193 protein-coding genes and 4 tRNA genes (1 of these 197 cut by a window edge) are annotated in these 230,686 nt (G+C 45.9%); 104 read left to right on the plus strand and 93 right to left on the minus strand.

Translation table 11 applies throughout. The features are described from left to right. Nucleotides 1–126 precede the first annotated feature (126 nt). Both dnaA and ACMXI2_RS00010 read left to right on the plus strand, forming a co-directional pair. Nucleotides 127–1,560 (plus strand): chromosomal replication initiator protein DnaA, encoded by a 1,434-nt coding sequence (gene dnaA, locus ACMXI2_RS00005; protein WP_079469646.1) that lies wholly within the window; start codon nt 127–129, stop codon nt 1,558–1,560. 193 nt (nt 1,561–1,753) lie between these two features. Then, a tRNA-Ser gene (locus tag ACMXI2_RS00010) sits at nt 1,754–1,842 on the plus strand. 373 nt (nt 1,843–2,215) lie between these two features. Here the strand turns inward: ACMXI2_RS00010 and ACMXI2_RS00015 are convergent. From ACMXI2_RS00015 to ACMXI2_RS00055, 9 genes are all read right to left on the minus strand, one after another. Beyond that, entirely contained in the window at nt 2,216–3,112 is an 897-nt protein-coding gene (locus tag ACMXI2_RS00015) for a helix-turn-helix domain-containing protein (protein ID WP_483779699.1), read from the minus strand. Between the two features lie 135 nt (nt 3,113–3,247). Continuing rightward, nucleotides 3,248–4,114, minus strand: coding sequence for an alpha/beta fold hydrolase (locus tag ACMXI2_RS00020; protein WP_483779700.1), 867 nt, complete (start codon nt 4,112–4,114; stop codon nt 3,248–3,250). 107 nt (nt 4,115–4,221) lie between these two features. After that, nucleotides 4,222–5,022: an alpha/beta fold hydrolase gene (locus tag ACMXI2_RS00025; protein WP_483779701.1), complete on the minus strand. Its 801-nt coding sequence runs from the start codon at nt 5,020–5,022 to the stop codon at nt 4,222–4,224. 286 nt (nt 5,023–5,308) lie between these two features. Further along, nucleotides 5,309–5,575, minus strand: coding sequence for a recombinase family protein (locus ACMXI2_RS00030; RefSeq protein WP_483779702.1), 267 nt, complete (start codon nt 5,573–5,575; stop codon nt 5,309–5,311). A 192-nt stretch (nt 5,576–5,767) separates the two neighbouring features. Beyond that, entirely contained in the window at nt 5,768–6,688 is a 921-nt protein-coding gene (locus ACMXI2_RS00035; protein ID WP_483779703.1) for a helix-turn-helix domain-containing protein, read from the minus strand. 19 nt (nt 6,689–6,707) lie between these two features. Next, nucleotides 6,708–7,574 carry an SDR family oxidoreductase gene (locus ACMXI2_RS00040; RefSeq protein WP_483779704.1) on the minus strand — a complete coding sequence of 289 codons (867 nt, stop codon included), beginning with the start codon at nt 7,572–7,574 and terminating at the stop codon, nt 6,708–6,710. 99 nt (nt 7,575–7,673) lie between these two features. Then, nucleotides 7,674–8,228 carry a cysteine hydrolase family protein gene (locus ACMXI2_RS00045; RefSeq protein WP_483779705.1) on the minus strand — a complete coding sequence of 185 codons (555 nt, stop codon included), beginning with the start codon at nt 8,226–8,228 and terminating at the stop codon, nt 7,674–7,676. Continuing rightward, nucleotides 8,218–9,444: an MFS transporter gene (locus ACMXI2_RS00050; protein WP_483779706.1), complete on the minus strand. Its 1,227-nt coding sequence runs from the start codon at nt 9,442–9,444 to the stop codon at nt 8,218–8,220. The genes ACMXI2_RS00045 and ACMXI2_RS00050 overlap by 11 nt, the downstream gene beginning before the upstream one ends. An 80-nt stretch (nt 9,445–9,524) precedes the next feature. Beyond that, the gene (locus tag ACMXI2_RS00055; RefSeq protein WP_483779707.1) at nt 9,525–10,094 is read right to left on the minus strand and encodes a Crp/Fnr family transcriptional regulator; all 570 of its coding nucleotides are present in this window, start codon (nt 10,092–10,094) and stop codon (nt 9,525–9,527) included. A gap of 217 nt (nt 10,095–10,311) precedes the next feature. Between ACMXI2_RS00055 and ACMXI2_RS00060 the strand changes: the two genes are divergently transcribed. Together ACMXI2_RS00060 and ACMXI2_RS00065 are read left to right on the plus strand one after the other, a co-directional pair. After that, complete coding sequence (locus ACMXI2_RS00060; RefSeq protein ID WP_483779708.1) at nt 10,312–10,665, plus strand: serine hydrolase domain-containing protein; 354 nt, start codon at nt 10,312–10,314, stop codon at nt 10,663–10,665. Between the two features lie 10 nt (nt 10,666–10,675). Further along, nucleotides 10,676–11,122: a serine hydrolase gene (locus ACMXI2_RS00065; protein ID WP_483779709.1), complete on the plus strand. Its 447-nt coding sequence runs from the start codon at nt 10,676–10,678 to the stop codon at nt 11,120–11,122. Nucleotides 11,123–11,440: 318 nt separating this feature from the next. On the opposite strand, the gene ACMXI2_RS00070 is transcribed toward ACMXI2_RS00065, so the two are convergent. Then, nucleotides 11,441–11,956: a cupin domain-containing protein gene (locus ACMXI2_RS00070; RefSeq protein WP_483779710.1), complete on the minus strand. Its 516-nt coding sequence runs from the start codon at nt 11,954–11,956 to the stop codon at nt 11,441–11,443. 450 nt (nt 11,957–12,406) lie between these two features. Between ACMXI2_RS00070 and ACMXI2_RS00075 the strand changes: the two genes are divergently transcribed. Together ACMXI2_RS00075 and ACMXI2_RS00080 are read left to right on the plus strand one after the other, a co-directional pair. Next, a complete protein-coding gene (locus tag ACMXI2_RS00075; protein ID WP_483779711.1) occupies nt 12,407–14,803 on the plus strand; it encodes an ABC transporter permease in 2,397 nt (798 codons plus the stop codon). A 244-nt stretch (nt 14,804–15,047) separates the two neighbouring features. Beyond that, nucleotides 15,048–15,121 (plus strand) — tRNA-Pro (locus ACMXI2_RS00080). Nucleotides 15,122–15,232: 111 nt separating this feature from the next. On the opposite strand, the gene ACMXI2_RS00085 is transcribed toward ACMXI2_RS00080, so the two are convergent. Both ACMXI2_RS00085 and ACMXI2_RS00090 read right to left on the minus strand, forming a co-directional pair. After that, nucleotides 15,233–15,931, minus strand: coding sequence for a hypothetical protein (locus ACMXI2_RS00085; RefSeq protein ID WP_483779712.1), 699 nt, complete (start codon nt 15,929–15,931; stop codon nt 15,233–15,235). A gap of 361 nt (nt 15,932–16,292) precedes the next feature. Continuing rightward, nucleotides 16,293–16,802 carry a GNAT family N-acetyltransferase gene (locus ACMXI2_RS00090; protein WP_483779713.1) on the minus strand — a complete coding sequence of 170 codons (510 nt, stop codon included), beginning with the start codon at nt 16,800–16,802 and terminating at the stop codon, nt 16,293–16,295. A 416-nt stretch (nt 16,803–17,218) separates the two neighbouring features. On the opposite strand from ACMXI2_RS00090, the gene ACMXI2_RS00095 reads away from it, so the two are divergent. The 6 genes from ACMXI2_RS00095 (at nt 17,219) to ACMXI2_RS00120 (ending at nt 21,140) form a co-directional block, all read left to right on the plus strand. Next, a tRNA-Pro gene (locus tag ACMXI2_RS00095) sits at nt 17,219–17,292 on the plus strand. A gap of 446 nt (nt 17,293–17,738) precedes the next feature. Further along, on the plus strand, nt 17,739–18,176 hold the full coding sequence (locus tag ACMXI2_RS00100) for a thioredoxin family protein (RefSeq protein WP_483779714.1): 438 nt from the start codon (nt 17,739–17,741) through the stop codon (nt 18,174–18,176). After that, the gene (locus ACMXI2_RS00105; RefSeq protein ID WP_483779715.1) at nt 18,163–19,119 is read left to right on the plus strand and encodes an FAD:protein FMN transferase; all 957 of its coding nucleotides are present in this window, start codon (nt 18,163–18,165) and stop codon (nt 19,117–19,119) included. Before ACMXI2_RS00100 ends, ACMXI2_RS00105 begins: the two co-directional genes overlap by 14 nt. Nucleotide 19,120: 1 nt before the next feature. Then, entirely contained in the window at nt 19,121–19,342 is a 222-nt protein-coding gene (locus tag ACMXI2_RS00110) for a DUF4266 domain-containing protein (protein ID WP_483779716.1), read from the plus strand. Nucleotides 19,343–19,358: 16 nt separating this feature from the next. Continuing rightward, on the plus strand, nt 19,359–20,579 hold the full coding sequence (locus ACMXI2_RS00115) for a DUF3570 domain-containing protein (protein ID WP_483779717.1): 1,221 nt from the start codon (nt 19,359–19,361) through the stop codon (nt 20,577–20,579). Nucleotides 20,580–20,627: 48 nt separating this feature from the next. Then, entirely contained in the window at nt 20,628–21,140 is a 513-nt protein-coding gene (locus ACMXI2_RS00120; protein ID WP_483779718.1) for a heme-binding domain-containing protein, read from the plus strand. A 14-nt stretch (nt 21,141–21,154) separates the two neighbouring features. Here ACMXI2_RS00120 and ACMXI2_RS00125 read toward each other — a convergent pair whose 3' ends face one another. The 6 genes from ACMXI2_RS00125 to ACMXI2_RS00150 form a co-directional block, all read right to left on the minus strand. Next, nucleotides 21,155–21,811, minus strand: a complete 657-nt coding sequence (locus tag ACMXI2_RS00125; RefSeq protein WP_483779719.1) for a GIY-YIG nuclease family protein — start codon at nt 21,809–21,811, stop codon at nt 21,155–21,157. 190 nt (nt 21,812–22,001) lie between these two features. Beyond that, nucleotides 22,002–23,072: a hypothetical protein gene (locus ACMXI2_RS00130; RefSeq protein WP_483779720.1), complete on the minus strand. Its 1,071-nt coding sequence runs from the start codon at nt 23,070–23,072 to the stop codon at nt 22,002–22,004. A gap of 52 nt (nt 23,073–23,124) precedes the next feature. Next, complete coding sequence (locus tag ACMXI2_RS00135) at nt 23,125–24,795, minus strand: hypothetical protein (protein WP_483779721.1); 1,671 nt, start codon at nt 24,793–24,795, stop codon at nt 23,125–23,127. Between the two features lie 8 nt (nt 24,796–24,803). After that, a complete protein-coding gene (locus tag ACMXI2_RS00140) occupies nt 24,804–27,632 on the minus strand; it encodes a S8 family serine peptidase (RefSeq protein ID WP_483779722.1) in 2,829 nt (942 codons plus the stop codon). 153 nt (nt 27,633–27,785) lie between these two features. Next, on the minus strand, nt 27,786–28,538 hold the full coding sequence (locus ACMXI2_RS00145; RefSeq protein ID WP_483779723.1) for a CHAP domain-containing protein: 753 nt from the start codon (nt 28,536–28,538) through the stop codon (nt 27,786–27,788). 174 nt (nt 28,539–28,712) lie between these two features. Next, nucleotides 28,713–29,678, minus strand: coding sequence for a phosphatidylinositol-specific phospholipase C (locus ACMXI2_RS00150; protein WP_483779724.1), 966 nt, complete (start codon nt 29,676–29,678; stop codon nt 28,713–28,715). A gap of 207 nt (nt 29,679–29,885) precedes the next feature. Here ACMXI2_RS00150 and ACMXI2_RS00155 point away from each other — a divergent pair, with 207 nt between their 5' ends. From ACMXI2_RS00155 to ACMXI2_RS00170, 4 genes are all read left to right on the plus strand, one after another. Next, nucleotides 29,886–30,473 carry an RNA polymerase sigma-70 factor gene (locus tag ACMXI2_RS00155; RefSeq protein ID WP_483779725.1) on the plus strand — a complete coding sequence of 196 codons (588 nt, stop codon included), beginning with the start codon at nt 29,886–29,888 and terminating at the stop codon, nt 30,471–30,473. 72 nt (nt 30,474–30,545) lie between these two features. After that, entirely contained in the window at nt 30,546–31,697 is a 1,152-nt protein-coding gene (locus ACMXI2_RS00160; RefSeq protein WP_483779726.1) for a FecR family protein, read from the plus strand. Nucleotides 31,698–32,011: 314 nt separating this feature from the next. After that, nucleotides 32,012–35,560: a SusC/RagA family TonB-linked outer membrane protein gene (locus ACMXI2_RS00165; RefSeq protein WP_483779727.1), complete on the plus strand. Its 3,549-nt coding sequence runs from the start codon at nt 32,012–32,014 to the stop codon at nt 35,558–35,560. Between the two features lie 17 nt (nt 35,561–35,577). Further along, nucleotides 35,578–37,332, plus strand: coding sequence for a SusD/RagB family nutrient-binding outer membrane lipoprotein (locus tag ACMXI2_RS00170; protein WP_483779728.1), 1,755 nt, complete (start codon nt 35,578–35,580; stop codon nt 37,330–37,332). Nucleotides 37,333–37,386: 54 nt separating this feature from the next. On the opposite strand, the gene ACMXI2_RS00175 is transcribed toward ACMXI2_RS00170, so the two are convergent. From ACMXI2_RS00175 to ACMXI2_RS00200, 6 genes are all read right to left on the minus strand, one after another. Further along, nucleotides 37,387–37,713, minus strand: a complete 327-nt coding sequence (locus ACMXI2_RS00175; RefSeq protein ID WP_483779729.1) for a hypothetical protein — start codon at nt 37,711–37,713, stop codon at nt 37,387–37,389. Beyond that, nucleotides 37,703–38,110 carry a DUF4267 domain-containing protein gene (locus ACMXI2_RS00180; RefSeq protein ID WP_483779730.1) on the minus strand — a complete coding sequence of 136 codons (408 nt, stop codon included), beginning with the start codon at nt 38,108–38,110 and terminating at the stop codon, nt 37,703–37,705. Before ACMXI2_RS00180 ends, ACMXI2_RS00175 begins: the two co-directional genes overlap by 11 nt. Nucleotides 38,111–38,186: 76 nt before the next feature. Next, nucleotides 38,187–38,768: a Crp/Fnr family transcriptional regulator gene (locus tag ACMXI2_RS00185; protein WP_483779731.1), complete on the minus strand. Its 582-nt coding sequence runs from the start codon at nt 38,766–38,768 to the stop codon at nt 38,187–38,189. Beyond that, complete coding sequence (locus ACMXI2_RS00190) at nt 38,752–40,002, minus strand: RNA polymerase sigma factor (protein WP_483779732.1); 1,251 nt, start codon at nt 40,000–40,002, stop codon at nt 38,752–38,754. The genes ACMXI2_RS00185 and ACMXI2_RS00190 overlap by 17 nt, the downstream gene beginning before the upstream one ends. 61 nt (nt 40,003–40,063) lie before the next feature. Further along, entirely contained in the window at nt 40,064–40,402 is a 339-nt protein-coding gene (locus ACMXI2_RS00195) for a YciI family protein (RefSeq protein ID WP_483779733.1), read from the minus strand. 35 nt (nt 40,403–40,437) lie between these two features. Next, entirely contained in the window at nt 40,438–40,911 is a 474-nt protein-coding gene (locus ACMXI2_RS00200) for a carboxymuconolactone decarboxylase family protein (protein ID WP_483779734.1), read from the minus strand. Nucleotides 40,912–41,215: 304 nt separating this feature from the next. Between ACMXI2_RS00200 and ACMXI2_RS00205 the strand changes: the two genes are divergently transcribed. Continuing rightward, nucleotides 41,216–42,112: an alpha/beta hydrolase gene (locus tag ACMXI2_RS00205; RefSeq protein WP_483779735.1), complete on the plus strand. Its 897-nt coding sequence runs from the start codon at nt 41,216–41,218 to the stop codon at nt 42,110–42,112. A gap of 12 nt (nt 42,113–42,124) precedes the next feature. Here ACMXI2_RS00205 and ACMXI2_RS00210 read toward each other — a convergent pair whose 3' ends face one another. The 3 genes from ACMXI2_RS00210 to ACMXI2_RS00220 form a co-directional block, all read right to left on the minus strand. Next, nucleotides 42,125–43,222, minus strand: coding sequence for an acyltransferase family protein (locus ACMXI2_RS00210; protein ID WP_483779736.1), 1,098 nt, complete (start codon nt 43,220–43,222; stop codon nt 42,125–42,127). A gap of 104 nt (nt 43,223–43,326) precedes the next feature. After that, nucleotides 43,327–43,869, minus strand: a complete 543-nt coding sequence (locus tag ACMXI2_RS00215) for a GNAT family N-acetyltransferase (RefSeq protein ID WP_483779737.1) — start codon at nt 43,867–43,869, stop codon at nt 43,327–43,329. Between the two features lie 60 nt (nt 43,870–43,929). Further along, complete coding sequence (locus ACMXI2_RS00220; RefSeq protein WP_483779738.1) at nt 43,930–44,751, minus strand: DUF6597 domain-containing transcriptional factor; 822 nt, start codon at nt 44,749–44,751, stop codon at nt 43,930–43,932. A gap of 85 nt (nt 44,752–44,836) precedes the next feature. Between ACMXI2_RS00220 and ACMXI2_RS00225 the strand changes: the two genes are divergently transcribed. After that, nucleotides 44,837–45,751, plus strand: a complete 915-nt coding sequence (locus ACMXI2_RS00225; protein WP_483779739.1) for an SAM hydrolase/SAM-dependent halogenase family protein — start codon at nt 44,837–44,839, stop codon at nt 45,749–45,751. Between the two features lie 111 nt (nt 45,752–45,862). Here ACMXI2_RS00225 and ACMXI2_RS00230 read toward each other — a convergent pair whose 3' ends face one another. The 8 genes from ACMXI2_RS00230 to ACMXI2_RS00265 form a co-directional block, all read right to left on the minus strand. Further along, the gene (locus ACMXI2_RS00230) at nt 45,863–47,668 is read right to left on the minus strand and encodes a glycoside hydrolase family 35 protein (RefSeq protein ID WP_483779740.1); all 1,806 of its coding nucleotides are present in this window, start codon (nt 47,666–47,668) and stop codon (nt 45,863–45,865) included. After that, nucleotides 47,665–49,191 (minus strand): glycoside hydrolase, encoded by a 1,527-nt coding sequence (locus ACMXI2_RS00235; protein ID WP_483779741.1) that lies wholly within the window; start codon nt 49,189–49,191, stop codon nt 47,665–47,667. The genes ACMXI2_RS00230 and ACMXI2_RS00235 overlap by 4 nt, the downstream gene beginning before the upstream one ends. A gap of 119 nt (nt 49,192–49,310) precedes the next feature. After that, complete coding sequence (locus tag ACMXI2_RS00240; RefSeq protein ID WP_483779742.1) at nt 49,311–50,984, minus strand: RagB/SusD family nutrient uptake outer membrane protein; 1,674 nt, start codon at nt 50,982–50,984, stop codon at nt 49,311–49,313. 18 nt (nt 50,985–51,002) lie between these two features. Next, entirely contained in the window at nt 51,003–54,122 is a 3,120-nt protein-coding gene (locus ACMXI2_RS00245; RefSeq protein ID WP_483779743.1) for a SusC/RagA family TonB-linked outer membrane protein, read from the minus strand. A 233-nt stretch (nt 54,123–54,355) separates the two neighbouring features. Continuing rightward, nucleotides 54,356–58,363: a hybrid sensor histidine kinase/response regulator gene (locus ACMXI2_RS00250; RefSeq protein ID WP_483779744.1), complete on the minus strand. Its 4,008-nt coding sequence runs from the start codon at nt 58,361–58,363 to the stop codon at nt 54,356–54,358. A 98-nt stretch (nt 58,364–58,461) separates the two neighbouring features. Next, complete coding sequence (locus tag ACMXI2_RS00255; RefSeq protein WP_483779745.1) at nt 58,462–58,992, minus strand: hypothetical protein; 531 nt, start codon at nt 58,990–58,992, stop codon at nt 58,462–58,464. A 4-nt stretch (nt 58,993–58,996) separates the two neighbouring features. Beyond that, on the minus strand, nt 58,997–59,470 hold the full coding sequence (locus ACMXI2_RS00260) for an RNA polymerase sigma factor (protein ID WP_483779746.1): 474 nt from the start codon (nt 59,468–59,470) through the stop codon (nt 58,997–58,999). A 74-nt stretch (nt 59,471–59,544) separates the two neighbouring features. After that, nucleotides 59,545–60,075 (minus strand): DUF1697 domain-containing protein, encoded by a 531-nt coding sequence (locus ACMXI2_RS00265; protein ID WP_483779747.1) that lies wholly within the window; start codon nt 60,073–60,075, stop codon nt 59,545–59,547. Between the two features lie 36 nt (nt 60,076–60,111). Between ACMXI2_RS00265 and ACMXI2_RS00270 the strand changes: the two genes are divergently transcribed. Further along, complete coding sequence (locus ACMXI2_RS00270) at nt 60,112–60,786, plus strand: SMI1/KNR4 family protein (protein ID WP_483779748.1); 675 nt, start codon at nt 60,112–60,114, stop codon at nt 60,784–60,786. Here the strand turns inward: ACMXI2_RS00270 and ACMXI2_RS00275 are convergent. Continuing rightward, nucleotides 60,762–61,517 carry a DUF4184 family protein gene (locus tag ACMXI2_RS00275; protein WP_483779749.1) on the minus strand — a complete coding sequence of 252 codons (756 nt, stop codon included), beginning with the start codon at nt 61,515–61,517 and terminating at the stop codon, nt 60,762–60,764. The two genes, ACMXI2_RS00270 and ACMXI2_RS00275, sit on opposite strands and share 25 nt — an antisense overlap. Before the next feature lie 162 nt (nt 61,518–61,679). Between ACMXI2_RS00275 and ACMXI2_RS00280 the strand changes: the two genes are divergently transcribed. Both ACMXI2_RS00280 and ACMXI2_RS00285 read left to right on the plus strand, forming a co-directional pair. Beyond that, on the plus strand, nt 61,680–62,204 hold the full coding sequence (locus ACMXI2_RS00280) for a YceI family protein (RefSeq protein ID WP_079469595.1): 525 nt from the start codon (nt 61,680–61,682) through the stop codon (nt 62,202–62,204). 120 nt (nt 62,205–62,324) lie between these two features. Further along, the gene (locus ACMXI2_RS00285; RefSeq protein ID WP_079469594.1) at nt 62,325–63,608 is read left to right on the plus strand and encodes a DEAD/DEAH box helicase; all 1,284 of its coding nucleotides are present in this window, start codon (nt 62,325–62,327) and stop codon (nt 63,606–63,608) included. 61 nt (nt 63,609–63,669) lie between these two features. On the opposite strand, the gene ACMXI2_RS00290 is transcribed toward ACMXI2_RS00285, so the two are convergent. From ACMXI2_RS00290 to ACMXI2_RS00315, 6 genes are all read right to left on the minus strand, one after another. Continuing rightward, the gene (locus tag ACMXI2_RS00290; RefSeq protein ID WP_483779750.1) at nt 63,670–64,257 is read right to left on the minus strand and encodes a YceI family protein; all 588 of its coding nucleotides are present in this window, start codon (nt 64,255–64,257) and stop codon (nt 63,670–63,672) included. A 31-nt stretch (nt 64,258–64,288) separates the two neighbouring features. Beyond that, a complete protein-coding gene (locus ACMXI2_RS00295) occupies nt 64,289–64,723 on the minus strand; it encodes a DoxX family protein (protein WP_483779751.1) in 435 nt (144 codons plus the stop codon). A gap of 65 nt (nt 64,724–64,788) precedes the next feature. Then, complete coding sequence (locus ACMXI2_RS00300) at nt 64,789–65,241, minus strand: MarR family winged helix-turn-helix transcriptional regulator (RefSeq protein ID WP_483779752.1); 453 nt, start codon at nt 65,239–65,241, stop codon at nt 64,789–64,791. 82 nt (nt 65,242–65,323) lie between these two features. Continuing rightward, nucleotides 65,324–65,500 carry a hypothetical protein gene (locus ACMXI2_RS00305; RefSeq protein WP_483779753.1) on the minus strand — a complete coding sequence of 59 codons (177 nt, stop codon included), beginning with the start codon at nt 65,498–65,500 and terminating at the stop codon, nt 65,324–65,326. 170 nt (nt 65,501–65,670) lie between these two features. Then, nucleotides 65,671–66,411, minus strand: a complete 741-nt coding sequence (locus tag ACMXI2_RS00310) for a 3-oxoacyl-ACP reductase family protein (RefSeq protein WP_483779754.1) — start codon at nt 66,409–66,411, stop codon at nt 65,671–65,673. A 66-nt stretch (nt 66,412–66,477) separates the two neighbouring features. Beyond that, nucleotides 66,478–67,017 carry a DinB family protein gene (locus ACMXI2_RS00315; protein WP_483779755.1) on the minus strand — a complete coding sequence of 180 codons (540 nt, stop codon included), beginning with the start codon at nt 67,015–67,017 and terminating at the stop codon, nt 66,478–66,480. Nucleotides 67,018–67,153: 136 nt separating this feature from the next. Between ACMXI2_RS00315 and ACMXI2_RS00320 the strand changes: the two genes are divergently transcribed. Then, nucleotides 67,154–69,391, plus strand: a complete 2,238-nt coding sequence (locus tag ACMXI2_RS00320) for an alpha-L-rhamnosidase N-terminal domain-containing protein (RefSeq protein ID WP_483779756.1) — start codon at nt 67,154–67,156, stop codon at nt 69,389–69,391. Nucleotides 69,392–69,630: 239 nt separating this feature from the next. On the opposite strand, the gene ACMXI2_RS00325 is transcribed toward ACMXI2_RS00320, so the two are convergent. Then, nucleotides 69,631–70,005, minus strand: coding sequence for a transmembrane 220 family protein (locus ACMXI2_RS00325; protein WP_483779757.1), 375 nt, complete (start codon nt 70,003–70,005; stop codon nt 69,631–69,633). A 604-nt stretch (nt 70,006–70,609) separates the two neighbouring features. Between ACMXI2_RS00325 and ACMXI2_RS00330 the strand changes: the two genes are divergently transcribed. From ACMXI2_RS00330 to eboC, 6 genes are all read left to right on the plus strand, one after another. Beyond that, nucleotides 70,610–73,846, plus strand: coding sequence for a SusC/RagA family TonB-linked outer membrane protein (locus tag ACMXI2_RS00330; protein WP_483779758.1), 3,237 nt, complete (start codon nt 70,610–70,612; stop codon nt 73,844–73,846). A gap of 32 nt (nt 73,847–73,878) precedes the next feature. Then, complete coding sequence (locus ACMXI2_RS00335) at nt 73,879–75,657, plus strand: RagB/SusD family nutrient uptake outer membrane protein (protein ID WP_483779759.1); 1,779 nt, start codon at nt 73,879–73,881, stop codon at nt 75,655–75,657. Between the two features lie 111 nt (nt 75,658–75,768). Continuing rightward, nucleotides 75,769–77,304 (plus strand): FG-GAP repeat domain-containing protein, encoded by a 1,536-nt coding sequence (locus ACMXI2_RS00340; protein WP_483779760.1) that lies wholly within the window; start codon nt 75,769–75,771, stop codon nt 77,302–77,304. Nucleotides 77,305–77,738: 434 nt separating this feature from the next. After that, nucleotides 77,739–78,638: an EboA domain-containing protein gene (locus ACMXI2_RS00345; protein ID WP_483779761.1), complete on the plus strand. Its 900-nt coding sequence runs from the start codon at nt 77,739–77,741 to the stop codon at nt 78,636–78,638. A 23-nt stretch (nt 78,639–78,661) separates the two neighbouring features. Continuing rightward, the gene (locus ACMXI2_RS00350; protein ID WP_483779762.1) at nt 78,662–79,648 is read left to right on the plus strand and encodes a TatD family hydrolase; all 987 of its coding nucleotides are present in this window, start codon (nt 78,662–78,664) and stop codon (nt 79,646–79,648) included. A 54-nt stretch (nt 79,649–79,702) separates the two neighbouring features. Further along, entirely contained in the window at nt 79,703–80,623 is a 921-nt protein-coding gene (gene eboC, locus ACMXI2_RS00355) for a UbiA-like protein EboC (protein ID WP_483779763.1), read from the plus strand. A 41-nt stretch (nt 80,624–80,664) separates the two neighbouring features. Here the strand turns inward: eboC and ACMXI2_RS00360 are convergent, their stop codons facing one another. Together ACMXI2_RS00360 and ACMXI2_RS00365 are read right to left on the minus strand one after the other, a co-directional pair. After that, the gene (locus ACMXI2_RS00360) at nt 80,665–81,303 is read right to left on the minus strand and encodes a response regulator (protein WP_483779764.1); all 639 of its coding nucleotides are present in this window, start codon (nt 81,301–81,303) and stop codon (nt 80,665–80,667) included. 12 nt (nt 81,304–81,315) lie between these two features. Next, the gene (locus ACMXI2_RS00365) at nt 81,316–83,304 is read right to left on the minus strand and encodes a tetratricopeptide repeat-containing sensor histidine kinase (RefSeq protein ID WP_483779765.1); all 1,989 of its coding nucleotides are present in this window, start codon (nt 83,302–83,304) and stop codon (nt 81,316–81,318) included. A gap of 608 nt (nt 83,305–83,912) precedes the next feature. Here ACMXI2_RS00365 and ACMXI2_RS00370 point away from each other — a divergent pair. From ACMXI2_RS00370 to ACMXI2_RS00390, 5 genes are all read left to right on the plus strand, one after another. After that, a complete protein-coding gene (locus tag ACMXI2_RS00370) occupies nt 83,913–85,067 on the plus strand; it encodes a 3-dehydroquinate synthase (RefSeq protein ID WP_483779766.1) in 1,155 nt (384 codons plus the stop codon). Beyond that, complete coding sequence (eboE, locus tag ACMXI2_RS00375) at nt 85,067–86,278, plus strand: metabolite traffic protein EboE (protein ID WP_483779767.1); 1,212 nt, start codon at nt 85,067–85,069, stop codon at nt 86,276–86,278. The genes ACMXI2_RS00370 and eboE overlap by 1 nt, the downstream gene beginning before the upstream one ends. 119 nt (nt 86,279–86,397) lie before the next feature. Next, the gene (locus ACMXI2_RS00380) at nt 86,398–87,765 is read left to right on the plus strand and encodes an alkaline phosphatase family protein (RefSeq protein ID WP_483779768.1); all 1,368 of its coding nucleotides are present in this window, start codon (nt 86,398–86,400) and stop codon (nt 87,763–87,765) included. Nucleotides 87,766–88,198: 433 nt separating this feature from the next. After that, complete coding sequence (locus ACMXI2_RS00385; RefSeq protein WP_483779769.1) at nt 88,199–89,536, plus strand: Gfo/Idh/MocA family protein; 1,338 nt, start codon at nt 88,199–88,201, stop codon at nt 89,534–89,536. A 275-nt stretch (nt 89,537–89,811) separates the two neighbouring features. Further along, complete coding sequence (locus ACMXI2_RS00390; RefSeq protein WP_483779770.1) at nt 89,812–90,594, plus strand: sulfite exporter TauE/SafE family protein; 783 nt, start codon at nt 89,812–89,814, stop codon at nt 90,592–90,594. Here ACMXI2_RS00390 and ACMXI2_RS00395 read toward each other — a convergent pair whose 3' ends face one another. From ACMXI2_RS00395 to ACMXI2_RS00405, 3 genes are all read right to left on the minus strand, one after another. Next, a complete protein-coding gene (locus tag ACMXI2_RS00395) occupies nt 90,595–90,951 on the minus strand; it encodes an MmcQ/YjbR family DNA-binding protein (protein WP_483779771.1) in 357 nt (118 codons plus the stop codon). Nucleotides 90,952–91,310: 359 nt separating this feature from the next. Beyond that, on the minus strand, nt 91,311–93,101 hold the full coding sequence (locus ACMXI2_RS00400) for a DUF885 domain-containing protein (protein WP_483779772.1): 1,791 nt from the start codon (nt 93,099–93,101) through the stop codon (nt 91,311–91,313). Nucleotides 93,102–93,215: 114 nt separating this feature from the next. Then, complete coding sequence (locus ACMXI2_RS00405; protein ID WP_483779773.1) at nt 93,216–94,583, minus strand: 3-keto-disaccharide hydrolase; 1,368 nt, start codon at nt 94,581–94,583, stop codon at nt 93,216–93,218. Nucleotides 94,584–94,845: 262 nt separating this feature from the next. Between ACMXI2_RS00405 and ACMXI2_RS00410 the strand changes: the two genes are divergently transcribed. From ACMXI2_RS00410 to scpB, 5 genes are all read left to right on the plus strand, one after another. Beyond that, a complete protein-coding gene (locus tag ACMXI2_RS00410) occupies nt 94,846–97,854 on the plus strand; it encodes a SusC/RagA family TonB-linked outer membrane protein (protein WP_483779774.1) in 3,009 nt (1,002 codons plus the stop codon). A 40-nt stretch (nt 97,855–97,894) separates the two neighbouring features. Continuing rightward, entirely contained in the window at nt 97,895–99,508 is a 1,614-nt protein-coding gene (locus ACMXI2_RS00415; RefSeq protein ID WP_483779775.1) for a RagB/SusD family nutrient uptake outer membrane protein, read from the plus strand. Nucleotides 99,509–99,642: 134 nt separating this feature from the next. Next, the gene (locus ACMXI2_RS00420; protein WP_483779776.1) at nt 99,643–100,224 is read left to right on the plus strand and encodes a DJ-1/PfpI family protein; all 582 of its coding nucleotides are present in this window, start codon (nt 99,643–99,645) and stop codon (nt 100,222–100,224) included. A gap of 168 nt (nt 100,225–100,392) precedes the next feature. After that, the gene (gene atpG / locus ACMXI2_RS00425; protein WP_483779777.1) at nt 100,393–101,277 is read left to right on the plus strand and encodes an ATP synthase F1 subunit gamma; all 885 of its coding nucleotides are present in this window, start codon (nt 100,393–100,395) and stop codon (nt 101,275–101,277) included. Nucleotides 101,278–101,394: 117 nt separating this feature from the next. Continuing rightward, nucleotides 101,395–102,633 (plus strand): SMC-Scp complex subunit ScpB, encoded by a 1,239-nt coding sequence (gene scpB, locus ACMXI2_RS00430; protein WP_483779778.1) that lies wholly within the window; start codon nt 101,395–101,397, stop codon nt 102,631–102,633. A 91-nt stretch (nt 102,634–102,724) separates the two neighbouring features. On the opposite strand, the gene ACMXI2_RS00435 is transcribed toward scpB, so the two are convergent. From ACMXI2_RS00435 to pheT, 7 genes are all read right to left on the minus strand, one after another. Beyond that, nucleotides 102,725–103,546 carry a purine-nucleoside phosphorylase gene (locus ACMXI2_RS00435; protein ID WP_483779779.1) on the minus strand — a complete coding sequence of 274 codons (822 nt, stop codon included), beginning with the start codon at nt 103,544–103,546 and terminating at the stop codon, nt 102,725–102,727. Between the two features lie 23 nt (nt 103,547–103,569). After that, nucleotides 103,570–104,358 (minus strand): SDR family oxidoreductase, encoded by a 789-nt coding sequence (locus tag ACMXI2_RS00440; RefSeq protein WP_483779780.1) that lies wholly within the window; start codon nt 104,356–104,358, stop codon nt 103,570–103,572. A 16-nt stretch (nt 104,359–104,374) separates the two neighbouring features. Continuing rightward, complete coding sequence (locus tag ACMXI2_RS00445) at nt 104,375–104,983, minus strand: 3-keto-disaccharide hydrolase (RefSeq protein WP_079469559.1); 609 nt, start codon at nt 104,981–104,983, stop codon at nt 104,375–104,377. 126 nt (nt 104,984–105,109) lie between these two features. Further along, entirely contained in the window at nt 105,110–106,675 is a 1,566-nt protein-coding gene (gene rny, locus ACMXI2_RS00450; protein WP_079469558.1) for a ribonuclease Y, read from the minus strand. 171 nt (nt 106,676–106,846) lie between these two features. Further along, on the minus strand, nt 106,847–107,140 hold the full coding sequence (locus ACMXI2_RS00455; RefSeq protein ID WP_142683921.1) for a cell division protein ZapA: 294 nt from the start codon (nt 107,138–107,140) through the stop codon (nt 106,847–106,849). 16 nt (nt 107,141–107,156) lie between these two features. Continuing rightward, on the minus strand, nt 107,157–107,465 hold the full coding sequence (locus tag ACMXI2_RS00460) for a hypothetical protein (RefSeq protein WP_079469556.1): 309 nt from the start codon (nt 107,463–107,465) through the stop codon (nt 107,157–107,159). A gap of 9 nt (nt 107,466–107,474) precedes the next feature. Continuing rightward, entirely contained in the window at nt 107,475–109,904 is a 2,430-nt protein-coding gene (pheT, locus tag ACMXI2_RS00465; RefSeq protein WP_483779781.1) for a phenylalanine--tRNA ligase subunit beta, read from the minus strand. Nucleotides 109,905–110,377: 473 nt separating this feature from the next. On the opposite strand from pheT, the gene dnaB reads away from it, so the two are divergent. The 3 genes from dnaB (at nt 110,378) to ACMXI2_RS00480 (ending at nt 114,141) form a co-directional block, all read left to right on the plus strand. After that, nucleotides 110,378–111,949, plus strand: coding sequence for a replicative DNA helicase (gene dnaB, locus ACMXI2_RS00470; protein ID WP_370910989.1), 1,572 nt, complete (start codon nt 110,378–110,380; stop codon nt 111,947–111,949). A gap of 92 nt (nt 111,950–112,041) precedes the next feature. Then, complete coding sequence (locus ACMXI2_RS00475) at nt 112,042–113,400, plus strand: MATE family efflux transporter (RefSeq protein ID WP_483779782.1); 1,359 nt, start codon at nt 112,042–112,044, stop codon at nt 113,398–113,400. A 42-nt stretch (nt 113,401–113,442) separates the two neighbouring features. Continuing rightward, nucleotides 113,443–114,141, plus strand: coding sequence for a 16S rRNA (uracil(1498)-N(3))-methyltransferase (locus ACMXI2_RS00480; protein WP_483779783.1), 699 nt, complete (start codon nt 113,443–113,445; stop codon nt 114,139–114,141). On the opposite strand, the gene ACMXI2_RS00485 is transcribed toward ACMXI2_RS00480, so the two are convergent. Next, nucleotides 114,142–115,191 carry a quinone-dependent dihydroorotate dehydrogenase gene (locus ACMXI2_RS00485; protein WP_483779784.1) on the minus strand — a complete coding sequence of 350 codons (1,050 nt, stop codon included), beginning with the start codon at nt 115,189–115,191 and terminating at the stop codon, nt 114,142–114,144. A 98-nt stretch (nt 115,192–115,289) separates the two neighbouring features. On the opposite strand from ACMXI2_RS00485, the gene ACMXI2_RS00490 reads away from it, so the two are divergent. The 12 genes from ACMXI2_RS00490 (at nt 115,290) to ACMXI2_RS00545 (ending at nt 132,010) form a co-directional block, all read left to right on the plus strand. Further along, nucleotides 115,290–115,808, plus strand: coding sequence for an RNA polymerase sigma-70 factor (locus ACMXI2_RS00490; protein WP_483779785.1), 519 nt, complete (start codon nt 115,290–115,292; stop codon nt 115,806–115,808). A gap of 98 nt (nt 115,809–115,906) precedes the next feature. Continuing rightward, complete coding sequence (locus ACMXI2_RS00495) at nt 115,907–116,884, plus strand: FecR domain-containing protein (protein ID WP_483779786.1); 978 nt, start codon at nt 115,907–115,909, stop codon at nt 116,882–116,884. A 50-nt stretch (nt 116,885–116,934) separates the two neighbouring features. Further along, nucleotides 116,935–119,577, plus strand: a complete 2,643-nt coding sequence (locus ACMXI2_RS00500) for a carboxypeptidase-like regulatory domain-containing protein (RefSeq protein WP_483779787.1) — start codon at nt 116,935–116,937, stop codon at nt 119,575–119,577. Between the two features lie 10 nt (nt 119,578–119,587). Further along, complete coding sequence (locus ACMXI2_RS00505) at nt 119,588–120,439, plus strand: DUF4249 domain-containing protein (protein WP_483779788.1); 852 nt, start codon at nt 119,588–119,590, stop codon at nt 120,437–120,439. A 197-nt stretch (nt 120,440–120,636) separates the two neighbouring features. After that, entirely contained in the window at nt 120,637–121,191 is a 555-nt protein-coding gene (locus ACMXI2_RS00510) for an RNA polymerase sigma factor (RefSeq protein ID WP_483779789.1), read from the plus strand. A 90-nt stretch (nt 121,192–121,281) separates the two neighbouring features. Then, nucleotides 121,282–122,229, plus strand: a complete 948-nt coding sequence (locus ACMXI2_RS00515) for a FecR family protein (RefSeq protein WP_483779790.1) — start codon at nt 121,282–121,284, stop codon at nt 122,227–122,229. Between the two features lie 36 nt (nt 122,230–122,265). Next, a complete protein-coding gene (locus ACMXI2_RS00520) occupies nt 122,266–125,481 on the plus strand; it encodes a SusC/RagA family TonB-linked outer membrane protein (protein WP_483779791.1) in 3,216 nt (1,071 codons plus the stop codon). A gap of 24 nt (nt 125,482–125,505) precedes the next feature. Further along, on the plus strand, nt 125,506–127,098 hold the full coding sequence (locus ACMXI2_RS00525; RefSeq protein ID WP_483779792.1) for a RagB/SusD family nutrient uptake outer membrane protein: 1,593 nt from the start codon (nt 125,506–125,508) through the stop codon (nt 127,096–127,098). 380 nt (nt 127,099–127,478) lie between these two features. Next, nucleotides 127,479–127,907: a DUF6686 family protein gene (locus ACMXI2_RS00530; RefSeq protein WP_483779793.1), complete on the plus strand. Its 429-nt coding sequence runs from the start codon at nt 127,479–127,481 to the stop codon at nt 127,905–127,907. A 200-nt stretch (nt 127,908–128,107) separates the two neighbouring features. After that, the gene (locus tag ACMXI2_RS00535; RefSeq protein WP_483779794.1) at nt 128,108–129,061 is read left to right on the plus strand and encodes a DnaJ C-terminal domain-containing protein; all 954 of its coding nucleotides are present in this window, start codon (nt 128,108–128,110) and stop codon (nt 129,059–129,061) included. Nucleotides 129,062–129,079: 18 nt separating this feature from the next. Beyond that, nucleotides 129,080–130,501 (plus strand): DHA2 family efflux MFS transporter permease subunit, encoded by a 1,422-nt coding sequence (locus ACMXI2_RS00540; protein WP_483779795.1) that lies wholly within the window; start codon nt 129,080–129,082, stop codon nt 130,499–130,501. A gap of 51 nt (nt 130,502–130,552) precedes the next feature. Continuing rightward, nucleotides 130,553–132,010, plus strand: a complete 1,458-nt coding sequence (locus tag ACMXI2_RS00545; protein ID WP_483779796.1) for a two-component system sensor histidine kinase NtrB — start codon at nt 130,553–130,555, stop codon at nt 132,008–132,010. A 46-nt stretch (nt 132,011–132,056) separates the two neighbouring features. On the opposite strand, the gene ACMXI2_RS00550 is transcribed toward ACMXI2_RS00545, so the two are convergent. After that, nucleotides 132,057–132,893, minus strand: a complete 837-nt coding sequence (locus tag ACMXI2_RS00550; protein WP_483779797.1) for a CvfB family protein — start codon at nt 132,891–132,893, stop codon at nt 132,057–132,059. Between the two features lie 144 nt (nt 132,894–133,037). Between ACMXI2_RS00550 and ACMXI2_RS00555 the strand changes: the two genes are divergently transcribed. Together ACMXI2_RS00555 and ACMXI2_RS00560 are read left to right on the plus strand one after the other, a co-directional pair. Next, on the plus strand, nt 133,038–133,874 hold the full coding sequence (locus ACMXI2_RS00555; RefSeq protein WP_483779798.1) for a sulfite exporter TauE/SafE family protein: 837 nt from the start codon (nt 133,038–133,040) through the stop codon (nt 133,872–133,874). 3 nt (nt 133,875–133,877) lie between these two features. Further along, complete coding sequence (locus ACMXI2_RS00560) at nt 133,878–134,273, plus strand: DUF1634 domain-containing protein (RefSeq protein WP_483779799.1); 396 nt, start codon at nt 133,878–133,880, stop codon at nt 134,271–134,273. A 144-nt stretch (nt 134,274–134,417) separates the two neighbouring features. Here ACMXI2_RS00560 and ACMXI2_RS00565 read toward each other — a convergent pair whose 3' ends face one another. After that, nucleotides 134,418–135,935 carry a malate:quinone oxidoreductase gene (locus ACMXI2_RS00565; protein WP_483779800.1) on the minus strand — a complete coding sequence of 506 codons (1,518 nt, stop codon included), beginning with the start codon at nt 135,933–135,935 and terminating at the stop codon, nt 134,418–134,420. A 212-nt stretch (nt 135,936–136,147) separates the two neighbouring features. Between ACMXI2_RS00565 and ACMXI2_RS00570 the strand changes: the two genes are divergently transcribed. Beyond that, on the plus strand, nt 136,148–136,975 hold the full coding sequence (locus ACMXI2_RS00570) for a metallophosphoesterase family protein (RefSeq protein WP_483779801.1): 828 nt from the start codon (nt 136,148–136,150) through the stop codon (nt 136,973–136,975). 39 nt (nt 136,976–137,014) lie between these two features. Next, complete coding sequence (locus tag ACMXI2_RS00575) at nt 137,015–137,653, plus strand: SMI1/KNR4 family protein (RefSeq protein WP_483779802.1); 639 nt, start codon at nt 137,015–137,017, stop codon at nt 137,651–137,653. 58 nt (nt 137,654–137,711) lie between these two features. Here ACMXI2_RS00575 and ACMXI2_RS00580 read toward each other — a convergent pair whose 3' ends face one another. Next, nucleotides 137,712–138,107, minus strand: coding sequence for an SRPBCC domain-containing protein (locus ACMXI2_RS00580; protein ID WP_483779803.1), 396 nt, complete (start codon nt 138,105–138,107; stop codon nt 137,712–137,714). Nucleotides 138,108–138,165: 58 nt separating this feature from the next. On the opposite strand from ACMXI2_RS00580, the gene ACMXI2_RS00585 reads away from it, so the two are divergent. From ACMXI2_RS00585 to ACMXI2_RS00610, 6 genes are all read left to right on the plus strand, one after another. Continuing rightward, nucleotides 138,166–138,534, plus strand: coding sequence for a VOC family protein (locus tag ACMXI2_RS00585; protein ID WP_483779804.1), 369 nt, complete (start codon nt 138,166–138,168; stop codon nt 138,532–138,534). 138 nt (nt 138,535–138,672) lie between these two features. After that, nucleotides 138,673–141,057, plus strand: coding sequence for an ABC transporter permease (locus ACMXI2_RS00590; protein WP_483779805.1), 2,385 nt, complete (start codon nt 138,673–138,675; stop codon nt 141,055–141,057). Nucleotides 141,058–141,121: 64 nt separating this feature from the next. Next, the gene (locus tag ACMXI2_RS00595; protein ID WP_483779806.1) at nt 141,122–143,608 is read left to right on the plus strand and encodes a bifunctional glycoside hydrolase family 9 protein/polysaccharide deacetylase; all 2,487 of its coding nucleotides are present in this window, start codon (nt 141,122–141,124) and stop codon (nt 143,606–143,608) included. Nucleotides 143,609–143,758: 150 nt separating this feature from the next. After that, nucleotides 143,759–146,908 carry a SusC/RagA family TonB-linked outer membrane protein gene (locus ACMXI2_RS00600; protein WP_483779807.1) on the plus strand — a complete coding sequence of 1,050 codons (3,150 nt, stop codon included), beginning with the start codon at nt 143,759–143,761 and terminating at the stop codon, nt 146,906–146,908. A gap of 19 nt (nt 146,909–146,927) precedes the next feature. Continuing rightward, nucleotides 146,928–148,232: a RagB/SusD family nutrient uptake outer membrane protein gene (locus tag ACMXI2_RS00605; RefSeq protein ID WP_483779808.1), complete on the plus strand. Its 1,305-nt coding sequence runs from the start codon at nt 146,928–146,930 to the stop codon at nt 148,230–148,232. A gap of 87 nt (nt 148,233–148,319) precedes the next feature. Then, nucleotides 148,320–149,057, plus strand: a complete 738-nt coding sequence (locus ACMXI2_RS00610) for a protein phosphatase 2C domain-containing protein (RefSeq protein ID WP_483779809.1) — start codon at nt 148,320–148,322, stop codon at nt 149,055–149,057. 347 nt (nt 149,058–149,404) lie between these two features. Here ACMXI2_RS00610 and ACMXI2_RS00615 read toward each other — a convergent pair whose 3' ends face one another. Together ACMXI2_RS00615 and ACMXI2_RS00620 are read right to left on the minus strand one after the other, a co-directional pair. After that, complete coding sequence (locus ACMXI2_RS00615; RefSeq protein ID WP_483779810.1) at nt 149,405–150,040, minus strand: response regulator; 636 nt, start codon at nt 150,038–150,040, stop codon at nt 149,405–149,407. Further along, complete coding sequence (locus tag ACMXI2_RS00620) at nt 150,006–151,976, minus strand: sensor histidine kinase (protein ID WP_483779811.1); 1,971 nt, start codon at nt 151,974–151,976, stop codon at nt 150,006–150,008. Before ACMXI2_RS00620 ends, ACMXI2_RS00615 begins: the two co-directional genes overlap by 35 nt. Nucleotides 151,977–152,163: 187 nt before the next feature. Here ACMXI2_RS00620 and ACMXI2_RS00625 point away from each other — a divergent pair, with 187 nt between their 5' ends. The 5 genes from ACMXI2_RS00625 (at nt 152,164) to gap (ending at nt 156,018) form a co-directional block, all read left to right on the plus strand. Then, on the plus strand, nt 152,164–152,550 hold the full coding sequence (locus tag ACMXI2_RS00625) for a hypothetical protein (RefSeq protein ID WP_483779812.1): 387 nt from the start codon (nt 152,164–152,166) through the stop codon (nt 152,548–152,550). A 19-nt stretch (nt 152,551–152,569) separates the two neighbouring features. Continuing rightward, on the plus strand, nt 152,570–153,076 hold the full coding sequence (locus tag ACMXI2_RS00630) for a hypothetical protein (protein ID WP_483779813.1): 507 nt from the start codon (nt 152,570–152,572) through the stop codon (nt 153,074–153,076). A gap of 1 nt (nt 153,077) precedes the next feature. Then, nucleotides 153,078–153,791 carry a hypothetical protein gene (locus ACMXI2_RS00635; RefSeq protein ID WP_483779814.1) on the plus strand — a complete coding sequence of 238 codons (714 nt, stop codon included), beginning with the start codon at nt 153,078–153,080 and terminating at the stop codon, nt 153,789–153,791. Nucleotides 153,792–153,988: 197 nt separating this feature from the next. Further along, nucleotides 153,989–154,993, plus strand: coding sequence for a GlxA family transcriptional regulator (locus ACMXI2_RS00640; RefSeq protein ID WP_483779815.1), 1,005 nt, complete (start codon nt 153,989–153,991; stop codon nt 154,991–154,993). Between the two features lie 20 nt (nt 154,994–155,013). Next, nucleotides 155,014–156,018 carry a type I glyceraldehyde-3-phosphate dehydrogenase gene (gene gap / locus ACMXI2_RS00645; protein WP_483779816.1) on the plus strand — a complete coding sequence of 335 codons (1,005 nt, stop codon included), beginning with the start codon at nt 155,014–155,016 and terminating at the stop codon, nt 156,016–156,018. An 83-nt stretch (nt 156,019–156,101) separates the two neighbouring features. Here the strand turns inward: gap and ACMXI2_RS00650 are convergent, their stop codons facing one another. Next, a complete protein-coding gene (locus tag ACMXI2_RS00650) occupies nt 156,102–156,305 on the minus strand; it encodes a hypothetical protein (RefSeq protein ID WP_483779817.1) in 204 nt (67 codons plus the stop codon). Nucleotides 156,306–156,519: 214 nt separating this feature from the next. Between ACMXI2_RS00650 and ACMXI2_RS00655 the strand changes: the two genes are divergently transcribed. From ACMXI2_RS00655 to ACMXI2_RS00705, 11 genes are all read left to right on the plus strand, one after another. Beyond that, complete coding sequence (locus ACMXI2_RS00655; protein WP_483779818.1) at nt 156,520–158,160, plus strand: peptide MFS transporter; 1,641 nt, start codon at nt 156,520–156,522, stop codon at nt 158,158–158,160. A 22-nt stretch (nt 158,161–158,182) separates the two neighbouring features. Next, nucleotides 158,183–158,728 (plus strand): dihydrofolate reductase family protein, encoded by a 546-nt coding sequence (locus ACMXI2_RS00660; protein WP_483779819.1) that lies wholly within the window; start codon nt 158,183–158,185, stop codon nt 158,726–158,728. Nucleotides 158,729–158,849: 121 nt separating this feature from the next. Further along, nucleotides 158,850–161,477, plus strand: a complete 2,628-nt coding sequence (locus ACMXI2_RS00665) for a sigma-54-dependent Fis family transcriptional regulator (RefSeq protein ID WP_483779820.1) — start codon at nt 158,850–158,852, stop codon at nt 161,475–161,477. A 159-nt stretch (nt 161,478–161,636) separates the two neighbouring features. Further along, on the plus strand, nt 161,637–162,392 hold the full coding sequence (locus tag ACMXI2_RS00670; protein ID WP_483779821.1) for an SDR family oxidoreductase: 756 nt from the start codon (nt 161,637–161,639) through the stop codon (nt 162,390–162,392). Nucleotides 162,393–162,469: 77 nt separating this feature from the next. Then, nucleotides 162,470–162,871: a hypothetical protein gene (locus tag ACMXI2_RS00675; RefSeq protein ID WP_483779822.1), complete on the plus strand. Its 402-nt coding sequence runs from the start codon at nt 162,470–162,472 to the stop codon at nt 162,869–162,871. Between the two features lie 63 nt (nt 162,872–162,934). Further along, nucleotides 162,935–163,852 carry a toprim domain-containing protein gene (locus ACMXI2_RS00680; protein WP_483779823.1) on the plus strand — a complete coding sequence of 306 codons (918 nt, stop codon included), beginning with the start codon at nt 162,935–162,937 and terminating at the stop codon, nt 163,850–163,852. A 121-nt stretch (nt 163,853–163,973) separates the two neighbouring features. Continuing rightward, nucleotides 163,974–164,354, plus strand: a complete 381-nt coding sequence (locus ACMXI2_RS00685; protein ID WP_483779824.1) for a plasmid mobilization protein — start codon at nt 163,974–163,976, stop codon at nt 164,352–164,354. Further along, nucleotides 164,351–165,403, plus strand: coding sequence for a relaxase/mobilization nuclease domain-containing protein (locus ACMXI2_RS00690; protein ID WP_483779825.1), 1,053 nt, complete (start codon nt 164,351–164,353; stop codon nt 165,401–165,403). Before ACMXI2_RS00685 ends, ACMXI2_RS00690 begins: the two co-directional genes overlap by 4 nt. A gap of 83 nt (nt 165,404–165,486) precedes the next feature. Then, a complete protein-coding gene (locus ACMXI2_RS00695; RefSeq protein ID WP_483779826.1) occupies nt 165,487–165,954 on the plus strand; it encodes a hypothetical protein in 468 nt (155 codons plus the stop codon). Nucleotides 165,955–165,957: 3 nt separating this feature from the next. Beyond that, nucleotides 165,958–167,007, plus strand: coding sequence for a serine/threonine-protein kinase (locus ACMXI2_RS00700; protein ID WP_483779827.1), 1,050 nt, complete (start codon nt 165,958–165,960; stop codon nt 167,005–167,007). A gap of 330 nt (nt 167,008–167,337) precedes the next feature. Further along, entirely contained in the window at nt 167,338–168,390 is a 1,053-nt protein-coding gene (locus ACMXI2_RS00705) for an IS481 family transposase (protein ID WP_483777119.1), read from the plus strand. A gap of 41 nt (nt 168,391–168,431) precedes the next feature. Here ACMXI2_RS00705 and ACMXI2_RS00710 read toward each other — a convergent pair whose 3' ends face one another. From ACMXI2_RS00710 to ACMXI2_RS00725, 4 genes are all read right to left on the minus strand, one after another. Continuing rightward, nucleotides 168,432–169,802, minus strand: a complete 1,371-nt coding sequence (locus tag ACMXI2_RS00710; RefSeq protein WP_483779828.1) for an AAA family ATPase — start codon at nt 169,800–169,802, stop codon at nt 168,432–168,434. Nucleotides 169,803–169,834: 32 nt separating this feature from the next. Further along, nucleotides 169,835–170,131, minus strand: coding sequence for a polyhydroxyalkanoic acid system family protein (locus tag ACMXI2_RS00715; RefSeq protein ID WP_483779829.1), 297 nt, complete (start codon nt 170,129–170,131; stop codon nt 169,835–169,837). A gap of 9 nt (nt 170,132–170,140) precedes the next feature. Further along, complete coding sequence (locus ACMXI2_RS00720; RefSeq protein ID WP_483779830.1) at nt 170,141–171,436, minus strand: hypothetical protein; 1,296 nt, start codon at nt 171,434–171,436, stop codon at nt 170,141–170,143. A gap of 123 nt (nt 171,437–171,559) precedes the next feature. Then, nucleotides 171,560–171,829, minus strand: coding sequence for a hypothetical protein (locus ACMXI2_RS00725; protein WP_483779831.1), 270 nt, complete (start codon nt 171,827–171,829; stop codon nt 171,560–171,562). A gap of 183 nt (nt 171,830–172,012) precedes the next feature. Between ACMXI2_RS00725 and ACMXI2_RS00730 the strand changes: the two genes are divergently transcribed. Together ACMXI2_RS00730 and ACMXI2_RS00735 are read left to right on the plus strand one after the other, a co-directional pair. After that, nucleotides 172,013–172,483, plus strand: coding sequence for a hypothetical protein (locus ACMXI2_RS00730; protein WP_483779832.1), 471 nt, complete (start codon nt 172,013–172,015; stop codon nt 172,481–172,483). Between the two features lie 34 nt (nt 172,484–172,517). Continuing rightward, a complete protein-coding gene (locus ACMXI2_RS00735; protein ID WP_483779833.1) occupies nt 172,518–172,877 on the plus strand; it encodes a response regulator in 360 nt (119 codons plus the stop codon). A gap of 167 nt (nt 172,878–173,044) precedes the next feature. Here ACMXI2_RS00735 and ACMXI2_RS00740 read toward each other — a convergent pair whose 3' ends face one another. Both ACMXI2_RS00740 and ACMXI2_RS00745 read right to left on the minus strand, forming a co-directional pair. Beyond that, entirely contained in the window at nt 173,045–173,737 is a 693-nt protein-coding gene (locus ACMXI2_RS00740; RefSeq protein WP_483779834.1) for a hypothetical protein, read from the minus strand. Between the two features lie 44 nt (nt 173,738–173,781). Then, nucleotides 173,782–174,528, minus strand: coding sequence for a hypothetical protein (locus tag ACMXI2_RS00745; RefSeq protein WP_483779835.1), 747 nt, complete (start codon nt 174,526–174,528; stop codon nt 173,782–173,784). Between the two features lie 308 nt (nt 174,529–174,836). On the opposite strand from ACMXI2_RS00745, the gene ACMXI2_RS00750 reads away from it, so the two are divergent. Further along, nucleotides 174,837–176,384, plus strand: coding sequence for a recombinase family protein (locus tag ACMXI2_RS00750; RefSeq protein WP_483779836.1), 1,548 nt, complete (start codon nt 174,837–174,839; stop codon nt 176,382–176,384). Here the strand turns inward: ACMXI2_RS00750 and ACMXI2_RS00755 are convergent. After that, nucleotides 176,350–176,423 (minus strand) — tRNA-Lys (locus ACMXI2_RS00755). The two genes, ACMXI2_RS00750 and ACMXI2_RS00755, sit on opposite strands and share 35 nt — an antisense overlap. 159 nt (nt 176,424–176,582) lie before the next feature. Here ACMXI2_RS00755 and ACMXI2_RS00760 point away from each other — a divergent pair. Beyond that, nucleotides 176,583–177,761, plus strand: coding sequence for a thiolase family protein (locus ACMXI2_RS00760; protein ID WP_483779837.1), 1,179 nt, complete (start codon nt 176,583–176,585; stop codon nt 177,759–177,761). Between the two features lie 57 nt (nt 177,762–177,818). Here the strand turns inward: ACMXI2_RS00760 and ACMXI2_RS00765 are convergent, their stop codons facing one another. Next, the gene (locus ACMXI2_RS00765; RefSeq protein ID WP_483779838.1) at nt 177,819–178,103 is read right to left on the minus strand and encodes a hypothetical protein; all 285 of its coding nucleotides are present in this window, start codon (nt 178,101–178,103) and stop codon (nt 177,819–177,821) included. 631 nt (nt 178,104–178,734) lie between these two features. Between ACMXI2_RS00765 and ACMXI2_RS00770 the strand changes: the two genes are divergently transcribed. The 4 genes from ACMXI2_RS00770 (at nt 178,735) to ACMXI2_RS00785 (ending at nt 184,902) form a co-directional block, all read left to right on the plus strand. After that, nucleotides 178,735–180,369 (plus strand): DUF1800 domain-containing protein, encoded by a 1,635-nt coding sequence (locus ACMXI2_RS00770; protein ID WP_483779839.1) that lies wholly within the window; start codon nt 178,735–178,737, stop codon nt 180,367–180,369. Nucleotides 180,370–180,387: 18 nt separating this feature from the next. Then, nucleotides 180,388–181,971, plus strand: a complete 1,584-nt coding sequence (locus ACMXI2_RS00775) for a DUF1501 domain-containing protein (protein WP_483779840.1) — start codon at nt 180,388–180,390, stop codon at nt 181,969–181,971. Between the two features lie 43 nt (nt 181,972–182,014). Beyond that, a complete protein-coding gene (locus ACMXI2_RS00780; protein ID WP_483779841.1) occupies nt 182,015–182,371 on the plus strand; it encodes a hypothetical protein in 357 nt (118 codons plus the stop codon). 74 nt (nt 182,372–182,445) lie between these two features. Further along, nucleotides 182,446–184,902: a TonB-dependent receptor gene (locus ACMXI2_RS00785; RefSeq protein ID WP_483779842.1), complete on the plus strand. Its 2,457-nt coding sequence runs from the start codon at nt 182,446–182,448 to the stop codon at nt 184,900–184,902. 15 nt (nt 184,903–184,917) lie between these two features. Here ACMXI2_RS00785 and ACMXI2_RS00790 read toward each other — a convergent pair whose 3' ends face one another. The 3 genes from ACMXI2_RS00790 to ACMXI2_RS00800 all read right to left on the minus strand — a co-directional run bounded on the left by ACMXI2_RS00790 (nt 184,918) and on the right by ACMXI2_RS00800 (nt 188,090). Then, entirely contained in the window at nt 184,918–185,397 is a 480-nt protein-coding gene (locus tag ACMXI2_RS00790) for a hypothetical protein (protein ID WP_483779843.1), read from the minus strand. A gap of 434 nt (nt 185,398–185,831) precedes the next feature. Further along, nucleotides 185,832–186,269 carry a DUF983 domain-containing protein gene (locus ACMXI2_RS00795; protein WP_483779844.1) on the minus strand — a complete coding sequence of 146 codons (438 nt, stop codon included), beginning with the start codon at nt 186,267–186,269 and terminating at the stop codon, nt 185,832–185,834. A gap of 45 nt (nt 186,270–186,314) precedes the next feature. Beyond that, the gene (locus tag ACMXI2_RS00800) at nt 186,315–188,090 is read right to left on the minus strand and encodes an ABC transporter ATP-binding protein (protein WP_483779845.1); all 1,776 of its coding nucleotides are present in this window, start codon (nt 188,088–188,090) and stop codon (nt 186,315–186,317) included. 150 nt (nt 188,091–188,240) lie between these two features. On the opposite strand from ACMXI2_RS00800, the gene ACMXI2_RS00805 reads away from it, so the two are divergent. Continuing rightward, nucleotides 188,241–190,367, plus strand: coding sequence for an elongation factor G (locus ACMXI2_RS00805; RefSeq protein WP_483779846.1), 2,127 nt, complete (start codon nt 188,241–188,243; stop codon nt 190,365–190,367). On the opposite strand, the gene ACMXI2_RS00810 is transcribed toward ACMXI2_RS00805, so the two are convergent. The 5 genes from ACMXI2_RS00810 to ubiE form a co-directional block, all read right to left on the minus strand. Then, nucleotides 190,364–191,902, minus strand: a complete 1,539-nt coding sequence (locus ACMXI2_RS00810; protein ID WP_483779847.1) for a YifB family Mg chelatase-like AAA ATPase — start codon at nt 191,900–191,902, stop codon at nt 190,364–190,366. The genes ACMXI2_RS00805 and ACMXI2_RS00810 overlap by 4 nt on opposite strands. Nucleotides 191,903–191,987: 85 nt before the next feature. Next, entirely contained in the window at nt 191,988–193,316 is a 1,329-nt protein-coding gene (locus ACMXI2_RS00815) for a MutS-related protein (protein ID WP_483779848.1), read from the minus strand. A 123-nt stretch (nt 193,317–193,439) separates the two neighbouring features. Next, nucleotides 193,440–194,783 carry a dihydroorotase gene (locus ACMXI2_RS00820; protein WP_483779849.1) on the minus strand — a complete coding sequence of 448 codons (1,344 nt, stop codon included), beginning with the start codon at nt 194,781–194,783 and terminating at the stop codon, nt 193,440–193,442. Between the two features lie 59 nt (nt 194,784–194,842). Beyond that, nucleotides 194,843–195,541 carry a type IX secretion/gliding motility protein PorT/SprT gene (gene porT / locus ACMXI2_RS00825; RefSeq protein WP_483779850.1) on the minus strand — a complete coding sequence of 233 codons (699 nt, stop codon included), beginning with the start codon at nt 195,539–195,541 and terminating at the stop codon, nt 194,843–194,845. Next, a complete protein-coding gene (gene ubiE / locus ACMXI2_RS00830; RefSeq protein WP_483779851.1) occupies nt 195,514–196,260 on the minus strand; it encodes a bifunctional demethylmenaquinone methyltransferase/2-methoxy-6-polyprenyl-1,4-benzoquinol methylase UbiE in 747 nt (248 codons plus the stop codon). The genes porT and ubiE overlap by 28 nt, the downstream gene beginning before the upstream one ends. An 86-nt stretch (nt 196,261–196,346) precedes the next feature. On the opposite strand from ubiE, the gene yihA reads away from it, so the two are divergent. Next, complete coding sequence (gene yihA / locus ACMXI2_RS00835; RefSeq protein WP_079470057.1) at nt 196,347–196,955, plus strand: ribosome biogenesis GTP-binding protein YihA/YsxC; 609 nt, start codon at nt 196,347–196,349, stop codon at nt 196,953–196,955. A gap of 144 nt (nt 196,956–197,099) precedes the next feature. Here the strand turns inward: yihA and ACMXI2_RS00840 are convergent, their stop codons facing one another. The 9 genes from ACMXI2_RS00840 to ACMXI2_RS00880 form a co-directional block, all read right to left on the minus strand. Continuing rightward, nucleotides 197,100–197,582, minus strand: coding sequence for a hypothetical protein (locus tag ACMXI2_RS00840; RefSeq protein WP_483779852.1), 483 nt, complete (start codon nt 197,580–197,582; stop codon nt 197,100–197,102). 156 nt (nt 197,583–197,738) lie between these two features. Continuing rightward, entirely contained in the window at nt 197,739–198,212 is a 474-nt protein-coding gene (locus ACMXI2_RS00845) for a ribonuclease H-like YkuK family protein (protein ID WP_079470056.1), read from the minus strand. Between the two features lie 205 nt (nt 198,213–198,417). Next, complete coding sequence (locus ACMXI2_RS00850) at nt 198,418–198,795, minus strand: CoA-binding protein (protein ID WP_483779853.1); 378 nt, start codon at nt 198,793–198,795, stop codon at nt 198,418–198,420. A gap of 109 nt (nt 198,796–198,904) precedes the next feature. Next, entirely contained in the window at nt 198,905–199,330 is a 426-nt protein-coding gene (locus ACMXI2_RS00855) for a hypothetical protein (RefSeq protein ID WP_483779854.1), read from the minus strand. Between the two features lie 53 nt (nt 199,331–199,383). Further along, nucleotides 199,384–199,890 carry a GbsR/MarR family transcriptional regulator gene (locus tag ACMXI2_RS00860; RefSeq protein ID WP_079469472.1) on the minus strand — a complete coding sequence of 169 codons (507 nt, stop codon included), beginning with the start codon at nt 199,888–199,890 and terminating at the stop codon, nt 199,384–199,386. 177 nt (nt 199,891–200,067) lie between these two features. Further along, nucleotides 200,068–201,723 (minus strand): pyruvate dehydrogenase complex dihydrolipoamide acetyltransferase, encoded by a 1,656-nt coding sequence (locus ACMXI2_RS00865; RefSeq protein ID WP_483779855.1) that lies wholly within the window; start codon nt 201,721–201,723, stop codon nt 200,068–200,070. A 129-nt stretch (nt 201,724–201,852) separates the two neighbouring features. After that, on the minus strand, nt 201,853–203,823 hold the full coding sequence (locus ACMXI2_RS00870; protein WP_483779856.1) for a DNA polymerase III subunit gamma/tau: 1,971 nt from the start codon (nt 203,821–203,823) through the stop codon (nt 201,853–201,855). 77 nt (nt 203,824–203,900) lie between these two features. After that, entirely contained in the window at nt 203,901–206,027 is a 2,127-nt protein-coding gene (locus ACMXI2_RS00875) for a M48 family metallopeptidase (protein ID WP_483779857.1), read from the minus strand. Between the two features lie 137 nt (nt 206,028–206,164). Next, nucleotides 206,165–207,331, minus strand: a complete 1,167-nt coding sequence (locus tag ACMXI2_RS00880; protein WP_483779858.1) for a hypothetical protein — start codon at nt 207,329–207,331, stop codon at nt 206,165–206,167. Between the two features lie 61 nt (nt 207,332–207,392). Here ACMXI2_RS00880 and ACMXI2_RS00885 point away from each other — a divergent pair, with 61 nt between their 5' ends. Beyond that, nucleotides 207,393–208,034 carry a hypothetical protein gene (locus tag ACMXI2_RS00885; protein ID WP_483779859.1) on the plus strand — a complete coding sequence of 214 codons (642 nt, stop codon included), beginning with the start codon at nt 207,393–207,395 and terminating at the stop codon, nt 208,032–208,034. A gap of 9 nt (nt 208,035–208,043) precedes the next feature. Further along, nucleotides 208,044–208,556 carry a GNAT family N-acetyltransferase gene (locus ACMXI2_RS00890; protein WP_483779860.1) on the plus strand — a complete coding sequence of 171 codons (513 nt, stop codon included), beginning with the start codon at nt 208,044–208,046 and terminating at the stop codon, nt 208,554–208,556. A 94-nt stretch (nt 208,557–208,650) separates the two neighbouring features. Here the strand turns inward: ACMXI2_RS00890 and ACMXI2_RS00895 are convergent, their stop codons facing one another. Continuing rightward, nucleotides 208,651–210,147, minus strand: a complete 1,497-nt coding sequence (locus tag ACMXI2_RS00895; protein ID WP_483779861.1) for a DUF6600 domain-containing protein — start codon at nt 210,145–210,147, stop codon at nt 208,651–208,653. Between the two features lie 329 nt (nt 210,148–210,476). Between ACMXI2_RS00895 and pnuC the strand changes: the two genes are divergently transcribed. Then, nucleotides 210,477–211,124, plus strand: a complete 648-nt coding sequence (pnuC, locus tag ACMXI2_RS00900) for a nicotinamide riboside transporter PnuC (RefSeq protein ID WP_483779862.1) — start codon at nt 210,477–210,479, stop codon at nt 211,122–211,124. 344 nt (nt 211,125–211,468) lie between these two features. On the opposite strand, the gene ACMXI2_RS00905 is transcribed toward pnuC, so the two are convergent. Continuing rightward, the gene (locus ACMXI2_RS00905) at nt 211,469–212,695 is read right to left on the minus strand and encodes a purple acid phosphatase family protein (protein ID WP_483779863.1); all 1,227 of its coding nucleotides are present in this window, start codon (nt 212,693–212,695) and stop codon (nt 211,469–211,471) included. 344 nt (nt 212,696–213,039) lie between these two features. Here ACMXI2_RS00905 and atpD point away from each other — a divergent pair, with 344 nt between their 5' ends. Together atpD and atpC are read left to right on the plus strand one after the other, a co-directional pair. Beyond that, nucleotides 213,040–214,542 carry a F0F1 ATP synthase subunit beta gene (gene atpD / locus ACMXI2_RS00910; protein WP_483779864.1) on the plus strand — a complete coding sequence of 501 codons (1,503 nt, stop codon included), beginning with the start codon at nt 213,040–213,042 and terminating at the stop codon, nt 214,540–214,542. A gap of 60 nt (nt 214,543–214,602) precedes the next feature. Next, nucleotides 214,603–214,860 carry an ATP synthase F1 subunit epsilon gene (gene atpC, locus ACMXI2_RS00915; RefSeq protein WP_483779865.1) on the plus strand — a complete coding sequence of 86 codons (258 nt, stop codon included), beginning with the start codon at nt 214,603–214,605 and terminating at the stop codon, nt 214,858–214,860. A gap of 493 nt (nt 214,861–215,353) precedes the next feature. On the opposite strand, the gene ACMXI2_RS00920 is transcribed toward atpC, so the two are convergent. Next, nucleotides 215,354–215,905, minus strand: a complete 552-nt coding sequence (locus ACMXI2_RS00920) for a YqgE/AlgH family protein (RefSeq protein ID WP_483779866.1) — start codon at nt 215,903–215,905, stop codon at nt 215,354–215,356. 441 nt (nt 215,906–216,346) lie between these two features. On the opposite strand from ACMXI2_RS00920, the gene ACMXI2_RS00925 reads away from it, so the two are divergent. Further along, nucleotides 216,347–217,726 (plus strand): sensor histidine kinase, encoded by a 1,380-nt coding sequence (locus ACMXI2_RS00925; RefSeq protein WP_483779867.1) that lies wholly within the window; start codon nt 216,347–216,349, stop codon nt 217,724–217,726. A gap of 5 nt (nt 217,727–217,731) precedes the next feature. Beyond that, entirely contained in the window at nt 217,732–218,544 is an 813-nt protein-coding gene (locus ACMXI2_RS00930; RefSeq protein WP_483779868.1) for a HesA/MoeB/ThiF family protein, read from the plus strand. Between the two features lie 240 nt (nt 218,545–218,784). On the opposite strand, the gene ACMXI2_RS00935 is transcribed toward ACMXI2_RS00930, so the two are convergent. Then, entirely contained in the window at nt 218,785–219,669 is an 885-nt protein-coding gene (locus tag ACMXI2_RS00935) for a S66 peptidase family protein (RefSeq protein WP_483779869.1), read from the minus strand. A 156-nt stretch (nt 219,670–219,825) separates the two neighbouring features. Here ACMXI2_RS00935 and metG point away from each other — a divergent pair, with 156 nt between their 5' ends. Next, nucleotides 219,826–221,964 (plus strand): methionine--tRNA ligase, encoded by a 2,139-nt coding sequence (metG, locus tag ACMXI2_RS00940; protein ID WP_483779870.1) that lies wholly within the window; start codon nt 219,826–219,828, stop codon nt 221,962–221,964. A gap of 27 nt (nt 221,965–221,991) precedes the next feature. Here metG and ACMXI2_RS00945 read toward each other — a convergent pair whose 3' ends face one another. Continuing rightward, nucleotides 221,992–222,114 carry a hypothetical protein gene (locus ACMXI2_RS00945; protein WP_483779871.1) on the minus strand — a complete coding sequence of 41 codons (123 nt, stop codon included), beginning with the start codon at nt 222,112–222,114 and terminating at the stop codon, nt 221,992–221,994. A gap of 374 nt (nt 222,115–222,488) precedes the next feature. Here ACMXI2_RS00945 and ACMXI2_RS00950 point away from each other — a divergent pair, with 374 nt between their 5' ends. From ACMXI2_RS00950 to lpxB, 6 genes are all read left to right on the plus strand, one after another. Further along, complete coding sequence (locus tag ACMXI2_RS00950; RefSeq protein ID WP_483779872.1) at nt 222,489–224,888, plus strand: 3-hydroxyacyl-CoA dehydrogenase/enoyl-CoA hydratase family protein; 2,400 nt, start codon at nt 222,489–222,491, stop codon at nt 224,886–224,888. Nucleotides 224,889–225,030: 142 nt separating this feature from the next. Further along, on the plus strand, nt 225,031–225,882 hold the full coding sequence (locus ACMXI2_RS00955; protein WP_483779873.1) for an ABC transporter ATP-binding protein: 852 nt from the start codon (nt 225,031–225,033) through the stop codon (nt 225,880–225,882). Then, on the plus strand, nt 225,879–226,655 hold the full coding sequence (locus ACMXI2_RS00960) for an ABC transporter permease (RefSeq protein WP_483779874.1): 777 nt from the start codon (nt 225,879–225,881) through the stop codon (nt 226,653–226,655). The genes ACMXI2_RS00955 and ACMXI2_RS00960 overlap by 4 nt, the downstream gene beginning before the upstream one ends. Nucleotides 226,656–226,739: 84 nt before the next feature. Continuing rightward, the gene (surE, locus tag ACMXI2_RS00965) at nt 226,740–227,516 is read left to right on the plus strand and encodes a 5'/3'-nucleotidase SurE (RefSeq protein ID WP_483779875.1); all 777 of its coding nucleotides are present in this window, start codon (nt 226,740–226,742) and stop codon (nt 227,514–227,516) included. 31 nt (nt 227,517–227,547) lie between these two features. After that, entirely contained in the window at nt 227,548–227,850 is a 303-nt protein-coding gene (locus ACMXI2_RS00970) for a hypothetical protein (protein WP_483779876.1), read from the plus strand. 17 nt (nt 227,851–227,867) lie between these two features. Further along, entirely contained in the window at nt 227,868–228,971 is a 1,104-nt protein-coding gene (gene lpxB / locus ACMXI2_RS00975) for a lipid-A-disaccharide synthase (protein ID WP_483779877.1), read from the plus strand. Here lpxB and ACMXI2_RS00980 read toward each other — a convergent pair. Beyond that, nucleotides 228,968–229,138 (minus strand): DUF6728 family protein, encoded by a 171-nt coding sequence (locus tag ACMXI2_RS00980; protein WP_483779878.1) that lies wholly within the window; start codon nt 229,136–229,138, stop codon nt 228,968–228,970. The two genes, lpxB and ACMXI2_RS00980, sit on opposite strands and share 4 nt — an antisense overlap. Nucleotides 229,139–229,191: 53 nt before the next feature. Here ACMXI2_RS00980 and ACMXI2_RS00985 point away from each other — a divergent pair, with 53 nt between their 5' ends. Beyond that, on the plus strand, nt 229,192–230,686 hold the 5' portion of the coding sequence (locus tag ACMXI2_RS00985) for a beta-mannosidase (protein ID WP_483779879.1). The gene runs 1,067 nt beyond the window's last position; only the first 1,495 of its 2,562 coding nucleotides appear in the window; the start codon lies at nt 229,192–229,194; the stop codon falls past the right edge of the window.

Consider the following 230,686-nt stretch of genomic DNA (forward strand, 5'->3'; position numbering starts at 1 on the left):
TTTTTCAACATTTTCTACAGATATTCGTCGTCCTGTCTGAAAATTTTTCAACATCCTGCGTTGGGGAATTTCGAATTCGAGAACTAAGCATCCTTAATTAAGAAACAACTAATTTTTTTTATCTCAATGAATAAAACTTGCGAACAAGTTTGGGAAAAGTGTCTTAATATAATTAGGGATATAGTAGAATGGCAGCCGTTTAAGACATGGTTTGAACCAATTAAACCCATTAAACTTGAAAACAATGTTTTAACCATCCAGGTCCCCAGCCAATTCTTTTATGAATACCTTGAGGAGCATTATGTGGGGTTGTTAGGAAAAACCATCAAGAGAGAATTAGGTAAAGAAGCCCGGTTGGAGTATCGCATTGTAGTAGAGAACGGTACGCCACATCAGCATCCCAGAACAGTAAACATGCCCACGCAGTTTACCAAACCTCAGAAAGACAATGAAGTAGATTTTCCTTTAACGATTCACAACCCGGTTAAGAATCCCTTTGTTATTCCGGGCATTAAAAGGGTACAGATTGACTCGCAGCTAAATCCAAATTATACGTTTGATGCGTATGTAGAAGGAGACAGTAACCGTGTGGCAAGACGTGCAGGTAAAACAGTGGCCGAAAAGCCCGGTGGTACCTCCTTTAATCCGCTGGTAATATATGGTGGAGTAGGTTTGGGAAAAACCCATCTTGCACAGGCAGTAGGCAATGATGTAAAACGTATACATCCTAACAAAGCAGTGTTATATGTAAGTGCAGAGAAATTCATTAACCAGTTTATAGATCATTCCAAAAACAATATCATCAACGACTTTATCCACTTTTACCAGTTGATAGATGTGTTGATTGTAGATGATATCCAGTTCTTTGCCCGCGCAGAGAAAACACAGGATGCCTTCTTCGCTATCTTTAACCACCTGCATCAATCCGGTAAGCAGCTGATCTTAACCTCTGATAAGGCGCCTAAAGATCTGGACGGGGTACAGGAAAGATTACTGAGCCGCTTCCGCTGGGGACTGAGCGCTGATATCCAGATCCCCGATTTTGAAACCCGGATGGAAATCCTGGAAATGAAGATGCGGAACGATGGGCTGGAAATGCCGAAAGAAGTAGTGAAGTATGTAGCCTATAACATCCAGACAAACGTACGTGAACTGGAAGGCGCGCTGATTTCGCTGCTGGCGCAATCATCGCTGAACCGGAAGGAAATAGACCTGGAACTGGCGAAGCGTGTATTGAAATCTTTCGTAAAAACATCTTCCAAAGAAATTACGATTGAGAGCATCCAGAAAATGGTCTGCGAATATTTTGATGTGCCTTATGATAAGCTGTTGCAAAAAACACGTAAGCGTGAAATTGTACAGGCCAGGCAAATCACCATGTATCTTGCCAAATCATTTACTAAAAACTCCCTGAAAACAATCGGTGAACATTTTGGTGGACGGGATCATACCACCGTTATCCACAGTTGTCAGACAGTAAAAGACCTGATGGATACAGACAACAACTTCCGTGACAGCGTAATTGAACTACAACAGAAAGTACAACTGGCGGCCATGTAGCCTGCCTTAGCCCTGATAACCTATTTCAAAAAGCCGTGCAGCACCTGCATGGCTTTTTTATGTCCACCCTTACGGGTGCTGGGTTTTAGGCGATTTTTTTGGGACCTGATGCAAGTTTTTTTGTAAAAAAATGAATTTGCTTTTGGAGAATATAAAACTTTTCCTATTTTTGCAGCCCCTTCAGGGAAATAATGGAGAGATGCCTGAGTGGCCGAAAGGAACGGTTTGCTAAACCGTCATACGGGTTAAACTGTATCGAGGGTTCGAATCCCTCTCTCTCCGCAAACAAATTGAAAAGCCTTCAAGTCGTTGGATTTGAAGGCTTTTTCTTGTTCGAAATATTGCCACAGGAAGATCTATTGGATAAGATTGAATAGTTTGATTATCAAGTTGTTGGTAGGCTCCTGGAATCTTTGAGATTTCTCATGCCCAGGAATGCGCCCTGGCTTTTTTAGTTCGGTAATTACATCGTCACATGTAGTGAAAGATCTCGATATCTTGATGAAATAAAGTAAAAGCCAAAACTAAAAACAGGGACTTCACCACACTGAATGCCCTGCTCAAAGTGAACCTGAAAACCACGTATAAAGTACAGCAGGATCAGGCCGGTGTGTACCACCGCACAACCCAGATCACCAACCCCTCGAAATCGCCGCTAATTCATAAACCGTTCTCTGTATTCAATTGGTGTTAGCCCAACTTCTTTTTTAAACAGCCTTGAAAAATAAGGTGGATTCTCAAAACCTAATTGATAGGCTGTTTCCGCGACGGTTTTATCGGTACTCATAAGCAAATTTTTTGCTTCGTCAATTAGAAAAATATGTATGTGTTCTAATGCAGTCTTCCCGGTTTCTTGTTTTAGCAAATCACTCAAATATCTTGTAGAAATTGTTAATTCCGATGCCATATATTTAACGGTTGGCAAGCCTTTACTTTGCAAGTTTCCGTTTTCAAAGTATATTCTTAAAATCTCGGAAAACCTGGAAATAATTGTCCCTGAAAATACAGCACGGTTTAGAAACTGTCGCTTGTAAAACCGTTGGGCATATTTTAGAATGGAATCGATATGAGTTACAATAATGTCTTTGCTGTATTCGTCCTGGTTATTGTGATATTCGGATTGTATTTTGTAATATAAATCCCAAATTATTTCTTCCTCTTTTGGTGATAAATGCAATGCCTCATTTACTTCATAGTCGAAATAGCCGTATTTTTTTATTTCTGAATGAAGATTATGTTTGAGTAAATAGTCCTCGTGAAAAAAAATTATAAACGCTTTTTCAGTCAATTCAATATTGCTGATTTCGATGATTTGTCTTGGTTTTACAAATGCCATTGAACCATTATCAAAGTCGAATTTTGTTTTGCCATAAAAAAAATTACCCGACTTGATCTTTTTGAGAGCTATCATATAAAAATCACCTGTGAATTTGCTGTTGCCAATTGTACAAGTTTTTAAATCCTGGCAAGTTACCAAACTTAGTAACGGATTTTCAGGGGCCGAATATCCGTTTGTATTGTGTAATTCGCTAATGGTTTTAAAATGGTTCATAATTTTCATATTTACAAAAGAACAAAATAAATGTGTTTTGATTAATTCTTTTTTACCCAATAGTTAAAGATAGCACAAGTCCTTATACAAAGAACTTTTGCTATCCTAACTACTATTAACCCCACTAATTGTCTTTTACTTGCCCCCTAAAAAAAATTCCACTTCTCTTACGAAATCTTCATGGTACTGAAATAACCCACCATGACCTGCATCACTCCAAATAATTAGTTTAGAGTTTGGAATATATTGCGACAATGTAAAAGAGTTAATTGATGGCACTATAAGATCGGAAGTTCCATTGACTATTAAAACAGGTTGTTTAATTGCTAAAAGTTGTTTGTGATCGTTGTCTTTTTGATAACCATAAGTTATAATTGCTTTAGCCTGAGCGCCTACTGTTTCATTACTGCTAGGCGTATCCCTGTCAGTGGTTCTTAGTTGAAGCCTTTTCATAAATGCCTTTCCAGCGTTAATGCCCAGTTCTGATTTTGTAAAAAACAGATTGATTAAGGCATTTTCGGGCCCATCTTTCATCCCTTCATTTATCACTGATTCTAAATTGGTAATTCCTTCTGAACCTATTGGGCCGGTTCCGGCTAATATTATTTTTCTTACCAATGATGGGTTATTTGAAGCAATGTCTTGTGCGATAAAGCCGCCCAGGGAAAAGCCTAATAAATCGACATAATTATAACCAAGTGCTTTAATAAAATCAACTGCGTCCTTAGCCATTTCAGAAACAGCGTCAGGGGTTTTGCCACTGCTACTGCTCACACCTTTGTTATTAAATAGGATAACATGGTGATTTTTTGCCAAAGCATTTGTAATTGCCGGATCCCAATTATCCATAGTACCTGTAAAGTGCTGCAAAAATACAATTGGTGTTCCTCCTTTTTGTCCAAAGGAGCGATAAGCGAATTTTGTACTTTTAACATCTACAAATTGAGTGGGAACCGTTTCGTGAGTAAACGTTGTGTTACCCGTGTTTGAATTTGTTTGCATTTTTTTATTTGTTTAAATTATAATGATGTAAAATTAGAGCTTGTATCTAGTTCAGTAGTTATACAGAAGTCGGAAGATGTGATACGATTTAACGGGTTAAGCCGGTATTATTTACTTTCAGCAATTATAATTGCAGCTAGTTTATCTGGCATAGAAATGAAAGGTGTATGGCTGCTTGGCAGGGTATATGCCTTAGCCACTTTACCAGCGTTTACCATGTATTGCTGAGCAGGATAGCTGATCGCATGGTCATTCAATGTATAAATATAGACTTTCTTAATGCTGCCATAATTCTTTTCGGTCAGGTGAACCGGTGTAGCCAGGGGAGCCAGAGGTTCGGGTCTAATATTGGCTGCTATATAGTTTTGAACATTCTGTGGTGCATCGGCAGCAAAAACATCTGCTGCACCGCCTTTCGCAATTATTGCAGCACCGTGCGGTTCATCGATAGTAAGATACTTGCCGATATGTGAGGCAGAATCTTGTTTTGCAAGTCCTAAAAGACTATCGCCATTATGCGGCAGACCTGCTGCAAGGTAGATCAGCTCTTTAATCTGTGAGTGAATTTCTTCTGCTACCTGGCTAATCACCATTCCTGCAAAGCTATGCCCCACCAAAATTACATGAGTGCGGGTACCTATAGCTGCCTTTACCTCGTCAACGTAAGTTTGAAATGTTATTGTTGCAAAAGAGGTGGTGTCTTTTCCGTGACCTGCAAGGTTAACAACTATTACCTCATGCCCCTGGGCTTTTAATAACGGCACTACAGCGTCCCATGAAGAAGCATCTGCCCATGCACCATGAACTAAAACAATTGTTTCTGTTTTTTTGTTAAATTTTATTTGTGCTGTGGCAAATGAAGCGTAACCAAGCACACTCAATGCGATTGTTGTTAGTAATGTTTTCATTTCAATATTTTTTTATAATAATTAATGAAACAAAATTACCTAACAAACCATGCTATCTGATTATACAAAAGTCGGAAGGTGTGATACGATTTAACGGAGCGAATTGTATCTATGTTAATATTTTCCAACGTTATGTCTGCCTGTGGGTTTCGAAGCGTTACCACTAACCTCCTACAGTATGCTCACCTCCATCCAATACTACACTCTTTTGTAATTTTTATAACTTGTGGTGAGTAGCCAATTCTCCTGAAAGCATGTATGTCATAAACTTTTGCAGATCAGGGGTTTAGACTCCCGATTTTCCTCTTGATGGCGCATCTGATAGAGGATTGCCACAATAACATTTCAAGATTCCGCGCAAAGGAAACTCTTCATCAATAACAGTTCTTGTTTTTTCGGGTCTTTTCATTTTTTGCTGAACCATTCTCCACGTGGTTAGGTCAACTATTGGTTCATGAATGCCATCAAACAAACCTCTTGCGTAATTTTTGTAAGCATCCAGCTTTAGTAAACCTGCATATGCAGGTTTCGTAAGTACCCGCTCTATAGACACATTACCCTTGGTGCAAAAACCTAATTGCCAGGCATGCTCTTTTTATTAGATATAGTGGAGTATTCTTGAGATAGGTATCGAAAATAAAACAGGCAATTTTCGCTTCAGTTTCTTCAACTATAAGATGTCGATTTTTCCCTTCTCCCTCTTTCCTGTAACCGAACATTCTTTATCCTTTTTTATCAACTTCGCTCAGTTAAATGATGCTCGAAAATCCATCGGAGTTTGAGCAGTTTTGCTTTTAAACAGTTTATTGAAACTTTGTGGATGTTCAAACCCCAACTCATAAGCAATCTCACTTATAGTCAATTCGGTTGTTGATAGTTTTATTTTAGCCAGGTCAATGACCTTTTCTATAATGAATTGTTTAGTACTTTGTCCCGTCAGGTTTTTCAGTAAACGACTCAAATAATTAGGTGAAAGATTCAGCTTGTCGGCAAAGTAAGTGACAGGCGGTATACCAGCGGACGGCAAACTTTGTGTAGTAAAATATTCATTCAGTAATTCTTCCATACGGCCGACAACCTGGTGGTTGCTGATCTTTCGGGTAATGAACTGGCGCTGATAAAAACGTTCAACATAAGTTAGCAGGAGTTCCAGTTGGACCACAATAACTTCCTGACTAAGATTGTCTATCCGCGCCTGGTACTCCTGCTGTATATTTTGCATGATACTGACCATCATCAGCTGCTCACTTTCCGATAGGTGAAGCGCTTCGTTTGCCTTATAATCAAAAAATTCATACCTGCGAATTTTGTCAGCCAGGTGCGTATGCCACAACAAATCCGGATGAACGAGCAGTAACCAGCCCTTGTGCCCGGTTATAGCTTCCATAGGGCCCTCGATAGAAAGCACCTGCATGGGGGCCATAAACAGCATTACGCCTTCGTCAAAATCAACGTCCTGCTGGCCGTATTTTAGCCTGGCATGAAAAGTTTTTTTAAGGGCAATACAGTAAAAGTTAAGCATGATGGTAGACGGCTCCTGCTCCGGGTTATAAGGCATATCTTCAAACCGGCACAAACTTACCAGCGGATGCTCCGGAGCAGGTAAACCCAGCCTCTGGTGGTACTCCGATATAGACTTGATATGTACAGGTGCCTTCTTTGCCATGTAACCTCAATAAATATGTTTACAAATTTAATAATTGTTTCAAGCCTGCCTTCAGGTCAACCGGCTTTCTGCCTAAAGCATGTTCCAGATCATTGGTAACCACGCTCCCCTGCCCATTTTGAATATCGGTATAGAAGGGCGCCATCATCATTACCACATGCTCAGGCATCCCCTTCTTCCGTGATTGTTGCTTATAGTACTCCATACTCACAGGGGTATAGCTCACCTGTTTGCCGGATAGTTCGCTCAGGGCTTCTGCAACATCATCAAATGAATACACCTGGCTGCCGGTAAAGTTGTAAATCCGGTTTGTATAATCATCTTGTGCCAATACATTACCAATGGCTGCTGCCTCGTCGCTTCTAAGCGCATAAGAGACTTTCCCGTCACCCGCAGGTAGACTGATACCATTTTCCAGCACATCTTTGCCAAGCATGTAATGTGCCATTGAATCCATGTAAAGAACATTTCTAAATATGTGGTAATTCAGTCCGCTGGCTATAAGATAATCCTCTGTTTCAAAATGCGTTTGCATGATGTAATTGACCAGTGAATTTCTGTCCCGGAGGCAGTTGCCGGTATAACCCAGGCATCGTACGCCGGCTTTTTTTGCCGCATCGATAACATTTTTGTGTTGTTCTACCACCTTAGTCATATCCAGCCCGGAAACAAGTAATGCTTTATCAATACCCTTCATAGCTTCTTCAAGGGAAGATTTGTTGTCATAGTCGCCGATACGAATGTCAATCCCTTTTTCTTTTAATTCAGCAGCCTTGTTTTCGTCGCGTACCAAAGCTGCAATCTGACTGGCTGGAACATTGTTTCGAAGTAATGTATCGATCACGATACCACCAAGTTTACCGGTAGCCCCTGTTATTAGTATCATATTGTTATCAATTTTAGACAACAAAGCTAGGTTGGTGGCTAATGTTTTAATAAAGCATAACAGGCTTTTTATAAGTAAAATCTAACCAACCTGTAAATATTACATGCTCCACTCAGCTACTGTTACAACTTCAGCATGTTTTGGGAATATCTTTTGAATCAAATGTTGATGTGTTTCAGGGTCCATATCTTCACAAGCATCAGACAATACGGTTATCTGGTAATCCTTGTCGAATGCAGAACAAAATGTGGACATTACAATGCCACTGGTGGAAATACCGCATAGTACCAGATGCTCTATTTGTGCCGCTTGCAATATCATATCCAAGTCATTGCCGCTAAAAGCGCTTACCCTTTTTTTGTCTACTAAAAGATCAGTTGGTTGAATTCCTGTGCCTGGATGCACCTGCATAAAATGGTGCAATTGTTCATTGGACATTGTTTTGAGTGCAGAAAATAGTTTGTTTTTGGCACTGATTTCCGGCATCCCATCTTTGTAACCAAGTCTGACAAATATGGGTAAAATGTCTTTCTCTCTGGCGACCTTTACGGCTTCTCCGACTTTTTTTACAACGTTTTCGCCATTTTCAGGCAATCTGCTCAGGATTGCCATTTGCAAATCCATAACCAGGATTGCTGTTTTGTTATTGCTCATTGTTTTTTATTTTTTTTTGAATTAAACTTTTATAAAAAATAGTAGCGAGTGCGATGGATAAAATACCCTGTAGCCATAGCGTTTGCATCGAACCGATAACAGGCGCCAATCTTCCGGTCAAAATGCTTCCCAACGGCAACATTCCGAATATCGCCATAGCTATAAAACTCACTACCCGGCCTCTGAAATTTCGGTCTGTTTCGGTTTGAACAATCGTCATGCAAATTGTTGTCTGGCAAAGTGAACTATAACCAATAACGGCCAACGTGACAGTCGTTAAAATCAAGTTGGTGGAACTGGCGAAAGCCAATAAACTCAACCCTAACAAAATTGTATTGACAATAATCAGGCGTCTTAAATTTACTGATTTTTTGAATGTAGCTTGATGGAATGCACCGGCAAAAGCACCCACGCCAATTGCCGCATTTAACCATCCATAGGTTGCCGCATTTCCTTTGAACACTTCTTTTGCATAGACGGGTAATAAGGTCATATAAGGTAAAACCAGGAAATTGCTGAGTGCAGTGAGCATAATAATGGTGGCCAATGTTGTATGCACTTTCAAATACCCGATGGCTTCTTTCAAACTTCCTTTTTGCCTGGATTGGCCAGGCGCAAAGGCATCTGCAGGAAAACGCATTGCAGCAATGCCACCAATCACCGCAATGAAACTAATCGCGTTCATCAAAAAGCAGTAGGCTGAACTGTATTTTGCCAAAACAAATCCTGCCAATGCCGGTCCCAACAAACGTGCAAATGTGTTTAAAGAGGAATTGAGCGCTACGGCATTGGTCAAATCCTGCGGATTGTCGATAATTTCATTAATCATCGATTGTCGAACCGGAACATCATAGGCATTGACAATTCCCAAAAAGGCACTCAGTCCTAAAATCAACGGAATATTATAAACACCCGAAAATGCAAATGCAGTAAGTAATACTGCTTGAAGAGCGGATAGTATTTGGGTGAGCATCAGAATTTTATAGCGGTTACAGCGATCTGCTATAATGCCACCCCGAACGGAAAATACAAAGGATGGAAATTGTTCCGCAAAAGTGGCAACGCCCACCATAAACGCACTATTGGTAATACTATAAACCATCCAGATGACAGCAGTGCGTTGCATCCACATGCCAATCCTGGAAATAAGCTGCCCGGTAAAAAAGAGCGAAAAGTTCCTACTTTTAAGGGATCGAAAGACTTCTGAAACTTGCATCAATTTGATTGCATTAATTACTTCTGATGCAAAATTATTTTCCTCGTGCCCGTTAGAGTGTGATATATATCAAAAACGGATCAGTATTTATTGCTGCGAATCCTGCTAAGCGTTTCCCTTGTGATGCCAATGTAAGATGCAAGGAAAGCTAGCGGGATCCTTTGTAGCAGCTCGGGTTTGTTTTTTAAGATGTATTGGTAACGGTTGGCGGGAGCATTCATGCGCATCATGGTATAATGCTCTTCTGTAGCAGAAAGCACCCGGATAGCCAGCCTCCTTACAAATGTAGAAAAGGCATTGTGTACGTCTTCCCGCTTTGGATAAGACCTGTTATTAAGTATCCATACTACCGAATCTTCCATCGCCTGGATGATGACCTGTGAGCTTTCCCGGTTTATATACGACGTAAAGCTGGTTGTGAATTGCCCTTCAAAAGCAAAGCTCAGGTTCACATCTATACCGTCATTATTGTAATAGTTGCGAAGGCTGCCTGATTCTACCAAATAGAATGTATTGCACTTTTCACCTTCGGCTAGCAGGTCTTTACCTTTAACCAGGGAGACTTGTTTTAATAATGATGCTATGATCTTCAACTCCTGATCAGAGAAAGGATATATGCTATTAATCGATTCTTTAACGATCTTATTCATCTTTCAATTATATTGAAAACTATTAATCATAGTTGTATGACGGCAGCGCCAGTCTATCCTACAGAATATTTCCTGGGCTTTTCCCCAATATACTGCTCAAAAACCCTGGGGGAATGGCTCAGGTTGGTAACCCCAGGTTGATAGCCAACTTCCGAAACTGGTACAAGGCGGATAGTAATTGCTGTTTGATGGCATAGATGGCCTTAATATCCTCAATATGCGGTGCTGTAAGTTACTAAAACGCGATCGAAGGTATTTTGCTGATGCTTCACCAGTTATCGCTTCTGCACAGAGCTTTGAAGCGAAGATTGATAGTTTGATCCTGCGCCTGCTCAATGATAGAGACGGCCCTGGTGGTGTATTCATGGTCGCTCAAAACGGGAAAGTAATTTATCAGAAAGCAGTAGGCAAAGCTAACCTGGAATCAGATGTGAACTTAACTCCCGAAAATGTATTCCAATTAGGCTCCATGACAAAGCAGTTTACCGTCATCGCTATACTAATGCTGGAAGAGCAAGGTAAATTAAATGTAAAGGATCCCATCTCCAAATACCCAAAAACATATTTTTGATAAAGCTGGGATGAGTCAGTCTTACTATTGCAGCGACAGACAAATCATCCCGAAAAGAGCGTACGGATACCATAGGAAAGAATACGGGTATGTAAATAAAACGATGATCAGTTTTAGTGTTCCTTTTTCATCGGGTTCGTTGATGTCAGCCACCGGCGATATGCTGAAGTGGCAGAATGCTTTAAACAAACATCTGCTGCTTAATGCGGAGGAAACAGAAAAAGCATTTACCGGGTATAAATTGAATAATGGAGAAGGATTTAACTATGGTTATGGCTGGCATCTCAGAAAGATAAAAGACATACCAGACAGAGAGCACAGGGGCAGTATATTTGGATTTAAAACGATGGGAATCTATATCCCCGGTGAAGATATTTATGTGATAGGAATGAGTAACTGCGACTGTAATTCGCCGACGAAGTTAACAGGAGATGAATTAGGAAAACGCAAGCGGTGACTGATATGCCAACGTGAGTTGAAGAGGCGGGGCGCTCATTGCTAATGGATTAAAATTAACTGATATATTATAGGAAATACCACATGTTGGGATAATGTGACTATTACTTCTCGGATACTTCTTGGATACTTCTCGGATACTTAGGACTCGTCTATGCGTCGTAGTCCCTATACAGTTCCTATACAGTCCCTATACTGTCCCCATACACTCCCTATACTGTTCCCATACACTCACAATACACTCACAATACACTTCCAATACACTCCCCATACACTATGCCCCTAAAAAAATACCCCGAACTTATCAGGTTATAAGTGATTATTCCTTCGCAGATTTGGTAAAATAATCGGGTGGATACATCTTTTGTCCATACTTTTCAGCAAGATCCTGCATTTTTTTCTTCATGGCATCGTCCATTACCGGCGGTGGCAAAAACTCGCCTTCAGCAACGGGCACACCAAGCTCCAGGAACATTTCTTCAAGGCCGGAAGGAACTACTACGCACAACAACTTCGCCATGTTGTTGGACTTATTCCTGAAACCATGTACAATACCGCCCCTTGGGATTACAATAAATGCGCCTTGCTCCGCGGTATAGGTGCCATTTTCCGACTGTACTTCCACCTCACCTTCCACTACATAAAAGGATTCCTGGAAATCAGGGTGGGCATGAGGACCGGGTCCACCACCCGGCGGCACCAGCATTTCGATGGTGGCGAACTCACCATCCGTTTCTTTCCCGGAAATAAGGATCCGGTAGTTGCCACCAGCCACAGAAAGGCTTTGTCCCTGGTGGGCGCCTGATGTGATCACGGGTTTCTTTGCTGCTTCCATTTTAGCAATTTGAAGATGACTACCTGAGTTTACAAAATATTGCCTTCAAATATCTTTTGCTTTTTATTCCATACGTTCCAATACTCAGCTTTGGCTTCACTATTTAGGAAAGAGGCATCGATCAGCTTTCCCTTGGTCCGGTGCATGTCTGAAGATCATCATGAATTCTTTCATTTTCCTGAATTTTAAAGTTAAATGATGCTGTTTACGACCTTATGACAATTGACATCCGGACTATCGGACAAATTACTTTTTGCGGAAATTAAGATACAGATTTTTGTGGAGACAGATGACCATAATTGTCTTACAAGATAGCTTTAAAACCGAACATTTTATGGTTTAAAACCGGACATATTGCAATTACTTTAAAGTGTAATTATCTAGTATAAAGATATTCGATATCTGGCACTTTGTTGGCGTTCCACAAAAACAGATCAATCTTGCATCCGTATGTTCAGAAGTTATCTGAAAACAGCTTTCAGAAACCTTTTCAGGAATAAATTATTTTCCGGTCTTAATATTTTCGGACTGGCTACAGGCATGGCCTGCAGTATTCTTATTTTCCTGTGGGTGCAGGATGAACTGGGCTACGACCGGTTTAATACCAATGCAGAGCATATTTACCGGCTTACAGCCCGTGTAGGAGATATAGAAGCAGCAGTAGTACCTGTTCCGGCTGCAATGGCTATCCGGGAAGCTATTCCGGGGGTAAAGAATGTGACGCGGCTGGCAGCCCTGCAAAGCATGGTAACGATCGGTAATCAGAAGTACGAAGAAAAAAATATCTACTACGCCGACACTAATTTTCTCCGCATCTTTAATTATCCCCTTTTGCTGGGCGACGCTTCCCGCTTGCTGTCGGGTCCCGATGGTGTATTACTTACCGTGAGCAGCGCGAAGAAGTACTTTGGCAGTCCCGAAAATGCAATGGGCAAAACCCTGCACATCGATAATGATTACAATGGCAATAACCTGCTGGTAACCGGGATATTGAAAGATATTCCCCACAACTCACACCTGCAGTTCGACATGTTGCTCCCCATTCAGCTTTATGAAAGAACGATCAACCCGGAACAGGCATGGGGCAATTTTGATGTTTATACTTACCTGCTGATGGATGATCATTTCAGTGGTACACAGTCGGCATTGGCATCGCTACAGCAGCAGATCATGGCGCTTTACCGCCGCCTTGATATATCCAAAACGAATGGGTTCCTCTATCTTCAGCCACTCAGGGACGTGCATCTGCGTTCCCGCCTGATGCTCGATGTAGCAGGACAAGGTAATTATCAACAGGTAAAGATCTTTTCCCTGATTGCAGTTTTTATATTACTGATTGCCGGCATCAATTTTATGAACCTGTCTACTGCTTTGTCCGGGCAGCGCGCCAAAGAAGTGGGCATGCGTAAAACAGTAGGCGCGTTGCGGTCGCAACTGGTGATGCAGTTTTTAAGCGAGGCATTGTTATTATCTTTTATCTCCCTGATTATCGGGCTGGCGATGGCATGGGCGCTGATACCATTATTCAACCAGCTGGCGGCGAAATCTATCTCCATTAGCCTGCTGAATATAAAATTCATAGCCAGCCTCTTAGGGATAGCAATAGGCGTAGGCTTGCTTTCCGGAAGTTACCCGGCGCTATACCTTTCTTCTTTTAACCCGGTTAAAGTATTGAAAGGTGTAAAGATGTTACACGGCAGGAAAACCTTTTTCAGGAACAGCCTGATCATCGTGCAGTTCTCCATTGCAGTGATCCTGATAGTGAGTACTATTGTGGTGTATAAACAACTGCATTTTATCCGTACAATGGATATCGGGTATAATAAAGAAAATCTCCTGTATGTACCTATTCCCCGCCTGGGCGACCTGCAGCGTAACCAGGTGGCATTGAAAGCCGTAATGAGCCAGTATCCGGAAATAGATGATTATACATTTATCAGTCACCTGCCTACAGATCTGCCTACCGGTACGCGTTCGGTTGAATGGGAAGGAAAAGATCCGCAGGTAGACCTGGTGTTTCCGCAAATGTGGGTAGATGATCATTTTGTGAATACTTTCAGGATGCGTATAAAGAGCGGCAGGTTTTTTTCTAAAAATTTTAAGGGAGATGAGAATAATTATGTGCTTAATGAAACGGCCATAAAGGCAATGAAGCTAAATATGGGAACCGCGCCGGGAACGAAAATAACGATGGATCGCCGGACAGGTGTTATCATCGGGATAGTAAAAGATTTCAACTTCAAACCGGTACAACAACCCATTCAACCGCTGATTATCAGGAACGGCAGTTCCGGCAATTTTAACGGTAACACGGGATATATTGTGCAGCGGACTACCCCTGCCAACATGCAGCGAAATCTGGGTACGATGAAAAAAGTGTTTCAGCAGGTATATACCGATTTCCCATTTTCTTTTGGTTTTGTAAATGAAGACCTGTCGCGCTTATACCTTGCAGAGCAGCGGATGGGAAAACTGTTCAATATTTTCTCTGTGCTTTCAGTGATTGTATCCTGCCTGGGACTTTTCGGCCTCACTACTTTTGCCACGCAAAAACGTATCAAGGAAATAGGAGTAAGGAAAGTGCTGGGCGCCAGCGTAACGGGCATTGTGGGGATGTTGTCGAAAGATTTTTTAAAGCTGGTGGTATTGGCTTTGCTGATTGCCTTCCCGGTAGCCTGGTGGGTGATGAATAAATGGTTGCAGAATTTTGCCTATCATATCAGCATCCGCTGGTGGTTTTTCGCAATGGCAGGAGTTATTGCCGTGGTAATTTCCTTTATAACTGTCAGTTACCAGTCTATCAAAGCAGCCAGGTCCAATCCGGTGAAAAGTCTGCGTACGGAATAAATCTCCTGGAAGTAAGTGACTGCGCTTTTGGGCGATCATACTTTACCCGTTCGTTGTTTTTTTTGAAAATAGTTGTATCGTGTAATGTAGTGTGGTACTGTATTCTGTGAGATTTCTATCTTTTTGATAAAAAAAATTTGTTTTTATGTTAAACATTTTCCTACATTTGCACTCCGCAATTGAAGCAAAGGTATTGCCGCAAGGGCAGCCGTTAATGCTGAAGAAGTGGACTAAGAAGGGATTTCGGGGCGTAGCGTAGCCCGGTATCGCGCCTGCTTTGGGAGCAGGAGGTCGCAGGTTCGAATCCTGCCGCCCCGACTTTGAAAAGAAGCCTTGCATTTATGCAGGGCTTTTTTATTTTAACAATTCCCGGGTAAGAGAAACTGATCAGTTTTGGGCGGGAAGATTCTTCTAAAGGATTTTTGTTCTTCAACAGATCATCAGCAACCTATTCTGTCCGGATTTTTCCTTTGGTGCACGGTGAAGGCATGGAGGAACTTGACTTTCAGGATGATCAACTGCCAACCTCCATAGGTTACCAAGACCTAAGCTTATTGGACGTGCATCAGGTTTAGCCTGATAATGTAGATCAAAGAAATGTTCACTTAAGAATGATTCGAAACCTTCGTCTGCTCCATGATATAATTTTTTGAGTTCATCACGTATTTCTGGAATAAGTACTTTCTTTTTGCCTTGTGAGTTTGGCAATATTTCACTCGACTCGCCATCATAAGTACATAAAAAGGTATCGACTGGTATGGGAGAGCGATCTACATGAAAAGAATAAACATCGGTTGGAAAAAACGGGTAGGTATCATCCCGATCATAGTATTTGATCACATTAAGGATTGGCAATGCGCCATGAGCTTTTAATATCTTTAAGTCATTTAAAAGAATTTCACGGGCAAGTTGCCCTTGTTCACTCAACTGAAGTTCACAAAGTTCCTCTTGTTCAATTCCCGTTATATTTCCGCTTAGCTTTACCTTTTTTATAATCTCGGAAAAATCACCTGTTAGTTTACGGGTCCAACAAATCGCGTTAATTTCTCCATTAAATGGCGTAGAAACCAGGTCTTGAAAATTAGTGACATAGTGGATATGTTTCTCAGCATGAGATAAATCTATCATAATAGCTAATATAAATACAAAATAGTAGCCGGTCACCCCCTGTTGGGTAGCACCCGCCTCCGTCATATAAATATAGCCAATGATAATTATAAAACAGGAATCAAACCGGACGAAAAGGTGGGTATAAATATTATACTGCGGATAAGGTTACCTGAAAATGTCACGAGTGAATGTCTGGCCATTTTTGTACCTCAGTATTTATCATTCTCCAAATTCTTAATTAGAATTGACATAAATCAGTAAATCTATGCTTTAAAGGCTTTTTATTTAATTTTGTAAACAGTCGAAATAGTTTTCTATTCTGCCTATAAAGATTTTAATGTCCTTGTGGCGCCGGTTTAACCACAAAATGTCGGCCGCATTACAGCGCTATTTCAAACAGGCTGGAGGTGCCCTCTTTGTAATGAGCAGGTAATTCATTACTTGCCACCGGCGCTACGATACCAAGATAATTAAAACCGCAGCTTACGTAATAGTTATTCAGCTTATCGTTACCACTGCCGGTATCCATCCTGATATAGTTTTTTCCGATACTTACTGCATATTCCCTGGCCCATTGTACAATATGCTTTACATAGCCGTTGCCCCTGAAATCCGGATGGGTGGCGATTCGGTGAATATAAATGGCCGGGTCTTTATCCTTTTCTTTCCAGATAAACGGATCCTGGAACGTAATAGAAAAAATGCAGGCAATCCGGTCATCTTCCATTATTTTCCATAACCTTTTTTCACGGATATCTGTTTCAATCAGCACCCGGTCAAACCCCTGCCAGTGTTTTTGTGCTATTTTCTTTTGAAGTTGTGTGCCGGCTTCATAAAGACTAAAGATAACATCGATATTTTCCGGTGTGCTGTTAACTATCTGCATCATAGAACAAATATTGAGACCGTAAAATTCAGCTATAAAATGTAAATAAAACAGATTCAGTTTTGTTTATTTTAACCATATCAGATTTGTTGTTGTGCTTATCAGTGGAGAGTCTGTGAAATATATTTATCTTTATAAAATAACTGGGAACCGCTGATGAAGCTAACGATATCAGGCTACTCTACTGCCTTGTTTTCTACCTAGTACTTCCTCGAAGAACTGGGTATTTTAATGGATGCAGGAGATGGATTAACCGCAGCGCTTTTGCAAAAAAGCAGGAAGATTAATTATGTATTTATTTCTCATGCAGACAGGGATCATTTAACCGGCCTTTTGCAAGGCCCCTGTTTTTTTCGGAAGGATTTGTTTTTATGGATATTTATTTCCTACATTTGCATCCCGCTACACAGCATCGGAGACGGGGCGTAGCGTAGCCCGGTATCGCGCCTGCTTTGGGAGCAGGAGGTCGCAGGTTCGAATCCTGCCGCCCCGACTTGACAGGACAAATGAGATTCATGCTCGTTTGTCCTGTTTTTATTTTGGGTAAAATCCTTGTCCGGTAGGGGATCAAGGACCAAGGATCCCTTTATATTTTAAACTACAGAATCTCTTCAAAATCATCATCTACATTGCAAACGCTATAGCGTATATAAATTAAAATCTCCATTTAACTACCATTGTTAGTACCCAAGCTGTTAAAGAAATTATAATAATTAATGCCATTCGTATTGTTTGGTAATATTATTACAAATAATAAACGGAAATGAAGCGGAACGAATTTCTGGCTGCACCAGGTATAAATTCAGCAGCAGTGATCTTAACGACTTGTTTGGGATGTTCGAAGAATTCAGGAGGAGGAATGGCTCCATCCAATTCCCATCAAACATTGCAGTCGTGTTCATCCTTACGGATTTACGCTTAAATAACTGTAATAACAATATGAAACTATTAATCTCTCTGTTTTTGATTTTTGTAAGTCCAGGTGTGAATTGGTTAGAGAGTTTCCAGGAAGCGCAAACCGATGCACTTATATCACATAAGTTGATCCTGATTAATTTTTCAGGATCTGATTGGTGCGGACCATGTATTCGTCTCAGACAAGAAATCCTGGAGTCGAAAACTTTTGAAGACTATGCCGCTTCACATCTTTTGCTTGTGCGGGCAGACTTTCCCCGCCAAAAGAAAAATCAGCTGAGTAAAGCACAGGTGCAACGGAACGAAGCCCTCGCTGATAAGTATAACCCGGAAGGAAAGTTTCCCTATACATTGCTGGTAGATGAAAATGGTAAGGTGTTAAAGGTCTGGGATGGATTTCCCGGAGGAACACCTGAAAAATTTGTTGGAGAAATAAATGCAATGGCGCATGATTCACACTAATCCCCCAACAACCGGACAACAATTACATAAACAGGTCACAAAGCTCATGGGGAACCGCTTTGAGTTCAGTGTGGTCTGTGACGATAAAATCGAGGCGGAAGCGCATATTCAGGCGGCCATTTTTGAAGTTGACCGTATTGAAAAGCTGCTGACTACCTTCAGTAATGATAGTCAGACCAGCGAAATAAACCGCCATGCGGGAATACATCCTGTAAAAGTAGACCAGGAAGTATTTGATCTCATCAAACGGTCATTGAAAATATCCTCGCTCACTCAGGGCGCGTTTGATATAACTTATGGTGGTATTGATAAAAGTCTCTGGAATTTCGATGTAAATATGAAGGCCTTACCCGATTCGCTTGTGGCGAAAGAGGCGGTCAGGCTGATCAATTACAGGAATGTTATCCTTGATGAAAATGCCGGTACTGTTTTTCTGAAAGAAGCCGGTATGCGGATAGGTTTTGGGGGCATCGGTAAGGGGTATGCAGCAGACCGTGCCAAAATGGTCCTGCAGGCCAGAGGCCTTAAAAGCGGTATTGTCAATGCTGCCGGTGATCTGATTACCTGGGGAACCCAACCCAATGGTAAACCGTGGACTATTGCCATCGCAGACCCCGATCATTCCAGGACCCCTTTCTCCACACTTAACATCAGTAATATGGCCATCGCTACTTCTGGCAATTATGAGAAGTACGCTATCATAGATGGCCGGAAGTATTCGCATACGATTGATCCTGCCACCGGCCTACCTGTTACAGGAATAAAAAGCGTCAGTATTATTTGCCCCAGCGCAGAACTTGCGGATGCTATGGCCACACCCGTAATGGTAATGGGGGCAAAAGTAGGCCTCGATCTCATTAATCAGATGCAACAAATTGCCTGTGTAATTATAGATGAACACCATCATATTTTTTGTTCCAATAATATAAACATAAAAAACTGACATGAAGAGAAGTGTTTGCTTAATACTGCTTGTTGCCTTCCTCTCTTTGGTTCACAGCTCCTGTACTATTGTGAAGGCTTATCAAAAAAACAAGCTAAATGACACAGAAATGGATCTGTCGGCAAGAAAGTCACAGAAATTTGAGCAAAGTTTTCAGCTCTATAGGGAAGGAGGTTCCGGCGCCAATGGTGGAAAAAGCGGTGGGGGCTGCGGTTGTAACTAAACTAAAAATGCGGTAAATGAGACGATTAAATTTGAGTGTACTGGCGCTATACCTGGGAATACTGAGCTCACATGCACAGGCGCAGGAAAAACAAACAAAAGATACTTCTAACTATCAATCGCGGAAACTCAATCTGGATGAAATAAATATTGTATCTGCCTATTATACGCAGGATGGAAACAACTCTGCAGTAACCGGTGGTATTGGCACAGAGAAACTTACCGATTTCGCCAATACCTTTGATATACAGCTTTCAACGTTTAACAAAAAGGGGCATAAACATACTTTCCTGTTTGAATTGGGTATAGATCATTATACTTCTGCATCATCTGACAAAATTGATCCCCAGAGTATCTCCTCTGCATCCAGTTCTGATACACGGATTTATCCGTCTTTAAACTGGACCAATACAAATGTAAAGACCGGCAATGCTTTTGGAATAACAGCCTCCTATTCCCATGAATTCGATTATCAGTCATTTGGGGCAGGTGTAAACATTACAAGGGTTTCCAAAGATAAGAACCGGCAGTTCGATTTTAGACTACAGGCTTTCCTGGATAGATGGAAGGTGATATTACCAGTCGAGTTGCGGCCACCCGGGTATGGTTCCGGATCAGAGGGGGATCAACGTGCCCTGGATTATAAACCCAGGAATTCCTTCAGTGCTTCTTTTGGCTTATCACAGGTGATCAATTCACGACTGCAGGCTATGCTCGTTATTGAACCATCCTATCAGCATGGTTTGTTGGCTACCAGGTATCAGCGTAATTATTTTACAGACGGTTCGGAACGGATAGAAAATCTTCCGGACAATCGTTACAAATTGCCAATAGCTATCAGGTTTAATTACTTTCTGGCGGATCGCTTTATTATACGTACCTTCTATCGTTACTATATGGATAGCTGGGGAATCAGGGCACATACCGCTGAAATTGAAGTACCTGTTAAATTGACTTCGTTTGTATCTTTGAGTCCATTCTATCGATATAATAACCAACAAGGTACCCGTTATTTTGCCCCCTTTGGTCAGCATAATCCTGCAGATAAATATTATACCAGTGATTATGACCTGTCTACACTTCATAGCAGTTTCGCAGGAGGGAATATACGGTTGTCGCCTCCTAAAGGCGTCTTAGGCTGGCAGCATTTTAACTCGTTAGAGTTGAGATACGGACATTATATGCGTTCCACAGGCTTAAATAGTGACATAGTAACCTTAGCATTAAAATTTAAGTAGCTATCCAGCTCAAATACCATAAAATAGTATATCCAAGACTAAATTGATATGAAAAGTAAGAAGATCATCCTATGGATAATATTACTGATAGCTGTTTTGATACAGTTTTATCGTCCTGCAAGAAATATATCTCCTTCGGCACAGCCCTATGATATAACAACTGCCTACAATACTTCCGCAGAAGTAAAGGATATATTAAGCCGGGCCTGTAATGACTGTCATAGTAACAATACTGTTTATCCCTGGTATTCCGAAATTCAGCCGGTAGCCTGGTGGATGAGCAAACATGTGAAGGATGGAAAACGTCATCTTAATTTTAACGAATTCACCAACAATCCAATTTCCCGGCAGTATAAAAAACTTGGAGAAAGCGCCGAGATGGTAAATGAAGGGGAAATGCCATTGTCATCTTATATCATCCTTCACACAAATGCCAGATTAACAGCACCTGAAAAGAAACTTCTTATCGACTGGTGTGAAGGAATACGCAACATGATGAAGGAAAAGTATCCGGCGGATAGTTTTGTTATTAAATGGAGTAACAGTGGTAAAGAAAGTTGAATGAGCTGCATGGCTCAATACAACTGATTGCGCAATATTCTTTTGATCATTTGTATTGTTGAACGGCTGATCTGGCCCTTGTATTTTTGGAGAATGGTACTTTCACTGACGCCATCACTCAGCTCGTTTACTACCCGCAGCCATTTGCCGAGGAATTCCGAATTGGGGGTACGGTATCTCATCAAGCGCCTCACAGTTTCAATAATGGATTTATTCACTGTGCCCTCGTGAAGCTCAAATACCTCGTCGTTATTAAGTCCGAGCTTAATGTCATCGGTAATCCTGGAATAATCCTGCAGGTATTTTTCGTTGGCCTCCATTACCTGTAACAGGGGATTGTCGCTGAAAGCGATGTCAGTATATTTCCGGTGCTGTTTCTGTAATGCCTGCAGGGCATAGTTCCGGGCAATATTATCGCAGATGATGAGGTCGTCTTTATTGAGTTCAAACCATTCGCCTTTCACACGCTTATGCTGAAAAACAATATGCAGGCTCTCTTCCAGGTCCGTCATATTCAATGCCGCATACTGCCTGATAACACGGAACATTACGGGCAGGTGTGTATGATAAGCCGCCAGCCGCTTATGCAGGTCCTGCGTTTTACCGATCTTATACAGGTTTTTACCTGTGTTCAGAATGTACACACACTTACCAATTTGTACTTGCTCCATGAGGTGATTTCGCGCTTGCTGGTGATAATTATGTTATCAATTTACGACTATGATTCTTATATACAAAATGGAATAATCATCTTAATTTATAATATGATGCGTGTATGGCGCATGAAGGGACAGCACACGCGCCCGGTGTAGTTATTAAACAAGGGTTTGAGTTGTAAAGATGGGCAGTTTGGTTTTGAGTTTACTTCTCCGAAAGCATAAGCGCTACTTTGTGCTGAGCCGCTATTTTTTTCAACGCAGTTTTATTTTCTTCAGTGAGGGCGCTGCACCACCTGAGATCCAGTGTTTTCAATCCATTCTCCATGAGGTCTTTTAGTGCATTCAAAACCCCACCCGCCAGTGTCGTTACCTTTCTGAGCTCGCGTTGTCCATCTGAAGCGGTGGTGGTGGTGGCTTCACCGGGTGATTTCTCGCTGGTAATAGTTCGCGCAAGGCTCAAATACTGCAGGCTCCTCATTTTTCCGAGCGTTTGATAGCAGGCTTCATCCATAAATTCCGCTCTTATCAACTCCAGGTGTTTTATTGGCAGCGTCAACAGCGCTGAGAACTTATCCTTCGGAGGTGGAGTACCGGATGTAGGGTTGTTAAAGATAAGGGTATTAAGACTATGAAACCTGAGCAGGACATCTGATGACCAGTCATTCGGGAAAACAGGTTTTACTAAATTCAGCGTTGTTGTATTTTTATCTGCAGAAGAAATTTCATCGACAAAACCATCGCCCGTTTTTCTGAGCCCCTTAACTTCAGTATTAATTTCCGGCTTAGCCTGCGTCAGTTTTTGATAAAGCGCTACCCCGGTTAAACCCAGTCCTGCTGAAAGCAGCCCCCAGGTTATGCCGTATGAGAGCCCGATAGCTGATGCAATAGCTGCCACAATAATAACAGTTGTGGAATTTTCGGAAATTTTTAAACCAAGCAATTTGGCAACCTCCATCAGGGTATCCATAGAAACTCTTTGTACTACCGGATTGGCGACCGTTTTTTGCTGAGCAACCGGCGAATCCGGTTGGCTGTGATGAAAATCCCGGGCCTTGGTTCCCATCACATCGGCCTCGTGTTCCAATCCTTTGTCGTTATTCACGGCTACGTTCTGCCTCAATTGCAGGGGCGGGGCGGGTAAACTTATTCCACCGCTGCTATGCATATCATTAGCCATCGCGCGGGATGGAATTTCAGCCTTGTTTTTTTCATTAACAGGAGAGAACATCTGAGGGACGTTTGAGGTGGAGGGAAAAATGTGATAGAGATTCATCTGCCGGGCGTATACTAATATACAGATAATTTCTTAATGATAAAATATTGCGCTATTCTTCCCAGTTGCTCAAATATCTCGCAGTAAAATTTAACCCGTTGGTGTACATGAACTTCCCGATCACTTCGTCGAGATAATTCATATCGAGAGATCCGTCTGTTGTATTGTAGCGAAGTGAGCGTGTATTGTTATTATCTCCTGTATTCAGATATTTATCGGCAACAGGTAAATATTTTTTCAGGCCGGCTGGCAGGTCAGATAACTTCAGGACATTATCTATCCGGTTGATAGGATTAATCAGTCCGTCGAAATCAGAACCAATACAGATATGATCCCACGGTGAAGTGCCTGGTTCCCATCCTATGCCGGCATTCCCGATCCTCACGGCGTAAATAATGTGAAGGCACAACAGCATCAGGTGCCGCTCCGCCCTCGACGGGATGTTCAGGAAATCAAATAATTTCTCTGCGCCCGGAAGCTGTCCGTCTCTGAAAAGTTTTTCCCATTCTTCCCTGGCAATGTATTCAGGATCAAAATATTCCGGCCGGTTGCTGTCAACCATTTTTTCGGCGCCGAGAATACGCTGGTCAAGACTGATACCGATCATTCCCCGTGAGCCCATGATCTCTATGATTTCTTCATCAAATAAATTGATGGTCCAGGGATTACCATAAAGGCCGCTATTGATGCTGTCGTTTGTTTTTCCGATTTTCCGGTTTTCGGATTCCACGATACTCACAAATACGCCATCCTGCTGACCTGTGGTGGATCTGAACTGTTTTTTAGCGAGATAATTATTTAGTGAAGTAAACGTAAACCCTGTATGAGAGGTGATGATCGGCAGCCTGTTTACTACCGGGGCTTCATTGATCAGCGATTCGCGGTAACGGTAGTAATGAAACCGTGTGTACACACTCATGTGTTTCAGATCAATCAACACCGGTCGCTTTTCATGCAGCAGGGCCTGGCGTATCACTTTTTTACCCAACTGCGTAAGCCCAAGACCCGCTTTGGGCATGAAGTCCTCGCTGCTGAATGCCACCTGGGCCTGCTTGTTAAGCCCCTGTGCAAACCCGCCCAGCGGCTGTTCCGGGATATAGCTAAGGTGGCAGAGATTAATACTGATAAAATCCAGTTCACTGTTGTCCTGGATATCTTTCAGGTTCAGTTCCGGCGTTCTGGATAATGCGGCGCCACGGATAGGAACATCGGATAAATTATGACCGCCTTCTATAGAAAAGATGAGGTATCGTTGTGTGTCATCATTATTCAGCGCATCTGTTATTTGTTGTACGGATTTACCTTCCCAATCTTTTCTACCGGTATATTTTATGTGATAAGGCGTCGCTTCAAGTATGGCTTTACTATCCAGGTACATTTTTACCTGTTGCTGAAACTCCGCGTAGTAGCTTGTTTTGCCGTCCCTGGTTTTATTTACGATCTCTTTATTTAAAGGTAGTATATGGGAGAAGTCGATGCCGAGAACATGCAGAATTCTACGGGCAAAGGCATGTTCCAGGCTGATAATAGAAGCTACCCCCAGGTAGAGCTGGCTGTTTTTCACCTGGTCGGGCGACGACTGGCTGTTGAATGGTCCGCCGAAAAGATCGTTCAGCAAACTGGCCACGCCGGTGGTTTTTACCTGTTCATTTATAGGGGTGCCATTGCTGAGATAATGTTTGAACAGCAGGTGGAAATGAAAGTCGAATATTTTGTTTGTCATGGGGTCACTTATTTAGCGGCATTTTCAATAATAGACTGGACCGTATTAAACCGTTGCAGTAAATCCGGATAGGTGGCGGGTGTGGTGCTTTCATAGGCGCCTCTGCTTTTTCCGAAGGTGGCGCTTTCCAGCGCCCGCGCATTGTCAGACATTGGAGCGGAAATAGCGGTGAGCGATTCCTGGTTACCTCTTCTTGTACCAAAGATGGCATTATGAAGTTTGTTCCAGTATGTTTTTACTATTTCGCCATAGCCCTGTAGCGAGTTCAGGAAAGCACTTTCGTTCCAGCCATTGTATTGATTATTTAATTTGTTGGCAGGTTTGGGGGGGGTGTTTAAAAGTTTTTCTGCGTTGAGGATACCACTGCCAAAACCTTTCGTGGGCAGTTGATCGCTTTTACGCGCGGAGTCCTTCAGTGCCTGCCGGAAGGCTTCTACTCTTTTCCATCCTGCATATTCCGGAGCCCGGAGCTGGTCCTGGTATTTTGCCAGCCAATATGCTGCCGCAGCAGCCACATGTGGTGTGGCGTAGCTGGTGCCATCGCCATAGGCAAAACCTTCGTGGTGATCGCCTTCTGCCTGCCAGATGGGTACCAGCACATCTTCTCCCGGCGCGGTAATATCTACGGTATCTCCTCTTGATGATCCGGTCCATTCCCTGTCCAGCGGGTTAGACGCCGCTACCGCAATGGTGCCGGGAAATACGGCTGGCGCTACTACCGCCTGTACGCTGTTGCCCGCTGCGCAGCACCAGATCACGCCGCTTTCATACGCTTTTTTTGCCAGCCGCGCAGTGGTAAGCGTAGGAGGAATACCCATACTCATGGTAATGATATCAAAACCCTGCGCAATGGCGGCATCCAGTGCTGCAGCCAGTTGTTGCTGCCTGTTGATGATAATAACAGTTTCGGCTATACGAAATGGAACTAGCTTGTAATTATCGGGAGCCAGTAATCCGCAGTTGCCATTACCTGCTGCAGGTGAATAGTCGTGGCCTATTAACAGGCTGCCGGTGCGGGTTCCGTGGCCGGGTTGCTTTCCCGGCGATATGGTACGCAAATCCAGCGCGTTATTGGTATTGTCGAGGAAGTTATAATCGTTGTCGGTATCAAATGCGCCGGCTACTTTTGAATGGTCGGTATAGCCGGTATCAAACTGCACCACCCGGATGCCTTTTTCATGGGGCGATGCGGGCGTTTGCTGTGTCAGTAATATTTTATCAAACCCGGTGGCATACCAGTTCCAGCGCCGGTATTCTTCTGTTTTCCGGCCGGCAACAAATTTGCTGACAGCCGTTACGGTATAATTTTTCAGGAAAGCATCTTCGTTGGGCGTACCATAACCATCATCAAAGAGGAAGCCGGATTCGGTCGGGCCGCCACCTTTCCTGATAATGTTAACGGTATCGGCATTCAGGTATAAAGGCAGGTCTGCTTCTGCATAAAATATTCCCGGTACCTGTGCCAGTTTTCCTGCTTCTTCATGCGCATTGCCACTGAAGTTGGTAGAAAATGTAAACAGCTCTTCTTTGCCAACAACGGCGGTAGCGGGTGTAAGTAGCGACAGCTTCACTCCCGGTGGATATTTTACAGATAATACTGCTTCTATCTGCAGTACCGTTTCTGGTTTATTCAGCGCAGATATGATAAATGCAGTGGGAGTACTGATATTGGGAGATGATGGAACATCCATAGTATTTTCTTTGGGAGATGAAGTAATATCGGGAACATTGGAAGGAATGCTGTTATTGCTCACAGCGGCAGCTGTAACTACATCGGCCACACCGCTCCTGACGCTGGCCTGGTTGGGTAATGCCTGCTTTAACTGCGGTGCTATATTGTCGGTATCTTTAAGTAGGGCGCGGCGGCTCTTTTCCATATCCGGACTTAACGTGGCTTCCCGCACGGCGCTTACAATTACGCTCACTTTAATACCCTCATTGCCGATCCAGTCAATTTCATCGTCCGGTGTTCCAGGGGTGGCCAGCTGTCCACTCCGGGTAAGTACCCGGTTCTGATCATCTGTGCGGGAAAGCCCGCTGTGATGCAGGGCAATGATTTCGCAGGTACCCATTCCAAATACCGGGGAGCCGCTGCTACCGGGCAGTGTATCCGATTCATATACGAGACGGGTGCCTGTTTCAGAGAAGAAGCGGATATCTTTCAGCACCACCTTTTTGGGCAATCCATTGGGATGCTGCACAATTACACAGGATTCTCCCTTGATGATTTTGCCGATGTTGCCATCAAGACGGATGGGTGGAAACTGTGACAGCAGCTCGCCGAAAGTGCCGGTGAGGCTCACTCCTATCAGGGTGAAGTCGAGGCCGCTGTTCAGCGTGGTTTTACTTACTTCCAGGCTGGAGGTCATAAAAAACTTGCGGGCATCCAGTTTAAAGGAAGCGCTTCTTTTCAGCGCTTTGGTAGTAGCGTCTACTTCATAGTTAAACTCTGCAATCATCTCTTCAGCATCATCTGCTGATTCAATCACATGATGGTTGGTCAGCAGGATATCTTCTGTTACGAGGAAGCCGGTGCCTATGGGAGAACCGCCTTTTAAGATACGGCACACCGCCTTCGACATTTCAGATAACCTGTCCAGCACATATTTGTCCTGGAAGTCGGCCGTGCCTGTAATCCGTTCCAGCGCTGTTGCCACCAGTGGCGTGTTTTCGCGGGCCACGCGATATTGCACCCGTGTAGGGTTATCTTCCAGTTGTACTAAAGGCTGATTGGCATCCCGTAACGCGCATAGCTTTCTTTCGGCGGCTTCAAACTGTGGCTGACGGTCGCCAAAACGATTTGCTACTTCCTGGATAACTTTCCAATGAGGTATCATTTATTGAGGGTGTTTATTTGGGGTAGTACGCTTCGGTTTTCTTTCATGAATTTAATCAAAAAAGAAAGAATAAAAGATTATTTGAAATATCTTTTTTGTTATGAAATGATATTCCCGGACAGCGCGGGCCGGCTGCCCGGAAATATGAAAATATTATCCGTAAATAATGAACCCTTTTTCGATAGAATTTATCTTCCTGAATTTTATCCGGAATACACCAATTCCATTGCTGCTGCCATTGGGATTGCTATTGCCTTCAATGGTTTCAATAAAGCCGCCGTTTACAGCAGTTACGATACCCGTATGACCGAAGCCGCCGCCATGACTTTTAATAAAGATGCTGCCCGGAACTACGAGAGAGGGATTATTGATCGCCTTTGCAGTAGTGATTTTCAGTGCCCGGGTTCTGTTCCAGTGATCGAGGCAGCCGGCTGTTTTAACAACCGGGTTGGAAATACCCAGATCTGTCGTAGCCTTTTTAAAACACCAGTATATAAAGGCAGCGCACCAATAGTTGCCGGGAGGCGTATTGGTACTGGCAAGATAGGCTTCTACCTGTGGTCCCCGGTTGCTGCCGGGAGGTACTTCCATCACGCCAATCTGGCTTTCCGTTATTTCAATTGCTTTTGCAAGTAAAGTATTAGGCGCTTCATGCTCTTCCGGTACGCCGTCGTCAAATAACACTTCCCAGGTAATGGCGCCCACTTCACCATCCACTATAAGCGGATTACCAAACCGGTCGCGGTGCATGGCCTGGAATTGTTTTACGGCAGACACAGTTTTAGGCCCAAAGGCGCCTGTGCCCTGCAAAGTGCCGATGCCGAGTTCAATCAGTCTTTGTTGAATTGCTTTTACAATCTGGCTGTTTTTTTCGCCAGCCTTAATTACTTTGTTGGGGTAGTTCATAACAATTGATTTTTAAAATATTGGGGTAAGAATATTATTTCACAATGGTTTTAAACTGTTAATGGGATAGCTGTCTGATGAATCTTTTCCGGGGGTATCTAAAGATAACAACTTCCAGGCACTTTAAAAAAAGGCCGCCTCATCCCGGATGAAGCGGCCTTTCCATTTATATCTTTAGAAATTGGTATTAATAATCAGCGTGTTCCTGTCGGAAGTGGCAAAGTCCATTGGGATAATACCATATCTGCCATGCGTGTTATTGGTGAAATAAGTATTGATCTGTGGATTAATGGCATTGGAAACAGTGGTGATGCTGGGAATACCAAAGATCAGCGATTTATATCCACTGGTGAAATTGAGGTACAGTACCGACTGGCTGCCGTTTTTTGCTTCCGTAAACAGATTGGTAATGCCTGTCCATTTCGTGTTATTATCAGGCACAACATACTGGTCCTGCACACGCAGGGAGGAGTTGGTGTTATTGATAGAAAAGGTGGTATTATCGGCCCAGTTGGTGGCTTCAATACCTTTGGGGGTGCTGGAAGCGCCAAATCGTCTCAGCAGCACAATTTTGCCTCTTACCTGGCCGAGGTTAGGCACTACATCGCTCAGGTACCATTTAGCAGGTTGCAGCTGTGTATAGCTGTCGAAAGTTTGCTCAAAGGAGCGGGTGTTATTGGTAGGATCATACTCCTCTTTTACGCACATTACAATCGTTTCTGAAGGATTGGTTGCCAGGAAATCATAACAGGCGGTGAGCACATCTGTGAAGTTCAGGTTCTGGTAAATAGAACCGTGGTGAATGGCAAAGGCATCGCCGATGTGCCTGCAACGGATATCGAGGAAACGGGTACCGGCATCCAGCTGTTCGCGGATGCTGAGGTTCTGGCATTTGGCGGTGCCGCCAATGGGTTCCACGCGGGCGCCACTGTCGTGTGTGCCGGGAATAGACAGGCTGGTGAGACTGGTATTGTCTGCAATAGCGCTCATCCATCCGGGAAGGGTTACGTTTAAGGTGCTGGTAACAGTGGTATTTTTCAATGTTTCACTGCCGGCTGCAGCATTTGGGTTTACCAGGTCTTTCTTACAGCCAAAAAGAGACAGGATGGCCAAAGCCATGAAAAGGGTTTTTAGGTTCATAGTAGATATTTTATATTAAAAATACAGGAGAATCCTGTTTGGTTCATTGCAATAGAAATTAATTGTTGGTTAACAATCACTGATGGGAATTACATTTCCGGCAGGTGGCTGAAAGGTGTGATTTTTTATGAGGAGAGGAATGCATATCTTTATGCTATATCAACCAGATTAGCTTCGGGGGAAGCACTTAAATTTATTTTGAATACCGTGCAATTAAATAGTGAACCAGATTTACTATTCAGGGTGTCGCAGGGCGATGAGGCTGCCTTTGCACACTTATTCCATACCTACCAAAACAGGCTGGGAGCATTTGTTATGCAGCTTACGGGATCTAAACCGATGGCGGAAGAGATTGTACAGGAAATATTTATCCGGATTTGGGAAAAACGGGATAAGTTAAGCCAGGTAGAACATTTTCATCCGTATCTCTATGCAGTAGCCAGGAACTATAGTTTATCTTTTCTGAAGAAGCTGGGACGGGAACTGGCCCGGAAGCAGGCGTGGGAAATCAGTGTGGTGGCTACCCACAACCAGGAAGATGATACTGTTATTAAAGATTACCGTCGCATTATAGACCAGGCCATCTCTGAGCTGCCGGCCCAGCGTCAGAAAGTATATCTTTTAAGCAGGGATGAAGGTCTTCGTCAGGCCGAAATTGCGGAGCGTATGGCCATCTCTCTGGAAACAGTTAAAAAACACATGGTGCTGGCCCTCCGGTCCATCCGGAGCTATGCAATGGCGCACCCGGAAATCAATTTGCTGATGCTTATTCTGACCACCCCTTTCAGGGGTTAAATTTTTTTTCTTACCCCGTTACCTCTTTTTTATACCTGTTGCTGTCTTATAGTGTAGAATCAATCTATGCTAATGGATAATACCAGGTTGCGCTACCTGCTTAGCCAATATGCGGGTAAAACAATCACCCGGGCGGAACAGTCCGAGTTAAGTGATTTTTTAAATGCGGCAGATAATCAAACGCAGCTGGAATTGCTGATCGAAGAAGCCTGGGTACAGTCGGGTGAGGAAGAGGAAATATTTTTTCCCTCGCCCCAACTAAGCCGGGAACCGGCGCCGCAGCCGCTTAAACGGGTTTACTGGCAGCGTTGGGCCGCAGCCGCATTATTATTAATTGTTGCTGCCAGCGCCTGGCTGCTGGCCACCAGAACACGGAAAGCAGGCAAGTTACCACCCGCGGTAACAGAAAATATAAAAAAAGATGTGAGCCCCGGAGGTACAAAAGCCATGCTCACACTGGCGAATGGGAATGTGATAGCGCTGGATAGCTCTCTGAATGGTACACTGGCCAAACAGGGAAATGTAAATTTACATGTGAGTCCGGGAATGCTGAAATACGACCAAAACAGGCAGACATCTGCCAATAGTATAGCCTATAATATATTAAAAACCCCCAAAGGGGGACAGTACCAGCTGGAACTGCCGGATGGCTCAAAAGTGTGGCTGAATGCCGCTTCTTCCCTGAAATTCCCTACTGCCTTCGTTGGAAAGGAACGTCGCGTGGAACTGAGTGGAGAAGCCTACTTTGAGGTAGCCGGGAATGCCGGCCAGCCATTTTTTGTATCAGTAAATAACGCCAGTATCGCGGTATTGGGCACCAGCTTCAATGTAATGGCTTACGCCGATGAAGCAGCCATGAAAACTACCCTGCTGGAAGGCGCCGTAAAGGTAAGTCAGGCCAATGCCTCCAGTTTATTAAAACCGGGAGAACAATCACTACTGGAACCAAACGGCAAAATGAAAGTAATAGAAAAAGCCGACGTAAGCCTGGCGGTAGCATGGAAAAACGGACTTACTTCTTTTAAAAGTGCAGACATCAAAACAATCATGCGGCAGGTGGAAAGATGGTACGATGTAGAAGTGGTATACAGCGGCCCTATACCAGCCCGCAGCTTCACAGGAGATATTCCGAGAGACGCTAACCTGTCTGAATTACTACGATTACTGGAAATCAGCAGGATCCATTTTAAAATGGAACAACGTAAGCTGATCGTTATGCCGTAAGTATCTTATTTATTATATCAACCAAATGCTATTACCATGAACAAAGGTCCCTGAATGACGCGTGGTAGGAACCGGCATAAAAAACCAGGAGCGATCTCACCCGCCCCTGGAAAAAAGCCTGGGTCTGGTACCTGACATCAATACTTATCAGAAATCAAGAATTATCTAAACCCAAACACCACAAATGTATGCAATCTAATTGTCATGCAAAGCCCGTCTATATACCCGGGCTATTATCAACCATCAAAGATCGCGTCCTGACATTCCGAAAATCAGGCGCCCATCTGAGGATAAAAAAACAACTGATTAAGCAAATGAAAATTACGGCTATCCTCTTAACGGTAGTTTGTTTGCAGATCAGCGCCAAATCTCTGTCGCAACAGATAACCTTGTCGCAAAAGAACGCACCGATCCAGAAAGTATTTGAAGAAATAAAAAAACAATCCGGTTATAAGTTCTGGTATGAAGATGCTATGCTTACGAAAAGTAAGCCGGTAGATATCTCCATCCGGAATGGTTCGCTGGAAGAAGTACTGGCACTGCTCTTCAGAAATCAGCCCTTCAGTTATGAAGTGATCGGCAAAATTATCGCTGTAAAAGAGAAAGATATCAGACTGGAAAATACCACTCCCTTCATCGTAATACCGGAAGTAGTACTCCGTAAAATAAGCGGTTTGGTAAAAGACAGTACAGGCACGCCCATACCAGGTGTTACCGTTCTCGTAAAAGGCACCAAAACAGGCGCCACTACAGATGTACAGGGCCGGTTCAGTTTTGATGTGCCGGAAGGCAATGTAGTACTGGTGTTCACCTCCGTAGGATACGAACCAAAATCCGTTACCCTCGGAACTTCCACATTCCTGAACGTAACGCTTTCCATCGCCTCCAGCGGGTTAAATGAAATGGTGGTAACCGCCCTCGGTATCAAACGTCCGAAAGGAACACTTGGATACGCAATCAGTACCATCAAAGGTGATGAACTTACGAAGGCCGGTTCAACCATGAACCCATTCCTCGCCCTGTACGGTAAAGCAGCCGGCGTAGGCGTAAACGTGGGCGCATCCGGTCCGCAGGGTGGCGTAAGGATCAATATCCGCGGCGCAGCCAGTATGAACCCCGATCAGAACGTAAGACCCCTGTTTGTGGTAGACGGCGTTATCCTGAGCGACCGTAAAACACAGATAGGTGGTGATGTAGGACAGGGATTCGACTATGGCGCCGGTATCAACGATATCAACCCGGACGACATCGAATCGATCGACATCCTGAAAGGCGCCAAAGCCACCGTATTGTATGGTAGTGATGCCGCCAACGGCGTAATGATCATTACCACTAAAAACGGCCGCAATGTGAAAGGATTTGGTATGACCGGTAACATACAACATACCATAGAACAACCGGTATCTTACCTGAAGCTGCAAACCAAATACGGTTTAGGCGAGAACCTCTATGATACCACTTATGAAACCATCAATGGCGTGAAAACCCGCATGCTGCCCAATAAGCGCTTCAGCTTCGGTCCTGCTTTCGATGGCGCCAATGTGATGTTCTACGACAGCTCTATGGTGAAGAATTCGCCACATGCGAATAACTTCATGTCGCTCTTCCAGAACGGTCACTCTACTTCAGCCAACGTAGCCATTGCCGGCAGCAATGAAAAAGGCAGTATCAGGGCTTCTTATACCAACTATAATTACCAGGATATTTCCGGTGATAATTCCTGGCAGAAAAGGAACTCCTTCAGCTTTAATGGTAATATCAAAGCATCCGAACTGGCTTCCTTTGAAGTGATCTCCAATATTTACAGCATCTCTACCCAAAACCGCCGTTCTTCTAATGACGGGCCGGTAGCATGGGGATACCCGGTCGATTATGATTATAACCTGATATATCCTTACTATACAGATGCCACCGGTTATAAAAGGGATCTTTCCAATGCACGTGTATCCGATGCATTTACCAAACTTGGCGAATACATGTGGAACACCAAAATGAACCGCTACAAGGATGAAAACATCCACATGATCACCTCTGCCAAAGTAACACTGAACTTTACAAAGAATATTTTCCTTGTAGGACAGGCAGGTTTGGATTATGATAACACCAACTATAACACACAGGTAAGCATAACCAGGCTGCTTCCAACGGTAGACAAAGGAAGCTTTGGCGTGGCAAAAGAAAACGCTACTACCCAAACTTACCAGGCGTTACTGAACTACAATAAGTCATTCCTGAACAACGATCTCCGTTTATTTGCTTTTGGCGGCGGTGTATACCGGTTGCGTAATGTAGATTACCTGGCCACCAACACCGTTGGCGGTCTTACTTTCCCGGATTGGTATTCTTTCTCCAATCAACTGGGTACACCCAGTGCAGACAATGCACACCTGCTCAGAAACTATACAAGAGGATCTGACGTATTATACAGCTTGCTGGCATCAGCAGCGTTGTCCTGGAAGAATGAATTTACATTGGAATTGCAGGGCCGTCAGGACTGGAACTCTACCCTTCCTCCGGAAAACAATAAGTACTTTTATCCGGGCGCCGCACTTACCTGGAATTATACAGAACGTTTTCAGCTTGCCGGTGTAAACAGCGGACAGCTGAGATTATCATGGGCAGACGTAGGTAACGGTACCACCCGTTATTTCGCCAATAACCTGTATGGATACTCCCGTCTCCCCAGTACAGGCGCCAACTCCGTTTCACCACCCGACAAATTATTACCGGGCGCCCTGAAACCGGAACGTAAAAGAGAATTTGAAATTGGTATCAACAACACCTTCCTGCCACAGGACAGGGTGATCCTCGATTTCTCCTTCTACACCAACCACCGCTACAACCAGATCATCAGTTTACCTATTTCTTCTGCCTCCAGTTCTACCGGAATGATTGTGAACGCGGGTGATGTAAAAGCCTGGGGTTTTGAACTGGCATTAACAGGTGTTCCCCTGGTAGGTAAAAACTATCGCTGGAGCCTCACACTGAATGCCGCCAGCCAGGGATCAAAAGTAATAGACCTGTACCCAGGCGTTACCAATTATCCTTTCAGTAACCTGATCAATGGCGCCGCAGCATCTATTCATGCAGATGAAGGCCGCCCGTATGGCGAAATTGTAATGAACGATTATAAACGTGATGAAGCAGGTAATAAAGTAGTCAACGCCAATGGCATCTATATTCTCGATGATCAGAAATCAACCGTAGCTGGTAATGTAATGCCAAAAGTATACGGCGGGTTTATCTCCGACTTCCAGTATAAGAACTTCAATTTCCGCATCGGGCTGGATTATAAATACGGCGGTACTATTTTCAGTTATACCAACAACCGCTTAACAGGTGTAGGTCAGCTGGAAAATACCATGCAATACCGCGATGAAGAAAACGGAGGTTTGGCTTACTACATCAATAGCAACGAGCAGAACGTTCCGTGGCAGCATTCACAGGCAGCTCCGGCCCAGTCTAAAGATGGGCATGTGTATCATGATGGTTTGATCCTGCCAGGTATGAAAATAGATGATAATGGTAAGTATATTACCAACGATATCATCACCAGCGCTTCTTCCTATTATGGAAGTTACGCGAACGACCTGGCTACCTCTTTCCCGCCGGATCGCGTGTTCAAAAACAATTACATCAAAGTGAGGGAAGTAGCGCTTTCCTATACATTACCTGCGGAAATTTCCAAAAGGATAAGAATGCAAAGGCTCACTGTCACCGCAGCAGCCCGTAACCTGTTCTATCTCTACAAATCTATTCCCAATATTGATCCGGAAGGAGCACTGGGCGCGGATGTTTTCGTGGAAAATACCATCTACCCTTCCCAAAGGACTTACTCCCTGGGGTTAAATGTTGCTTTCTAATGTATAAACTGAAAAAAATGAAAAAAGCTTACTTATATATTTTCCTGCTCTCTGCCTCCTTCCTGGGAGCCTGTAAAAAAGACCTGGAAGACCGGTTCTACGACAAGGACAAGCTCTCCACCGGCAGTACTATAGATGTGGTGCCCGGCTTATTCACCGGCGTGCTTACAAACAATAAAATATTTGCACAGGACTACGGCGAGTGGTATTACCTGCTCAACGGCGGTACCAGCATCACCGGCTATGAACAGGTGGCGCAACGGTTTGTATCTTACCGCTACGACTGGTTCTCCACATACAACGACCTAACCACCGGTAATGGTTTCGATGATTCTCCCGTCAACGGGCAATCTTTCTTTCAGCACAGTTATACCCGGTTGAAGAATTACGAAGTGATCAGCGATTCCGTGAATGCACGTACCGGGCAATTAAAACAGGATGGAGATGTGTACCTGAAACTGGTCAGCTTTATCAAATGTTACCAAAGTGCCAAGCTGGTAGATTTCTTTAATTCGGTTCCTTATTCAGATGCTTTCCAGGGAGCAAAAAAAGAACCTAAATATCTCTTCCCTAAATATGATGATCCGAAAGAGATCTACCAATCTATCATACAGGAACTGGGAACTATTGTAGATGAGCTCCCCGAAGCTTATTCGCAGATGTCGGCTGATGCCAAAACCGTTTTCACGGAGCAGGATATCGCCTTCCACGGCGATATCAATAAGTGGGTGTCTCTCGTCAATTTTACCCGCCTGAAATTACTGGTAAGAATTGCCGGTGTGGAAGAAGCATATGCTAAACCGCTGATCCAGGCTGCATTGGCAAAGCCTTTGCCGCAAACAGACCTTTACTGGTTCTATTGGTATGATATCGTTCCTACCGGTGGTGGAACATGGATTCGGGGTGTTTATGAAAATACCTTTGCTTCCTTTATACCAAACATCATCATGAAAAGGTTGAACTACGGTACACCTGCTTACCAGGAAGGAATTGACGATCCACGCCTGCCGGTGCTGGCTATGCCTACCAAATACCTGGATTATCGTGGGGTATCCGCTAATATAGAAGAACAATCTGCATTGTATAACAGTGGAGAAAGATATTATCCGTATGCAGATAATATTGCATCTACTTTCTCTACCAATGCAAAATCTACTTACAACCATGCTACCTTCCACCAAAATGCGAAGATGCCGGTGTATATGAGTTCATTAGGAGAACTGGATCTGCTGCTGGCAGAAATAGCATTGAAAGGATTAGCCAATACAGGTAAAACTGCAGAAGAGCATATCAAAGATGAGGTAACACACTCTGTCGATTTCTGGTATACCATTAATCAACTGAGCAGCTATGCCAAAACCCAGATGACGCCTGCACAAACAGCGATGGTATATCCTGCCAAACCATCTGCTGCAGTAGTGAGCGCATGGGGCGATGTTGTGAAAGCCAAATTTACATTGGCTGCTACCCTGGACGACAAAATGGAAATCCTCATGCAGCAAAAATATATTCACCTGAACCTCTACCAGCCTTATGAACTGTGGGCAGAGTTGAGAAGGACCCGTCATCCGAAGCTGGAACCATTCACCTGGCACACTTCCGTATGGAAGCCAATGCCGGAAAGAGTACGGTATCCAACTATTGAGCTGACCAACAACCCGGACAACTTCAAGAAAGTAGCAGGAGAAAATAATTTAACCAGCCCGATTTTCTGGGTGCCTGCCGCTGCAAGAGCAAAAAACCCTTATTGGGATAACTATAATTATCAATAGCAGAGAGCAATGCAAGTCGAAAGGGGAGCTGACCATATTGGTTGGCTCCCTTTTTTAATGCCATACTGCAATGCACGCTGCAGTCAGTGTTAACGCCAGTAAAGCATAGTAGGCGGTCTTTGTAAACACCTTGTTACTAAAACGTATATTGATTAACGTTACCACTAGGAACATACCGGTTTTGGGTATTACTTTGTAATAATTGACCTGTGGATATTTCAGCGCCACCAGTATGATACCGGTTATCAGCAGTACAATGCCCAGGATCAATCCTTTGTGGTCGCGCACTTTCGTGTGGTAGTCGGACCATTGTGCCGCCAACACAGCGAGGTATCCTGCAAAACATCCGAAGTGTAACAGCAGCACAACACTAAAGAGCATGGGATGTTTTTTTAGCGGTGGAAGAAAGATAGTAACCGCCCAGTGCCAGCACCATTACAATAGCTACCAGGTGCTGAATCAGTTTGCCGGCCTCATAGGCCGGGTTGTGAAGCACCAGGCACAAATCCGTCACCGGCACAATAGTTCCTGCCAGCAACAGCACACCCAATGCGCGTCGCTCGCCGGTCCATAGTACACCTAGTATGGTAATACCGGTGAATAGGTCGCGGATACCTTTGATATAATGAAAAGAGAAGTTCCCGTTTACAGGCACGCTGATGCCAAAACCGGCTTCGGCCACCAGGGGATTCAGGAGAAAAAAGAGTCCGATAAATACCAGCAATATCCCCAGGGATAAGGTGCCGTAGAAAGCGATTTTTTCAGAGGTGTTTTTCATTTGTTACATTGTTTTATGATGATGCAACAAAAGTAAAATCCGCGTTTCGCACGTTCGTTCACCCAGGTTAATAAATCTACATCGACAGCCTTTTCCTGATCCGGCTTAAGGAAGGAGGCTTTACGCCTACAAAGGAAGATATATAATACTGTGGGATACGCTGCTGCAGGTCGGGGTAGCTGTTGATGAAGTGGAGGTAGCGTTGCTCCGGCTGGTCGCCATAAAAAGAGCTGACCTTTTTGATGGCTTGTAAATACAAGTGTTCGCAAATTAGCCGGCCAAATTTTTCGCCTTCTTTTACTGTGCTGTAAATCAGCTGAAGATTTTCATAGGAGATAGCCAATATTTTGGTGGGCTCAATACACTGGATGCTGCGTTGCGAAGCAGAGTGGTCGAGAAAGCTCTCGTAGTTACAGGTAAAATCATTTTCCTTTCCAAAATCAAGCGTCACATCCTCCCCGGAATCTTTGATACTGTGATACCGGATCAATCCTTTCTCAATAAATCCCGCTTCCCGGCAAACCTGTCCTTCCCGCAGGAAATAATCATTCTTCTCATATTCCCGGCTGATAAACAAGGAGGAAATGAATGATTGCTCGGCTTCATCCATGCGGATGAAATGCCCGATAGCGTTGATCAGGTTAGTGTGTATGCTCATCAGTAAGACGATTTATTTGTACCTGTATGCCTTGTTTTTCGGTGTCGGTTTTGGCTAACTGCCAGGCTCTCTGAAAACTAGCTTTTGCTTTTTCGTTATCGATATTTTTGTACAGTTCTCCGAGCAGCACATAATAGAAGTGGTTATTTTCCAGCTTTAGTTTTTCTGCTTCGGCCAGCGCTTCCCGCTGTCCGTTTGCTTTATAAAGGGCAAAAGTGCGGTTCAGCGCTACACTGGGAGAGTAATTGATCATCAGCAGTGCATTGTATAACTGCAGGATCTCTTCCCATTTCTCCGGCGTATCCTCTTTCACACAGTGCCAGTAAGCGATCCTGGCTTCGAGGTGATAGGAGCTTATCTCATTGCCTTCGGCAGAAAGCTGCAGGAAATAGATCCCCTGGTTAATCAATGCCTGATCCCACAGCGCTTCGTTCTGTGCTTCATACAATACCACTTCGCCTTCACCGGCCTGCCTGGCATTGAAGCGGGAAGCGTGAAAACACATGAGGGCAATAAGCGCATTTGTTTTGGGCAGGTTGGTTTTGTCGTAGGCGGTGAGCATCAATCCCAGCCGCAGTGCTTCCAGGCAAAGATCCTGTTGCAGGATCTGGTTCTGTGTCTGCGAGTAATATCCTTCGCTGAAAAGAAGATAGATGATGTGCAATACATTATCCAGCCGTTGCGGGATTTCACTTTCCGGCGGCAGCTCCATTTTAATTTTCTCTTCGCGCAGTTTTTCTTTCGCCCTGAATAATCTTTTATTAATAGTTTCCTTGTTGGACAAAAAGGCTTCTGCAATTTCATCTATACCAAAACCGCAAAGAATGCGCAGCGCCAGTCCTATCTGCGCTTCGCTGGCAATAGACGGGTTACAAATGGCAAAAAGCATTTGCAGCTGGCTGTCTTTGATATTTTCCTGCGAGAAATTCAGCGCTTCGGCATCATCTACCAGTTCCTGGCGCGCTATTATTTCTGGCAATACTTTTTTATCGAATATTTTATTTCTTCTGAAATGATGCAGTGTTTTTTGTTTGGCTACGGTATAAAGCCAGGCAGTAGGATTGGGAGGGAGTCCTTTAACGCCCCACGTTTCCGATGCGAGTAAAAATGTTTCACTCACAATATCTTCTGCTATCTCAATATGCTGCAATCCAAAAAGTTTGCTGATCACAGCTACCATCTTTGAGAATTCCTGCTTAAATAAATACTTCAGTGATTCGAGTTCCTTTTCCATACTAAAACAGTGAAAACCACTCTAATGAAAGAGTGGTTTTCTTTATTTCCCCTGATACCGGTTACGAAACTATTTCCCTGACTTCCACACAGCCTTTAGCGTCCAGCACCGGGCAGCCATGAGCCAATGTGGTAGCCTCTTCCAGCGTATCGGCCTGCACTACCAGGAAACCGCCCAGCCGTTCCCTGATTTCTACAAACGGCCCATCCGTAATAACGCCTCCTGCTTTTAATACTTTTCCTTCCGTAGAAAGGCGACGGCCATTACTCACCAGTTTGCCCTGTGCCGCAATACCGCCTGTCCAATCCTGCCACTTCTTCATCAGCGCCTGGAAGTCTTCCGCAGATAATTCGCGGTAGGCATAATCAGACTGGCGAAATAACAATAAGAATTCTTTCATCTCTTTATAATTTAAATCGTGGTGGAATATATGAATTAATTTGCTTTGGCGGCAAACATCCCTGGCTTGTAACTTCCTGCAGAGGTGCGGAAGGCAACGTTAAGACGGTTATAACTGTTAATGGTAGTAACTGCTATTGTCAGGTCTACAATTTCTTCCTCTGAAAACTGCTGACGTACCTGGTTATATACTTCGTCCGGTACGTCGCCGTTGGTGAGCCTGGTTACTGCTTCTGCCCAGGCAAAGGCTGCCCGCTCCCGATCAGTATACACAGTAGCTTCTCTCCAGCCTGCCAGCATATAAATACGCTGCTCTGTTTCTCCTTCTGCACGTGCATCTTTGGAGTGCATATCCAGGCAAAATGCGCAACCATTCATCTGAGATACCCGGAAGTAAATTAAATGCTGCAGGGACTTTTCAATGGATGATCCTGCAAGATACGCACCTACTCCATATAATGCTTTTACTGCGTTTGCTCCTTTTGTAAGAAGATTGATTCTCTGTTGCATGTTTTATAAATTTAATTGGTGATGAATTTGTTCGTTTATACACCAATAAGGATCGGGAAAAAGAAAATTGGACATCTTCCCGGAAATTTTTTTAAAATATTTTTCAGGGAGATGAGGAGCGGGTTTTAACGCATCTGCCCGGTAGTAAAGTGCTGCTGTTGACCATCCTTTTGATGTTTGTGTGCCGGGGCGGTACCTGCCGGCGGCAACCGAAGGGGAATAATTTTAGTGAATCAATTGTTAATCACGCCCGCTTTCACAATTGCAAAACACTCCAGCGGGCCGGAAATTTTTCTTTTGACGAATGATTCTACACTATTATCCGCGCATCGGAAAAATGCTGGCCCTTTTTGTTTTGGTGCTGCCATTTACCGCTATATCCGTAAAAGCCCAGGAAATAAGACCTTTATACAAGGACTCTATTCCCAACAGTATCGGGAAAACTGCACCGGCAGATGCCCCCACGATCACCATCTATAAGCCCGAAAAGCCCAACGGGGCGGCGGTGATCATCTTCCCCGGCGGCGCATACGCCTTCCTGGCCTTTGCGGAAGAAGGCACCAAAATAGCAGAAGCCTTCATTACAAAGGGAGTTACCGCCTTCGTGGTAAAATACCGGCTGCCTTCAGATGCCACCATGCGGGATAAAAGCATGGGACCCCTCCAGGATGCGCAGCAGGCCATTAAACTGGTACGGATGAATGCCGCGGAATGGGGGCTGGATCCGCATAAAATAGGGATCGCGGGCTACTCCGCCGGCGGACACGTGGCCTCCACGCTGGGCACACACAGCGGCAGGAGCTATGTACCCAATAAGGAAAACACCGATCTGCGCCCGGATTTTATGATCCTGGTATACCCCGTGATCAGCATGAATAAAGACCTGGCACATCAGGGATCAAGCATCAACCTGATAGGAAATGAGCCCTCCAAAGAAAAAATTGCCTTCTTTTCCAACGAAGAATGGGTGAACAATAATACGCCGCCGGCCTATATCACGCATACCAGCGATGATGCCGTGGTGAATGTAAATAACAGTATCGCCTTTTACCAGGCCATGTTGAGAGGAGGCATTCCCGCTGAACTGCATCTCTATCCCACCGGCAACCACGGCTTCACCCAACGATTACCCGTAAACGAATGGCTGGACCCTATGGTGTGGTGGATGAAAAGAGGGGGCTGGATCCCCAACACCCCCTGAGCTGATATTAAATCATGGCATAGCCGTATGAACAGGTTGCGCAGCAGGCCGCGAATGCAGCAGCTTGATCAGCGGCCGTTCTACTTTGTAGTAGAAGAAAATGCCTGCCGCCACCGCCAGTACCATATGCACGACAACAGAAAGGTCGGCATTCATGAAGTAACCGGTGGCGGCATATATCTGCGCGATGAAATAATAAAAAGTATAGTGGGTCAGGTAAATGGAATACGAAGCATCGCCTATCAGTAACCCCCATTTGTTATTCCAGAGCCTTGCCCAAACACCCCGTTGCTCCAGGAAAATACAACCGGCCAGGATACACGCACTCGGCAGGCCCCATAACAACACCCTTTTCAAACTGCCGGCGCCACTGGTCACGCTGCTCAGTTCAGAAATATTTCCAAAGCCATACACAATGTTATAAACGTATCCGCCGATGCCCAGCAATAGCAACAGCCCGGCCACGCCGGTAGCCACTTTTACGTGGCGGTACAGCCAGAAAATGATCACCCCGAAAAGGAACTCCAGCATGATAGGGTTGGTGTAAAAGATAAGCCTGAAATCAGCTGGCTTCAGCAGCTGTCCTGCCGCCACAAGCGCAGGGATAACAAGTAACAGCAATAAGGTTTTATATTTTGTACGGAACAGGATCAGGAAAAAGAAAAGGAAATAAAACCACCACTCAAAACTCAGCGACCAGCCTACCACCAGGATAGGCGCCAGCCACTTCTGCGAATTCAATAGCGGCAACATAAAAATGGTATCCCGCCATCCATAAAGAATAGCCGTGATCGGGTACATCTGGTCAAAAAAACAAAAGAATACCATATAGCACACACTGGCCACATAATAAATAGGATTGATCCTCAGGAAACGTTTCTTCAGAAAATCCACGCCATCACGCGCACCAAAATAGTTACTGGCCACATAGCTGATAATAAACCCCGATATCCCAAAAAAGAGGTCCACGCCAATAGCTCCAAAGTTTTCCAGGAAGTAAAATTTTTGCTGATGGGAAACGGTGAATGCTTCCTGTAAGTCGATGGCATGTACATGTACCACGAGGATAACTGCTACTGCCCTTAATAACTGTATGCTGTTAATCTTCATAAAAGGGATACTGATTGAGGGTAAAGGATGGCAACACCGGTCACTTTTGTGTAAAGCAAGTTAAACCGGGCGGCTGTAATTACACTTCAGTCAGTATCCTCTTGTTACTTACGTGCGCTGTTCCACGCTTCCCGGCTGATTGTAAACCAGTTAAGCATTGTTTGGTCCTCGTAAAAAGTGCCATCCAGGCTAAAGCCGGCCTTCTCTAAAACACGCTTCGACGCATCGTTTTTTACATCGGCAATGGCATAAATATTTTCCAGCCGGAGCTGGTTAAAACCGTAGTCCAGGCAGGCATGTGCGCACTCCGTCGCGTATCCTTTCCCCCAGTATTTCTTTATAAAACGGTAGCCGAGGTCATAGTAGTTAACATGGCCGTTGGTAGGTTCTTTTACCAGTTTTAACCCCGCCCATCCCACAAAGCGGTTGGTATCTTTTTCTATTACAGCCCATCTGCCAATGCCATTCTCCCGGTATTGCTGCCGGATAAACTGAATGACCTCCCGCGATTCTTCTATAGTGCGAACCGGCTTGTTGCCCAGGTATAAATGCACCGCTTCGTCTGAATCCAGTTCAAACATGCCGGCGGCATCAGCAGGTATCAGTTCCCTTAAAATCAACCGGGGAGTAGATGCGAAAATCTCCATACACGTGTCATTTGGCGCCGAATTTAACGGAACTATTGAAAAGAACAAAAACGGGAATTTTTATCTGGTCATCAACAGGAAATTACTTCCTGCTTCTGCTTCGTTGGATTTTTTCTGATACTGGTAAGGAGAGAAGCCCGCAAACTCTTTGAAGGCCCTGATGTAGTGGGACTGATCAGCATAGTCATGCTCAAAGGCAATATCAGACAACTTACTGTAGTTATTACTTTTTAACTGCTTTAAGGAATGCTGAAAACGGCATATCCGGGAAAATAATTTGGGAGAGATGCCAACGCCCTGTTTAAACCGGCGCTCAAAACTTCTTTCCGTTAACTGCAACTGCTGCCGTAAGTCTTTTAATGCAATACTGCCGCCGGATGCAATGATCTGTGATAATGCAAAGTGTGTAACCTCATCTGAAGACGTGCTGTGTTCATTGATCTGCTTAAATAGAAAAGCGGAAATGATGGCGATCTTCTCCGTTAAGGAAGGAGTGTTGCCTAATCTTTCTGCCAGGTAAAAATCCCTCGTAGCTGCCAGTATATCCAGGTCTAAACAGGAATTGGTTAACTCATCGGCATTCAAACCAAAAACAGATTTCAACGCATGCGGATAACAACATACCCCAATTGAACAGATGCTACCCGTTACATGCAGCTCGGTATACTTTGTCGTTTGACCATATAACAGCAAATCGGGTAACTCTTTGTTTTCCTGGTAGAAAGTACCATTATCAGACTGCTGGAGAATTAACCCCGGACAACCATCTGCCATTGGCCCGAGAATTTTAGGCACGTGGGCAACATCATCACTCTCCAGCGTCCAGAAATAACGGACGTGGTTTTTCAGATATGATGGCGGTGGTAGTTCCTGGTACTTCATTTTAGGACTGATGAATTATATTCAAGTTAAGAATTTTTAATGATTTCATGATAAGCCACTAAATTTGGAGACTAATTAGTTCCCCATGAGAATTGCATTACACCGTTTTATCAGCAGCCTGGCATTGTTATTAACTATCAGTACCGGATTTGCACAAAATAAAATAGTGGTTTTTCAATCGGACTTTGGTTTGAAAGATGGCGCGGTGTCCGCCATGAAAGGCGTAGCCTCCGGCGTATCGTTCGATCTGAAACTATATGACCTCACCCACGAAATTCCCGCCTATAATATATGGGAGGCCGCTTATCGCCTGGAACAAACGGTTCCCTACTGGCCTGCAGGCACCGTGTTTGTATCGGTAGTAGACCCAGGCGTAGGCACCAGCCGTAAATCGGTAGTGCTCAAAACAAACAGTGGTCACTTTATCGTAACACCGGATAACGGCACACTCACTCTCATCGCCGCCTCCGAAGGCATCGCGGAAATACGTGAAATTAATGAAGCCCTGAACCGCCGCAGGGATTCGCAGCAATCTTATACTTTCCACGGCAGGGATGTATACGCCTATACCGGCGCGCGACTGGCAGCAGGCGCCATTACCTTTGAAGAAGTAGGACCGGTATTAGCCAAAGAGGTTGTAAAAATACCATACCAGGCCGCGGTACTGGAAGATGGAAAACTGAAAGGGAACATCTCTGTCCTGGATGTACAATACGGTAACGTATGGACCAACATCAGCGCTGATCTGCTTAACCAGTTACATCCTCAATACGGCGATATACTGCAGGTAACGTTTTTCCACAACGGGAAAAAAGTACATCAAACCGCGGCGCCGTATAGTCAAACCTTTGGCGCCGTGCCGGAAGGAAAACCACTGAGCTACCTAAACAGCTTACTGCAACTGTCTTTTGCACTGAACCAGGGCAATTTTGCGGCCACCTGGCATATCGGAAGCGGTAGTGAGTGGAGTGTGGAAGTAATGTTATCTCCCAAAAAATAAATCATTCTATCAATTGGCAGCTGTGGGATTAGAGGACACCCTATAAAGATAAAGCAAAAAGCTATTGAAACCGAAGTCCGTTCCAATAGCTTTTCACAAACTATTCTTGTGCTATTGTAATACGTCCAGTATCGCGTGATCAATGCCCTGCAGCGTGTTTGCGGCCGGCTTAATCAGTTCCAGTACGGTGATTTTATTGCTGCCTTTTTTCAACCATTCTGCCGGTACATACAAGGTTTGTTGCGGACCTACCTGCCAGTATCTGCCGAGGTGATGACCGTTGATCCAAACGGCGCCTTTACCCCACTGCGTCATGTCCAGGTAGGTGTCGCCGGTAGCAGATAATGTAAAGCTGCCTTCTTTCAGAACAGGTGCATCGGTACCGGCAGCAGCAGGTTTTACCGCCGGCTGCACATCAAAGGGAAGTTTAAACTGCTGCCACTGATGAATGGCCTGGCCGTTAAATAATACCTGGCCGGCAATACCTTTTTTATTTTTAAGAAGATAAGGGCCAAAGTTGATACGTCCCAGATTTTCTACCAGGATGTCCAGGGTAACGGTGCCGGCTGGAAGGGTTACCTCCACGCTGTCCTGTGCCAAACGGCGGTCCAGGATGGCTACTCTTTTACCATTCACAAACACGAGGCCGTAGTCGCGGAGATCTTTTATTTTCAGCAGGCCACTGTGCCCGCCGGGAATGGTGGTGCGGTATAACACAAATCCATACGCCTGGTTCAGATCTTCAAACGTTAACGGATCTACGCTTTTAATGGCAGCCGGCAATTTATTGAAAACCGCAGTGCTGCGTTCGAAAGTGATCTTTGGCGTGGTGATCACCGGTTTCTTTGCAGGTACTTCCGGTAAAGTTACGCCAGCCGGGAGATGCCGGGCTATCACTTCGCGGAACTTCATGAATTTGGGCGTGGCGTTTCCTGCTTCATCCAGTGGCGCATCATAGTCGTAGCTGCTGATCTGCGGCTCATAAGGGCTCTTGTCGTTATAGTTGGCGCCATTCATATAGCCGCGGGTAGTGCCGCCGTGAAACATATACATGTTGATGGAAATGCCTGCTGCGAGTACACGATCCAACCTGTCGAGGAAGTTTTCATAGGGAATGGTATGGTGCTTTTGCCCCCAGGAATCAAACCATGCAGGGTACCATTCCGCAATATAAAAAGGTCCTTTGCCATTATGGTTTTCCCTTACCAGCTGTTTTACTTTTTGCGGATCATCTATCCCGTTTACTGCGGGCAGCAAACCGGGCAAATGACCTTTGGCTACATCAGCAGCCGGATCGCAGGTATAGAGTAGTCCGTCAAAACCCGCGTCAATAAACATCTTCCGGTTAATGTCCAGGTAACTTTTATCATTGGAATAAGAACCATACTCATTTTCTATCTGCACCATCAGGATGTTACCGCCATGATTTACCTGTAAGCCCGACAATTGTTTCCCAACTGCCCTGATATAATTATTATAAGCTGCGAGGTATTGCGGTTCCTTACTACGCACTTCAAGGCCCTTTATATGCTGCAGCCAGTAAGGATATCCGCCAAATTCCCATTCTGCGCAGGCGTACGGACTGGGGCGCAATACCACCCACAACCCTTCTTCCTGTGCTATTTTTACAAAGGCAGCTACATCGTTATTGCCGGAAAAATCGTAATGCCCTTTTTCAGGTTCGTGCATGTTCCAGAATACATAGGTGCCTATGGTGTTCAGTCCCATTGCCTTCGCCATTTTCAGGCGGTCGCGCCAGCTTTCGCGCGGAACGCGCAGGTAATGGATCTCTCCTGAAATCATCTGGAAAGGCTTGCCGTCCAGCAGGAAGGTAGAATCTCCTAACTGGAAAGTGTGTTGTGCAAACAACTGTATGCTGCACAATACCATTAAAATTACAACGCTTAGTTTTTTCATTGTTTATTGCTTAGGTTACCTGTCAATGTAACTACTGACCGTGGCGGAATATGAATGATGTTTCCGGAAATATAGCCTGGTTGCAGATTTTCGGCTGCGCTGGTGGTATAGCTGCGCATACTGCCTGCTTTCAATCCCTTGCAGTGGATGCTGGCATTGGCGGCAGTGCGGCCGTTATTAATCACTACTATCCGGAGGGTATTATCTTTGTTTTTATAAGCAGACAGATAGAGGTCTTTCAATGCTGTGCTGTCGCTCATCTCTGCCTGAACCCTTGTAGCGCCGGGCCTTATAAACCGGCTATAGTTACCTAACACCCACATCATTTTGGTATCGCGCAGCTGCCCGTCTGATTTATCTTTATCTATATAAATCAATCCATCTTTATAATTGTAAGGAGAAATGGCGAGCCACCACTGCCAGGCAGCAGCATTGGCGATGGTGAGGTCGGAGTGGATTACACGCGCCATATAAAGCGCTGCATCCATGCCCAGGTCTACACCGGAGCCGTTTATTTCTCCGGCATTATCTCCCAGGATACAATATTCGGATTGCCAGAATTCCAATCCGTTCAATGCGGTATGCAGCCGTTTTCGTATAGTGGTGGCCGTATCTTGGGGGGAAGTGGTAAAGTAACTATGTGCCGCAATTCCTTTGTACACATTGGGCAGATTGCCTACATACGTACTGCTGCGTGGATTAAAGAAGGCGTTTATCTGTGAGCCTTTGTCTGGCTTGTCTTCCAGGGCATACAGGTAATTTATTTTTCCTGCTTCTGTAATCAGTATTTTAACCGGCAGCTTTGCTTCGCTGAAAGTTTTGCTGATAGCTTTTGTGAAGCCGGCCATCTGTTCGTTGTTATAGGGGCAGCCTTCCTGTCCGCCATCGCTCCAATCCCACTGTGGTTCATTCACCGGGCTGATATAGTTGAGGCTAACGCCCGCGGCTAAACGTATTCCCAGTACTACTTCTTTCAAAAAAACGGCAGCAGCGGAATAGTTATCCGGTGAAAGATTGCTTTGTCCTTTATCTGCAAAGGCTTTGCCGTTGCGCGTAAACGCCACTGGCGGACTATTCAGGAAACCCAGGAAATCTGTAACGCCGCGTTGTTTCGCGGCCTGTAAAAACCAGAGCTGGCCGGATTGTTTTTTCCAGTTGTACGTATGATCCGGCTGCAGGAAAGATTCTGCGCGCCGCCATTCATCTTTAATACCACTGTTATCTCCCTGCTCTGCACTGCCGGCGCCAATATTAAAACGCCACATCGATAAGCCAATGCCTTTGGGCTGGCCATTGGCAGTAGTGTCGGTACTAAACAGCCAGTCGGCTATCTGGTTCCGTTTGGTATCCGGCCAGTTGCCGGTAAACTGCCCCGCCCACGCATCTGAAGCCGCGAAGTTGCGGATCGTTTGCGCGGTTTTATGTAGGTCGATGTTTACCTGGATAACGTTGCTGTTACTTTGTTGAGATGATGCAGTATGCAGCACAAAGCACAGTGGCAGTGAGCAAATGATTTTTTTCATGTTCCTAAACGCTTTGCTTCACACAAAGCCGCCGGAAAGTAGTAAAATGCCCGTTAAATATTTTTCAATTATGACAACCGGCAAGCTACACAGCAGCTTTGTGTGAAGCGGATGAGTGTTTAATAGCCCTTGTTCTGCTCCAGCTGCCCGTTGGAAGACAGTATTTCTGTTCTCGGAATTGGTAGCCAGTAATTTTTTTCGGCGAACAACCTGCCGGAAAGCGCTACTTTTCTTGTATACGTATATACGCCGCTGCCATTAACAGAAACGTCTACGCCATATGCTGGCACATTGTCTGTTACAATAGCTGTTTTCCAGCGCCGTACATCGTAGAAGCGATGTTCTTCAAACGCCAGTTCTATTTGTCTTTCGCGATGAATAGCGTCCCGCATCTGGTCTTTACTCAGGCCGGGTGTCAATGCCGGTTGCTGTACGCTGGCACGTTGCCGGATCTGGTTAACTGCGGCATATACGCTGGCATCGGGCCCTACGGCTTCATTTTGTGCTTCTGCGTAGTTCAGCAATATTTCTGCATAACGCAAATAGATCCAGGGCTGTAATCCGGCTACGTCCCAGGGATTATCGATCGGGTTATTGTCGTCCATAAATTTGCGGAGATAGTAACCTGTTTTGGTGGAGTTCCAGTTGGAAGGACCATCCTTTCCATCTTTTCCACCGGGAGAAAATGTTTGCACGGTAGATCCCCTGTATGGTGCGCCGTTATAAAGAATAGTGGCGTAGAAGCGGGCATCCCTGTTCACATAAGGGTTTTGCGGATTATAGCCGGAAGTTGGATCTGTAATCAGTTTACCATTCTTCATTTCATATGCATCTACCATATTCTGCAACGGTGTATTACCCGCCCATCCGCCGTAGCCATTGGCGCCATTGGATATTTCCAGGCATACATGGCGGGCGCCTATGGCATATTGCCGTGCGAAAATGATTTCATTGTTATCCGCTTTCAGGAATAGCTGGCTGTAGTTTGTTGCCAGTGTATACCTCGACAGGTCCATCACCGCTTTGGCTGCTGTGGCGGCTGCCTGCCAGGTGCCAACGTTATACAGCGGACTTGCAGCATATAATAACAGGCGTGCTTTCAGCGCCAGTGCAGCGCCCTGTGTAGCCCTGCCGGATTTCCAGCTGGCGTCATTGATAGCCGGCAGGTCTGCTGCTGCGGCGGTGAGTTCACTCACAGCATAATTCATAGATTCCTGCAGCGTGGCTCTTTTAAATAAAGCAGGGTCGGTGAGGTTGTCGGTGAGCTGGTACTCTTTGTCACCCATCATCACCACGCCGCCATAGTTGCGGATCAGGTCATGATACCGGAACGCGCGGATAAAACGTAATTCAGCAGTCAGCTTTTTACGCAGCGTGGCGCTCATTTCTACACTGTCAATGTTATTCAGTGCGTAATTACATTCCCGGATACTGCGATAACTTCTTCCCCATATGGTACCGGCAATACCTGTATTTTCCGGTGCAATTTGCCCTTGTTGGATCACCCAGGTATTGTCGTCGTTATTGTAAATGGATTCGTCGGTGATGGAGCTCCACAGGCCGTATTCAAAGCCTCTTCCAAAACCGGGGTTAGTACCTTCTCCTTCTTTATCCTGTAATTTAATGCTCAGGTACCGGTTAATCACATAGTTCTGAAACAGGGAGGAATCACCCAGTACGGCGTCGCCCAGGATACGGTCGGTAGGCGTAATATTCAGGTAGTCCTGCTTGCAGGAGGAAAATAATCCCGCAGCAGCTAAAGTTAAAGTGTATATAAAGTGTGTTGTTTTCATAACTGTTTTTTTTCTGGTTTAGAATCTAACATTTGCACCAACATTGATGATCCGCTGTTGTGGGTAAAACTGCCCGTTTTCGCTGCTACCTTCCGGATCATAATCTTTTACTTTGGTAATGGTGAAAAGGTTAAATGCGTTGGCATATACTCTCAAACTGCCGATGTTGATGCGGGACAGAATGTCCGATTTGAAGGTGTAACCGAGTGATACATTTTTTAATCGCAGGAAGGACGCGTTGTTAAGCCAGAAATTATTTTGGTAACGGCCGCCATTTACGGAAGCGGACGCGCGTTCATCTACTCTCGGATAAGAACCGCCGGTATTGGTTGGGCTCCAGCGGTTATCTGCCCAGCTGCTGTAATAGTTACCAATAGTACCGGATTCAGGTAATACATATTGACTTACATGCGACTGTCCGGCCAATAACACCGATACATCAAATCCTTTATAATCACCGCCGAGTATAATACCATAAGTGATTTCAGGAATGTTGCCGTACTTTGTTCTCACCTGGTCATCTGCATTAATTTGTCCGTCACCATTCACATCCCGGTAGATCAGATCTCCCAGTTGTGCACCCGGCAGGTGTGTGTGTTTATTCAGGTCATCAGCAGTCCGGAATATGCCGATCACATCATACAACAGGTAATTGTTCATAGGGCCGCCGGTTTTCCGCTGATAGGGCAGTGTGCCGGGGGCTTCGTCTATAAAGATGATCTCGTTCTTAGCATAGGTAATGTTACCGGAAATGTTATAGTGAAAGCCGCCGCTGGTAGTGTTGTCATAACCCAGGGTAGCTTCTATACCATTGCTGTTTACCTTGCCGATATTTTCGGCCGGTACCAGCGGAGTAGCAGGATCGTATGGATTCACAATACCGGAAGATTGGGGCAGCGACGCATTCCGCTGAGTAAGGATCTTGGAACGCTTCTGCTGGAAGTAAATGAACTCCAGGTTAAAGTGTTGCAGGAAAGCCATATTGAAACCCAGGTCCATTTTCCGGGCAATCTCCCAGGTAATATACGGGTTGCCCAGTTTGGTAAGATCAATACCCGGGATGATCTGGCCGCCGATCACGTATTGGTTTACGAAAGAATAGTTATCGAAATACTGGAATAAACCTACGTTGTCATTACCCAGTGTGCCATAGGAACCACGCAGTTTCAGATCATTAATAAAACTCACGTTTTTAAACCACTCTTCTTTTGAAACGCGCCATCCGGCAGATACGGAAGGGAAGAAGCCATACTGCTCACCTTTCGGGAAAATAGAGGAACCGTCATAACGGGCCTGTACTTCCAGCAGGTATTTTTCCATATAGTCGTAGGCAATTCTGCCGAAATAACTTTTCCTGGTGAAGCTGTAACTGGTGCCGGAATTATTTTTGTCGGTGGCGGCAGATCCTCCCTGCGACATCTCAGGCGTTTGCGGCGTCGGGAAGTTTAAGCGCGACGCGCCCAGTGTATCCTGGTTGGTTTTGCTTTGCTCGTAACCCACAAGGGCCGTTACGTTATGCTGACCAAAACGACGGGTAAAGTTCAGTTTAATATTGCTGGTGATCAGCGACATATTCCGCTGCTGCTGTGCAAGTGAAGCCAGTCCATTGGAACCGCCTACCACTGTTTTATCGTACGATTGGGTAGCCTGGTTAAAGGTGTACACTTTATAAGGAGTGCTGAAGCTTTTATTGGAGCTCCAGGATTTGTCGGCCGATAAAAATCCGTCCAGCGACAACCCTTCCACACCTGGTACAGCGTACGATCCTTTCAGGATACCATTGAATACCTGCGTAGGGTTGCGGGCAGTACCGCCGGCGTCAGTTACCTGCATCACCGGGTTATTGTTTTCAATACCGGTGGTAGGCAATCCGTTCGGATACCTGTCCAGCACCGTTGGATAAGCGCGGTAAATACCCCTGAAGATGTTGTCTGCGCTGGTAGTTGGGTAAAGGCGGTCTTCCTCTCTGCCGGATAAATACAGGCTTACCTTCAATCTTTTGGTAACATCTGCATCTATATTTGACCGGAAATTATACTGGTTGTATTTGGTCACCCCGTTTTTATACAATCCATTCTGGCCAATCATACCGAGTGAAACATAGTACCGTACGTTTTCACCACCGCCGTTTACGGAAAGACTGTGTTGATTCTGGGTAGCCACTTTCTTCAGGGTAGCTGCCTGCCAGTCGGTGTTAGGATAATTCACGGGGTCCGAGCCATCGCGGAATTTCTGGAGTTGCTCGTCGGTATAAAACTGGTTCATACCGCCGGCAGGGTTATTATAATACTGGATTTCATTCCTGATCTGTGCATAGGTGGCAGCATCGGCCATTTTAGGCAACCGGCTTGGAGATGAAAATCCCTGGTTAAAGCTGTAATTGATCACCGGTTTGCCGGTTTTACCCCGTTTGGTGGTGATCAGCATTACGCCATTGGCGGCCCTGCTGCCGTAAACTGCTGCAGATGCGTCTTTCAATATCGATATGCTTTCAATATCGTTGGGGTCCAGTCGTTCCAAACCGCCTATTTGTCCGGGTACGCCATCTATTACCATCAACACATCGTTATTGCCGGTGGTGGCCAGTCCGCGGATAGTGATGCGGGAACCATCTTGTCCTGGTTCGCCGGAGCGGTTGTTGGCAATGATCCCGGAAAAGCGGCCGGTGAGGGCATTGGATACGTTCGGCTGTGGACTCTGCACAATATCAGCCCCTTTTACCACAGAGATGGAGCCAGTCAGCGTAGCTTTCTTTTGAGTGCCATATCCTACTACCACCACCTCATTTACACTTTTGCTCAGTGAGGTCAGTGCTATTTTTAAGGGAGAGAGGTTCTTTACAGGCACCGTCATCGCTTCATAAGCGATGTGGTTGAATATCAGGGTATCGCCCGGCACGGCGCTGAGCGAAAATTTACCGTCTGCATCTGTCAGTGTACCGGTAGCTTTATTTTTTACACGTACTGTAACACCGGGAACAGGTTCACCGGCATCGGTTACTTTTCCCGTAATAGGAGTTTGTTGTGCCTGCACACTCATTCCTATCAGTAATAAGGTAAATACCAGCATAAGTTGAAGGAAAGGTTGGCGCCGTAATAGGACAAACTGATGGTCCGTTCCGGATTGAAGTTGTTTCATAACGCAATAATTTAATGAATTGGAAGAGTGGAATACTCATTTTGGTTGCATGGAAGATGCACACATCTTTTCATGATACCCGCAATGTACTATGCCGGGCAGACATCATAGAGGGGGTAAATCATTTAAAAAAGGGGGTAAAATCGTAAAATATCACAGGGGTATTTCTACCCGGAGCTTTGTTCCCGATATTCCTAAAGTGCCAACCACGGCTAAATACAGGAATTTACCCCTTAGTTTTCAGTTACATTAAAGTCCCGGTTAAAAGAATGGCGGTATTTCTTTACATAATCGGAAGGGTTCATTCCAAACAGCTTTACAAACTGTTCGCGGAAGTATTTCACATCGCCAATGCCCACCTGCATGGCTGCCTGTGTAATGGTGTAGTTTTCCTTGAGCAGCAAAACGGCCGCCTTCCGGAGACGAATGGACCGGATGAAGGAATTAATGGTTTGACCAGAAATGGATTTTACCTTTTTATATAAACTGGAATGACTCATCCCGATTTCGAGGGTGAACTTTTTAATGGAGAATTCCTCATTTTCCAGGTTGTCTTCAATAATTTCTATGCACCGCTTCAGGAAGTCCTGGTATTCGGCGGGTACTTTAATGTTACTGTTTTTGAGCGTGATACGGTCAAAGAAATATTGCTGCAGCAGGTTACGGTTCTTGATGATGTTATTCACTTTGGCCATCAGCAAGTCTTTGTCAAATGGCTTGGTAATATAGTCATCGGCGCCGCCTTCAAGGCCGCGGAGCCGCGTATCCGACGCGGAAGACCCGGTAAGCAGGATCACCGGGATGTGGCTCACGGTGTCTGTTTGTTTAATTTTGCTGCATAGCTCCACCCCGTCCATACCCTGCATCTGGATGTCGCTGATCACCAGGTCGGGCATAAATTTCTGTACCGCGGCAAACCCACTGGTGCCATTATCAGCCTCATATACAATGAACCTGTCTTTGAACAGCTGCCGGAGATATTGCCGTATTTCATCATGATCGTCGATCAGCAGGATCGATTTTTTTTCTGTAATGGTGGTGGTAGTGCCTTCGGCCTCACGGACTTCCGGCGGAGGCAAGGTGGCAACAGTGGTTAGTTCTTCCAGGAAAGCAGATTTCTGTGGGGCATCTTCCCTTAACAGCACCCCGGCAAAATGCCGGCTTCCTTTTTTCAGGGTAATGTGAAAAGCGGTGCCTTTGTTTACCTCGCTCTGGTAGGTAATACTGCCATGATGACTGTCGATGAAGCGCTTTACCAGGTAAAGCCCAATACCAAAGCCTGTTTGCAGCGACTCTTTCTGGTTCTGCGCCCGCTGGAATTTTTCGAAGATCCGGTTGCCGGCGCTGCCTTCAATGCCACAGCCGCTGTCTTTTATAATAATGGTAACATGCTCGTCGTTGCTGGTTACTTCAAAAATGATACTGCCGTTTTCCGGGGTGAATTTAAACGCATTGGAAAGAAGATTAAATACGGCAATTTCCAGCTTCTCGCTATCGCCATATATTTCCAGTTGGGCATCCCGGCACTCAAAGCGGTAGTCGATCTGTTTCATCCTGGCCTGCTGGGAAAAACATTGATACACTTCTTTACACAGGTATACAATATCTAGCCGGGACAGGTTCAGCTGATCGCCCTCCCGGTCGGCCTTGCGGAACAGGAGGAGCTGATCCACCAGGCTAAGCAGGCGCCGTGCATTGCGGTATACCACATTCAGGTCGGGGTATTCTTTATTTTGCAGCAGCTCCTTCAGCGGGGTAATGATCAGCGTAAGCGGTGTACGGAATTCATGGGAAATATTGGTGAAGAAGGACAATTTCTTCTCATTCAACTCTTTCTCTTTTTCATTTTCAAGGTGCGCCAGTTTTATCTCATATTTTAACCGTTCCTCCCGCGCCTTATACCGGGTGTATGCATAAACAGCGGCCATGATAGTGCTGATGTACAGGAGATAAGCCCACCAGGTTCTGTACCACGGCGGTAATACCACCACAGATATAGTATGTATGGCATTGCCCCATACACCGTCGGCGTTGCTGGCTTTGATCTCAAAAACGTAGCTGCCTTCCTGCAGGTGGGTATAGTTGGCGGTTCTGGTTTGCCCTACATAGTTCCAGTTATTATCCCACCCCTGCAGGCGGTACGCATAACTGATTTTATCCGGTAAGGTATATTCCAGCGCTACAAAGTCAAATGCAATGGTAGCCTTGTTGTAAGGCACGGTAATTTCCCGGATCTCTTCCTGGCTCCGTTTGGATACATATTGATCCAGGTCAGTCACAGAAGTATTATTAATTTTAACAGCGGTTAATAAAACCGGTGGGATAGTGGTTTGGGAATAGATACTATCCGGGTAAAAAATATTGAATCCTTTGATTCCGCCAAACAGCAACTCACCGGATTGTAACTTCAGTGCGGCGTTGAAACTGAACTGGTTACTCTGGAGTCCATCGGAGGCAGAAAAGTTGCGGAAGTTCTTTTTCTTTGGGTCAAACCTCGATAACCCATTGAAAGTGCTGAGCCACAGGTTGCCGGTTTTATCTTCCAGCATCCGCAGTATGGAGTTGCTGGGAAGCCCTTCTGAGGTGGTAAATCGTGTATAATTTCCGTTTTTACGATCAAAATTCAATAATCCGCCGCCGTCAGTGCCTACCCAAAACGTTCCGTTCTGATCCTGGTGAATGGAGCGCACAGTATAACCGATGTTAAAACGCCGGTGCTGTTTCCGGTCGCGGTCTATCCGGATAAGGGTGGAATAGTTGCCTCCCCACAGCTGACCATCCTGGTCTTCGGCCAGGCATTGCAGGTTCACAAGACTGCTGTCGAAAAGTTCGAAACGGTTTTGCTGCCGGTTAAACCGGTACAGGGTACCGTTGTTGGTGGTGCTGGCCCAAAGTTGTTGCTGCCGGTCCTCATACACGGTCCATACATTATTTTCGGCGGTGCGGGTGTAGGGATTAAAACACACAAAGTGTTCAAAAGTGCTGGTGGAGGTGTTATACCTGTTTATGCCGCCAAACCAGGTAGAAATCCACAGGTCCTGTTGGGCATCCTGGATAATGGAGGTAATAAAGTTGCTGCTGATACCCGTTTTACCGTTGCTGGTATGTTTATAGGTGGTCCAGGTATTGTTTTCCCTGTTCCAGTATTTGAGACCGCCGCCATCAGTGCCTATCCAGATGTTTTTGTGGTTGTCTTCACAAAAAGAAAAAATGAAATTATCCACTACGCGGGCAACCGGATCCCTGTTGGGCATATTTAATTCAAACGGGTTGCGTTTGGGTTCTACGATGTTGATGCCGCCGCGCAGGGTGCCGATCCATTTGCGGCCTTGCCGGTCTTCATAAATAGAATACACGGCATTGCTGCTCAGTTGTTGTTCATCCGCGGTAGTAAAGGGTTTGGCAGTACTGTTGGAAGTATTCACCAGGTAAATGCCATTACCGTCGGAGGCGCTCCACATGATCCCGTCTGTATCAATGTACAGATTCACCACCTTACTGTTTACCGGCAGTACATTCTCCGAATACCTGCCGGAGGAGGGAACGTAGCGGAATACCCCTGCATCGGTGCCCAGCCAGATGTTGCCGGCCTGGTCTGCCGTCAGGCAGTTGCCCCTGATGATATCCCTGCTGATCATGGTTAACTGTTGCCTGGCAATATCATATTTACACAAGCCTACATGTTGCACAAATACCCAGGCCGCAGTACCACTGAATTCAATGGCGGTTACTTCGTAATCGGTAATATCGCCGCGATCCGTTGCTAAGGGGATCTGTTTACCGGCAGACTGCCGGCTGTTAAACAATAATAGCCCGCTTTTTTCGGTGCCGATTAAAATGTTGCCGGCTTCGTCTGATCTGATGGTATGGATATTTTCGCTGATGATCCGGGAAGTGTTGCTGTGAAGGGGCAGGTAGCGCGGCAATGTGAATTTTTCACTCACCGGGTTGAATACACATACGCCTCTACGCCCGCCTACCCACAGCTGGTGATGGATATCATCTGCCAGGGTATACACGCCATTATCCACAAGGGAACTGCTGTCATTAATTTTATTCCGGTAGATCCTGAATTTATAACCGTCAAACCTGTTCAGTCCATCGTATGTACCAAACCACATAAAGCCTTTGTGGTCCTGGTATACGCTGGTAACGGCGTTGTTGGAAAGACCGTCCTCTATACCCAGGTACCTGATGGGATAGCCAATAGCGAAGCTATCTCCCGTTATTATTCCTAACAATAATAAAATAAAACAAATTTTCCTCACATGGTGCATAGGCTCATTTTAACAGCCATAAAGCTATTATTTCTGCCAGAGATTATCACCACCAAATCTTCTTACCGGTTTAACTCTTCCACCGTTTGCCTTATCCGGTAAATTCTTCCCACCCATATTTTCCAATGGATATACGCCTGTACAGCCATAATGATAACAAGTGGAATCAGTATCAGGTACTTTTGCTGCGTCCAGCGAATGCTTACCAGAAAGAACGCAAAGATACCCGCAAAGGCAAGGATTTTTGTGAAGATGGAAATCACTGCATACTTTCTGATGTTGTACAGTTTTTTTCGCATACTCTCCAGGAGGTTATATTCCACGGCAGGGCGACGGGCCAATACATAACCGGTAACGCTTTGCGCCAGCATACACAACACCGAAATTACGAGCAGCCCGTTCAGGTAAAATGGCTTTTTATCGCCGTCAAAAAAATCATAGTATACCACCAGGAAAATACTGTACCCGATGGCTTCCAGTATTACCTGTTTCCTGATATCTTTTAATACGGGAGAAGTATGTTTGCCGATAATGGCGGAAATGTCCCGGTTAGGGGTGGGAGCGTTGTCCCATACTGATTTTAGAGGATCCATGTGTTTATAATTTTAAAATATTTTTGATCTTATTTTTAATCCTGTTGAGTTTTACGCCTACATAATTTTCATCGATCCCGATGATGTCGGCAATTTCCTGGTAGCTCATATCGCCCAGGTACAACGCGATGATGGCTTTTTCTGCATCGCTCAGTTGCTTGAGCGCGGCAAAAAGTTGTTCCTGTTGTGCAGATGCCGCATCATTGGCGCTGTCGGGCAGTTCCGGTAAGCTATCGGTATAGGTGATATCGGGTTTCTTGCGGCGGAAACCGGCCAGCGCGGTATTGAGTGCCACCCGGTAAATCCAGGTACTGATGCGGGCATTGCCTTCAAAAGAAGGAAACGATTTCCAAAGCTGATAGATCATCTCCTGAAACAGATCTTCCCTGTCTTCCCGGCTGTCGCGGTACAGGCGGCACAACTTATGCAGGATGCCCTGGTGCTGCTGTATTGTATCGAGAAATACGGGTTTGTCCATGCAGTTTATTTATCAGGGTTAGTTGCAGTATGCGGAAAAAACTTACACTTTCACCAGGAAAAATGTTGATCCGGCTACCAGATCACCTTATTCACCGTAGCCCAGTTGCGGGTGGTGCAGGGAAGTCCGAGCTTTTTTTCCAGCCGGGAAATTACATCGAGGGGTTTTGCTTCCAGGTTTTTATGGATCAGGGTATATACTTCCCGGTCTTTCATATGCAGGGTTTCTGCGGCCGATTGCAGCGAGGTGATTACGGATGCAGCATGTGCGCCGGCATTGCCGGACAGGAAAGTGATGTACACCTGCGTGGTTTTATCCGGAACAACGCCGGGGAACGGGGTATGTTTTACAACATTTTCCAGTTCGGATACCGACCGGATAATGGTGGGTGCCTCAAAGCCATAGGTAGCCAGCAACAGCTTTTCTATTTTTGCAGACAGCGCCGCGGTATTATTGCTACCGGATTCAAACATTACATTACCACTCTGGATATAGGTGGTTACATTTTTAAAGCCTGCCGCATCCAGCTGCCGGCGCAGGTCTTCCATTTTAACGGTTCGTTTTCCAACATTCACCGCTCTTAAAAATGCAACGTATCTGGTCATGTGGTTTTCAACTTTACTTTGTATGTTTGTTTTATCATGCACTATCTACAAATCATCCACAAATTATACAACTTACCGGAAGATGCCAATCACGGGTATACAGCCGCAGAAATAGCCGCACTGGAAGCCCGCTTACAGCTTCAATTGCCGGCGGCCCTGCGCCAATACTATCTTGCTATAGGTAAAAACAAAATGGTGAACGATAGTTTTAACCGTTTAACTTCCCTGGGAGAAATTGGTTTTTCGGAAGATGGTCACCTGGTTTTTTATGAAGAGAATCAGGCAGTGGTACTGTGGGGCATTGCCAAAGCAGATCTCACATTACCGGACCCGCCGGTATATGGTACATACGACAGCGCCAGGGTGGAGTGGTTTACAGACGCCAATACAACCGAACACTTTTTACTATCAATGGCCTGGTGGAACGGCGCACTGGGCGGACTCCCATACACGGCCTTCACCGATCTGGAAGAAGACCTGACGCCGGAACGTATCGCCGCTGTTATCACGCACTGGCAGGAACAAACCGGTATTTCCAACCAATTGCTGCGTTTCTTTACCAACGATTATGAAGATATCCTTGTGCTTACCACTGAGCAGAACGGGCAGGTGAATGGTATTTATATCGGCGCCAGCCGGGAAGAAAAGTATCAGGCCATCATGGATACACTTTGCATGGAATGGAGTTACCGCATGGACCGTGACGAATAAGTAACCCACCAATACCATCCCACGGTAAATAAAAGTCCGTAGAAAACGCCGCCCAGCATGGTAGCCAGGTAATCCATGCCCTTACAGTTGACATGGTGAAAGTATTCATTTACCAGTAACACCAATCCGCTTATGACGGCTACCGTAATCCAGAAGCGTGCTTTCAGCTGCAGTGATACTTTCGGAAGATTGTTTACCCGTGGCAGTTTCAGAAAGAAGTATAACATCGCCAGTAACCCGGTTACAGAAGTGAGGTATTGCATCAGGTACCACATTTTCATAGGATGATGCAGTATAATAACATCTTTTTGTAAAAAGTGTATATATGACACAAATCCGCCTTCTTGATGCGTAAACGCATCAAGGAAGAAATGTGTGAGTATGCCCAGTATAATAGAATAGATTACTACGCCGTAATGTTCGCGGAAATAAGTATCCCAGTTAAACGGCCTGAACAGATGGAGCCGGTCACTGGTCCATGCAGGGAGGTAAGGAAGCACTACCGGTTTTACAATGATATGATAAACATATGCGAGGAGCAGGGCTAACGGTATATCATATACGAAAATTCCCCACCACTGATGTCCGCCACTGAAGTAAGGATTCAGTAAAATGAAATAAAGAAAGTCGGGTACCATACTGCCGATGATTAAACCGGTTGCTGACAGGTATTTGCGGGAGGTATTTGTAAAGGGAACAACTATGGCTGCATGTGATATCGTAAATGGCATCTTCGGGAAAATTGTCTAATAAATTTAATTGAATTTTAATAAATCTGGTAAGGAAATGTTAATGTTATAATCGTCCATCATTTCCGGTAAAATGTCCAACGCCATTGCTGTGATTTACACTTATTTTTATTGGGTCTTTGAAAACATAAAAAACAATGTGCTATGACAAACTGGAAAATTGATGAATCACACAGCGAAATAGGATTCAAAGTTAAGCATCTCATGATTACAAATGTGAGTGGATATTTTACACGGTTTACCGGGAAAATTCAAACAGAAAGCGACGATTTTCATGATGCCACTATCTCTTTTGAGGCAGCAGCAGATAGTATTGACACGCAAAATCATCAACGGGATGAACACCTGCGCAATGGCGAATTTTTTGATGCATCCAATCATCCCAAGATCAGCTTTGTGTCTAAAAAAGTGAAGAAAATTGACGACGAGAAATACAAATTACTCGGCGACCTGACCATTAAAGGCGAAACACATCCTATTGAACTGGATGTGGTGCATGCGGGCGTAACCGTAGACCCGTATGGTCAGACAAAAGCCGGTTTTGCACTCAAAGGCCGCCTGCACAGGGCCGACTACGGCTTACGCTGGAATGCCACCACCGAAGCCGGTGGAATTGTGCTCAGCGACGAGGTGAAACTCAACATGGAGATACAACTGGTGAAAGAATAGCTTTCCCCGCAAAGTATAATGCCGTGAAGAAGAAGGGATTTCCTTTCTTCTTCACGGCATTTTGGTAAAAAAGGAAAGCTAGCAGCTATTGGCTATCTTTGTGCTTTCCAATGATGTCACATGAAATTTGAACAATATAATATCTCCTCAGAAATAAAGGAAAGTTTAGAAGAAATGGGCTTTAAAAAGCCTACAGATATACAGTTTAAGGCCATTCCCTCCATCCTCAACGGGGATGATGTAATGGCAATTGCACAAACCGGTACCGGCAAAACAGCGGCTTTTGCCATTCCCATCCTGCATCGCCTGCAACAGCAGGATCGCCGCTACCGGAAAAATAAATACGAAGTGAAATGCCTGGTAATGGTGCCCACCCGGGAACTTGCCATCCAGATAGCAGAAGTTTTTCAATCTATCGCTCAGTATACAGAACTCAGCATCCTGGCCCTCGTAGGCGGAGTAGAACAAGCCCCCCAGATCAAAGTACTGGAAAAGGGCGTGGACGTACTCATCGCTACCCCTGGCCGGATGTTCGACCAGATCAACCAGGGCCACATTGACCTGAGCCAGGTGCAAACCCTGGTACTCGATGAGGCCGATCATATGCTGGACCTCGGCTTTATCCGCGACATCCGCGACGTGATCAAACACATTCCCCGCGAACACCAGACCCTGTTCTTCTCAGCTACGCTGAATAAAGACATCAAGGACCTGGCATATTCTGTAGTAAATAATCCTATCCGCATACAAATATCTCCCAAAGATCCCGTTGCTAAAAATGTAAGCCACGCGGTAGCCTTTGTGGAGATGGATGATAAACGTTTCTTCCTGGAAAGACTGATCAAGGAATTTCCCGAAAGTAAGATACTTGTATTTGTACGTACCAAAGTACGTGCAGAACGCGTAATGGCCGCTATGGCCCGTATCGGGATCAAATCCCTCACTATGCACGGTGGCAAAGAACAGGGCGACCGGCTCGATGTAATGGCAGAGTTCAAAAAAGGCGACATCAAAGTACTTGTTACTACAGACGTAAACGCACGCGGTATCGATATCCCCAACGTTGACTACGTGGTAAACTACGACTTGCCAGACGTCCCGGAGAATTATGTACACCGCGTAGGCCGTACAGGCCGCGGTGTACAGAAAGGGCAGGCCGTTTCCTTCTGCAGCACGGAAGAGAAACCAATCCTCGAAGAAATTCAGCAATTCCTCGGCAAGGAAATCACTGAAATGAAGATCAATAAAGATGATTACCGCGAAACCATCAGTTTCTCTGAAGATATTCCTAACGACAACTGGCAACTCCTGCTGGATGAACATAACAGGGAAATGGAGGAAGTGCAGAAGAAAGTGAAGAAGAGAGCAGCGGCGAATGTGAAGAAAAAAGCGAAGAAGAAATAACAAAAAAACGTTCCCGGCTTACACCGGGAACGCTACTCAAAAACACTATCTAAATCTGTAACTATTGCTTTACTGCTTCTACGTTTACAGTGATATCAACAGTAGGTGCTACTGCCCATACACCGGAAGGTAATTTGTCTGCATACTTTACACCAAAATCAAGACGATTGATGGTAGTCTTGGCAGTGAACCCTGCTCTTCTCAAACCCCACGGATCTTTAATTACGCCATTGTAAGTAACGTCGAAGGTTACACGCTTTGTAGTATTGCGGATGGTAAGATCTGCCAGCAATACATATTTATCACCTGCCACTTTCTTTAAAGAAACACTTTTCAGGGTAATGGAAGGATATTCTGCTACGTTAAAAAAGTCATCTGTTTTCAGGTGGCCATCACGCTGATCTACACCGGTGGAAATACTGGTTGCATCTACGGTGAAATCTACTTTCGCATTCTGAAAATTAGTGCTGTCGGCAGTTTCAATGGTGCCATTGAATTTGGTGAAATGACCTTGTACATAGCTCAGTCCTAAGTGCTTTACGCCAAAGATAATGCTGGTATGTGCAGGATCTGCATTCCATTTTACCTGTGCAAAAGAGGCGATGCTGGCTAATACCAGGAGGGTGGTGAAAAAGAAACTTTTCTTCATGGTTGTTTTTTTATTGAATGTGATAAATTATTTATTTAGAAAGCTGACGGTCAACGGACCAGCGTCCGGCGCCTTTGATGATCAGCGCAATGTTGATACCAATTACCAGTAAATGATACTCAAAGCCTTCACCTGCCTGAGTGCCGCCCCAGTTCATGAAAAATCCGTTAGGGGAATGAATATTCGCAGCTACCAGCATGATGATGGTCAGCATGGCCGCCCATATCCTGGTGGTAAATCCAAAAAGGATCAGCAATGAACCGATGCTTTCGGTGAATATTACCAGGAAAGCAAGGATAGAAGGAGTGCCCTGCGATGTAAAATAACCCATTGTGGCTTTGAATCCGTAACCGCCAAACATACCGAGTAATTTCTGCGCGCCGTGTGGTAACATCACTAATGCTACAGTAATACGGATAATAAAGGAGGTAAGGCTGTCGTCTGTGTGAAGCAATCTTTTAAACATAAGGATATAAATTATTATTGGCGTTTGTACTTTTATTGTATATACAAGTGTTAAGGCAAAAAAAATCAACTACGAAGTTTATCCAGCAATTTATTGATGGTATTCACTTCCTCTTTGGTCAGTTTCCTGGTTACCTCCAGGTGATTCTCTTCCATCACGGGATCCAGCTCTTTTAGTAAAGCAAGCCCTTTATCAGTGATCTCAATTTCCACTTTCCTGCGGTTGCTGTCGCACTGCTCACGGGTTAATAATCCTTTCTGGCGCAATTTCTCTACCAGCCTGGTGGCATTACTCATCTTATCCATCATCCGCTCCTGGATATCCAGCAGGTTCAACGGGTTGGGCCTGCTTCCGCGAAGTATCCGCAATACATTGAATTGCTGGCTGGACAAATCATATTGCTTCAGCATATGAGAAGCTCCAACCTCCAGCCAGTTACCGGTAAATATGATATTCAGCATGGCTTTTTGGTATTCGTCCTTAAACCGGGTCTGCTTCAGTTCTTCTTCCAGTTTCATAATTACATCTACAACTGTTGTTTATACAACAAAGGTAAATGTATTTTTCATTCTACCAAATTTTCGGGCGAGAAACCGTTTTTTACTCCGCTTTCAACAATTTCCAGGTGATCACTACCAATGGGATAACCAGTACAATTTGGAACAATGCCTGCCAGAGACTGGTGGCCAGCACGGCGGTTAGCAAACCTCCTAATATCAGCAGGATAAGAATGAATGGCGCGGCCCCGGCCTTCTTAAAAATGGGCTTTTTAGTCATATATCCTGTTCATATTGGGTCAGTTAATTAAGCAGCAAGGTTGACATTAATTAACGCATTTGGGTGATCCAATCAGGAATTTCGTTTACGCAAAACGATATTTGTAACGAAAAGGGAGAAGGGAAAACTTAAAGCCTTCCCTTCTCCCTTTATAATATCAATAAGATAAATTAACTATTCAACCCGCCGTCAATTGTCAACGCGGAACCGTTAATATACCCGCTTTCCGGACCCGCGAGGAAGCTCACCAGGTCAGCTACATCAGTGGCCGTACCATAATGCCCGAGCGCAATATGCTGACGTTGATAATCTGCATGAGGACCATCAGCCGGATTCATATCAGTATCTACCGGTCCCGGCTGTACGAGATTGGTGGTAATACCCCTGGAACCCAGGTCGCGCGCCAACCCTTTATTGAACGCCGTAAGGGCGGATTTGCTCATACTATACAGGGTGCCCTGCGGCCCTACCACGCGGTCGGCCATGCAACTGCCAATGGTAATGATCCTGCCGCCGCTGCCCATATGCCGCGTTGCCGCCTGTGTGGCTACAAACACCGCACGGGTGTTTACGGCCATTGTATGCTCATAGTCTTCCAGCGTATATTCGGAAAATTCTTTCATCACGGCCGTGCCGGCATTATTAACAAGTATGTCTATACGGCCATAACTGTTAACCGTATGATCCACGGCGGCCAGTACTGCATCCACATCAGCGCTGTCTGCTGCTACAGCAGTAGCGTTCTGCCCTTTTGCGGTTAACTCTTCTACCAGCGCCGCTGCCGGTGCTGCGCCCTTTACATAGGTGAACACTACTGTGGCGCCTTCTCCGGCTAAACGCTTTACAATGGCGGCGCCCATACCGCGACTACCTCCTGTTACCAGGGCTATCTTGTTTTCCAGACGTTTCATAAATAATGATTTTATGCTGGCAAAACTAGTCCGGCTAACCCGTGTAAAGAAGAGGAGTACTAATTGTTAACTACTAACCTTCATGTTAGAATTGGGCTGGAGGTACTTCTCCCGGAGTATGTTCAGGTGGTGTGCCTGGTGACCGGCAATGGCAAAGCCCAACGCAAGTACCGACATCTCCGTTTTCCAGCACATACCTGTTCTTAACAGCGCTGCGTCAGATAAATTACTGAACTGCATAATGCTGGCAGCACGTACTGCTTTCAGTTCTGCCAGTATTTCGGATACGCTCCGGTCATCTATTTCTGCGTTTGCCGCATAGTCGTCCTGTTCCATCGTTGGCGGTATCTGAACATCTTTCCGGGCAAATAACAGGGCGCGGAAGGAGAATACCCGCTCGGTATCCGTAATATGCTGCAATACATTTTTTAAGGTCCATTTGCCGGGGCCATAGGTATAGTTGCCCAGTGGTTCCAGCTCAGCGGCGTCAAATTCGTTCAGTGCCTGCAACGATTGTTCCAGCGCGGTTTTAATATCTACATCCGGCACAAGGTTAATATAGGTGGAATAATATCCCGGGTCCGGATGGATGGCATTCTTTTTCATCTGGTGAGTTTTTAAGGAAGATGAATATACGAACATTTTCTCCCGGCAGCAGGCCGCTCCCTGTACTTATGTCATCTTAATAATATATTTAATATATTTGTAAATAATATATCCTGACTACCTACAATCTCTTTCTATGAAATATCTGTTACAATGCCTGCTGCTGCCGGCATTCATCGGATTTGCCACCACCCTGTCCGCGCAGGAAAAGAGCAGTAATACCCCCTCCCAATGGGATGCCCGGTGGATTTCCGGCAATGATGCCGCCCCGGCTGCCTATGGGGTATATCTTTTCAGGAAACAGTTCCAGCTGCTCAATTATTCCGGCCCTTTTATCATCCACCTTTCTGCGGATAACCGTTACCGTTTGTATGTGAACGGACGCTTCGCCGGCATGGGCCCCGCACGCTCCGACCTTGCCAACTGGTACTATGAAACCATTGATATCAGCCCTTACCTGAAATATGGTGTCAACGTAATTGCCGCGGAAGTAGTCAACTTCGGACCCTATAAGCCGCGCGGTCAGTTCACTAACAGCACCGGCCTGCTTATCCAGGGACATACATCCCGCGAAGCCGCTATTATCAACACCGGATCTGCTTCCTGGAAGGTAATGGAAGATGAGTCAATAAATCCGGCCGCAGTGAGAACTACGGGAAACGTTTTCTATGGCGCCTTCCCGGGCGACAGCATTACCGCGCAGTACCATCCCTGGGGCTGGGAACAGCCTGCATATAACGATAGCGCCTGGGAAGCTGCAGCAGCAGGAGCAGGCGTGGCGCTGCAAGGCCATAGTGCGGTTAACTGGCCGCTGCTTACACCATCGCCCATTGGCCGTTTACACCAGGAACGGCAGTCGTTTACCGGTATTGTTTCACAACAGGGAATTACTGCGGAGGCAGCCCTGCTGAAAGGGACTGCGTCACTAACAATTCCGGCTAAACGAAAAGTTAAGTTGCTGCTGGACGCCGGGCAACAAACCACCGGCTTCCCCGAAATACTGATCAGCGGCGGACTGGATGCCGGTATAAAAATTACTTACCAGCCAGCATATTCCAGCAGTACCGTGATACAGGATGTTGTTCATCCCGATGGCGGCGCCCGCCGTAAGTTCATGTTTTCCGGATATCGCAGCTTCCGGTATGTACAGCTGGATATTGAAACAGGTAAGGCGCCGCTCACCTTGCACGACTACTATAACGTATATACGCAGTATTTGCTGAATGATAAATCGGCCTTCACCGCCGGCGCCGCAGCAGATTCCCTGTGGGCTACCGGCAAAAGGGCGGCGCTCACAGGTGCGCAGGATAACCTGTATAATGATCCGTTTAATGCGCAGTTACAATATATACAGGACGCCCGTATACAGGGGCTTGCCATCAGTTTTTTTTCCGGAGATGATCAACTGCTCAGAAATGCGCTGGTACAAACAGATCAGTCGCGTATTCCGGAGGGCCTTGTCCGTTCCCGTTACCCGTCAAACGACCGGCTGGTATCGGTAACGGATGCATTGGTATGGATCGGTGCTCTCCACGATTATTTGCTTTATAAGGCTGATAAAGAACTGGCGAAGCAATGCTTCCCCGGCATCCGCAGTATCCTCGGTTGGATGGATCGCTACCAGGACCCCGCCACCGGCCTGCCAGGCAATATGCCTTACAACGATGGCGTGGCGTTGTCGCCCATCACAGGCCAGTATCTTTATGCCCTGCGGCAGGCGGCTGTTATTGCGGGTTATTGCGATAAGCCCGCCGATTCCCTTGCTTATACCCGCATCGCGGATAAAGCGAGAGAAGTATGGTATCAGCAATGTTATGACGCCGGAAAAGGACTGTATGCGGAAACAGCGGCCAGGAAAACGTTTTCACGTTATACCAATGCATTGGCGGTGCTGGCGCAGGCTGTGCCGCCACGGCAGGTAAAGAATGTAATGCAGCGGTTACTGGCTGAAAAACAGTTGCCGGAAGAATCGCTGCGCGAAAAGTATTATATCTTCAAAGCGATGCAGGAAACCGGCATCACAGAAACGTTTCCGGCAGAATTGCAGTCGCTCGCAATGCTGCTGGAACCAAACAACGCAGCGGCTTACCAGGCAACCGCCTCGGTGGCCAATCTCTTCCTGTTGGGCATTACGGCCGGTATCCAGTCTGTTTCCTATGGCTTCAGAACAGTATTGATCGCACCAGATCCCGGCGCTTCGCCGCAGGTAAAGGCGACAATGGTGCATCCCGATGGTTTAATAGAAGTGGACCTTGCGTTTAAAAATAGTCGTGTAACCGGCGCCGTTAAGGTTCCGTTCGGTGTCACCGGGAAATTCCGCTGGCGCGGAAAAGAGATCACCCTGCATGGAGGCCCGCAGGAGGTTGCGCTGTAAGCGAATGGATCGCCGCGGATTTTGTCTTTCTCAGGATTACACTGATTATACTGATTAGTTTGATTTTTACTTTTTTGATTTTATAAAGGATTAAGGGAGATAGAAGCGAATATATCCGCTTTCATCTCCCCTAATCTTTTAAAATCAAAAAAATAAAATCAAAACATAATCAAATCAGCGTAATCAGTATAATCAGCGTAATCCTGCTCCAAGACAATTTACAATCGCCGAAGGCGATTCTACGCCCGTTTTCTTTTCGAGTAAAAATAATTTATCCCCAGTGCCCCGATACAAATGAACAATCCAAAGAATTCGCGTGTTTCTTCAATCCAGGGCTTGGTTGCTTTCATCGTTTCGGCGAGGTTCTCCGCATTATGTTTCGTGAACCAGTCTTCCACCCCGTTCTGGTCAAAAAATTTATAAATGGCATAGGCCAGGTATACCAGTATGCCGGCAATATACCATTTCGGGTAAAAGCGGTTACGGGCAGCAAACCAGCAAAGCAGGGCAGAATAAAGATAAATGGGCATCCATATATAGGGATCAGGATCATTATACTGTAAGCCCGCAAATAAAACGAACATCAGGCAAAACACAATATTCAATACTTTCATGGCACAAAAATTAGGGTCTAAACATACACAAAAGAATTTCAAAAGTATATTCCTTGTATTATTTTATCCCGGCAGTGTGGAATAGTGGAATAACGATCTGCAATTTTGTCACTTTTAAAGAAAATGTTAAAAGACTACTTGTTTGAGCTAAAATAATGTTATATATTCGAAATCATTACACAATTCCACGTGAGAACCAAAATCTGAGGTAGAAATGTTTGTTACTAGAGCAAAAGATTCTCACAATTATTATTAGTTATCGTATTGAATTCACTATCAATAAACAATTAAACAAAAGTCAAATGACCTGAATCAGCTTGACCACCAGTGTTTGTTTTGTAGTATAATTCATCATTCAATATCAGTAGTTATCGTTTAACTGTTGAACAGACACTTGTTTCTTTTTTAACACCGTGTAGCGCATCATGCACGTGTGAAGAAAAACTAATGCTTTGTATTTATTGAAAATTGACCTGCCGCAAAAGAATCAATGCAGCGGGTAGGAAGTCTGTATGCAAGGTTGTGACTGTTCAATAAGGTGACATATAGATAGGAATCCTTATTTACTAACAATTTTTCTTAAACGTTTCCCTTAAATCACGTTATGAAAAAGCAATTTTACCAGGCACTCGCCGTTCTATGCGGCCTATTGTTGCTATTGGCCGGCAACAACGTATCAGCACAAACAAAAATTTCGGGTAAAGTAACAGACAAAGCTTCAGGCAATGCGCTGCCGGGCGTTACGGTGTTTGTGAAAGGCACCAACAGGGGTACTGCCACAGATCCCTCGGGTACTTTTTCCCTTATGGCCAAATCAGGCGAAACACTTGTATTCTCCTTTGTAGGATATGATCCGCAGGAAGCAGTTGTGGGAGCCGGTCCAGTAAACGTTTCTCTCACCGAGAAAGTAGGATCACTGGAAGAAGTAGTAGTAACCGGTTATGCCAGCCAGAAAAAGAAAGACCTTACCGGTGCAGTATCTATTGTGAAAGTTGAAAATCTCATCAAACAACCCACTTCCCAGATAGCCAACCAGCTGCAGGGGCAGGTTTCCGGTGTTACTATCCTCGGCTCCGGTCAGCCGGGCCAGGAACCACAGGTAAAGATCCGCGGTGTAAATACCTTCGGAAATAATACGCCACTGTATGTAGTGGATGGCGTACCCATCTCCAACATCACGGATATAAATCCCAACGATGTACAAACCATGCAGGTACTGAAAGATGCAGGTGCTGCCTCCATCTACGGTGCCCGCGCAGCCAACGGCGTTATCATCATCACCACTAAAAGAGGAACCGGTAAAGTAAAGGTTTCCTACGATGGTTATTATGGTACACAACGACCCAAAGGCGGAAATGTATGGAATATCCTCAGTCCGCAGGAACAGGCCAACCTGAAATGGATGGCCATTGCCAATACCACCGCTAACCCTGTATATAACGATGAACAATATGGTTCCGGCGCCACACCACGCCTGCCGGATTATATCGCTCCACAGGGCGCAATGGAAGGAGATCCCGGCACGGATCCATCTACCTATTTCGTAAATCCAAATTACAAGGTAGCTGGTGATGTGGATGCTTTTCACCGTATCGTAAAAGCCAACAAATCGGGTACCGACTGGTTCCATGAAATATTTAACCCGGCGCCTATTACCAGCCACAATATTTCAGTAGGCGGTGGCGGCGATATCGGCAGCTATTTCTTCTCTTTTTACTACTTTAATCAGCAGGGTACATTAACCAACACTTATAACAAACGTTACGCAGTTCGCGCCAACAGTACCTTTAATGTTACCGATCATATCCGTGTAGGCGAAAACATAGAATACTCCCTGATCAATAACCCGCAGATCGGCGCACTTACGGAAGGTAGCGGCATTGGTATGGCGTTCCGCGAAATGCCTATCATCCCGGTACATGATATCATGGGTAACTATGCGGGCAGCTTTGGTAAAGGTTTGGGTAATGCCCGTAACCCCGTAGCTATCCAGGATCGTTTTGGTACCACTAAAACACTGGCCAACCGCCTGTTGGGTAACGTGTTTGCAGAAGCAGACATCCTGAAGCATTTCACCCTCCGTACCAGCTTTGGCGGTGAAATCTATTCTTTCAACAATCACAGCTTTACACTGCCTGAATACGAAAACGCGGAAAACAATAAAGTGAATTCGTATACAGAAAACGCAGGAAGTGGTTATGACTGGACCTGGACCAACACACTCACCTATCATCAGAACTTTAACCAGGTACACGACCTGAAAGTATTGTTGGGCACTGAAGCATTCGATAACCAGGGACGCACCGTTGGTGGAAGCAACCTCGATTATTTTACTTTTGATCCGGACTTCACCAACCTAAGTACAGGTAGCGGTACACCTACCAACTACAGCGGCCGTTTTTCAGATGGACTGTTTTCCCTGTTCGCCAGAGTGGACTATTCCTATAAAGATCGCTACCTCCTGGGCGCACTGATTCGCCGTGACGGATCCTCCCGGTTTGGTTCCTCTAACAGGTATGGTAACTTCCCCGCAGTAAGCGCCGCCTGGCGTATGTCGCAGGAAGGATTCATGAAAGGCGTCACCTGGATCTCGGATCTGAAAATCCGCGGAGGCTGGGGAATCATGGGTAACCAGATCAATGTAGATCCGCAAAACGCCTTCACAGCTTACGGATTTGAAAAAGGAAACTCCTTCTACGATCTGAGAGGCACCGGCAACTCGATCATGCAGGGCTTCTCCCGTACGCGTATCGGTAACCCGGACGCAAAATGGGAAAGTAACGTAAACGCCAATATCGGTATCGATGCAACCCTGTTCAAAGGTGCCCTGGAAATTACCGCAGACTACTATCGTAAAGATGTAAAAGACCTGTTGTTTAACCCGGATTTACCAGGTGTTTACGGAATTGCTACCCGTCCCTTTGTGAACGTGGCGCAAATGAAAAATAGAGGATTTGATTTCTCTGCCACCGCCAACCTGAATCTTACCAAAGATCTTAAGCTGGACCTGAACGGTAATTTCACTACCTATAATAATGAAATCGTTAAAATATCAGATGGAGCGCCTTATTTCGATATGGAACAACGCCGGTTTAACGGTACATTTATTATCCGTAATGCGGTTGGACAAGCCATCAGCGAATTTTTTGGTTATAAGGTAGATGGATTCTGGAACAGCCAGGCAGAAATAGATGCCGCAAACGAAGCCACCAGGAAACAGTATAACGATAATTCACTGGTATACCAGACAGACACAAAACCAGGCCGCTTCAAATATGCAGATGTGAATGGCGACGGCAGGGTTACAGAAGCCGACCGTACTTACCTGGGTAATCCCAATCCCAAGTTCAGTTATGGCCTCAATATCGGGCTTACTTATAAAGCATGGGATTTCAGCATGTTCTTATATGGCGTACAAGGTAACAAGATCTGGAACCAGGTGAAATGGTGGACCGACTTCTATCCTTCCTTCGAAGGTGCGAAGAGCAAAACAGCCCTGTATGATTCCTGGCTGCCAACCCGTCAGAACGCTACAGCGCCCATCCAGGAAACATCTCCGTCTTTCAGTACCTCCAACGTACCCAACTCTTATTTTGTTGAAAATGGTTCTTACCTGCGTGCAAAAAATATCATGCTGGGATACACCATACCAAGTAACGTACTCCAGAGAATTGGTATCACAAAGTTCAGGGTATATGGCCAGGCCGCAAACCTGTTTACCATTACCAAATACTCAGGTATAGATCCTGAAATTACCGGTGGTACCAGCAACTTCGGTGTGGATGAAGGAGCTTATCCTAATCAGCGTCAGTACCTGCTCGGCGTGAATGTAACATTCTGATAATTTTTTCCTGAAAAGTAAAATTGAGAAAAATGAAAACATTACGATATTTAAGTGTAATTCTTGCGTTGGCAGCAGTAGGAATCAGTGCTTGTAAAAAGAGCTTCCTCGAACGGGGACCACTCGGATCCCTCAGTGATGAAATTGTGGCGAATAAAGCCGGTATTGGTTATTTACTGGTAGGCGCCTACGCCTCGCTCGACGGGCAGCAAACCGCCCAGGCAGCACTCGGTGGCGGCGGACCCTGGGAAGCGTCTCCTACCAACTGGATCTACGGCAGCGTGGCCGGTGGCGATTCACACAAAGGTAGCTTCAGTGGCGACCAACCCGGTATTGACCCTATCGCTAAATTCACAGTAGATCCCAGCAACGGTTTCTTCAATACTAAGTGGAGAGCTGTTTACGAAGGTGTGATCCGTTGTAATGCGGTACTGGTAGCACTGCCAAAGGCAACAGACATGAGCGACGCCGAAAAAACACAGGTGGAAGCAGAAGCCCGTTTCCTCCGTGGGCACTACTATTTTGAACTGAAAAAACTGTTCAATAAAGTACCTTATGTCACAGATACAACTATCGAGGCGCGTATCAAAAATGATAAGGATATCTGGCCTTTTATTGAAGCAGATTTTAAATTTGCAGCAGATAACCTGCCCCCTACACAAAGTGATGTGGCAAGAGCAAATAAATGGGCGGCACAGATCTACCTGGCCAAAACATACCTGTATCAGAAAAAATACCCGGAAGCAATGCCGCTGTTTGATCAGGCAATTGCCTCAGGCGTTACTTCCAATGGTCTTAAATACGCCCTCACAAACGCATTCGAAGACAACTTCGATGCCGCCAAAAAGAATAATTCAGAGTCCGTATTTGCCATCCAGATGACCGCAAATGACGGTACCAATACCATCGCCAATGCGAACCAGGGTGAAATGCTGAACTTCCCGTACAACAGCCCATTCGGCTGCTGCGGATTTTATCAGCCCACCCAGGACCTCGTAAACTCCTATCGCACAGATCCCGCTACCGGTTTGCCTAACCTCGACACCTGGAACGCAAACCCGGTGAAAAACGATCAGGGCATTGTGTCTACCACACCGTTCACACCGGAAACAGGTACACTGGATCCACGTCTCGACTGGACCGTTGGCCGCCGCGGACTTCCTTACCACGATTGGGGCAATCACCCCGGTGCTAACTGGATCAGGGACCAGAAATATGCCGGCCCGTACGCGCCAAAGAAAATGGTGTACTGGCAGTTTAACCAGGACAAATACAAAGATGCACACTCCTGGGCGCCCGGTTCAGCGATCAATGTACTGCTGATCCGCTTTGCCGACGTTATCCTCATGGCAGCTGAATGCCACGCCCAAACCGGCGACCTCCCGGGAGCTACCGGTTTGGTAAACCAGATCCGCGACAGGATGATCAATCACCCTGAAAACTGGCTGCATAAATACCTGGATGATACCAAACCAATGTTAGGCTTCGATGCCACCAAAATGGCGGCCAATTACAAAATAGGCAGGTACACAGCTACTTTCTCCAGTAAGGACCAGGCATTAAAAGCCATCTATTTTGAACGCAAACTGGAACTGGCTACAGAAGGCCACCGCTTCTTCGATCTCGTACGCTGGGGCATTGCCGATGTGGCGCTGAATGCCTTTATTCAATACGAATCAGCCATCACCGATGACCTGAAAGGCGGACATTTTACAAAAGGGAAAAATGAATACTTCCCCATCCCGCAACGCCAGATCGATCTGACAATTGTAGGAGGGCAAAAAGTACTCGATCAGAACCCGAATTACTAATAGCTATATCTGTCGCTTTTTTAAACATAACGAATGCAGCGGATCTTTTTCGCTGCATTCGTTTTTATATAACATTTTAGTACTTTACAATACCCGTTAAAATATTCACTGATGACCAATCAACCCATGAGGAACCGGTATTGTCTCGCCGCTTTATTTTTATTCACCGCCTGTTTTGTCATCGTCATCAGTTGCCACACGCCTACCAGGGAAGAAAAAGGAAAAGTCCTGGCAGATAAATACTGCTCCGGTTGCCATTTGCCGGTGTCTCCCGCCCTCCTGGATAAGGAAACCTGGCTAAAGCACGTATTGCCCGCTATGGCGCCCAAACTGGGCATTAAAGTATGGGGGGAGCATTCCTATTACCCGCCGATGCCCGGCGAAAAACCAGGGCTTATTTCGATCCGGGATTGGGAATTACTGGTGGCATACTATGAACATACCGCCCCGGATAAACTGCCCGCAGAAAAAGTGCCGCAGCCATTGCAACGCGACTGGTCCTTTTTTACACTGAAACACCCGGTGCTGAAAGATACCATCCCGGTAGCTACCACAATGGTGGCCTTTAACCCGGACAATGGTCACCTCATGACCAGCGATGGACTCACCAGCACACTCACGCAATGGGACGAAAATTTACAAGTCGTTAACATACGGAGTTTACCATCTCCCGCCGTCGATATACTTTTTGTAAAAGATACTGCCGCGCAACAACAGGCCATACTCACAGAAATAGGCAATATGCGGGCATTGGACGCGCCTGCCGGTATTATTACCAGCATCCGGCCCAATGACGCTCAAAGCAGGCAGCACGACCTCATGGCATTCCTGAAACGACCGGTACAAACCCTGCAGGCAGACTTTGATAAAGATGGCCTGCCCGATCTGCTGGTATGCGCATTCGGACATAACCAGGGCGGCCTGTACTGGCTGAAACAGTTACCGGACCACAGCTACAAACAGTTCCCCATATGGGAAGTGCCCGGCGCTGTTCATGCGGAAACCGGCGATTTTAACCACGACGGCTATACGGACTTTATGGTGCTGTTTGCCGCCGGTGATGAAGGCATCTGGTTGTTTGAAAACGACCGGAAAGGGGGCTTTGTATCTACCAGCCTGCTAAGATTCCCGCCCATCAATGGTTCTACCAGCTTTCAACTCGCAGATTTTAATGGCGACGGAAAGCAGGACATCCTATATACCTGCGGTGATAATGCAGATTTTTCTATGGTGCTTAAACCTTACCACGGAATATTCGTCTACCTGAATGACGGAAATAATAAATACACCGAGGCATGGCATTACCCCGTGAATGGCTGTACAAAGGCCGTAGTAGCTGATTTTAATGGGGATGGTAAATTAGATATTGCTTCCATCGCCTTTTTTGCCGATTTTAAACACCGGCCGGAAGAGAAATTTATTTTCTTTGAAGGTGGAAATAAACCACTTACGTTTATCCCTCATTCTCCGCCGCTGGAGAAGGAAGGCAGGTGGATCTGCATGGATGTGAAAGATTATGATCACGATGGCGACCAGGATATAGTACTTGGAAACTACGCGCAGGGTTTTATCATACTTGATGATTATAAGCCTGACTGGAAAGAGTATCAGCCGTTTATAGTATTACAGAACAATGCTGTACATTAAATGGATTGTAAAAATCACTTGTTTATTTGGAATGAAAGGAGAAATATGTATCTTACGGCCGTATTTATTGCTATGTGCATTTTTGCTTTATTTCGGATCTAAACTTATAGAGAGAGCACTCATATATTACAGATCTTTAAAGTACCATCGTTCTTGATCGGCGTTTTCCCAACATATACCTGATTGCGTTATGCCTGTCGTCAGAGGCCTCGCAGTTTAAAGATATCCTGATGTATAATCAGGTTTTAGAATGGCGGAAGGAGAGGCAGTAATGCCTCTCTTTTATTTTGGTATACTCCATCGTTCAACCATTAATGTGAGCTGTTTATTCTTCTTTTTTTGCCATCTATCATAAAAAAGTGGCCGGATTCTGAAAATCCCATTATTACTGGTTAATTTTATTGGGAAATCAGCATTATTATTTTAAACAGGATATGTCAGTGGCTGAATATGTATACGATCAGGATAAAGTGAGCACGCTGCTTAGTACGATCATCAGGAACAACGGAAACGAAAAAGCGAATAACTGGCTGCAACAGCGTTTGCAGCTACATCAGCAAACCGGTGCCATCCCGCAGTTTAATCAAACTTTCACAGCTATCCCGCGTTTCACAGGTAAGGAAATGATCCGTATTTCCACAACGGAACAGGAACAGCTGGAGGCGCTGCTGCCTTCATTTTTCGTACGTGGATGGACGTTAGACCGCCTCGTACGGGTGTGGTGGTTGCTGCAATTACCGGTAGCAAACAAATCTGCGTACCTGGAAGTGTTGGAAAACCTGTTCAATGGCGCGGAAATGAATGAACTGGCCGCCTTGTACAGCGCACTCCCGCTGCTGCCCTGGCCGGAAGAATGGATCGCCCGCACATCGGAAGGCATCCGGTCCAATATTGGTATTGTACAGGAAGCCATTATGCTGCACAATCCTTACCCCGCTAAGTATCTCCCGGAACCCGCGTGGAATCAGCTGGTAATGAAAGCCATCTTTACTGATAAACCATTACACCTGATCACCGGGCTGGATGAAAGGGCCAACGCTGCACTGGCAGGTATCCTGGTGGATTTTGCCCACGAAAGGTGGGCCGCCGGCAGAACGCTCGATCCCATGCAGTGGCGGATCCTGGTGAACTTTGTGGGAGAAGGTAATTTTGCAGATATTACCCGTATCTGGCATTCCCTGAACAGCGCGGAGAAAGAAGCCGCAGCACTGGTTTGTGCACAATGCCACTTTGAACCCGCTAAAACATTGCTGGCCTCAGATCCGGCATTGCAGGCGGAAATACAGGCTGGTAGTATCTCCTGGGATACCCTGGCGCAAAAAATAATTAAATAAATCAACACTAAAACCGATCAGATATGTGCGGAATCCACGATTTAACAGAGAAAGATCTCCAACCACTCACCTATAGTCCCGCTTATCTTAATAAAATAAAAGGCATGCGCTTCTTTGATCCGCATGTGCATATGACCGCCCGTACTACCGACGACTATCAGGCAATGGCCGATGCCGGCGTCGTAGCACTCATTGAACCCGCCTTCTGGCTCGGACAACCACGCACCGGCGTGGATACCTTCCGCGATTACTTCAGCAGCCTGCTGGGATGGGAGCGTTTCCGTGCTTCCCAGTTCGGAATCAAACACTATTGCACCATTGGCCTCAACTCAAAAGAAGCCAATAACGAAAAGCTCGCGGAAGCTGTAATGGAAATATTACCACAGTTTATTTATAAAGAAGGTGTTGTAGGCGTGGGCGAAATCGGTTTCGATGACCAAACCCCCCTCGAAGAAAAATATTACCGCGCCCAGCTGGAACTGGCTAAAGAAGCCGGCCTCCCCGTACAAATACATACCCCCCACCGCGATAAGAAAAAGGGAACCCAGCGCAGTATGGATATTGCCCTGGAACATGGTTTGGAGCCTCACATGATCATTGTAGACCATAATAACGAAGAAACAGTCAAAGAAGTGCTCGATCGTGGCTTCTGGGCTGCGTTTACCATCTATCCCTTCACTAAAATGGGGAATGAACGCATGGTGGCAGTAGTTAAACAGTATGGAAGTGAACGTATTATGGTGAATTCCGCTGCCGACTGGGGTATCAGCGATCCCCTCGCCGTTCCAAAAACCGCCGCTTTAATGCACGAAAGTGGTATTGACTTGAATGATATTCATTTGGTAACTTACACCAATGCTGTAAAAGCCTTTGCACAGAGCGGCCAGATGAATGAAGCAGATTTTGATGTAGCAGCAAATATTGATCAAAGTGAGAAATTTAACGGAAGCTCTATACTACGGGGAGGACAGCAGCCTCGAATTGATAAAAACACGACCATCATCCGGTAACGGCCTGACAGCTTCGTTTCTGCTGGCAATGAACCATGAAAACCTAATTACACGGTGAGTTATATTGTTAGCAAATTGATTGGATATCTGCGCCTGACGCGACCAGCCAATATCGTAACTGCAATAGCAGATATATTGGCAGGCGTTGCTATTTCGGCCTATTTTATAAATGTTACATTCAGCACGCTCACACTGGATTTTACCCTTCCGGTGGTATGCCTTTGCCTCGCTACCATTGGCTTATATGGTGGTGGTGTGGTATTCAACGATGTATTTGATGCAGAACTGGATAGCACAGAACGCCCGGAAAGGCCGATCCCGAGCGGCATTATCTCAAAAACACAAGCCATCATCCTCGGTAGTTACCTGCTCCTGGTGGGTATCCTGGCGGCCTTTTCAGTAGGCCGGCTCACCGGTTATGCAGGCTGGCTCGCCATTGGCGTAGCTGCCAGCGCACTCGTTTATAATAAGTGGGGAAAACACCATTCCTTCCTCGGCCCGCTCAACATGGGACTTTGCCGCGGACTTAACCTCCTGTTAGGCATCAGCATCGTACCGGAAATGCTGGAAACATACTGGTGGATGGGATTCATCCCCATTATCTATATCGCTGCCGTTACCAACATTAGCAGGGGAGAAGTACACGGCGGCAGCGTGAAAAGCCTGCGCCTTACCACAGCATGTTATGCACTGGTATATATCACAATGGGAGTCCTGGCTTACCTGCACCACCACTTCTGGCTGGCGCTGCCTTTTATCGGGTTGTTTATTTTCATGATCAATGTACCGCTTTTCAAAGCCATGAAAAACCCTTCAGGACCAAATATAGGAAAGGCGGTAAAAGGAGGAATCATTGCGCTGATTGCCATGAATGCAGCCTGGGTAGCCGCTTTTGCTACCATCCCTTTCGCTATCGCAGTAATATTACTGTTACCAATATCACTGGTGCTGGGTAAAATATTTGCCGTCACCTGATCACTTTCACAGGTATCCGGCCAACCGCCGGGTACCTGCAGCTATTCCACTATTCCCCGCTTCATCGCTTCTTTCACCAACCCGGCAGTATTCTTCACGGCAAGCTTCTGCGTAAGATTTAACCGGTGCGTTTCTACGGTACGCAAACTGATAAACAACAGGTCCGCAATCTCCTGGTTGGAATACTCGTCTGCAATCAGTTTCAGGATCTCCTTTTCCCGGCGTGTAAGCGGGATCTCATAGCTGCTGCGCCTTTGGCCGGTAATCACTTCATTTACCAATTGGCGCCTGATAAGCTCGTCGAGGAACTGTTCGCCGGCATGTACCTGTTCGATAGCACGGATAAGCGTTTCCGGGTCGGTACCTTTCAACAGGTACCCGGTGGCGCCATTACGCAGCATCTGCCTGATATAGTGCGTTTCCATAAAACTGCTGATCGCAATCACTTTTACAGACGGATGCTTTTTCTTCACCTGCTTACAAAGCTCAATGCCATCAATTTCAGGCATCTGGATATCCAGCAGCAATACATCCGGTTGTATGGCTGGCAAAGCCGCCATGAGCGCACCCGCCCGGTTGCTTTCATAAACAACGGAAATATGCGGATAAGGCGCCAGCATCGCCTTGATGCCGCTGATCACCAGCAGGTGATCGTCTGTTATAGCCAGTTTGATACTCATATGCTGTTAAAATTAAAATGACGGCTGCACTTCCATCAGCTGCATAATGGCAATATTAAATTCTATATAGGCCGTAGTACCGCAACCCGGTATAGCCGTCAGCGTTAGGTGCCCGTTTAATGATTTGATCCGGGTATGAAGATTCTTTAATCCCATACCGGTAGTGCTTTTCGCTATATTTTCAAAACCAACGCCATTATCCTCTACGGTAATGGTAAGCAGCTGATCGTGTTGTGTAAGCTGTACCAGCGCCTCGGTAGCATAGGCATGTTTAATGATGTTATTGATCAGCTCCTGCACAATCCGGTATACGGATAATTCAAAATTGCCTTTGAACCGCTGCATATCGCCGGAGGTATAAAAGGTGATCTGCAACTCACGGGAGTGACTCACATTATTGCAAAATAATTCCAGCGCCCCAGCAAGCCCCATCCTGGAAAGGATTTCAGGCATCAGGTTATGCGCCGTTTTACGCACTTCCCCGATGGCGTCGTCCAGCATGCTGAGCGCATGGTTAAATCCCTTGTCCTGTTGCAGGAAAGCACGCTCATATTTGAGCGCCCAGAAATGCATCTTCACCGCAGATAACAACCCGCCAACACCGTCGTGCAGATCTTTCGACAACCGCGTGCGCTCTTTTTCCTCGCCCTGCATCATCGCTTCCAGCACCTGTACGGTTTTTTCTACTTCCAGGGTTTGGAGTTGCTGCTTTTGTAAACGGTGCCGGTGCAGTAATTTCTGCCATACCAGGAAAGACACTACCAGGATCAGCACCACGCTGGTAAAGATGAAACCAATCCACCTGTTCTTCCGCTGCAGCAGCAGGTCTTTCTGTATCAGCTGTAATTTTTTCTCCGCCAGATCCCTGTCTTTTTTCTCAGACTGGTACTGCATTTCCAGCTGCTGCACGTTTAGCCGGGTGGCGTTTCCTACCAGCGAATCATTCAGTTGCTCATAAGCTTTACGCAGCTGAAAGGCCCGCTGGTAATGATTTTGCGCAGCCTCATTGTCGGACGCGGCGAGGTAGGCCCGCCTTAATTCATCGCCCGCATAATATTGCCTGGCCAGGGTAATTGTTTTACGGAGATAGACATCGGCAGCGAGATGCTTCCCGCTCCGGTAAAGGGCATTGGCAAACCCCCTGTATAGTTGCATCCGGTTTTCAAGCCCCGGATCATCGGTGGAAATAAGCAGGGCTTCTTCGTAGGTCCGTAAGGATTGCTCATGTTGCGAAAGATCCGTGTACACCCGGCCTGTTGCGGTAAGTGCATTCAGCACCAGCAGCTGGTCGCCCGCTTTTTTACCAAGCTCCAGCGCCCGGCTGAAATACCCGCTGGCAGCCGTATGGTTGCCCTCCCTGCTTTTACTTTCTCCCATGTTGAGCAGGGCCGATGCCATGCGCGAATTACTCCCCAGTCTGCGCCCATGATCATAAGCCTGCGCCGCATAGTTAAATCCCTTCTTAAAATCTCCCAGGGAAATAAAAACATCCGATAGATAATTAATGATCATGCCTGTGCTGGCGCTGTCTTTCGCCGCATCGGCCAGTTTCAGCGCTTCCAGGTAGGCTGCCGCGGCAGCAGGAAAATTCGCCATCTGCTGGTATTCCATCCCGCAATAGCTGATAGCCCGCACCTGGTTAAGGGTGTCTTTCAGCGACGCATAAATGATCACCGCCTGCTTCAGCATGTACAGCGACTGCAAATACTGCCCCCGCATATCCTGGATGTACATATAGTAACAGGCAAAGTCGGCCACCCCTTTGTGATAACCCAGTTGCCTGCTGATCCGTAACGCACGCATGAAAACGGCAGCCGACTTATCAAGCTGGTAAGGAAAAAGCCGGCAGCCATATTCAATGAGCGCCTGTACTTGTTGCGTATCCTTTGGTTGCCGGCTAATTGTTTGCAAAACACTATCGGCCGCAACAGCCGGTGCTGCCCGTAAAATCCCATTGCTGCCTGACGAAATACAACAAACTAAGAGTAATATTCTCAGCATTTCTGATACACTTTTACAACCCGGAGGGTTGTTTATTGTTAATAATTCAAGGTTACTGGTTATCACGCACAATGAATGTCCCGGCGGGTAATGGCAGAAAAACCATTGCCTGCCATCGCAGCGCGTTGACAAATGCTCAGCATGCAACAAAAGATGTGAAATACAACCGATGTTACAGGGTTAACAACATGGGCCTCCCATGTTTCTTTTTTGGTCAAACAATTTAATTCTCAGACTGTGAAACCGTCGTTCATTTCTACAGCGGCATAAAGTTCTGTATTTCTGTTTTAAAACGCAACAGCGTATGGGATGAACGGAAGCAGGAGCGGATCAGGATATGGGAAAAATTACGTAAAATGCTTGCTGGTAAGGCATTTTCAGATAGTTTGAACACATAGGTAGAACTACGCAATTTATAAAATAATGGTTTATACCGTAGCTTAAACCCTTTAAAACAGATTTCTTTGCATACCGATAAATTGATTCTACAGACTAACCCCAAAAAAACAGGCTCCGTTCCCGGGGCCTTTTTCTTTGTAAAAAATCACGTTTTTCTATGTACTTTTAAAGGCTATAGTTTTTTTTAGTCAGATGATGCGGATTTAGCCATGGAATATATTCAACAAAACTTCGATGTCAACTTCTCTTACGGTGTTTTCTTTAGCAGCCACTTATTCGATCCTGCCAACACCTGTTTAGCTACCTTCCTGGAATCAAAAGCAGAGAGTGCATACGTTAAGAAATTACTCGTGATCCTGGATGGGGGCGTAGCAACGCACCACCCGGACCTAACCCAACAGATCAATCGCTATTTTCAGCAGGTGCGCGGCTTTCAGCTGGCCCCTGAAATTATCACGATCGCCGGAGGCGAAGGGGTAAAAAATGATCTGCCCCTGCTTTTCAGCCTGGTGGATGCCATTGATAAGTATGGCATCGACCGCCATTCCTATGTAATAGGCATTGGCGGAGGTTCCCTGCTCGATCTGGTAGGATTTGCCGCCGCTATCTCACACCGCGGCGTGAAACATATCAGGATTCCAACTACTGTGCTGTCGCAAAACGATTCCGGCGTAGGCGTGAAAAATGGCGTAAACTATAAGGGGAAGAAAAATTTCCTCGGTTCCTTCGCGCCACCGGCCGCTGTATTCAATGACCCGGTATTTTTAACCACCCTCAACCCGCGCGACTGGCGCTCCGGCATGGTGGAAGCCGTGAAAGTGGCCCTTATTAAAGACGCCGCTTTCTTTAACCGCATTGAACAGGATGCCGTGGCATTAACCGCCGGCGACATGGCTGCTATGCACTACCTGATTTACCGCTGCGCCGAACTGCATATTCAGCATATCGGCGGCGCCGGTGATCCGTTTGAAAGCGGCTCCTCCCGTCCGCTTGATTTTGGCCACTGGAGCGCGCATAAACTGGAACAACTCACCAATTTTGAATTACGTCATGGAGAAGCCGTGTCTATCGGTATTGCGGTAGATAGCGTATACTCGCTCCTGTTAGGATGGCTCCCGGAAGCAGATATGCACCGCATTCTTACCGTATTAAAAAATATGAAACTGCCGGTGTGGCATCCTTTGCTGGAAATGCAGGATGGTAAACCTTCCCCGGTGATAGCCGGACTGGAAGAATTCCGTGAACATCTTGGCGGCCGCTTAACAATTTCCCTGCTGCGCGCAGTAGGAAAAGGAGAAGAAGTGCATGAAATGGACCTTCACTTATTATATAAAGCAGTAGATATCTGCAAAAATAATCAGTAATGAAAACAGCTGCAGGACATCTTACCTACTGCACAAATATTCATCCCGGTGAAAACTGGGACGATCACTTTGCGCAACTCAAAAAATTTATACCTGCCATTAAACAACAGGTATCTCCGGATAAACCATTTGGAATAGGATTACGACTGGCCAACACCGCCAGCCTGGAACTGAGCAAGGAAGCGCCTTTGAAAGCGTTTCAGCAATGGCTCAGGGAAGAAGACTGCTACGTGTTTACGATGAATGGTTTTCCTTATGGCGGCTTCCACAACGTAGTGGTAAAAGACCAGGTACATGCACCCGACTGGACCAGCGCCGACCGTGTGGCTTATACCATCCGCCTGTTCAGGATCCTCGCAGCTTTGCTGCCGGAAGGTATGGAAGGAGGTATTTCTACCAATCCGCTCGGATATAAACACTGGTGCAACCGCTGTGAAGAAGATAAAAATTCCTACACAGAAAGCGCCACGCTGAATATGTTGCTGGTGCTGGAACAACTGGTGCGCACACACCGTAGCGGAGGCCCTTTGATGCACCTCGATATTGAGCCGGAACCCGATGGCATGATGGAAAATACCAGCGAGTATATCAGCTGGTATTTCGAAAATTTACTGCCTGCCGGTATCCCGTTTATCAAAGAGAAATTTAATATAGAAGATGACCAGGCAGCAGCCGACATCATCAAAACACATATTCAGCTGTGTTACGACGTTTGCCATTTTGCACTGGTATACGAAGCGCCGCACCGGGTGATAGAACGTATGCAGCATCATGGATTGAAGATCGGTAAACTGCAGATCAGCGCCGCGCTGAAAGCAGACATGCCGGCGGATATCAGCGCACGCCGGGAAGTAACAGATGCCTTCCGTAAATTTAATGAGCCGGTATACCTGCACCAGGTAATCGCTAAAAGAAAGGACGGCACCTTTATTCACTATCCCGACCTGCCCGAAGCGCTGGCAGATGAAGACAATACAGCTGTTACAGAGTGGCGCTCACATTTTCATGTGCCCGTGTTCCTGGATAAATTCGGTGTATTGCAATCTACGCAGGAAGACATAAAACAAGTACTGGCCCTGCAACGGGAGCATCCTTTTACACAGCACATGGAGGCGGAAACATACACCTGGGACGTATTACCACCCGCCCTGAAACAGGAAATGTCTTTATCCGTTTCCCGTGAGCTGAACTGGATCAGGGAACAGCTATAAGCTATCTTTGCAGCTTGCCGCTCCCCGTTATCCGGGTAAACACCGGTAAGGCGCCCAATCTTGGAATTGTGCCGCCGGTATTATAGCTTTATGCCGGAATTGTAACGGCGATTGAATATATGAGAAAGACAGTAGTAATCGATGTAGTAGGGCTCTCCTCTTCTTTGCTGGAGTACCTGCCTTTTTTAAAGGCTTATACACAACAGCGGCACCTGGCCACCGTAACGCCTATGTTACCTGCGGTGACCACGGCTGTACAGAGCACGTACCTTACCGGAGAATGGCCCAGTGAGCATGGAATAGTAGGCAATGGCTGGTACGACAGAACCGATGCGGAAGTTAAGTTCTGGAAACAATCCAACAAACTGGTAGATGCCCCCAAAATATGGGATCACGCCAGGAAACTGGATCCTTCCTTTACCTGCTCGCAGATGTGCTGGTGGTACAATATGTACGCTAATGTGGATTACTCGCTTACTCCCCGTCCCAACTATCTTTCCGATGGCCGTAAAGTGCCCGATTGCTACACTTCGCCATCTACACTCCGGGATTATCTCACCGAACAACTGGGAAGGTTCCCCCTGTTTAATTACTGGGGCCCAACAGCCAGTATAAAGTCGAGCCAATGGATCGCTGATGCGTCTATCCTCACCGATAAGCTATACGATCCCACCCTTACGTTTATTTACCTCCCTCACCTCGATTACTGCCTGCAGAAATTTGGACAGGACCCGGTAAAAAATGCAAAAGAACTGGCCGAAATAGATGCGGTATGCAAACAGCTGATTACCTACTATCAACAAAAGAACTGCGATCCCATTGTATTATCGGAATACGGCATTACCAATGTGAATAACCCGGTGCATCTCAACAGGATACTGCGGGCAGAAGGGCTGCTGGCCCTGCGTGTGGAAAACGGCCTGGAACTGCTGGATGCCGGCGCCTCCAAAGCTTTCGCCGTAGCAGATCACCAGATCGCGCATATCTATATCAACGATCCCTCCTGCTATAAAAAAGTACGCTCCATCCTGGAAAAGGCGCCAGGTGTACAACTGGTGCTGGACAGGGAAGGCAAACGTGAACACCATCTTCATCACAGCCGCAGCGGCGATCTCATTGCCGTAGCTGATGCCAATAGCTGGTTTACCTACTACTACTGGATGGATGATAACAAAGCCCCCGATTTCGCCAGGATTGTGGATATCTTCCGTAAACCAGGTTATGACCCCGTGGAGATGTTCATGAACCCCGCTGATCCGCTTATCAAGCTGAAAGCGGCAGGAAAATTGCTCAAAAAGAAGCTGGGTTTCCGCTACCTGATGAATGTCATCCCGCTCGATGCCACCCTCATCAAAGGTTCTCACGGCAGGATTGAAGAAAACCCCGCCTATCACCCGGTGGTGATCAGTTCCCAACCTATCCCCCAGCCGAAGCTACAGGCAACCGATGTGTATAGCGTCATCTGGAACCAGCTGACAGGGGAATAATCCTTCGTTGGAGTAACTTCTTCACAGTCATTTGGTTACGACTATCGGGAGTGTGTAAGTAGCCTGGAAAAAGTGCCTGTAACGAAATGGCTATCAATTAGTTACCGATCAAGTCCACATCAAGTCCACATCACCTCCACATCAACTCCAGGTTTACTGCATGTCCTAAGTATGGGCTAAGCATGGGCTAAGCATAGTATATACCACTTTGCTTCATGTCAACAGTAGGTCCACCTCGTAATGCCTGTCTATGCATCATCCATAAAAATCTCCTAAAAATCCATCTGAAAAAATCAAAAAAGTAAAATCAGTATAATCAGCGTAATCCTGGGAAAGACAAAACCCGCGTCCTCTCATCAAAAAAACTACCTATCACTGATTTATTTTTCTACATTCATGCAACCGATTGAAACGAATAAATAATATCACCGTTATGGAAAGAAGAGATTTTCTCAAAACCGGTAGCATGGCCGGATTGGGAGCAGGATTAACGATCCTTAATTTCCCTGTATTTGGGAAAAATGCCCCCAGCAACAAATTGGTACTGGGAGTAATGGGCGTTAACTCCAGGGGTAACTGGCTGGCACAATGTGCAGCAAAACTACCCGGAGCTGAAATAGGCTACGTTTGCGATGTGGAAGACGGCGCTATCGCCAAAGGGCTCAAGGCCATTGCCGGAGCGCAAAACCGCAAACCGGAAGTAATTAAGGACATCCGGAAATTACTGGAACGGAAAGATTTTGATGCGCTCATCGTGGCGGCCCCGGACCACTGGCACGCTCCCGCGGCCATTATGGCCACAGCTGCCGGTAAACATGTGTATGTGGAAAAACCCTGTGCCCACAATCCGGGTGAAGGCGAAGTCCTGCTGGCAGCAGCAAAAAAACACAACCGCCTGGTGCAAATGGGAAACCAGCGCCGTTCCTGGCCTAACCTCCAGCAGGCAGTAAAAGAGGTGAAAGAGCAAAACGTATTGGGTAAAGTGTATTATGGCCGCGGATGGTATGTGAACAACCGCGAACCAATCGGTATCGGGAAAAAGATCCCGGTGCCGGCTACGCTCGACTGGGATCTGTGGCAAGGCCCCGCTCCCCGCCGCGATTACCTCGATAACATTGTTCACTACAACTGGCACTGGCGCTGGAACTGGGGCACTTCCGAAACCTGCAACAACGCTACCCACGAACTGGATTGTCTCCGTTGGTTTATGGATGTGGAATTCCCTACCAAAGTTACTTCTGCCGGTGGGCGTTATGCCTATCCTAAAGATGATTGGGAAACGCCGGACACGCAAACCCTGAACTTCGAGTTTGAAGGCAACAAGGCAATTGCCTGGGAAGGCCGCAGCTGCAGCCCCTTTAACCTGGAAGGCAGTGGCCGCGGATTTACCCTGTTCGGTGAAAACGGCAGCCTGTACAACTCCGGTGGCGACAGCTACAAACTGATCGATACAAAAGGTAAAGTGATCAAGGATGTAAAACAGGCCGCTAATCCTAATCAGAGTGTAACCAATACCGTTAGTCCTGCCGGAGAGTTTTACGATGCCGTGCATATCAACAACTTCCTGGAAAGTATCCGCGGCAACGCCACGCTCAACTCCGAAATCAATATCGGCTACCGCAGCACGCTGCTTTGCCTGCTGGGCAACATCGCGCAACGCACCGGCCGTATCCTTCATACCGATCCTTCCAATGGTCATATCCTCAACGATAAGGAAGCCATGAAAATGTGGGAAAGGGAATATGAAAAAGGCTGGACACCGAAAGCATAAATAAGTAAAACGGGTTCTGGGTAATAGCCCTCAAAGGAACAGGATTTTTTAAGAAAATTACTTTGACTATTACTCAGAATTCCTATCTTTACAAAGTTATAAACCCTTTCTCCTATTGGGTTTATAGGCTAACAATAAATATAATATCTTGTTATCCCCCATAACTTTTAGTTATCGCAGTAATTAATGATGATCCCCTACTTTTGAGCTACCTGTAATTTTTATAACCAACCACACCAACCACGAAGTTGCGCGTTCCCGGAGGAATGATTTGAATGGAATTTTTACAACAATCTCAATACCTGTCAGTATTGCTGATAGGACTCGTAGTAGGCTATTTGTCCGGTTTATTAGGAAAGGGAGGTAGCGCTATCAGCACACCGGCTCTGCAGATCTTTGCCGGCGTGAATCCTTTTTTTGCACTGGCATCGCCGTTACCGGCATCTATTACCAGCACATTATCTGCCACGGCTGTATATAGCAGGGAAAAGTTGTTTAACAAACGGGTGATCCTGCTGGGAGCAGCTTTTGGCGTTCCGGCCACTGTTATTGGTTCATGGCTCAGCAGCTATCTGCCGGGCAAAACGCTCATGATCATGACCGCCCTCTTTATCATGGCCACGGGCATGTCGCTCATGTATTCCTTTCTGCGCAGGAAATCAACTGGTGAATCAGCTATAATAAGTGAGGATGTTCCGGCAGGTAAATTAGTGGTGGCAGCTTTATTTATCGGGTTTTTATCAGGGCTGCTGGCAAATGCCGGCGGGATACTGTTCAGCTCTTTCTTTATAAAGAAATTAAAAATGCCCATAAAACAGGCGCTGGCCTGTGCAGTAGTGTTATCGGCTATTTTATCCATACCCGGCGCTTTAACGCACTGGTGGCTGGGTCACATAGATTGGAATATCGCGCTGCTGCTGTCGCTCACCGCATTCCCTGCTTCCTGGCTGGGAGCTAAAACAGCGGTGAAAATGAAAACTCCTGCCCTCGAAAAATTATTTGCACTTACCCTTATCGTATTTGGGGTATACGATATCTTCTTTACTATCTGGAAATAATCAGGCATGCGCCTTCATCTTATGGATCACTTCCTGCTCATATGGCGGCAGGGAGCTTACTATAATTTCGTAGGCGTTCTGCAGGAATGTTTCCAGTTCGGTAGCCGGCAGCATATCCTCCTGTTTCAGCTGTACCCAGTGATACCGCGCCAGGTGAGGAGCCGGTACAATACCAGGTCTTGAAATCAATTGATGAAACTGCGATTGACTGCACTTAAAGGATACCCGGTGAGGCGGATCCAGGGATATCATGCAGAATAATTTTTCGCCTACATAAAAGCGCAATTCATTGTCCCACTTTTGTTCAGTGATGACAGCCGGAAGTGACCGGCACAGATCAAGGGTATGATCAAACATAGCAGCAGGTTTTAAAGAATATTATTTAGGGCCGTTTTTTTAGGACGACTTGTGTCAATAGTTTACAGGCACAGACTAACATATTAAAATATGAAGTATGTGTGGTTAACGTAAATCTAAACTGTAAATAGTGAATGAAACTGCCCTATAAAAGTAGGAAATAAAACCCAATCATGAATGTTAAAATGATTTTGCCTTCCGGCAGAAAATTCTTTTATCCCGGACCAGTGCATATTTCAGGGGAACATAGCTTTTTTTATTAATCGAAATTTAATCCCTGGCAGCCAAAAAAAGCTTCGGCTTGTATTACCACCCGGAAGGTGTAATACAAGCCGAAAGTCAAACGGGACAAGGCATTGCTAAGGTTGAGCCGCTGCCCAGCGCGACATTTTTTGCTCCAGTACCGACAGCGGCACACAGCCGTCTTTTAACAACTCATCATGAAAAGATGATAAGCTGAACCGGTTGCCGAGCGACTTGGTATACTGGTTCCGCAATCCGCGGATCTTCAGTTCCCCGATTTTATAGGACAGCGCCTGGCCGGGAATGGCCATGTAACGCTCAATTTCAGCGGTAGCTTCCTGCGTGGATACCGGCTCGTTATCCATCATGTATTTGATAGCCTGCTCACGGGTCCAGCCTTTGGTATGCATACCAACATCCACGACTAAACGAATAGCGCGGTGTATTTCATCCGTTAAGCGTCCAAAGTACATGTAAGGATCCGTGTATAATCCCAGTTCTTTCCCTAAACTTTCGCAATACAGGGCGTAGCCTTCGCCATAGGCGCCAACCCACGAGAAACGGCGGAACTTAGGCAGGGAGTCGTTTTCCTGTTGCAGGGAAATCTGGAAATGGTGACCTGGAATAGCCTCGTGTAAAAAAAGGCATTCCATACCGGTATACGAAAAGCTGGCGGCATCAAGGATAGGCACGTAAAATACGCCCGGCCTGGTACCATCTGCGCTGCCCTGCATATATTCTGCAGATGCGGAAGCTGCCCGGTATGCTTCGGTTTGGCGGATTTCAAATTTTGTTTTGGGGAGATGACCGTACATCTTTTTTACGCCCGGCATGATCTTGTCCTCAATGGCTTTGAAAGAATCCAGGATAGCGGCGGGTGTTTTAAAGATGCGCAGTTTCTTATCTGCACGTACCGACGCAAAGAAGGCCGGCAGATCGCCTTTGAAACCAGTGCTGTTCTTTACTTCTTCCATTTCACCGCGGATCCGGGCCACTTCTTTTTCTCCCAAAGCAAAAATTTCTTCAGGGGTAAGATCGGTGGTGGTCCAGCTTTTTATCAGGAAAGCATAAAACGCTTTGCCATCCGGAATAGCGCCAATGCCGCTGCTGGTGCGGGCTTTAGGCAGGTATTCCTTTTGCATGAAGTCGCGCAGCTTTGCAAACGATGGTAGGATGTAAGTTTCAATAGACGCCGTATAATCTTTTACCAGGCCCGCTTTGGTAGCGGCATCCAGCGAATCGGGGATCATTTTCAGCGGTGAATAGAATACGTTGTTGGCGGTATCTTTTTTGGCCAGGTCTGTTACCTGCGGAATCACTTTCACTACCAGGCTTTGCGGCAATACGTAGCCGGTGGCAATCCCCCTGCGCATATTGGCGATGGCCGTGTCGGTCCAGATGGCAAAGCGCTCCATACGATGCATGAAGTTATGATAGTCCTTTACCGTTTTAAAAGGCTGGGCAGAAGACCCAGAACCGTATTGCGCCAGTGTAAGCGGCAGGCAGGTGAACTGCTGCACCGGCATCAGGTTATCGTGAAAGGTGAGCCCTTCCCGGTTGATACCGAACTCCCGTTGCAACATGTCGTAGGTAATACGGTCGTTGCCGGAAAGGGCCGCGGTATCAATGCCCTTGATGGCTTGCTGGTAGCTGGCATAGAAAGAATCTGCCTTTGCGCGGTAACCGTCGCTGATGTCTATCGGCAACTGGTCGTTGTATTGGTTTTCCCCGTTCTGGGTGGCCTGTAGCGGGTTCAGGGCCATGCTTTCGTTGTAGTACCGTGTTGCCAGGTTACGAAGGGAATCCTGCGTGGCCTGCGGGTTACCATGACCGCCGGGTTGCTGACAAGCCGCCACCAGCAAAGCGCCCGACAGGAAGAGGTAGCCTTTTCGTTGTAACATTTTCATATAAATGGGTTGTGAACAGGTAGTAATTTACCGTTTTATCCAAGAAAAAAAGCATTCCGAAGAATCGGAATGCTTATTTAGAACAGTGAACAATGAAAAAAAAGATAAAAAATATTATTTAAGAATTTTTATTCGGATGCTTTTGAAAGAAACCTCATTGCCATGATCCTGTAAAAGGATGTGCCCTTCGGGCCACAAACCAAAATTCTTCCAGTTTTTATACTTGCTGATGGCCACCAGATCCTTGAAAGCCTGGGAGCCACGCTCATATTCCAACACTTTAAATCCATTTAACCAGTGTTCTACGTGATTATTTGGATACACAATAATACGACCTTTGTTCCATTCTCCAATAGGGTTGATGGCACGTTTTTCCTGTTTTCTTGTCATGAGGTCGTAAAGACTTGCTAAAGTACGGTTTCCATCGCGTCCTAATTTGGCATCGGGGTGCTTTTCGTCGTCCAGTACCTGGTACTCCAGCCCGATAGCCGACTTGCCACCTGTTTCATAGGATTCGCTCACGAAGTATTTTACTCCGCTATTGGCGCCCGGCGTGAGTTTGAAGGTAAATTCCAGTTCAAAAGCGCCGTATTGTTTCTCTGTAACAATGTCGCCGCCGCTGCCTTCTTCATCTCCGTTGGAATGCCCGATCATAAGCACTCCATTCTGCATGGTCCAGCCGGCGGTAGGGAAATTCTTTTTATACACGCCCCTCCAGCCTTTGCTGGTTTTTCCGTCCCATAACAGGGTATAGCCGTTTTTCTTTTCCTGGCCGGAGATAGTGTTATCCACATTATTTACAACGTAAATGTTGTCGTAAGGCGAATACTGGGAAGCAGCCGGATTTTCTATCAGCCGGACATTTTTCCAGTAGATATTTTTGTTGTCGTCTGCAGCATTTTTACCGATGCTATGCACCTGTAATGCGATGAAACCCTTTGGCAGTGCGGTATCTACCAGGTGGGCAGTAGGTACGCCATTTACCCAGGTACGCATTTCGTTGCCCCGGCACTCAATACGGTATTTGTTCCAGCCGTCTTTTTTGAAGGCGTTCTGACCGGCAGGGTTCAGTTCCATAGGATACTGCCAGCCTCTGCGGCCTTCTTCATAAATACCACCGCTCCATTTACGGTCAGACGGGTCAATTTCCATCTGGTAGCCAAATACACGGCCATTCTGGTAGTCGGCCCGGCTTTGGCTGCGGAACTGGATACCGGAGTTGAATTCCTTACCCAGCTTGAATTCCAGCTCCAGGATAAAGTCGCCGTACTCTTTTTCAGTAGCGAGGAAAGAGTTAGGCGTATTCATCACCGTGGTGCCCACAATCTCGCCGTTCTGCACATTATATTTTGCTTCACCCCCGAGTTGCTTCCAGCCTTTCAGATCTTTACCGTTGAAAAGTTGCTGCCACTGGGCTTTCTGGGCGAAAAGGCTACCGTACATACACAGCAGGGAGCCAAATAAAAGGATCGTCTTTTTCATAACTTAAACGGAATAAGGTGACCAAAATAAACAATGAAAATGATTTTTACAACCGATTGCAAAAGATTAATCCTATTTTTTATTTTTTAATCACATGATAATCTGACCAGTGTGTGATTTTACGAAATTAGAAATAAAAATATTCATGCAAACGATTGCAACAATGTAAAAATATCTTATTTTGTCTCCCAGAAGTATCCACGTAGCAACAGCCAAAATCGAAAAAAGCAATACTCTTTATCTACAATCTATAAACTACGTTATGAAAAAAGTTTTTTCACGTCTTATCTGTATGATAGCATGTTTGCTATTCTATCAACTCACCCAGGCACAAGGCAACCCAATTACCGTGGAAGGTAATATCCTCGACGCCCGGAAGCAACCACTGATAGGTGTAACAGTTTCCGTCAAAGGAAAAAATGCAGGCACCCAGTCGGATGCCCAGGGACATTTCCGGCTCAAGGTTACAGACGCCGCCAACGCTGTACTCGTATTTACCTACATCGGATTTAACACTTATGAAGAAACTGTAAAAGGTCGTGCAATCGTTTCCGTAATTTTAACGGAAGACCGCAAAAAACTGGAAGAAATTGTGGTGGTAGGGTACGGACAACAGAAGAAAAAGGACGTAACCGGCTCCATTTCCTCTGTAGGCGCCAAAGCCATCCAGGATGTACCGGTTACCAATCCGCAGCAAGCCTTGCAGGGCCGCGCTCCCGGTGTGGAAGTGCTCAACAACAGCAGCAAACCCGGAGATGAACCCACCGTACGTATCCGCGGCAGCCGCTCCCTCAGGGCCGGCAACGACCCCCTCTATGTAGTAGACGGGATCCCTTACGCCGGTACCCTCAGCGATATCGGTACGGGAGTAATACAATCGATGGATATTTTGAAAGATGCCTCCGCAACAGCCATCTATGGCTCCAGGGGCGCCAATGGCGTAGTACTCATTACTACCCAGAAAGGCAAGGAAGGAAAACCAGTGGTTTCCTACAGCGGCTCCTATGGTTATGTACAACAGCTCGGTAAATCCGACATGATGGACGCAAACCGCTTCATTGAAATGCGCCGGGAAGCCAACCGCACCATCGGTAAATACGATGATGCCAACCCCGACGCATCCGACAAGAAAATATTTAACACCGTTGAATACGCCAATATCCAGAAAGGTACAAACGTAGACTGGCAGGATCTGATGATCTCCCCGGGATATCAAACCAATCATGGCCTCAGCGTAGCCGGCGGTACAGACAGAACAAAATACACCGTAGGACTGGGCTACTTCAAAGACCAGGGCGTGCTGAAACTGCAAAGCTATGAACGCTACAATTTCAATGTGGGCATCGACCAGATGATCGGCGAACGCTTTCGCGTGGGAGCTACCCTGTTAGGCGCCTACAGTGAACGTAACGGCGAAACCTACAACGGGATAGACAATGCCCTGAAAATGCTGCCCATCGCCGCTCCCTACGACGACAACGGAAAGCTTATCACCTATCCCACCGGCGATAGCCAGCAACCTAACCCATTACTGGATTATGTTCCCGGCAACCGCGTGGAATTAATGAAACGCTTCCGCATCTTCACCAGCCTGTTTGCAGAAGTGGAAATCATAGACGGTCTGAAATACCGCCTCAACGTAGGCCCGGATATCCAGAACTACAACTATGGCCTTTTCCAGGGTAAAAACAATACCAACCTGCTGATTGGCGGTGGCGACGCTACAGCTTCAAAAGGAAACGCTTCTACTATGGCGTATACCATTGAAAACATAGTTACCTACAACAAGGAGATCAAAAAACATAATATCGGCTTCACCGGCTTATACAGCGTTCAACGCCAGAATGTAGATGTTTCTACTACCAACGTAAGAGGTATCCCGGTAGAAACACAGCAATATTACAACCTGGGCCAGTCGCTCAATGTAACCGGCGTAACCAGCAGCCTTAGTTCCTGGACCATCCTTTCCTACATGGGCCGCTTGAACTATGGATATGACGACCGCTATCTCCTGACCCTCACTCTCCGCGCGGATGGATCGTCCCGGTTTGCACCCGGTAAAAAATGGGGCTATTTCCCTTCCATTGCAGCAGCATGGAACATGGTAAACGAAAAATGGCTGAAAGGACAACAAGTCCTGGATAACCTGAAACTGCGCGCCAGCTTTGGCCGCATCGGTAACACCGGTATTAACCCATACGCTACACAGGGTAACCTGAGCAGGATTCCTTACTCCTTCGGAAATAAAGGTGTGCTGGGCTTTGTTCCGCTCGATCTGCGTAACCCCAACCTCACCTGGGAATCTACCACCTCCACCGATATCGGTCTCGACTTCGGCTTCCTGAACGGCCGTATCACCGGTGTGGTGGAATGGTACAATCAACGCACTACCGACCTGCTCATGCCGCAAACGCTCCCGTTCAGCAATGGGTTTAATGAAGTGCTGATGAACCTCGGTACTTCCCAGAACCGCGGTTTTGAATTTGGAATAGGCGCCACTATCATCGATAATCCCAATGGGTTCAGCTGGAAAATGGACGCCAACATGTTCCTGAACCGGTCCAAAATTCTCTCTCTCGGAGATGGCAGAACTGCCGATGTTGGAAACGCGTGGTTTGTAGGTCAGCCTACCTATGTATACTACGATTTTAAGAAGATCGGTGTATGGCAGGAAAAGGATGCCCAGCTGGCAAAACTGTACAATCTGAAGCCAGGTGAAATCAGGCTGGAAGACGTAAACAAGGATACCCTCATTGATGCTAAAAACGACCGCCAGATCCTGGGTTCCCCGCAGCCTAAATGGTCCGCAGGTACCACCCAGCGCTTCTCTTATAAAGGATTTGAATTATCCATCGTTGCCTTTGCCCGCATAGGAAGTATGATTAAAAGTGATTTCTACCAGAACTATAACACACTGTTTGGCCGTTATAATAACCTGAATATCGACTATAACACACCGGCCAATCCTACCAACGATTTCCCACGGCCTAATGCCAACCAGGAACGACCCAGTAACTACCAGTCGCTCAGCTATTTTGATGGCTCGTTCTTTAAGATCAGGAACGTAACGCTCAGCTACGCCTTCTCGGACGCAGTGGTGAAACGTATGCGTATGCAGGATCTCCGGGTAAACGTAGGAGTAAAAAATCCAATGATCCTGGCGCCTTACCGCCAAACCTGGAAGGGAGTTGATCCTGAAGACGTAAATGTGATCGGCATTGATGCGCCAGCCACCTGGATGCTGCAGTTCGGAGTGAATGCCAAATTTTAAATCAACTGGTCCTGATTAAACATCTTTAAAAGAAAACGTTATGAAATATATAGTTCCTCTCATCATGCTGATGGCCGTTGGTGCCGCCTCCTGCAATAAAATGCTGGATGAAGAGATTGTCACCAACGTAACAGATGACTTTTATAATACCAGATCCGGCTTTCAAACAGCCGTGAACGGCTCTTACGTGTCTATGCGCAACTTCTACAGTACAGAACGCGGCATGACGCTCACTGAAACCGGTACCGATATTATCACCAACGGTTCCGATGGTAACTTCAAATTTACAAGTCAGTATACTTCACAGCTGGATTCCCGCTACGATCATGTAAGGGAAGTATGGAACAGTTTTTATCAAACCATCAACACCTGTAACGTGGTGGTAGACCGGGCCGATAAGATCCCCGACCTGGACGAAGCTGCAAAGAAAAAAGGCGTGGCAGAAGCGCTGTTCTGCCGGGCGCATTATCATTTTGTACTCATGCAGATGTTTGGCGCCGTACCCTTACGCCTGCACGAAAATGCTGAAATTATAAGAGAAGCGCACCGCGATTCAGTATCCGCCATCTATGATGCCGTGATCAACGACCTGCTCGCTGCAGAAGCAGAATTGCCTGCTACCCAGGCAGAATGGGGCCGCGCCACCAAACCGGCTGCAGAACACCTGCTGGCAAGGGTTTACCTGACCCGCGCCTCCTCTCCGCAGGCAAAGGCCGGCGACTATGCCAATGCCGCCAAATATGCCGACATGGTGATTAAAAACTACGGGTTCAAATTACTCACCGACGTAGGACAGGTATGGGCACAGGGAAAAGAAAACAATGATGAAACCATCTGGGCGGCACAGTATACCACTGATCCGCTTTATGGCTATCCTGATAACAACGCCGCCCGCTTTTTCCTGATGCAGTATGATGTGCTGAAAGGCATGAAGCGCGATCTGCCCAACGGCACGCCCTGGAAACGTTTCAGACCTACAAAGTTCCTGATCGATACATTGTATAAAGACAGGGTACACGACGTGCGTTATGAGAAATTCTACACTATCCTGTGGAAAACAAATGCACCCGTTGATAACCTGAAAATGGGCGATACCGCTGTGTACATGCCTGGCTATGATGTATCTGACGCAGTGATTGCCAGCAAACCTTACATGCTGGTGCCACCAAGACTATACACAGAAAGACTGTATCCTTCCCTGAATAAATTTGCAGACGCCCTTCGTCCGGATAACCAGGCTTCCGGTGTACGACCTTTTATAGCGATGCGTCTCGCAGAAACTTACCTGATAGAAGCAGAAGCCCTGATGATGGATGGCAAAAAACAGGAAGCCGCCGATCTCGTAAATATGATCCGCTGGAGATCTGCCCGTATTGGCGCTACGCCTGCTGAAACACAGGCTAATCACGATGCAATGACCGTAACCGCTGCCGACATGACCATCGATTTTATCCTGGACGAAAGAGGCCGGGAACTGGTGGGAGAACAATTGCGCTGGTTTGACCTCACCCGCACGCATAAGCTGCTGGAAAGGGTGAAGCTGCATAACGAATACGCCCGTGATAATATCAGGTCCACACATGTGCTGAGGCCTATTCCGCAGGATCAGATCGACAGAACAGTGAATGAGTTCCCGCAGAACCCGGGATATTAACAATCACTTCTTTCTTTTAACAAAAAATGCAGCAGGAGATCATGGTTGTGATCTCCTGCTGCATTTTTGCTAAAAGCTAAATGCGTATCTTCATTAGCATTAGCCTTTTTAAACGCAATAAAACTTTCATTTCTATGGCACAGAAAAAGATATTATTACTGACAGGAGATTACGCAGAAGATTATGAAACAATGGTTCCGTTCCAGATGCTGCAGATGATTGGTCATGATGTACACGCGGTTTGTCCGGATAAAGCGGCGGGCGATAAAATCAAAACGGCCATCCATGATTTTGAAGGCGACCAGACATACAGTGAAAAACCGGGTCATGGGTTTGTGTTGAATGCCACTTTTAATGATATAGCCGGTGCTGATTATGATGCGCTGGTAATAGCCGGCGGCCGTGCCCCGGAATACCTGCGGCTGAATAAAAATGTACTGGAGCTGGTCAGGCACTTTTTCATGGAAGATAAACCGGTGGCAGCTGTTTGTCATGGTATCCAGATCCTGACGGCTGCCGATGTGGTACGCGGAAAGAAACTAACCGCCTACCCGGCAGTGGCGCCCGAGGTAACCGCTTCCGGAGGCACTTATGTATCTGTAAATGTTTATGAAGCCGTAGTAGATGGCAAGCTGGTAACTGCACCCGCATGGCCGGCTCATCCGCAATGGATCGCAGCGTTTCTGCAGGTACTGGGAACCAGTATCACCCTGTAATCCATAGACATGTATAAATAATTGATTACCAGCGGAAGAAAGAAAGTTTAAATAATCTTTCCACGGATTTTCAAATTAAACGGCCATTGCTTACCTTTGCAGCCAAATTCAGGAGGCTATCCCTGCATTGGTCATTAATAATTCGTAATTCGTAATTGATTTTTATATATGTCCGGACAGCTTAAAGAAGTTCGTAACCGAATCAAATCTATTCAATCTGGTCAGCAGATCACCAAAGCCATGAAAATGGTAAGTGCTGCTAAATTAAGACGTGCACAGGATGCCATCATGCTGATGCGTCCATATGCCGTAAAGCTCCAGGAAATGTTGCAGAATATTGTTTCCAACAGCGAAGGCAATATCGACACACCACTGGCAGCACAGCGTCAGGTTGAAAAAGTACTGATTGTGGTCATTACTTCCGACAGGGGTTTGTGCGGAGCCTTCAACTCCAACCTGATCAAAACAGCTAAACGCGTGATCCGCGAAAAGTATGCTGAACAGTTTGAACAGGGCCAGGTAGACATCTTACCTATTGGTAAAAAAGGATATGATCACTTTGTACAGAACGGTTACAAAGTAAATGATAAGTTCTGGCAGCTTTTTGGCAGTCTGACCTTTGATCATGTGAAAGAAGCGGCTGCAGTAGCCCTGCAGGGTTTTACCGATGGTACCTACGATGCTGTTGAAATCGTTTACAGCGAATTCAAAAATGCTGCTACACAGATCTTTGTAGCAGAACAGTTCCTGCCAATCGCAAAAGTAGAAAATAAGGAAAAGAGCGGTCTGAAAGCGGACTTCATCTTTGAACCTGAAAAAGACACCCTGATTGCTGAACTGATGCCTAAGATCCTGAACACCCAGTTCTTTAAAGCCATCCTGGATTCCCACGCTTCTGAGCATGGCGCCCGTATGACTGCAATGGATAAGGCTACAGAAAACGCCAGCGAATTGCTCCGTTCCCTGAAGATCTCTTATAACCGTGCCCGTCAGGCTGCCATTACCACTGAGCTGACAGAAATCGTGAGCGGCGCGGCTGCATTAGCGAACTAAGGGTTTAAGGGATTATTAACACTAAGTCAACAACTGAATTAATATTTTCAGATTAGGGTCAAAGACTGTATTTTCGGTCTTTGACCTTTTTTGTAAATCCACATCTCCTGTTAACGTATGGAAATATCACAGATCATCCCGCACGTGGAAGCATTAATTTTCGCCGCCGACCGGCCGTTACCTTTGCTGGAAATAGTGGATCTGCTTAATAACGCACTGGCTTTTCTGGAAGACCGTACCAACCTGGATCAGGTGGAAGCCGCTATGGAGGCCATCAGGGAGAAGTACAGCTCTGAGTTTTATGCTTTTGAAGTACGTAGCAGCGGGGGAGGCTACCAGTTCCTCACCAAAAAAGAATATTACCAGACAGTGGCCCAGCTCAACGGGGATAAATTCCTGAAGCGCCTGTCCACTGCCGCCCTGGAAACCCTGGCCATCATTGCCTACCGGCAGCCGATTTCCAAAGGTGAAATTGAATATATCCGCGGCGTCAGCACCGATTATTCTATCCAGAAACTCCTGGAAAAAGAACTGATCGTGATTACCGGCCGTAGTGAAGATCAGCCCGGAAAACCGCTGCTGTATGCCGTTTCCCGTTCCTTTATGGATTACTTCGGCATCAGCTCCGTAGCCGATCTGCCCAAGCTCAAAGAATTATTTGATGAGGAAATGGTACAACCTACCCTCATCACCGACGATACAGCTACCCTCGGCCGGGGAGAACACAACACCCACACCGCCGAAACTGAAACCGCTCATTCCCTGATGGTTTCAGAAGATGGCGAACTCCTGGACCCCGACCATCAGCTGGATCACCTGGCTACACCCACCCCGGACGCTGAAGAAGAACCCCCCGCCTCTGAAGATGAAGAAGTGGAACCCGATGATGAAATCGTGCGTTTTGATGATATTATTGAAGAAGTGAACGAAGACCTCGGCGGCGGAGATGAAAGTGAAAGCGACACCAGCACCACAGAAGCGGATGAAGAGGAAGAGGACGAAGATCCTTATGCAGTAAAAGATACGGCTCTCCGCACTCCCGATGAAGAAAATGAAGATCCCGATGGTATCGTGGAAGATGTCATCTCCGGAGAAGAAGAAAAAGAAGAAGATGAGGAAGAAGTGAATGAAGAAGATACGGAAGAAGATGAGGATGATGGTGATAAAGACCCGGATGATATGATGGAAGATGCCATTTTGGGAGAAAAGTTGCTGGTAGTTAGCGGGCCTGGTGTGGAAGATGATGATGAAGAAGAAGACGATGAAGAAGAAGAAGATGATGATGATGATGACGACGATGATGATGAGGAGGAGGATGAAGAAGATGAAAATGACGACAATTCCGGAAAAAAATAAAGAAACAGCGGCTCATTGAAGCCGCTGTTTTGTTTAAAAAAACTCAAAGTAATCAGTATAATCCCGTTAATCCCGGATAAGACAACCTCCGCTACAATCCGGCAATCACCTGCGCAAAGAGTCCGCTCAGCAATTTATCCGCCTTACCGGCTACCGCAATAATTTCTTCAATAGAAACTGCATGCAGGTTATCCGGATCGCATTCATCCGTTACTACAGACACCGCTGCGCATGGCAGTTGCAGCTGGTTTGCCACAATTACTTCCGGCACCGTACTCATTCCTACCAGGTCGGCGCCTATCATGCGGAGGAAGCGGTATTCCGCCCTTGTTTCCAGGTTGGGGCCCATAACGGATACGTATACACCCTTTTTTAACGAAGTACCCAGTGAAGCGGCAGCCATCTCTAATTTAGCGCCCAGCTCCGGGTTGTACGGGCAGCTCATATCCGGGAAGCGCGGACCGTACGCCGGCGAGTTGAGGCCGCGCAGCGGATTTTCCGGCTGCATATTAATATGATCATCCAGTAAGATCAGGTCGCCTTTCTTAAAATCAGGATTCATGCCACCGGCGGCATTGCTGAGCAGCAGCTGCTGAATGCCCAGTGCCTTCATTACCCTTACCGGGAAAGTGATTTGCTGCATCGTATAGCCTTCATAGTAATGAAAGCGGCCCTGCATGGCTATCACCGGCGTATTGCCGATATGCCCGAGGATCAGGTGGCCTTTATGTGATTCTACGGTAGATTCCGGGAAATGAGGGATTTGCTGGTAGGGAATGGAATGGGCTATTTTAATATGATTTACCAGTTCCCCGAGACCCGTGCCCAATACTACGCCTACACGCGGCTGTTCAAAGGAAAAAGATTGCAGATAGGTGGTAGCCGCAGCTATTTGTTGCAGTAACAGGTCCATACGTTTGTTGAATTTGCTGCAAATTAATTCCCTTTGCGCGCAATCACATAAAACAGGGGTGGAAAATATCTTTTAATCCATAGCAGGATCTTTTCCTCCCGTGCGATCAGCACTATTTTTTTTCGTTTATGCATGGCCTTTAGGATCTGCTGTGCGCAGCGGTCAACAGGTATGCCATTTGCCTGGCCGGGGTCCATTTTCCCGTAAGGCTCGCCGTTGGCAGTGATGGCGGCATAGGTAATGGGCGTGTGTATGCGTCCCGGGCAAACAATAGTGGTATATAACCGGGGAATGGGCTGTTCGGTTTGCAGGGTTTCAAAATATCCTTGCAGGGCATGTTTGGCGGCATTGTACCCAGAGCGCCAGGGATAGCCCATAAGGCCGGCCATGCTGCTGATCACAATGATCTGGCCGCCACCCTGTTCTTTAAAATGAGGTAGCAGGGCTTTGGTGAGCATCACTGCACCAAAGAAATTCACTTCCATCAGCCGGCGGATGGCTGCCACGGAAGTATCTATCAGTTTGGACCGTTGGGTAACGCCGGCATTATTCACCAGGACATCTATCTTCCCAAAAAACTGAAGGGCGTGTTGGGCACCTTCATTTACCTGGGTTTCATCGGTTACATCCATCAGCAATATTTCGCAATGGGGCGTATGCAGCAGGCATTGGTTGCGTACTGCTTCCAGGGCGGCCTGGTTCCTTGCTGCGAGGATCAGCCGGGCTTTTTCTTTTGCGAGCAAAAGCGCCAGCTCCTGGCCTATTCCTGAGCTGGCGCCTGTAATTAATATTACTTTATCCGTAAAGTGCATTCAACGGGTGTATTTACTACTTTAAAGGCACCACTTTGATGTTTTTCCATCTTACCTTGATACCGCCGCCCGAATGGATCTGCAGGGCTATCTGGCCATTGGCTGCGCCAATCTTATCATCTTTCAGGGTAATCATTTCATGACCATTGAGCCAGGTGGTTACATTGTCGCCCTGTACCTTTACTTTCATGGTATTCCATTCGCCCATTTTCAGGAACTTTTCTTTCTCTTTGTCGGGCTGAATGAGCCATCCACGGCCGTACGACTCGTAGATACCGCCGGTATGCATATCAGGCGGCGCTACTTCTGCCTGCCAGCCGGTGATTTTGGTGCCTTCCAGTGAGGAGTGGAAAAATACGCCGCTGTTACCATTGGCTTCCTGTTTGAATTGTACGGTAAGCTCAAAATCCTTGTATTGCCCGTCGGTAGCCAGGTAGCCATATTCTTTATCCGGGCCGCTTTCGCAGATCAGCTCCCCGTTTTCCACGTACCATTTCTCTGTACCATGTATTTTCCAGCCATCGAGATTTTTACCGTTGAACAGAGATTGCGCCTTCTGCGCGTATGCGCCGGAACCCAATAACAGGGCGGTTCCCAGTAAACAATTGAAAAAGGTTTTTTTCATAACACTGCTAAGATTTAGTGATTTTCAGGTGAATGAAGATCAGTCATTGATCTATAAAAAAAGTCCCCCGGTAAAACCGGAGGACTCCAATATAAGGTCAAATTCCTGAATTATTAAATCAGAAAACTATCTTGCTATATTCACTGCTCTTTTTTCACGAATTACAGTTACTTTAATCTGGCCGGGATACTGCATTTCTGTTTGTATCTTATTGGCAATTTCGAAAGACAGGCGGTCTGCATCCCCATCGGAAACTTTATCGCTTTCTACGATGATGCGTAATTCTCTACCTGCCTGGATAGCATAGGCTTTTTCCACACCATCGTGGGCGAGCGCCAGGTTTTCCAGGTCCTTGATACGTTGCAGGTAGCTCTGCATGATTTCGCGGCGTGCGCCTGGGCGTGCGCCACTGATAGCATCACATGCCTGAACGATGGGGGAAATAACGTATTGCATTTCCATTTCATCGTGGTGGGCGCCGATGGCGTTTACCACAGCGGCATGTTCGCCATATTTTTCAGCGAGCTTGGCGCCGAGAAGGGCGTGGCTCAGTTCAGTTTCTTCATCAGGTACTTTACCGATATCGTGCAGTAAGCCGGCACGTTTGGCCAGTTTAGGGTTCAGACCCAGTTCTGCTGCCATTACCGCGCAAAGGTTAGCGGTTTCTTTGGAGTGCATGAGCAGGTTCTGACCATAGGAAGAGCGGAAACGCATCTTACCTACCAGGCGCACCAGTTCTTTATGCAGGCCGTGGATGCCCAGTTCTATTACGGTTCTTTCACCGATATCCATTACCTGTTCTTCCAGTTGTTTCTTGGTTTTTTCCACCACTTCCTCGATACGTGCAGGGTGGATACGTCCGTCCTGAACAAGGCGTTGCAGGGATAAACGGGCAATTTCACGACGTAACGGGTCGAAGGAAGATAATACGATGGCTTCAGGGGTATCGTCTACAATCAGGTCCACACCGGTAGCGGCTTCAATAGCGCGGATGTTACGACCTTCACGGCCAATGATCTGGCCTTTGATTTCATCGCTTTCCAGGGTAAATACGGTGATGGTATTTTCAATGGTTTGCTCTGCAGCAGTACGTTGAATGGACTGGATAATGATTTTCTTTGCTTCCTTGTTCGCTTTTAATTTAGCGTCTTCAATAATTTCCTGGATATGAGAGAGAGCCTGTGAGCGGGCTTCTTCTTTTAAACTCTCTACCAGCTGGTGTTTCGCTTCGTCTGCCGTTAAGCCGGCCACTTTTTCGAGGCGGCGGATATGCTCTTCCTGGTGTTTTTCCAGTTCGGTACGTTTGATGGTGACCAGTTCCATCTGACGGTTCAGGGTTTCCTTGATCGCGTCATTTTCATTTAATTGCTTCTGGATTTGCTCGTTTTTCTGATTTAATGCCTGTTCCTTCTGTTTGATGCGGTTTTCCGATTCTCCCAGCTTCTGGTTGCGTTGCAATACGTCTTTTTCGTATTCGCTTTTTAGTTGCAGGTATTTTTCTTTGGCTTCCAGCAGTCTGTCTTTCTTGAGATTTTCCGCACTGATTTGTGCATCTGCAATGATTTTTTTAGCCTGTAGTTCAGCTTCGTCTATCTTATGCTGCGTATTTTTGGCAAAAATCACCTTACCTAGCACAATCCCAATGATCAATGCCACTACTGCAGCTATTGTCGTGATAAGTGTAACATCCATATGAATTATTTATACTTGATTTATGTAGTATCCTCATACCCATATCGCTGCTAAAACACGACAGGGGCGAGAACTGACCCGCGAAAATACAAAAAAATAGCAGTTAAAGCGTCTTTGATACGTGATAATTAGCCAATTAGCTAATTCATTGGTCAGCAATGGGTAACGTGATCAACCCAATGCCTGGTTGATAATTTCTTCCAGCTTTTCCAGCTTCTCCTGCAAAAAAGGCGCAGTGCTTGCCTGGGCTTTACCGCCGCTGGTAACGGGATGTGTGGCGTACATGATAAGGGCCATAGCAATATAGTCCTGCAGGTCTTTCCCTGCATAGGCAGTTTTAAAATCGACGATCTTCTCATTCACTTCTTTCATAATACGACGTACCTCCGCTTCTTCTTCCGGTTTGATCTTGATCCGGTAAGAGCGGTCCGCTACGATAATATTAACAGGAATGAGTTGCTCCATGATGTATGATTTTAGTTCAGCTGTTTAGTAAAGCGATACAACGGTCAATTTCTTTAATGTAATCATTGATCTTGCCGCGGATCTCTTTTTTAAACGCTTCATCTTCTGCTGCTATGGTGGTACCGCCCTGGGCGGTGGATGCAATTTTCATCAGTTGCAGTCTTTCCTCCAGTCCCTGTACCGCCTGTTGCTGCTGTTGCAGCTCCCGTTGCTGTATGCTCACTTCTTCTTTCAGCAATGCATTCTCAGCCTGCACCTGCTGGAGCTTTTTTACCAGCAGGTGCAATTTCTCTTCTACACGTTGAATGTATTGCTCCAGAACCATTTCATTTACTTATTTTCTTATCTCTGCCTGTAACTGTGTTTCAAACGTTTTGATAAGTTTGTCCATTACACTGTCAATTTCTTTATCTGTCAATGTTTTCTGAGCGTCCAGGAAGGTAAAGCTCACGGCGTAAGACTTCTTATCAGTACCCAGTTTTTCACTCTCAAATACATCGAACAGATTTACCTGTTGTAACAGGCCGGATTTCACGCTGCGTGCCGCTGTTTCCACGGCGGCAAACTTAACCTGTTTGTCGAGCACCAGTGCCAGATCCCTTCTAACCGCCTGGAATTTCGGAATTTCCTTGTAAAAGTTATCACTTTTTTGCAAGAGTCCCAGTATTTTATCCCAGTTGAAGCTGGCAAACCATACGGCCTGGCGGATATCAAACTGCTTCAGTTTGGCTGTGGGCACACCTCCCAGTGTGGCCACCACCTGGTTTTTCACCTTGATATCCCAGGATGGCTGCAGGCCAGGTTCGGTGCTTTCCGCCCAGGTGAACTGCCTGTAACCCAGTTGCTGCAGGATATTGATCACAAAACCCTTCAGGAAGTAAAAGTCTACCGGGCTGGATTTGTGCATCCAGGTTTCCGCCGTTTTCTTACCGGTGAGATATAATACCAGGTGATTGTTTTCGCCATAGCCCTTTTCCAGTACCTGGTAGGTTTTACCAAATTCGAAGAACAGGAGGTCTTCGTTTTTGCGGTTCAGGTTATGGGCAATGCTTTCCAGGCCGGTTTCCAGCATGGACGGGCGCATGATGTCCAGTTCCACGGTAAGACTGTTCATCATTTTCACCGCATGTTCCAGCACTTCCGGCGTATAGTATTTACTGTTAGTGATAGAGTTGGTGAATATTTCGTTGAACCCGTTGCCGGCGAGATAATCTGCAATCTTCTCCTTTACCCTTTCGGCGTCCGGTTGGGCGGAGAGGGCGGGTGAGATCGCTATTTTGGAAGGTATTGCTATATTATCGAGGCCGTCTATGCGCATTACTTCTTCCACCAGGTCGGCCGGCAGGCTGATATCCGGTTTGCTGAAGGGCACGGCTACACGCAGCCCTTCGGCGGTTTCCGACAGGATGTCGAAGTCCAGGCTCCGCAGGATGTTTTTGATCTTATCATCGGGGTAGTTGCCGCCGCTGAGTTTACGGATATAGCTATACGTAGTTTCCACCTGTGTTTTTACTTTTACAGATGGGTAAACGTCGATGATCTCAGATGCTGCTTTCCCGCCGCTGAGTGTACAGATGAGGTCTGCCGCCCGTTGCAGGGCGAATACCACGTTGGAGATATCCACTCCTTTTTCAAAACGGGTGGCCGCATCGGTACGTAAACCATGACGGAAGGAGGTGGTACGGATGCCGCCGGCGCTGAAAAAGGCGCTTTCCAGGAAAATGTTATGCGTGGTATCCGTTACGCCGGAGTGCAATCCGCCGAAAACGCCTGCTATGCACATGCCTTCGCCGGCGCCGTTGCAGATCATCAGGTCGGTAGCATCCAGTTTTCTTTCTTTCTCATCCAAAGTAACAAAAGGAGTGCCCTGCGGGAGGTTTTTCACCATGATGGCATTGCCTTTTACCGCGGCTGCATCAAAAGCGTGCAGGGGCTGGCCGGTTTCATGCAGGATAAAATTGGTGATATCCACAATGTTATTGATAGGACGAACGCCAATGGCGGTGAGCCTGGCTTTCAGCCAATCGGGGGATGGGGCCACCTCTACGCCGGTAATGGAAATACCGCTGTACCGGGGGCATGCATCGGTATTTTCGATGGTAACGCTGATGGCTAAAGGGGCATCTGCTTTGGGCAGCGTCTTTATTTCAGGCAGCTGTACCTGGTATTTATGCGTATGTTCCAGGTTATTGAGGAAGGCGCAAACATCCCTGGCCACGCCGATATGGCTCATGGCGTCCATGCGGTTGGGCGTAAGGCCAATTTCAAAGATGAAGTCCTGTGCGGGTTTAAATACTTCACTGGCGGGAGTGCCCGGCTGCAGGGAGGCGTCCAGTACAAGGATGCCGTCATGACTGCTGCCCAGCCCGATCTCATCTTCTGCGCAAATCATTCCCTGGCTTTCTTCTCCACGGATCTTTGCTTTTTTCATGGTCAGTGGTTCGCCACCCAGCGGGTAAATGGTGGTACCGATGGGAGCCACTACTACTTTTTGTCCTGCTGCCACGTTGGGAGCGCCGCAAACGATGTGCAGGGGCTCGCCGTTGCCGGTGTTAACGGTGGTGAGTGTGAGCTTGTCTGCATTGGGGTGTTTTTCTGCCGTCAGTACTTCTCCGATTACTAATCCAGCCAGACTTCCCTTTACTGCTTCAAATTTCTCCAGGCTTTCTACCTCCAGGCCTATTCTGGTTAAAATGGTAGATAGTTCCTCCGGTGTAGGCTTTACCGGTAAATAATCACATAGCCAGTTGTATGAAATCGTCATTTATCTGCTCGGTTTATATAAAGTGGCGTAAAGTTAACAACTAGAATTGATTTTCGGGCTTTGCGGCTTATCCACTTTGATTCTTTGAAATTAAAAATACCTCAAAACCGCTACAGTGCTGTATTTTTGCAGGATGTGGAAAATCTTTTTACACAATGTGTGTGAATAATCGGACCTTTGCAAGGGAATTTCCTGCGTTTTAGTGGATAACCATAGTCGTGTCAGTGGATAACTGACATTTTGCTTGTGGATAACCTGTGTATGAGGCTTAATAAATTTAATAACGAAGAAGGGGGCATTAATCGGAAAAATGCCTTTACCTTAGTTTGTACGGCTTGAAAAAGTTTACAATTTCTTAACGTAGCTATGACCCCTATAGAATGCGGGAAAATGCAGATATCGATTGTAAAAACAACAGGAAAGGCCCATTGACAGTAACCTTTTATTAACTTTTTTTAATACACTAACCATAAATGGATCTCAATCTTAAGAAGGACCGCAATGTGCGCAGAAAACCGTCCATTGATGTGTCATCCTTGGTGTATGGCAAGATACCACCACAGGCTAAAGAATTGGAAGAAGCTGTTTTGGGAGCCGTAATGCTGGAAAAAGGTGCATTTGACACCGTTATCGAGATATTGAAAGGGGAGTGCTTTTATGTAGAAGCTCACCAGATTATTTTTAGTGCGATGACCCGCCTGGCGGGTAAGTCGATGCCGGTGGATATCCTCACCGTAACAGAAGAGCTGAAATCAATGGGCTCACTGGAACAGATCGGCGGACCATTTACCGTAATGAAGCTCACCAACATGGTGGTGTCTTCCGCGAATATTGAAGCACATGCCCGTATCATCCTCCAGAAATTTATCCAACGGGAACTGATCCGCATTTCAGGGGAAATCCTTACAGAGTCTTATGAAGACACTGCGGATGTGTTTGACCTGCTGGACAGCGCCGAATCAAAGTTATTTGAAGTAACCAATAACCACCTCCGTAAAAACTACGATTCCATCGACCGCGTACTGGTAAACACCATGAAACGTATCGAGGATCTGCGGAATAAAGGTGATGATATTACCGGGGTACCTTCCGGGTTCCCTTCACTGGACAAAGTAACCTATGGCTGGCAATCTACGGATCTGATCATCATAGCTGCCCGTCCTTCTGTGGGTAAAACCGCCTTTGCACTGAACCTGGCGCGAAACGCGGCCCTTCACCCCCGCTTCCCGAAAGGAGCAGCGGTATTCTCTTTGGAAATGTCGTCCGGCCAGATTGTACAACGTATCCTCTCGGCCGAGTCAGAAATAAAGCTGGAAAAGATTTCCCGCGGTAAGCTGGAAGAATATGAAATGAAGAAGCTGATGACCCACGGTATCGAACGCCTGGCAAAAGCACCTATCTTCATTGATGATACCCCGGCCCTCAACATCTTTGAACTGCGCGCCAAATGCCGCAGGCTGGTACACAACCACGGCGTAGGCGTTATCATCATCGACTATCTCCAGCTCATGAGCGGTAGCAGTGATGGTAAAGGTTCCAACCGTGAACAGGAAATCAGTAAAATTTCCCGCGACCTGAAAGGACTGGCAAAAGAACTACAGGTACCGGTGATCGCCCTCTCGCAGTTGAGCCGTGATGTGGAAAAACGTAAAGACGGTAACAAAATGCCGCAGCTGAGTGATCTCCGTGAATCAGGAGCCATTGAGCAGGATGCGGACATGGTAATGTTCCTGTACCGTCCTGAATATTATGAAATCAACACCAATGAAATGGGCGAATCCAATAAAGGTGAAACCCACGTTCGTATAGCCAAGCACCGTAATGGTCAGCTGGATACCATCAAACTGAGAGCCGTACTGGAATACCAGCGTTTTGAAGATGATGGCAGCCTGGAAAACCCCGGTGGCGGCGGCAATCCCTACGCAGGTATGAACCGTCCGCAGCAAGGCGGCGGCGGCAACGACGAAGCTAAACTGTACATACAGAAGGGATCCAAGATGAATGACATGAACTTCGACGAAGGATTTGAAGATGCACCATTTTAGCGCATAAAAAGATATTGCTAAAAGCCGGCATCGAAATGATCGCCGGCTTTTTTTATACGCGACAATCTCCGCACCGCATAACAGAACAATCAATGAAACAGCTGTATTTAAAGTACAAAGGGCATTACAAAGACAATTTCAGTTTAGCCTACCCCGTAGTTATTTCCCAACTGGGACACACATTAGTTGCACTATCAGATAGTATTATCATTGGCCATACCGGGAAAGTGCCGCTGGCAGCAGTATCCCTGGGAAATGGTTTGTTTTCCGTATTTATGGTGGCCGGTATCGGAATGTCGTACGGACTTACCCCGTTGATTGCACAGGAAAACGGGCGCGGCAACAAAGGCGCCATCGGGCATTTGCTGAGCCATAGTTTGATCATTAACATGGTGGTAGGCGTGTTGCTGTCGGCTGTTATCTATTTCGGCAGCGGCTATTTATCTTTCCTGCACCAGGAAGGTGATGTGGCGCAGCAGGCCCGCCCCTTCCTGCGTTTCCTGGGCTTTTCCTTTATTCCACTGATGCTGTTCCTCTCCTTCAAACAGTTTGCGGAAGGACTGGGGTTCACCCGTCAGGCTATGAATATCAGTATCATCGGGAACGTGCTGAATATCCTGATCGGGATTACATTGGTGTATGGCCTGTTCGGATTGCCCCGGATGGGCGTGATCGGCGTGGGGATCGCCACTTTTACCGACCGCCTTATCATGGGGATCACGATGGCATTTTATGTGTTGCGCGCCCCCCGTTTCAAACCATACCTGCAATCATTTGGGTTTAAAAACCTGAAGGCAGCAGCCATTAAAAAAATACTGGGCATCGGTACGCCGGTGGCCCTGCAATACCTGTTTGAAGTAAGCGCTTTCAGCGGAGCCGCTGTAATGGTAGGCTGGATGGGAGCTGCGGAACTGGCGGCTCACCAGATAGCGCTGAGTCTTGCTGCCATGACCTACATGATGGCCAGCGGTATTTCCGCGGCAGCAGGTATTAGAAGCGGTAATAATTTCGGTAAGAAAGACTTCGGGGCATTGCGTTTATCCGCTATCGCCAGTTATCATATGGTGTTGGTGCTGATGGGCGCCGCTGCGCTGTTGTTCACATTGGGCAATCAGCTGTTGCCGTCATTTTACATCCAGGACCCGCAGGTGATCCAGATTGCTTCGCGCCTGCTGATCATTGCGGCCTTCTTCCAGTTGTTCGACGGTATGCAGGTAGTAGGACTGGGTATCCTGCGCGGCCTCGGCGATGTGCGTATTCCTACCGTGATTACGTTGCTGGCCTATTGGGTGCTGGGAATTCCTTTGGGTTACCTGTTGGGGATCAAATTGGATTATGGCGTGGAAGGCGTATGGTGGGCATTGTTGCTGGGCTTACTGGTGGCTTCTGTGCTGCTGTTTGTGCGGTTTCAGATCAAAACAAAAAAACTACGGATATCGTCTGCCGGATAAAATCCGTAAACTATCTTCGCACATCAGGATAATCAAAAAGATATGTCAGTTTTTTACGCGCCGGAAATACAGCAGGATGCCACCCTGTATACCATGAATGAGGATACTTCCAAATATTGTATCCAGGTGCTTCGCCATGAAAAGGGCGATGAGGTGTTGCTGGCAGATGGACGCGGGCATAAAATCACCGCAGTGATCACCGACGATAACCGCAAGAAATGTGTTGTAAAGATCCTTTCGTCTGAAACGATGCCGGCTCCTCCGCGGGCCTTGCGGGTAGCCATTTCTTTTACAAAAAATGCGTCGCGTATAGAATGGTTCCTGGAAAAGGCCACGGAGATTGGTATCCAAACCATTATCCCGCTGGTAAGCCAGCGTACCGAAAAGGAAAAATTTAAACCGGAAAGGCTTCAGAATATCCTGGTATCGGCGATGCTGCAATCACAGCAGTTTTATTTACCGGAGTTGCGGGAGCCGCAGGCTTTTGATAAGCTGGTGAGGAATAATAAAGATCCGCAGCGGCTGATCGCCCATTGCTTGCCGGAGCAGAAAACCCCGTTGCAGCAGGTGATGCAGCCCGCAAAGGATACCCTTATACTGATAGGCCCGGAAGGCGATTTTACACCGGAAGAAATAAAACTGGCGCTGGACGAAGGTTATGTACCGGTATCGCTGGGAGATACACGCCTGCGTACAGAAACGGCGGGCATGGTGGCGGTAACGCTTATGAATGCATGCTGATTATTGTGCGCGTAAACCTGCGCAGATCTTTTTCGCAATCTTCGGACCCTCATAAATGAACCCGGTATACACCTGTACCAGCGATGCGCCGGCATCCAGTTTTTCCTGTGCATCTTCTGCGGTGAAGATGCCACCTACAGCGATAATGGGAATAGTGCCCTGGCTGTGGGTGTGGATATAACGGATCACTTCTGTTGCTTTCTTTTTTACAGGCAAACCGCTGAGGCCACCGGCGCCGATATCATTTACTTCTGCGGCAGGCGTTTTTAATCCCGCCCGGCTGATAGTGGTATTAGTGGCTACGATGCCGGCCAGTTTTGTTTCTTTTACTATTTCAATGATATCATCCAGTTGCTCGGTAGTGAGGTCCGGTGCTATTTTAAGTAAGATGGGCTTAGGTTTCACTTTCTGTGCATTCAGTACCTGGAGGTGATGCAGCAGTTGTTTCAACGGCTCTTTCTCCTGTAAGGCCCGGAGGTTGGGCGTGTTGGGGGAGCTTACATTTACCACGAAATAATCTACTACATCGTACAGCGCATGAAAACACTTTTCATAGTCGCTGACAGCTTCCTCATTCGGGGTCAGTTTATTTTTCCCGATGTTCCCGCCTACTATAATATTGGATTTTTTGCGTTGCAATCTTTTTGCAGCGGCCACGGCGCCCTCGTTGTTAAAGCCCATACGGTTGATGAGGGCTTTATCTTCCGGCAGGCGGAATAACCGCGGGAGCTCATTACCCGGCTGTGGCAATGGCGTTACAGTACCTATCTCCACAAAACCAAAACCGAGGCAGGCCAGTTCATCAATGTACTTCGCGTCTTTGTCGAAACCAGCTGCCAGCCCTACAGGATTGGAAAAGGTGAGTCCAAATATTTCACGTTCCAGGCCCTGGGTTTTTACTCCACAGAAGGCATTCATGATATTCTTGCCAAGTGGCAGCGAGTAAATTGTTTTCATACCACGCATTACGCTGTGGTGAATACTTTCCGGCGGATAGCGGAAAAGGAATTTTTTGATCAGGTTGTACATTGCGGGAACAAAGATAAGCATTAGCCGATTGGGAGCAAGAAGGGGGGCTAATTTTGTGTGGTTTTGGGGTAACACAAAATTCGCGTAAGTGAAAATCCTTCCTATATTTGCCCTTCATCATGCTGGAGCTCCAAACATTTGAAGCATTATTTAAGGAAAACCATGCTCATTGCCTGGCCTTTGCCACTCACTACACCGGGGATACCCATGTAGCGGAGGAAATAGTACAACAGGTATTCCTGCGGTTGTGGGAAAAAAGGGATACGATCACTATTACAGGCCCGGTAAAAGCATATTTGTTTTCTGCTATCCGTAATACCGCCATCAGCCAGTGGCGTAAGGATGTTGTGCGCTCGGAAAAGGAGAATGGTTATGGGAAGATAACAGAAACAACGGTTGGTGCAGGGGAGGAAGTGAAGGAGCTGGAACGGTTGTACCGGCAGGCACTGGAAAGGTTGCCGGAGCGCTGCCGCGAGGTGTTTATCCTCAGCCGCCAGCAGCATATGAAATATGCAGAAATAGCGGAAGCAATGAATATTTCCGTAAAAACGGTGGAAAACCAGATGGGCAAGGCCCTGAAGATCCTCCACCAGGAGTTGAAGGAATACCTGCCATTGCTGACGGGGTTCCTGTTCTAAAAATATTTCCGGTCGCATAGGGGCATCTGTATTTCCCGTGCGTCTTATTAATGTAATACCGCCCGCAAGGCGGCGACTGTAAAAACTTACAACAACTAATGACACCATCTTTTCCTAACGAGGCACTGCCCGATGAGGCGCTGTATACCTTGCTCTGCAAGTATCTGCTGAATGAAGCGGATGAGGAAGAGCGTGCGTGGGTGGAAGCATGGAAGGAAACAGATCCCGGTAATATGGCCCTGCTGGTGTCGCTGGGAAAAGTATTGGATACCGCTGCGGCCAATAAAAAAACAGTGGCGACAGATACCGGCTCCGCCTGGACGCAGCTCCGGGAAAAAATGGATGAGAAGCCGGCATTGATCGCCATCAGGTCCAAACCCCGCTTCACCTGGCTGAAAATTGCCGCTGTACTGGTGGTGGCATTGGGCGCAGGACTGTGGTTCCTCACCCGCAATCATCCGGACCGGGTATATGCCGGCCCGGTAAGCGCGGAACTGAGCGATGGAAGTAAAATACAGTTGTCGGCTGGCGCCAGGATGGAAGTAGCCAGGGGCTTTAATGACCGCAACCGGAGGGTAACGCTTACGGGTATGGCCAGTTTTGATGTAAACGGCAGCGCGGAAAATCCGTTTGTGATCACACTCGGACATAACGAAGTAAAGGTGCTGGGTACACGGTTTATGATCAACTATGAACCCGTTGCTGCCACGCTGAAAGTACACGTTAGCAGTGGCAAGGTAATGGTGATCAATCATGATAAAAAAGACAGCGTGATCCTCACCGATGGGATGTTACTGCAGCATGATAACGACAGGCCCGCTTTTCGTATCGCTTCTCACGTAACAGATATGGGTAAAAGGTCATTGTCGTTCCAGGATACGCCACTTGAAGAAGTATTGCATACGATCACAGAAGTATATGATATCAAAATAGAAGTGATGGATACCGACCTGCTGAAACTGCCGGTACGGGCCAGCTTTACGGATGAGTCAACAGAAGAAGTGATGAAATCACTGGCACTTATGCTGAATGCATCATATGAAAAAGTAAACGACCGTCAATACAAATTAAAATAAGTTTTAGCCGTCAACTAAAGCTGTAGTCACACTTTCAATTTAGCTATACTATGTCGTTAGCCTTAAAACTGCTGACGGGAATATTAATATTTAGTTTCCCCTTCCAGGTTTTTGGGTGGGACTGGCAAACAAGAGTAACGGTAGTAGTAAAGGATCTGCCCCTGGAGGCGGTATGTGGATTACTGGAAAAAGAATATGGTATTCATTTTTCATATAGCAGGGAACTTGTCAACTTGTCCCGGAAGGTTACGTTAACCGCCCGCCAACAACGTCTTAAAAAATTGCTGGACGAATTGTTTTCTCCCGACGATATCCGGTTCACCCGTGTGGGGGACCAGATCATATTGTCGCCCGCGCAACGCAGCAGCCGTACTATCAGTGGTTATATTAAAGATGCCGTCAGTGGAGAAAACCTGATTGGCGCCACAGTTTATTCGCCGGTGCTCAAACAGGGCACTACCGCCAATCAATATGGTTTTTATAGTTTAACCACGGTGAAAGATACCAACAGCCTGTTGATTTCCTACATAGGCTACAAGCCTTATCTGCAGAAGATAACGGCTAAGGGCAACCAGATGATTAACGTTCACCTGCAGCCGCTTGGCAGTTTAAAAGAGGTAGTGATCAGCGCAAAGGAAGGCAGCAAGCTGCAGGAGCAAACGCAGATGAGCAGGGTAAACCTGGGCACCTCTGATTTGCAGGCGATGCCACGACTGCTCGGCGAAGTGGATGTAATGCGCGCTTTGCAGTCGCTCCCGGGCGTAAGCGGTGGTCCGGACGGCGCCGGTGGTTTGTATGTAAGAGGTGGTGGTCCTGATCAGAACCTCGTGCTGATAGACGGCACCCCGGTATTTAATTTCTCTCACTTCTTCGGTGTATACTCTATGCTGAATGCCAACGTGGTAAAAACAACGGACCTGTATAAAGGCGCGTTCCCGGCGCGTTTTGGCGGCAGAATATCTTCTGTGGTAGATATTGCGATGAAAGAAGGTGATATGAAAGCCTTTCACGGCGATGCATCCATTGGGTTCATTGCGGCTAAGTTTAATATCGAAGGACCAATTGTAAAAGACAAAACTTCCTTTATGTTTTCTGCCCGCCGTTCTTATCCGGATCTGTTAATCAACGCAGCTTTACAGGCAGAAAATACGCTGGGTAAAGATGGTGATTTCAAAGCATTCTTTTATGATGTAAATGCAAAAGTGAATCATATATTTTCTCCCAAAGACCGGCTCTTTTTAAGTTTTTATAAGGGAGAAGATAACCTGTTGCTGAAACAAACGACAGACGATACTTCCCGCATCATCAACCCGTCGAAATATATCGGTGAAAGCCTCCGTTTCCGGCTGGGATGGGGCAATACGATCGGGGCTATACGCTGGAACCATATCTACAGCCCCAAACTGTTTTCCAATGTAACCCTGAACTATTCTCAATACGAATTTTTTACGGAGATAGAACATAAATATATGCTGGCCGCTTCCGGTGAAAAGTCGGATGTATATGGAAGGTACAATTCCCTGATGGAGAGCAAGGGTGGCAGGATAGATTTCGACTACCGCCCGGCCCCACGGCATTCCATTCGCTTTGGCGCAGTTACTACAGTGCATGATTTCAAGCCCGGCCACTCCAGTTTTGAAGACAGGGACAGCCAGGTAATACCATTGGATACACTGGATGCATCGTTAAATGTAACCGGTTTTGAATTATCGTTGTATGCGGAAGATGACTGGCAGATCCGGCCTGATTTTTTTGCCAGCATAGGCTTGCATGCGTCGGCATTTTTGGTGGAGGGCCGTTTTTATTATTCGCTGCAACCCAGGCTGGGACTGCGTTATGTATTGCCCCGCAACTGGGCAGTGAAGGCGGCTTTCACACATATGAACCAGTATATTCACCTGTTGTCCGGCGATGGTACTACTTTGCCTACAGATATATGGGTGCCTTCCACACAACATGTGGCGCCTATGTTTTCACGACAACTGGCTGCCGGCGTAGCTAAAACTACGGCTAACCTGAAGTACGAATTTTCACTGGAGGGCTATTTCAAATCCATGCACAACGTGATTGAAACCAGGGAAACCAGTGGTCTCATTACTCCTCCCGCAACCCGGTGGGATGAAAATGTAACCGTGGGCAAAGGCTGGAGCTATGGCACGGAATTAATGTTGCAGAAGAAAAAAGGCAGCACCACGGGATGGGTGGGTTATACACTGGCCTGGTCTACCCGCCGTTTTCCCGATGTGAATAACGGGAAGATCTATCCGTATAAATATGACCACCGGCATGATATTGAACTGGTGCTGGTACAACAACTGGGGAAACAATGGGAACTTTCTGCCTCCTGGCATTTTAACAGCGGAACGCCGTTTACCTTGCCGGTATCCAGTTATGCCGGTACTGAAGGAGCCTCCCCCTGGGAGCCTGGCACCGGTAATAGCAGTGTTGATCGCTTCGACAACCGGAATAATTACCGGGGCGCGGCTGTTCACCGGCTGGACTTGGGTGTTACCTGGAGTAAACAAAAAAAGCACTGGACACGAAGCTGGAACCTGAGCGTGTTTAATGCGTACAACCGGAAGAACCCCTACTTTTATGCTATCAGTGAAGATGCCGCAGAACAGAAACGGTACCTGTCGAAAGTAAGCATTCTGCCTATATTGCCCAGTATTACTTATTCGGTTAAGTTTTAAAGAGATGTGTATGAAATATTTTTTCGTAGGTGCGATCGGGTTATCCATGCTATTGAGTGCATGTGAAAAAAAGGAAGAGATTAAGTTGCCTTATGAAGGCGATAAAATAGTAGTGAACACACTGATACAGCCGGATAGCGTCATCTATATCCGGGTAACGCGCAGCGTGCCTTCCAATGTATACAACGATGCCGGGTACAATGACATCCCCGGGGCTACCGTAACGCTTACGGCGGATGAGGCATCGGTATTGCCGCTGCAGGTACAAACAATCAAAGGACTCTCTTATTATGTGTCCGGCCAGAAAGCAGTACTCGGGCAGCAATATAAAGTGGCCGTGGCTGCGGCCGGATTGCAATCAGTAACGGGCACGGATACACTGCCGCCGGCGCCATTGGTATCTAACGCAGGTGCGCAGCGCAGCAGCAGCCGGGTACAGTTTACACTAAAGGACCTGCCCGCCTCCGCCGATTATTACCGGATCCGCATTTATATGACAGATGCCGCCACCGGTAAGGGCGCCTTCCTGCTTTTCAGGCTCGATCCTGCCTTTAATAATAACCTGGTTGAATACTTTTCCACGGGTAATTATAACAGTCTTGTCATGAACGATGAACGCTTTAATGGGAAACCGGTGAACTTCGTTTTACAAACAGCGGATCCCATCATGAACGCCGGTGAAATAACGGTGGAAGTAAGCGCGCTGACTTACACTACCTACCGGTACTTCAATACCCTGGCGGCACAAAGAGACGCCGGAACGGCCCTGGGCTCGCATGTAAGGGTGTTTACCAATGTTACAAATGGCTATGGCATTGTTGGCGGTATAAATACCAGGAAGATGATATTTAAGATACAATAGTTTTCTTTTGCCGGCTTACAGGCTGACGTGATATAACATAGATAAATAAGATAATATCACAGTAAAAACCTCGCGGCTTAAAGAAACGGGCATGCTTTAAGCCGTTTTACCTCCCCTATATTAATACTTCGCTATATTTTTGTTATCCCGTTTTTTATCTTAAAAACCTGCTCTATTTTTAGGATATATATTTTTATATGCCTGAACAATTCCCCGTTGATCTTATTCATCGGCTACGTACTGGTGATTTTAAGCTATTTGAGCTGATTTTCAATACTTACTGGGAAGAACTGTATGCCTACGCAGCAAAGGTTATGGGGAGTGAAGAGGATGCACGGGATATTATACAGGACTTGTTCGCCAGTATCTGGGAGCGCCGGCAGCAGCTGGAGCTGCATACCCATATCCGTTACTACCTGTTTAGTGCAGTAAGAAAGCAAATCCTGCGTAAGTTCCGCGACGACGGATTAAAAGAAAAACACCTCGAAAAATTTATCAGCCATAGTGAGCTGCGGTCGGAGCTTACCCTTAATTCCCTGATCCATAAAGATATTCTGAACCAGCTGCAGCACGACCTGCAGCACTTGCCGGAAAAAGAAAGACAGGTATTTGAATGGTACCACTTTGATGAGCTGAGCATCCGCGAAATAGCCATGATGCATGGTACTGCCGAGCAAACGGTACGTAACCAGCTTGGAAACGCCTACAAGAAAGCCCGACCACTGCTGAACCGCCTGTTAATGTTCCTCTGATTTTTGCCTCCCATGTTACCTTAATGTTAAGCCCGGATTCCCAATAGTTAAAAAGGATGGTTTATGCAACTTAGTCATAAACATCACACCTTGATCCGATCAAAAATAAATGCACTCATCGGCAAATACCTGGATGGCAAAGCTACCCCGGAAGAGGAGCAATTGCTTACCCACTGGCTGGATACACTGGCGGAAGATGCCGCTCCGGTAACGGAGCAGGATACCCGCAGCCGGGAACAGCTGCGCCGCAGCATTTTAAAGGTCATAAAGCAACGTTCAGGCCGGCCGGCTACCATGTATCCTATATGGAAGAAAATGGCTGCTGCAGCAGCTGTATTGCTGCTGGTGGGCATAGGCTGCTGGTGGATGATGAACAACCGGCCGTCCCAAAAGATCGCCTGGCTGGAACTGCGTACCGCCATCGGGGAAAAGAAAATGCTGTTATTGCCAGACAGCAGCCGGATCTGGCTGGGTGCTAATGCCTTACTGAAATACCCGGATCATTTTACGGGTACCAGGCAGGTGCAACTGGTGTCGGGAGAAGCTTTTTTTGATATAGCGCCGGCGCCCGGCCAACCTTTCAGCGTTACCACCGATAGCCTGCAGGTGCAGGTATTGGGAACCTCGTTTCATATCAGGGCCTATCCCCGGCAGTTGCTGGAAATAGGAGTGAGCACAGGGAAAGTGAGCGTTAATAAAGGCGGCCAGGTGATGGACATCTTAACGGCTAATCAACTACTGCAGGTTAACAGAAATAATTATACTTTCTCCCGGCTGTCTGTATCGTCGCCGGATATCAATGGCTGGAAGCAGGATAAAATAGTGTTCGATAATATGCCTGTTATGGATGCACTGCTATTACTGGAGAATTATTACCCGGTGAAATTCCACGTTAGAAGGACAATTGACAGGCAAATTAGCGGATCGCTCAATATGCATTTAACGATTGCGCAGATCATAAATGTACTGGAAGATCTTACGGATCATCAGCTGAAAATAACACCTGCCGGCGCAGGAAATTATACTATAGATCAATAAATATTTATTCCCTGAACTGAAATTAAAACACCGGTTATGAATGTACGTAGTACTCACTTGCGTACAAGGATCTCTGTGAAACAGATATTTCTTGTAGCGCTTATGCTGTCGCTATGCGGTAGCGTCATGTCCCAGCAAAAAACAGCCATCGTGCAGGAACTGCATATTACAGCAGGCCCGCTTGCAGATGCATTGAAAATGCTGCAAAAACAAAGCGGCGCCGACATTGTATACGATGCCGCTTTATTAAAGAACCTGACGGTAAAAACACAGGACTTCCGTTCACAGCCCATAGAAGAAGTGCTGCGCACTTTGCTGAAAGGAAGCGGGTTCCAGTTCTCCGCCACGGAAGGCGTGTACATCATTAAAAAAGAAAAGAACAAAACAACCGTAACCGGTAAAGTTACCGATGAAGAAACAGGCGTAGGTTTACCCGGCGTGAGCGTACTGGTAAAAGGAAATACACAGGGAAGCATCACCGATCCTAACGGCGCTTTCTCTTTACAGGCAGATCACACCACCGACACCCTGTTATTTACTTCGCTGGGATATAAATCTACCCGATTGGTATTAAACGGGCAGCAACGGGTAGCCATTAAACTGAAATCCGATGCCAGCCTGTTAAGCAGCGTGGTAGTGGTAGGTTATGGTTCCACCACCAAAGGCGATCTTACCGGGGCCGTTTCCCATGTAGGCGCCGAAAACTTTAACACCGGCGTATTCAGTTCCCCCGAACAACTGCTACAGGGAAAAGTACCCGGCCTGAACATTACCCGCAGCGGCGATCCAAACGCCACACCGGCGGTGATCCTGCGCGGGCCCTCCACTTTCCGTGATGGAGAAGCACAACAACCCTTCTATGTAATTGATGGAGTACCAGGCGCCAATATCCAGCTCGTATCACCTTCAGATATCGTATCAATGGATGTGCTGAAAGATGCGGCATCTACCGCTATTTATGGCGCACGCGCTGCCAACGGGGTAATAATGATCACTACCCGCCGCGCGAAACCCGGTCAAAGCTGGATCAGCTACAATGCCTATGTGGCCAATGAGCGCATCTCCAATTCCATCGACATGATGTCCAGCGAAGACCTCACCAAATACCTGCAGGACAACGGCAAAAGTATCACACCGGCTTATGATGATAAAGCCAATAACGACTGGCAGAAACTTGTTACCCGCAACGGCTTGTCGCATAGCCATAACATTTCGTTTGGCGGCGGCAACGAGAAAACAGTATTCGACGGAAGCGTGAACTACCTGCAGAATAATGGTATCATGCAAAAGTCGTCACTGGAACGGCTGAACGTAAGAGCCAACCTGGAACAACGTGCGTTCAACGACCTGTTGAAGCTGAACCTCTCCATCAGCAACAGCTTAAGTACACAAAACCAGATCCCGGAAGCGGTGTTCATGAACATGTTGAACTATATGCCTACCGTGAATATTTTTAACCCGGATGGTACTTATAAAGAAGATTTCTCGCGTACGCGCAATTACCTGAACCCGGTATCACTCATCAATAACAACAGCGACCGCACCAAAGACAAGATCATGCTGGGCAATGCCCGTGCTGAGCTAAACCTGTTGCCTGGCTTGCGTTACACACTGAACCTGTCTATGCAGGACGAGCAGATTAACCGGGATATTTATAATAACCGCGCGTCCGGCCTGGCTCAGGGCGTTAACGGAAGAGCTACACGCAGCGCCTATACGAATACACGTAAAGTACTGGAAACCTATTTCAATTACGACGTGCTTTTTGGTAAACACGATCTGCGTTTGCTGGCTGGCTACTCGTGGCAGGAAGATCGCCGTGGCGATGGATTCCAGACCTCTAACCAGGGCTTTGTATCAGATGCCACACAAGGCGATAACCTCGGCCTCGGAAGCCCCGATGGCGCCTTCCAGCCTAACTTTGGTACCACCCGCATTCAAACCCTGCGCTTCATCTCCTTTTATGCAAGAGCCAATTACCAGTTTAGTGAAAAATACCTGTTGATGGCTTCTGTAAGAAGAGATGGCTCTTCGGCCTTTGGCGCAAATAACCGCTGGGGATATTTCCCCGCTGTATCCGCAGCCTGGAAAATGAATAAGGAAAGCTTCCTCTCCGGCGTATCCTGGATAGAAGATCTTAAACTGCGTGCAGGCTATGGCGTTACCGGTAACTCACTGGGCTTCGATCCATTAATAGCAACGCTCCGCTACGATATCACCGGTAAATTCTACAATAACGGGAAACTGATCAATGCCATCGGACCGGTACAAAACGATAACCCCAACCTGAGATGGGAACGCACCGGGATGGCTAATATAGGAGTGGACTTCACTACCTTAAGAGGACGCCTGGGCTTTGCGGTGGACTATTACGACAAACGTACCACCGACCTGATTTACTCCTACAATGTGGCCGCCACCCAGTATTTTGTTGGTAACATGCTGGCAAACGTAGGCTCCATGAGCAATAAAGGGATTGAATTCCAGGTGAATGCCGTGCCGGTGAAAACGGCCAGTTTCAACTGGACTACCTCCGCCAATATTGCGCATAATAAAAACCGGGTACTCTCCCTCTCCAACGATATTTTCTCCGTGAAATATATTGAAACCGCCGAATTGGGTGGAAGAGGACAATCCGGCAATAAATCACAACGTGTGGAAGGCGGATATGCACTGGGCTCTTTCTATCTCTGGCAATACGTAGATAAAAACAGCGCAGGCCTTTCACAATTCCGCGATGCCAAAGGCAATCTGGTTACCGGCCCCACTTCCACCGACAGGGTATACACCGGAGACGCACAGCCGGCCTTTACTTACGGATGGAGCAACAGCTTTACCTGGCGTAATTTTGATGCCAACATCTTTGTACGTGGCGTATCCGGCAACAAGATCCTGAATGCTACGCTGGCTAACCTGAACGCGCCTTATGAAGCAGGTATCATCAATATCCCGCAGTATTCCAAACAGGAGTCGCCAAGCGATGTGAATGCACCTTACATTTCTTCCCGCTACCTGGAAAATGGTGCTTATCTCCGGCTTGATAACGCTACTATTGGTTACACGGTTCCCATGCATAATAAATATCTCAGGAAACTACGTTTATACGTTTCCGGTAATAACCTGTTCGTCATTACCGATTATTCCGGTATTGATCCGGAAATCAATATGGGCGGACTTACACCGGGGATTGACAACAGCAATTTTTATCCCAAAACACGTTCTTTCCTCTTTGGTTTAAACGCAACATTCTAAAAACTGACGGTTAAAAATAGCGACATGAAAAATATTTTTATCACAGGAATAGCAATCAGTTTTACTTTACTTTCAGCCTGTACAAAGTTGGATGTAAACGTGGAATCTGAATATGTAAAGGAAAATTTTCCGACCACGCCCGATGGCTTTATCGCCGCATCCGGACCTATTTATACACAGCTGAGCGGCGGCTACGCCGTAGACTACTGGCGGATGCAGGAACTCTCTACCGATGAAGCCATTATCCCCGCCCGTGGAGGTAACTACGTGGATGGAGGTCAGTATGCACAGTTGCACAGGCACTCCTGGACGAAAGATCATCCTACTGTAAAAAATGTATGGAGCTGGGCTTTCGGTGGAGTGAATACCTGCAACCGTATTCTTGCACTCTTTGAGAAGGCCCCCGATAGTGATTCCAAACCGCTGGCAATGGCCGAGGCCAGGGCGATGCGTGCGCTGTATTACTTTTACCTGATGGACTTGTATGGCAAAGTGCCCATCATCACTACTTTTGGTGATCCAACACCGCCCGAACAATCTACCCGCGAACAGGTATTTAATTTTATAGAAAAGGAACTAAAAGAAGTGCTGCCATTGCTGAGAAGGGAAAGAGGACAAGTTACCTATTCCAAACCTACGGCATGGTTTGCTTTTACGCTGCTGGAAAAAATGTACCTCAATTCAATGGTATATACAGGCAAACCCCGGTATAATGAGGTGGTGGCAATGGCAGATAGCATCCTGACCGGCAGTAAGTACGTGCTCGATGATAACTACACCAGCATTTTTATGCCGGATAACGGACCTGCTATTATGGAAACCATTTTTGCTATTCCTTACGATGGATATGTGATCAAAGGCAACCAGTTTTCCCGTTTCGGATTACATCCAAACCTGGTCGCAAAGTTTTCATTGCCTTTCCGCCCAAGTATTGCCATGAGTACCATCGGCTCCTTCTATGATAAATTCAATTTAACAGGAGATGTCCGTAACAATACCTGGCTGGAAGGACCGCAGTTCAACCCGGACGGTGCGCCCATTATGATCACCACTACCAATAAAGGGCTAAACGACAAGTATACCGGTTCCGAACCTACGAAGGAAATCAAATGGCAGCTCACCTTCTCTAAAACCATGACCTTACGTGTAGATACTACAATGGATATTGGTAATGATGAACTGGCAAAAGCCTCCGGTGTACGTTCCATCAAGTACTATCCCGACAAGAACACAGAACCTTCTGAACGTAACTCCAATAACGATGTGCCCGTTTTCAGGCTGGCAGATGTGATGCTCATGAAGGCAGAAGCCATTCTGAGAGGAGCTGCTCCCACAGCGGTAAAAGGAGAATTGCAGGATGCCGACGTATTGGTGAACAAGATCCGCACCCGGGCACATGCCCCGCTGGTAAGCGGTATCAACCTCAGCGGCCTGCTGGAAGAACGCGCCCGGGAATTCGCCTGGGAAGCGTGGCGCAGGAATGATATGATCCGTTTTGGTGTATTTGAAAGCGCCTGGGGTTTTAAAGCAGATGCAAATATCTTACACCGTATTTACCCTATACCTGTAGATGAAATTACGCTGAATCCAAAGCTGGTACAGAACGCGGGCTATTAGCGGAGGGATCGCCTTCGGCGATGTTAAATTGTCTTGGAGCAGGATTACGCTGATTATATTGATTTTTTTGATTGATTAGCCTGATTTTTACTTTCTGGATTTTTATAATGATTAAGGGAGATATATGCGGATCTATTCGCTTATATCTCCCTTAATCATTATAAAAATCAACACATAATCAATCAAAAAAATCAATATAATCAATATAATCAGCGTAATCCTGCTCCAAGACAATTTAACATCGCCGAAGGCGATCTTTTCCCTTTTGCGTAAGTCGTTTTCCTGATCCGAGCATTTACCCCCGATTTCCTGCTGTATTTTTGTGAGATGTAAACAATACCCCGGAGTTATTAGCTGTACATAGTCAATACATCCGTTGTTTGCCACCACCATTTTCTAAGGTAAAGAGTGATGAATTAAGTCCTGACAGCGGCCCTCACCGGCCGCTGGAGGCACAAACCCATAGGCCCATGTGTAATTACCAGACATTATATCACGGCGCTGCAGGATATGTGATCCGCTGCCCGCACTGCAAAGGCATTCAGTTAGCTTTTGGTACAACGGTTGTTAACCTTGATATCACTGAATTTGAATGCTTCAAGAAAATGGTCAGCCGGCTATCGGATGACCATTACCATACATCAGAAAATGAGAAGATGATTTGTTTACCCCTGCCGGCCGATCATGTAATGATGTTGGTAACCCCCGCTGAAATAACTGCGCTGGCAAATATAACAGCAGAAGTACAGGCATTGATAGACGCATACAACATCCTGGAAACGTCTTCCGGGTGCGAGTCTGCCGGTTAATGATGAAAGCCTCCGCCTTCTTTTTGTGAAAGGGGTTTTCTTAAGATGTGATCTGCCAGCCGCGGGAACGGATTTTATCAGAGATGTCGTACAATGTAAAGCCGTGAATACGGAAGTCCCCGTGGCTGTTCACCAATTATTTTTCCGGGTTAATTCGTAAATTCATAAAACAAGTTATCACATTAACATGTTTTAGAGCTATGGACGTAAAGGATTATTATAAGATTCTGGGAGTAGAGAAAACGGCAACAGCTGAGCAGATCAAAAAAGCCTACCGTAAACTGGCGGTAAAATATCATCCGGATAAGAATCCTGGTGATAAAGCCGCTGAAGATAAATTCAAAGAGATCAATGAAGCCTATGAAGTGCTGAGTGATGCCGACAAGCGCAAGAAGTATGACCAGTTTGGCGAAAACTACAAATATTATGAACAGCACGGAGGCCGGCCGGAAGACTACGACTGGTCGCAGTACGGCGGTGGCGGCGGGCAGCGCCGCACCTACTCTTATGGCAGCGGCGATATGGGTGATATGTTCGGCGGCGGGGAAGGCAACTTCTCCGATTTCTTTGAACAGCTTTTTGGCAGCCGGTTTTCAGGTGCAGGCGGCAGCCGGCGGCAACAGGGCCCCGGCAGGGGCCGCGATGTACAGGCAACAATGGAAGTATCCCTGGAAGACGCTTATACCGGCACTACCCGGCAGGTGGAAGTGGGTGGCAGCAGGCTCAATATCAAGCTGAAGCCGGGACTGTATGAGGGCCAGGTGATTCGCCTGAAAGGAAAAGGAAACCCGGGCCGCAAAGGAGGAGAAAACGGTGATCTCCTCATTACCGTGCACCTGGCGCCACATCCGCAATACGAACTGAAAGGGAAAGATATTTATACCGATCTGCCAGTGCCTTTGTATACCGCTATACTGGGAGGCAAACTAACCGTAAACACACCGGGCGTTTCGCTGAATATGAATATTCCGGCAGGAACAGACAGCGGAAGGGTTTTTCGCTTGAAAGGCAAAGGAATGCCTGCTTACGACAACAGCGGAACGGCCGGGGATCTATATATCAAAGCAATTGTACATATACCGGCAAAGCTTTCCGACAAGGAGAAAGAATTGTTTCAGCAACTTTCACAATTAAATGAGGATGGCCATGCTTAAACTTTTGAAAGACCGGGTATGAGAGATATCAACCGGACAGGCATCCTCATAGTGGTAATTATGGGCACCACTATGGCCGGGATAGACTCCAGTATCGTTAATATATCCCTTCCCGTTATGAGTAAACAGTTTAACTGTACACTCGACGAAATTGAATGGGTAATTACAGTATACATGCTCAGTTTTTCCGTATTGATGCCACTCACCAACTGGCTGAAAAACAGGATTGGCTTTTTCAATCTTTATATTGGCGCCATCTCCCTTTTTACGTTAGGGTCTTTAATGTGCGCTTTGTCTACCAGCCTGGATAGCCTGCTTACCGCCCGGGTGATCCAGGCACTGGGAGGCGGGGCTATGGCGCCCACCTCTATGGCCATTATCTCTTACGTGTTTCCGGCCAGGGTACGTGGCGCTGTGCTGGGATGGTGGGGCCTCGGCAACCTGGTGGGCCCTGCTATGGGGCCAACACTGGGAGGAATCCTCACTGAAAAGTTTGGCTGGCCTTCTATCTTCTATATCAACATTCCTATCGGCATCATTACAGTAATCCTCGCCTTCCGTTACCTGGATGTACTGCGCAAGCAGCCCAAGCTGAAACTGCCTTTTGATCTTACCGGTTTTGTGGCGCTTACCATATTCCTGGTTTGCCTGCAATATGGGGTGGCACGGGCGGAAGTAGTAGGGATCACTTCTCCCGAAATACTGGCTACACTGGGCGTAGCGCTGATCGCATTTGCTGTTTTTATCTGGATAGACAAACATAAAAAAGAGCCTATCATTAACCTGGATCTGTTTGCCAATTATTCTTTTGTAAGTTGTATCCTCGTCACTATTTCGAGGTCGGCGGCGCTGTTTGGCGGACTATTCCTCATGCCGTTCCTGTTGCAGGAGCAGATGGGCTTTTCAGAAGGGATGTCGGGGTTGCTGATTCTCCCCAATTCGGTATTCATGGCGGCAATGATGCCTTTTGCAGGGCGCTGGTCCGATAAACACGGCTCCAGGGAAATATCCATGCTGGGCATTGCGTTGCTGGCGGTATCCATGTACCTGTTTGCCCTGCTGGATAAAAGCAGTAGTCTTTCCAGTGTGATCATAACCATGACGGTGAGAGGGCTGGGCATGGGCCTTTTACTCGCACCGCTGAATGCTGCCACACTGAGTGCAGTGCGCCCCAGCGAGGTAACGATGGCGTCGTCTATCAGTACCCTGATGCAACAGGTGGGCGGAGCTATTGGTATTGCGGTACTGGCCATTGTAACCCAGGCTGCCTATAATAAATATGTGCTGGCGGGACATGAAGGCCGTTATGCACATCACCTCGCCCTGAAGCAGGGCTTTCATATTTCCCTGTTTATCCTGCTGATAACCCTGATTCCCGCCTGGTTCCTGCCCCGACGGAATGTGGCATTGAAAGATACGGATGCCCACATTGATACCTGACTTTTTTAGTGCATGATTATTGGTGAAGATAGGTTAACTTTTGCGGCATTTATGATAACAAATGGTAAGAAGCACATATTGATGATCGACGACGACGAAGATGACTTTTTCCTTGTAAACTCTTTACTACAGGATATTTCGCCCGATCAATACGTTTTGCAGTGGGTTTCTTCCTACAAAGAAGGGTTGTTGGCAATTGAAGCCCATGCGCACGATCTTTACCTGGTAGATTATCGTCTTGGCGCTTATACAGGTATTGATGTGTTGCATCATTTCCGCAACCTGGGATATAAAGCCCCCGTTATTTTATTTACAGGGAAGGGCGACTACCACATAGATAAGGAAGCGATGCTGGCCGGTGCGTCCGATTATCTCGTGAAAAGTGAGATCAACGCAGCCTTGCTGGAGAGGGCCATCCGTTATACCCTCGATAAATTCAGTCATCTCCTGGCTGTTGAAAAAAGTGAGAAACGCTATTTCAGCATCTTCGAAAAATCCAATGATCTTATCCTCCTGGCAGATTGCGAACACAAGATTGTGGCTGCTAACCCGGCCGCACTCAATGTATTAAAATACGAGGAGGCAGAACTGTACGGCAGCCATCTCCAGGGCCTGTTTGCGGAGGAAGGAGTGATCAGTTCTTTTCTCGATCAGCTTTGCAGTGATGAAGGGGTAGTGCAGAAGGAGTATGTATTCCGCAGCAAATCCGGGCAGCAGCTCGATGTAATGATCAACGCCTCGCTGCTGGATGAAAAAAAGCAGTTATACCTGTGTATCATCCAGGATATTACCGCCCGCAAACGGAAGGAAAGGGAAAAGCAGCAACAGGAAAAATTTGTCATCACCGGGCGCATTGCCCGCCTGATAGCGCATGAAGTCCGTAATCCGCTGACAAATATCCTGCTGGCGGTGTCCCAGCTTAAAACGGAGCCGGTGGCCGAAACGGAAGATTGTACACTATACCTGGATATCATGGAGCGCAACTGCCATCGTATCAATCACCTGGTAACGGAACTGCTCCAGTCCACACGGATGTCTGAACTGAACATGCTGCCACTGGGACTGAATGTGCTGGTGGAAAAAGCGCTCCAGCTTGCGGCCGACAGGCTGCAGTTGAGCACCATTACGGTGGTAAAGGAAATGTGCGAACCGGATTGCATGATCCTGGCTGATGAAGATAAGATCCTCATTGCTTTTCTGAATATTATTATTAACGGTATTGAAGCGATGAAGGCCGGTGAGGGAAGGCTTACCATCAGGACATGGCAGGAGGCAGAAAAGGTATTTGTTCGTATAACCGATAACGGTAATGGTATTTCCGCGCAGAACCTGGCGAAACTGTTTGAACCCTTTTTTACCAATAAAACAAAAGGAACAGGACTTGGGTTAACGGCTACCCAGAATATTATACTTCAGCATAAGGGTAGCATTGCGGTAGATAGTGCATTGGGAGAAGGAACTACTTTCCTGATAGGGTTCCCTATAGCGGGAGCGAACGGCATTGAATAATATCATCAGCCGGTAAACACCATCAGGTATTTACCGGCTGATGATATTATTTATCCTCTTCTTCTGCTTTGATGCCTGTTTGTGTAAACACGATCTTCCGTTGTTTGTACAGGTTGCCAATGGTCATTTTGAATGTTTTCTTACTCATCCCAAAAAACTCCTGTATCTCTTCCGGCGTCGATTTGTCATGATATGGCAGGTAGCCATTATTTTCCTGCAGCAACCGGAGGATTTTTTCTGACTCGTCTTCCACTTTATTAAATCCGGGTTTACCCAGGATCACATCTATTTTATCGCCTTTGATCTGGCGGATGAAGCCCGGTATTTTATCCCCGATTTCAAGGGGGCGGAATATTTCGTTGTGATGCAGGATGCCGGTATGCAGGTTATTGATGATAACTACGTAACCTATGTCGGTACGGCGGTAGATCACCAGGTTTACCTGGTCCTTTTCCTGTACGGTGAGGTTTTCGTTGCTGAGGTAACGGTCGATCTTTTCTGTGGCAGCAAGGCGGCCGGTGAGTTCATCGATGTATATTTTCACGAGGTATTCCTGTCCGGGCGCCATGCGGGTAAGCTGTTGCGACGAAGCCACAAACAGGTCCTTCATCAGTCCCCAGTCCAGGAAAGCGCCCTGTTTGGTAACGCTCACGGTTTTCAGCATCACAATATCCCCTGCAATCCCATACGGGCGCTGGGTAGTGGCAATCAGGCGATTTTCAGAATCGTGGTAAAGAAATACTTCCAGTTCATCGCCTACACGGGTACCGTCGGGTACAAACCTTGTGGGCAGCAGGATTTCCTGATCTATGCCTTCGAGGTACACACCAAAATCAGCTTCTTTTTTCACCCTTAACAGGTTGTATTCACCCACCTTTATCATAAAAAACGATTAATTGTCAGGCTGCAAGTTACTTATAGATTGCCGGATTGCGAGAATCATATTCTGCTTACTTTTGCAAATATCAGATATCAGGTAATACTTGTAATTCCCGGATATCCGGTCTAAAACCAACCAAACCATCTTATGACGATTTTATCATTCACCCTGATCCTGCTCGGCGGGGCCTTTTTGGCTGGTCTGCTGGGATCGCTGACCGGCTTAGGCGGCGGCGTTGTGATCATTCCCCTGCTAACCCTGGTATTTCACGTCGATATCCGGTATGCCATAGGCGCCGCTTTGGTAGCCTCCATTGCCACTTCTTCCGGCTCGGCCTCTGCATATGTTAAGGAGGGCATTACCAATATCCGGCTGGGTATGTTCCTGGAAATTGCCACTACCACAGGAGCTGTAGCGGGCGCACTGATAGCAGTGTATATGCCCACCAATGTAGTCGCCATTATTTTTGGACTGGTTCTCATTTTTTCATCCATGATGTCTTTCCGTAAGAAAATGGAGTTTCGCGCAGATCAGGGCGACAGCAAAGCGGCGGAGCAGCTGCGGCTCAACGGAAGCTATCCGTCTGCCGGCGGTGTGGTCAATTACAAGGTGCATCACGTAGCCGGCGGGTATTTTATGATGACCTTCGCGGGCGTAATGTCCGGGTTACTCGGCATCGGTTCCGGCGCACTGAAAGTGATGGCAATGGATAATATTATGCGTATTCCTTTTAAAGTGTCTACTACTACCAGCAATTTTATGATCGGCGTTACCGCCGCAGCCAGCGCCGTAGTATACCTGCAACGGGGATATATTTCCCCGGGATTATGCATGCCGGTAGTACTGGGCGTGCTGGCAGGCGCTTTTGCAGGTTCCCATTTGCTGACGCGCGCCAACGTGAAATGGCTGCGTATAGTCTTTAGCGTAGTAATAGGCTTCCTGGCATTACAGATGATCTATAACGGCATAACCGGAAAATTATAAACTATGAAACAGGCACTCTCAAAGTATTTCCGGGATAAAGATATCCAGCAGCTCATAGGCAAACAACTACGTATAGGCGTTATTGTTTCCAGTATTATCGTGTTTGCCGGCGGTGTGATCTACCTCGTTCGTCATGGTCATGAACAGCCCTCCTATGGCGACTTCACCGGTGTCAGGGAAGGACTGGCCAACCTGCCCGGGATCTGGCAGGGCGTGATGGAAAACAAGGGCATGAACATTATCCAGCTGGGGATTGTGTTATTAATTGCCACTCCCATTATTCGTATAGTCTTTTCAGTGATCGCTTTTTTAATAGAGAAAGACTACCTGTATGTAGGTATTACGCTCCTTGTACTGGGTATTATTTTGTTTAGTATGCTGGGGGGCCTAGCGGGGTAATGCAGCGTGGCGGGCCCTACGCGTCAGCGTGTCACCGCTATAAAAAACTGGTCCGGAATGGGCTGATTTTACCGGAAACTGGTATTTTTTTAGTTGGATATTTTATTCCCGTGGGAGGGAATAAAATATCCAACTACGGGAATATTATGGCGCCATTTCCATTTCGCGGAGTTCCAGCACCTGGGTGGTCCAGGTACGCAGCTCATCGCAGAGGGCAGGATTGTTCAGGAGCGACTGTCCATAAGAAGGGATCATTTTTTTCAGTTTGATCTGCCATGCCTCTGTTTGCACGTCTTCATTAAAGCAGCGTTTCAGCAGGTTCAGCATGATGGACACTGCGGTAGAAGCGCCCGGAGAAGCACCCAGCAGGGCCGCAATGGAACCATCGGCGGCACTTACTACTTCGGTACCAAATTCCAGGATACCACCATGTTCAGGATCTTTTTTAATCACCTGTACACGTTGTCCGGCAATTTCCAGTTCCCAGTCTTCCATTTTAGCTTCGGGGAAATATTCCCTCAGCGCTTCCAGCCTGTCTTCCGGCTTTTGCCTTACCTGTGCAATCAGGTATTTGGTCAGCGGAATATTATCCAAACCGGCAGACACCATTGGTACGATGTTGTTGGCTTTGATGGATAAAGGCAGGTCCATGAAGGAACCATTTTTCAGGAACTTGGTGGAGAACCCGGCATAAGGGCCAAACAGCAAGGCTCTTTGTCCGTCTATCATGCGGGTGTCGAGATGTGGCACCGACATAGGAGGCGCGCCCACAGAGGCTTTGCCATATACTTTCGCGCGGTGCTGTTCAATTATTTCAGGATTATTGCAACGCAGCCATTGTCCGCTTACCGGGAAACCGCCGAAACCCTTTCCTTCCGGAATGTCCGACTTTTCCAGCAACGGCAGGGAACCGCCGCCGGCGCCAATGAATACGAATTTTGTGTTGATGGATTGTTTCTCGCGGGTACCACGGTTTTTCACCCTGATCGTCCAGCTGCCGTCGTCTTCTTTTTTAAAGTCGCGCACATCATGGTTGAAGTGCATGCTCACACCATCCATTTTTTCGAGATGGTTAAACAAGGCACGGGTTAAAGCGCCGAAGTTCACGTCTGTACCCATTTCCATGTGGGTAGCCGCTACTTTCTGGGAGGCATCGCGGCCTTTCATTACCAGGGGCATCCAGTTTTTCAGCTTTTCCGGATCTTCGGAATACTCCATCGTTTTAAACAGATGGCACTGCTGCAGGGCATTGTAGCGCTTTCTGAGGTAATCCACATTCTCTTCTCCCCAAACAAAACTCATATGGGGAATAGCCTGTATAAAGTTGTGCGGATTGGAAATGATGTTATTTTCTACCAGGTAGGACCAAAACTGACGGGACACTTCAAATTGTTCTGCAATGTTCACCGCTTTTTTAATGTCTACTGATCCATCCTGTTTCTGTGGCGTGTAGTTCAACTCGCAAAATGCGGAGTGTCCTGTGCCCGCATTGTTCCATGCATCGGAACTTTCTGCAGCTGCCACGTCCAGTCGTTCAAAAATTGCAATGGTTAACTCAGGTTCCAGCTCTTTCAGGAGCATTCCAAGTGTTGCGCTCATGATCCCGGCGCCGATTAAAACCACATCCGGACCTGTTCCAGCTGTACTCTTGCTTCTAAACATAACCCCATTTTTATTCGAGGTGCAAAGTTACAATCAAAACACTTATGCAGGGAGAATAAATTGCTCGTTTACTACACTTTAACAATATTATTACAATTCTTTCTGAACGGATTGAAAGTTTTGAATTTGTCGCGGCGTATATATAATTTTATATTTTGGTTAAGCATTTGGCAATGAAATAATTGACTGCCCGGAAAGTTTATTTTTATTTTATGATGAACAGACGCCTGTTTTTAAAAGGAGTATCCGCAGCAGTAGTGATTTCTGCCTGCGGTAAAATAGTAAACGCCGTAACGCCACGGCACTTCGACAGTAAAACCATTTTCCGCTTTGCGGTTGGGTCCGACTGGCACTATGGAGAACCTAAAACCAATTACGACCAGTATTTCCTGGACCTGCAAACGGCTTTTAACCAATACCAGCACCAGTATCCCTGCGAGTTTTTTACGTTCAACGGAGATATCATCCACAACGATCCGGCCCTGTTGCTGCCCGCCGCCGCCAAACTGAAACAGCTGCATCCCAAACTGCTGGTTACCCACGGAAATCACGACATGGTGCCGGCGGCCGCCTGGGAACAGGCATGGGGAATGCCCCTCAACCACGACATCGTAATGGGCAACTATGTAATCCTCCTCGGCAACACCGCCGATGAAAAAGGAAAGTATATCTGCCCGGATGTTGACTGGTTCGCACAAAAGCTGGAACAATACAAAACGGTTCAAAACATATTCATCTTCTTACATATTACCCCGGTAAAATGGACGGATAACGGGCTGGATTGCCAGGAATTCCAAACCCTGATCCGGAAATATCCGAATATCAGGGCCATCTTTAACGGACATGACCATGACCAGGACAGCGTTAAAATGCTCGACAACTGTCCCATCCCCTTCCTGTTCGATGGTCACGTAGGCGGCAGCTGGGGGGTTGGCTATCACGGTTTCCGGGTGGTGGAATTAAAAGAAGATGGCAGCCTGCTCTCTTTTATTATGAACCCGCTGAAAAGACAGAACGAACGGGTTTTTCCGAAAGTTTAGCTATTTTGCCGCTACATTCGGGATGCAAAAAGAAAATCTATGCTGGAGGAACTTGAAAAAGATTACGGATTTACCTATCCAACGCTCTATAAACAATTATATAAGGATGGTATGCTGAACTGGGGTGAGTTTGGGGAAGACTGGCTGGATAAAGTATACCCTGCTATCAAAACCGCACCGCCTTTACTGTTATATGCCAACGATCTTGAAATAATGGCCCTGCCCACCGTGGACGAAGAAATGGATGAAGGACTGCTCTTCGCAGACCCTGTACACCAGTTTGTTCCCTTTGCCATGAGCGGCGCCGGCGACTGGTTCGCTTTTTACTACAACCTGCAAAACGGCGACGATGTGCCCATTGTACAGGTGTTTCATGATTCCAATGAAGCCTGTATCCTGGCTAAAAACCTGCAGGACTTTATCTTTTTACAAATGCTAGAAGCCGTAACGGACCTGGATCCCAGGAACCCTTCGTTGATTGCACATGGTAATATGAAAGAAAACTGCGGCAACTTCCTGCGCACACATGCTCCTTACCTCACGCCACACCAGGCGGGGATCATAGAAGCGGTATATAGTTTTGGAAGATTGACCAACGTGGCCCTGCACGAAATTGTAGAGAAAGAAATGAACTTTGAATGGCTGGATAGCAGCTTCCCTTACCAAACCAGGGGATAACAAACCGGCTAAAAATGTGATGGGAATAGGATCACATTTTTAGCTGGCTCCACTTATTTTAATCTTTATAAAAATCTATCAGCGAGCCGAAATACTGCTCATTCCAGCCGGCAATAATATCTTCATAGGCTTCATCCGGAATATTAACATGCTTCAGCTCCACATCTGTTCCCTTTGGAGATGGATGCAGCTTGATGGTTACGATCGACGGATTTTCTTCTTCTTCCTCTTCATCATCCATAAAATACCATTGCTGCACAATCTTTTTGTCCTGCTCAAATTCCAGGTTTTTACCCACAATACTTCCTTCCCATAAAGCGAATTCAGCACCCGGCTCTGTCGACATTTCAGCTACTTCGCCTGTCCACAGCTGAATGGTGGCCGGATTGGTGAGTGCCGCATATACTTCTTCAGGCGGGGCAGCGAGTATAAAATGTTTTTTGTAATCTTTCATGGTTTCAAAGCTACTGAATTGATGAATTATTATTTACTTTTCTATAAAAATTGAGCATATGCAACTAACCAAACTGATCCCGAATATCTTTTATTCGGATATGAATGTAGGTTTGCAGCTATTTGTGGATACGCTGGGGTTTTCGGTGGCCTACCGCGATGACAGCGGGGAACAGCCGTTTTGCATCGTCAAGCGGGATAACCTGGTGATCCATCTCATTGAAAGTCATGAATGGGCCATCAAAGACAGACCCGAAATAAGACTGGAAACCGATGATATAGAAGCGGTATATGCGTTAGTGAAAGGGAGTCACCCTGAATTACTACACCCCAATTTACCGGAAATAAGGCTTCAACCCTGGGGAGCGCTGGAATTTGCCCTGAGAGATACAGAAGAAGTGTGCGTGATCCTTCAGCAGCCTTCCTGATTGTTCATTTCCGGGCATTTATCGTCCATTTCCGGACAGAAAAAGAAAGGCGATTCCCCTGTAATTCTTTGTGGATAAGGCCATGCAACTATGGCGGTTTTCTTGTGTCTTTAGGGCGTCTATCAAATCCGCCTTGCCATGATCAGGAATTATTTGAAAATTGCTTTCAGGAACCTGTTGAAGAACAGGGCTACCTCCTTTATCAACATCTTTGGTTTATCCGCCGGCATGGCGGTAACCATGCTCATAGGCTTATGGATCTGGAATGAGTTGTCGTACGATAAGTACCATGCTAATTACGACCGCATTGCAAACGTATGGCAACGTATGTCAAAAGGCGACGAGGCAGGCGCATTTAATTCAATGCCCATTCCTCTGGCAGCGGCTTTGCGGAGCACCTATCCCGACGACTTTAAGCAGGTAGCGATAGTGGCAGATGGCACACATACCCTTGCTGCAGGAGATAAAAAGTTTACCCGTACCGGCGTTTTTTCAGAATCCGGCGGTCCTGAAATGTTTTCTTTGAAGATGTTGAAAGGCACACGTAACGGCCTGAAAGAACCGGCGTCTGTCTTACTGTCTGCCCGCCTGGCTACCGCTTTGTTCGGCGACAAAGATCCAATGGACCAGCTGGTGAAAATGGATAACAACCGTAACCTCGTACTGAAAGTAACAGGTGTATATGAAGACCTGCCCGAAAATACTTCCTTTAGCAACATCGATTATATTGCTCCGTGGGCGCTGTTTATAAATAACTGGACCTGGATAGGCGATGCGAAAGACAGGTGGGACTTCAACATCACGAAAATATTTGTGCAGCTGGCAGACAATGCGGATATGGATAAAGTATCTGCAAAAATAAACCAGGTATTGGCGCCGCATGTAACCCTCGACCCAGGCGTGAAAGGAGAAATATTCCTGCACCCGATGCGTAAGTGGCATTTGTATTCCTCTTTTGAAAATGGTGTGAACACCGGCGGACAAATACGTTATGTGAAACTGTTTGGGATAATAGGACTGTTCGTATTAATGCTGGCCTGCATCAACTTTATGAACCTGAGCACCGCCCGGTCGGAAAAGCGTGCAAAAGAAGTAGGTATCCGTAAAGCTATTGGTTCTATGCGCCGGCAGCTGATCTGGCAGTTCCTGAGCGAATCTGTGCTGGTGGCATTCTTTTCTTTTGTGTTATCCATATTGATCGTATTAATAGTGCTGCCCTGGTTTAACCAGGTAGCCAATAAACATATTGGCATTTTATGGGATAGCCCGGTGTTCTGGCTTATTGGCCTCGGATTTAGTTTGTTCACCGGTTTACTGGCAGGCAGCTACCCGGCGCTTTATCTCTCCTCCTTTCAGCCGCTGAAGGTATTGAAAGGTACTTTCCGCGCCGGCCGTTTTGCCGCCGTGCCGCGTAAAGCACTGATCGTAGTACAGTTCACGGTATCCATTATTTTAATCATCGGCACCATTGTTATTTACCGGCAAATCCAGTTTGCGAAAAACCGCCCCGTAGGATATACGCGTAATGGCCTGCTTTCCATACAAATGACTACCCCGGAAATCTACAAGAACTATAAGGTGATCAAGAATGAACTGATGGGCTCTGGCCTGGTTACCGCCGTGTCGGAGTCGCAGGGGCCACTCACCGATATATGGGCCAGCGCAGGCGATTATAAATGGAGAGGGCAGCGATCTGACCAGGAGACCGGCTTTGTGGTGATTGGCGGCAGAATGGATTATGGTAAAGCGGTTGACTGGCAGTTTATTGCAGGCCGCGATTTTTCAGAGCAGTTTGCTTCGGATTCTATGGGACTTATTTTGAATGAAGCGGCGGCAAAATACATGGGATTTGATAACGCGGTAGGTGAAATTATCCGCAAGGATAGCCTGGATTATCATGTGCTTGGCGTGGTGCATAATATGATCATGGCCTCGCCGTATGAGGAAGTAAGACCCGCTATTTACTACCTGCTGAAAGAACCCGGAAATTTTGTGAACATCCGGATTAACCCGGAAGTAAGCACCGGTAAAGCTATGGCTACTATACAAAACGTGATGCAGAAATATAATCCCGCTGCACCGTTTGAATATAAATTTGCCGACGAAGAATATGCAAAGAAATTCAGTGAAGAAGAACGTATCGGGCAGCTATCTACTTTCTTTGCGGTGCTGGCTATCATGATCAGCTGTTTAGGTTTGTTTGGCCTTGCTTCTTACCTCGCGGAGCAACGTACCAAAGAGATAGGCATCCGCAAAGTAATGGGCGCTTCCGTATACCAGTTGTGGAAAATGTTGTCGAAAGATTTCGTGATACTGGTCACCATTTCCTGCTGTATTGCAATTCCCATAGCATGGTATTGCTTAAACAGGTGGCTGTTACAGTATGAATATCATACCACCATTGTATGGCAGATATTTGCCTTTACCATGATGGGCGCCTTGCTGATAGCGCTGCTCACCGTAAGCTACCAGGCCGCAAAAGCCGCACTGGCTAACCCGGTGAGGAGCCTGCGGGCAGAATAATTTTTCTTTTCCCTGTGCGGTAAAAAAGGTATTTTTATTGAATATCCTCAACCCGCTTTGAATAATGAAAAATAGCCGGCTGTTTGCTGCATACCTGTTATTCTTACTTTGCATAGCTGCCGGCAGCCATGCACAGGCGCCCGCTGCGTGGATACGTATTAACGAGCTCGGATATCTTCCCGGTGGGGTTAAAGCAGCCGTATGGGGCGGTAAAGGGATTGCACAGCCCCGCACTTTTCAACTGGTGTCAGCAGCTACCGGTAAAGTTGTTTTTACAGGAAGTACAGGTACACCTTTCGGCGCCTACGGCCCGTTTGATCAAACCTGCCGGCTGGACTTCTCCGCCTATTCATCTCCCGGAAAATATTACCTGAAAACAGACAGTACCATTTCACCTGCTTTTCGTATAGGCGATAACGTATATGCAGGCACGCCCGGTTTTTTGCTGCGTTATATGCGGCAGCAGAGAAGCGGATTTAATCCAACACTCAAAGATTCCTGTCACACGCACGACGGCTACACCATGTACGGCCCTATGCCCGACAGTACGCATATCGACGTAGTGGGCGGCTGGCATGATGCCACCGACTACCTCCAATATGTAACTACTTCCGCCAATGCAGCCTTTCACCTGCTGGCAGCTTACCGCGATTTTCCGGGTGTTTTTGAAGATAACTATTCGGCCAATGGCCTGCCCGGCAGCAATCATATCAGCGATGTGCTGGACGAAGCAAAATGGGGCCTCGACTGGCTGTTGAAAATGCATCCATCCGATAACGTGATGTTTAACCAGGTTGCAGACGACCGCGATCATCACGGTCTTCGCCTGCCTGGCGAAGATAATTTTTATGGTAAAGGCTTTGAACGCCCCGTATATTTTTGCACCGGCAAACCGCAGGGTTTAGGTAAGTACAAAAACAAAAGCACCGGGGTCGCATCTACGGCAGGAAAGTTTTCCAGCGCTTTCGCACTTGGATATGATTTACTGAAAGCAACAGCGCCGGCATATGCGCAGCTATTGAAAACCCGGGCTTTCTCCGCCTGGCAGATGGGACAAAAACAACCCGGCGTATGCCAAACAGCATCTGTATTATCGCCCTACATTTATGCAGAAGACAACTGGACCGATGACATGGAGCTGGCCGCTGCACAACTGTACCACATCACAAAAGAAACGCAATACCGCCAGGCGGCTGCAGGCTATGCCGCGCAGGAAAAAGTAACGCCGTGGCTGGGCGCCGATACCGCCAACCATTACCAGTGGTATCCATTCATCAACCTCGGGCATTATGCGTTGGCACAGCAAAGCACCGGCGCAGAAAGGGCACGGCTCACCGGGTATTATGAAACCGGTATCCAACAGGTGTGGAATAAAGCGAAGCATAATGCATTTTATCGCGGTATACCATTTATCTGGTGCAGCAATAACCTGACGGCCGCTTTTGTCATCCAGTGTTACTGGTACCGGCAACTCAGCAATAAAAATACTTTTGCAGCGCTGGAGCAGGCAAACATCGACTGGCTTTTTGGCTGCAATCCCTGGGGGACCAGCATGGTTTACGGGCTGCCTGCAGATGGTGATACGCCCACAGATCCGCACGCGGCCTTTTCTGCTATCGGCCACTACCCGGTAGATGGCGGACTGGTAGACGGCCCTGTATACACCAACATCTACAAAAATCTCATTGGCATCCGCTTGTCAAACCCGGATGAATACGCCGCGTTTCAAAGTAACCTCGCCGTGTATCACGACGATGCAGGCGATTACAGCACCAATGAGCCTACAATGGATGGTACGGCCTCCCTGGTATACCTGCTGGCCGCCAAAGCGCAGGAAGGGGCCGGCAAGCGGCAATACAATCATGGGGGATTGATCCGGGGAGATAGCAGCAAAAAGCAACTGACACTTGTTTTTACCGGAGATGAATATGCAGACGGCGCACAATTAATCCGCCATACATTGCAGCAACAGCACGTAAAAGCCGCATTCTTTTTTACCGGCAGATTTTATCAGCAACCCGCTCACCAGGCACTCATCCGGCAGTTGAAAGCAGACGGACATTACTTAGGCGCGCACGGTGATCAGCATCTCCTGTATTGCGACTGGCAAAACAGGGATAGTTTACTGGTTACAAAAAAACAGTTCCTCGACGATCTGCAGGCCAACTATACAAAAATGGCAGCAGCAGGGATTTCAAAAGAAGCCGCTCCCTGGTTTTTACCCGCCTATGAATGGTACAACGACAGCATTGTGACATGGGCCGCCACAGCGGGATTGCAGCTGATTAATTTTACACCGGGCACACGTTCCAATGCCGATTATACCTATCCGGCGCTGGGAAAACAATACCGTACCTCGGCGGAAATTTATCAGTCCATTATGCAATATGAAGCAACCCGCCCCGCCGGGTTGAACGGCTTCCTGTTGCTGACGCATATAGGTACCGATCCCCGCAGAACGGATAAATTTTATCACCGGCTGGGCACATTGATCACCACGCTGAAGCAGCGCGGATATCATTTCAATACATTGGAACAGGTGCTGCAATAACAATAATGGTCCTTTTGGTGACCTGCCAATTTTTAGCGAACTTGAACAGATGAATGTGAATAAAGACAAAGACAACCAAAATTAAGACGGGTAGTTAGTACGCTACCCATGACTGTAATCGACCAAACTTAAACCCGCTAAATTTTTTCTATGAGCTTGTTTCTATTGAAGATGGCTAAAGGCCGGTCCTTTTTGCTATTCCTGTTCATGAACGTGCTGGCCGTTGCTACCTATGCGCAGGTGAAAATTTCAGGCCAGGTAACGGATAACCAGCAATCCCCTATTCCCGGAATCACGGTGGTGGTGAAGAATACAAAACTGGGCGCTCAAACAGATGGTGAGGGACGTTATACCATCAGTGGCAACCTGCAGCCGGGTAATTATACGCTGGGGTATTCAGGTATTGGTTTTGCCGCCGGTGAGCGGGTGCTGGTAGTAAGTGCCGGCGCCAACACCTACACGCAAAACATCCAGCTGGCTGCAGAAGTATCCAAACTGGATGAGATCGTGGTAACCGGTACCTCCGAAGGTACCACACGCCGGCAGTTGGGTAACTACATCAGCACGGTAAAAGCGGATGAACTGAGCAAAAGCGGCTCGGGTAACGTGCTGGGAGCCCTGCAAGGTAAAACTGCCGGTGCGCAGATTTCCCAGAACTCCGGGGACCCCGCGGGCGGCATCTCTGTAAAACTCCGTGGTATCAGCACGATATCAGGTTCTACAGAACCTTTGTACATCATCGACGGGGTGATCATTGATAACTCCACTACGCGCGTAACCAATGCCGATCCGAGCTACGGCGTTGGCGGAGCAGCCGATGCTGCGGGTGGTGCAGGAAACAAATTTGTAGGTAACGTAGGACAGAGCCGTATCTCTGATATTAACCCGGCAGATATTGAACGGATAGAGGTGCTGAACGGTGCAGCGGCTGCGGCCATTTATGGTTCCCGCGCCAACGCCGGTGTAGTACAGATCTTCACCAAAAGAGGCAGCGCCGGTGCGCCGGTGGTTAATTTCTCCACCAGTTTTTCGGTGAATCAGCTACGCAAAAAACTGGATGTGAACCAGGCCCCGGTGAAGTTTGGCGGCTCTCCGGACGACTCTACCCAAAATATCCTGACACCCGCTGTAGTGAGTACTACACCGGTAAACAGGTACGACTACCAGGATTATATTTTTCGTACCGGCGTAGGAACGGATAATAACATTTCCGTGGCCGGTGGAAAAGACAAAACAAAATACTACGCATCCGGCAGTTACTTTTATAACCAGGGAATTATTAATAAAACAGATTTCAGCCGGTTCAGTTTCCGCTTAAACCTCGACCAGGAGCTGGCCAGCTGGGTGAGCTTCAGTGCCAGCCTGAATTATGTTTACAGCAAAGCAAATGAAAAGCCCGATGGCAATACGTTCTATTCTCCCATGAATGGCGTAACCATCATCGGTAATTACTATGATATACAAAAACGGAATGCCTTAGGTCAGCTGATGAAGGTGGGAGAACGCGGCCGCGTAAACCCCGTGTCTATCATGGAAGACTTTAAACAGCAGCAACATGTAGGCAGGGTAATTGCCGGCGCCGGCATCAAGCTGCGGCCAATCAAAAATCTCACAGTTGATTACCGGCTGGGTATCGACAACTATAACCAGGAAGGTACCACCTTCATGCCTGCATTCGCCTATTTTGTAAGTCCTGGTTTTTTTGGCGGCGGCCCTGACCTGGACCCCGCACAGAATGGTTATGCCAGCGCGGGTAATAACAATTCCTTTTTGATCAACCACGACCTCAATGCTACCTACAACTGGGATATCAGTGATAAACTCAGTTCGGTAACACAGGTGGGTTACTCTGTACAATATCAGAAAATGCACTACACCCTGGAACAGGGAAGAGGGCTGCCTCCTTTTGTACAAACAGCAGACAAGGCCACTACTATTATTCCTGGTGCAGATCAACGGACGGAGCTGTCTATTTCCGGAGAATATATCCAACAGAATTTTAAATACCGTAATCAGCTGTTTATTACAGGCGCCCTGCGCGTGGATGGATCTTCCGTATTTGGGGTAGATGAAAGGAACCAGCTGTATGCCAAGCTGAGTGGCAGCTACGTGATATCCGGTACGGATTTCTGGGAAAAATCATCCGTATCCAAATGGTGGAACCTGTTGAAAATCAGGGCAGCCTATGGTGAATCCGGTAACCTTACGGGTATCCCCGCATATGGCCGTTATAATACCTATGATGCTACCGCTTTCATAGGAGCGGCCGCTTTCCAGTCGCCCTCCACTTATACAAATCCCGATGTGAAACCGGAAAAGCAGAAGGAACTGGAAGTAGGTACCGACCTGGCATTCTGGGATAATCGTGTAGGCTTGTCCGTTAACTACTACAAAAAGCGCGTGGAAAACCTGCTGATCAGCCGTGCCGTAGCCCCCACCAAAGGCTACTCTTTTTACCAGGATAATATTGGCACCCTGGAGAACACCGGCGTGGAAGTAGTATTGAATGTAATGCCGGTGAAGACAACCAATTTCAACTGGAACCTGACCGCCATCTATAACCGTAACCGCAATAAAGCGGTGGATATAGGACAGTCGCTGATCCTTTATAACACCGTGGGCGGCGCGCCTGTGGGCATTGCCAACGGGGAACCGATCGGATTTTTCTATGGTACCTTCTTCGCCAGGGATGAAAATGGCAACCTCCTGAAAACGCCCGCCGGCATACCGGTTACGGAAGCTGGTAAACAAAATACGCCACTAACGTATACGATTGCACGTGATCCGGCTACTGGTTTACCACCAGCGGGTACTACGGCATTGAATAAAAAAATAGGTGATCCTAACCCCGATTGGACAGGCACCCTCACCAATGATTTTCAGTATAAAAAACTAGGTCTTCACATACAGATAGATGCCGTGCAGGGCGGAGATGTATTCAATGCCGACTGGCGGACCAGGCAAGGCGTAGATAACGGAAAAGTAGCTGAACAGGAAGATCTCGGATTGCTCCCCCGCGGTTTCATAGCGGGTAACTACAACATACAGGAATGGAGAATTGATGACGGCTCCTTTGTGAAGCTGCGGGAAGTAGCTTTCAGCTATAGCTTTGGTAAGCTGAAAGGACTAAGCGATTTAACGGTAAGCGTAGGTGGCAGGAACCTGATCTCCTGGGACAACTACAAAGGATACGATCCGGAATTAAATGCGGCCGGACAAAGTACTGTATTGCGCGGAATTGATTTTGGCGCTGTACCGGTGCCCCGGAGTTATAACCTGTCTGTCCGCGCAAAATTTTAATCACAAAAAAAGAGCTATCATGAAACGATATATGCAATATAGTATCCTCGCCATCGCTTTGTTCTGCACCTTCGCCGCGTGTAAGAAAGATTACCAGGATCCATCGGGGCCTTCATCAGAAGGAGCTTACAGCTCTCCCGCCACGTTGGCGAATGTAGCAGTAGGTTTGCAGACCTGGTATACAAAGGATCGTACAGGACTGTTATATACCACGGTAACTTCCGGTAGTTTGCTGGTTGGAGAAACCTTTGTTACTAATCCCGGTAATACAGATGAAGCGCAGATCAGCGCAGGCGGAAGTAAGGTGCTGACTACCAACGTGGTGGTTACCGGTATGTGGAATGTATCCAATAAGATCCGGTATGAAGCCGATAGTGTTATACGCCGTACCGGCGCCATTGTTACAGATAAGAGTTTTGCCAGCGGCCTCATTGCTTATACTACTATTTTTAAAGCCCTCGCTCTCGGTATACAGGCCAACTTTTGGGAACAGGTACCGGAAAATACCAGTACGCCTGTACTCTCATCCGGCGGAGTGAAGTTTGTTCCCGGCAAGCAGGGTTATGTAATGGCAGCGGCCGCACTGGACAATGCTATCAGCACTGTAACGGCCACGCCTATAGGAAATACCTTTTTAGCCAATATCCCGGATAGCGTGGATATCGTCAATACATTGTATGCGCTGAAAGCCCGGTATGCACTATACGCCGGCGATTATGCAGGCGCCATCACCGCCGCCGACAAAGTGAACCTGAATGTACGCTCCACTCTTTCCTTTAATCCGCAGATCACCAATCCGATCTTTACATTGGTAACGGCTACCAACAACATCTATAACGTGGTAGATTCCACAATGGGATTGCCGGTGCCTATACAGCCGGATCTGGCCGATCAGCGGGTACCGTTTTATATCGCCCGGCCTGCTAAACCTAAGTTTAATATCAACGGTTTCTTCAGAAGTACGCAAACCTCTGTGCCCATCTACCTGCCGGGAGAAATGCTGCTGATTAAAGCAGAAGCATATGCCCGTCAGCATGATATCGTGAATGGTCTGATTTTCCTGAACAGGGTGGTTACCAAGAAAGCATCTGAAGATGCATTTGGTATTGGTGCAGCCTTACCACCGGTAGCTGCAGCTACTGAAGCGGAATTGTTGACGTTGATCTATAAACACCGCAGAATAGAATTGTTTATGGGCGCCCAGGAACTGGCGGATAGCCGCCGGTTCGGAAGACCCGTGTCAGAACGGAAGCGGAGCTATTTCCCATATCCGTTTGTGGAACGGAATGATAACCCGAATACACCGGATGACCCCGCATTTTAATGACGCAATATTCAGGCTGCTGCAACCAGCGGCAGCCTGAATATCGTTTTGAAATAGCGGGTAAAGTTGCTATCTTGATGTTTAAGTATGGAAATATATACCACCCTCCAGATAGGCGCCTATCATGTTAACCATTGCGAAGACTATCTCTTCTTCGATCATATCGATAGTAATAAAATCATCTGTGCTGTAATGGACGGCTGTACAATGGGAAAGGATAGTTATCTTATTTCTTCGCTGACAGGTAAGCTACTGAGAAAAATTTGTAAGTCGCTAAGCTACAAATCCTTTTATTCCAAAGAATATCCCGAAATGCTATTGGATGATTATCTTAAAATCATCTTACAGGAATTATTCTCAGAATTAAAAATTCTCAAAAATCATCTGCAACTGGAAAGAGAAGAGTTGCTGACCACGTTAGTTATTTTATTGGCAGATACCGGCACAGATAAAGGTGTGGTGCTGGTGGTGGGAGATGGAGTAGTTAACATCAACGGCGCCATTATTACTTTTGACCAGGATAATAAACCAGATTACCTGGGTTATCATCTGTCGGAAGATTTTGATCATTGGTATGACGCTCAGCTGCAAAAAATATTTCTACATGAACTTATCGATGTCAGTATTGCTACTGATGGTATAGAAACATTCACCAGGGTGGCGGCGCCGGAAAACTCCGAGGTGATAAACCCGGTAGATTTCCTGTTAAATGATCAGACAGGAAGAGGGAATGAAGAAATGCTGAATATGAAGTTGAAAGTGATAGAACATAAGTTTGGATTGAATCATACGGATGATCTGGCAGTGATACGGATGATAAAATGAGTTCCCGCACAGAATAGCTTTATACCGCACTACGTCCATATTTTTCCCCGGTAGATAGTAGAAGGACGGTACCCCAGCTTTTTAATACCACCAGGCAGGTGGCTGTTGAATAAGGAGATCATTTGTTTCATGAACTTGATTTTTGTAAGGATTTTCAGGAAGGAAAATTGCGGGGAGTGTATTGGCAGACCTGATAATATAACATGTAAAATTTTATACGGGGATAGAATGCCCGTGGAAGAGGAGTTTTCAAGAAATATTTTTTTCAGATATATAACGCTGGTTTAGCGGTATTGGAGCTGTTAATATGTTTGTTAACAGAGACGTTAGTTTGTTTGTTAATCCAATCAGAGCAGCCCCTGGTGACTTGCGGAGCTGATAAGCCCTGCAACGTTTTTTACCTGGAATTTCTGAAGCAGATTTTTACGGTGATTTTCAACGGTGAACTTGCTTAAAAAAAGCATTTCAGCAATGCGCCTGGTGGTGATACCGGAAGCAATAAGTTTCAGGATTTCCAGTTCCCTGGTGGTCAGCACCGGGGCATCTTTTGCATCCTTCAATCCCGGCCGGGCGATAATTTCTTTTATGGCATGGCTAAATACGATCTGGTGTTGCAAGGCGTCGTGAATGCAGCGTACCAGTTCTTCCACAGAGGCATTTTTAAGCAGGTAACCACTTGCGCCGTTTTCAAGCATTTTCATAACGGCGCTGCGTTGATCATGGTTGCTCAACGCCAGCACAATGGTATGGGGAGCTGTTGTTTTGATTTCTTTACACAAGTCTATTCCGTTCCCATCCGGAAGGATAATATCAAGCAGCACCACATGAACTGGGTTGGCATTGAAAAATTGGAGGAAATCCCTGGTGTTGGTGAACGTACCTGCAATTTCAAATGCCTCTTCCCCGGAAAGGACATTGACCAGCCCCTGAAGTACCACCGGGTGATCATCAAGAATGGCCAGCTTGTATTTCGGTTGTAACATACACTTCAATATTTATGGAAGTACCTGGTTGGTTCCCCCTGGAAAGGATTTCTATTTTACCATTCAGATAGGCCACCCGGGTTTTGATATTGATGAAGCCCATACCCTGATTTTCATGCAGCACCTCTTTATTGAGGCCCGTGCCATCATCCTCAACAGTAATAAAAAATTTGTTATCCCGCTGGTTGCACTGTAGCAGGATGTTTTTTGCTGTGGCATGTTTTACTGCATTGGTCAGTAATTCCTGCACAATGCGATAAATGATCACCTGTTCTCCCTGCGGGATGTTTGTCTGAATCCCGAAACACAGGAAACGAACAGTTGTTTCTTCGGATTCAAATGCATCGCAAAGATCTTTCAGTGCAGCTTCAAGGCCCAGCCTTAACAACATTTCAGGCATCATATTATGGGCAATCCGCCGTAGCTCTGTTACGGATGTATCCATCTGGCCGATTATTCCTTCCAGTTCCAGCCGGTTGCCGGAACTTCCACTGCCGGCAATTTTGGAAAGATTGATTTTCGTAGAAGCCAGTAACCCTCCCAGGCTGTCGTGAAGATCCCGCGCTACCCGTTTGCGTTCTTCTTCCTGACCTTGTAACATGGCATGCGAAACCTTGATCTGTTCCTGCTGGAGGGCTGTTCTCTTTCTGTTTTTATAAAAGAAGTACCCCAGTAGCAGGATCGTAAATAGCAGTACACTTACTAATCCCAGTAACCAGCTTAGCAATATGGTTCGTTTTAATGCGAAGTTCGCCTTGTCATTGGATGCATTCAGTTCCGTAATTTTCCGCTGATGTTCCGCATTCCTGAATTTTATTTCCAGCGCATTGATTTTTGTTTCCAGGTTACTTTGTGCAACGCTGTCGCTCAGGTAACTATAACGTTTCAGCCACTGGTAGGCTTCCGGAATATTCTTCATGTCCTCATTGGTTGCTACCAACCCATAATACAGTAAAAGCCGGTTAGCTGAAGTATTCATAAAAGGCAGTTTGCTGTACAGGTCGAGAGCTACGCGGCGGGCCTGCGGCAGATCCTTCTTATTGTATAGCGCATAAAATTTTTGCAGCAGCAAACGTTGTTCAGGGTATGGCTGATGCAGTTGCCGCGCCAAAGCAATGCCTTTCTCTGCAACCGCAAGGGACTGATCAAATTTTTCCGCGATGGTAAGCCGCATACTTTCCCCGGCATAGTAATCCAGCCATTCATCCGCTTCGGGGTAAGGAGTCAGTAATACCCGCATACTGTCAAGGTACAGGGCGGCTTTTGCGGAGTCGCCGGACAGTGAATAATTCTCCGATAAGGTATGATAAGCGGTAGCCAGGTACCTGATATTTCCTTTTTCGTTTCTTAATGTTTCAATCGCCAGCTGCAGGTATATTTTTGCTTTGGCATATTCCTTCAGATTTTTAAATCCGTAGGCGAGATCCAGGTAATTCTTTCCCAGGTAGCGTTGGTCGCCGGATTTTTGTGCCAATGGTATTGCCTGGTTTACAAGCAGGTTCACATAGGTTTCCGGATCGTCTTTTTCAAAGTGGAATACCCGCGCATAATCATGCCAGCACATGGAACGAAAAAGCAATGCTTCTTTGCCCGGGAATTTCTTCAGGATGTTTTCCGCCTGCATGAAAACTTTAGCGGCCGAGTCGGGCGCTGTAGGTGCCAGCTTCCTGGCTTCGTAGAAAAGGGATACGGCCTGCAGAAATGGATGGCTTTTGCTGAATCCTTTACCCAGCTGCACATATTTTTTGGACAGTAGCGTGTCTTTGTCTTCCCATTCATCCGCCAGGAGAAAACTCACACGGGCTTTGACACTATCATCTGTTGCTTGTTCAAGAATACGGGCAAGACTGTCCTTATCAAATCTCCCGGGCGCCTGCTGGGTATAGCTCCGGGTTACTGACAGCATAAGAATAAGTACGAGTGTAAGTAGCTTCATAACAATTTGCAAGTTGTTACATATAATCGTAATAATAAAGATACATCAAGAGAATGACTGAAAACAGCTATATGCAAAATGACCATTTTCCGGCATTGGCTGCCCTTGTTTTCGTCAGTAATTTTGTTCCACGTACTGGCATAAAAACCGGGTTAATTCAGTGTAGACCATTTTCAAACTATAGCATATGTACAGAAAATTATCCATTGCGAGTATCCTGTTCGCAGCAATGCTTACCGCATCCTGTTCCAAAGATAAGGATGATAACAACACTCCCGCTACGCACAAAGTAGTGTTTAAGGCCGAAACTTCAGCAGGTGGCACTATCAACAGAGCCTCTTACGGTGTTGATGGCGACAGCCATAGCGCTATCAATCTTAGTGGCACTTCCTGGAGCAGCCCTGAGCTAACGGCTCCTGCAGGCGCTTATAATGCAAATATCGTTATAAATGGAGTAGGCACCAGTAATGCCTCCACCCTGAAAGTAGGGATTTATGTAGATGGAGAACTGAAAAAAGAAGCATCGGCCAATCCAGGTGTGGTATTAAGCGTTATCCTCAATTATAAATTTTAATGCGGCAAAAACGTTTTCCATGCAGTTCGTGAAATATACATCCGCCATTATTGTGCTAACGCTCCTTTTCTTTACTGCCGGTTCAGCTGCCCATGCACAGGCGAAACTGGATAAACGGGCTAAAGAGGCACTGGAGCAGCGTTATAACGACGATAAGTATTATGCGGAATTTCAAAGAGGTATTTACAACCGGGAGAACTGGAAGAAATCGTGGGTGGGAGCAAGGCTCACAGATGTTTACAAAAAATGGGGCGCTCCCGCAAGAGCATTCCCCGATGGGGATGGCGGGCAGGTGGTGGTGTATGAAAAGGTATCTAACTATGGCGGTGGCAGCTATACGCCGGGATATACCATCACAGGTTACAATGTTTTCGGACAGGCAGTAAACTCGGAAACGGTACAGTCGAAAGATACGCGGTGGGCCAGCCAATACGTTGAAGCTACTACCTTGTTTGTGGATAAAAATGGGGTCGTTACAAAAGTAGATTATAAGATAAACAGCTCACGATCCGGTAACTATTTTTGATATGAATTACGCATTCAAAACAATACTGACAGCTAGTTTACTGGCCATAGGCTTCCCCGGCTTTTCGCAAGGTAAATACTTTGAAGTAGTTATTGAGAAAGGACCATTTAAAGACTACGGAACAGTAAAGCCACTCAATAACCAATATGATGTACAGCTTCGCTATAGCGGCGTAAAACAGCGGCAGCTTTTGGAAGGAATCCTCGAATATCTGAAAAACAGACCTGCCCTGAAAATTGATACGGTGCTTAATAATGGCTCAGTGGTAGTATACCGCGATTTTGCCACCATCGGCACTAAACAAAACTGCTTTGCTGATCTTACCGGGCTTATTTACCTGTTTGCTGTACCTGAAGAAGGATATATTTCCATCCGCTCCGGAAGTATTACAAAGATCTACGCTTCTGTTTTTGATGCTAAGCTGTTCATCAGCCCGGGAGGAGACGTGGTGTCTGAGCAGGATGTGCCTTTCAATGAGTATAAGTTTATACAGCCTACTGATGGCCGCACACAAAGTGCCGTTGCCCCGCATGGCGGACTTTTGGGGCACGCCACTTCACGTAAAATCAATTATAAGCTGGCTTACCCCGACAGCATCTTTGATCCGGATGGGAAAATTGTAAACCCCGCGAATAAGAAACTCCTCGAGGCTTTCTTCGATGGTTATGTAGCGGACCTGGACCAGTTTCTGAAAACAAAGTTTAAAGTGAAGTAAGCGCATGGCAACTCCTGTATTCAAACCAGGCGATTGCGGAAAAAATACCCTGAAAAATAGGTCATCCCAAAAGTAAATAGTGCTTTTGGGACGGCCCGTTTTTTATTACGCGGAAACGCGTGTGGCCGAAATTGTATAATTTATGGCATTTGCGCCATTGGGAATACCCCTTACCTTTATGGCGTTTAAACATTTTTATGCCAGGGAAGCAAAGAAAACTCATTGTTATAGTGCCTTCACCAGGTGTTTTCCTGCTGGATATAGCAGGGCCTGTGGATGTATTCACGGTAGTAAACAAGATACTCAAAGAAGAGATTGCCAACGGTAAAGAAGAGTATGAAATAATGATGGCGTCTCCTACCGACAGCCGGAAGATTAAAACAAAGAGTGAGATTGAATTGGATTGTGCGGTGACGGTTGCAGAGATCGACAGACGGGTGGATACATTGATTGTGGCCGGTTTTTCTATGCAGCAATTCCAGCCAGGTCACTCTTTCTTTCAATTACTGAAAGATATTTACCCGAAAGTACGGCGTATTGCTTCTATCTGTGTAGGGACTTATGCTTTGGCGGAAGCGGGTATCCTGAACGGAAAAAAAGCTACTACGCACTGGGAATTCAGCCGGCAGTTACAGGAAAAATACCCTGCCATAAAAGTGGACAGCAACCCTTTTTATATCCGTGATGGTAATGTATATACTTCCGGTGGAGTAAGCTCCGGGATAGACCTGGCGCTGGCACTGGTAGAAGAAGATGTAGGAAGGGATCTTGCGTTGAAAGCGGCGCGTAAACTGGTACTTCATCTGAAGCGCATCGGGTATCAGTCGCAATTCAGTTCCCTGTTGCAGGCGTACAGTCTGGAGAATTCCATTGCAGGTAAACTTCATCCCTGGATGCTCCGTCATTTGCAGGACGATTTACAGGTAGAACATCTGGCAGCCCGCAGCAATATGAGTATACGCAATTTTAACCGTGTTTTTGTGAAAGAAACAGGTGTCACCCCTGCAAGATTCGTGGAGAAATTGCGGATAGAAGTAGCGCGGAAATACCTGGAAGATAGTGACCTGAGTATGGAACAGATTGCGGATAAATGTGGGCTGGGCGGATTAGTATCCATGCGGCGGACCTTCCTGCGGCATATGATGATATCTCCGAGTGAGTATCGCAGATCTTTCAGAACATCCTTACAAACAATTGAATAATTACTTAAAAATATATCACGATGAAAGTAGCTATTAATGGATTCGGGCGTATCGGCAGAATGACACTCAGGGCTCTTCAGAACAAAGCAGGAGTGGAGGTCGTCGCCATTAATGATCTGACAGACATCCAACTGTTGACACACCTGTTTAAATATGATACTTCGCATGGGAAGTTTCCAGGCGCCGTCACACAGAAAGATCAGCATATTATCGTAAATGGACATCCTATACAACTGCTGACGGAGAAGTCGCCTGAAAAACTGCCGTGGAAAGAGCTGGGCATTGATGTAGTGATTGAATCCACCGGGCGCTTTACCCACCGGGAACTGGCGCAGCAACATATCACGGCTGGTGCAAGGAAAGTGTTGATTACTGCCCCCGCAACCGGTAATGTGAAAACAATTGTAGCTGGCGTAAATGATGACCAGATTACAGAAGAAGATGAAATCCTTTCCACTGCATCCTGTACAACGAATTGTATTGCGCCGTTGCTATATTTGCTGGAGAAGGAATATGGTATTACATCCGGTTTTATGACGACCATACACGCGTTTACAATGGACCAGATGCTGCAGGATGGACCACATAAGGATTTCAGGAGAGCGCGTGCGGCTACACAGTCTATCATTCCAACTACAACAGGGGCTGCTAAAGCGATCGGCGATGTGTTGCCCGGAATGAAAGGTAAACTGGATGGCTTTTCTTACCGGGTACCGGTGATAGATGGTTCTATCGCAGAGTTGTCGCTGAACCTGGAGCAAACTGCTTCGGCGCAAGAGATCAATCAATTATTTAAACACTACGCAAATAGCAGTCTTAAAGGGGTGCTGGAATATACAGAGGAACCATTGGTATCTGCAGATATCCTGGGAAACACCCACTCATCCATTATTGATGGCACATTGACCCGTACAATCGGAAACCTGGTGAAGGTTGTAGCCTGGTATGATAATGAAGTAGGTATCTCAAACCGTTTGGCGGAACTGACTGTGGCATTAGCAACGACCAAACCTGTTGTTGTTTAAATCATTCCTTACCATAAAGGGTTGACCAAAAAGTAAAATTTGGTCAACCTTGTTTTTTAGCATGATAAAAGAATAGGATTAATCTACAATTTCCCGGCTACATACTTTACTAATTGCAGTACAGCACCCCAACCTTCGTTTGCTTCTTTAAACAGGTAATCCGTCATTTCATAATTGATTTCCTCTGTGGCGGAAAGAATGGTTCTTTCTCCATTTTTTATAAATTCATACGTTATTACAGAAAGCAATCTGTCCTTATCTTTGATATCAATCGGAAACATATTCATCCCCCATTTGTTTTGTTACCTTAGGGTCTGTGAAAACGCTCCAGGCTTTTTTTGTTGAAGCGTTTATGTCAATCGTCTTTTTAATAACTGGTTTGTTCATCTGTGTTAACTGTTTTTTGGCGAATTGACTTATTTTAGCAGTTTGGCGGTGACGGATGATATCGTTTTACTGCGCTAAAGTGACCTTATATCACAGATATATCATTGGCCTAATATGGAAAAATCACGTAATCATCCGGCAGCACTACCTTTCCTGTTTCTCTCCGAAATGTGGGAGCGATTTGGTTTTTATCTGATTCTGGGTATTTTCCAGTTGTACCTGACAGACACCTCAAAGGGAGGCTGGGGAATGGACCGTGCAACCGCAGCCGATATCTTCGGTACCTTCATCGCTTTTGTATACCTGACGCCCTTCCTGGGCGGACTGATAGCCGACCGCAAAATTGGTTACAGTAAGTCGATTATTATCGGAGGCATCCTGATGGGGATAGGATATATAGGCTTGTCCGTACATAACCTGACCTTTTTTTACCTGTCGCTTGCACTGATCTGTGTTGGTAATGGATTCTTTAAACCCAATATTTCCACTTTGCTGGGGAATGTATATAACGATGAAAAGTACCGCAGTCGTAAAGACACAGGGTATAATATTTTTTACATGGGTATTAATATCGGCGCTTTTATCTGTAACTTTTTTGCTGCCTTTCTGCGAAACACCGTAGGCTGGGGCGCTGCATTCATCGCTGCCGGCATAGGCATGTTCCTGGGAGTGCTGATTTTCGTTATCGGGATGAAACATTACCGGCATGCAGATGTACGCAAACCTGAGCAGGAAGGCGATATGCCGCTGAGCAGGATTTTCTCCGTTGTATTCCTGCCGGCAATTGTAGTGGGACTGGGCGCCTGGTTTATTCCCGGCAACATCTTCGGGTCTGACTCCACTGATGCGTTCATCTTTGCCTGTATCCCGATATTGTTCTTTTTTGTATCCCTGCTGATGAAAGCCGATGCAAAGGATCGTAAGCCCATATCCGCACTGTTGGCCATTTTTGCAGTATCTATTGTGTTCTGGGCTGTATTTAAACAGAATGGCACTGCGCTGACCACCTGGGCGCAATATTATACAGACAGGGAAATTCCTGCTGCCATTGAGCATCCTGCCCAGAGCCTTTACGTGGTAGAAACGGTGCAAAATAAACCGGATTCAGTAACTGCCTATGATGATGAATTCAGGGTGGTACGGGATGCGGCAGGTAAGCCGGAAAAAGTATGGGATAAGGTAGCCTACTTCAAGAATGTGGCGCCGGAGAAAATGCTGGCAGAAGAAAAAAGTATCAGCTTGTATAACACGGAACTGTTTCAATCCGTCAATCCCTTTTTTGTGATTACGCTAACACCTTTGATTGTAATATTCTTTGCATTGCTGCGGAAGCGGAACAAGGAGCCATCCACGCCGTCGAAAATTGCCTGGGGATTGCTGATATCGGCTGTATCAACGCTGATGATGGTGGGTGCGGTATATGTGTGCAGCAATGGCGCTGTGAAGGCATCACCCTGGTGGCTGATAGGAAGTTACGGTATCATAACGGTAGGGGAATTATTCCTGAGCCCTATGGGGTTGTCGCTGGTGTCCAAACTTAGTCCGGCGCGTATTACTTCGCTGATGATGGGAGGCTGGTTCCTGGCTACATCGATCGGTAATAAACTCTCAGGTATCCTGGCAACTTTATGGGACACGTATGATAACAAGGCGAACTATTTCCTTGTGAATTTTCTGCTGCTGGGAGGAGCGGCCGCAGTAATATTTATGATGTTGCGCTGGCTGAACAGGATTTTCAAAGGGTATGTAAAGTAGATAACATTTTTAAATTTATTTAATGAAGAAAGTAATTTTAGATTTAGCAGTAACCTTGGATGGATTTATTGAAGGCCCGAACGGAGAAATTGATTGGTGCATTATGGACGATGATATGAATATGGATGCCTTTATATCAGGGATAGACACGATATTTTACGGCAGGGTGAGTTATGACGCCTGGGGAAATTTCCAACCGGAAGTAAATGCCAGTTCAATGGAACAAGCGATATGGCAGGGAGTACATTCAAAGCATAAATTTGTTTTTTCCAGCCAGAACAGGCAGGATGAAAGAGCCACTTTCATAAATGCCGGTATAGCTGATAAAGTAGCTGAGATAAAAAAGCAGGGAGGTAAAGATATTTGGCTTTATGGCGGCGCAAGTCTTATCAAAACATTTATCAATTTAGGGCTTATCGACATATATAGAATATCAGTACACCCGATAGCTTTAGGAGAAGGGAAGCCGTTGTTTGAGAACCTAAAAGAACGGGTAAGGTTGAGCTTAGTCAAAACCAATGTGTTCAAATCGGGGGTGGTACAACTTATTTACGAGGCTGAAAGATGAAAGGACCCCTTTGGGGTATAGCTATATTGTCCGTTTAACAATAATTATCGTAGTTTTTTTAGTATCTTCTGTCAGCATTTATTTCATATCCTTTTGCGAGCAAATATTTGGTTTTTTCCATATGAAAAGAACTATTAAAAACGAGTCAGAGCTTCATGCTCCGACGAAGGCAATACTTGAACAGGAAAGAAAAGTATTGTTGGATCTTGGCAATGATATTACCAAAGTGAGAGAGAAGAATGATCTTATCACACTTTTTAAAAACAGGATTAAGGGATTATTTTACTTCACTCATACTATTATTACCTTAGTAGACCATAAAGACGAAACCTACTATGCATTCCTGCTGGATAATGAAGGATCTCCTATCAGAACCCATCTGAGGTACAGGGAAATGGTAGCATCCCGGTTTTCACTGAACGAACCCTTTATACAAGCTGTATTAACATCAGAAGAGCCCGTTTCTTTTATCCTGGAAGAAATAATGAACAAGCCCCAAAGTCCACCCTTTCTGCGAGTAAATTATGAAGGGGGCGTGCGGGAAATTCTGATGACAAGACTGATGAAAGAAGGAAAGCCAATGGGCTTTATTCATATGTACTCCGACCGGACAGACAGCTTTAGTCCCGAATTCAGGGGCGTAATGAAAGGTATTGCACCACAGCTGTCGGGGGCAGTTGCTAATATTATAAAAAATGAGGAGTTACTGAATAAAGACAAAGAGAAATCTTTTCTCCTCGATTTCAGTAGTGATATAGCAGCCGTAAGAACAAAGGAAGAACTCACCCTTGCTGTTCGCACCGCGCTGCGTAAACTGGATCAGCAAGGTGGCTTCGTTATCAGGTGTATCAATGAAGATAAAGCTACGTTGAGTGCATATGTATATGATCTTGGATCTGCTGCTGATGAAAAATCACTCTCCGTTCTTGTGAAAGCAAAATATCCTATTAATGATGGTTTGCAAAATCGGGTACTCAACAGTTCCATTCCTTTATTATTCAATGTAGAAAGAGAAATACAAAGAGGGATCACATCATCCTATTTGCAATACTGGAAAAAAATGGGCTTCGAAAATTTTGTAGGTATACGATTGCGCAACGGGGAAACCAACCTGGGAATTTTGCTCCTCGACATTGAAGAGATGAAGATAGAACTACTGCAGGGAATTTGTGCACAGATATCTATCGCCCTGGCTAATATTATGGCTAATGAGCAGATCAGCAAAAAACAGGAAGAACAGGCCTTTCTGTTGGAGTTCAGTAGCGCGCTCGCTAAGATGCGTACGAAAGATGAACTGCAGGCCGCTATCTTCGAGGTGTTGGATAAAATCATGAATACACAGCTTGCCATGATACGCGTATTGGAAGATGATGGCGTGCATTTGAGCGTATTTATGTTTGATCGCCGGCTATTTGGAAAGGCCCATGCCGATTTTGATAAATTAGTCGCCAACAAAATTAAAATAGATGAAACCTATACCGCACAGGTACTGGCAAGCAAAGAAGGAGTAGTATTTAATGTAGATGAAGAACTAAGAAGCGGTAATGATTATGCGAAACTCTGGAAAACCACCGGGCTGAGAAATATGTATGGTTTACCATTACGTATGGGCGATAAGATTATCGGTACCATTTGGCTGCTGGCAGATTCCCTGGGTACTTTATTACTGAAAGGTATCTGTTCGCAGATTACTGTTGCAGTAGCAAATATATTAGCGAATGAAAAATTACTCGCTTATAAAAAGCAACTGGAAATAGAAAATGATTATTTGAAAGAACAGATCAAAACGATTTATAACTTTTCTGAAATCATTGGTAGTGGGGAATCTATGCAGGAAGTATACCGCCTGATGGGACTTGTTGCAGCATCCAATACCACTGTGTTGATATTGGGAGAAACAGGTACGGGTAAAGAATTGATAGCAAGGGCTATTCACAATGCATCGCCCCGGAAAGAAAACCTGATGGTGAAAGTAAATTGTGCAGCGCTGCCTGCTAACCTTATCGAAAGTGAATTATTTGGTCATGAACGTGGTGCATTTACCGGTGCAACAGATCGCCGTATCGGGAAATTTGAAATGGCAGATAACAGCACTTTATTTCTTGATGAAATAGGAGAGTTACCACTGGAAGCACAGGCTAAGCTGCTGCGTGTAATTCAGGAGCGTGAACTGGAGCGTGTGGGTGGCAAACAGGTAATTAAAATCAATGTGCGCCTTGTTGCCGCTACCAACCGTAATCTGGAAGATGAGGTCAAAGCTGGCCGTTTCCGTGCTGATCTGTATTTCAGGTTAAATGTATTTCCTATCAACCTTCCACCTTTACGGGATAGGTTGGAGGATATAGAAACGCTCACTCATTTCTTTGTAAAGAAATATAGCAGGAACACCGGGCGCACTATCAGGAAAATAGCACCCAGGGTTATACAACAATTACGTAGCTATACCTGGCCCGGTAATGTAAGGGAATTGGAACACCTTATTGAAAGGAGCATATTACTGGCTGCAGACAGCACGTTGAGTGATGTTTTTATACCACGTAATGCTGACGCAGATAAACAGGAGCAGGCTTTCCTGCTAAACCGTTCCCTGGAAGAAGTGGAGCGCGGTTACATTATTGAAACGCTGAAACGCTGCGGAGGCAAGATTTCCGGTACCGGCAGCGCCGCAGAAGTATTACAAATTCCGGGGAACACATTACATTCTAAAATAAAAAAACTGGGAATTACAAAGAGCGACTATTTCTCGTGATGAAAACCCCTTAATAAAGTGATAAGCTTGATGGTTTCATTAAATACAGTGAAAAATTGATACCCCGGTTTTTATTATTTGGTTGATTTTTAATGATTTGCGAAAGATGGCATTTGGTTGGCCTAATAGATAGCATCACTAAAAACAAAAATCAAATTTATGAAAATCGTAGTAATCGGAGGCACAGGTCTCATTGGAACCAAGGTAGTAAATCAACTTCGTCAGGCAGGCCACCAGGTTATTGCCGCATCTCCTGCAACGGGTATCAACACCCTCACCGGAGAAGGACTGGCTGAAGCCATGAAGGAAACTGATATTGTTATTGACCTTGCCAACTCTCCTTCATTTGAAGATAAAGCTGTAATGGAATTTTTCCAGACAGCAGGTCGTAACCTGTTAGCCGCAGAAATCAATGCAGGCGTAAAACATCATGTGGCGTTATCTATTGTAGGCGTCGATATTATGCAGAACATTGGTTACATGCGTGCGAAAAAGGTTCAGGAAGAACTGATTGAGCAGTCAGGCGTACCTTATACTGTTGTTCGCAGCACTCAATTCCTTGAATTTATTGCCGGTATCGCCAACCAGGCTACAGAGGGCAATGAAGTGCATCTTTCAGATGTATTGTTCCAACCTATCGCTTCTGATGACGTGGCAAAATTTGTAGCTCAATATGCACTGGCTGCTCCGTTGAATGGCAAGGTAGAAATTGCAGGACCTGAACGTTTTGAAATGTACAAAATTGTTGAGCGTTATCTGCAGTTGGCCAACGACCCACGCACTGTAGTACCAAATGGTAAACCCGCATACTTCGGTGGCGAAGTTACGCACAGCGCCCTGGTACCTGCCGGAGAAGCGGAATTGGGAGCCATCAACTTTGAAAGCTGGTGGGCAGTCCAGGCTGTAAAGGCTTAACTACTCCAGACCTGCGTTCTGTTGAAACGAAGACGACAGGCGACAGTTTGTAACGGGAGTGCACTTTCCACCTGTTCGTGCACCAGGATATCCCTGCGCCGGCGTATTATCTTTACGAACCGGTCAGCAACACGGGAAGTCAACGGATTGCAGCTCACCTCCCATCGATTTATTTTAAACCAATAGCGCCAACACTTGCCTTGTTGAAAGCAGAAGTATTAAAACCAGCATGGTCATCAGATAAAATCCTTTTTTCTCAAAAAAATTTTACCATGACACAGATCATTAAAGCAGAAAACGATCTGCAAATTTCATCACTACTGCCGCTCAAAAATTATAGTCTGGACGAGGCTTTCGGGGAAATAAAAAAAGGACATTCCAGTAATAAAACCGAAATGTCCTTTAAGGTGACCCCTACGGTACGTTTTTCGAACTTTTTTATGGAAGATTTAAAGAGGCTCGCAAGCATGGCTGTTTAATAAACAGCCTGCCTGCGGGCCTTTTCTGTATATGATCATTTGTGAACCTGAAAATTGTGTTGTATGTTAAAGTTATCATGTAAAGAGGCAAGGGAACTAGACTTGGTTGATTACCTGGCTTCCCTCGGCCATCATCCTCAAAAGATCAGAAACCAAGATTATTGGTATTTATCCCCATTGCGGCAAGAACGAACTCCCTCCTTTAAGGTTAGCCGTCGGCTGAATATGTGGTACGATCACGGCATTGGGAAGGGAGGTAATCTCATAGACTTTGGGTTGCTCTATTTTAACTGCCCTGTCTCCGACTTTTTGCAGCGCTTGGCTCAATACCAGCCATCCCCAACTTTTTCTTTTCACCCGCCAGCCCCGGCGTCCTTTGCTGGTGAAAAGAAAGAACCCGGTGAGGGTAAAATTGTGGTTGTTGCCACCCGCCCCCTAAATGATGCGGTGCTGTTGGGGTATATTCAGAAGCGGTGTATACCCATAGAAATTGCCCGCCGTTTTTGCGAGGAGGTGGATTTTCTTTTATATGGAAAGAAGAATACCGCAATCGGTTTTCAAAACAACGCAGGAGGATATGAACTGCGGAACGAAAATTTTAAAGGCAGCAGCGCTCCAAAAGAAATAACCTTAGTAGACAACCACACCGAACAGATAGTCGTTTTTGAAGGCTTCTTTAGCTTCCTATCTTTTTGCACCATCAACAGAAACCAACAAGCCCCTTTGACAAATTGTCTTGTTTTAAATTCCCTTTCCTTCTTTGAAAAAAGCCGTCCACTGATGGAGCAATACAAGCAGGTACATTTGATTTTAGACAGAGATACAGCCGGCGTGAATCACACCCGAAAAGCCTTGCAATGGGATGAAAGTAAGTACATAGACCGGAGCGACTTTTACCACGGCCGAAAGGATTTAAACGACTGGCTTATTCATCATCACCATAGCCAAAGAGAAAGCCAGCGGAAAGGAAGAAGGCTTTAACTCGCTTAGGTAGCCAGCTATGTTTTGGTAAAACCAAAACTACTGGCTCACCTCATGCTACCGCATTCGGTGAGTAGCTTTTTCATGCCATCGCATTCAAAAACCTAAAGTGAAGTAGACTATGATGCAGGAGAACGAACAATTCAAAAAGAAGGGTGGCCGCCCCCGCAAAGGAATCAAAAAAGATCAATTCCTGGCCATCAAATGTAATCAGTGGGAACGGTCTATTATTGAGGCTAAGGCGAGAAATTCAAACCTTACTATATCGGAATACCTACGAAAAATGGGCGTTGCCGGAAAAATTGACAGACGGGAAAAGGTATTTCCTAAAGAGGTATTAGAGTTAACCGGAACACTGAACCACCTTGCGGCTAACCTCAACCAGATTGCTAGAATACGGAATGGTATAGAACAGTTATCCCTAACGGAACTAGTACAACTGAAAATACAATCAGGCGACCTGAAAAAGCTAGCGGAACAGATTAAAACGTATTTCCAATGATAGGTTATGTAGGTACAGGAGGTTCTTTCCTTGGCTGTATTCAATATTGCCTGAACGATAAGGAAGAGCTTTCTGAAAAACAAAAAGAGGAGCTTTCACGAATGGATGGCTTGCAACATAGTGGCCGGGCAGAAATTCTATCGTATAACCGGTGTTTTGGAAATCCGAAAGAGTTGGCCCAACAATTCCGAGATGTGGCTAAATTAAGTAAGCGGGTAGAGAAACCGGTGTTCCATTTTTCGTTGCGCTTGGCACCGGGAGAATCCCTTAACCGCAATCAATTGGAGGAGATAGGACAGGAATGTGCAAAGGAGTTCGGGGTAGCCAATAACCAATATATCTGTGTATTACATAAGGATACCAGCGAGCAGCATATTCACATCGTAGCTAACCGCATTGGGCTTGACGGAAAAGCGGCCAATGATAGTAATAGTTATAAGCGGATGGCGGCACTTTGCCGGAGATTGGAAAAGCAATATCATCTGCAAGAAGTGTTAAGCCCCAAGGCTTTTTTATCTCCAAATGAGCGATTATTACCCCGACATGATTCACGGAAAACCCAATTACAAAAAGATATTCGGCAAGCATTGACAGAAGTTAATCATTTTGATCAGTTCACAGAACGAATGAAAGAACTAGGGTATACTGTTCTTAAAGGCCGGGGTATTGCTTTTATTGATAATAAGAAGGTGAGAATTAAAGGTAGTGAAGTAGGCTTTTCTTTGTCCAAGATAGAGCAAATACTCAACCTGAAACAGAAGATGGAAACCAATATAAAAGAACATGAGAATTATAAACAGGCTATAGAACGAAGTTTGGCAGGGCAAAAATCTTTTACGGCCACGCAAAGGCTGTTATTAAACACAAAGGTAGATGCCTTGATGGAGCGTTCACCTTTTGTTCCTATCATAAAGGAAGTTGCCAGCATATTAGATGTGCTTCTGAGGCCAGAGCAGTCTTTTCAATCAATACCTTACGAGTTGACGGCAGAAGGGTATGAGAAGTTAAGCAAGAAGAAAAGAGCGACACGGAAAAGTTTGCACCATTGATTTATGGGTAGAAATATTAATTTGTTTTTTGCTCTAAATTAGTTAATATAGAGTATAAAGCTGATGCAATAAAATCAACCATAATGCAAAGATCAATAGGTATCAGGGTAACACCATCTACCTTGTTTTTTTCAATTGTTAGTTATGAGAATGGAGAATTGGAAATCACTCTAGTAGATAAGATAAACAATCCCAAAGCACTAAATATCCCAGAGCAGCTAAAGTTCCTTAGAAATACATTATGCGACATTATAAATGAATTTAAGATAACAAATGCTTGTATACGTATAACTGAATCAAATGCTCAATCTATTAATATTCCCAGAATTTATATTGAAGGTGTAATACAGGAACTATTCGCAAGTTCAACGATTGTTAAATATTATGTAGGACAGATATCTAACATTAGTGCAAATCTTGGAATAGAGAGAGTAAAATTCAAGCCCTATGCAGAAGGGAAGGAGATTTTTATGGAAATAGAAAACTGGAAAACATTTTCATTAGAAGAAAGAGAGAGTTTAATGTCGGCGATTAGCACCTTAAATATTTAAATTATGCCATTAGGATTATATACAACTGAACTAAATTTTGAAACAATAAGAGAAATTGGACAGGAGGGGAAAAACTCTCAAGTATATTTAGCACACGACAAGCAGCTTGATGGAGAAATTGTTGTGAAAAAAATTAAGAAGAGCAAAATTGTCAATCCAACTGAATATTACGAGGAAGCCAAAAAATTATATGCTTCTTCACATAGTAATGTAGTTAAAGTTAATTATGGATGTTCTGATGCCGACCATATCTATATTGCTATGCCATTTTATAGAAATGGATCTCTAAAGACGTTAATTACAGCAAAAAATCTAACCATAAGGGAAATTATCCGTTACTCAATACAGTTTTTATCAGGGTTGCATCATATTCATTCGAAAGGACTAATACATTTTGATGTTAAACCCGACAATATTTTAATTTCTGATAGTGATGAAGCTCATTTGTCGGATTTCGGTCTAACCAAAGCAATGGATGCTTTTGGTTTTGCGTCTCAAGAGCAAGTCTACATTAAACAAGTGCCCCCTGAAGCTTTTACAAGTTCAAATAAAACAATTCATTTCGATATTTATTTGGCAGGGCTAACAATATATAGGTTACTGAATGGAGAAAATTATTTTAATAGCCAGTTAATTGGTTTTAGCATGCAATCTGAATTTATTGATGCAGTGACAACAGGTAAGTTTCCTGGCAGAAGTAACTATTTGCCACACATTCCAATAAAATTGCAAAAAATTGTCAATAAAGCTATGAGCGTCAATATCACTGATCGGCATCAATCTGTTTTAGAATTGATAAATGAACTGAGTGATGTCGACGAAAATTTAGATTGGCGATTTTTTCAGACTCAAACTATCGATCATTGGGAGCGTGACAACGGAACTCACACCTATAAAGTGCAAGTTGATTTGGCAAATCACGGAAATATTAGTATAATTACCACGAAAACGAATAATTCAACATCCCAAACACAGCGCGAAACAGCTCACTGCCATAGTAATGTAACGAAGTCTAACGTTTTGTCTAAAATAAAACAGGCATTAAAGCTTTGAAAATAAGGGTGATAAAATATAATCAGAAGGGATTAACAAGGGCTGAAAATGTAGCCCCTAAGTTTGTTATGCCTAAAAATGATTTAAATAAGAATAATATAAAAATCACTCAGCAAAATCACTATATTAAAATAACCCCCAAAAATAGCAATAGCTAGTCATATTTGTTAATGCAATTAAATCTTATCTATTACCCGCATTAGAAGATTTATATACCGCTTCAGTTCTTCCTGATCAATATTAGTTGAAATAGTCACGACTTAATCTGACAGTAAGGGATTAACTTTAAGTAACCACACTTATTAATTAATCCCCCTAAAACTGTCAGAAATGAAAAGTAATGACAAGTTAATTAAAACCAAATTAGGATTACTCAAATTAGCAGAAAATTTGGGTAACGTATCCCAAGCTTGCAAAGTAATGGGTTATAGCCGGGATAGCTTTTACAGGATTAAGGAATTATACGATACTGGAGGAGAAACAGCCCTACAGGAGATTAGCAGATCCAAGCCGATATTGAAGAATCGGGTTGAGCCTATAGTTGAAGATGCTGTAGTTAAGCTCGCTTTCGAGTACCCTGCCTTTGGTCAACAACGGGTAAGTAATGAATTAAGAAAGCAGGGAATTTTTATCTCCGCCGGAGGCGTACGGAGTGTGTGGCAAAGACATGATTTAGAGATATTTGAAAAAAGACTACATTCTCTGGAAGTCAAAGTAGCTCAGGATGGAGTAATTCTTACTGAAGCTCAGATGATGGCCATTGAGCGCAAGAAAGAGAAACGGGAAGCCTTTGGCGAAATTGAAACAGAACATCCAGGTTACCTTGGAGCACAGGACACTTACTATGTCGGTAACATCAAAGGAGTTGGAAGAATCTACCAGCAAGCCTTTATTGATACCTACTCCCGGATTGCTTTTGCCAAGGTTTATGATCGTAAAAACGCTATTACTGCTGCGGATCTACTTAATGATCGGGTTCTCCCATTTTTTGAGGAACAGCAAGTACCAATGATGCGTATTTTAACGGATAGGGGATCCGAGTATAAAGGGAAGTACGAACATCATGAATATGAACTGTATTTAACTATTGAGGGCATAGAACACACTAAAACCCAAGTTCGAAGCCCTCAGTCCAATGGCATATGCGAAAGGCTTAATCGGACTATTAAAGAGGAATTTTACGTAGTAGCCTTCCGTAAACGTCTTTATACAACATTAGAAGAACTACAAGCTGATCTGGATGAATGGCTTGAATATTACAATAATCAAAGACCTCACAGCGGAAAATATTGTTATGGAAAAACTCCCATGGAGACTTTTCTTGCAAGTAAACACCTGGCTAGAGAGAAACAAATAAATGAGTTAACTTTAGCTACTACTTAACCAACAAAAAATCCCTGTACTGTCAGATCAAGTAGTAGCTATTACATATTAGTATTTCTATTATTTCCAGATGCGTGATGGAATTCTTTCGTGTAGTCGTTGAGCTCTATAACATCTTCCACTATCTTATTAAGGTGCTGGAGCCGACCTTCGCTACCATTTTTTTTGATGAGCTCAATAATGTCGCCTAGCCATTTATTGTTAGGGATTATATCAAAATATTTGGACTTAAAAACACCTTCAAGGACAGGTCTAATGCATCTGATTACTTCTCGTTTGTCAGCTTCGGATGAGGTGCCACCAATAATGAATTTTTTTATTATTTCGATATCCTTTTGCGTACTGGTTAAAAATTCAGAGTTAATATCATAGCCGGCGAGAGAACTGGTCTGTCCGTTGTTTTCAATCTTTAAGGTAACTTGATCAATAAATGAGCATTTATCTGAGAAGTCAGCTGCAAATGGTAAGTCATGAGTTAATAATATGAGCTGTACTGCTGAATTAGCAATTTTAGCCAGTTGAGTAATTGTTGCATTACGTCTTGAATAATCAAAACTAGATAGGGGGTCATCAAATACAACTATTTTATCAGAGATGCCTAATATTTCCAACCGTGCAAGAAAAAAGCATAAGGCGATGGTACTTTTGTCTCCTTCACTCATTGAGTATCTTGCATTTCCAAATTTACCTGTTATATCAGGATTTGAAAATACCACTTGTTCTTCATATACTTCAAAGACTGGAAATATTCTAAACCTTTCAAAATCAGTTGTGTTTTTTAAGTAGGAGAACTCGCTTAAACTAATGTATGAAGTGAATTTAGACAAATACTTATTCACTAACTCAATATGCTTTTCGAAGATTGGGTTTGCATAATTGTAAAACTCGGTCATTATTTTGTCTAGGTCAGATTGGTCTTTAAATGTGTCGTTTTGATTGTTTTTAGAAATTTTCTTTAGCTGATCTTTTTTATTGATTATTGAGCGCATCTTATCTCTAAATTCCTGCCCTTTAATGCCTAGTAAAAGCTTGAATAAATTAGTCTTATTTTGTTTCCGACTAAATGATCCAGCAAATAAATAATCTTCGATGTAGTTTATATCAAAGACCTCAATGTTTAAGTTACTAGAGTTCCATTTAAAATCGGTTAGAGTTATTAGACTATTACTGTTGTATGTCTTAATTTTTACAATAGGAGATGTTGTTGTACCAAAAGTTTTTTTGAGCTTTATTAGATCTGTATCATTCAATGCTAACGATTTCAGGATTGTGGAAAGCGTAGTCTTACCCGAACCGTTTGGAGCGTATATAATATTAACTTTTCTAAGTTGGCCATTCCACTCGTTAGTTCCCTTGAGTTTATAATTGACAAAATGTCCAATATTCGAAATTTCAATAATTTTTTCTATCATTAATGGCATTTTAAATGTATACTAAATATAGCCTAGTGAGCAATTTGCTTTAGTCGTTGAGTAACTATAGATTCTATCTTAGTTTTAAGAGGCCATATGACTAGTGGTAATTTTATGAAGGCTATAATTTTTGAGTTTTGGACTTCAATATATCCGGATATAGGGATCGTGTTTTTAATTTTAAAAGCATAATTTACTGAGTTACCATCCCATAGTTCTTTTAAGTTGGTTATTTCTTGGTGATAGATTTTCTTTTCCTCTGTAATGTAGGTCTGTAATTTTTTCAATATAACCTCAATTGGGAGTGAATGTGAAGTGGTGATTTTCATTGGAAAATATCATTTTTCTATTTCAGTTTCAAATTCACTGCTAGCAATTTTTTGTTTGGCGGTGATTTTTTTTGGAAAGTCTTTAAAAATTTCATGCAGTGGAGTACCATGATTATTGGACGTTTCATATATGTTCAATGGGCTATTCGAGATATTCAGAATAGTCATTTCTAACAGTTTTAATTGTAAATCGGCGTCGATTTCTTTCGTTGCCTTCCTGTATCCTTCAAATGCCATTGATACAGCATATTTATATGAATAATCTTCCATTATCCGACTTGTAAAGCCATATTGTTTTGCACAGAACCATCCGAGCCATACACAGGATGCGAATATTGGCAAGCGGACGATAACCCTAGTCAGTTCTAAATCCTCTTTTTTAAGTTCAAGTAATACATGGTATGAGAGGCCAATTAATAAGCCAATAGAAAGAAAAGTAGCTATCCCCCAGAGGATTAACGAGTATCTTAACTCATCCTTTCTTTTTTTAAATGATCCTGCCATTCCGTGTCGATTAGCATCTTCAATTGTTTTTTGTATTTCCTCCTGAAACTCGCTATTTTTATCTAGCTGTGAGGTTAACTCGCTCAAAGATTTTTCCGATTTTTCTGAAAGTGATTGGTTGGCTTGCTGGAGTAATTCGATTTTTTTTGCCATCTCTTTGTACTCGACTGATTTCTCTGAAATATCTTCTTTGATGGCTTGTATGTTTTCTTCCCAAGTCGGAATCTGTTGAGCCGCGAGTTCCGCCGCTGATTTTTGTTTATCAATTACTTCTAGGTCTTCCAGTATGGTCTTCTCTCTTGCCTCAGCATTTTCATATTTGTCCTCTAATTCCTTATATAAATTTTGAGTGTTAGAATGAATTTCAGTAATGCTTGTATTGAATTCTTTTTGTTTTTCGACAAGTGATTCTAATTCAATTAATTCAGCTTTTGCCTTTTGGATTTCGACATCTGTTTTAATTGGCTCTTTTACCAGAGTTATATAAGTTTCTTTGATCCTAAAGTGGAACTTGGCAATGCAATCTAGAAAATGATTGAATTCATCCTTTTTTACTGCAAAGTCTTCTTTTAATAATTTTGATGCTCTGTCAAAATATTGGGATGAGCTTCGTTCTAATAAAATTGCCTCGAACGCTTTTTCATGATCATCTAATGCTACAACTATATTGTAGCAATCAGTAAGAACATCAATAATTAGTGCCTTTGAGATTCCTGGGAAGTTGAATATATCATCTCCATCAGGCAATTGCTCGTTTACTTTTGATTTCAGATTTGTAAGTCTTGTTTTGGTTGATTTCAAGGTTAGAGAATTTAGAGGTTATAGTAGATATTCTATTTTATAATCGATGCAATAGCATCGGTATTGCTTTTTTGGTGGAGTTATTGGGAGCTTGTAGCATTCAATTAGACAATCTGCAATTGGTTATTTTTTACTTTTTTGTGATTTGCTTTTAGCTATTATTAAATTCGCCACCACCAAATCATCCACCCCAATCAACTCCGCCATCTTCATTATCTCCTTCACCGTAAACCGGCTACAATCAGCCTGCCTTTTCGTAAAATTATTATAGTTAATCCCCAGGTGCCTCGCCATCGTTGACGGTGGCATGATATCAAAGATTTTGTTGAAATCCGTGATGCCACCGCGTTCTATCAATTCCTTGATTGCATTATATCGTTTATCCTTTGCCATATATTTAAAGTAGCAAAAAAGTTCTAAAGCATAATGAAATGATTACTAATGATAATCAATTTGTTTAATTTTAATTATCAAATTGATTATCATTAGTCGCATTTCATTTGAAATGTTCCTTATCTTTGTAGTGTTATAGGGCCTGAAACACTGTTTTAGGCATAATTAATAAAATTATTAGCTTTGCGGGTCTTCGTAAATGAAATTATCCGCATTGCCATCGTTCTCATTCCCGTACGCCTTCGGAAGCCCGGGAATAGAGTAGGGCGGTGCCTGCACCTTATGGCGCAGGCTCGCTTGTTGGTTACCTGGGCTTCCGAAGGCGTACAGGTACCGCAAGTTGAGTTCTGCGCTATTTTTGTGCGCAGTGGTCAACTATTACCTAACAATAACCCCCCTTTCTTTATGAACAGGATGATAGGACCACCGGATAATTTACTAAGTGAAATTTATTTAAAATTGATTGCATTGCCCTGCTCCTTCCGTGAGAAGATAGAGGAGGAATGTGCATGGAGTACACCTACTTTTTACCGTAAACAAAGGTTGATTACAGGTTTGAGCAATGCTGAAAAGGAAAAGATTGCAGAGATTTTTGAAGAAGTGATTAAAAGTATTGCGAGCGACTGTGATAAATATCGTAGGCCCAATTGGTGATTTGATTGCATCCCATATGTGAAAACCAACCACAATGGAAGCACTTTATATTGAAGATAATTTGATAGAACAGCGACTAATGACGCTCTACATGGGTGATCTTGGCGTAACGTTACACATAGTCGGAACTGGTTCGGAAGGCTGGACAATGGCGCATAAGGTGCTTCCATCTTTTATTATGATGGATATGGGAATGCCCGATATGGACGGTGAAACCCTATTGAAGTTATTGAAAGCTGATCATCGGTTACGTCACATACCATTGATCGTAATAACAGCAGATTTATTGATTGATAGAAAGGTGAATATTTGGGATATGGGAGTTGTAGGATGCGTGATTAAACCCGTGAGCAAGAGCAGGCTTGAGGGTTTACTAAAACAGCTATTCCCGTAAATGGAGTGAGTAAAGTTCTTTGACATATTGAATAGATTTTTGGGCTAATAATCTATTGTATTATAAATGCGGGGGAAGTAATGCCCTGTTGTCCATAGAGGCTCAAGCCAATAGGCGTTGAATGATGTATTGGTTGCGCATTATTGGCTGAGCCTCCGTGGGAAGGGCTATATACGTTCTATATATCGTCCTATGCTCTTTTTTACCTCGGCTATCCCGTATTCGGGAAACGAAGCGGATAAAAAATTCTCCAACGCCGCTGCTGTCCCCAACTGGTTCCATTCAAAAATTGGAAAGCTGATTAAACCTTTAGGATGCTGTTGCCGGACAAAGGCCACTAAGGGAATATACGGAGGAGCGTAGTAGATAGCATGTTCAATCATTTTATCATACAGCTCGGGTTTGAAGCTTGTTTTAAAAGTCTCAACTATTTGCGTAGCTGTTAAGCTATCATATATGGCTCTTACTATTCCGGCATATCTGGGAATACCTTCATCCATAAAGAAGTCTACAAGGTAGTCCTTGAAACGTTCGTCCATTGGCTCTAACAGGTCAGTAGATAAATATTTGTATTCTTGGGCAAACTGTTCAAGTGAGAAGGTATCAGTATTTTTATCTACGATGTACTCGATCAGACGGCTTTCTTGTTCCTTGATCTGTTCTATACTTGTCTCCAGTTCCGCGTATTTGGGACGGGAGTATAGATCAAAGTAGTAGCTTTTAAAGAATATAGATTTCCGGTCAAAGGTAACCTGCATGTACAAGGGATGAACATCCTTGCCATGAAACGGGACCGGCTTAATCCGTTCGTTGAAATACGGTTTATAAGTGACTTTATATGTTTTATTGTCTGTTGGCATGAATTTTTGAAAGGTGTTTTATCTTCTTTATTGATAATAGACCTCTATAAATCGGTTCTTTTGTGAGATTTGATTATGTTTTTCATAAATAAGGAGGTTATTTCGATCATAAACTCCATTTCGGAAGATTTAACTTTATCATTATGTTTAATATAAGTGTTTTGATATTGTGTATAATATTCTATTAGTTTTACGAACATATTGGTATACTCTTTACTGCCTCCTGCTTTAGTAATTAGAGTCCCGATATTTGGCAGTTGATTTTCTAACGACTTGGTATTATCGAATATTTCCTTTAATAAAATTTCTAAGGCGAGTCTTAAATCATCCAAAACATTTCTCTCAAAAGCCTTTAATTTGAAATTCTCTATCGCCTGTGTATAAAGCTTTAGTGCTCCAGAGAAATCTTCAAGCCAATGTTTGGTTTGATTTATTATTTCAATGTCCAGTTTTTCATCTTCTGATAGAATGTCACCCAAATGAGAATAGTCTTTTACTAGTTTTATCTGTAGCTTTTTTACTTCCTCTTTATGAATGAACTTTAGTTTGCTACAAAGGTCATTGATTATAAAATATTTTTCATTGTCTTTAAAGGCTAGCAGGTTGGTTTTTAATGCGTCTCTCTTTGTAATTATTTGTCCATCTCTTGTGAGTGAAGGATCAGAGAACTCTACTTTTCTGCCAAATTGAATAGAATATTCAGTAAAATAGTTTGCTATCTCCCTTCCAGTCAGACCGCTATTGGTTTCTCCTAGGATATTACATGTATGGGAAATGAAGATATTGTCCATTGCTTAAATGTTTAATATAATAATTAACAGATTTGCAGCTTGTTTTTGAGTCAAAGTTACAAAAAAGTTTTACCAAAATGTGTGTCTTATCAAAACTTTTATTAAATTAGTATTCCTAGCCGTGCCCGTAAGGGAATTGTGCTGATTGGTAACGTGAAAATGAAGGTGGGTTATGGAAAGAATGAAGCCGGACACGGCAGTAGAGATACTGCAAAGGCATGGTTTACAGGTAAGCAGGGAACAGGCCGTATTGATCTTAGAATTTGTTTACACTATGGCGGAAATCGCTGTAGCTCAATGTTTACGGGATGAAAACAGCAGACTTATACATTCGGGTGAGTACAGACGAACAGGCGGAGAAGGGGTATAGCCAACGTAGTCAGGAAGAGATGCTTCGCAAGTACTGCGAATTGAATGCTATTCAGGTACGCAGGATTATCTACGAGGACCATTCTGCCAAAACATTTAATCGTCCTGAATGGCAGAAGCTACTGGCTGATTTGCGTAAGCATAGAGGGCAAACAGACCTCATCTTATTTACAAAATGGGATAGGTTCAGTAGGAACGCCGGTGACGCATACCAGATGATTAGCTTGTTAAGGAAAACAGGCGTTGAACCGCAGGCCATTGAACAGCCTTTAGATTTGTCTGTTCCAGAAAACAAAATGATGCTGGCGTTTTATCTGGCGGCACCTGAAGTGGAAAATGATCGCAGAGCATTAAATACCTTTTCCGGTATGCGCCGCGCAAAGAAGGAAGGAAGATGGATGGGAACAGCGCCCTTTGGCTATACCAACAAGGTTACAGAAGTAGGCCAGAAATATATCACTCCTAAAAATCCACACGCTGAAATTATCCAATGGGTATTTGAAACATTGGCTAAAGGGATATTTACTACAGAGCAAGTTTGGAAACAAGCAAAAACAAAAGGGCTGACTATATGTAAGAACGGCTTTTGGGTGCTTGTACGCAACCCTGTCTATTGTGGGAAGATCTTAATCCCCAAGTACAAAGAGGAAGAAGCGCATTTTGTGAAAGGACAACATGAACCAATCATTTCAGATGCACTTTATTATGAAGTACAAGATGTGTTAGACGGTAGAAAAAAGAAACAGCGGGTACAAATTGAGGTAGATGAAAATTTGCCGCTCCGTGGTTTCCTTGTATGTCCCCGCTGTGGAAGGGTACTAACCGGCAGTGCATCAAAAGGAAAATACAGATACTATCATTACTATCATTGTTCCTCCTCTTGTGGTAGCCGATTTAGAACCGATGCGGTCAACAAGCTATTTATTGTGGAGTTGAAGAAGATGGTTCCGCATCCCGGTATGATAGAGATATATAAATCAGCGATTATCAGTGAGTATAACAGCAAGACTAAAGACCACATGAATGGTCGCAGGTTGATGTTAGAGCGACTGGAAGAATTAAACAAACAGCTTGCGAAAGCAAGGCGCCTGATGTTAAAGGAAGAAATTACACCTGCTGAATACCGCGAAATAAAAGCAGAATATCAACCCGAAATAAATTCCTTAGAGGCACAAGTATTGAATTGCTCAACACCCTCGAATAAGATTGACGACTTGATTAATAAGGCCGTGGATAACGTTTCCAGACTTGATTGCTTGTATGAAAATGGAACGGTAATAGAAAAGCGTTTGATCGTGAGTTCGATCTATCCGGAAAAATTGACTTTTGACGGTTTCAATTATCGAACTCCCCGTATCAATGAAGCCGTTCGTTTAATATGTAGTCTGGACGAGGCTTTCGGGGAAATAAAAAAAGGACATTCCAGTAATAATACCGAAATGTCCTTTAAGGTGACCCCCCTGGGGCTCGAACCCAGGACCTACTGATTAAGAGTCAGTAGCTCTAACCAACTGAGCTAGGGAGTCTTTCCACCGTCTTTGTTAAAAAACGTGAGCGCAAATTTAACGGATCTTCTGAATATTTGTGTACTTTATTTAATTAAATTTGATAATAAGGACGAAATGTGGATAAATACCCTTTATGTTGATAATCTAACCGTTAGCTCATTATAAAATTTTTTTTTCATGCAAGAAGCGTACATAGTAGCCGGATACCGCACCGCGGTGGGAAAATCCAAAAGAGGCGGTTTTCGCTTTTACAGACCAGATGATCTGGCTGTAGACGTAATTACCGGATTGCTGAAATCCTTGCCCCAGCTGGATCCTAAGCGGGTAGATGATCTGATTGTAGGAAATGCGGTACCGGAAGCAGAACAGGGTTTACAGATTGGCCGTATGATCTCTGTACGGGCTTTAGGTATTGATGTGCCGGGAATGACGGTGAACCGCTATTGCGCCTCCGGCCTGGAAACAATTGCTATTGCCACCGCTAAAATACAAACCGGTATGGCCGATTGTATTATTGCCGGCGGTACAGAAAGTATGAGCCTGGTGCCGGTAGCAGGTTGGAAAACAGTACCCAACTATACCGTGGCCAGCACCAATCCCGATTATTATATTGGCATGGGACTCACCGCTGAAGCAGTGGCTAATGAATTCAAGGTAAGCCGCCAGGACCAGGATGAGTTCTCTTATAAATCACATCAGAAAGCGTTGAACGCTATTCAGAACGGTTATTTCAAACCGGGCATCCTTCCGGTGTCTGTTGAAGAAGTATATGTTGATGAGAAGGGAAAGAAACAGAAACGTTCCTACATCGTGGATACTGATGAAGGACCGCGTGCAGATACTTCACTGGAGGCGTTGGCAAAGTTAAAACCTGTTTTCGCCGCCGGTGGTTCCGTTACAGCGGGCAACTCTTCACAAACTTCCGACGGCGCCGCCTTTGTAGTGGTGATGAGCGAGCGGATGGTGAATGAGTTGGGATTGAAGCCTATCGGGCGTTTGGTAGGTTGTGTTTCTGCGGGGGTGCATCCCCGTATCATGGGAGTAGGGCCTGTAGCTGCCATACCAAAGGTGTTACAGCGTACCGGGAAATCGCTGCAGGATATCGACCTGGTTGAATTGAATGAAGCATTTGCTTCGCAGTCTATTGCGGTTATCCGCGAGCTGGGCATCAATCCGGATATCGTTAATATCAATGGCGGCGCTATTGCATTAGGACATCCGCTGGGATGTACCGGTGCAAAATTAACGGTGCAGTTATTAGGCGATTTAAAAAGACTGAATAAAAAATATGGCGTTGTTACGGCCTGTGTTGGCGGCGGACAAGGCATTGCAGGTATCATTGAAAACATCAACTGATAATACCGGTCAACTCACCTTTATACTAAAAAAGGAGCCATTGGCTCCTTTCTTTTTTTATTCCCCTTTTATTTCCAGCTCACTCAAATATTGATATACCGGCTGCGAAATCTTACTGGTGTCTGTAAACATTATACGACGCAAATCCTCCGGCTGTCGCAGATCAATACCAAATTCCGTCATCATTCTCTCATAAAAAAAATTACGCTTTCCTTTTGATCTTCCATTTTCGTAAGTAACAAAGCAGGCGCGGGATACTCCCAACAAATTGCTCATTTCCTGTTGGGTTAGTTTTAGCGATTTACGGATTATTTTGATAACCCGTTTATTGTATAAGTTCATTGGGTAAATTTAAAAATGTTACAAAAATGTGCCACTGTAACAATTATTGACTATATTTGTATCATAATGTATAAATCACTGATCCTAATAGTGTTGAATTGAGATGAGCAGCGAATTTTTGATAAATAGATTTTCATTATGAACATAAAACACCCGTTACCGGCGCGCCGGTAAAAAAGTGGTGGAGATGCAATCATTTTAATAGCGGATACTAACAGCTGTTAAAATAGATAGATGAAGAAGAAGGAAGATGAGGGGAAGGGAAAACTAATTGATGTAACAACCGGCCAACCGCCGGATCCCTGAAAAAATCCATCGTAAATTTTTTTTGTTTGTAAGACAAAAACCAAAGGAGCTGTCTTTCTTTCGAGGAACGGGCAGCTCTCTTTTGGCTACATACACTTTTCAAATGTAATGGATTTTAGCGCAGCAAACAAATAAATTATTTTATAAATGATTGATCTTAAAATGAATATATATTGTTAAAATGATAATTTATATATCAATATGATATAAAAAATATCATTCTGATACTTCTTATTAAGATAATATCACTTTCTTTTTAATTAGATTAAACTTTTTGTTAATTTGGCGCTATAATCGGCCCCTAAGCCATCAACCATATCGCCTTATGGATCGCAGACAATTCCTAACCTTATCACCTGACCGCCAGCAACCGCGGACTACCACCGCTATCGCCCGTACCGCCACCGGCATTACGCCGTATACCGGTGCCTGGGATACGTTACAACGCATTCACCTGCTGAAACGCACCCTGTTCGGGGTTACACCCGCAAACATCAATGCCTTCAACAGCCTGAATATGCAGCAGGCAGTAGATACCTTGCTCACCGCACAACCGGACCCCGCGCCTCCCGTCAACAATTACGGCATCGATGATACCGGCGTTACTCCCGGCGCCACATGGGTAAAAGCCCCGCTCGGTGATGAAATGCTGGAAAGAAAAAGAATCGCCTCCTATAAGGCATGGTGGACAGGTCAAATGATTAACCAACAGTCAAGCATACACGAAAAAATGGTGCTCTTCTGGCACAATCATTTCGTTACAGAAACAGGTATGGTAGGCGACAGCCGCTTTATCTACCAATATAATCTCACCCTGCGTAAACATGCCCTCGGGAACTTTAAAGACCTTACCAAAGCAATAACGCTGGATCCCGCCATGCTGGTGTATCTCAACGGATACCTCAACTCCAAAGGCGCCGCCGATGAAAACTATGCAAGAGAACTGCACGAACTTTTTACAGTAGGAAAAGGCCCCGATTCCCATTATACAGAAGATGATGTAAGAGCTACCGCACGCGTACTCACCGGCTTCCGGGTAGATAGAACCAACATCGTCAGCTTATTCGATACCACACAACACGATCTTACCAATAAAGAATTTTCTGGATTCTATCTCAATAAAGTAATCTCCGGTAAAACAGGCCAGGACGGCGCTAAAGAGCTGGACGAACTCCTGTCGATCATCTTCCTGCAACCAGAAGTGGCAAAATTTATCTGCCGTAAACTATACCGCTTCTTTGTATATTATGATATTGATGCAGCTACAGAACAGAATGTAATTACACCACTGGCAGATATTTTCCGCAGCAGCGGCTATGATATTAAAGTCACGCTCAACGCACTGTTTACCAGTGAACATTTCTTTGATCCGCTTAACATGGCCTGCCTGATTAAAAGTCCGGCCGACTTCTGCATCGGTATCTGCCGCGAATATGGCATTACCTTCCCTACGGATTATACCAATCAATATAAAGGCTGGGCAGTAGTCCACGACAGGGCCGCTTCCATGTTGCAAAACTTCGGCGATCCCCCGCTGGTGGCCGGATGGGACGCATATTACCAGGCGCCTTCGTTTCATGAGCTGTGGATCAATACAGATACACTGCCCAAACGTAACCGCTTTAGCGATAGCCTCGTCAGCAGCGGCGGTTTCAACGGCCTCCGTATTGATACCCTCGCTTTTGCCAGCCGCCTTCCTCATCCGGAAGACCCCGTAGCACTGGTCAACGACTCACTGGACATACTATATCGTGTAGGCGTTTCCGATACCGTTAAAGGATTCCTGAAAAATAAGATCCTCCTGAGCGACCAAAGCCCCGATAGCAACTATTACTGGACGCAAGCCTGGAACGCATGGAAAGCCTCGCCCACAGATGCCACCCTGAAAGATAATGTGGAAAGCCGCCTCCAGGCCCTGTATAAATACATTATGGACTTGTCTGAATATCAATTATCCTGATAGCAGAAAAACCTTTTTATGAAAAGAAGAGACTTCCTGAAATATACAGCGCCAGCTGCTATCCTGCCAACTTTAATCAATGGCTTTTCTATTAAAGCCTTCGGTTCATCACCGATGCTGGACGCATTAAGCACCGCTTCGGCAGACAATGATCATGTACTCGTCATGATACAAATGACCGGCGGTAATGATGGTCTTAACATGGTCATCCCACTGGATGTATACGGTAAATACCAGGCCGCACGCGCCAATATCGCTATCCAGGAAGGAAAAGTACTCCGCCTTGATAATTATATTAAATCTGGCCTGCACCCCGCCATGACAGGGATACAGAAATTGTATAACGACGGAAAAGTAAGTATCGTGCAAAGCGTAGGATACCCTTCTCCCAACTTCTCGCATTTCCGTGCCACCGACATCTGGCTCACCGGCTCTAATTCCAACGAGGTGCTTACTACCGGTTGGGCAGGCCGCTACCTGGATACGCAATACGTAGGTTTCCCGGATGGATATCCCAATGCAGAGAACCCCGATCCGCTGGCAGTACAGATAGGTTCTATCGTATCGCCCGCCTTCCAGGGACCCAATGCGAGTATGGGCATCGCCATCACCAGCGCCACCGATTTTTATAACCTGATCGATGGCGTAACGGATCCCGTTCCCAATACCAAATGGGGCAAAGAACTGGAGTATATCCGCCTCATCGCCAAACAAACCAACAGCTACGAAAAGGCAATTACCGCAGCCGCGAAAAAAGTGACCTCACAGGGCGCTTACCCGGCCAATAACAGCCTCGCCGAACAGTTGAAGATAGTAGCCCGCCTGGTGGCCGGCGGACTGAAAACAAAGCTCTACATGGTGAGTACCGGCGGTTTTGATACACACGCCAACCAAACAGAAGGCGGCGATACCAGCAAAGGCGGTCATGCTAACCTGCTGGGAGGCGTTTCCGATGCCATCAAAGCCTTTATGGACGACCTGAAAGGATTGCACGCCTCCCGCAGGGTGGTAGGCATGACCTTCTCCGAATTCGGCCGCCGCATCAAGTCAAACTATAGTATGGGGACGGATCACGGCGCTGCCGCTCCCATTATCATTTTTGGAGATTATGTGAACCAGGGCGTGCTCGGAAATTCTCCCGCACTGCCGGACGCTTCCTCCGTAATTGATAATATCCCCATGCAGTACGACTTCCGCTCTATCTACGCATCTATCCTGGAACAATGGTTTTGCGTGGACCAAACCGTGCTGAAAACTATTCTCCGGGAAGACTACCAGCGCCTGCCCCTCATCAGTGGCGTGGCCTGTGGCACCATTACCGGGCTACCCGACCTGAACACAGACGATAAGAAGCTGATTACCAACTCTCCAAATCCATTTTCAAACTATACCACCATTACCTATATCACCGGCAGCGGCAACACATTGGTGCAAATCTTTGATACCACCGGCCGCCTCGTTAGCGTACCGGTCAATAAAGTACATACTCCAGGCACCTATACCTTCACTTTTGATGCGCATAGTTTGCCCAATGGTATTTACTATGCCCGCTTTCAGAATGGCCCCGTGCAGCAGGTAAGACCTATGCTCAAAGTAAACTGATCTTATAATTTAATTAATATTCGTGCAACGCCGTTGCAAATAGATGGATTTTGCTACCTTTGCCTCCGTGTACAAGAGCTATCTGCATAAAATATTAGCGATTATTCTCCTGGGTGTATTTTCTATAAATACCATCCCCAGGGAATTTATACACGAATTTGCCGGTCACCACGATACGGCAGATGTCCTTCATCAACACGATGGGCTCACCATATCCGGACATCACCGGCACTGTGATTTCCTGCAGATAGGTATAGAACCGTACGAGTCATTTGCTACTTTATATATAGCGCCGGTTCAAAAAATAATCTGGGTATTTTCTCCGCTTACGTTGCCGGAAACCACGCACGTACCTTACTTTAATCTTACACCCAGAGCGCCGCCCGCCCGGCTGGTATAACTTCATTTTTATTGCAGCGTGCACCATCTGTACACGTTGGTTATTTTTTATTACTGATTCTATATTTTTCAGATATGCATTATTTGCGTGTATTTATACTCGGGCTTTGGAGTGTAATGTTATTGGCGTTACCTGCCGCCTATGCCGGCACTAACCCCGAAGAAGGGGAATATTCAAACTCATTAACCGGTAAAGTGGTGGATAAATTAACCCATACACCGTTACCCGGCGCCACTGTTTACCTGCCGGATCTTCGCGTAGGCGCTGCTGCAGATGCACAGGGAAATTATATCATCAAAAATCTTCCAAAAGGAAAATATGTGGTAGATGTACACTATATAGGTTACGCCGCATTCAGCGCTCCCGTGACCATTTCCGGCGCTACTACCCGGGATTTTGAACTCGGGGAAACATTGATAGAAAAAAATGAAATCGTGATCACCGGCGCCAACCTGGCAACATCCGCCAGGAAAACACCTACGCCCATCAGCGTGATCCGCCGCGACTATCTCGATGATAATATCTCTACCAATATCATAGATGCCATTGCGAAAGTGCCCGGTGTTACACAACTCTCTACCGGTCCGGCTATCTCCAAACCTTTTATCCGCGGACTAGGCTACAACCGCGTGGTAGTAGTGGGCGACGGTGTACGCCAGGAAGGCCAGCAATGGGGCGATGAACACGGAATTGAAATTGACGACTACAATGTAAGCAGGATAGAAGTGCTGAAAGGTCCCGCCTCCCTCATCTACGGATCAGACGCATTGGCCGGTGTGGTGAACATTGTTCCGCCTGCACCATTGCCTTTGGGGAAAATAAAAGGCAACGTGGAAGCCAACTATCAGACCAACAACGGACTGATGGCCTATCACGCCGATATTGCCGGTAACAATAACGGCTTTAGCTGGGGCGCTTTCGTAACACAAAAACAGGCGCACGACTACAAAAATAAATACGACGACTACGTATTCAATTCCCGCTTCAATAACACCAACTTCGGCGCTAACATCGGTATCAATAAACAATGGGGATACTCTCACCTGAGCTTTTCCTCCTTTAATCAGCACCTCGGACTGGTAGAAGGTGACCGCGACAGCAACGGCGATTTCCTGAAACTGATCAACAACAACGGCACAGAAGAAGAAGTACCCGCAACCAGCAGCGATGATAAATCGTACAGCATGACGGTACCCAAACAACAGATCAACCACCAGAAAATAGTATGGGACAACAGCCTGTATCTGCATAATGGTGGCCGTATTGGTCTTACACTGGGCTATCAGCTGAACCAACGCCGCGAATTCGGTAACGTGCTGGAACCTTCCACACCGGAACTATACCTGCACCTGCAAACCTTCAACTACGCACTGAAATATTACCTGCCTGAAATGAACGGCTGGCAAACAACCGTAGGTGTAAACGGGATGCAACAAACCAATCAGAACAAAGGAGAAGAGTTCCTGATCCCCGCATACGATCTGTTCGACTTTGGCGCGTTTGCGGTAACCAGCAAAACCTTCAACAAACTCACACTAAGCGGTGGGCTACGTTTTGATAACCGCTCCATGAACTCCAAATCACTGTTCCTGGATGCAGATGGCAAACCAGCCAATACCGGCGACTCAAAATTTGATGCCTTCAAACGCAACTTCAACAATGTATCCGGTAGTGTAGGACTCAGCTACGAAGCCAGCGAACAGGTAGTACTGAAACTCAATGCAGCAAGAGGTTTCCGGGCGCCAAATATCGCAGAGTTATCTGCTAACGGCGTACATGAAGGAACCATCAAATATGAATACGGTAACCAGGAGCTGAAACCGGAAGTAAGTACACAAGTGGATGCAGGCGTGGATTTCAATACCCGGCACGTTTCGTTGTCGGCCAGCCTGTTTTACAATCATATCAATAACTTCATTTTCTCCCGTAAGCTGTTCAATGCTGCCGGCACAGACTCTATCCCCGCTACGGATAACGATGAGGGATATGCCGCATTTAAATACCAGCAAACGGATGCCAACCTGTATGGCGGAGAGCTGATGGTGGATATTCACCCTCATCCGATCGACTGGCTCCATTTTGAGAATACATTCTCGTATGTAAGGGCTACTACCAGTAATGGTAACGACTCTACGAAATACCTGCCCAATATTCCGGCGGCACACTGGCTGTCTGAGTTAAAGGGAAGATTTAAAAAGGTAGGGAAAAGTCCGTTGCAGAATGCTTACATAGGCGTACAAATGGACCTGAACTTTGCACAGAATGATGTGTTTTCTGCTTATGAAACAGAAACGCCTACTCCCGGTTATACCTTGTTTAACGCTGGGTTAGGCAGTGATTTTGTGAATAAGAAAAATAAAACGCTGTTCTCTCTGCATTTCGCTGTCAATAACTTAACAGATGTGGCTTACCAGAATCACCTGAGCAGGTTGAAATACGCGCCCATCAATGAAGTAACCGGCAGATCAGGCGTATATAACGTTGGCCGGAATTTCAGCGTGAAGCTTGCAATTCCGATTGATTTCAAATAGTGTGAATGTTTCTTTTTAAAGGGCCCCTGCGTTAGCAGGGTCTTTTTTTATGGTGTCAGGCGCCGTTTCTTTTGAGGAATTTCCTGTTTTGGTATAGGTAGCCCTGTTGTTTTTTATTTTGAAGAAGATGTTCCGGGTGGCTGCGGGTACCGTACTAAGTTCAACCACAGTATCCGTTCCCGTTATAATCAGCTGAGGCACTGGCATAGCCGTAGCGGTAGAATCAATTGCCCGCATATAGTTGATCAGCCGTTTACCTTCCCTGGTAATATGAATGGTTTGCATGCCTGTTCCCGAATTGGCGATGGCCGCCGTAATACCGGCTGCTTCAAACACAGCGCTGTCGCTGTTTATGTTTCCGCTTATAAGGGTAAAGGGTATTGGTACTGCCTGGGTTCCGTTAACGGTAGCGGAAGCAACTTCCTGCGGGGTTTGGGTGGCCTGCTGTTTGCAGCTCAGTATTAAAACAGGGAGCAGTAATAAAGTTCTTTGCACGATGAATAGCTGTTTGAAAAGATAAAGCTATTAAATTTTATGGAACTGATCATGATCGCCGGTTAATATATATAGGTTACTTATATATTATTTATAGCAATAACGTTATAATATTTTCTAATTTATATAAATTTGCTGTACTGGTGGTAAACCCGGTACAGGCGGGCTTGATAAGTAAAATCATTTTTACAGTACAAATACAGGCTGGTTTTACCATTGATGTAAATATTTGATTGAAATATTGATAGATTTTGTAGTTTAGGGGATCGTTAGTTATGTAAGTGTAAGATTGAATGTCCTGCCAGGAGGAACAGTTCCCTCAGTTTTCAAAAATTGGTTTTTGTAATTAAGACTTTTCTGACCACCATTGGTTCAGATTTTGGTTGAAAAAGAAAGGGGCTGTTTTTACAGCCCCATATTTTTTCAGTTATTTTTTAATGTTGATGTGTAGGCTTTTCCAGCCCCTCTGTATCCTCATCGTAATACACAAAGAAATAAAGATAAATAGCCCTCGACAGCCGCATCAGCCACGGTTGTATAAGTACCAGCAGCACGCCATTCACGGCAAGCCAGATAAAAATGCTGTTATCTCTCCAGGTTAATCCAAAAAATAACCAGAACCAGATCAGGTTAAACACACTGAATGCTACTGATAAAGCATAGCTCACATAGCCTGTTCCAAACCAAAAGCCGGTTTCCAACTCATATTTTTGTCCGCATACAGGACAGTTATCATACATGTTGAAGATCTTTGAAAACCTGAGATGAAACGGATTCTGATCTTTGAACATATCTCCTTTCCTGCATCTTGGACATTTCATAGTCAGCATGCTGACAAAATAGTTAGGGCGCCTGGGCTTCTGTGTACTCATCTTACAAAATTAATCATTTACTTTTTAGTAACCGAAAGATGTGGCTTATACGGCTTCTGTTTTACGCTCGCCGATCTGTTGTCTCCACATCGCATAGTAAAGCCCCTTTTCAGCTACCAGGTCCGCATGTCTGCCCATTTCCACGATCTGGCCTTTTTCCAGTACGTAAATACGGTCGGCATGCATAATAGTGCTTAAACGGTGCGCAATCATCACCGTAATATGTTGTTTGCTGGCCGTTACTTCGCGTACGGTTTTGGTTATTTCTTCTTCTGTGATAGAGTCCAGTGCAGATGTAGCTTCATCAAACACCAGTAAGCGCGGCCTGCGGAGCAATGCCCTGGCAATAGATAAACGTTGTTTCTCCCCGCCGGAAATTTTGATACCGCCTTCGCCAATTACTGTTTCAAGACCCTTGTCGGCCCTGGCCAGTAATGAATAACACGACGCTTTATCCAGCGCTTCCATCACATCCGCATCGCTGGCGCCGGGATTTACAAACAGCAGGTTTTCACGGATGGTGCCCGAAAAAAGCTGGGTGTCCTGTGTAACAAAACCTACCTGGTGACGCAGGTCTTCCATATCTACATCGTTGGCGTCAATGCCATTGTAGTAGATATGCCCTTCATTGGGTTTGTATAATCCTACCAACAGCTTTACCAGCGTGGTTTTACCGGAACCCGACGGTCCTACAAAAGCAATGGTTTCCCCCACATTTACGGAGAAGTTCACTTTATCAAGTGCTTTGGTGGCTGCCGTGAGGTGCTTGAACCCTACCTGTTTAAACTGCAGTTCATCGATATGCGTTACCTTGATAGGGTTGGCGGGCATTTCCTCTACCGGTGTGTTCAGGATGCTCTGGAAATTTAACAGCGACACCTGCGCTTCGCGGTAATTCAGGATGATGTTGCCAAGCTCCTGTAAGGGTCCGAAAATGAAGAAGGAATACAGCTGTAAGGTCATCAGCTGTCCGATGCTCACTACATCGCGGTAAATGTAAAACAGCAGCAGGAACAGGATGGCAGAGCGCATCAGGTTCACAAAAGTACCCTGCACAAAACTGATACTGCGGATGCTCCGCACTTTTTTCAGTTCCAGCAGCAGGATCTTCATCGTAGTGGAGTTTAAACGCCTTATTTCCTGGTTGGAGAGGCCCAAACTCTTTACCAGCTCAATGTTCCGGAGAGATTCTGTAGTAGATCCGGCCAGTGCGGTGGTTTCTTTTACGATCGTCTTCTGTATCACCTTAATTTTCCTGCTCAGTAAACTCATCAGAATAGTCAGTAAAATACATCCGGTAAGATACACAAACGGAAGGCTCCAGTGTACCGTGGTGGCATATACCATCACAAACAATACACCTATCAGCGACACAAAAAGCACGTTCACAAAGGCAGTGATGAATTTTTCACAGTCAACCCGCACTTTCTGAAGAATAGCCAGCGTTTCACCGCTGCGCTGATCTTCAAATTGCTGGTAAGGCAGCCGGAGCGAGTGTTTAAGACCATCGGTATACACCTGCGCGCCAAATTTCTGAACAATTACGTTCACAAAATAGTCCTGGAACGCTTTGGCGATCCTGGATACCATCGCTACGCCTATTGCAGCGCCAACCAGCAGCAGTACCCCCGTGAGGTACTCGTTCTCCGGCCGGAATATAGTGCCACCCTTAAAAGTTTTTGGATGAGAAGCGAACCTGTCAATGATCCATCCGAAGATCATCGGGTCCATCAGTGAGAAAAGCTGGTTAATACTGGCCAGAGCCATTGCTAATACGACCAACCATTTATATCTCTTCAAATAATGCAGTAATAGTTTCATATGTCCGTTTTCCTGAGGTGCAAAGTTACTGCATGTTGCCACATATTCCGGGGAAAAGTACTGCCTATTTTAGTCAAAAAACGTTAACTTAATAGTAAGTTCTTTGTAAAGACACAGGTGAGTATCTATTATCTAAATAAATCTCCACATATGAAGACGTATGATGAAAAACATATTAAAAACATCGTACTGTTAGGTGCACCCAAAAGCGGCAAAACTACCCTCTCCGAAACCATGTTATTTGAAGCCGGCATCATCAGTAAACGAGGCTCAATTGAAGAGAAAAATACCGTGTCCGACTACCACGATATTGAGCATGAACGGGGAAATTCCGTATATGCCACCCTGATGCACACCGAATGGAAAGATTATAAGATCAATATTATAGACACACCCGGACTGGAAGATTTTATCGGGGAAGTAATTGCAGCCATCCGCGTATCCGACACTGCTGTTCTCCTGCTTAATGCCCAGTACGGAGTGGAAGTAGGAACAGAACTGGTATGGGATTATGTGGATAAATATCAAAAACCCACCATATTAGCCGTTAATCAGCTGGACGCCGAACTGGCCAATTTCAATAAAACAGTGGAAGACGCCAACCGGGTATTCGGTCAGCCTGTTACTATTATGCAGTACCCGGTAAACGCAGGCCCCGGATTCAATGCCATCATCGATCTCCTGAAAATGACCATGTACCGTTTTTCCGAAAACGGAGGTAAACCTGAAAAACTCCCCATCCCCGACAGCGAAAAGGAAAGAGCCGACCAGCTACACAACGAACTGGTGGAAAAAGCCGCAGAAAACGATGATACCCTCATGGAACTGTATTTTGAAAAAGGGAGCCTGGATGAAGATGAACTCCGGCAAGGCATCAAAATAGGCATGCTCAATCACCATGTGTTCCCCCTGTTCTGCTTATCCGCCAAAAATAATATGGGCAGTGGCCGCCTGATGGGATTTATCGATAATGTAGCTCCCGGCGCTGCGGAAATGCCTGCCGAAGTTACCACCGGAGGCAAACCTGTTCCCTGCAATCCTGCTGGTCCGGCAGGATTATTTGTTTTTAAAACGTTACAGGAGCCGCATATCGGCAGGCTCACTTATTTTAAGGTAATGTCGGGAGAAGTAAAAGGCGGTATGGAACTTATCAACGAACAGGGTAACACCACTGAGCGTATCAGCCAGCTGTTTATTGCAGACGGGAAAAACCGCAATAATATAGAACGCCTGCAGGCTGGGGATATCGGCTGCGCGCTTAAAATGAAAAGTACCCTCACCAATCAAACCCTGGCAGAAAAGAATTTCCCCGGACAAATAACCCCTATCGATTTCCCAGCCCCCAAAGTAAGAGTAGCCATTGAGGCAAAGAATAAAGGCGACGATGAAAAACTCAGCGAAGTGCTTGCCGAAATCCATATGGAAGATCCTACCCTCATGGTGGAGTTCAATCGCGAACTGAAACAGGTAATCCTCCACGGACAGGGAGAACTGCACCTGCTCGTTACCAGGTGGCGGCTCGAGAATATTTATAAAATGCAGGTGGCTTTTCATGCCGCCAAAATTCCCTACCGTGAAACCATCCAGAAGCCTGCCCAGGCTTCCTATCGCCACAAAAAGCAATCCGGTGGCGCCGGACAGTTTGGAGAGGTATATATGAAAATAGAGCCCTGGTATGAGGGTATGCCGCCCTATAAGGAACATACCGTGCGCGATTCGGAAGAAATAGCGCTGAACTGGGGCGGCAAACTGGTATTCAACAATTGTATAGTAGGTGGCGCTATCGACAACCGTTTCCTGCCATCTATCCTTAAAGGGGTAATGGAAAAAATGCAGGAAGGCCCGCTAACCGGATCATACGTACGCGATATACGTGTAAGCGTATACGATGGTAAAATGCACCCGGTAGACAGCAACGACATCTCCTTCAAAATAGCCGGTATGATGGCTTTCCGCGAGGCGTTCCACCAGGCCGCCCCGCAGTTGCTGGAGCCGGTATATGACCTGGAAGCAGTAGCCCCCGATGTTATGATGGGCGATATCATGAGCGAACTCCAGACCCACCGCAGCATTATAACGGGAATGGATACACTGAATGGCTACCAGGTGATCAAAGCACGCACCCCACAGGCCGAAATAGATAAACTGTTTGCTGCATTGCGTAATGTTACCCAGGGCAAAGCCAAGTTGAAATCACAGTTTGCCGAATATGCGCCCGTTCCTGCAGAGATGCAGCGGAAGCTGAGCGAAAGTTATAAGGAAGACCTGGGCGTTTAATTCCCCCAGTTTTCCCTGTCGAGGCTCCTGAACTGTATAGCTTCTGCCATGTGCGCAGGTTCTACACTATGACTCCCCTCCAGGTCGGCAATAGTTCTGCTTACCTTCAGTATCCGGTCGTATGCACGGGCAGAGAGCTTTAATTTTTGCATGGCCTGCCCCAGTTGTTCCCGGCATTTATCACTGATAACGCATACGGTAGCCAGCAGCCGGCTATGCATTTGTGCATTGCAATACACCCCGCCATGACCGGCAAACCTCTTTGCCTGGATGGCTCTCGCAGCAATCACACGGTTACGTATATACGTACTTTTCTCCGCGGCGCTGGTGGAAGACAGGTCCGCAAATTTTACCGGCGTTACCTCTACGTGCAGGTCTATACGATCCAGCAGCGGACCGGACACCTTATTCAGGTATTCCTGTACCTGCCCCGGCGCGCAGGAACATTCCTTCTCCGGATGGTTGAAATACCCGCAGGGGCAGGGATTCATAGATGCCAGCAACATAAAGCTGGCAGGAAAATCAATGGCTGTTCTGGCGCGGGAAATGGTCACTCTTCTTTCTTCCACCGGCTGCCGCATTACCTCCAGCACTTTGCGTTTAAACTCCGGCAGCTCATCCAGGAATAATACGCCGTGATGCGCCAGTGAAATTTCTCCCGGTTGTGGAATGCTGCCACCACCCACCAGCGCCGCATCACTGATGGTATGATGCGGGGAGCGGAACGGGCGGTGCGTGATCAATGAAGTATGCTCCGGCAGTTTCCCGGCTACTGAATGGATTTTAGTAGTTTCCAGCGCTTCCTGCAAGGTGAGCGGCGGAAGAATGGTGGGCAAACGTTTGGCCAGCATAGTTTTTCCTGCGCCCGGCGGACCAATCAATATCGCATTATGCCCGCCTGCAGCGGCTATTTCAAGGGCACGCTTAATATGCTGCTGTCCTTTTACTTCGCTGAAATCAATTCCCCAGTTGTCCTGCGTGGAATAGAATTCATCGCGGGCGGCCGTAACAGGTGTGAGGCTATCGGGATCATTTAAAAAGTTGATGGCTTCTGAAATATGAGAGATGCCATAGACTTTCAAACTATTTACCATCGCGGCTTCCAGGGCATTCTGTTTGGGAAGTATAAAGCCCCGGAAACCATCTTTCAGCGCCTGCATAGCCATTGGTAACGCGCCTTTGATAGGCTGGATGGTACCATCCAGCGACAACTCTCCCATCATGAGATAATGCTCAAGATGCACAGGAGAGGCTTGCCCGGAAGCGGCAATAATACCGGCGGCAATGGGCAGGTCGTATGCAGCTCCGGCCTTGCGGATAGCGGCGGGCGCCATGTTTACTACGGTGCGTGTTCGCGGCATGCGTAACCCCATACACTGGATGGTGGATTCGATACGCCGTTCGCTTTCCTTTACCGCATTGTCCGGTAGCCCTACTATAAATAATTTGTTGCCTTTGGAAGATACATTTACCTCTATGGTAATGGTGATGGCATTTACGCCGAGGATGGCGCTGCCGTAGGTTTTAACAATCATATTGATATCTGGGTTAACAGATACGAATATAAGCATTTAACTGCTGGAAACATCGTTACATGGCCCGCAGTTAAATGCTTCCCGCTTATTTTATCTGCGTAAGCAGATCCAGTACCTTCTCTCTTTTCAGGATCAGGTAACCTATTTTTTCTTTGGCAATTCCATCTTTGAGTAAGTAGGTGAAATGCAGGTCATCGTCAATAACAGTAGACTCAAAATATTTAAACTGGATACGTTTCTCGGTACTCAGTTCATCTGCTACTTCATAGAGGTGGGTGGAAAGGATAAACAGGCAGTTGGTACTTTGCAGGAATCCCCTGATCACGGCCAGGGAACAGTTCCTGGCATCTTCCACATTGGTGCCTTTAAACATTTCATCGATCAGCACCAGCCAGTTTTTACCATTGCTGATTTGCAGAATGGTATTTTTGATACGCTGTACTTCACTGTAGAAATAACTTTCTCCTTTAAAAATATTATCCTGTACCTGGATGTTACTGAAGATGCCGTGAAAGAAGCTCAGCTCCATATTTTCAGCAGGTACGCCCATACCTATATGCGACAGGAATACAGCCACGCCCACCGCCTTGATAAAGGTGGTTTTACCGGCCATATTGGCGCCCGTCAGGAACATGAAATGAGCTGCTTCATCCAGTTGAACATCATAAGCTACCGGCTCAGAAAGAATGATATGATAGAGTTGTTTGGCTTTAATAAGAGGTCTGTTGTTGCTGGAGAAAACCGGGAACTGCAGGTTGTAATGCTTTATGGCTTTAGCCATTGCATAGTATGCATCCAGTTGCTGATAAAGGGTTACCAGCTCCTGGATTACTTTTCGGTGTCGTTTCCTGATATAATTATCATAACGGAGGATCTCCACAAAATTCAATTTCCCTTCTTCATCTGCTTTTAAAATTTCGTAGAATTCTTTTTTGGTAAGTAGCTGTTGTGCCCTGTCCATCAGCACTTTCAGCACCATTGGGGTTTCGTCTGAATTGAAGGCATTGATAAACGTACGGAATCCTTTCAGTAATATCACCAGTTGTGTAAACGAAAATTTGATATAGCCATAATCAGGTGCATACAAAGTTTTATTGAGCGCCGCATGAAGATACAGGGCAAGTCCTTCTGTACTGGAAATAGGCTCAATCTGGGCATCCATGTAATTCTCCACCACTACAATAGTACCATTGGAAATAATAGAAGGCCAGTTGTTTTCCTGTTCCAGGATATATTGTAAGGCACGCTGTCTGTTTTTAATGGTATTGATATCAGATAAAGGATTGCTGTATAGCTGGCGCAGATATTCGCGGCCACCGGCAGTGGTGGTGAAGTCGAGGCGGTGAAACAGGGAAAATTCTTCGTCGCGGTTAAAAATAGACAGGTCGTAGTAGGATGTTTTGTCCAGTTGCATGCAGCATCTTTTTGGTGAATATACGGTGGAAGATGCAAGGATAGAAAAATTCCATAAGAATTGAAAGGCTGTGCCGGCATTTCCGTAAATGCAGCAGGAGCCGCTGCATTTACGGAAGCAAAACTATCGGCTGAAAGCCAGTCGCTGGCCCAATACGTTCTCATTAAAAACGCCGTCGGCATAAGCGAGGTGGCCGCTTACAAAGGTATGCGTAACTGCGGCGGGGAAGGTATGGCCTTCAAACGGGCTCCAGTCGCATTTATAATAAATATTTTCTTTACTTACATTCGTCTGGTGTTGCAGATCCACGATTACGCAGTCGGCATAATATCCTTCTCTCAAAAATCCTCTTTCCTTTATCTGGAAACAGATAGCGGGAGCATGGCTCATCTTCTCCACTACTTTTTCCAGGGTAATGTTTCCCTTCTTTACATATTCCAGCATCAGCAGCAGGCTGTGTTGCACCAGCGGAACGCCGGATGGGGCCTGCAGGTAGGGCAGTTGTTTTTCTTCCCAGGTGTGCGGGGCGTGATCGGTGGCAATGATATCCAGCCGGTCGTCCAGTAGTCCCTGCCAGAGTGCGGTTTTATTTTCCGGGGCTTTAATGGCCGGGTTGCATTTGATCAGGTTGCCGTATTGTGCGTAATCGTCTGCAGTGAAATGAAGATGGTGCACACACACTTCTGCCGTAATCCTTTTTTCCGCCAGCGGCAGCATATTGCTGAACAGCTGTAACTCCCTCGCCGTGGAGATGTGGAGGATATGCAGGCGGGCATTGTGTTTCTGTGCAAACTGTATAGCCACCAGCGAAGATTCAAAGCAGGCTTCTACATCGCGTATCAGCGGGTGATCCGCAGCGGTGAGACGATCCCCTTTTTCCCGTTGAAAGGCTTCCATATTGGCGCGGATGATCTTTTCATCTTCACAATGCGTGGCAATCAGCAGTTCACTATTGGAAAACACAGTTTCCAGGGTGAGATAGTTATCTACCAGCATATTCCCGGTAGAAGATCCCATGAATATTTTTACGCCGCAAACACTTTCCTTTTTGGCGTTCGTTTTCAGTATTTCTTCCACATTATCATTGGCGGCCCCCATAAAGAAGGAGTAATTAGCCAGCGAGTGATGTTGTGCGATGATGTATTTGTCTTCGAGGAGTTCCTGGGTGAGCGCGGCCGGTTTGGTATTGGGCATTTCCATAAAGCTGGTGGTACCGCCGGCTACCGCAGCGCGTGCTTCTGAATAGATGGTGGCTTTATGGGTTAATCCCGGTTCCCGGAAGTGTACCTGGTCATCTATAACGCCCGGCAACAGGTGTTTGCCTTCCCCGTTAATTTCCGTGTAATTACCGCTGATAGTGATATTGGGCGCTATTTTTTCAATGCGGTGGTCTTTGATCCATACATCCTGTACCGTGGTGTGTCCTTCGTTTACCACGGCTATATTCCTGATGAGGTAATTTTGCATGCCGCAAAGGTAAAAAAATCGGCGTAATCAAGGTGAATGGGTGAAGACAATCGTCCCACTTATCCTTCCAAATGAATCGAAAACACAATCATCCTCGACTGTAATTTCTCTACCACATTGGAGTACCGCAGGTTCGGGTCTTTCACATGCACATTGCCAAAACCGTTGCTGATTTTAAATTCCGGGGCAAAAATGAAGCTTTCGAAATAGAATTCAAACCCGGCGCCGGCTTCATAGCCGTAGTCGCTCTTTTTGATCTTTACAAGGTCTTCTGCTCTGCGAAGGCGGGCATTGGAGGCAAGGTCGTAGTCGTATTTAAGGCCGGCAATGGTATAAACGCGCATGTTGCCGATGCGGTCCGATTTAAATTTAATCTGCAGAGGGAAGCTCAGTAATATCGACTCAATCTTTTTTTCTGTATCCTGTGGTTTGGGATAAGTGTCACGGTAGTAGAGGTTCTTGGAGGCAAAAATGAGCTGGGGATTAAAGCGCAGATCAAAATGCTCACTGAGCCTGGCATTGGCCAGCAGTCCCAGGTTGAATCCCATGGTCTTCAGCGGTTCTGCTATCATAACAGAGTCATCGGCCAGGAAGGCAGGAGAGTGCTCCAGTTTGAAATACGACTGGTTTGCGGCCAGCGTAATACCAAAGTAATAGGGTTTTGCATCGTGTTCCAACATATTCATCTGGGTTTGGGCCCGTGCGGGAAGTATCCCGAATACGATGAATATCAGCGCGTAGCGCAGTAAATGGAACATATGCCGAATGTTAGCGTTTTGCATGTAACGGCCTGGAAACGGGTGTTGGTTAAAATAGTTCGCATTGCTTCACCCTGCGGAAACGCTTTCACAGATTCCGGCAGATAACTATAGGCCGCCTGGCTTTTGGCTATCCATTTCCCGATCAGAGGTGTGATATAACGAAAATACGAATTATATAATTGTTTAATAGGAAAAACTGTGGGATTCGAAAATTCCAGGATCACCAATTTACCCCCGGGCTTCAACACACGATACATCTCAGACAGCCCCTTTTCCAGGTTTTCAAAATTGCGCACACCGAATGCCACCGTTATGGCATCAAACGTTTGGTCGGGAAAACTTATTGTCTCACTATCGCCGGTTTGCAGGGTAATTTTGTCGCTTAACCCCGCTTTCAGGATCTTTTCCCGGCCATGACTCAACATCCCTTCAGAAATATCAATGCCCACAATTTTGTCGGGATGAAGACGCTTTTCCGCCATTATAGCAAAGTCGCCCGTGCCGGTAGCCACGTCCAACATGAGTTTGGGCTGAAGTGATTTCAAATACCCCAAGGCTTTTTTACGCCATATAATGTCGATCCCGAGCGACATAAAGTGATTAAGAAAGTCGTAGCGGTAAGCAATATCATCAAACATGGTCGCTATCTGCTCCTTCTTGCTTAATTTTGACCCTTCAAAGGGAACGATCTTCTGAACATTTGCATTTTCTGACATAGTGCGCAAAGTTAAAGAAATGTGGTCATGTGACAGTATGCAAAAACAGGGATGCGGGATTTTTAATGGAACAAAGCAATATCATTATGGTTATTAAGTCAGCAGAATATCTTATCAGTAGTCCCGATTGGGAAAAATGCCCCAATCCCATATGGCCGGAATATGCGTTCATCGGCCGGTCTAACGTAGGTAAGTCTTCTTTGATCAATATTCTGGCTAATAATGAAAAATTAGCCAAAACTTCCGGTACCCCCGGTAAAACACAGCTGATTAATCATTTTGCCATCAATAACGCCTGGTACCTGGTAGATCTGCCCGGCTACGGATTCGCTAAAAGAAGCCTGTCGCAGCGCCGCCAGTGGGAACAGATGATCGAAAACTACCTGCGCAAACGGCCTAACCTCGTCAGCGTATTTGTTTTAATCGACAGCCGCCACCAGCCACAGAAAATCGACATCGATTTTATTACCAAACTGGGAGAATGGAATGTTCCTTTCAGCCTGGTATTCACCAAAGCAGATAAAAGTACCCAGGCAGAGGTTAGCAAAAACGTAAAAGCTTTTCTCAACAAAATGAGAGAAACCTGGCAGTTTCTTCCTCCCAATTTCGTTACCTCTACAGTAAAGAAATCCGGCCGGGATGCGATCCTCACCTATATCGATGAACTGAACGCACAATTCCGGGCCATCGCCTGATCAGCTGAATCCTCTTTTATACGCACTATTATTACCTCAGTAATCTGAGGTAATTTTTTTGCCCGCTGTTACGTAACAGGTTAGGTACCTGCCAGGCGTCAACACCTGCTATCCATTTTTACCAGTCTCCTTCTTCTTTTATCATCAGTTAAATATTTTATTGTTGATGATCGTTTGATTAATCTTTTTCTGGAACGCGGCGAAATAGGCAGGGCCACTCCAATAGGATGCTAGATCCAAATAAATGCTGGTGCTGTCGGTTGGATTTTTTTGTACATAGATAAATGCACGGTAGGCGGCATCTGATGCACAGCCCTTACAGTAAGTGTGTATATTGGGATCTGCTTTTATAGTTGCCCGGGGAAAGCTGCTGAGATAAGGCTTCAGGCTGTCTTGCACATTACGTGGTAATTTCCTGGTGTTTTTTTCATTGTTTTTTTGAGTAATAACGTAGCTGCCATCTGCAGTAATTTGTAACGTTTTGAATTCGGCGCCGGTAACGCTAAATCCTCCGTCAAATACAAACAGCGAAGTAGTGTCTGGAGCTTCTACTTTATCTTTTTTACAGGAAAGGGTGCAGAAAGATGCCAGCAGCAATGCGGCTGCCAATGATTTTGGTAGTGTCATGCAAAAAGTGTGTTTTATTGAATATATAGCGTAGAAAACGGGGGAAAGTTACAGTGTTGGAAGGGGAATGTATAGCTTGATAAGGGGAGAAAAAGCCACCTGACGTGGCAACACGTCAGAAAAAAATCTGAGAGAGGTACAAAAAATCGAGGCGCCTTAGTTCACTATTTTATTAGCGCAGCTGCTGCTGGCAAAGGCTTCCGGTTTGGCTTTAAAGGCAAAGCCCATACCCAGGATATAGCCCATTGCTTCCCGCAAAGCCAGGTTGCTTTTGAACTGAGGGTTCGTATTGATGTCTGCATGTACTTCCATGTCTACATCATATTCTGTAAACAGGTCGCACAGTTCATACGCAATTTCAATACTCTTCGCTACTTCTACCAGCATACGCTCTTTGATAGAATAGCGGTCTTTGGTTTTTTCATTGTGAATAAACATAAATCCGCCGTGACCTTCCCGGAGGAAGACAATCACCGTAGCGAATTCCGTATCTACTCCTTTTACCTGGGAATCAGTACCAATGCACACTTTCAGGCGAAACCCCTTTGCGGTTTCACGAACGATGGCTTGTCGTACTTCTTCCTTTACCGGAAGGTGGATAACCTCTCCATTAAATCTTCTCCATTGCATACATGTATAATTAAGGGTGAACATGCGTAATTGGGTTATGCTATAATGCCTGCCTGCTGAAGTAATTCCATGCGCTAATTGGGTCAACAATATGGGATGTGTTCATTCGGGGATAACAGCAATATTTACGAATATACGAAAAAGCGGTTAGCAATAGCCAACAGCTGTACATTAAAAAAATAAGAAGATTCAGAAAATAAAACGGCTAGAACTGACCCGTACTAAGCATTACAAGGGTACAGGCTTCCACCGGCTGAATATTATGTTCCCTGGCAATATCTTCCAGTTCAGGATTTTCTGCACCCGGATTAAAGATGATGCGACGAGGTTGCAACTGCAGAATATAATCATAATATTCTTTCTGCGCCGCCGGATTCAGGTAAATGGTAACCGTATCTACTTTTTCAAGCGGCGGATGTTCTGTAATCACCGGCGTATCACCAATGGCGGAAGCGCGTTTGCCGATCGCCACTACCGGGTGCCCTTTGGCTTTGAGCCGGTTCACGGCCAGGTTGCTGTATCTTTCCGGGTTAGGCGATGCGCCCAGTACCACGGTGAGCTTTTTATCATTGTTGGTTTCCATACAGCTAATTTACGGAATTCAAAACAAGTGATAAACACTCCGGGGCAAATGCGCGAGGATAGCCTTGCCAGCCGCAATAACAATACGTTTATTTTGCATAAAAGTGAACTTAAACCGGGGTAGGAGTATTCGTTTTGCGGAGGGTAATAATACATCTCCGTATAGTTAACACCGTTACAGACAATATCAGCGCCGGCAGCACGAAGTAAAAACTGGTGTAAACCAGCCCTCGGTAAATATTGAAAAAACCGGTAGATCTGAATCCCAGCCATTTGTCTGCCTGTACAAGAAGAAATAAGGTGCCTAAAATACAGAACAGCGCGTACTGGAATATCCGTAGCATCCTGTCATCAGGAGCTGTTTTCCTTAATATAAAATTGATAACACCTGCAGCGAATTGCCAGGCCAGGAGAATAAAAATAAGATACGGCGGCAAAGAAAACCGGGGAAAAACAACAAGATGCGTAACAGCAACCGCACAAATAACAGTCAGAAGCCCCTGAACTATACCATCTGCTATGTAATATGACTTCATTTTTTTATTATTTGGAACTTTCAGAAATAAATGAAAGTATAGCCCAAAAAAAATTACTTAATGAGTTTTATCAGGCTGCTGTAAAACCAATTTTCTTCCGATTTAATAAATGCACTGATCGTCTTATCCGTTTGTTGGGCAAACTTGGTGATATTGGAGATAGAATCCTTAAAAGCTTTCATTTCCTTGTCCTTCGGATCACCTTCCGCCTGTTGCAGCTGTAACAGCACCTTCATGATAGGATCCAGTTCGCGCTTCTTTCTTTCGCGGGCGATATACGTAGCCACCTTCCAGATATCTTTCTCTGCTACAAAAAATTCTTTTCTTTCTCCCGGGATGAGGATACGTTCCACCAGTCCCCAGTTAATGAGTTCCCGCACATTCATATTGGTATTTCCACGGGAAATGTTCAGTTCCTCCATGATATCATCGGCACTCAACGGATCGGGCATTACCAGCAGTAAAGCGTGAATCTGGGCCATCGTACGGTTAATACCCCACTGGGCACCTAATGAGCCCCACGTTTGGATAAACTGCGCTTTTGCTTCCACTAAATTCATGTAGGTTATTATTTTATAGCGTTTGACAATTTACAAGGTCAAATGTATATCAAGTTTTTGAACTTTCAAAAGCTAATGAAACATTTTACCGGTGAATGACGGGGCATACAGCTGTGTTATGGGCACAAAAAAGGCGAAGTATACACTTCGCCTTTTCGTATAGCTATTACAATTAGTTTATACCAGCATAGTTACCGGGTTTTCCAGGAACCCTTTCAGGGTAGCCAGGAAACGTGCGCCTACCGCTCCATCCACGCTTCTGTGGTCGCAGCTCAGGGTTAGTTTCATGATGTTGGCTATTTTCACCTGGCCTTTCTCTACCACTGCAGTTTCTGTGATATTACCTACCGCCAGGATCGCTGAATCCGGTGGGTTAATGATCGCAGTGAATTCATCGATACCCAGCATACCCAGGTTGGAAACACTGAAGGTATTGCCGCTGAATTCCTGTGGTTGCAGTTTTTTGTTTTTGGCTTTGTCGTACAGGCCTTTTGCATCACTGGCAATCTGGCTCAGTGTTTTCTGATCTGCAAAGCGGATCACCGGTACAATCAAACCATCTTCAATAGCTACTGCGGAACCAATGTGTATATGCTGGTTTTGACGGATAAAGTCGCCCATCCAGCTGCTGTTAACCGCCGGATGCTGACGGAGTGCCATAGCAGAAGCTTTGATCACCATATCATTGAAGGAAATCTTAACAGGGGAAATTTCGTTGATGGATTTACGTGCTTCCATCGCCTTATCCATATTCACATCTATTTTCAGGTAGAAGTGAGGAGCGCTGAATTTGCTTTCGCTGAGGCGTCTGGCAATTACCTGGCGCATTTTGGTCAGCGGAATATCAGTGAAGCCTTCCTGGCCGGCTGGTACAAAGGCCGGAGCAGCAGGGGCCGCGCCACTTTGTGCTGCCGGAGCTGCTTTGGCTGCAGGAACATAGCTATCTACGTCTTTCTTGATAATACGGCCACCGTCACCTGAGCCAGGAACCTGGTTGATGTCGATGCCTTTTTCTTCTGCCAGCTTCTTGGCCAGCGGGGAAGCTTTCACACGGCCATCGCCGCTGGTGGTGGCTGCAGGAGCCGCCGCGGGAGCAGCAGTAGTGCCATTCTGTGAAGGGGCCGCAGCAGGGGCGGATGGAGCGGATGCAGCCGGAGCAGCACCTTCGCCTGCCAGGATCGCATCTACATTAGTACCCGGTTTTCCTACAATGGCAATAATACCATTTACTTTGGCCGCTTCGCCTTCTTTCACACCTATATATAATAAGGTACCGTCGGCATAACCCATCACTTCCATAGTGGCTTTATCTGTTTCCACTTCGGCCAGTACATCGTCATTCTTCACAACGTCGCCTACTTTCTTATTCCAGGCAACTATTTTACCTTCTGTCATGGTATCGCTCAGGAGCGGCATACGGATAACAGTAGCATTTTTCAGCGCTTCTTTTAATGCAGCGTCATCAGCCGGTGCGGCAGTAGCCGGAGCAGCCTGTGGTGCAGGTGTGGCAGCAGCAGGTGCAGCAGTAGCGGCGGGAGCCGGAGCAGCTGCCTCTTTTTTGCCCTCACCTTCCAGCAGAGAACTGTAATCTTCTCCCGGTTTACCTACAATGGCAATAATTCCGTTTACTTTAGCCGCCTTTCCTTTTTCAACACCTATATACAGGAGGGTTCCTTCTACGTAACCCATCACTTCCATAGTGGCTTTATCCGTTTCCACTTCAGCTATTACATCGTCTGCCTTTACTGTATCGCCCACCTTTTTATGCCATTCCGCAATCACCCCTTCCGTCATCGTATCACTCAAAAGGGGCATTCTGATAACTTCTGCCATAGTGCTTTATTCAAAATTTTGTTCAAACCTACATGTTTTTGCGCAAAAACGCAAAGAAGGAATTGTAAACTGTTTAAAAATGTCTGTCTATCGTTAATATTTAATCAGCATTTAATCAGCGCAATCATGCTAGAAGTCTAACTCCATGTTCAGCCGGTCTTTCAGCTCTTTCACCAGCGGGTATTTTTCCGCCATCTGCTGGAATTGCTCCCGGCTGGAAAGTGGTGCCGGACCTATGTCCTGCGTCTGCTGACTCTCATCCAGCTGCAGGGTAAGCACAATCGTCGGGTTGTTAAATTTCTTCTTCAGAAACTCCGCAATTACCAGCTTTTCTTCTTCCATAAACCGGAATTGAACAATGTTCCGGCTTACAATTCCTACCTCCGTAGTGCCCAGCAGTTTCAGTTGCGCCAGCTGTAAATTGCTTACCACGGTCATTTTGTTGGCCTGCCGGTACAGATTAATAAATTCTTCCCAGTACACATGGATCGCTCCCATCGTAATCGGGATGGACTGTACCTGGGTAGTACCCTGCTGTTTGGCAGCCATCGCTTCTTTCATGGCGGCAAGCCCTGTCAGCTTACTGGCCGGAGCAGCGGCCGTTGCAGTTGCGCTACCGGCCGGGGGCGTTGCTACAGGTGCAGTAGTGGCAGCCTGCTGACTGGCCACAGGAGTTGTCGTTACAGGCGCCGTTGCCGGCCCGCTGGTAACGGCGGTGTGTCCGTTGGAAGGTATAGATGGGGGAGGCGCAGGAGCCGGTGCAGGAGGGGTAACCGGTGCGGCCACTGGAGCCGTTTGCGGTGGCACAGACTGAACCGGTATGTCTACCGTTAAACGGGGGCCCGGTACCGTACCGATACTCTCCGTTGTAGCCGGGTTCCCGGTAATGGTTTTAGCTGTTACCGGCTGGGCCACAGGCGCCCGCAGCTTCTGCGGGGGAGATCCATCAGCTACCAGCTTTTTTTTTGACACTTCCCCGTTGCTGTCGTCGCTTACCAGGGTTACTGCCTGTTGCAGAAAACACAGCTTGATCAGCGCCATCTCCACATGCAAACGCTTGTTACGCGCCATGCGGTAATTGATCTCAGTTTCATTCAGCAGGTGAAGGGCGGTGATCAGGTAAGCAGGACTCACCTGGCCCGACAGCTGTTTATATCGTTCCTTCAGGTTGCCGGAAACCTCCACCAGGTGAAGGGCCTTGTCTTCTTTACATAACAACAGGTTACGTAAAAATTCCGCCCATCCGTTCAGGAAGTTGTCTCCTTCAAAACCTTTCTGTAAAATTTCGTCAAATATGAGCAGGGCATTGGCCACGTCCTGTTGAAGCACAGAGGCCATTACCCGGAAAAAATAATCGTAGTCAAGAATGTTCAGGTGTTCCAGCGTATTCTGGTAAGTAAGATGCCCGCTTGTAAAGCTTACGATCTTATCCAGCGTACTCAGGGAATCCCGCATACACCCATCTGTTTTCTGCGCTACCAGGTGCAGGGCATCCGTATCGGCCTGGATATGCTCTTTGGTGCATATCTCCTGCAAATGGTCTACGGTATCCTGTATGGTAATACGTTTGAAGTCGAAGATCTGGCAGCGGCTCAGTATCGTAGGCAATATTTTATGCTTCTCCGTGGTGGCCAGGATGAAAATCGCATAGGATGGCGGCTCCTCCAGGGTTTTCAGAAACGCATTGAAAGCTGAAGAACTGAGCATGTGTACCTCATCTATAATATAGATCTTGTATTTCCCCGCCTGTGGCGCAAAACGCACCTGTTCCACCAGCGTACGGATATCATCTACCGAATTGTTGGATGCGGCATCCAGCTCATGAATGTTGAACGAACTGCCTTCATTAAACGACTTACAGGAATGACACTCATTACAGGCTTCCCCATCCGGCTGCAGATTTTCGCAGTTAATGGTTTTAGCCAGGATACGCGCACACGTGGTTTTTCCAACTCCGCGAGGCCCGCAAAACAGGAAGGCATGCGCCAGCTGGTTATTGCGGATGGCATTTTTTAGAGTGGTGGTAATATGTGCCTGTCCTACTACAGTTGAAAAGTTCTGTGGACGGTATTTACGGGCTGAAACGATAAAATTCTCCATATGACTGCTACGCTTTCGCGAGCGCCGAAAATACGCACAAATTCAGTAAGAGAAAAATGCACAACAGGAACGGCGCTTCAACGGGTGTTATTCCCTGGTTCTAATGTTAAAATAAATTCCAGATATGATTTTTTTAATAATATGACGCCGTTGTTAAAATGTTCCATCATGGCGGAACTGATCTCATGCAATTCCTGGATAGCCACATAGTCGGGGATCATATCCTGCATAAAAGTACAATCATGCTCCCTGAAATGCTTCAGCTTTACCTCCACACTTTCCGGGAAAGTTTTGAACAACGCACCCTGCTGGATATTTTCTGTCATCATATGGAAGCTCCAGCACTCGGCCGACAACTCATCAAAAAGTGCCGGCAGCGACTCCATATCCTGCTCGCCGGCATTAAACAACAGGCTGATACAATGAATGATCCGGATCACCTGCTCATTCAGCTGGTGGCCGGTTTGCTGATACTGCAGGATCTGGGTGTATTTTTCCCGGAGCAGGGCGGCCGTCGCCGGGCTTTGCCGCATCGCCACGGTATAATGATACCGGAAGGCTTGCTGGTCGTGCAATTGCAGCCACGCTTCTTCGGAAGCCACCTGCGCAGATAACATCCGGGCCAGTTGCTTTGCCCGCGCCGCACTGTATTTTTGCCCGTCAAACTCAAAATGACTGGTCTGAAACTGCCCGCTGCTGATAGCCTGCAACGTTTCGGCATCCTGGCGGTCGCGGTAAAAAGCCCGCATCCTCATAATATTGTCCGGATGATACAGCTCCTGTAAACCACCGGCTTCCATATCTTCCGGTAGCAACAACCGGGTAAATTCCCTGTTAATGCCGGGAAATGGCCGGTTATCATAGTAATCATTAAATGCTTTAGGGTATTCGTATAACCGGTGACGTTGTGAAAGCTCTTCAATATAGGCAGCAGGAGTAATCTCCGTAAATGGTTGCTCACTATTATGTACCGTGAAATTATATACCAGCGCAGTCATATACTCCTGCACGTTTTCCGGCTCATTAAACAGGTTCCATGCACTGATGCCGATCGGCTTACAGGAAACATTTGCGGCGGAATAATGGGCCTCCCTTGCTTCCCGTGAAAGATGCGAAGTCCATTGTTCCCGCAGCTGCACCCGGCTCTTGAGGAAAGTATGGAAATAGCTGTCGGTGATAACAGGCAGCCCGGCAGTATCCACCGCCAGGTGGTTCTGCGTGGCATAGTAACGGATCATGGCACGCTGCGCCGTGAAAATATTGGTAAACCGCAGCGTTCTTTCCGCCAGGTCGGGTAGTTTATGAAAACAATGATCCAGGCAGTAACCACCCATTTCCAGCCGGCGTAAACTGCTCACGGCCGTTTCAGTACTGGTAAGGCCTACCGCCACCGTATCCGCATAATATTCCATTTCCCGGCTTAATTCCAGGTACCGACGGTTAATGATCGCATATATTTTCCGCAATACATATTGCATCCCGTTCAGGATCCGCGTAGTAATATGGGCAAAAAAACTTAACAGGCTGCTGCCACTACTCCAGCGTACCTCTATTTCATTCCACCGGTCATTTTCATACAGCATATTATACAACGTCTTGTTCAACGCATAGATGTAGCTGCCAAGTTTCATACTACGCTGCGAGAAATGTGCAAACTCATATGCCAGCAACATCTTAAACTCGCTCACATTTACACTGTTGATCAATCCCAACCCGATTTCCAGGTTTTTTCCCGCCGGCCAGAACAAACTGAGAAAACTGGAATGATAAAATACGGCGGTATGCATATCCGGCACAATAAATATCTTCTTCGGAAAACTGATGCGCGTGTCCTTCACCAGTTGTGTAATAAAATCAAATAAACGGGGATGATGATCCGGGAAGATCTGCGTACGGTAAGGGTTGCCTGCAGGACGTTTGTTAAAAAGAAATTTTATGAGAAAAAACAATACCATCCCTCCCAGTAAAATGAAACTGAGTCCGATGATGCCAGTGCTCCAGCCAGGATAGGTGCGGAACAACATGATCCCTCCCGACACACAGGCTACAGCCAGGGCAACGGCTGCAAATAATAACACCACGTAAAGAATAAAGAACAACACAACGCAGCTGATGGCTTTCATTATCTGTTGCCTAAATAGTAACGTGGGTTCAATAAGTGCCAGATCCGCATTATCAGGGCACTCAGGGTATAAGTCGGTCATAACAAAACATCAGGTTAGATACAATCGTAACAGCAAAAAGGGATTTAAATGTATATAATATTCGCAAACTTATATACCCCGATGCCTCTCATATATTCATATGAGAGGAGTGTATACCCCGCTGTAGCGGATTATTGCTATCCCAGGATCGGGTGCCTTTTATAAGGAGCAGAGCGGTCAAATAAGTAACGATACGTAGCCAGCCGACGGGTCGGAGTAGCGCCAAGACCCTCCGCCACATTCTGCATCCTCGGGTTAAAATCGCCAATCCACTGCATTTCATAATCTTCATATGGCGACATGCCGCTTTGTATTAATTTCGCCCCCTCTACTATCATATATGCATCTACCCCCTTCCCTTGAAATTCAGGTACGATGCCAAATATAATCCCCACCATTTTTTTGCAATAGCCGGTTTGCTTTAACCACAGGAACTTCAGCTTTTGCAATAAACCAAATTTCCCGTTCATATGTTTTATATACTGGTTCAGGTCCGGCAGGTTCAGCCAGATAGCAACCGGATCATCATTGTGATAAACAAACCAGGCAATCTTTTCGTCCATCAGGGGCTTCATCTGCTTAAACAACGCCAGTACCTGCGCTTTCCCCATTTCTTTACCACCCATATGCTGCGCCCATGCCTTGTTATACACAATGCTGAATGCCTCGGCAAACCGTGGCAGATCATTTTTCCGGATATGCACTGCCCTGAATGCCGGATCAGCGGCAATGGCAGCATGCCGGCTAAAAAATTTTGGCAGCAATTGATCACTTACCCTCATTCCATAACAAAGCTGGTTAAAGAAAAGTTGAAAACCATACTGTTCAAATAAACGGATGTAATAGGGAGGATTAAAGTTCATACAGTATAATGGTTCATGAAATCCTTCTTTAAGCAATCCCCACCAGTTATTACGCTCCCCGAAATTAATAGGGCCATCCATTGCGCCCATACCTCTTTCCTGCAACCACTGTTTGGCCGTATCAAAAAGCAGGTTGGCGGCTTCCTGCTGATCTATACAATCAAAGAAACCCACACCGCCCACCAGGCACTCGTCTCCCTTTGTCTTATATTTCTTATTCACAAAAGCAGCAATCCTGCCGGCTAAACGGCCCTGGTCATCTTTTAAAATCCACCTGATACACTCCCCATGACGGAATGCCTTGTTTTTTTTCGCATCAAAAACTCCGTTAATATCTCTATCCAGCGGCCTTATCCAACCTGGTACATTTTTATTTAAATTCACATGCACGTCGATAAATTGCCGGGCTGTCTGTTCATTGTTTACAATAATCAGCTGCATTGAAACCATTTGTACAAATGTAATAAAAATGCATTGGCATTATTTTTTCTCTTTCCCCGGTATGAAAACAACTTATGTTTATCCCGCCATACTTTTGTTGCTCGTCGTGGTGTTTACACTGGGCTACTGTCAGCAACAACGCTACGTGCGCAAAGTGTTGTCTGAAAACCAGCGCCTGTGGAACGAAAACCGTGATCTGCGTAAAAGTCTCGATCAATCCGGGGCCGTGTCCCAACAAATCACCGATCACCAGGAACTCCGCCAAAGGGTAGCTGGCCAGTTTATCGAACGCAGGGCCTATTACCGGCGAAACTGGCAGCAGTTCATCGCCGTTACCGCCGGCGATTACCGCACCGGGCTGCTGGGAGGTATCAAAGACCTGGATATAATCGTGAGAAATCAAACTGAATACCCGCTGGATAACGTAGTAGTCAGCGTTTCCTACATGCGCAACAATAATGAAGTATTTAAAACAGAACGATATACCATCAGTAATATTCCGGAGAAAGGTACCCGCAGTATTGCGGCCTCCAACAGCCGCAAGGGAAGCAAGGTAGCCGTAAAACTGATCAGCATTACCAGTCAGCCGATGAACTTCTGCTGGGCAGCCGATAAACCCGCTCCTGCCGGTAACCCCGACCCGTTCGAATGTGTGCCGTCCACTAAAAATGTACCCGCACCACCGGCACAGGATAATCAGTAACTTAGCCGCATGATCCGGCTAGTACCTACCACCATCGCCGATGAAGCGATAAAAAATCTATATGAAGAAGCCTTTCCCGAAGAGGAAAGAAGACCCTGGAACCAGCAGTTGTCACTGGTAGCATCCGGAAAGCTGCAGCTATTGTATATTGTCCGTGAAGATGCTTTTGCGGGTTTTATATTTTACTGGAACCTCCCTGCATTCAGCTTTATAGAACATTTCGCTATTCATCCCGGTACAAGGGGAGGAGGCGCCGGTACGCAGGTAATGCAGCTGATGGAAGCACAACTGAACGGAATTGTACTGGAAGTAGAACCGCCTGTAACGGAACAGGCTATACGTAGAATTAAATTTTATGAACGCCTTGGCTACCAGGCTTTTGCTGAATCCTATTATCAGCCCCCTTATTATCCCCACTACCCGCCGCTTGAACTACGCCTGATGCAGAAAGGATTACCGCCGGCCGTGGCCGTGTTTCCCGATATTAAGGATCACTTATATAAATACGTTTACAACAAATAAAAAAGTACGAATGATATACAGGGCATTAATGATGTAATCTCACAAACATCTTTGCCGCTGTTATCATTCGTACTTTCGTTATATCAAAGGAGGTTTATCCTACACGTGAAGGACGTTCCCCCTGTTGCCTGGGTTGTTCCTGTTGCCGCTGCTGTTGTTGTTGCTGCTGCTGCTGTTGTTCCCTTTGTATCCTTTGCTGTTGTTGCTGCTGCTGCTGTTGCTGAGCCCTTTGCTGTTGTTGCTGTTGTTCCCGCTGTACCCTCTGTTGTTGTTGCTGTTGTTGCTGAGCCCTTTGCTGTTGTTGCTGTTGTTCCCGTTGTACCCTCTGCTGTTGCTGCTGTTGTTGTTGCTGTTGTTGAGCCCTTTGCTGTTGTTCCCGCTGTACTCTCTGCTGTTGTTGTATCTGCTGTTGTTGTTGCTGGTCTCTCTGTATCCTTTGCTGCTGTTGCTGTTGAACCCTTTGTTGTTGTTGTTGTTGTTGCTGTATCCTTTGCTGTTGCTGTTGTTCTGCAGTTCTGTCCGGTGTTACCCTTGATGGCCTGTTAAAGTTGCCCGGCGTATTATTATTCGCCGGATTTGCTGGATTTACCGGTTGGGTAGTAGTTCCCTGTCTTACCCTTCCTCCGTTGTTATACGGAGGTATATTCCCGGTGTTGTTATTCGCCGGCTGATTCGCTTCACCAGGGCGTACCCGGTTACCGCCATTGTTATTGTTATTATTACCCGGTTGGGTAGTATTACCCGGTGTAACACGACCGGGACGATTGTTACTATTGTTATCTACCGACTGCACAGGTCTTGTACGGTCTGCCTCACGTCCCCGCTGGATAGCTGCGGCATCCGGGCGGTAAATACGCAATTGATTGTTTTCCAGTCTTCCTCCTGTACCCGGTCTGTTGGTGTTTTCCACTCTTACCGGTCGTACTGCCTGGCCTGAATAACGTTGCACATCATTGGCGCTCGGTCCGGCATATACTCTTCTTCCTCCGTAATTGTTGGTGTTGTTGATAACAGTGGTATTGTTAATAATGGTAACGTTTCTGCTGTTATTAACATAGTAGTTATTGATCCGGGGGCTGTTGATGTACTGTCGTGGTACAAATGCCCAATAGCTGGCTGGCGCATTGTATGAATATTGTGGTCCCATTGGCGCCCAACCATAATAGTCGCCACCGGTTCTCCAGCTAACCCATGCCGGGCCCCAGTCGTTACCTGGCACCCACATCCAGCCCTGGAAATCGTCATATAACCAGCGGCCATAGTGGAAGGCTGCCCAACCCCACGAGTAATCAGATACCCAGGTCCAGCCGTAGTCGGTATATACCCAGTGTCCGTTTGTATAGTAAGGTCGGAAGTCGCGGCCGGCGTTCGGTATCCAAACCTGGTCATAGCCGGGATAACTTACCCAGCGGCCGTAAGGACTTAATTCATCATAAAAGGAAATAGATGCGCCCACCTGTACCTGCGGTCCGCCGGAATAGGAAGAGCCATATTGATCATCATATCCGGGTGCATACGTTGATGCACAACTACTGACGAAAAAGCCTATAAATAAAAGTGATATTCCTGTGTGTTTTAATAAACTGTTCATAACTCCTGTTTTTTAGTCCTGATAGGTATTGTTGTTTGTAAGACTCTGGAGATGTAATGAATGCTGCGTAAAATTGTATTTATATCAACAAGCATTTTTTTATGGTCTGTGAATAAAGTATAGAAGGCGGAATCATTTTAAATTGTTAAAGGATTATGTTAAAATTTTTATAACGCTTTGCTGCAGTTACCGCGTTATATATAGTATAAGACAAAAATGGTTCCAATTTCGTAACCGCTGTAAGAGCTTGCATTACAGCGGATAACAGCGGCGTATACGGAATAATAAAACATTCCTGTAATATTGCAACAGCTCACTTAAATTCAAAGATGGCTTCCTTTTTCAGTATTCATCATATTTTCTTTACAACGCTGGGGTATTCCGTCAGTTATGTAGAATTTACAGGTACCATTACCGGCTTATTGTGTGTATGGCTGGCTGCAAGGGATCATATTCTCACCTGGCCGGTGGGATTGATCAATGTGAGTTGTTTCTTTGTACTGTTCTGGCAGTTGCAGTTGTATGCAGATATGTTCCTGCAGGTATACTTCTTTGCCACCGGGGTGTACGGATGGATCTTCTGGTACAGGAAGCAACCGGAAAATGAACCCGTGTATGCACTGTCAAACCGTTCCCGCTGGTGGCTGGGAATCGCAGCCCTGCTGTTGTCTGCCGCTACCGGCTATGTTGTCAGCCGGCTGCACCTGTGGTGGCCGCGCATATTTGAACATCCTGCGGCATGGCCTTATACCGATTCACTGGTGGCCGTTTTAAGCGTGATCGCCAATATCCTGCTGGCTAAAAGGATCTGGGAAAACTGGCTGTTATGGGTAACCGTAGATGCTATCGCTACTTTTATTTATTTTCAGAAAGATGTAAAGTTTCTTGGAATAGAGTACTTTATTTTGCTCATCATTGCCGCTATGGGACTGGCAAAGTGGTGGAAAGCATATCAACAACAACTCGTCAGTAAATAACCCTATGCTTACTTTTAAACAAAAACTCCGTCGTATAGCCTTTACATTTACCGCTATTTTTATAGTAATGTTCCTGTGCAACTACTGCATCACACCATCAAAAAATTCGATGCCATTGCGCAGTACGAGCAGCAATCCGGCAACAGCGGGAAAATTTTATCCAGTTGCATAACCGGATCTCGAATAGACTATCAAATACTATGCAGTGCTGGTAGCGGCAATTTTCTTTACCGCAGGCAGCGCGTGGTTTCTACTGAAATTGTGGGAACTGGTGAATGGCTGGATCCTGTCTCTTAAAAAGGATTAAAATAAAATGGCGGAGTCCCCACTTCGCCATTTTGTACTTACACGGTGTATTCACCCACTTTTGTGCCGTCGTCTCTCAGCATGGTTAATACCAGTTTCTGCTGATCGGCTTTTATCTTTATCAGGGTACGATTACCATCTTTTGGCCCGCCTCCAATAATAAGCGGGTATTCATGCTGTCCTTTTGCCGGGGCATACACACCGTATTTGTGGGTATGACCGCAAATGAGGATATCAATTTTATGTTTGTTAAAGAGGCCGCCAAACATTTCGCGGCAATGTTTTACGCCATGCCATTCGCCGGATTGATAGTGCGGAATGTGCATCATCACTACTTTATGTTTTGCTTTCCGGAAAGCAGGGCTTTGCAGCTGTTGTTCCAGCCAGCGGGCCTGTTGTTCCCGGTAAGCGTCGAAGTCAACGATGCCCGCATATACGGGATGTTCATCTTCTTTATCTTCTCCCGTATCCAGCACAATAGCCGATACAGGACCTATGTTAAACGTGAAATAGCTGTTGTGGCCCGGGTTATTAAAATACTGGTGCCATTCCCGGGCATATTTGCCACGGGTTTCGTGGTTCCCCCGTACATACATGAACGGGGTTTGTGTGGAAAAGGTATCGCCGCAGGGAGTGAGCATGTGGTCAATGATCTGCTGCTCATCGGCCTGGTAGTCAAATACATCTCCGTTAAAAAACACGAAATCATACGGGTCATCGCCGGTCAGCTTCATCAGGTGGGGGATAGAAGCAGGGCGGTCGTGAATATCATTAATGATCACCCAGGAAACTTCCTTCGCCTGCGGATCGGGGGCCGTGAAAGTATAGGTAGCGCTTTCTATGGTTTCGCCATAGGTGAGCTTATAAGGTTCAAAGGAAACAATATCTTTTGAGCACACCTTATAGCTATACTTTTTTCCGGGCTCCAGCTGGTCCAGTTCTATGCGGTGGAGGCGGTTATTGGCGTCTACCAGCCCGTTGGTAACCCGGTGTGCTTTTTTGTTCAGCTGGCCGTCTGTTCCATATTCCACCCAGCTGTAACAGGGGCGGCGGGTGAGCCACATCACGGAAATGGTGTGCGGGCCGGGATATTGAAGGTAGGGTTTGCAGAGAAAAGCGTGTTCTGGTCCTGCTGTAGGTGATGTTGCTGGCAGTATGCCAGCTTTGGCGGCAGCCGGTACAATTCCGGTGATGCCCAGTAATCCTGCTTTGGAAAGGTTGCCGAGGAATGACCTTCTGGATTGTTCACTGTTTGATTTTATCATATTTATATATTGTATATATCAGGATAGCGATTTAAAAATAGCAAAGGAATTAAGAAAAGGAAGCTATTTTTATATGAATGGCGCCCGCTGGTACACGTTATTTATGAATAATTAAAAAGTATAATTTGATAGGCTGCGCTTTACATTGCCGGGGTATAAAACTTTATTAATGATAAAATCGGCGAAAAATGCGGTGGGAAAAGGTTTTTTTTCATCGTTAGCGTTTTGATTTTCACCCATTAACTCTTACCTTTGCGGCAAATTTTGGAAACTGTATGCAATGCAATTGTGTGCGGTTTTTGGAACAGTAACATTTTAGTATTTTTATAAACCTCTTTAAAAATATGCCTAACACAGGTAAGATCAAACAAATTATCGGTCCCGTGGTGGACGTGCACTTTGATGACAAATTGCCCGAAATCTACAGCGCATTGGAAATTACCCGCGAAAATGGTCAGAAGGTAGTATTGGAAGTACAGCAGCACCTGGGTGAAGACAGTGTTCGTACAGTGGCGATGGACTCCACCGACGGTATGGTTCGTGGCATGACTGTAGTTGATAAGGGCGCGCCTATTAAAATGCCGGTTGGCGACCAGGTGAAAGGACGTTTGTTCAATGTGGTAGGTGAGGCAATTGACGGTTTAGGTGATATCGATGCTTCAAACGGTTACCCTATTCACCGTGACCCGCCTAAATTTGAAGATCTGGCTACCGAAACAGAAGTACTGTTCACTGGTATTAAAGTAATTGACCTGATCGAACCCTATGCAAAAGGTGGTAAAATCGGTTTGTTCGGTGGTGCCGGTGTGGGTAAAACAGTATTGATCCAGGAACTGATCAATAACATCGCAAAAGGTTACGAAGGTTTATCCGTATTCGCCGGTGTTGGTGAACGTACCCGTGAAGGGAACGATCTGATGCGTGAAATGATCGAAGCAAACATCGTTAAATACGGTGATAAATTTAAAGAATCAATGGAACACGGTGACTGGGATGTTACCGTTGTAGATAAAGAATTACTGAAACAATCACAGGCTACGTTTGTGTTTGGTCAGATGAACGAACCACCGGGAGCACGTGCGCGTGTGGCCTTATCCGGTTTAACACTGGCAGAATATTTCCGTGATGGAGATGGCACTGCAGGTGGTGGTAAAGATATCCTGTTCTTCGTAGATAACATCTTCCGTTTCACCCAGGCAGGTTCTGAAGTGTCCGCACTGTTAGGCCGTATGCCTTCTGCGGTGGGTTACCAGCCAACACTGGCTACTGAAATGGGTTTGATGCAGGAACGTATCACTTCCACTAAAAATGGTTCCATCACTTCCGTACAGGCCGTTTACGTACCTGCGGATGACTTAACGGATCCGGCTCCGGCAACAACCTTCTCCCACCTGGATGCTACCACCGTATTGGATCGTAAAATCTCCGATCTCGGTATTTACCCGGCTGTGAGCCCGCTGGACTCTACTTCCCGTATCCTGTCTCCGTCTATCGTGGGTGAAGCTCACTATAACTGTGCACAGCGCGTGAAAATGATCCTGCAACGTTATAAAGAACTCCAGGATATCATCGCCATCCTCGGTCTGGATGAACTGAGCGACGAAGATAAGCTGACAGTATCCCGTGCACGTCGTGTACAACGTTTCCTGTCCCAGCCTTTCCACGTAGCAGAACAGTTCACCGGTCTGAAAGGCGTACTGGTTCCTATCGAAGAAACTATCCGTGGCTTTAACATGATCATGGACGGTGAAGTAGATGAGTATCCTGAAGCAGCCTTCAACCTCGTAGGTAACATTGAAGCAGCTATTGAAAAAGGTAAGAAATTACTGGAAGCAGCGAATAACTAATTAAGTCAATGATCCCGGTTCAGCCGGGATCATTACCCTTCACCATTTACGATCATCAACATGCTATTAGAAGTATTAACACCTGAAAGAAAAATATATGCCGGAGAAGTGTACGGAGTACAACTGCCGGGCATTGACGGTTCTTTTGAAATACTGGATAAACATGCGCCATTAATTGCAGCCCTCGGAAATGGTAAAATGAAAGTGCTGAAAGATAAAGCTCATGCAGAGTTGTATACCATCAGCGGCGGATTCGTGGAAGTGTTGCGCAATAAGGCTACCGTACTCGTAGAAGGCGCTGTAGCAGTGGAAAAATAAGCATACCAGCAAAATATAATAACCAGGCCGGGTAAGAATACCCGGCCTTCGTTTTGTCCTAACTATTCCAATCTTAGATGACCCGGTTAAGGACAGGACTGTCCACCGGGATTTCCTCCTATTCATTATGTACAATACAGTACCTGCACGGCTATACGAGATATCCGCAGTAACTACATGTACATCAATAGACAGCCTCATCAAGGCTGTTTATATCACCTAATGAATATGCCTTTGATAATAATCACTTAGTGATCAGGTAAAATGCTGGTATCGGTCTATGGAAGGAGCAAAAATTTTTCATAGGTTTTGCCTTCATAGGTGTATCTTATCGGTTATTAAATTACCTGAAAACGGGCTATGTAGCTGGTTTGATTCACCAATTACTTTAGCAAGATATTTAATTTGTTTTAAATAAACAGCATTCATCCTGTTCATTTTTCACTTTAAGTACTAAGCCCTGCCCATCTCCCTCTGTGTCAGAATATTACCATTAATTTAAGGAAGGATCAATTGGATAATTTGCCATCATGGCAAAGGTACTGCCAAGATTTTTAAGGGATTGCTGCCATATTTGCTGCTCCCTGCGCTCAAATATCAGTGAAGTATCGGTGTCAGACAGGATCCAGGATTTCTCCTTTACCTCTTCATCCAGCTGACCCTCTGTCCAGCCAGAATAACCAATGAAGAATTTTACCTTATTGGGCTCCAGTAAACCCTTATTGATGGCGTCCACCACATGGTCAAACCTGCCACCCCAGAATACCCCGGGCAATATCTCCTGCCCGCCGCTGATCAGCTCCGGGTGCCGGTGCACAAAATGAATGGTATCCATCTGTACAGGACCGCCATAATATACCGGGATATTACTGATCAATACCTCAGGCACAAGATCACTAAGCGTTTGATCAAACAACTTATTGATTACAAAGCCAAAACTGCCTTTTTCCTGGTATTCACAAAGGAGTACTACCGTGCGCGCAAAATTTGGATCTTTCAAAAATGGATCAGCTATCAGCAAAATGCCGGGCGACAAAGTTACCATAGACAAACAATTTTATAGCCTGTTCAAATTTAACTAAATGATTGAATAGTAAAGAAAAAAGAAAATTAAAGAGGAAAGTAGGAAAAATAAAAAAAGGAGGCTAGAAAACCTCCTTACCATTTTATCAACCAAAATCTAAATCGCTTATGGAACGAATCCACATCGATGTATGTAGAAAGTTTAATTACTTTGTTATGATCCTGAACTAATCAAATTTAGTACCAAGATTCTGAAGCAAAGGTAAGGAAAGAAGCATTAATAAAATCAGCAGTACCCAGTTAAAATTACGTTAAAGTGATGTTGTATTGCGGAGAATAAGCACAGAGGCAATATCCCGTCTGGAATTTTGTATCATAGTTGCTATAGCAAACATCTTTTTTAACATATTTTAATATTTCTATGCGCTTATCTTTGAGATAATTAAAGCCTGACAAAACTTACATGATACCACTGAAGAAGATTTTCCCCGTCATCGTTATCCTGATCACTTTGTCCCTGCTCGGAATCATCTATATCCAGGTCAGCTGGATCATCAGCGCCGTGCATATCAAACAGGATCAGCTCTTCCAGCGCGCCGTGAGTATGTCAAGAGACGTATACAACGATATGATGTACCGCCGCCAGGCTGCTATCATGTTTAAGCTCGACAACAAGGAAGGAACCGCCACAAAAGGATTTAACCTGGATATCAACCGCGTACCCCAATACAGCGTACCCTCCGTTAGCGACTTCTTTACTGTGCAGGAAGTGAAACGGTGCATCCAGAACAATATGAGGAAAAATCACCTCGATAGCTCCAGCTTCGAATTTGCTATTATCGGCACCGTACCAGGATCTGAATTCGGTACCATCCGGATGCAGTCTGCCGGGTTCGAAAAAATGTTCCAGGAAAATGAAGCCGACAGCATCAAGGAAAAGAAAGACTATCGCGTACAGGTAATCCTCCTGTCGGAATCCAACGATTTTAATCCGCGGGCAGAAAAGCTTTATATCATCATGCCCAACGATGATTCGGTAGCCAAACAATTAGGTTTCATGATCTCGGGAGGCGTGCTGTTTACCATGATCATCATCACGGCATTTGCCCTCACCATCCGCACCCTGCTGAACCAGAAAAAACTCTCGGAAATAAAATCGGACTTCATCAACAATATGACCCATGAGCTGAAAACACCCCTGGCTACTATTTCCCTGGCCATCGATGCTATCAGGAATGAGAAAGTAATGTCAAAACCGGAAAAAATCCAGTATTTCTCCGGCATCATCAAAGAAGAAAATAAACGCATGAACAAACAGGTGGAAAGCATCCTGCAATCCGCCCTCCTGGAGAAAGACGAAATAGCGCTCAAACTCCAGGCTACGGATGTACATAACGTTATCCAGAGTACCGCCGATAACCTCCAGCTGCAGCTGGCCACCAAAAATGGCGTGGTAGACCTTCAGCTGGACGCCATTAACCCCATCATCATGGCAGATGATGTGCACTTCTCCAACCTCATCTTCAACCTGATGGATAATGCCATCAAATATTCCAATGATCAGCTGGAGATAAGAATACAAACCTATAATACCCGCAAAAGCCTGTTCATCGTGATTGCCGACAACGGTATCGGTATGAGCCGCGATACTATTTCACGTATCTTTGAAAAGTTCTACCGCGCACATACCGGCAACGTGCATAACGTAAAAGGCTTCGGTCTCGGACTCACTTATGTAAAGGCCATTGTAGACGCGCATAAAGGAAAAATTAAAGTGGAAAGCGTAGTGGGTAAAGGCAGTAAATTTACCCTCGAGTTTCCGCAGGAACTGGATAAAGGATAAAGCATATGATACTGAGTGAAAAAGAAATACAGCATTTCAAAAATCCTATTGCGGTGCCCGGTATGGGCATCACCATGCAGGAAAAACTGAAGGAAGCCCGCGTACTGGTAGTAGGCGCCGGCGGCCTCGGAAGCCCGGTGGTACAATATCTCAGCGCCAGCGGAGTAGGCGTGATCGGCATCGCGGACTATGGTGTGATCAATGATGAAGATATGCACCGTCAGCCCATCTACCAGATGCAGGATATCCGCAAACACAAAGCAAAAATGGCGGCCAGCCGCCTTTGGGCAGTGAACCCATATACAAAACATTATCCTATCCTCATGCAGGTAAAACCCGACACCATCAACATGATGCTGGTAGGGTTCGACCTTGTGATAGACTGTACCCAGCATCTGCCCACCCACCTGGTGATCAACGATGCCTGCCTGGTACACAGCAAACCTTACATCACCGGGGAAGTACATAACTGGATGGCCTGGTTTGCCGGCTTCAATATGCCCATGCCGGATGGTACTACCTCCGCTTCCTACCGTTGCTCATTGCCACTCACAGAAGAATACCGCAATTTTGATGCAGGCGCTCTTGGCGCTACCCACGGCGCCCTCGGCACCCAAATCGTTTGTGAAGTAGTGAAATACCTGATCGGTGTTCCCTTAGGCATCGCCGGTAAATTTTATGGTGTCAACTATCTGCATAACCAAACCCAGGTATACGACCTGCAACCGGATACGGCAATGATAGAAAGCATCCGCGCAGCCGGCGTCCTCTCCGCGGAGGAATACGGCCTGGAAATCGTTCCGGATGTAGAGGATTAGCGTTGCTTGCCCGCCTTCGGCGGGGAAATTGTCTTGGAGCAGGATTACGTTGATTAACCGTGATTACCATGATTTGATTTTTTTGATTTTTATAAATGACCAAGGGAGATATATGCGGATCTATTCGCTTATATCTCCCTTAATCTTTAAAATCAAATATGATCAAATCATGGTAATCACGGTTAATCAACGTAATCCTGCTCCAAGACAATTTAAAATCGCCGAAGGCGATCCCCTCCGCTACACTTCCGCAAGCACCGTTTTAGCCCCTATCTTCAGCTCGTGTTTCACACCCAGTTTAAGCGAGTAATTCGCCGCCTGGTGCCCGCTCGGGAAACCAAAACAAACAGGGAATTCGTAATCTTTAACAAGGTTGCTGATAATTTCATATTCAGACTGTCCGAATGGAGTATCCGTTTCTTTGCCATCCGTGAAGGCGCCTACTACCAGCCCGGCCAGTTTGTCGAGCCACCCGGCGCGTTTCAGGTTATACATCATACGGTCTATGTTATACCGGTATTCACCGATATCTTCCAGCAGCAGGATCTTTCCTTTGGTATTGATTTGTGAAGGCGTACCCGAAAGGTTGGCCAGGATAGATAAATTACCGCCTACCAGTATCCCGGCGGTTTTTCCTTCCTTGTTCAACGGATGCGCCGGCGCGGAATAGCGGTAAGCTTTCCCTCTCAGCGCTGCTGCCAGGCTTTCTGTATATTCATTATCAAATGTATCGGGCGTAATACCGCTGCACATCATGGAATGCAGCGTGGCAATGCCAAAGTGCCGCTGCACATGCGAATGCAGGGTGGTAATATCACTGTAGCCGCAAAGCCATTTCGGCTGTTTCCGGAAACGGGTAAAATCCAGCTTATCAATGATACACACCATACCATAACCACCACGGCCAAATACAATCGCTTTTATCTCCGGATCATTCAGCATATCCTGCAATTCCTCCAGCCGCAGTTCGTCCGGCGCGGAGAAATTATGAAAGCTGGTTCCTACAGTAATACCGAGGTGTACACGGTAACCCCAGGAAGTAAGTACACCACGTGCGTACTCCGCTGCCTGCAGATCCATTTTGCTGCTGGAGCAGGTAATTCCGATCAGATCACCTTTTTTCAAATATGGCGGAATTTTTACCATTGTTCCTTTTGTTTACCTTTGCAGATTAGTTAGCGTAAATTCATTCTTTATTCGCTGACTAAGGTGATAAATTGTTATGGTGATTCCAAAAACAATCACTGATTTAAAGTTTATTTAAGCATTCTTTAAGAGAATATGGCAAAATTTAATAGATATTTAATAACTGCGGCATTACCGTATGCCAATGGCCCGGTGCACATCGGACACCTCGCCGGCTGCTACCTGCCTGCAGATATTTATGTACGTTATTTACGTGCAAAAAAGGCAGATGTAAAATTTGTTTGCGGCACAGATGAACACGGCGTTCCCATCACCATCAAAGCAATGAAGGAAGGCGTGAGCCCGCAGGATGTGGTAGACAAATACCATAAGATCATCGGCGACAGCTTTGCTGCAATGGGTATCTCTTTCGATATTTTTGCCCGCACCAGCGCTCCCATACACCACCAAACCTCGCAGGACTTTTTCCTGAAGATGTATAACGATGGCCTGTTTGAAGAAAAAGAAAGCGAACAGTTTTTTGATCCGGAGAAAGAAATGTTCCTGGCAGACAGGTATATTATAGGCACCTGTCCTAACTGTGGCAACGATAAAGCCTATGGCGACCAATGCGAACGCTGTGGCAGAACCCTGAGCCCCGATGAACTGATCAACCCGCATTCGGCACTGAGTAATGCACCACTGGTGAAAAAGAAAACCAAACACTGGTACATGCCGCTGCAGAACTACGAACCGTGGCTGAAAGAGTATATCATCGACGGTCATAAAGAGTGGAAAAACAACGTATACGGTCAATGCAAAAGCTGGCTGGATAGCGGCCTGCAAAGCCGCGCCATGACCCGCGACAGCAACTGGGGCATCAAAGTACCCCTGCCCGATGCGGAAGGCAAAGTATTGTACGTATGGTTCGACGCACCCATCGGCTATATTTCTGCTACAAAAGAACTGACCGACAACTGGGCGGACTACTGGTGTAAAGACGATACCAAACTGGTACACTTCATCGGTAAGGATAACATCGTTTTCCACTGCATCATCTTCCCGGCCATGCTGAAGGCGCACGGTGGATTTGTATTGCCCGACAACGTACCTGCCAACGAATTCCTGAATATTGAAGGTGAAAAAGTATCTACCTCCCGTAACTGGGCAGTGTGGGTAAACGATTATATCGAAGACTTCCCCGATCAGCAGGATGTACTCCGCTATGTACTCTGCGCCACCGCGCCGGAAACAAAAGACAACGACTTCACCTGGAAAGATTTCCAGGATCGTAATAACAGCGAGCTGGTAGCCGTTTTTGGCAACTTCGTCAACCGCGCTATGGTGCTCATGCATAAACTGTGCGGTGGAAAAGTACCTCCGTTGCATCCTGAGTTCATGAACGACGGCGACACCGAAATACTGAAAGAGTTCGGCGTGGCAAAAGAGAAGATCGAAACCAGCATCGAAACATACCGCTTCCGGGAAGCATTGTCTGAAGTGATTGAATTTGCCCGGAAAGGCAATCAATACCTCCAGAAGAATGAACCCTGGATCCTGGCCAGCGTACTCGAAAAGCTGAAGAATGGAGAACAACACGCCAAATACCCGCAGTACGAAGAAAAGGACATCGCCTTTTTACAGGGCCGGATCGATATTTGCCTGCACATCGCATTGCAGATGACGGCCAACCTGGCGATCTTCTCCCACCCGTTCCTGCCGTTTACGGCTAAAAAGATCTGCCACATGCTGAAAGTGGTAGACCGTATGCTGGAGTGGGATAACGCCGGCAGCGATAAACTGCTGAGTGTAGGCTATTCCCTGCGTCCGCCGGAACTGTTGTTCAAACAGGTAGAAAACGACCAGGTAACTGCCCAGGTGGAAAAACTCCATGCAGGTTTAAAACAGGCGATGGATGCCGCTGCGGCAGCTGCGCCCGCCGTGGAAGAAGCCCCGCCCGCTCCTGCAAAACCTGAAATTCAATACGACGATTTCGCTAAACTGGACCTGCGCGTAGGCACCATCCTGCAGGCAGAAAAAGTAGCCAAAGCCGATAAATTACTGAAACTGCTGGTAGACATAGGCACTGAACAACGTACCGTCGTTTCCGGCATCGCTATGCACTTCAGCCCGGAAGACATTGTAGGCAAACAGGTAACACTGGTGGCCAACCTGGCCCCCCGCAAAATGCGCGGAATCGAAAGCCAGGGCATGATCCTCATGGCAGAAGACAAGGGTAAGCTCGTTTTCGTAAACCCGGCGGAAGCGATAACGCCGGGTAGCGGAGTGAGCTGAAACCCGCCAGGGTAAATGGTTTCCAGATCAAGTCCACATCACCTCCACGTCACCTCCATGTTCACTCCACGGATACTCCGGGTGTAAAGCAGGTGCAAAGCAGGTGTAAAGCGAATACGAAGTAATGGCGAAGCCTTCAAAATACTTCATGAAACCGGTAAAATTTGCAGATCGGAGCGGATTTTGTCTTTCTCAGGATTACGCTGATTATACTGATTACTCTGATTTGACTTTTTGGGATTTTATAAGGATTTTAAAAGATTCGGGGAGACATAAGCGAAAATATCCGCTTATGTCTCCCCGAATCTTTTAAAATCAAAAGTGATCAAATTCCCTAAATCAGTATAATCAGCGTAATCCTGAGAAAGACAAAATCCGCTCCGATCTGCAAATTTTACAGAAATCGTGCGCCCCCTGATGATGGAACTCCAAAAAATGCTAAATTCAAGGATCGGTAAATTTAAGTTACAAATGCTGGAAGCTCCGCGTAATGAATAAAAAGCTGACAGCTAAAAGCCAAAGCAATGAGACACATCAACAAAGTAGCCGTTTTAGGTTCAGGGGTAATGGGATCAAGGATTGCCTGTCATTTTGCAGGAATAGGCGTACAGGTTTTACTGCTGGACATAGCGCCAAAGGAACTCAATGAGGCAGAAAAGAAAAAGAACCTGCCACTGGATAGCCCCGCTGTGAAAAACCGGATTGTAAACGATGCCCTGCAGGCCGCCATAAAATCCAACCCGTCGCCCGTTTTTACCAAAGATGTGATCAAACGCATTAAAACAGGCAACTTCACCGATGATATGAAACGCCTCGCAGATGTGGACTGGATCATTGAAGTAGTAGTGGAAAACCTGGATGTGAAGAAAACCGTGTTTACACAGGTGGAACAATTCCGGAAACCCGGTACACTCATCACCTCCAACACCTCCGGCATCCCGATCCACCTCATGACTGAAGGCCGTAGCGAAGATTTTCAGAAACACTTCTGCGGTACCCACTTCTTTAACCCGCCCCGCTATCTCCGTTTACTCGAAATAATTCCAACACCACACACAGATCCCGCCGTCGTCGATTTTCTCATGCACTACGGCGATCTTTTCCTCGGTAAAACAACCGTGCTGTGTAAAGATACCCCGGCATTTATTGCCAACAGGGTAGGCGTGTTCTCTATCATGGCCATCTTTCACATCATGCAGGAAATGGGCCTGGGTATCGACGAAATTGATGCACTCACCGGTCCCGTAATCGGCCGCCCTAAATCAGCTACCTTCCGTACCGCCGATGTGGTAGGAATAGATACCCTGGTGAAAGTAGCCAAAGGCGTCATGGAAAACTGCCCGCAGGATGAAGCCATCGGTATCTTTAAAATACCTCCCTTCCTCCAGAAAGTAGTGGAAAACAACTGGCTGGGTGATAAAACCGGGCAGGGCTTCTACAAGAAAACCAAAGGAGACGGCGGCAGCAAAGAAATCCTTACGCTGAACCTCCAGTCAATGGAATACGGACCCAAACAAAGAGCAAAGTTCGCCAGCATCGATGCAGCCAAACCTATCGAAGACCTGAAACAACGCATCAAAGCGCTGGCAGGAGCTTCCGACAAGGCCGGCGAATTCTACAAACAATTCCACGCATTCCTCTTCTCCTACGTATCGCACCGCATTCCTGAAATAGCAGACGACCTCTATAAAGTAGACGACGCCATGAAAGCGGGCTTCGGATGGGAAATCGGTCCCTTTGAAACCTGGGACCTGCTCGGTGTGGAAGCATCCGTAAAACTCATCGAAGAAAAAGGACTCACCGTTGCCCAATGGGTAAAAGATATGCTGGCAAAGGGGATCACCAGCTTCTATAAAGTAGACAACGGCAAGAAATTATATTACGACGTAAGTACCCAAACCTACAAACCATTGCCAGGAGAAGGGCAGTTCATTATCCTGGAAAACTTCTCCAATAATGTAGTCTGGAAAAACAGCGCCTGCAACCTGGTTGATATCGGCGACGGCGTGGTATGTTTCGACTGGAAAACAAAAATGAATACCATCGGCGGGGAAGTGCTGGAAGGATTGAATAAGGCGATAGACCGCGCTGAAAAAGACTTCCGCGGACTGGTAGTAGGCAACGAAGGCACCAACTTTTCCGCGGGCGCCAACGTGGGCATGATCTTCATGCTCGCAGCAGAACAGGAGTTTGATGAGCTGGACATGGCAGTGCGCCTCTTCCAGCGCAGCACCATGCGCCTGCGCTATTCATCGGTACCGGTAGTGGTGGCGCCACACGCCCTCACATTGGGTGGTGGCTGCGAAATGTGTTTACATGCCGATAAAGTACAGGCAGCAGCCGAAACATATATCGGGCTGGTGGAACTGGGCGTAGGCCTCATCCCCGGCGGCGGCGGTACCAAAGAAATGACGCTCCGCGCCAGCCTGGAATACAAGGAAGGCCGCATCGAGGAAGAACCCCTGAAAGATTACTTCATGACCGTAGCCACTGCTAAAGTAGCCACCTCCGGGTTTGAAGGATTTGATATGGGCGTGCTGAAGAAAGGACACGATGAAATTACCATGAACCTCAGCCGCCTTATTGCCGACGCCAAACGCAGCGTAATAGCATTGGCCGACGAAGGATATACCCGCCCCGTGGAAAGAACAGATATCAAAGTGATGGGTCGCGGCGCACTGGGAGCCTTACTGGCAGGCGTATATGCCATGAAGTTTGGTAACTATATTTCAGAACACGATCAGAAAGTGGCAAATAAACTCGCTTATGTGATGTGCGGTGGCGATCTTACAGAAGCCTCTTTTGTAAGCGAACAATACCTGCTGGATCTCGAAAGGGAAGCCTTCCTGAGTTTATGCGGTGAACGCAAAACGCTGGAACGCTTACAAAGCGTGATTAAAACGGGCAAACCCGTACGAAATTAGAAACTGTTATTTTAATGTATGGGAAATGTAGTGAAGATTAGCCATAAGATCATTCGCTGCATTTCCCTTTTTATTTTCATCCTTTAGATTTACTCCCGTGCCAATTCTATCCTTACAAAACATTTCCAAAAGATACGGAACGGTGCAGGCATTGTCAGGTGTTTCCTTCGATGTGCCGGCCGGTAGCGTATTCGGCGTATTAGGCCCCAACGGCAGCGGTAAAACAACCCTGCTCGGCGTTGTTACCGATGTGCTTAAAGCAGATACCGGCAGCTTCACCCTTTTTGATAAAGCGCCTTCCGCCGCAGAACGCCGGCAAATAGGTACTTTGCTGGAAACGCCCAATTTCTATCATTATCTCAGCGCATACAAAAACCTGGAAATCTCCGCTGCTATCAAACAGCGCCGGAAAGACGACATCGCAAGAGTACTGGAGATCTGTGGCCTCACGCAACGCCAGCACTCGGCCTTTAAAACGTATTCACTCGGTATGAAACAACGGCTGGCCATTGCCGCTGTATTACTCGGTGATCCCGATGTACTGATCCTGGACGAACCTACCAACGGCCTCGATCCCTCCGGTATCGCGGAAGTGCGGGAGCTGGTGCGTAAACTGGCAGACAGCGGCAAAACCATTATCCTCGCCAGCCACCTGCTCGATGAAGTGGAAAAAGTATGCACCCACGTCGCTATTTTGAGAAGCGGGAAATTATTGCTGTCAGGACCGGTACACACAGTGATCAGCCGCAACGATTTCGTGGAACTGGCTGCTGCGGATAACGCACAGGTGCAGGCGGCCATGCTCCGGTATCCCGGTTGCACCGGCGCCATCATACAGGGCAACATCGTGAGGGCTTCGTTCGCGGAATCGCCCGATGCAGCAACGATCAACAGCTATTGCGCCCAACAGGGCATCTGGCTCAGCTACCTGCAACTCCGTAAGAAAAGTCTCGAAACCGCATTCCTGGAAATTACCAATATCGCCGCATCATGAAACGGATCATCTGTACCGAATGGCTCAAAGTAAGAAACTACCGCACCTTTTGGGTGATGTTGCTGTTGGCGCTGGTGATTATCCCCGCAGGCAATTTCATGGTGGCCGACAAATTCAGCGAAAACCTGGAACAGGTAAGTAAAATGTTTGGCAACCCCTTCAGCTTCCCGGAAGTATGGCTCACAATGGCTTCGCTGAACAGCTATATCTCCGCGCTGTTCGGACTACTCCTGATCATCCTGGTAACCAATGAATATACATACCGCACCAACCGCCAGAATGTAATCGACGGCTGGGAAAGAAGCCAGTTTGTATACGCCAAATTATTCTGGCTGGTGGCTATTTCCGTACTCACACTGGTGGTGGCTACTGTCAGCGGCGCCCTGGTGGGAATCATTTATGGCAACAAACCCTTCAGCATGGAAGGATACCACTACATGCTGTACTACTTCCTGCAGTTTAATGTGATGCTTACCATCGCCCTGCTGATAAGCGTATTGGTGAAACGGGCCGGGCTGGCTATCGTGCTTTTTGTGGCTTACAATATGATGCTGGATCAGCTGTTGTCTTTTATCGTAAAAAGAAATGCCGGACCTGTTGGCGGCCTGCTGCCGCTGCAGAGCGGCGACGAGCTGCTGCCGTTTCCATTGGTGGGTAAAATGGTATCTACCGGCGATCAGTACGAAGCCTATGTGTATGTAACGGCCATGATAGCCTATATCGCATTGGGCATCTACCTGGTTTTCAGGAAAATATTAAAATCCGATCTGTAGAAATATCTATATATTTCACATTCTTTTAAAGCGAAATGTTTGGCAGAGAGCTTAAATTTGTTGAGCAAAGAAAAAAGGTGAATTATGGCAAAACAAGAGCGGGTTATACTGGTAACAAACGACGACGGCATCACGGCGCCGGGTATCCGGGCGCTGATAGAAGCAGTGAAGCCTTTGGGTAAAGTAGTGGTGGTAGCGCCTGATAGTCCACAGTCGGGCAAAGGACACGCCATCACCATCGGTGTTCCTTTGCGTTTGGAAAAGGTGGATATCTTTGAAGGAATAGAAGCATGGCAGTGTTCCGGCACACCGGTGGACTGTGTAAAGCTGGCCCGCGATAAAATCCTGCATGGCAAACCGGATATCTGCGTGAGCGGCATCAACCACGGCGCCAATCATTCTATCAACGTGATCTATTCCGGCACTATGTCTGCCGCAATGGAAGCAGCCATAGAAGGTATTCCTTCCGTAGGCTTCTCGTTCCTGGAATACAGCTATGATGCTGATTTCTCGCTGCCCGGAAAAATAGCGCACAATGTTACCAAAAGAATGCTGGGATCCGATCTGCCACCTGGTGCCCTGTTCAACGTAAATATTCCGATAGTGGATGAAAAGGATTTCAGGGGACTGAAAATCTGCCGGCAGGCAGACGCGAAATGGGTGGAAGAATTTGATGAACGCCGCGACCCGCACGGTAAAAAATACTACTGGCTCACAGGAGAATTTAAAAACCGCGATAACGGACAGGATACAGATGTGTGGGCACTGGAAAATAATTACGCCTCTATGGTACCAGTGCAGTTTGATCTTACAAATTATTCATTGAAAAAGAAGCTGGAAGAAGATTGGAAAGACCTGTAAACATTCGTTATATCGCCATCATAATTACAGTATGTTAAAAAAAGACAATCTTCCGTTAGGAATTTTACTGGGGTTTTTAACACCCCTGTTTGCGTTTTTCCTGTATTACTTATTTGTCATCAAGCCACATAACAACGTGGGGCTGGGACAGTTCCTCGGCATTCTGAAAGACAATAAACAGATGATTCCGAAGCTCACCAGCATCTGCCTGTTACTAAACGGACTGGTGTTTTTTCTGTATACAAGAAAACGGCTGGATATTACCGCCAAAGGCATTTTCCTGATGACCATGCTGTATGCCATTGGCATATTATTACTCAAACTGATCAGATAATTTTTAATTAAAGGATATTGAAATATTACATCATTGCAGGAGAAGCGTCAGGTGATTTGCATGGCAGCAATCTTGTAAAACAAATAAGACAGTTAGATACGTCTGCGGATATACGTAGCTGGGGAGGCGACCTGATGGAAGCCGCCGGCGCCCATGTGGTAAAGCATTACAAAGAACTGGCCTTCATGGGTTTTGTGGAAGTGGTCATGAACCTCCGTACCATTTTAAAGAATATAGAAATTTGTAAGAAAGATATCGCCGCCTTTAAACCGGATGTATTGGTGCTGGTTGATTATCCGGGGTTTAACATGCGCATCGCCGAATGGGGCAAACAACAGGGATTTAAAATAGTGTATTATATTTCCCCGCAGGTGTGGGCCTGGAAAGAAAACAGGGTGAAAAAACTCCGGCAGTATGTAGATAAAATGTTGTGCATCCTTCCGTTTGAACCAACGTTTTACCATAAATGGAATTATGAAACCGAATACGTAGGACATCCTTTGGTGGAAGTAATTAAAGCTGCCAAAGAACAACCTGCTGATGCGCCGTTGTCAGATAAACCCGTGATCGCCGTATTACCGGGGAGCCGTAAACAGGAAGTGAGCGTAAAGCTGCCTATCATGCTCACAATGGCGAAACACTTTCCACAATACCAGTTTGTAGTGGCGCAGGCGCCCAGCCTCGATGATCATTTCCTGGAAGGGCTTACCGGTCAGCATCCCAACGTGTCAATGGTAAAAGGGCAAACCTATAAATTACTGCGCCAGGCAAAAGCCGCATTAGTAACTTCCGGAACCGCCACGTTGGAAACAGCTTTGTTTGGAGTACCGGAAGTAGTGTGCTATAAAGGAAATCCTATTTCGTACTTCTTCGCAAAACATCTCATTAAAGTAAAATATATCTCCCTGGTAAACCTGGTGATGGATAAACTGGTAGTGAAAGAATTGATTCAGCACGACCTCACAGAACAAAACCTGTTGAAGGAATTAAACTCGTTACTGAATAATGAAGCCGCCAGAAGTCGTGTGATGAAAGATTATGCAGAACTATGGCATAAGTTGGGAGAAAAGGATGCTTCCCGCCGCGCAGCAGAAGTGATCTATGAATACGCCATCGCTTAGTGCCGTCTGAGCAGCCGGATCATCATAATGATAAGGGCGATTATAAAAAGTAGCAAAGAAATTCTGTTCATCCCATGCATCATAGCCACGTAACGTGTTTTTGGTGCATTGGGATCCTTCTTCCCTATATACAGATACCTCAATATTTGCTGCCAGATACTTTTCATCTCCCAAAGATCGTAAATCAGTGCTATTTTTGGTCCTTCTGAAAAAATAGGACATGAAATATTTACTGTTAACAGTGGCACTGTTTTTTAACCTGTTTACCAATGGAATAGCACAGAACAACCCTATGCTTACCGGCTGGGAATTTTCCCGCACGGACGAAGGAATCTGGCGGCCCGCTACCGTACCCGGAACGGTTCACACCGATTTAATGGCGCAGCATTTAATCCCCGATCCTTTTGTGGGAACCAATGAAAAAGCCGTGCAGTGGGTAGATAAGAAAGACTGGCAATACCGGAAAAGATGGCACATCAAAAAACAGGAACTAAATGCAGCCGAGATAGAACTGGAGTTTAAAGGTTTGGATACCTATGCAGATGTGTATCTCAATAATCATTTAATACTACAGTCGGCAAACATGTTTGTTTCGCATACGGTAAGTGTAAAAGAATGGCTGGTAGCGGGCGACAACGAATTGCGTATCCTGTTTAAAAGCCCCGTCAAAACAGACATGCCCCGGTTTTTGCAGGACAGCATCATCTATCCCGCCGGTAACGATGCCAGCGATATTCCACTCAGTATTTATGCACGTAAAGCCCCCTATCACTACGGCTGGGATTGGGGCCCGCGGCTGGTTACGGCCGGTATTTACCGCCCCATCGTGCTGCGGAGCTGGAATAAAGCGGTGATCCGCGATGTATACTGGCAACAGCTGCAACTGGATTCCACCAAAGCAAACATGCAGGCCGAAGTGACCATTGAAGCCGCTGCCGCGGGAGATTATACCTTGCAGGTGCTGCCCGCAAAATCTACCCCTGAACTGGCAAAATTACCGGTAAGCCTGCAGGCGGGCATCAATGTAATAAAAGTACCTTTCTCTATAAAAAAACCAGTACTGTGGTGGCCTGCCGGGATAGGCGCCCCTTTCTGCTACGAACTGCAGGTCAACCTGCTCAGCAATAAAAAGGTAGTGACTACCCAAAGCAATAAGGTAGGGTTGCGCACTATTGAAGTAGTGAACAAACCCGACAGCCTGGGCGAATCGTTTTATGTAAAAGTAAACGGTCGGCCCGTGTTTATGAAAGGCGCCAACTATATTCCCCAGGATAATTTTCTGCCGCGCGTAACCAAAGAAAAACAGGAAAAACTGTTTCAGGATATGGCGACTTCCAACTTTAATATGGTGCGCGTATGGGGCGGGGGTACTTATGAAGATGATAATTTTTACAGGCTGGCAGATCAGCACGGGATCCTGGTTTGGCAGGACTTTATGTTTGCCTGTACCCTTTATCCTTCCGATCCCGCGTTCCTGGAAAATGTAAAAGAGGAAGCAGCAGATAATATAAAACGTTTGCGCAATCATCCTTCGCTGGCGCTGTGGTGCGGAAATAATGAAGTGGCGGTAGCCATTAAAAACTGGGGCTGGCAAAGCGGTTACGCCTATACGAATACCCAGTGGGAAAGTTTGCAGCAGGGATATGATAAATTATTTAAAGAAGTGCTGCCACAACAGGTGGCCGCGTACCAGCCGGGCGCTTTTTATTTTCATT

It is taken from the genome of Chitinophaga sp. G7 BAM 1005, assembly GCF_057126945.1.

What these genes read in the sequence shown, in the direction of transcription:
- ACMXI2_RS00090 (WP_483779713.1), bottom strand. Translation starts at nt 16,802, where the DNA reads ATGATGCAGATAGTTAACAGCACACCGGAAAATATCGATGTTATCTTT.
- ACMXI2_RS00945 (WP_483779871.1), bottom strand. Translation starts at nt 222,114, where the DNA reads ATGAAGTATTTTGAAGGCTTCGCCATTACTTCGTATTCGCTTTACACC.
- ACMXI2_RS00595 (WP_483779806.1), top strand. Translation starts at nt 141,122, where the DNA reads ATGAAAAATAGCCGGCTGTTTGCTGCATACCTGTTATTCTTACTTTGC.
- ACMXI2_RS00885 (WP_483779859.1), top strand. Translation starts at nt 207,393, where the DNA reads ATGAAAACAACTTATGTTTATCCCGCCATACTTTTGTTGCTCGTCGTG.
- pheT (WP_483779781.1), bottom strand. Translation starts at nt 109,904, where the DNA reads ATGACGATTTCATACAACTGGCTATGTGATTATTTACCGGTAAAGCCT.
- ACMXI2_RS00315 (WP_483779755.1), bottom strand. Translation starts at nt 67,017, where the DNA reads ATGAAAAAGAATGCCATCCATCCGGACCCGGGATATTATTCCACCTAT.
- ACMXI2_RS00555 (WP_483779798.1), top strand. Translation starts at nt 133,038, where the DNA reads ATGACGATTTTATCATTCACCCTGATCCTGCTCGGCGGGGCCTTTTTG.
- ACMXI2_RS00745 (WP_483779835.1), bottom strand. Translation starts at nt 174,528, where the DNA reads ATGGACAATATCTTCATTTCCCATACATGTAATATCCTAGGAGAAACC.
- ACMXI2_RS00210 (WP_483779736.1), bottom strand. Translation starts at nt 43,222, where the DNA reads ATGAAGATTAACAGCATACAGTTATTAAGGGCAGTAGCAGTTATCCTC.
- ACMXI2_RS00275 (WP_483779749.1), bottom strand. Translation starts at nt 61,517, where the DNA reads ATGCCATTTACGATATCACATGCAGCCATAGTTGTTCCCTTTACAAAT.
- ACMXI2_RS00700 (WP_483779827.1), top strand. Translation starts at nt 165,958, where the DNA reads ATGCCATTAGGATTATATACAACTGAACTAAATTTTGAAACAATAAGA.
- ACMXI2_RS00260 (WP_483779746.1), bottom strand. Translation starts at nt 59,470, where the DNA reads ATGGACAAACCCGTATTTCTCGATACAATACAGCAGCACCAGGGCATC.
- ACMXI2_RS00215 (WP_483779737.1), bottom strand. Translation starts at nt 43,869, where the DNA reads ATGGAGATTTTCGCATCTACTCCCCGGTTGATTTTAAGGGAACTGATA.
- ACMXI2_RS00770 (WP_483779839.1), top strand. Translation starts at nt 178,735, where the DNA reads ATGGATCGCAGACAATTCCTAACCTTATCACCTGACCGCCAGCAACCG.
- ACMXI2_RS00560 (WP_483779799.1), top strand. Translation starts at nt 133,878, where the DNA reads ATGAAACAGGCACTCTCAAAGTATTTCCGGGATAAAGATATCCAGCAG.
- ACMXI2_RS00590 (WP_483779805.1), top strand. Translation starts at nt 138,673, where the DNA reads ATGATCAGGAATTATTTGAAAATTGCTTTCAGGAACCTGTTGAAGAAC.
- ACMXI2_RS00195 (WP_483779733.1), bottom strand. Translation starts at nt 40,402, where the DNA reads ATGAAAGAATTCTTATTGTTATTTCGCCAGTCTGATTATGCCTACCGC.
- ACMXI2_RS00650 (WP_483779817.1), bottom strand. Translation starts at nt 156,305, where the DNA reads ATGAATATGTTTCCGATTGATATCAAAGATAAGGACAGATTGCTTTCT.
- ACMXI2_RS00775 (WP_483779840.1), top strand. Translation starts at nt 180,388, where the DNA reads ATGAAAAGAAGAGACTTCCTGAAATATACAGCGCCAGCTGCTATCCTG.
- rny (WP_079469558.1), bottom strand. Translation starts at nt 106,675, where the DNA reads ATGGATGTTACACTTATCACGACAATAGCTGCAGTAGTGGCATTGATC.
- ACMXI2_RS00545 (WP_483779796.1), top strand. Translation starts at nt 130,553, where the DNA reads ATGATAACAAATGGTAAGAAGCACATATTGATGATCGACGACGACGAA.
- ACMXI2_RS00680 (WP_483779823.1), top strand. Translation starts at nt 162,935, where the DNA reads ATGTTAAAGTTATCATGTAAAGAGGCAAGGGAACTAGACTTGGTTGAT.
- ACMXI2_RS00800 (WP_483779845.1), bottom strand. Translation starts at nt 188,090, where the DNA reads ATGAAACTATTACTGCATTATTTGAAGAGATATAAATGGTTGGTCGTA.
- ACMXI2_RS00120 (WP_483779718.1), top strand. Translation starts at nt 20,628, where the DNA reads ATGAAAAGTAAGAAGATCATCCTATGGATAATATTACTGATAGCTGTT.
- ACMXI2_RS00605 (WP_483779808.1), top strand. Translation starts at nt 146,928, where the DNA reads ATGAAACGATATATGCAATATAGTATCCTCGCCATCGCTTTGTTCTGC.
- ACMXI2_RS00270 (WP_483779748.1), top strand. Translation starts at nt 60,112, where the DNA reads ATGCACTATCTACAAATCATCCACAAATTATACAACTTACCGGAAGAT.
- ACMXI2_RS00175 (WP_483779729.1), bottom strand. Translation starts at nt 37,713, where the DNA reads ATGCTCTTTAGTGTTGTGCTGCTGTTACACTTCGGATGTTTTGCAGGA.
- ACMXI2_RS00710 (WP_483779828.1), bottom strand. Translation starts at nt 169,802, where the DNA reads ATGATAGAAAAAATTATTGAAATTTCGAATATTGGACATTTTGTCAAT.
- ACMXI2_RS00040 (WP_483779704.1), bottom strand. Translation starts at nt 7,574, where the DNA reads ATGATACTAATAACAGGGGCTACCGGTAAACTTGGTGGTATCGTGATC.
- ACMXI2_RS00950 (WP_483779872.1), top strand. Translation starts at nt 222,489, where the DNA reads ATGAGACACATCAACAAAGTAGCCGTTTTAGGTTCAGGGGTAATGGGA.
- ACMXI2_RS00840 (WP_483779852.1), bottom strand. Translation starts at nt 197,582, where the DNA reads ATGACACTACCAAAATCATTGGCAGCCGCATTGCTGCTGGCATCTTTC.
- ACMXI2_RS00345 (WP_483779761.1), top strand. Translation starts at nt 77,739, where the DNA reads ATGTCAGTGGCTGAATATGTATACGATCAGGATAAAGTGAGCACGCTG.
- ACMXI2_RS00510 (WP_483779789.1), top strand. Translation starts at nt 120,637, where the DNA reads ATGCCTGAACAATTCCCCGTTGATCTTATTCATCGGCTACGTACTGGT.
- ACMXI2_RS00125 (WP_483779719.1), bottom strand. Translation starts at nt 21,811, where the DNA reads ATGGAGCAAGTACAAATTGGTAAGTGTGTGTACATTCTGAACACAGGT.
- ACMXI2_RS00505 (WP_483779788.1), top strand. Translation starts at nt 119,588, where the DNA reads ATGAAATATTTTTTCGTAGGTGCGATCGGGTTATCCATGCTATTGAGT.
- ACMXI2_RS00105 (WP_483779715.1), top strand. Translation starts at nt 18,163, where the DNA reads ATGATTCACACTAATCCCCCAACAACCGGACAACAATTACATAAACAG.
- ACMXI2_RS00635 (WP_483779814.1), top strand. Translation starts at nt 153,078, where the DNA reads ATGAATTACGCATTCAAAACAATACTGACAGCTAGTTTACTGGCCATA.
- ACMXI2_RS00285 (WP_079469594.1), top strand. Translation starts at nt 62,325, where the DNA reads ATGAAATTTGAACAATATAATATCTCCTCAGAAATAAAGGAAAGTTTA.
- ACMXI2_RS00735 (WP_483779833.1), top strand. Translation starts at nt 172,518, where the DNA reads ATGGAAGCACTTTATATTGAAGATAATTTGATAGAACAGCGACTAATG.
- scpB (WP_483779778.1), top strand. Translation starts at nt 101,395, where the DNA reads ATGGAAATATCACAGATCATCCCGCACGTGGAAGCATTAATTTTCGCC.
- dnaB (WP_370910989.1), top strand. Translation starts at nt 110,378, where the DNA reads ATGGATCTCAATCTTAAGAAGGACCGCAATGTGCGCAGAAAACCGTCC.
- ACMXI2_RS00520 (WP_483779791.1), top strand. Translation starts at nt 122,266, where the DNA reads ATGAATGTACGTAGTACTCACTTGCGTACAAGGATCTCTGTGAAACAG.
- ACMXI2_RS00290 (WP_483779750.1), bottom strand. Translation starts at nt 64,257, where the DNA reads ATGAAGAAAAGTTTCTTTTTCACCACCCTCCTGGTATTAGCCAGCATC.
- ACMXI2_RS00020 (WP_483779700.1), bottom strand. Translation starts at nt 4,114, where the DNA reads ATGCAAACAAATTCAAACACGGGTAACACAACGTTTACTCACGAAACG.
- ACMXI2_RS00200 (WP_483779734.1), bottom strand. Translation starts at nt 40,911, where the DNA reads ATGCAACAGAGAATCAATCTTCTTACAAAAGGAGCAAACGCAGTAAAA.
- ACMXI2_RS00495 (WP_483779786.1), top strand. Translation starts at nt 115,907, where the DNA reads ATGACACCATCTTTTCCTAACGAGGCACTGCCCGATGAGGCGCTGTAT.
- ACMXI2_RS00405 (WP_483779773.1), bottom strand. Translation starts at nt 94,583, where the DNA reads ATGAAAAAGACGATCCTTTTATTTGGCTCCCTGCTGTGTATGTACGGT.
- ACMXI2_RS00580 (WP_483779803.1), bottom strand. Translation starts at nt 138,107, where the DNA reads ATGAAAGATTACAAAAAACATTTTATACTCGCTGCCCCGCCTGAAGAA.
- ACMXI2_RS00525 (WP_483779792.1), top strand. Translation starts at nt 125,506, where the DNA reads ATGAAAAATATTTTTATCACAGGAATAGCAATCAGTTTTACTTTACTT.
- ACMXI2_RS00625 (WP_483779812.1), top strand. Translation starts at nt 152,164, where the DNA reads ATGTACAGAAAATTATCCATTGCGAGTATCCTGTTCGCAGCAATGCTT.
- ACMXI2_RS00415 (WP_483779775.1), top strand. Translation starts at nt 97,895, where the DNA reads ATGAAATATATAGTTCCTCTCATCATGCTGATGGCCGTTGGTGCCGCC.
- ACMXI2_RS00550 (WP_483779797.1), bottom strand. Translation starts at nt 132,893, where the DNA reads ATGATAAAGGTGGGTGAATACAACCTGTTAAGGGTGAAAAAAGAAGCT.
- ACMXI2_RS00420 (WP_483779776.1), top strand. Translation starts at nt 99,643, where the DNA reads ATGGCACAGAAAAAGATATTATTACTGACAGGAGATTACGCAGAAGAT.
- ACMXI2_RS00305 (WP_483779753.1), bottom strand. Translation starts at nt 65,500, where the DNA reads ATGACTAAAAAGCCCATTTTTAAGAAGGCCGGGGCCGCGCCATTCATT.
- ACMXI2_RS00160 (WP_483779726.1), top strand. Translation starts at nt 30,546, where the DNA reads ATGGATAATACCAGGTTGCGCTACCTGCTTAGCCAATATGCGGGTAAA.
- ACMXI2_RS00340 (WP_483779760.1), top strand. Translation starts at nt 75,769, where the DNA reads ATGACCAATCAACCCATGAGGAACCGGTATTGTCTCGCCGCTTTATTT.
- ACMXI2_RS00370 (WP_483779766.1), top strand. Translation starts at nt 83,913, where the DNA reads ATGGAATATATTCAACAAAACTTCGATGTCAACTTCTCTTACGGTGTT.
- ACMXI2_RS00695 (WP_483779826.1), top strand. Translation starts at nt 165,487, where the DNA reads ATGCAAAGATCAATAGGTATCAGGGTAACACCATCTACCTTGTTTTTT.
- ACMXI2_RS00110 (WP_483779716.1), top strand. Translation starts at nt 19,121, where the DNA reads ATGAAGAGAAGTGTTTGCTTAATACTGCTTGTTGCCTTCCTCTCTTTG.
- ACMXI2_RS00455 (WP_142683921.1), bottom strand. Translation starts at nt 107,140, where the DNA reads ATGGAGCAACTCATTCCTGTTAATATTATCGTAGCGGACCGCTCTTAC.
- ACMXI2_RS00925 (WP_483779867.1), top strand. Translation starts at nt 216,347, where the DNA reads ATGATACCACTGAAGAAGATTTTCCCCGTCATCGTTATCCTGATCACT.
- ACMXI2_RS00060 (WP_483779708.1), top strand. Translation starts at nt 10,312, where the DNA reads ATGCGGTGCTGTAAGTTACTAAAACGCGATCGAAGGTATTTTGCTGAT.
- ACMXI2_RS00130 (WP_483779720.1), bottom strand. Translation starts at nt 23,072, where the DNA reads ATGAATCTCTATCACATTTTTCCCTCCACCTCAAACGTCCCTCAGATG.
- ACMXI2_RS00820 (WP_483779849.1), bottom strand. Translation starts at nt 194,783, where the DNA reads ATGCAAAATTACCTCATCAGGAATATAGCCGTGGTAAACGAAGGACAC.
- ACMXI2_RS00780 (WP_483779841.1), top strand. Translation starts at nt 182,015, where the DNA reads ATGGATTTTGCTACCTTTGCCTCCGTGTACAAGAGCTATCTGCATAAA.
- ACMXI2_RS00325 (WP_483779757.1), bottom strand. Translation starts at nt 70,005, where the DNA reads ATGAAAGTATTGAATATTGTGTTTTGCCTGATGTTCGTTTTATTTGCG.
- surE (WP_483779875.1), top strand. Translation starts at nt 226,740, where the DNA reads ATGGCAAAACAAGAGCGGGTTATACTGGTAACAAACGACGACGGCATC.
- ACMXI2_RS00500 (WP_483779787.1), top strand. Translation starts at nt 116,935, where the DNA reads ATGTCGTTAGCCTTAAAACTGCTGACGGGAATATTAATATTTAGTTTC.
- ACMXI2_RS00310 (WP_483779754.1), bottom strand. Translation starts at nt 66,411, where the DNA reads ATGAAACGTCTGGAAAACAAGATAGCCCTGGTAACAGGAGGTAGTCGC.
- metG (WP_483779870.1), top strand. Translation starts at nt 219,826, where the DNA reads ATGGCAAAATTTAATAGATATTTAATAACTGCGGCATTACCGTATGCC.
- ACMXI2_RS00725 (WP_483779831.1), bottom strand. Translation starts at nt 171,829, where the DNA reads ATGGCAAAGGATAAACGATATAATGCAATCAAGGAATTGATAGAACGC.
- ACMXI2_RS00535 (WP_483779794.1), top strand. Translation starts at nt 128,108, where the DNA reads ATGGACGTAAAGGATTATTATAAGATTCTGGGAGTAGAGAAAACGGCA.
- ACMXI2_RS00765 (WP_483779838.1), bottom strand. Translation starts at nt 178,103, where the DNA reads ATGAACTTATACAATAAACGGGTTATCAAAATAATCCGTAAATCGCTA.
- ACMXI2_RS00220 (WP_483779738.1), bottom strand. Translation starts at nt 44,751, where the DNA reads ATGAAGTACCAGGAACTACCACCGCCATCATATCTGAAAAACCACGTC.
- ACMXI2_RS00685 (WP_483779824.1), top strand. Translation starts at nt 163,974, where the DNA reads ATGATGCAGGAGAACGAACAATTCAAAAAGAAGGGTGGCCGCCCCCGC.
- ACMXI2_RS00380 (WP_483779768.1), top strand. Translation starts at nt 86,398, where the DNA reads ATGAGAAAGACAGTAGTAATCGATGTAGTAGGGCTCTCCTCTTCTTTG.
- ACMXI2_RS00320 (WP_483779756.1), top strand. Translation starts at nt 67,154, where the DNA reads ATGAAATATCTGTTACAATGCCTGCTGCTGCCGGCATTCATCGGATTT.
- ACMXI2_RS00980 (WP_483779878.1), bottom strand. Translation starts at nt 229,138, where the DNA reads ATGAAAAGTATCTGGCAGCAAATATTGAGGTATCTGTATATAGGGAAG.
- ACMXI2_RS00870 (WP_483779856.1), bottom strand. Translation starts at nt 203,823, where the DNA reads ATGGAGAATTTTATCGTTTCAGCCCGTAAATACCGTCCACAGAACTTT.
- ACMXI2_RS00490 (WP_483779785.1), top strand. Translation starts at nt 115,290, where the DNA reads ATGCTGGAGCTCCAAACATTTGAAGCATTATTTAAGGAAAACCATGCT.
- ACMXI2_RS00230 (WP_483779740.1), bottom strand. Translation starts at nt 47,668, where the DNA reads ATGAAAAAACTAAGCGTTGTAATTTTAATGGTATTGTGCAGCATACAG.
- ACMXI2_RS00245 (WP_483779743.1), bottom strand. Translation starts at nt 54,122, where the DNA reads ATGAAACAACTTCAATCCGGAACGGACCATCAGTTTGTCCTATTACGG.
- ACMXI2_RS00115 (WP_483779717.1), top strand. Translation starts at nt 19,359, where the DNA reads ATGAGACGATTAAATTTGAGTGTACTGGCGCTATACCTGGGAATACTG.
- ACMXI2_RS00360 (WP_483779764.1), bottom strand. Translation starts at nt 81,303, where the DNA reads ATGAGTATCAAACTGGCTATAACAGACGATCACCTGCTGGTGATCAGC.
- ACMXI2_RS00875 (WP_483779857.1), bottom strand. Translation starts at nt 206,027, where the DNA reads ATGACCGACTTATACCCTGAGTGCCCTGATAATGCGGATCTGGCACTT.
- ACMXI2_RS00865 (WP_483779855.1), bottom strand. Translation starts at nt 201,723, where the DNA reads ATGGCAGAAGTTATCAGAATGCCCCTTTTGAGTGATACGATGACGGAA.
- ACMXI2_RS00850 (WP_483779853.1), bottom strand. Translation starts at nt 198,795, where the DNA reads ATGGAAACCAACAATGATAAAAAGCTCACCGTGGTACTGGGCGCATCG.
- dnaA (WP_079469646.1), top strand. Translation starts at nt 127, where the DNA reads ATGAATAAAACTTGCGAACAAGTTTGGGAAAAGTGTCTTAATATAATT.
- ACMXI2_RS00280 (WP_079469595.1), top strand. Translation starts at nt 61,680, where the DNA reads ATGACAAACTGGAAAATTGATGAATCACACAGCGAAATAGGATTCAAA.
- ACMXI2_RS00205 (WP_483779735.1), top strand. Translation starts at nt 41,216, where the DNA reads ATGATTCTACACTATTATCCGCGCATCGGAAAAATGCTGGCCCTTTTT.
- ACMXI2_RS00655 (WP_483779818.1), top strand. Translation starts at nt 156,520, where the DNA reads ATGGAAAAATCACGTAATCATCCGGCAGCACTACCTTTCCTGTTTCTC.
- ACMXI2_RS00140 (WP_483779722.1), bottom strand. Translation starts at nt 27,632, where the DNA reads ATGATACCTCATTGGAAAGTTATCCAGGAAGTAGCAAATCGTTTTGGC.
- ACMXI2_RS00615 (WP_483779810.1), bottom strand. Translation starts at nt 150,040, where the DNA reads ATGTTACAACCGAAATACAAGCTGGCCATTCTTGATGATCACCCGGTG.
- ACMXI2_RS00845 (WP_079470056.1), bottom strand. Translation starts at nt 198,212, where the DNA reads ATGCAATGGAGAAGATTTAATGGAGAGGTTATCCACCTTCCGGTAAAG.
- ACMXI2_RS00460 (WP_079469556.1), bottom strand. Translation starts at nt 107,465, where the DNA reads ATGGTTCTGGAGCAATACATTCAACGTGTAGAAGAGAAATTGCACCTG.
- ubiE (WP_483779851.1), bottom strand. Translation starts at nt 196,260, where the DNA reads ATGTCAGAAAATGCAAATGTTCAGAAGATCGTTCCCTTTGAAGGGTCA.
- ACMXI2_RS00905 (WP_483779863.1), bottom strand. Translation starts at nt 212,695, where the DNA reads ATGATAAAATCAAACAGTGAACAATCCAGAAGGTCATTCCTCGGCAAC.
- ACMXI2_RS00240 (WP_483779742.1), bottom strand. Translation starts at nt 50,984, where the DNA reads ATGAAAACAACACACTTTATATACACTTTAACTTTAGCTGCTGCGGGA.
- ACMXI2_RS00750 (WP_483779836.1), top strand. Translation starts at nt 174,837, where the DNA reads ATGAAAACAGCAGACTTATACATTCGGGTGAGTACAGACGAACAGGCG.
- ACMXI2_RS00610 (WP_483779809.1), top strand. Translation starts at nt 148,320, where the DNA reads ATGGAAATATATACCACCCTCCAGATAGGCGCCTATCATGTTAACCAT.
- ACMXI2_RS00145 (WP_483779723.1), bottom strand. Translation starts at nt 28,538, where the DNA reads ATGAACTACCCCAACAAAGTAATTAAGGCTGGCGAAAAAAACAGCCAG.
- ACMXI2_RS00190 (WP_483779732.1), bottom strand. Translation starts at nt 40,002, where the DNA reads ATGGAAAAGGAACTCGAATCACTGAAGTATTTATTTAAGCAGGAATTC.
- ACMXI2_RS00385 (WP_483779769.1), top strand. Translation starts at nt 88,199, where the DNA reads ATGGAAAGAAGAGATTTTCTCAAAACCGGTAGCATGGCCGGATTGGGA.
- ACMXI2_RS00075 (WP_483779711.1), top strand. Translation starts at nt 12,407, where the DNA reads ATGTTCAGAAGTTATCTGAAAACAGCTTTCAGAAACCTTTTCAGGAAT.
- ACMXI2_RS00585 (WP_483779804.1), top strand. Translation starts at nt 138,166, where the DNA reads ATGCAACTAACCAAACTGATCCCGAATATCTTTTATTCGGATATGAAT.
- ACMXI2_RS00795 (WP_483779844.1), bottom strand. Translation starts at nt 186,269, where the DNA reads ATGAGTACACAGAAGCCCAGGCGCCCTAACTATTTTGTCAGCATGCTG.
- ACMXI2_RS00225 (WP_483779739.1), top strand. Translation starts at nt 44,837, where the DNA reads ATGAGAATTGCATTACACCGTTTTATCAGCAGCCTGGCATTGTTATTA.
- ACMXI2_RS00895 (WP_483779861.1), bottom strand. Translation starts at nt 210,147, where the DNA reads ATGAACAGTTTATTAAAACACACAGGAATATCACTTTTATTTATAGGC.
- atpD (WP_483779864.1), top strand. Translation starts at nt 213,040, where the DNA reads ATGCCTAACACAGGTAAGATCAAACAAATTATCGGTCCCGTGGTGGAC.
- ACMXI2_RS00445 (WP_079469559.1), bottom strand. Translation starts at nt 104,983, where the DNA reads ATGAAAAAAACCTTTTTCAATTGTTTACTGGGAACCGCCCTGTTATTG.
- porT (WP_483779850.1), bottom strand. Translation starts at nt 195,541, where the DNA reads ATGTTCCATTTACTGCGCTACGCGCTGATATTCATCGTATTCGGGATA.
- ACMXI2_RS00165 (WP_483779727.1), top strand. Translation starts at nt 32,012, where the DNA reads ATGAAAATTACGGCTATCCTCTTAACGGTAGTTTGTTTGCAGATCAGC.
- atpC (WP_483779865.1), top strand. Translation starts at nt 214,603, where the DNA reads ATGCTATTAGAAGTATTAACACCTGAAAGAAAAATATATGCCGGAGAA.
- pnuC (WP_483779862.1), top strand. Translation starts at nt 210,477, where the DNA reads ATGGCTTCCTTTTTCAGTATTCATCATATTTTCTTTACAACGCTGGGG.
- ACMXI2_RS00815 (WP_483779848.1), bottom strand. Translation starts at nt 193,316, where the DNA reads ATGCAACTGGACAAAACATCCTACTACGACCTGTCTATTTTTAACCGC.
- ACMXI2_RS00760 (WP_483779837.1), top strand. Translation starts at nt 176,583, where the DNA reads ATGCAAGAAGCGTACATAGTAGCCGGATACCGCACCGCGGTGGGAAAA.
- ACMXI2_RS00805 (WP_483779846.1), top strand. Translation starts at nt 188,241, where the DNA reads ATGAAGACGTATGATGAAAAACATATTAAAAACATCGTACTGTTAGGT.
- ACMXI2_RS00665 (WP_483779820.1), top strand. Translation starts at nt 158,850, where the DNA reads ATGAAAAGAACTATTAAAAACGAGTCAGAGCTTCATGCTCCGACGAAG.
- ACMXI2_RS00930 (WP_483779868.1), top strand. Translation starts at nt 217,732, where the DNA reads ATGATACTGAGTGAAAAAGAAATACAGCATTTCAAAAATCCTATTGCG.
- ACMXI2_RS00970 (WP_483779876.1), top strand. Translation starts at nt 227,548, where the DNA reads ATGTTAAAAAAAGACAATCTTCCGTTAGGAATTTTACTGGGGTTTTTA.
- ACMXI2_RS00620 (WP_483779811.1), bottom strand. Translation starts at nt 151,976, where the DNA reads ATGAAGCTACTTACACTCGTACTTATTCTTATGCTGTCAGTAACCCGG.
- ACMXI2_RS00045 (WP_483779705.1), bottom strand. Translation starts at nt 8,228, where the DNA reads ATGAGCAATAACAAAACAGCAATCCTGGTTATGGATTTGCAAATGGCA.
- ACMXI2_RS00920 (WP_483779866.1), bottom strand. Translation starts at nt 215,905, where the DNA reads ATGGTAACTTTGTCGCCCGGCATTTTGCTGATAGCTGATCCATTTTTG.
- ACMXI2_RS00035 (WP_483779703.1), bottom strand. Translation starts at nt 6,688, where the DNA reads ATGGCAAAGAAGGCACCTGTACATATCAAGTCTATATCGGAGTACCAC.
- ACMXI2_RS00235 (WP_483779741.1), bottom strand. Translation starts at nt 49,191, where the DNA reads ATGAAAAAAATCATTTGCTCACTGCCACTGTGCTTTGTGCTGCATACT.
- ACMXI2_RS00265 (WP_483779747.1), bottom strand. Translation starts at nt 60,075, where the DNA reads ATGACCAGATACGTTGCATTTTTAAGAGCGGTGAATGTTGGAAAACGA.
- ACMXI2_RS00810 (WP_483779847.1), bottom strand. Translation starts at nt 191,902, where the DNA reads ATGATTGTTAAAACCTACGGCAGCGCCATCCTCGGCGTAAATGCCATC.
- ACMXI2_RS00690 (WP_483779825.1), top strand. Translation starts at nt 164,351, where the DNA reads ATGATAGGTTATGTAGGTACAGGAGGTTCTTTCCTTGGCTGTATTCAA.
- ACMXI2_RS00085 (WP_483779712.1), bottom strand. Translation starts at nt 15,931, where the DNA reads ATGATAGATTTATCTCATGCTGAGAAACATATCCACTATGTCACTAAT.
- ACMXI2_RS00880 (WP_483779858.1), bottom strand. Translation starts at nt 207,331, where the DNA reads ATGCAGCTGATTATTGTAAACAATGAACAGACAGCCCGGCAATTTATC.
- ACMXI2_RS00170 (WP_483779728.1), top strand. Translation starts at nt 35,578, where the DNA reads ATGAAAAAAGCTTACTTATATATTTTCCTGCTCTCTGCCTCCTTCCTG.
- eboE (WP_483779767.1), top strand. Translation starts at nt 85,067, where the DNA reads ATGAAAACAGCTGCAGGACATCTTACCTACTGCACAAATATTCATCCC.
- ACMXI2_RS00135 (WP_483779721.1), bottom strand. Translation starts at nt 24,795, where the DNA reads ATGACAAACAAAATATTCGACTTTCATTTCCACCTGCTGTTCAAACAT.
- ACMXI2_RS00785 (WP_483779842.1), top strand. Translation starts at nt 182,446, where the DNA reads ATGCATTATTTGCGTGTATTTATACTCGGGCTTTGGAGTGTAATGTTA.
- ACMXI2_RS00540 (WP_483779795.1), top strand. Translation starts at nt 129,080, where the DNA reads ATGAGAGATATCAACCGGACAGGCATCCTCATAGTGGTAATTATGGGC.
- ACMXI2_RS00390 (WP_483779770.1), top strand. Translation starts at nt 89,812, where the DNA reads ATGGAATTTTTACAACAATCTCAATACCTGTCAGTATTGCTGATAGGA.
- ACMXI2_RS00065 (WP_483779709.1), top strand. Translation starts at nt 10,676, where the DNA reads ATGAGTCAGTCTTACTATTGCAGCGACAGACAAATCATCCCGAAAAGA.
- ACMXI2_RS00365 (WP_483779765.1), bottom strand. Translation starts at nt 83,304, where the DNA reads ATGCTGAGAATATTACTCTTAGTTTGTTGTATTTCGTCAGGCAGCAAT.
- ACMXI2_RS00180 (WP_483779730.1), bottom strand. Translation starts at nt 38,110, where the DNA reads ATGAAAAACACCTCTGAAAAAATCGCTTTCTACGGCACCTTATCCCTG.
- ACMXI2_RS00150 (WP_483779724.1), bottom strand. Translation starts at nt 29,678, where the DNA reads ATGAACCTAAAAACCCTTTTCATGGCTTTGGCCATCCTGTCTCTTTTT.
- ACMXI2_RS00660 (WP_483779819.1), top strand. Translation starts at nt 158,183, where the DNA reads ATGAAGAAAGTAATTTTAGATTTAGCAGTAACCTTGGATGGATTTATT.
- ACMXI2_RS00570 (WP_483779801.1), top strand. Translation starts at nt 136,148, where the DNA reads ATGATGAACAGACGCCTGTTTTTAAAAGGAGTATCCGCAGCAGTAGTG.
- gap (WP_483779816.1), top strand. Translation starts at nt 155,014, where the DNA reads ATGAAAGTAGCTATTAATGGATTCGGGCGTATCGGCAGAATGACACTC.
- ACMXI2_RS00960 (WP_483779874.1), top strand. Translation starts at nt 225,879, where the DNA reads ATGAAACGGATCATCTGTACCGAATGGCTCAAAGTAAGAAACTACCGC.
- yihA (WP_079470057.1), top strand. Translation starts at nt 196,347, where the DNA reads ATGGTTATTAAGTCAGCAGAATATCTTATCAGTAGTCCCGATTGGGAA.
- ACMXI2_RS00565 (WP_483779800.1), bottom strand. Translation starts at nt 135,935, where the DNA reads ATGTTTAGAAGCAAGAGTACAGCTGGAACAGGTCCGGATGTGGTTTTA.
- ACMXI2_RS00575 (WP_483779802.1), top strand. Translation starts at nt 137,015, where the DNA reads ATGCTGGAGGAACTTGAAAAAGATTACGGATTTACCTATCCAACGCTC.
- ACMXI2_RS00640 (WP_483779815.1), top strand. Translation starts at nt 153,989, where the DNA reads ATGCCAGGGAAGCAAAGAAAACTCATTGTTATAGTGCCTTCACCAGGT.
- ACMXI2_RS00890 (WP_483779860.1), top strand. Translation starts at nt 208,044, where the DNA reads ATGATCCGGCTAGTACCTACCACCATCGCCGATGAAGCGATAAAAAAT.
- ACMXI2_RS00400 (WP_483779772.1), bottom strand. Translation starts at nt 93,101, where the DNA reads ATGAAAATGTTACAACGAAAAGGCTACCTCTTCCTGTCGGGCGCTTTG.
- ACMXI2_RS00300 (WP_483779752.1), bottom strand. Translation starts at nt 65,241, where the DNA reads ATGAAACTGGAAGAAGAACTGAAGCAGACCCGGTTTAAGGACGAATAC.
- ACMXI2_RS00600 (WP_483779807.1), top strand. Translation starts at nt 143,759, where the DNA reads ATGAGCTTGTTTCTATTGAAGATGGCTAAAGGCCGGTCCTTTTTGCTA.
- ACMXI2_RS00330 (WP_483779758.1), top strand. Translation starts at nt 70,610, where the DNA reads ATGAAAAAGCAATTTTACCAGGCACTCGCCGTTCTATGCGGCCTATTG.
- ACMXI2_RS00860 (WP_079469472.1), bottom strand. Translation starts at nt 199,890, where the DNA reads ATGAATTTAGTGGAAGCAAAAGCGCAGTTTATCCAAACGTGGGGCTCA.
- ACMXI2_RS00100 (WP_483779714.1), top strand. Translation starts at nt 17,739, where the DNA reads ATGAAACTATTAATCTCTCTGTTTTTGATTTTTGTAAGTCCAGGTGTG.
- ACMXI2_RS00740 (WP_483779834.1), bottom strand. Translation starts at nt 173,737, where the DNA reads ATGCCAACAGACAATAAAACATATAAAGTCACTTATAAACCGTATTTC.
- ACMXI2_RS00855 (WP_483779854.1), bottom strand. Translation starts at nt 199,330, where the DNA reads ATGAAGTCATATTACATAGCAGATGGTATAGTTCAGGGGCTTCTGACT.
- ACMXI2_RS00185 (WP_483779731.1), bottom strand. Translation starts at nt 38,768, where the DNA reads ATGAGCATACACACTAACCTGATCAACGCTATCGGGCATTTCATCCGC.
- ACMXI2_RS00630 (WP_483779813.1), top strand. Translation starts at nt 152,570, where the DNA reads ATGCAGTTCGTGAAATATACATCCGCCATTATTGTGCTAACGCTCCTT.
- ACMXI2_RS00705 (WP_483777119.1), top strand. Translation starts at nt 167,338, where the DNA reads ATGAAAAGTAATGACAAGTTAATTAAAACCAAATTAGGATTACTCAAA.
- atpG (WP_483779777.1), top strand. Translation starts at nt 100,393, where the DNA reads ATGTCCGGACAGCTTAAAGAAGTTCGTAACCGAATCAAATCTATTCAA.
- ACMXI2_RS00055 (WP_483779707.1), bottom strand. Translation starts at nt 10,094, where the DNA reads ATGAATAAGATCGTTAAAGAATCGATTAATAGCATATATCCTTTCTCT.
- ACMXI2_RS00435 (WP_483779779.1), bottom strand. Translation starts at nt 103,546, where the DNA reads ATGGACCTGTTACTGCAACAAATAGCTGCGGCTACCACCTATCTGCAA.
- ACMXI2_RS00070 (WP_483779710.1), bottom strand. Translation starts at nt 11,956, where the DNA reads ATGGAAGCAGCAAAGAAACCCGTGATCACATCAGGCGCCCACCAGGGA.
- ACMXI2_RS00050 (WP_483779706.1), bottom strand. Translation starts at nt 9,444, where the DNA reads ATGCAAGTTTCAGAAGTCTTTCGATCCCTTAAAAGTAGGAACTTTTCG.
- ACMXI2_RS00295 (WP_483779751.1), bottom strand. Translation starts at nt 64,723, where the DNA reads ATGTTTAAAAGATTGCTTCACACAGACGACAGCCTTACCTCCTTTATT.
- ACMXI2_RS00335 (WP_483779759.1), top strand. Translation starts at nt 73,879, where the DNA reads ATGAAAACATTACGATATTTAAGTGTAATTCTTGCGTTGGCAGCAGTA.
- ACMXI2_RS00440 (WP_483779780.1), bottom strand. Translation starts at nt 104,358, where the DNA reads ATGCACTTTACGGATAAAGTAATATTAATTACAGGCGCCAGCTCAGGA.
- ACMXI2_RS00255 (WP_483779745.1), bottom strand. Translation starts at nt 58,992, where the DNA reads ATGGATCCTCTAAAATCAGTATGGGACAACGCTCCCACCCCTAACCGG.
- ACMXI2_RS00475 (WP_483779782.1), top strand. Translation starts at nt 112,042, where the DNA reads ATGAAACAGCTGTATTTAAAGTACAAAGGGCATTACAAAGACAATTTC.
- ACMXI2_RS00485 (WP_483779784.1), bottom strand. Translation starts at nt 115,191, where the DNA reads ATGCTTATCTTTGTTCCCGCAATGTACAACCTGATCAAAAAATTCCTT.
- ACMXI2_RS00395 (WP_483779771.1), bottom strand. Translation starts at nt 90,951, where the DNA reads ATGTTTGATCATACCCTTGATCTGTGCCGGTCACTTCCGGCTGTCATC.
- ACMXI2_RS00715 (WP_483779829.1), bottom strand. Translation starts at nt 170,131, where the DNA reads ATGAAAATCACCACTTCACATTCACTCCCAATTGAGGTTATATTGAAA.
- ACMXI2_RS00670 (WP_483779821.1), top strand. Translation starts at nt 161,637, where the DNA reads ATGAAAATCGTAGTAATCGGAGGCACAGGTCTCATTGGAACCAAGGTA.
- ACMXI2_RS00410 (WP_483779774.1), top strand. Translation starts at nt 94,846, where the DNA reads ATGAAAAAAGTTTTTTCACGTCTTATCTGTATGATAGCATGTTTGCTA.
- ACMXI2_RS00480 (WP_483779783.1), top strand. Translation starts at nt 113,443, where the DNA reads ATGTCAGTTTTTTACGCGCCGGAAATACAGCAGGATGCCACCCTGTAT.
- ACMXI2_RS00025 (WP_483779701.1), bottom strand. Translation starts at nt 5,022, where the DNA reads ATGAAAACATTACTAACAACAATCGCATTGAGTGTGCTTGGTTACGCT.
- ACMXI2_RS00350 (WP_483779762.1), top strand. Translation starts at nt 78,662, where the DNA reads ATGTGCGGAATCCACGATTTAACAGAGAAAGATCTCCAACCACTCACC.
- ACMXI2_RS00015 (WP_483779699.1), bottom strand. Translation starts at nt 3,112, where the DNA reads ATGAACCATTTTAAAACCATTAGCGAATTACACAATACAAACGGATAT.